Below are 230686 nucleotides of genomic sequence, written 5' to 3' on the forward strand. Positions count from 1 at the left end.
CCCAATGATGCTTGAGCAGCGCCCGGACGTGTTCTGGGGCGTGGTCGCCAGTATGTATATCGGCAATATCTTCCTGTTGGTGCTTAACCTGCCGCTGATTCCGCTAATCGCTAAGATTCTTGATCTGCCACGGCCGCTGCTGCTGTCGCTGATTTTAATCTTCTGCATGATTGGTGTTTACGGCATGAGCTTCAGCATTTTTGACCTGCTGCTGTTATTAGGCTTTGGCCTGGTGGGGCTGGGAATGCGCCTGTTTGGCTTCCCGGCAGCTCCGCTGATACTGGCGCTGATCCTGGGCAATATTATGGAAGAGTCGTTGCGCCGCGCACTGCAGATCTCCGGTGGCGACTGGATGACCTTTATCGATAAGCCCATCTCGCTTGGCCTGCTGGTGATCGCGCTACTCTCTCTGACGCTGCCGCTGTTTAAAAAACGCCTGAAGAAGAAAGTGGCCCCCGATGTAGCCAATTAACGCTCAGGCAGGGAAGCGTGGATAGTAGATAGATAGTGCTGGATAGTTAGGTGCTGAATAGATAGAGGAGGCGTTTAAACACCGCCTCCTCTATGGTTAAGGCGTTGCAGGGTTATTAAATAACCGGCTGGCTCAATCTACCAGGGTAACGCTGCCGCGCATCATCGCGACGTGACCTGGGAAGCTGCAGAAAAAGGTGTAGTCCTCGCCCTCTTCAAGCTCGGCCACATCAAACGTGGTCGAGCTGCTTTCGCCACCGCCAATCAAGTCGGTGTGAGCAATAATGCGATCGTCGTCAGCGGGCAGGTAGCCGTTGTCTAGGCCTGCGGCTATGCCGTCGTTAGCGATACCCTGCACATCGCTTTCTTTCGCCAGTACCCAGTTGTGACCCATGCTTTCAACAGGCAGGCTCCCGGTGTGTTCCAAATTGACAGTGAAGGTATCGCAGCTTTGGCTGATTTCGATGGCATCGGTCTCAAATGTCATCTGATCGGTAGCGGCGACGTTGACTTGGCAATCTTCTGCGGCAAAGGCTGGCAGGCTTGCTAGCGACAGCAGGACAGCGGTGGCGGCTAATTTGAACGGCATCAGTATTACCTCTCGCGCTCTGTTATAAATGAGATTCATTCATAGCATGCTTTTGCCAAACATGCGATTACTTGTGTTGTGGACAGGCTTTTTAAACAAAAATATTGTGTAAGTAAAACAATTTGTCCACAACGCTGGCACAGACCAAAATGACGGCGTGACGAGACTTATTGTGGCGTAGCGTGGCGATCGCCTTATTTTGGTGCAATTTTAAGCCTGCGTGCATCATGCTCGCTGTCTTGAAGGCATCGGTGCCTGCTTGTGGTGCAGATTGTTAATAAATGTAATTTTATGCTTTTTGTAACTTGATGATTATTATTGGTTATTTAGTTTTTGTCCCAAAATGGCGCATACCTTGCACAAAGCTGTTGGCTAGTGGACGTAGCCCTGTGAACACTCACTTGGCCTACGAAGCTTACAGAGCCCCTGCCCACAGGGTGCAAGGAGTCAACAATGACCGCATTATTCTCTGCATATCCAAGCCTATCAAAACGGTTCTCAACCGTTTCAACCTCCAAGCGCCTCAATAGGCGTTTTGCCAGCGCCCTGTTGGCAGCAGCTGTCATGGGCGCCAGTGCCCAGGCCATCGCCCAAGACGATGACCCGATCAAAGTCGGTATCCTGCACTCCCTTTCCGGCACCATGGCGATCAGTGAGACCGTGCTCAAAGACACCGTCGAGATGCTTATCGAGCAGCAGAACGAAGCCGGTGGCTTGCTGGGCCGTCAGCTGGAAGCCGTGGTGGTTGATCCCGCGTCTGACTGGCCGCTGTTTGCCGAGCGCGCCCGTGAGCTGCTGGACCAGGAAGAAGTCGACGTGATTTTCGGCAACTGGACCTCGGTGTCGCGTAAATCCGTGCTGCCGGTCGTGGAAGAGCTCAACGGACTGCTCTTCTACCCAGTGCAGTATGAAGGCGAAGAGTCCTCCGAGAACGTCTTCTATACCGGCGCCGCGCCGAACCAGCAGGCCATTCCGGCGGTTGAATATTTGATCAATGAAGTGGGTATCGAGCGCTTTGCGCTGGTGGGTACCGACTACGTCTACCCGCGCACCACCAACCGTATCCTCGAAGCCTTCCTTAAAGATGAGCACGGCATCGCCGACGAGGACATCATGGTCAACTACACGCCGTTCGGCCATTCGGATTGGCAGAACATCGTGGCGGAAATTCGTCGTTTTGGTGAAGAGGGTAAACCAACCGCCGTTGTCTCTACGGTGAATGGCGATGCTAACGTACCGTTTTATACCGAGCTTTCGAACCAAGGTATCGACGCTGCGGATATCCCGGTGATCGCCTTCTCCGTGGGCGAGCAGGAGCTGACCGGTATTGATACCGGCCCGCTGGTGGGTCACCTGGCCGCCTGGAACTACTTTATGAGCGTCGACACCGATGAAAACTACGACTTCATCGACGCCTGGATTGAGTACACCGGCGACGATATGGCGGTCACCAATGACCCCATGGAAGCGCACTACATTGGCTTCAATATGTGGGCCGAAGCGGTACGCAAAGCGGGTACCACGGACGTCGACACGGTGAAAGACGCCATTATCGGCGTGACCGTGCCTAATCTTTCCGGCGGCTATGCGGCGATGATGCCCAACCACCACATCACCAAGCCGGTGCTGATCGGTGAGATCCAGGACAACGGCCAGTTCGATATCGTCTGGCAGACGCCTTCTACCGTGGCGGGCGATGCCTGGTCTGACTACCTGCCCGGTTCACGTGACCTGATTGCCGATTGGCGTAAGCCGATGGAATGCGGCAACTTTAATGTTGTTAACGGCTCGTGCGGTGGCAGCACCGCCGCAGAAGAAGCCGAAGCGGCACTGGCAGAGTAACAACCATAGCCTTGCTGCGCCGTTTATCACGGCGCAGCAAGGAGCACGCTCTCTCCCCCTTTTTGATCACTATTTCTCAATAACCAAAGGAAGAACCCCCATGAGGCGTTTCCTTTCCTTAGGGCTATTGTGCTTACTGCTACTGGGTATGACGCTCAACGCGCAGGCACAAGACGCCGAGACGAACAATCCTGACGATGCCGCCGCGCTTGAACTGCTAGAAGCGCTGGACGTCGATTCTTACGCCGCCAAAGGCGAGGCGATCACCGCTATTTTGCAAAGCGACGATGAGCGTGCCCGGGATTGGCTGCAGGCGCTGCTGGATGGTCGCCTACAGCGTACCGACGATGGCCGCTTTGTACGGGTGCTTGATAACCGCGGCCGCGACTGGCCGGTGGCCGATGTGCTAACCGGCGAAGAGCTTGGTGAAATGTCGCGCCGCGACCTGGAACGGATCGGGATTAATAACAATCTGCGCAATCAGCTGCGCAGCGCCATCGCGGTGGTTGACCTCTACTCGCCTAGCGTTGAGCGCCGCCGCACGTCGGCCGAGCGTCTGTTAGGTGAAGTCGACGCTGAGTTAGTCCCCATCCTTAACGACTTGATTGAGCAGGAAGAAGACGATCAGGTGCGCTATCGCCTGACCCAGGCGGTAGCGATTTATCGTGCTGAAGAGGGCGAAATGGCCGGCGTTGAAGCGCTGGATGGCAGCCTGCACCCGCGTTCGCGTGTAGCATTAAGCCGTGCGGCCAACAGCGACGACCCGGTGGTCGCCAATGCCGCGACCGCCGCCCTAACGGGCATTGAGCAGCAGCTCAAAATCAATCGCGGCCTGGAAACACTGTACTTCGGTTTAAGCCTCGGCTCGGTACTGGTGCTTGCCGCGATTGGCCTGGCGATCACCTTTGGCGTCATGGGCGTGATCAATATGGCCCACGGCGAGCTGATGATGCTGGGGGCTTACACCACCTGGGGGATGCAGCAGCTGTTGCCCGGCCAGCCGGGGCTGGCACTGATTGTGTCGATTCCCGCGGGCTTTATGGTTGCCGCCCTGGCAGGGGTTGCCATTGAGCGCGGGGTGATTCAATTCCTCAAAGGCCGCCCGCTGGAAACCCTGCTGGCGACGTTTGGTATCAGCCTGATTCTGCAGCAACTGGTGCGCACGGTGATTTCGCCGCTTAATCGAACCGTCATCACCCCGGAGTGGATGAGCGGCTCGTTAGTGGTCAATGATGCGCTCTCGCTGACACTCAACCGCATGGTTGTGCTCGGTTTTGCCTTGGTGGTGTTTGCCGGGCTGATGCTGATTATGCGTCGCACCCGGCTGGGGCTGGAGGTACGTGCGGTGACTCAAAATCGCGCCATGGCCCGCTCTATGGGCATTCGCGCGACGCGTGTTGATATCATGACCTTTGCACTGGGCTCCGGCGTGGCGGGTCTTGCCGGGGTGGCGCTTTCCCAGCTGACCAACGTTGGCCCCAACCTGGGCCAGAACTACATCATCGACTCCTTTATGGTGGTGGTGTTTGGCGGCGTGGGCAACCTGTGGGGCACGCTGGTCGCCGGGCTGTCGCTGGGCGTGATTAATCAGGTGTTAGAGCCTTGGGTGGGCGCGGTGCTGGCCAAAATTATCGTTCTAGTCTTTATCATTCTATTCATTCAAAAACGCCCGCGTGGACTCTTCCCGCAGAAGGGCCGGGCTGCGGAGGGCTAAACGATGTCATTAACGACGGAATCATCGACAAATTTTTGGCTAACTCGCCCGTTCAGCGAACGCTCAACGCAGATATTTCTCGGCGTGCTGGTGGCCGCGTTGGCCCTGGTAACGATTCTGCACGTGGCGGTGCCAGCGGGTAATCCGCTGCATATCGGGGCGTATACGGTCAACCTGTTCGGCAAGTACCTAAGCTACGCACTGCTGGCGGTGGCGGTGGATTTGGTGTGGGGGTATTTGGGTATTTTAAGCTTGGGCCACGGGGCGTTTTTCGCCATCGGCGGCTATGCCATGGGCATGTACCTGATGCGCCAAATTGGCGACCGTGGCACCTATGGCGACCCGGTGTTGCCGGACTTTATGGTGTTCCTCAACTGGGACAGCCTGCCGTGGTTCTGGCACGGCTTCGATATGGCCTGGTTTGCGTTTGCCATGGTGCTGCTGGCGCCGGGGCTGCTGGCACTGGTGTTTGGCTTTTTGGCGTTCCGCTCCCGGGTCACCGGGGTGTATCTGTCGATCATCACCCAGGCGCTGACGTTTGCCTTGATGCTGGCCTTCTTTCGCAATGAGATGGGCTTTGGCGGCAATAACGGCCTCACCGACTTTCGCGAGATTCTGGGCTTTGATCTACGCACCGATGCCACCCGCTTGGGGCTTTTCCTGGCCACCGGTGTCGCGCTGGCGCTAGGGTTCATTCTCTGCCGGGCGATTGTCACCAGCAAGCTGGGCCGGGTCAGTGTGGCCACCCGCGACGCCGAAGCGCGCACGCGCTTTCTGGGCTACCGGGTCGAGCGCTTCCAGCTGTTTGTGTTTGTGGTTTCAGCCATGCTGGCGGGCCTCGCGGGGGCGCTCTACGTGCCCCAGGTAGGCATTATCAACCCCAGCGAGTTCTCGCCGATTTTCTCTATCGAGATTGTGCTGTGGGTGGCCCTGGGCGGTCGCGCCACGCTGTACGGGGCCGTGATTGGCGCTATTTTGGTCAATTACGCCAAAACCCTCTTTACCGGCATAATGCCCGATGCCTGGCTGTTTGCGCTGGGGGGACTGTTCGTTTTCGTGACGGTGTTCTTGCCCAAGGGGGTCGCTGGGCTACTGCTGCACCTTAAGCGCAAAAAACGCGGCGATGACGACTCAACACCCACCGATAAGATTCAAGAGGCCTCTGTATGAGTTTTCTGCAATCGCTCACCGAACGCGACCGGGTGTTTGACTTTATGACGCCCCAGGCCAAAAAGGTTGACGTGCGCCACGGGCCGATTCTGTACATGGAAGATGTCACCGTCAGCTTTGATGGCTTTAAAGCCATCAACAATCTCAACCTGACCATCGACGACGGCGAGCTGCGCTGCATTATCGGCCCTAACGGGGCAGGGAAAACCACCCTGATGGATATCATCACCGGTAAAACGCGGCCCAACGAAGGCAGCGTCTGGTTTGGCAGCCGCCACAATTTGCTGCACATGAATGAGCCGGATATCGCTAGCCTGGGCATTGGCCGCAAGTTTCAAAAGCCCACGGTGTTCGAAGCGCTCTCGGTGTTTGAAAACCTGGAGCTGGCCATGGCGGCGGACAAGCGGATTCTCCCCACGCTGACTGCTCGAATGACCGGCGAGATCAAAGACCGCATCGACGAAGTGCTGGAAACCATCGGCCTAGCGGCGCTGCGCCATCAGCCCGCGGGCATTCTTTCCCACGGCCAGAAACAGTGGCTGGAGATTGGCATGCTGCTGATGCAGCGCCCGCGGCTACTGTTGGTCGATGAGCCAGTGGCGGGGATGACCGAACAGGAGATGGAGCGCACCGCCGAACTGCTCACCGGCCTCGCTGGCAAGCAGTCTGTGGTCGTGGTGGAGCACGATATGGGCTTTGTGCGTTCGATTGCCCGCCAGGTAACGGTGCTGCACCAGGGCAGCGTATTGGCGGAAGGCACTATGAATCAGGTGTCCATGGATCCGAAAGTGGTCGAGGTGTATTTGGGTGCCGATGACGAGGAGGCCGCCTGATGCTGGCGATTGAAAAGCTCAACCAGTTTTACGGCGAAAGCCATACGCTGTGGGACCTGGACCTTGAGGTGCCCGCCGGGCAGTGTACCTGCGTAATGGGCCGCAATGGCGTGGGCAAAACCACGCTGTTAAAGGCCGTTATGGGCGAAGTAGCCGTGAGGAGCGGTTCCCTGCGCTACACAAGTCCCGACGCCGGCGAGGTCGAACTGACCCACAAAGCCGTTGAAGAACGCTCACGGCTGGGGATTGGCTACGTGCCCCAAGGGCGGCAGATATTTCCGCTGCTAACGGTGGAAGACAACCTGCGCACTGGCCTTGCCGCTAGGGGCGACGGGCTGAAAAAAATCCCCGAGCGGGTCTATGAGCTGTTTCCGGTGCTCAAAGAGATGAAGCACCGCCGGGGCGGCGATCTCTCCGGCGGCCAACAGCAGCAGCTGGCGATTGGCCGCGCGCTGGTCATCGAGCCCAAGCTGCTGATTCTCGATGAGCCGGGGGAGGGCATCCAGCCCAATATCGTGGCGCAAATTGGCCAGGTAATTCGCCAGTTGATCAAGGAGGATGGCCTAACTGTCTTATTGGTGGAGCAAAAGCTACCTTTCGCCCGCAAATACGCCGACCGCTTTGTGATCATGGATCGCGGCCGCCCGGTGGCTAAAGGCGAGATCAGCGAACTCTCCAATGAGCTGATCAAACAGCATTTGACGGTTTAAGTTATCCACACCCGGTCGCTTTTTTGCGCATGACGAGACGCGTTTCCCAGGGCTGGGCTTCAAATGCTGGACGGCGGCTCAACTGGCGCCCGGCGCGCCCGGCGGCGTTTGACCAGTTGGGTAATCACGCCATAGCGCGGCCCGGCCAGAAAGGCGACGGTCAGGAAAACGCCGGTCATGACGGCCATCATGCCGCCAATGGAGACGTTCAGAAGCACGGCAAGGTAGTAGCCGGAAATACTCGAGGCGATTGAGATCAGCGCGCCGATGATAAACATCATCCACAGCCGGTCGGTGAGCAAATAGGCGGCGGAGGCGGGAACAATGGCAAAGGCGATAAACAGCACCGCGCCTACCGCATCAAAGGCCGCTACGGCGGTGGAGCTTGTTAGCATTAACAGCGCATAGAAAAGAAACGAGGGCATAAAACCGAAGGTTTTGGCCAGTGCGGGGTCGAAGGTCGCCAGCTTGAGCTCTTTGTAGAACAGGCCGATAAAGGCGTAGTTGAGCAGTGTCATCACGCTCATTGAAACCAGCGCCTGGGGGATGGGCAGGCCAAACAGGTCGATCGTATCCAGCCATACAAAACCGATTTCACCGAGCAGCACGGTGTGCGTATCGATATGCACATCGTGGGCATAAATATTTAACAGCAGCACCCCGATCGAGAACAGCGCCGGGAAGACCAGGCCGATAGCAGTGTCCTGCTTGACCCGCTTGGTGCTTGCTAAGGCTTCGGTGAGCAGCACGGTTAATAGCCCCGTGAGTGCTGCCCCAATCAGTTGCACCGGCCCGCTCTGCTGCTTGGTCAGTAGCCAGACGATGACGATGCCAAACACAATCGAGTGGCTGATAGCGTCGGATAACATGCTGTTGCCGCGCAGCACTAAAAAGGTGCCCACCGCCGAGGAGGCAATGCCCACCATGGCGCCGACCAGAATAATCGGCAGGGCGGTCATGGTCAGTAGCTCTGCGATCATGATGCGAGCACCTCAAAAGCCGCGACAACTTTTCTAGCTTCCTCCTGGCCCTGTGCCGTTAGCCCCCAGCAGTCAGTTCCTGCGTGAGCGCTGCTTTGGGTGCGGGTTATATAACCTTGCTGCTTAAGCTTGTTGAGCATCCTGCGTGAGCCGAGAGTTGAGGGGGTGCGTTTGGGGACGGTCGCGTGTTTATAAAGCGCATAGAGCAGCTGCTGTTTTTGCAGCTCTGCCTTTTGGCGATAGTGCTTTATCACGCCCCACAGCAGTCCACGGCCGGGCGCCAACGCCAACGATATAAGCACGATGGCGGTCGCGGTAAGGACAATCAGCGGGCCGGTTGCCAGGCCGCGCGATAAGGTGCTGATGGTCGCCCCTGAAACGCCGCTGACAATGCCGACGCCTGCGGCGATGGCGAGCATGCCGCCCAGGTGGCGGCTCCACTGTCGGGCGGCGGCCGCGGGTGCCACGATCATGGCTGCCATCAAGATCACGCCGACCATTTGCAGGCCGACCACGACTGCCAGCGCGACCATGGCGGTGAGCGATGCCTCAATGGCAGTAGTGGGCATGCCGAGCGTGCGGGCATACTGCGCATCAAAGGTGACCAGTTTGGCCTGCTTCCAGAAAGCCGCGAGCACCAGCAGCGTGACCAGCGTAATGCTGCCCATCACCCATAAGTCGGAGCGCAGCGTCGCGGCGGCCTGACCGAACAGAAACGCCTCCAGGCCGCCCTGGGAGGCGTTATTGGTGCCCTGGATATAGGTGAGCAGGACAATGCCCACGGCAAAAAAGATACTCAGGCAGGCACCCAAGGCCGCATCGGTTTTAAGGCGACTTAAGCGCGTCAACATTAGCATAATCAGCGCGGCAGCTGAACCCGTGATCAGCGAGCCAATCATAATCCCGCCAATATCACGGCTGCCGGTAATGATAAAGCTTAAACAGATGCCGGGAAGGGCGGCGTGGGAAATAGCATCTCCCAGCAGGCTTTGGCGACGCAGCACCGCAAAACAGCCCAGGGGGCCGCTAATCAGCCCCAGCAGCGAGGCGCCAATCACCACATTCTGAAAGGTGTAGTCAGATAAGAGTTCAAGCCACGCCATGGGTTACTTCACCTTTGAAGCGGCAAACATTAACGATTCATTATCGTTAAGTAGCGCGATCTGGCCGCCGTAAGCCTGGCGCAGGTAGTCGATCTTAAAGACCTCTTCGGCCTTGCCGCTGGCGATGACCCGCACGTTTAACAACAGTAGCCAGTCAAAGTAGGTGCGAACCGTTTGCAGGTCGTGATGCACCACAATCAGCGTTTTGCCCGCGTCGCGTAGGCGGCGCAGGATGTCGATAATGGCCCGCTCGGTGGTGGCATCAACCCCTGCCATGGGTTCATCGAGAAAATAGATATCGGCCTGCTGAACCAGCGCACGGGCCAGAAATACCCGCTGCTGCTGGCCGCCGGAGAGCTGGCTGATCTGGCGCTCAGCGAGGGTGCTCATACCGACCATCTCAAGTGCTTCCAGCGCTTCGTTACGCTCTTTTCGACCCGGTCGTTTGAACCAGCCCAAGCGGCCGTAAAGCCCCATGGTGACCACGTCCAGCGCGGTAGTCGGAAAATCCCAATCAACGCTTGAGCGTTGGGGCACGTAACCCACCCGCTTGCGCTGTGTGGCGTAGGGGCGCCCATGCACCATCACCTCGCCCGACAGCGACGGTACCAGCCCCAGCAGACTTTTGATCAGCGTGCTCTTACCCGCGCCGTTAGGGCCGACAATACCCGCCATGACACCGGCAGGAATATCCAGGTCGATATCCCAAAGCACGGGCTGGTTATGGTAGCTCACCGTCAGGTTTTTAATGCTCAGAGCGGTGTCGGTATAGTCAGATGTCGCCATGGATACGCTGCCTTATCGAATGCTTAGTGAGCGAGCTGCCACTCGCTGGCCCAGTCGTTGAGTGTGCTTGGCAGCGGCGCCAGCGAACCGCCCAGCGCCTCGACAATGTGCTCAGTGTTACGGTAAATCATCCCCATGTAGGTGCCATCGACCGTACCTTCATCGCCCATGGCGTCAGAGTAGAGCTCGCCACCGATCGCAACATCATGGCCGCGCTGTTTGGCGGCATCAATCACTGCTTGAATGGTGCGTGGATTGATCGTGCTCTCGACAAATACCGCGGGCACGTTACGCGTAACCACGCTATCCGCCATGCTGCGAATATCAGCGATCCCGGTTTCGGTTTCGGTGCTGATCCCCTGGATACCTTCAACGTCGATGTCGTAGGCACGACCAAAATAGTTAAACGCGTCGTGGGCGGTGACTAAAATACGCTGCTCTTCGGGGATGCTGGCGATACTCTCTTTGACCCATTCATGCAGGGCTTGCAGCTGAGCCTGGTAGCGCTCGGTATTAGCTTCAATCGTCTTTGCGCATTCAGGGCGCGCTTTGCTGAAGGTGTCGCGCAAGGCGGGTAGCGTTTGTGCCCATAAAGAGACATCCATCCACAGGTGAGGGTCTACCCCGTAGACATCCTGAGCGGTGATCAACGATGCGGGATCAATGGCGGCGGGAGCCACGGCAAGCGTTGGTGTTCGGGCAGAGAAATTCTCCAGTACGCTCCCGAGCTGTCCCTCCAGTGAGTAGCCCGAATAGATAATTTGCTCGGCGCCACGCAGCATGGTCACATCACTAGCGCTTGCCTGATACAGGTGGGGGTCTACGCCTGGGCCCATCATGGCTTCCACATTAACGCATTCGCCGCCTACTTCTTGCGCCACATCGGCAATCATCCCAATCGTTGCCACCACGTTTAAGGGCGTTTCATCAGCAGCTGCCAATGTGCTTAAAGGGAGCATTCCCAATAGAATCACGGCATGTTTTGTGGCCATTATTAAGCTCCAGACTCGACATGGGGTAGATGATAGGTGAATCATAGTTGCTTTGTGTAAACTGTTTGTCTTAAAGAAAGAAGTATAGCCTTTGCTAAGTTTGTGGCGCGATTAGTCGAATGTCAAGCGGATAAAAGGCGCTGAAGTGAGCTGAAATGGGCGCCTGAACGGTGGCGGGACTAAGCGCAAGGCGCGCTATTAACATGCCTCTACGCCAGGTAAGGCATCAACCGTTTAAGTTATCCCTTCCCTCTTAATGCGAGTCGGTTGTGGATTTATTCGCTAAAATCCTGTTCTGTGTTCGGTTAATTGACGTGTTTTGCCATTAAAATAAGAGATTCATTAATAAGAACCGGGTGAGGTATGCGCTATAAAGATAAATATCAGCTCGCAGCCGAGTGGCAAACGCTTTTAGAGCGAACGTCCAAGCCTTTGCGGCAAGCGGTCGAAACCCTGGTGGAGAGTCGCTGTGGCTTCTTTGCCGATCACTTTTACACAGTGATGCTGGACGACCCCCATGCCGCGCTGTTTCTCTCCAACGATCAAGTGGAGCAGCGTTTAAACCCTTCAATGCGGCGCTGGCTGCAGGCCATGTTTGCCGTCGAACACGCCGATTTTAACGCCCTGGTCGAGCAACAGGAAAAAGTCGGGCAGGTGCATGCTCGCATCGATATTCCGGTCAACCTGGTGCTCAACGGCGCACGGCAGCTGAAGCAGGCGTTGTATCAGCAGATTAACGCCACCTTCAAAAGCCCGCTGTCGCCGGGGGACGCCTCGGTGTATGTCTCCGAGCATATCGATATGGCCATGGAAATCATGAGCCACGCCTACTCGGTGGCCAGTGACCGCAATGCGCGCACCGAAGAGGCTTATAAACTCTTCTCCCTTACCCAAAGCATCGGTGACGAACGTGAGCGCCAGCGCTCGGCGTTGCTGAACTGGGAAAACGCGCTGATGTTTGCGATCGCCACCCAGCAGAATATCGCCACACTGCCGCGCTTATCCAACTCCGAGTTTGGCCTGTGGTACTTCCATAAGGCGTGCCATGCGTTTCAGGGCGCGCCGGAGATTGCCACGATCACACGCCATATTCAGCAAGTGGACCGTGAATGGCTGGAAGTCCTGCTGCACGAGGATTCGCGCCAGCGGCTTCAGGCGCTGAGTGACATTCGTGATGCCGCCCGCACGGTGCTGATGCTGCTCGACGATGTATTGGAGCGCGCCTCTGGTCTAGATGCCGGACGCGACAGCTTAACCCGGTTGCTTAACCGCAAGTTTTTGTCGGTGGTGCTTAGCCGCGAGATTGAGATGGCTCGCCACTCGGAGAACTGCTTTGCGCTGCTAATGGTGGATATCGACCACTTCAAGTCGATCAACGACACCCATGGGCACGACGCGGGTGACAGCGTGCTACAGCAAATGGCCAGTATTCTTGACCGCTCCACCCGGGGTGGTGATTACGTGTTCCGTATGGGCGGTGAAGAGTTTTTGATCGTGCTGGTAGATACTGACGCGGAAGGCAGTCGGTTATTTGCTGAGCGTTTACGCCAAGCGGTGGCCAAAGAGCCAATGCTCGCCGCGGCTGATACCTTGCTTAACGTCACCGTCAGCATTGGCTTAACGCTGTACGATGGTCATCCTGATTACCAACGCTCCATGCAGCGGGCCGACCAAGCGCTTTATCAGGCCAAACGCAGTGGGCGTGATCGAGTGGTGGTGAAGCAATAGTGTAACGGTCGTGAAGCGCGACGGTTATGCACTGTTTTTGTGCGCTCAATGTTATTTGCGACCTTTTGCAGTGCGCCAAAAAGGCTGGCGCGGCAGCCTGCTGCGCTTATTATTCTGCCAGCGGCCGCCAAATAGCGTTTTTCACCATTTTGGCGCATTAATTGCACTGCTTGGCTAAACGCTTACTGAAAAGGAAGCATCGGCTACCCATGATCCTGTGCGAATTCGCAAAACCGCAAGTTGCCTCCGGCCACCGCTTCGATGCAGAACGCCACTGGGCGGCCTCGTTGGACCTGGCGTTTGCCCAGCGCGACGGTGCTACCCGCATGGTAAAGGCGCGCCACCACGGCCCACTTAGGGTGCAACGGCCTTTCTACCCAGAGGGCAAACGCGAAGCGTGCCATGTGTATATGCTGCACCCGCCTGGCGGGCTCGTTAGCGGTGATGCGCTCACCATTAGCGCCCATGTCGAGCGTGGCGCCCATGCGCTACTCACCACGCCTGCCGCCAATAAGCTCTACAAAGCCGACAGCCAAGGCGTTGCCTGGACGCAGCACGCCCAGCTTAGCGTTGACGATGGCGGCACCCTTGAGTGGCTGCCCCAGGAGACCATCGCCTTTGATGGCTCCAAAGGCCAGCAGCGCACCCAGATTGACCTTCACGGCAGCGCCCGCTGCTTAGGGTGGGAAGTCCTGGCACTGGGCCGCCCGGCCAGCGATTTACCCTATGTTTCCGGGCGTATTGAGCAGCACTTCCGCTTAACGCGGGATGGCAAGCCGCTGTGGCTGGAGCGCCAATCGCTTGACCCTTTGCACCCGCGCTTTGCCGGGCGCTGGGGTCAGGGCGGCGCCACGGTGCAAGCGACGCTCTGGGCGGTGGGAATTGCCGATGCGCCCGCGGCCATTGAGGCCCTGCGTGAAACGCTGCCGGATAACCCCCGCTGGGCGGTTACCTTGCGCCACGGCGTACTGCTGCTGCGTTATTTGGGCAACTCGCGCAATGAAGCCTGGGCGCTATGCGAACAGGCTTGGCAGCTGCTACGCCCCCGGTGGATAGAACGCGATGCCCATACGCCGCGAATTTGGCTAACTTAATAGGCATCACTGTGATGCACTGCTGGAGAAACGCCCCATGGAATTAACCCCGAGAGACAAAGACAAGCTGCTGCTGTTTTCCGCCGCCCAGCTGGCGGAGCGCCGCAAGGCGCGTGGCTTGAAGCTCAACTACCCCGAAGCGGTGGCGCTGATCAGCTTTGAGATTATGGAAGGCGCCCGGGATGGCCGCAGCGTGGCGGATTTAATGAGCTTTGGCCGCGAGATACTCAGCCGTGACGACGTGATGGAAGGCGTCGCGGAGATGATCGACGACGTGCAGGTAGAAGCCACCTTTCCCGACGGCACAAAGCTGGTCACCGTGCATACACCTATTGTGTGAGGGGCGATTGAATAAAGGAGTAACCAAATGATTCCCGGTGAGTATCAGTTAAAAGACGGCGATATCGAGCTGTGCGCAGGGCGTGAGCGGATTAGCGTCGAGGTGGCCAATACCGGCGACCGGCCCATTCAGATCGGCTCCCACTACCATTTCGCCGAAGCGAATCCCGCGCTGAGGTTTGATCGTGACAAAACGCGCGGCTACCGCTTAGACGTGGCAGCGGGCTCCGCGATTCGCTTTGAGCCTGGTCAAACCCGCGACGTTACGCTGATTCCCTATGTCGGCAAGCGACACATTTATGGCTTTCGGGGCGATGTGATGGGCGCGCTGGAGGGAGACACACAATGAAGCCGACCAACAAGATCAGCCGCCAAGCCTACGCCGATATGTACGGCCCCACGACCGGCGACCGCGTGCGTCTGGGCGATACCGAGCTGTGGATTGAAGTCGAACAAGACGCCACCCACTACGGTGATGAAGTAAAATTCGGCGGCGGCAAGGTGATCCGCGACGGCATGGGTCAAAGCCAGCGTGCCGACGAGACAGTGATGGATACCGTGATTACTAATGCTCTGATTCTCGACTGGTGGGGCATCGTCAAAGCCGACGTAGGCATTCAAAACGGCCGCATTGCGGCGATTGGCAAAGCCGGTAACCCGGATGTACAGCCGGATGTCGAGATCGTGATTGGTCCCGGCACCGAAATCATCGCCGGTGAAGGCAAAATTCTGACCGCCGGCGCACTGGATGCCCATATTCATTTTGTCTGCCCGCAGCTGGTCGAAGAAGCGCTGATGAGCGGTATTACCACCATGCTTGGCGGCGGCACCGGCCCGGCCACTGGCACCAACGCGACTACCTGTACCCCTGGCCCCTGGCATATCGGCAAAATGCTGCAAGCAGTGGACGATATGCCCATGAACATCGGCTTTCTGGGCAAAGGTAACGCCAGCCTGCCGGAAGCTCTGGAGCTACAGCTCCAGGCGGGTGCCATGGGCTTAAAGCTGCACGAAGACTGGGGCACCACGCCCGCATCGATCAATAACTGCCTGAATGTGGCGGATGCCTACGACGTGCAGGTGGCGATTCACACCGACACGCTCAACGAATCGGGCTTTGTGGAAGATACCCTGGCCGCGTTTAAAGAGCGCTGCATTCACACCTACCACACCGAAGGCGCCGGCGGTGGCCACGCCCCGGATATTCTCACCGCCTGCTCGAAAGCCTACGTGCTGCCGTCATCCACCAACCCAACGCGGCCCTACACGGTCAACACCATCGACGAACACCTGGATATGCTGATGGTTTGCCACCACCTGGATCCCAATATCCCCGAAGACGTGGCCTTCGCCGACTCGCGCATTCGCCGCGAAACCATCGCCGCCGAGGATATTCTGCACGACCTGGGCGTGATCTCGATGATTGCTTCGGACTCCCAAGCCATGGGACGGGTGGGCGAGGTGGTCTGCCGCACCTGGCAAACGGCGCATAAAATGAAAGTGCAGCGCGGCCTGCTGCCGGAAGACGAAGCTTTGGGCGCCGATAACCTGCGCGCCAAGCGCTATATCGCCAAATACACCATCAACCCGGCGATTACCCACGGGATTGCCCACGAAGTCGGCTCTATCGAAGTGGGCAAGCTGGCGGATCTGGTGCTGTGGAAACCGGCTTTTTTCGGCACCAAACCAGCGATGATTATCAAGGGCGGTATGATTGCGGCCGCACCCATGGGCGACCCCAACGCCTCGATTCCCACCCCGCAGCCGGTGCACTACCGCTATATGTTTGGTGCTCTTGGGCGTGCGGCCAGCCAAACCCGGCTCAGCTTTGTCAGCCAGGCGGCGTTAGACGCAGGCATCAAACAGTCCCTGGGGCTGAATAGCGAGCTAGCGGCGTGTAAAAACGTGCGCCAGGTGCGCAAGCAGGATATGAAGCTCAACGATGGCTGCCCGGAGCTCACCGTCGACCCGCAAACCTACGAAGTGCGCTGCGATGGTGAAATTTTAACCTGCGAGCCCGCCACCGAACTACCGCTGGCCCAGCTTTACCATTTGTTCTGAGCAAGTGGGCTACAACTTCCACTGTCAGGGTAGCCGGGGGCTTATAAAACTTTGTCGTCACTCAGTGTGGAATTATGTCTGCCAGCCTGATGGTGACATCTGTGGGAGGTAGCTTTAGCTCGCGACGATTGAGGCTTCCAGCCTGACAACTCCTTTCAACGGGAAGATATTAATGCTGAAACTGATAGAACGTTTAGGGCCAGTGGAGGCGAGCGCCGCCAGCGACACACTCACACTGCCCTTTGAGCTACGCATCCGCGGGCGCTTAAAAACGCAAAGCGACAGCGGCCGCGAGCTGGGGCTGTTTCTGGATCGTGGCCCGGTACTGCGCAGCGGCGAAGGCCTGAAAGCTGAAAGCGGCGAAGTGGTGCGAGTGTGTGCGGCGGTTGAGCCGGTAGTGACCGCGCGAGTGAGCGCTGGCTTACCGCTGGCGCGGCTGGCCTACCACTTAGGCAATCGCCACGTTCAGCTGGCGCTAGGTGAAGATGACAAAGGCGGCTGGGTACGCTTTCCGCCGGATCACGTGCTGGAAGAGCTCGCCGTGCTATTGGGCGCTGAACTGGAACACCATGAGGATACCTTCGATCCGGAACCGGGCGCCTATAACCAGATAGGCGGCGGTGGTCACTCACATGGTCATTCTCACAACCACGACCATTCTCATGACCATTCACACGAACATGAGCACCACCATGCCCACTGAACGCGCCGCGTTAGACAGCCAGCGCGACGATCTAGCGCTGCTAGGGCTGATGCAACTGGTCAGCCCCGCGTTGCCCATCGGCGCCTTTGCCTTCTCCCAGGGCTTGGAAAGCGCCTTTGAGCTTGACTGGGTGCGCGATGAAGCCAGCCTCACCGAGTGGCTGAGCGGCGTATTGGAAGATGGCTTAACCCGCTGCGAGCTGCCAGTGCTGGCGCGGCTACATCAAGCCATTGGCCAAGGCGACAGCGATACGATTGCCCAGTGGGACGAGTGGCTAGCCGCCACCCGTGAAACTGCCGAGCTGGCCGCTGAAGACAGCCGCCTGGGCGCCTCGCTTAAGCGCTTGTTAAACAGCCTCGACTTGATGCCCAGTGAGGACTTACTGCCGCCCTTGCTACCGACCCACGCAGGCTATGTAACGCTATTTGCTTATGCCGCGCATACCCGAGGCGTACCCGTTCGCCAAACGCTGCTGGGCTTTGCCTGGTCGTGGCTGGAAAACCAGCTGGCCGTCGCCTGTAAAGCGCTACCCCTTGGTCACACCGCTGCTCAGCGCGTGATTGAACAACTGCGCGCCGAGCTGGTCGCGGCCATTGATCAGGCGCTAACGCTGGATGACACTGAGCTAGGCCCCATTCTGCCGGGGTTGGCAATGGCCAGCGCGCTGCATGAAACCCAGTATTCACGCTTGTTCAGAAGTTAAAAGCTTAGAACTTAATAGTTTAAAAGTTAATAGCTTAGAAGTTAACCAGGAGAGAGACATGACACACTGTTTACGCATTGGGGTGGGCGGCCCGGTTGGGTCCGGTAAAACCGCGCTGCTCAAGCAGCTCTGTTCAGCACTGCGCGACTACTACGATATCGCCGTAGTCACCAACGATATCTATACCCGTGAAGACGCCGATTTCTTGCTCAAGCACGACGCGCTACCGGCTGATCGTATTCTGGGCGTAGAGACCGGCGGTTGCCCGCACACCGCGATCCGCGAAGACGCTTCGATGAACCTGGCCGCCATTGATGAGCTGCAGGCGCGGCACCCGAAACTTGAGCTGGTGATGGTAGAGTCGGGCGGCGATAACCTCTCGGCCACCTTTAGCCCCGAGCTTTCCGACCTGACACTCTATGTGATCGACGTCTCCGCCGGCGACAAAATTCCCCGCAAAGGCGGTCCGGGCATCACCAAATCAGACCTGCTGATTATCAATAAGATGGATATCGCCGAACAGGTGCATGCATCGTTAGACGTGATGGCGCGTGATTCGAAGAAGATGCGCGGCGAGCGGCCCTTTGTGTTTACCAATCTCTACGATGGGGTTGGGCTTGAAGAGATCATCCGCTTTATTCTCGATAAAGGGATGCTTGACGAAAGGCGCCCGCAGGTTGAAAAGGCAGCCGGCTGAGGCGACTTAACCCGTGTTCTTAATCGATCCGGGTAATCGGCTGGTGGCTGGGGTCGGTATACCATGGCAGGCCAAGGCGTGTATTGCGTTCGAGTTCGGCAATTACCTGGGCGCCCAACAGTAAAATGATGGCGCCCACTTCCAGGCTAATCAGCAGGATGATCAGCGCCGCTAATGAGCCATAGACGGCGTTAACGAACGAGAGGTTGGCAAAATAGTAGACCAGCAATAGCCGGACGCCCTCCCATAGCAGCGCCGCGACAAAGCCTCCCACCACCGCCCGGCGTAAAGCGATGCGTACAACGGGCAGTACTTTGTAGATAGCGCTGAATAACAGGAAAACCCCAACGAAGCTGGCCATATTAAGCACCGGCTCTGAAAGCCCCGCCAACGGAAGCTCGCGCTCGAAAATCGCCAGCACCAGCGCATTGAGCGAGCTGGCCAGGGTGACCACCAGCGTCAACGCCATTAGCCCCGCCCCCAGTACCAGCATGAAGGCGTAAGGTAGCAACACCGAAACCCAAGCGCTGCGCTTGATGTGCGGACTTTCTGGCGCATGGAAAATGATCGCCAAGGCGTCTTCCAACATGCGAAAGGCAAATGAGCTAAACAGTAACAGAACGGGAAAGCTCAAAATGCCGATCACATCGCGTGAGTTCAGCAGGCTGCGGACGGCATCCAGCAGTATTTCAGCGTGGGCAGGCGCCATGTGGCGCGCCTGGATGCTCAGGACATTGAGCAGATGCTGCTCATCGACCACCTGAGTCAACAGCACGACGAGCACGGCAAAAAGCGGCACAATCGAAAGCAGAATATTATAGCCCACCCCACCGGCCAGCAGGATGCCGCGATTTTTCAGAAAATTGCGTACTACACGCCAGGCGAAGTGAGCCAACTGAGGGAGCAGAAGCAAGACAGCGCTGCGTAACGATTGGTGTCGAACCATGGCTTGTGATTCTCCTTGTTCACTACGGCCATGATACGCCGATGGCGACAGCAAAGAACAAGGGCAAATACCCAGGACGGCAGTCAATGTTTGGAGGGAGTAAAAAATTCAGGAACCGTAAAATAAAAAGGTTGCCCAGACCAGGCGGTAGAGAGGTCAGGGCAACCGAAAGACGTGGTTTAGCGTCTTACTAAAACGGGCCATCCCTGGCCTCCACACCGCTACAATGAACGCCTACCCCACAGGCTTCCTTAACCTACGTTATGGAGCGTGATTTTGTTGGCTAAATAACGGCTTATAGGCCATAAAACCACCCAAAGTGACTAGCGTTAGTCATGCTAAGGAATTGAATTACTAATTAAAATAGATGGAAACGCTGCCACTGAGCGCTTCAGGCAAGACGGTTATGTCGGCGCCTGGGTTGGAACCCACCGGCTCTACTAATCGTCTCCACTAACCGTCTCTACCAGTCGAACATCGTGGCAGAATCAGGCTGGCCATTATCGATGCAACTAACAACGCGCAACGCGTTAAATAGCCGTTAAGTGGCTAAAGTTATTAACATTTGCGCCGATAGTATGTAGGAATAGTAGCTTCATATCTGAAGTTTGATTTCCCTCTTATAATAACACTGGAGTTCGCACCCTATGGCTACTGCCGAACCGCGCCGTCGCGGAGGATTTGGTTTGCAAACCAAAATCCTACTGCTGGTCCTGCTGCCCCTGCTTTTGGTGACCGTTGCGTTAGTCGGGTTCGATACCTATAGCGGCATTCGAGATACTCGTGAGTCGCTTACCGAACAGCGTGAGGTATTGATCGATGAGCGCCGTAACGCGGTGCACAACATTGTGCAGATTGCAAAGACCGCTATAGCCCCAATCTATGAAGAGGCAGGTGTCAACGACGAGGCCGCAAAGCAGCAGGTAGCGGAGCTCGTGCGCTCCATGCGTTTTGAAGATAATAACTATATTTTTATTTACGATTATGACGGTAACAACATCGTTACGGCACCCGCGCCGGAGCGTGAAGGCACCAATATGATCGATGCCCAAACCCCTGATGGCACTTACCTGATTCGTGAGCTGATTAAGGTCGCACAGAGCGGTGGGGGCAGCTACAGCTACTTATGGGAATATCCGGGGACCAACGATATCGAACCCAAGCATTCTTATGTGGATCGCCTGGAAAAATGGGACTGGTTGATTGGTGCCGGTGTCTACGTAACCGACGTCGATGAGGCCTTTGCCGAACTTGAAGCCGCTGCCGCTGTAGATTTACGCCAGGACATTATATTTAGCGCCCTGTTGGGCCTGGGGCTCTTTGTGGTGATAGCCCTGTTGGCATTTGGCTTTGTCCGCCGCACCGTCTCTCCTATTAAGCGAACCGCCACAGCGATGCACGATATCGCTCAGGGGCGCGGCGATCTAACGCAACGTTTAGCCATAGAATCGCGGGATGAAATAGGCGATCTCGCCTTACAGTTCAACGCCTTTGTAGCGCGGATGCAGGAAACCCTGCGCGATGTGCGCCGCAGTACGCTCAGCGTGCATCAGGCGGCGGGGGAAATCTCACAAAGTTCGGAAGAACTTGCTACTCGCACCGAACAAGCCGCGGCTAACCTGCAACAAACCTCTGCTTCGATGGAAGAGATCACCTCGACCGTCAATCACAGCGCCGACAACGCCCAGCAGGCCAATACGCTGGTCCTTTCTACCGCTGACGTCGCCCGCGAAGGTGAGACCGCGATGGGGCAGGTCGAGACTACGATGCAGGATATCAACGACTCTGCTTCGCGCATCAGCGACATCATCACCATGATCGATGCGATTGCCTTTCAGACCAATATTCTTGCGCTTAACGCCTCGGTGGAAGCCGCGCGGGCGGGTGAACATGGCCGCGGCTTTGCCGTCGTTGCCCAGGAAGTACGCATTCTAGCCAGCCGTTCCAGCGATGCCTCCAAAGAAATTCGTGCGCTTATCGATACCTCGGTTCAGCACACAGAATCAGGCGCGAAGCTGGTGCGCAATGCGGGCGATACCATGCGTGAGATCGTCTCCAGCGTGGCGAAAGTCACCGATGTGATCGGTGAAATCACCGCGGGCGCTAAAGAGCAGAGCAGCGGTATCGGCCAGATCAACACCGCCGTGGCCGAAATGGACACCATGACCCAGCAGAACGCTGCCATGGTTGAAGAGTCAACCACCGCGGCCGCCAACATGCGCCGCCACGCCGAGCAACTGAACGAGCTGATCAGCTCCTTTGTACTCGGTGAAGACGAGCCCACCCAGCAGCGCCAAGCGCTAGCATCGCCAGCCCCAAAAGCGCGTGGCAATGATAGCGGCCTGAAGCGTCCAGCGATTGCCGCAAAGCCATCAACGGGCAAACAGGCAGAAGATGAGTGGGAAGCGTTCTAGCGCGCTAAGAAGCCAATAGGTACAAAAAACGGGGCTTGCCAATTGGCAAGCCCCGTTGCATTCCAAGCCGTTAATGCCCCGACCAGCCGAGTATAATCGGCACATAAACCACTGACAGCAGCACCCCAATCAGCCCCAGCAGGTAAGGGATGATCGCCCGGGTAATCCGTTCCAGCGGCAGTTGGGTGATGGACGACGCCACATAGAGGTTAATCGCCACCGGTGGGGTAATCATGCCAATCGAAAGCCCCACTACGATAATCAAGCCAAAGTGAATCGGGTCAATCCCCAGTTGCAGCACCAGCGGCAGCAGCACTGGCGTAAGAATAATCAGCGCACTGGCGGTTTCGATAAACACCCCGGTGAGCAGAATAATCCCCACGATCAGCAGCATAATCACGTAAGGGTTGGTAGACAGCGACAGCACCGCCTGGGCAATCGCCCCCGGCACCTGCCAGCTAGACAGCGTCCAGCTCAGCACCGCCGACATGGCAATCACCAGCATAATCACCGCGGTGGTCATCGCCGAACGGATCAGCAGCTTGTAAATTTGGGGCAGTTTCAGGTCACGGTACACAAACAGCGACACCAGCATGGCGTAATTCACCGCCACCACCGCTGCTTCGGAAGGTGTGAAGATGCCCGAGAAGATACCCCCGAGAATAATCACCGGGGTCATTAAGCCCCAACTGGCGTCTTTAAAGGTGTTCCAGATGGTGATTAGCGAGAGCGGCGTGCCTTTGGGGTACTGGCGCTTATAGGCTTGGGCAATAGCGATGGCCATTAACCCCAGCCCCATCGCCAAGCCCGGCAGAAAACCGTTTAGAAACAGCTTGGAGACCGACTGCTGGGCGATTACCGCGTAGATGATCATGGGCACCGAGGGTGGAATCACCACCCCGATGGTGCCGCTGGCGGCAATTAAGCTGGCCGCTGAGGCCGGGTCGTAGCCTTTGCGCTTAAGCTCGGGCACCAGGCTTGAACCCACCGCGGCGGTAGTGGCTGCGCCGGAGCCGGAGATGGCGGCGAAGAACATGCCCGCCATCACCGAGACCACGGAGAGCCCACCGCGCATAAAGCCCACCAGTGAGTCGGCAAAGCTAACCAGCTTTTCGCTCACCTTGCCTTGGGCCATAAGATCCCCGGCGAGGATAAACATCGGGATAGCCACCAGGGCAAAGGAGTTAATGCCCTGGAACATCTGCTGGGTGACCACCATCAGCGGCACGCCGGATTGATAGAGCGCATAGAGCGTGCTGGCACCAATCGCAAAGGCAATCGGCACGCCCAGCAGCATAAACAGGAAGAACAGCCCAAACAGCAGCAGCGTCATAGCGGGTCCTCCTGGGGCTGGGTGGTCTCGCCGTTCATCAGCAGCTCAATGATATCGACAAGCGTATACCACGCCATTATCGCCGCACAGATCGGCATGACTGCGTAAACGTAGGTCATCGATAGCCGCAGCGAGGCGGATTTCTGAAAGCTCTGCACCTGCATATAGCGGTAGCCGATCACGATCAGCGTGATCATAAACGCCAGCACGATCAGCAGGGCGGCAATCCGCGCTATTTGGCGCAGGCGGCCGGGCAGGGCATCGACCACAAAGGTCACGGCAATATGCCGCCCGCGCTGAAACGCCAAGGTGCCGGCTAAGAAGGTGATCCACACCAGCAGAAAGCGGGCGACCTCTTCCGTCCAGCCTACCGCGGTGAACAGCACTCGGGAGACAATCTGCAAGGTAATCACCCCGATCAGCGCCGCCATGCCTGCAAAGACCACGGGCTGGATGATCGCATCCAGCCCGCGCTCAATTCGACGCAGCAGCTTTAGCAGCGGTTGAGTCGTGGTGGTCACTTACTTGAGCGCCTCCTGAATGCGCGGCAGGTAATCACCGAACTGCTCGCCGTACTTCTCATATACAGGCGCTACGGCGGATTGGAAGGCTTCCATATCCGGCGTATCGTTGATCTCCATGCCTGCATCGCGCAGGGCCTGCAGCTGCTCGCTCTCCATTTCTGCGTTCACCTGACGTTCGTGTTCGGCGGCTTCCTGAGCTGCCGCTAGCAGTACTTCTTGGGCGTTTTCCGGCAGTTGGTTCCAAACGGGCATACCCATGACAAAAATCGCCGGGGCGTAGGTGTGGCGGGAAAGGGTCATGTAGTTTTGGGTTTCATCCAGGTTGAACGAGTGAATCACGTTCACCGGGTTTTCCTGGCCGTCGATGGTGCCCTGCTGCATGGCGGTAAGCGCTTCAGTCCACGCCATGGGGATGGCGTTGGCGCCCAGCTCGCGGAAGGTGTCGGTGTAGACCGGGTTCTCCATTACGCGGATGCGCAGGCCATCCAGGTCTTCCGGCGTGTTAATTGCACGCTCGCTGTTGGTCAGGTTGCGGAAGCCGCGCTCGGCGTAGGCCATGCCTTTGAGATTTACTTCAGAAAGCTTATCGAGCAGTTCCTGGCCAATCGGGCCATCGAGCACTGCGTAAGCGGCTTCCGGGGAGGGGAACAGGAACGGCAGTTCAAAGACCGCCATCTCTTCGACAAAGTTGGCCACCGGCCCGTTGGTGATCACGCCCATATCCACAGTGCCGATCTGCATGCCTTCCAGAAGCGTGCGTTCATCACCCAGAGAGGCGTTGGGGTAGATCTCGATATCCACCTTGCCTTCGGTGCGCGCTTCCACCAGCTCTTCAAACTTGGTGGCGGCGATGTGGAAACCATCCTGCTCGTTGACCACGTGGGCCAAGCGCAGGGTAACAGGGTCCATATTAGCAAAATCAGCGGCGTTCGCGGCGCTAACCAGCGCCAGTGAGATGCCCAGTGCCAGCGTGCTACGTGCAAATGTTTTCATATTATTATGTTCCCAATCTATAAAGGTGCAGAAGTGCTCCCAAAGCATGCACCAGACCAGGGAAAATGGTCAATTGACCAAAAGTAACCAAGGGCCATACGGCTGGACACAGCGCCCCCACACGGTTACGATACGCACCCACAAGCGCCCGTAGCTCAGTTGGATAGAGTATCGGCCTCCGAAGCCGAGGGTCGCAGGTTCGAATCCTGCCGGGCGCACCAAATTGCAAAAAGGGTCCTGCGAGAAATCGCAGGACCCTTTTTTGTTGATCTAAAAGAGCCATGGTTGCCTTAATACATCACTGTTAATCAATCTCGTATTTATGAAGCATTAGTCTAATGACAGGGTCGCGCTTACCACTTCTCTCATATTGTCTGGACTATCTATTATCGCATATAGCCTACAAAGGCGCTTCACCATATCAGCCATGGCGACTCAACCGATGACAGCATAGCTAATCTTAGAGAAGCCACTCTTGTCGAGAACCGTAGAAACTACAGTTGATCCAAAATAATACATCTGCTGTCTCGGTTCGAAACGAGGGGCGGCACCCTTATACTCCGGAACTAAACACCTAGTATCGATATAAATGCCGCCTCATTTTTCTTTAGTAAATCTAGTTTCTTTAGAGATTTCATTTCTTTCATGCATTTTAACTTTCGCAAATGCGTCGGAGAAATCAAAGGTATTAAATAAGGCTGGTCTTTTTTTTAAGTCAGCAAAAGCTTCTAATTTACATAGAGCTGTTTCAAAATCAAAAAAATATCTTCAAACCATATGTCAATTATCTTTCTTGAATCACAGTTCTCCAACATAGCTGGCATTCGCTCATATCTAGGTAAGTATTCACTTACGAAAAGAGAGTCGGCTTCACTAGGTTGCCTGGATTCATAGAATAACCGCAGCACTTTGGCCCACCCGATAGAAGCCGAGGGTCTCTGGTTAGAATCCTTCCGGGCGCACCAAATCGCGAAAAAGTGGCCTGCGAGAAATCGCAGGCCACTTTTTGTTTACCCGGAGAAGCCGGCAAACCAGATCACCTGAAAGAAGGTGGCGTCACCCCGACGGAAAGGGTAAGGCAATCCGATTGGTAAGGGGGTCACTGGCCAAGGGTGGGTTCTCCGGGGCGCCAGCCGGAAGGAAACCATAGGAGGTCAACGGTACACAACACAAGTGAACCTACTTCGGCAGTACAGGTGGGTAAGCGTGCAAAATAGCGCGACTCCCGATGCTCAGTCAGACCTGTGCTGTGCCTGAGGGGGCAGCGGTCTGACGCTTCGGTGAAGCCGTAGTGAAGTTCCGGCCTGCGAAGCCTGGTAACAGCGTGTAGGACAAAACCGGAACGACTGCTGGCGGAGGTTCAGCGGGCTAGACAGGGCAGGTGCGAAGGGCGAAAGTCATTAATGAGTAAGACAGCCGTTGATACGGAGGTGGGCGCTGCGTTCACAAGCATTGAAGGAAAAGCCCTACCAAAAGCAGCCCGTCAGACATGTTGCCATCGCCAAGGCGGATCTGTTCGTTCGCCGTTACCGGCGAGAATGGGTAGTAGACATGGACTTGTCGAGATGCTTCGACACGTTAAACCGCGACCTGATCATTCGCCAGTTCCATTATCTGGAGGATGTGAAGCTGACAATCAATGCCACTAAGACTCACATCGGCCACAGCGATGATGGGTCAAGTTCCTGGGCGAGGTGGTCCACACCAAGTACACTCGCATCTAGGTAAAGTAAGGTGGTGAGACTCAGGCAGTAGGTGAAAGCGTTGATGAGGCGTACTCGAGGTGCAGGGCTAGCGGTGATTATCCGCTAGATGAATCCTGTACTACGGGGCTTTGCCAACTACTTCCGGGTAGCGAACTGTGATCGGGTGTTGAAGCAGATGATGAGCTGGATCAGGCGGCGTCACCGCTGGCCCATCTGGCGATACCTAATGTCCATCTGCATAGCACCAGCGGAAGGTAAGCTATCGGATTCAAGTTACCGGGGCTCGAAGAAAGCGGATATGATTCAGTTCAGTTTAGAGAAAACATTTTGAAGAAGACAGCAGCCCAATTAAAATTAATATGGATGATGGGCAATAGACGACGGCCGTACCGGCACCCGCAAAACTATCTCGTCCGACAGTGTGTTTTGGCATTTTTTCTATTATTGGGTTGTCTCTGGACGACGGCCGCTATCTCCGATCCGCTGAGGCTGGGAGAAGATATTCCTTATAGCGTTCTGACAGACCCGCAAGGACAATTATCTCTTGAACAGGCATCAGAGCAACTCCAGCAACAGGCACCAACGGAGCGCTCTACTTTTTCTCGTGGCTACGTGGATGATACCTTCTGGCTTCGGTTTGAGTTATCGGAAACCATTTTTGCAGGTCAGCCACGCTGGTTGGAGTTAGGGCCAAATTTCGTCGATGACATCCGCCTCTACTATCGGCCGAGAAAATCCGATCAGCCCTGGGATTTAAAGCAAACGGGTGACTTGCTGCTCGGTCGATCTGATATCGACTATCGCAACCCAGTGTTCGTGCTTTCTCCCCCGGGTAACGGGCGAAGTTATGAAGCAATCATTCGTGTACAAAGCAGTAGCACCACTATCCTTAGAGCCAGCCTGTGGGAACCGACCGAGTTTCTGGGCCATGCAAGCCGGTCTACAGCTTTCTGGAGTTTCTATTTTGGTCTTGCCGCTATTTCCAGCCTGCTCGCCGCCATACTGGCCTTCGTGCTTGGTGGCCGCTTACTCTGGTCAGTTACTGCCTTCTCTATCACTTACCTGTTTGTTGCCAGTGTTCAGGGGTATTTGAACTGGTTATCGTCAAATTTGGGCGTGCCGCTTCAGCACTATCTGACCAGTATATTAACGCTCACCTCGTATATCGCGTTGCTTTGGTTATGCGTTGAAACTGTCAATATGAAACAGCATCTGCCCTGGGCATATAAGATCATGATGATCTGCTGCGGGTTAACGTTACTGCTCCTGGTTCTTATTCCACTCAATCGTTATGGCCTGGCGGTCAAAATACAGGCGCTGTTTTACCTGCCCACCTCCATTACGTTCATTATTTCCGTGCTATATGTATGGCATTTGGACAACTATCGGTTATCCACCCTGCTGCTCGGTTTGAGCCCATTGATCTGCATCACCGCGAGCATGTTTGGCTTGTTTTCAGCTTTCGGCTGGATACCCTTTAAGCCTGAAATCTATGTCATCTGGCAATATGCACTGATCGTGAATATGCTGCTGGTCATGGCAATTGCAGTGTATCGCATCAGAGAAAAGAAGCTGGAAGAGGTTGAAAAACATCAGCTGGCCAGTGAGCTCAAAGCAGAACGCGATGCCAGCTTTCACCAGCGTCAATTCATGGGCATGGTCTCGCACGAGTTCAGAACACCGCTGGCGGTCATCTCGGGTAGCCTCGAGAACCTTCGCTATCTGGAGCAAGATAACAGTGACCGAACGCCGCGCTATAACAAGATCCAGAGGGCCACGGAAAGGCTCGTACAACTGACCGACAACTGCTTGGCTGATGCCAGGCTGGCAGCCAACGATCTCTACCTGGATCCACAGCCGGCTAACCTGTTCGACTTGATCGGTTCTTCAGCGGCCCTGGTGCAGCTGTCGGATGACCACCAACTCATCATGACCATAGAGGGCAAGCCGGCCAATGAGGTCCACGCGCCGGAGTGTACTGTTATAGTCGATGCCGCACTGATTAGAATTGCGCTTTCGAATGTGATTGATAATGCCGTTAAATATTCGACAGGCGGCGCTATTCACATAGACTGCAGCCAAAAGGATGGTCGACCCACTGTCAGTATTTTTGACAAGGGGTCAGGAATCAATGAGCAGGATGCCAAACAGATTTTTGACCGCTATCGCCGCGGAACACAAAGCAAACGGGGGGCGGGACTCGGTCTCTATGTAGCTCGTCAGATTGCTCGCGCCCATGAAGGTGACCTACAACTACAAAGTAGTTCTCCGAAAGGCAGCTGTTTCATCTTTTTCTTCTAACAAAAAATATGGGAGTCAGTAAATTAATGACAACCAGACAACCTACTATCGCCATCATTGAAGACAGCAGCGACCTCCGCGAAGAACTGGTTTTCTTTCTCCAACACCGAAGCTACAACGTTTGGGGCGCGGACAGTGCAGAGAGCTTCTGGAAAAAGCTGCACCGCAGCCCCGCGGATATTGTGCTGGTTGACCTGGGTTTGCCCGGCGAAGATGGCTTCAGTGTGGTCGAATATCTGGTCGACCTGGGTAATTTCGGCATGATCATTGTCACCGCTCGCGGCCAACAGCCAGACAAGATTCGTGGCCTGAATCTGGGCGCCGACCTGTATCTGGTCAAACCGATTAACTTTTCTGAGTTGGCCTCTACTATTCAAGCTCTTTGGCAGCGGCTCCAGCATGAGCAGGAAAGTACGGGAGTAACACATCAGCGAGAGCACGAGGGCGATCATTGGCGCCTTATCGCCGGCCACCATTGCCTTGCGACGCCCGATGGTAAAACGGTTCAGTTATCACCCCAGGAATATACGCTACTGAGCATACTTGGCCGCTCACCCAGTGAGATTTTTGCCAAAGAAGCGCTGCTGGATCTCATGTTTCAATACGAGGAAACGCCAGAACTCCATCGCATTGATGTCATCCTGAGTCGGCTGCGTAAAAAAGCCAAAAAACATGATATTTCCCTGCCGATTCGCTCCATTTTTGGTAAAGGCCTGGTGTTTGTGGGGCAGATCAAAGAATAAATGTCAGAAATAAGCGCCACGCTGAGAGAGTTGAGAGATTTGAGACTGACATCTAACAGCGACATCGCGCACATTTACCTCCGGAAAAAAATAAACGGGGGGCATTGGCATGAATCGGGTTTATCAAGTTATATGGAACCGAAGCAAAAGGGTCTGGCAGGCTGCATCGGAACTCAGCCATTCAAGTCAGGGTTCATCCAGCGGCGCCGGAAATGTCGCCGGGCCACTGAAAACCATATCCGCAGGCGCTTTACTGCTTATTGCCCTCCCCCTACATGCGTCCAACTTACCCAGTGGCGGTACCGTTGTTGATGGTCAGGGCAGCATCAACAGCTCAGGCAAGACGCTAACGGTCGACCAAAACAGCCAGAACGTGGCCATCGACTGGCAGGACTTTTCCATCGCCGAAGGGCATACCGTCAATTTTAACCAGCCAAACGCTCAGGCCGCCGCGCTTAATCGGGTCACGGGTAATAATGTCTCTGAGATCCGGGGTGCCCTCAATGCCAATGGTCGTGTCTTCCTGGTCAACCCCAACGGTGTGATGTTCAGCCCTACTGCACGGGTCGATGTCGGTGCACTGGTCACCTCCACGCTGGATATTTCCACTGAAGACTTCATGGCGGGCAACTATCACTTCGAGGGGGCCAGCGCCAACGCCATCGTTAACCAAGGCAATATCACTACTGCGGAAGGCGGTGTCGTCGCGATGATCGCCGCTGAAATCATCAACACCGGTAGCATCACTACGCCCCAGGGCAGCACCCTGATGGGCGCTGGCAGCAAGGTGACCCTGGACCTCGGTGGTCCGGTCAAAATTGAAGTCGAAGAAGCCCTGCTCGACACCTACATCGAGCAGGGTGGTGCCATTCGCGCCAACGGTGGTCTCGTCTACCTCACCGCCAAATCCGCTGGTGAATTGGCCTCTAGTGTTATCAACCACACCGGCGTCACCGAAGCGCGTACTCTCGCCACTGGCGAAGACGGCCGGATCATGCTGATGGGGGATATGACCAGCGGCACCGTGCAAGTCGCAGGCACGCTGGATGCCAGCGCCCCGAATGGCGGCGACGGCGGCTTTATCGAAACCAGTGCAGCCAACGTCAGTATTCTGGATGAAGCCACTGTGACCACCAAAGCGGATAGCGGTGAAACCGGTGAGTGGTTGATTGATCCGAATGATTACACCGTGGCGGCCATGGGTGGAGATATCACCGGCTCAAGCCTTGGCGGTTTGTTGGCAAATAACAACATCACCATTCAAAGCGTTACCGGCACGGACGATACAGAAAATCTTTACGCTACCACTTCAGGCAATGGCGATATTTTTGTTAATGACGAAGTCACCTGGACCAGCGGAAATACACTGACGTTGCACGCCATTCGTAATATCGAGATCAATTCCACCCTGGATGCCAGCGGCGGCTCGGGCGGCAAGCTGGTACTGGAATATGGTCAGGGCGCAGCCACCAATGGCAACACGGCAACCTACAACATCAATGCCCCGGTCAATCTGCAAGCGGGTCAAAACTTCAGCACCAAGTTGGGGAACGATGGCGCCCCTGTGGATTACACTGTGATCACTGACTTGGGTGCTGAGGAATCAATCAGTGGCACCGACCTGCAAGGTATAAGCGGTAATTTGTCAGGAAACTACGCTTTAGGCGCCGATATTGATGCGCAGAGTACGGCAACCTGGAACGCCGATAAAGGCTGGGCCCCTCTCGGTAATAATTCCACGAAGTTTACCGGAAGGCTAGATGGGCTTGGACACAATGTAGAAAACATCACGATAGATCAGCTAGATGCTGGTTACGTTGGGCTTTTTGGTGCGACGAATAATGCCCGAATCCAAAATGTCAATTTGCGCAATGTGAATATTAGTGCAGGTGGAGCAAACGCAAACTCTGTCGGTGGTTTAATCGGTGACGCAATAACCACCCATGTTGAAAACGTCTCTGTATCTGGAACCGTAACCTCTTCTCTCGGCCAGCGAGTTGGCGGATTAATCGGAAACGCGTTCAATACACATATTGAACGCTCTTCTACCTCAGGGGCTGTGACTGGTGACGGACTAGTCGGCGGCCTGGTTGGGTCTTTAGAGGAGGCTGCCGATACCGTTCTGAACAGTTCCTCATCAGCAGCCGTGATTGGGCGTAGCGATGTGGGTGGTTTAGTTGGCTCTTCTGTCGGCAGCACTATCCGTAATAGTTATGCTACGGGTGATGTGGCTGGACCTGATGGTACCACTCCAGAGTATATGGGCGGTTTAGTGGGATATGCGAAAAACAGTATCATCGAACGAACCTATGCCACTGGCAATGTGAATGGTCTCGATTACACCGGCGGCTTGATAGGACTTGCTAATGGCACGACTATCGACGACAGCTACGCAGTCACTCAAAGCCTTGTCGGCATGATGCCAGGCGGGCTGGTGGGGGTCTCTAGTAGTGGAACGGTAACTAATTCTTACTGGGATACCACTACATCAGGTACAACCTCCAGTGCCGGCGGTGAAGGTAAGACCTCAAAGGAAATGCAGGCTAAATCAACTTATGTGGATTGGGATAGCACCATCTGGTCGTTTGCAGACGGGCAAGCAGTGGAAGGCTATCAAGTTGGGCTGCCTTCTTTGACGAACGTTACCCGCACCGAAGATCGACAGATAACCACGTTGTTTGAAGGTGGGATGGGAACAGCCGACAATGCCTACACCATTATCAACTGGGACCAACTGCAAAACATCAACTACAACACGGATACCTTGACGGGTGGTTACTACTTCGCCTTATTCAATGACTTGGGTATTAGCACAACAGGTTACGATGGCCAGGCCAGTACAAGCGCTAACAACAGTACAGGCTGGAATCCGATTGGCAATAGTACTAACAAATTTACCGGTACTTTTGATGGCTCTGGTTACACCTTGGATTCTTTTGTTATTAACAGAGGTTCGGAGGATTATGTTGGCCTTTTTGGTTACACAAATACCGTAACCATACAGAATCTGGGAATAACTAATGCTAATGTTTCAGGGCACTATTACGTGGGCAGTATTGCTGGTGGATTAGATGGCAACCTGAGCAACTCCTACTCATCAGGCTCTGAGGTTAGCGGCATTGCCGCAGTGGGCGGCATTGCCGGTAGCATTTTTGAAGGCAGCATCAATCAAGTGTACTCGTCTGATTCTGTAACCGGCGAGCGCAACACAGGTGGGCTTGTTGGCTTAAACCAGTCAGATAAAACCTCGACAATCAGTAATTCCTATTCAACAAGTAACGTTACTGTTGCTTCGGCTACAGACGTAAGTAACAGATATATCGGTGGCCTCGTTGGCATCAACAATCAAACCATTACCAACTCTTATGCGTCGGGTGCCATCACCGGAGCTGTAGCCACCAATGTAGGCGGTTTGATAGGTAGTGGCACGGGAACTGTCGCTCACAGCTACTGGGACACAGAAACATCAGGCCTGGATTCGAGCGCAGGTGGCGAAGGCAAAACCACCGCTGAGATGCAAGGCCTGGCAACCTTTAATGATGGTTCAGCAGGTTGGAGCATTGAAGAAGATGCGACTCTCGAAGCTAGCAGCCCTGTATTAGCCTGGACGCTGGGTCGTGATTCTTCAGTTTGGGTGATTGGAACCAAGACGCCAGGGTCGACCGATGGCGGCGGTGGCAATACCGGTGGCGGTGGTAATACCAGTGACGGCAATACCGGCGGTGGCAATGCCGGTGGCAGTGGTGATACCAGTGGCGGCGGGAATCCCGGCGGTAACGATACCAGCGTTGACAACACTGACCTTGCCAATAGAGCCTCACGCGTCATTGCCGCACTTCAACAGTCAAATGCTCGCATGGCCGGCGGCAGTCGTCCTGGCGCTGATGTTGGTACCAATGCGTTTTCTTCCATGCCGAGTCAGGAAGACCGTCAGTTATCGGGTGGGTTGGAACTGGTCGAGATTGATGGTGCGAGACTGGCGGCACAATCTAGCAGTCGCGATCAATCGGGTCTTCTCCCCGTGTTCGTAGTGGATGGCGGCATGCAGTTTAACGACACGCAAAATTCCGACGAACAATAAACGAGCCAGGACGATTGATTATGAAGCTGTTTGCATTTTCTCCAATGACCGTTGCCATCGCCTTGGCTTCCACCACTTTCTCTTTGCCTGTGTTGGCGCAGCAGGCGCCTGGAGCGGGCCAGATTTACCAAGAGAGCCAGCGAGACGAGCTTTCACCGACGCAGCCATCCGTAGACATCCGGATCCAGGGTCAGCCGCTTACCGAACGCGATGCGGGCGGTGCCGAGGTTGACGTTACTCAGATCGAGTTCACAGACAATACCGCCTTCTCATCTGAGGCGCTGTTAGCCGCCCTGGGCGATGATGTGTTTGAAAATAGCTACGATCTGTCCGGGCTCCAATCACTGGTCAATCGAGTCAGCGAATTTTACCGGGCCCAGGGCTATCCCTTTGCCCGGGCAATTCTGCCAGCGCAAACGTTAGATAATGGCATCCTACAGATTACCGTTATCGAGGGGCGCTATGGCAACGTATCTGCCTCTGGCGATCCCGAGCTGTCCGGTACGGTCGAGCGTTTTTTGCACCCGCTAGTGCCTGGAGAGATCATTGAATCCTCGGTGTTGGAAAGAACACTGCTGATCGCAGGGGATCTTCCCGGCGTAAACATTGTACCGGTGATGCGCCCTGGCGAAGTGTATGGCACCGGCAATCTGGATACCCAAGTGGAAGCGGATAACCGGCTCAGTGGCCGCCTGGGTGTCGATAACCATGGCAGCCGTTTCTCTGGTGAGCATCGCACTCGGGCAGACTTGCAAGTCAACCGCGTGTTGACGGTTGGCGACGAGTTGAACATAGCGGCGATGTATTCCAGCGAGGACACATGGCTCGGCCAGCTCAGCTACGCTCTGCCGCTGGGATACTCAGGGTTGCGTGGCATGATCGGTTACGATCACACGGATTACACGCTGGGCAAAGGCTTCGAAGGCTATACCGGTACCGCCGAGGTATTGTCAGCGGGTTTGAGCTATCCGCTGATCCGCAGCCAGCAAAGCAACCTGAGCCTTACCGCCACTTACCAGCACAAGGACCTGGATGACAACGTCGACTTCATCGGCTATACCAAAGCCACCGAAAGCCACTCGTTACCGCTGACACTTCAGTTCGACCATCGCGACAAGCTGTTCGGTGGAGGTATCAGCTATGGCGCCGCTACCCTGACGCCTGGCACGCTGGAAGTGGGCCAGAAAGCGTTTGCTAGTGATGATTATAGATTTACCAGATTGAACCTGGATGTAGCGCGGCTGCAAAGGCTCACAACCGATCTGACATTGTTTGGTCGTTTCAGTGGCCAATGGTCGGATCAGAGTGACCTGGATGGTTCTGAAAGTTTCTATCTCGGCGGCCCCAACGGTGTACGAGCTTTCCCGGTGGGTGAAGGCTCCGACAGCCGAGGCTGGTTGGCTCAGGTAGAGCTGCGTTACAACTTGGGTAATGGCCTGAATCCCTATGTGCTTTTTGATGGGGGCCAAACGCCTAACGGCGGCATTGACGAAGGAGACGGCCGCAACATTTCCGGCGCAGGCCTGGGGCTTCGCATCAACCACGGTGACTGGAATGCGGATCTGGTGTCCGCCTGGAAACTGGATGGGGGCGATGCTCAGTCAGATGGACGCCAGAAGGACCCGCGCGTCTGGTTCAATGTAGGATACCGTTTCTAACTAGATAAGGCGGCAGCACGCAGAGCGGGTTGCCGCAACTCAGTCTTCAGTATATGAAGAAGGGCGGTCTCAAGTTTCAAGCCCAACGCTTTTCAGCAGCTTTGTCTTCGCTTCTCACAAAAATTATCCCGCGCAGGAGTCCAGTGACCATCCGTCGTTGGGTATCATCTTCTGTGCCGCAACGGAAGCGATGCCGTCGTTGAAGGAGTGAGGACGCTGCTGGTTGTAGTAACCCATGAGGTAATCACTGACATCTTTTTTTGCCTCAGGTATGTTTCGATAGCCCAATGTCGATATCCTCCCGGATTTTAGACTAAGGAACAGCCATGTCATTGGCGCGTTCTCCCAGCAGTTTCCACGTCGGCTCATACTTTGTCTTATTCGATACCGGCAGCGTCTTTGGCGGAATTTGCGGCTTGCGTACTGACTGCCCTGGCCCAGCCAACAACGCGGCGCTTGTCAAATTATTAATTGCTGTACCGCTCTACAGCCCTCGCCGCTGGGGCTTCGATTTACATCAACCCGCTTATCTTTCATCTGTGCCATACCATCTTATTCCTCACATCAGCGGTGGCCCGACACTTCAGCGAAAGGTACTGCAGGCCCCCAAGGTTGTAAGGCTGGTAGCCTAAATCGTCGCGAGCTAATCCATACCGAATGACGAAGAGCCAAATATTGACGCAATTTCTTTGCACAAAACCCGCCCTATCAATATTTCCTGGCAGGGACGTAGCGTGTAAAGAAAACGATGAAATAAGCCTCAACTGTCTAAAGTTTTCTGAGAAACGGCCGTTAGCATGCTTGGGAAAAGGGCTACGACCCAAGGCCTAGGACGCTCATAATCAGGGAAACCATAATGGAAGAAACGCTTCAAACCGGTAGGGATGAACGACAGCAGGGGCTAAGCAAGGCCTGGCAACATAAGTTCGATCTGTTAGAAAAGGTAGGCGCTGACCACCAGTCGATATATCGGGCCATGGGCACGGCGGACTACAAGGCACTGGGTTTTCGCGACAAAAAGCGGATCACTTTCAATCTCTGGGCTTTTATTTTTGGGCCCCTCTACTACTTCGTCAAGAAGATGTGGGGCAAGGGGCTGCTGATCCTGGCATTCATTTGGCTACTCGCTACGGCACTCACCCTGGTAGAGGTGGCTCTTGGCTTTACTCTGCCCGATGTGGTGTTCTGGATACCTAGCTCGATCATTTGTGCTCAACTCGCCGCCCATGACTACTACCGCAAAGTGATGAAAGACGAAACGGCTTGGCCCGGCACGCCTGATTTTTTCACTAAGTCTTTGGGGCTAATCATTGCCCCCATCGGCGCACTACTGCTGTTGTTCGGCACGTTATTCCTGACTCCAGGTTTCGGCGAGGAGATGGAGCAATACCAGCTTGAAGACGTTAGCGGTGTTTGGGTGCCGGATTATGACAATACGATGGTGCGTGTTGATTTTCGGGACCGCGATAGTGGCTACCCAACAGCCGTATTGACTCCTCTTAACCAAGGAAAGGAGACAAAATGTCCATCGATATCACGCTTTGGGTTGTGTTTGCGGCTGCAATGATTACGGCTATTGCTACCGGGTTAGGTGCGCTACCATTCCTGTTTGTAAAGAATTTCAGTCCTTTCTGGCTAAGTATATTCAATGCATTGGCGGCAGGGTTAATGCTAGCCGCAAGTCATAGCTTGGTTAGTGAAGGGAGCCGAGACGCCCCCTGGCTGACGCTGCTAGGTATGGCTTTAGGTCTACTGCTGGTCGTCGTATCAGACAAATTAATTGAACGACGCGGTGCGCCGAATATAAGCGAATTAAGTGGTGCTAGTGCGCGCAAGGCGCTACTCATCTTAGGCATAATGACGATTCACTCTTTTGCTGAAGGAGTGGGAGTCGGTGTCTCCTATGGCGGTGGAGAGTCACTTGGCCTATTCATTAGTGCCGCTATTGCCATCCATAACATTCCTGAAGGGCTAGCCATCAGCTTGGTGCTGATTTCCCGTGGGATGTCGGTTTTAAAAGCCGGGGGGTGGAGTATTTTTACTAGCCTGCCACAACCATTGATGGCAGTTCCGGCATTCATGTTCGTGACTTGGTTTGCGCCTTTATTACCGATCGGCCTTGGACTGGCTGCAGGGGCCATGATGTGGATGGTGTTTGCCGAACTTATACCCGACGCCTTCAAAGATGCTTCTCCTAATGCCGCGGCGACCACGGTGGCATTAGCGTTTTTTGCTATGTATGCATTTCAGCACGGCATACATTAAAATAAGCTTATAAAATATAATGCGCGTATACATCTGAGCAGCGACCAGGCAGTACCGGCTGATTTCTCGTTGGACTAACGGTAGTGCCATTACAAAGCGTTACGGGCTGAATTGAGAGAGCTACGGGAAGGCATACCAGCTCCACTTCAAAAAGTAGCGCATGACAGCCCGCCCGCTTCGCCAGATTTTAAGCGGCGTCACGCACTCAGCTACCTTATAGACGTCATACGCCGAAACCAAAGCTAGTCCTAAGCCTTATTGATAGGTATTGTTAGATTTCTAACGATATTCTAGGGAGCGGCACTATGAAACTACTTACTGCAAGCATGGCAATTCTGTCAGGCTTATTAATTTCTGTATCCTCTATGGCACAAGAAAGGATCGGTGATTTTACACACTTCATAAACACAGATGATTTTACGGATAAAGATACAAGTACTATTATCACCCCTAATACAGGTGGCGAAGGAGTATTAGCCTGGGGATGTAAACCCGATGGTCTAAACGTCATGATTGGCGTAGGTGGATACATGGGGGGAGATAGTGACGATGACATCATGGTCCGGTATCGCTTTGACCAGAATCAGCCCTCTGAATTTTCCTACTGGCGTCTATTTCCAGGGCAAAATGAACTCGCATATATGAGAATAAATCAAGTAGAAGAGTTCACTGATGAGGCTATGGGTGCCAACGAAGTAATCATGGAAGCGATTGATCCTCTTGATGAAGAGAGCCGTCGGTTTAAGATGAGCATGACGGGGTTGACTGAGGCCATCAATAAACTTTCATGCGTTAACAATTAACTAAGCCAAAGACCCGCCAATGAGCGGGTCTTTTATGCCTGCAGCCTAGTATCATAAAACCACTTTTTATAGGGCGCTTGCAGCGGCTAGAACTGTTTTCTCGCTCCACTGCCCTGACCTTAGAACTCCTCAAATCGCATCATAAAGCCTATTAAGTAACTTCCCATAAATTTTCTTATATACCTAGCATGGGTGGCTTAAGCGAGCTGGGCTCAAAAGGTGGCGGTCCTGGCAATGGGCACGTTTTGCTCAGTGCAACCGCTAGGATTAGCGCATTCCTACTGGGTTATTGCCTAATCCTACAAAAAGCTCATTCTTGGAGCATGGCTTGCCTAATCCTGTATATAATGTGTACACGTTTTTGGAGGTCAGTCATGAATAACGTCACCCATCCTAATTTCACGCCCGATGCTGCTCATTTACCTGCCGCCCCCATGTGCCGACAGCTTGCCGATTTGGTTTCGGCTAGAATGAGCAAAGAGGGCGTGTATGAAACCGATATTCCTGGCTTGAACCTGTGTCGCGTAAATGCGCCTACTAGTTGCATGTCGTCAGTCTACGAGCCGTCGATCTGCGTCATCGCCCAGGGGCGCGAGACTGTCCAGCTAGGGGATCGGGAAATTGTTTATGGCGCTCTCAGCTATATGGTTTCTAGCGTCGACCTGCCGGTTAACAAGTTTGTGTTAGACCCCACGCCGGAGAATCCCTTTCTAGCAGTCAAACTCAATATCGACCCCACCGATGTCGCCGAAATGGTGCTGCAGTTGGGCGAAACCGCTCATCCTAGCGAACCCTCTGACTCGCCTTATTCAGCTTGCGGTCTATGTGTCGCCCAGGTCGACTTGGGGATTCTGGATGCGATGACCCGCTTAGTTCGATTGCTCGACTCGCCTGCCGACGCCCGCATTCTGGCGCCGTTGATTCAACGCGAAATCATTTACCGCGTACTGGTTGGCGAGATGGGCTCACGAATGCGCGAGTTCGTCTCCGTTGACAGCCAGTCAAACCGCATTTTCCAAGTGATTTCGGTCCTCAAGGACCGCTTTGCCGAACCGCTGCGGGTGCGGCAGTTGGCGGAAGATGTGAATATGAGCGAATCTGCGTTGTATCACAGCTTCAAGCAGGTCACGTGCATGTCGCCGTTGCAATTCCAGAAGAAACTGCGGCTGCACGAGGCGCGCTTATTGATGCTCCGAGAGGGGCTTGAGGCCGCCACGGCCAGCTACCGGGTCGGTTATGAAAGCCCCTCACAGTTCAGCCGTGAATACAGCCGCATGTTTGGCGCATCCCCGCGGGCTGATGTGGGTAAGTTGCGCGGCGAAACACGCATGAGCGTGCCAGCCTAGGCGTGTATTCTCAGGCAAACAGCTAGCCAGGTGGATATCTACTCCAAGCGGCGCTTGCCCATTCAGGTGTAACTAAACCCAGCCGCTTGGTCAGCTATGTCGGTCTGTTGTCCATAGACGCAAACGGGCCACCCGATGGGGTGGCCCGTTATGGTTGCGCCGTTCTAGTGACTATACAGGCGCGCTATGCTGGCACTGGAATTAACCGCGTGTGCCTACTGTCGGGTTGCCGGTACCGGTACCAATATGATCGGACTGGTCAACCTGTTGAGAGGTGATCTGGCGACCTTCAACCTCAACGCGTTCACGATGAATGCCTTCCCGTGTGCCGCCTAGTGCCGGGCTGCCAGCCTCGAAAGTAGTGCGGTAGGAGTGGTGACCTTGGTACTGTACGGCTTGGCCATCTTCCGCCTGAGCGTGGTACACATGGTTACCTTCGGTGGTGCCGCCAATGTTGACCAGCGCATGGTCTGTGTCTGCAGCGGTGGCTTGGGCGGCCATGCCCAGTACAAGGGCGCTAGCGGTAATGGTTTGCGTAATGATAGTGGCGTACTTCATGAAATTAATTCCTCTCGTTAAATGACATATCCGCGTGACCTGGGAAGTTTGATCTATATGCCCGTTCGCGTTGTTCCAATGGAATGTGTCGCGATAGGCGCCCAGTTTGCGGCATGTTTTGGCCGTTACGACCGTGAGAGAAATGATAGAGGGGTATGTGTACGACTAATAGACGTATTTCTCGCTGAAGATTGCCTAATCCTGTAAATTTAGTGTTCTGATGCAATTATTCGAGATATCTCTCTGCTTTTCATAGTTTGTATAGATGATTGTGATAGCGAAGGGTTATAAAAGTCGAGCTTTTTCTCAATCGTATGCCATAGCGAAAGCGGATTTCTCGCAGCACTCAGCTAACACCGCACATGGACCGCAATGCGGCCAAAGACCATTAACGACGGGCGACTTGTTAACCAATTTCCAGGCTTCGGCGGGTAGTGCGGATGATCGCCGCGTCAGCCTAGATCCTCGCGTAGGCGTTATATGCGGAACGCCTACTTAAAATGCTTCCCATTCCAACGCCGCTGCTTTGCCGCTAGTCAGCTTTCGACTGGCTGACTGAGTCTGCTTGGCAGCAGCCATTGGCGTAATGCTAGCTGCAAGTTGCCCGATAGGCAGACTGCTACGACGCTCTCCATCCGCCAGCTTGAAGGTAGCCACCGCCGATTCAAGGTGCGCTGCTTGCTCTTCAAGGGAAGCGGCGGCCGTAGCCGCTTCCTGAACAAGCGCGGCGTTCTGCTGAGTGACTTCATCCATCTGGGCGACGGCTTGATTAACCTGCTCAATCCCATCACTTTGCTCTGCAGAAGCCGCGGAGATTTCATCCATGATATCGGCAACCCGCTTCACTGAGGCCATGATCTCATTCATGGTCTTACCGGCGCCTTCCACTAAATTCGAGCCCTGTTGAACCTGGTCTGCTGATGTCACTATCAATGTCCGGATCTCCTTGGCGGCCTCGGCGCTGCGGCTTGCCAGGTTGCGTACTTCCGTTGCCACAACCGCGAAACCGCGTCCTTGCTCACCCGCCCGAGCAGCCTCAACAGAGGCATTCAGCGCCAGAATATTGGTCTGAAAGGCAATCGAGTCGATCACGCCAATGATGTCGCTAATTTTCTTAGAGCTTTCCGCTATACCATGCATCGTCACAACAACTTGGTCCACGGCGTCACCACCGCGCGCTGCCGTGGCAGAGGCATCCCCTGCCAGGGTGCTTCCCTGACGCGCATTATCTGAGTTTTGTTTCACCGTTGCAGTGAGCTGTTCCATGCTGGCAGCCGTCTCTTGCAGTGACGCTGCCTGCTGTTCCGTGCGCGAGGAAAGGTCGGCGTTACCACTGGAAATTTCACGCGCCCCGATATGAATCGAGCCGCTGCTATCGCGCACGGTTGAGACGGTTTGATAAAGCCCCGATTGCATATGCTGCATGGCGGCGAACAGTTGGCCAATTTCATTTCGCCCGCGCTCAGCGATTTTATGCGATAAGTCACCTTTGGCAATGCGCTCAAAATGCTGCACGGCGTCATAAAGGGGGTGAATGACAACCCGCATCATGCCTGTGCGAACCACGATGATGCTGATAATAACCAAGAGCAGCGCAGCCAGACCCACATAACCAGACGTTGCCATGGTCGCTTGGTAATGGGCCATTAATGCCTGGCCACGTGTGCTGGCATAGTCGATGAAGGCTTCATTTGCCTGCATATAGGCCAAGTTGAGCTGGTCTCCCTCGTGTTTGGCCGCCCGAAAAGCGCTTTCATTGTTGCGCGTCAGTGCCGCGTATTGGGGTTCCAATCCTCTCGACACTAGTTGCGCGAAAGCGGCTTCAATGGCGTCTGCATAAGGCTTTCCTTGCGCCGACTTCGGTACCGCCGCAAAGGCATCAAAACGCTGTTGTGCTGTTTGCAACGTTTGATTCGCCTTTGCTAGATGAGCCTCTGCCAGTGCCGCGTCACCTTCGTTCAAAGCGTCGAGATGATTGAGAAAAAACAGTTGGGTGTCAGCAATATTAACTTGCGCACGGTTAAGCATGCTTAACTGCTGAACATTAATGCGATTAAGCTCATCTATCGAACTGGCACCCTGTGAGCTGGAATGGTAACCCAGCGCAGCGACAAGCATGATCAGGGCTGCGAATAAACCCAGAACAACCGTTAAGCCTGTCTTAACCGTTATATTTTTCAATAAGTTAGTCATTTTTATACTCTTGAATAGGGGGCGATCGGCCTTAAGTTTATCCAGTGATAAGTAAACGCTACGCTATTAAAAGCATGTTTAATGCAGTTTTTAGCTAAGCTAGAAAAGTATCGGCATTGGCAGGGCAATGTTTAGGGAGTCAAAGCAATAATTTTAACTTATTGATTATAATGGTTTTTAGCGTTATTAATAAATCAGGTTATTTTAAATAAACCGGTCGCTTATCTTTCCGACCCGATGGTGCGTTAAGAGGGTGCCGTTAACGATAGTCTTTAAAACTCAAAGAGTTATTATTAAAGTGTTAAATATAAATAACTAAGAGAGTGAGCCATCGTTCTAATGGCGTCGTTGAACTGCCTCGCTGTCTGGGCGTGCTCAACTCACTTATTGCTTAAATTTAGGTGTCTATCTCGGCCGTGCGCCATTCTCGACCGCTGAAGGTGTCTTGGGTGGTGGTCGCGTCAATAAGGGTGGCAATTCTCGCACCCACGGTATCGGCGCTAAATGCCTGACCAGTGTCTAACTGTGCCTGCAGGTAGTCAGCATGCGGTAATTTCATCGCCCGAGCGGTGCGAATGTGCCGGCGAAGCCCCGGTGTATCCACCACGCCTGGCTGCATTAGCGCGATCTCGGCAGGCTGCGACGCCAATTCTTCACGAAGCTGTTCGAACAGGCGTCGCATAGCCATCTTGCTGACGCCATAGCTACCGGTACCGGGTTGAACGTGCCTATCAATACCCGCACCGACCAATACAATCCGGCAGGGCGCAGGCAGCGGTGTCATACAAGGCAGCAGCGTATTAATGAGGGCGAGGGGGGCGACGGCGTTGAGCTGAAGGGCGTCGCTCAGGTCATCGGGGTGCCAGTCGGCAATGCTTGCGGCGGGCATGCCAGTGCCCGCGCAGTGAATAATCGCGCCCACCGGTGACGTCCCCAGGGCGGTTGTTAGCCGGGTCATTACATCGTGACGCTGGTGCGGGTCGCTAAGGTCTCCCGGCAGGGCGTGAAAGTTGCCCCGCGGGTAGTGCTGTTGCAAGGTTTCTAGGCATGCCAGCAGCGGCGCTTCACGACGCGCCAGCAAATACAGGGTGTGGCCGCGATACGCTAACTGTTGTGCCAGTGCCCAACCGATACCGCTGCTCGCGCCGGTGATAACGGAAGTACTGTGTGGCAAGGGGAGTTCGGCGCGCATAATCGTCTCGTAATGATAATGTCTGGATCTATAGGCTGTTAATGACCAGCGATACTATTTGAGCCTCACACAAAGCGTGCTAACACGTAGGCATTAATGCCGATATGGATAAGCCCGATGACGACGGAAAGGCCATGCAGTGTCTTGAACCGGCTTTTCTGGCCTTCATCCGTTGCGCGGTTAATGGCTGGCATCAGCCCTTGGCGGGTGGGAATGACCGTCAGCGCAATCGCTGCCATCAGCAGTGAAGAAACGCGGTCAAGCGGCCACAGTAGCAAGGCTGCCACCGCAGCCACCACCAGAACAAATAGATAAAAATGAGGGAAGGCGCGCCGGATTGAGGCGCGGGCTACATCGCTGGGCAATGTCGATAGCAAAAAGGCCGCAAAGCCGAACGAATAGAGCACCATGCCCCCGAACAGCAACGCAGCAAACCACTGGGCCAAAACAGTCAGCATTGGCATTTCCTCTTGATGTGAACAGTATGGGCAACGGCAAATAGGCTATGCGCTGTATAAGTAATGTATAAAAAATTCCGGGCGCAGTCTATCAGCCGTTTAAACGATCACAACAGCGTCGAGAATCTACCCAAGCGACGTTTGCTCCATCAGCAGTTGGCGCCAGCGGGGCTCTGGTATCGGGCGGCTATAGTGATACCCCTGGCCTTTGCTGCATCCAAGCTGCCGGACTATCGCTATCTGACTCGTCAATTCCAGCCCTTCGGCGACGACGTCAGCGCCAATCGCTTCAGCAATGACGATCACTGCCTTGACGATGGCCTGGGGGTAAGGGTTGTCGTCCAATTGACTGATAAAGCTTTTGTCGATTTTGATTTCGTCAAAAAAGTAGTCCTTTAAATGCCCCAGTGACGAATAGCCTGTGCCGAAGTCATCCAGCGACAGGCGAACGCCCATCGTGCCCAAGGCTTCCAGGTCATGCTGCAACGCTTGGCAGTGTTGCTCGAAGACACTCTCCGTGATTTCCAGCGTCAGCAATTCCGGGGCGATGTCGTAGTCGGACAGCGCCTTGTGCACGCTGTTTGGCACGGAGCCGAGCTGGAATTGGATCAACGACAGGTTGATAGATACCGGGGTGACGGGGATGCCAGCGTCATGCCAGGCCCTTAAATCGCGGCAAGCCTGACGTATCACCCAGTCCCCAATTGGGCCAATCAGCTGGCTTTGTTCCGCCAGTGGAATGAACTGATCGGGTGGAATAAAGCCTGCCTGGGGATGATGCCAGCGCAGCAGGGCTTCTGTTGAGACAATACGGCCGCTCGCCAGGTCAACTTGGGGTTGGTAGTAAAGCGCCAGCTGGTCAGCTGCAATGGCGTGGCGCAGCTTCATGGTGATGTCCACGTTCCTGCGGGTTTGCTGCTCGAGGGTTTTGGTATATTGGGTCCAGGTTAACGTCGGATTATGCTGACTTATATGCATGGCCAATGTGGCGTCGTTCATCAGCTTGCGGGCATCGCCTGCAGTGAGCCGGATGCGTGTATAGCCGAAGGAGGCCTCGACATGGAAGGCGAATCCTCTGATTTCAAACGGCACATCAAAGACAGCTGCCATACACTCGCGCAATTGACGCCGCGTGCGCTGGCTTTCGTGTGTCGCCAGCACGGTGAACTCGCCGCCGCCGGTACGCGCAATCAAGCCATTTTCACCGATCTCCGCCGTCAAGCGCCGGGCGACCTCTTGCAGCACCTCATCCCCGACGTCGTGCCCCTGGGTATTATTGATTTCCCTAAGCGCTTTGATGTCGATCACCACCACTGGGCTGGCCGGATGTAGCATCTTCTGTCTGAGCTGCTCGTCCAGGTGCCTGGCGAAGCCTTCCAAGGATAGGAGGCCGGTCAGTCGGTCCTTATAAGCGGCATGTTCAATGTCCTTCTCAGCGCGTTTCAGCTGGGTGATTTCTTGAGAGGCGCCAATCCACTCGACGAGCTGGTGATCGTCATCGAGCACCGGTGTGATGCGGTCCATAAACCATCGAGGAGAAGAGCATTGGGCCGGCAATTGATAAATCACCTCAAATGACGTCATGTTCCTGAGGGCTGCGTCCCAGCCGTCGCGAAAGGCCTCCGCTGCTTCCGGCGTCAACGCGCTGCGAATCGTCATTATATCTTGCGGGCCGCTTGCAGATGACAGACCGGCTATTTCCAGCCATTGCTCGGGTACTTCTATGAGCTCACCGCTTGCGTCCATCAGCCAGATATAGCCGGCCTGCGTTTGAATCAGGCTTCTGAAGCGCCGCTTTTGTTGGGCCAAAGCGTTGCGCATTATTTGCAGACTGGGCTGATCGCGACGATCTCTCTGAAGGTAGCGGCAGTTGCGGCCTAATATTTCCGCGCTGGGATACCCTGTCATGCGTTCAATATCACCCAGGTGCTTACCAGCAAACACAATTACCGTCGACTGTGCTACCTGATAGGGAGTGCTCAGTGCTTCAACCGCGATGAAAGCAGCGGTGCTCAGCGACGTCTTGGGTGGCGGCAGTTCCGACCGGGGAATGCCGTCAGCCAGTGTCGCCTGGACACTGGCGAGGCTCATAAGCAGCTGCGCGGCGTTGGGGTCGCCGATAAGATGGCTTGGCGTATTTTCGCCCTTGACAATGACCGCCGCACAAACCGCAGCGCAGACCGTTTCGAGCGCCTCTAAGAGATCAGTGAAGAGGTCATTGTAGTCTGGCGGGTGTAACATTATTAAAATACCTTTGGGGAGTGGCGTTGCCGAGGGTTCTGCCGCTTGATTATTGGGCAACGGTGGGATGACACCCGTTTGAGCTATGGGAAGGACGCCAACAGACCTCGCTTTTTTGAAGACGTCTGCTCATCGAGAACCCTATTTCTGCCATCCTCCTTGGCTTCATAGAGCAGTCGGTCAGATCGCCTGAGTAAGTCTTCGACGGAGATTATCGCTTCTGCCATTTCCAGAACGCCACCGCTGACGGAGACCAAAAAGGGGGTATTGTCTTCCGTCAAAAACTCACTTTGATTGACCGCCTGACGGAGGTTTTCCGCCACCTGAACGGCTTCTTCCTCAAGGGTGTCGGGCAACAGGACGAGAAACTCCTCGCCGCCCATACGACCGACAATGTCGGTGACCCGTAAGCGGTGCTTCATCAACTCGCTGATTTTGGTCAGCACTCGGTCGCCCACCAAATGGCCGTGAGAATCATTGATTTGCTTAAAATGATCGATATCAAAGCTGATCAGCGAAAAAGGCGTCTGATATCGCTGATAAAGCGCCATGGCGTCGTTGAGCGCCTGCGTCAGGTAGCGCCGGTTAAACAGCCCCGTCAACTCGTCGGTAATAGACAGATAGGCCAGTTTGTTTTCCAATTGTTTTTGGTCATCAATATTGGTCAGCATGCCGTGCCAAACGAGTTTGTCGAGCGGATCTCGGATAGGGCGTGCCACTGCCCGGAACCACTGTTCTGAGCCATCTACACACATACGGAATTGACAGGCCCCTTCCGACAAGGACGTGTAACAACTTTGTGCAGCAGCTTGGACCGCTGCCGAATCAAGCGGATGAATGGCATCGAAGAATACGCAGGCGTTTGCCTCAATGGCTTTACAATCAAGGCCAAAATAGTTGTAAGACCGTTCACTGACATAAGTGAAGCGCAAAGCAACTGGAGAGACCATTTCAAACGAGAAGAGTATGCCCGGCACAGAGGCGGCAAGGTGGGCAAGGTGCTGTCGGGATTCCTGCTCAACGGAAACATCGATGTGGGTGCCCATCATCCAATCGGTGGGTGTTCCATCGGGTCTTCTCACCAGCATGCCGCGGTCCTGAATCCAGCACCAACTGCCGTCTTTGCGACGAACTCGGCATAGACACTCATAAAAGGGGATTTGGTTATCCAAATGCTGGCTGATCAGCGTGTAGGAGTGCTTCAAGTCGTCGGGATGGCACAAGCGGTTCCAGGTCTCGATGGAGAGCGGTTGAATTTCTTCCAGTGTGAAGCCGAGCATGGTGGCCCAGCGTTCATTGAAAATCACTTCCCCAGTTTTGATATTCCATTCCCAGGTGCCAGCTCTTGTGCCATCTATAATGGCCTGCAAACGCAATTCGGGTGAAAGATTCATGGTGAATCTCCCTGCCTAAAACACACTGGTAATATCATTGGCTGACTGGCACCTGTTTTATGTCAATTAAAATCAAATGGCTTCATCAATCCTGCTTGTGTCTCGTCGCTCTGCAATTGATCAGGCTGCCCGATGAGATACACGTCGCCTTTAGGCCCACTACACTGGCAGCAAAATAACGGCGTATCCTGTCTATTCATCATGTCGGCATTAGGCCGAACTCCAGCCGTTGGTCACTCTAGCACACCGCGTAGAAAAGGCATTTCCGGTGTTTTCAACTTTTTTCGCTATGTGGGGTGGCCGTCTATATTTATTCCTCATCGACAACCTGGGAGCTTATGTATGTCTCGCGCTATCGAAATCCCCGCCGCTGATGGCACCATCGACGCACATGTCTTCACGCCAGAAAACACAGGCAGCCCCCTTCCAGCCGTGGTGCTGTTCACCGACATCGGCGGTCTGCGCCCCTGCTATCACGAGAAAGCCCAGACAATCGCGGACAACGGCTATGCCGTGTTGATGCCCAACGTCTACTACCGCAATGCGAGCGGACCCGTAGTGCCGGAAGGTAAGTCCTTCCGTGACCCGGACGTGCGACCAACGCTGGTCGAGTATGCCGACCAGCTCACGCCTGAGGCACAATCCCGTGACTTCGTCGCCCTATTGGGGTGCATTGATAACGAGGCCGAGTTCGCGAGCGGTCATTTGGGCGTGGTCGGCTATTGCATGACCGGGGCCTTCGCGCTACGCATGGCCGCCGAACACCCCGACCGCGTTGCGGCGGCAGCAGGTTTCCACTCGGCCCGGCTGGCGGTGGCAGGCGACCCAAACAGTCTTGTGCACGTGGTTGGCTCAATCAAGGGGCGTGTCTATTTCGGCCACGCTGATAAGGATGAATTGCTGCCTCCTGAGCAGGTCGCCCGTATGGACGAGGCGCTCGCCGCCGCCGGGGTGCACTTCACCACCGAGCTCTATAAAGGCGCCGCCCACGGTTTTACGGCCAAGGATGCCCCGTCCTTTGATGCGACCGCTGATAAACGGCACCACAAGCGGCTGGCCCTGCTCTTGGAAGAAACGCTGTAGCGGGATGGCAAAAAGCAAAAGCATTGCTGGCAAAAAGAAGGGCGCGCCTACCAACATCAGGGGGAATGTTCCTGATACCGATAGACGCGCCCGTCGTGAAACGTATTACGTTAATGGATTGACGTTTTAGACGTAGAAATCCAGGTCTTCCTGGGTTTTGAGCAGATCGCGCATTTTGATCGGATCGTCGCCAAAGAAGAAGACCAAGCCCCAATGCGTCCCGAAGGCCGACCGGTCAGGCACGGTTTCTTCTGTCGGTGCGACCAGTTCGTGTGACTCGAAGTAAGGATGATCAACGCACTCTTTAGGCATTTCCAGTTTGCTGACGACGCGACGGCGTGGGTACACACCGAAGCAGCCTGCATAACCCTTCGCATCGACCACTTCGCGGGGGAAGAAAGCAGCCACTTCCTCTTTGGTGCTTTTCGGATCGAACACCAACATTGAAGCCTGATAGGCACTGAATCCGTAGGCTCTCTCGATCAGCTCGAACGCTTTGAAGCCCGGTGGGCGGTAAGCAACTTCGCCAAAGTACATCTCACCGTCAGCGGTGACGAAGTACTCGGGGTGAATCAGGCCGAATTGAATGTCAAAGGTTTTGATCAACAATTCAATCTGCTTGGTGATCGCGTTGCGCCAGCTTTCGAGCTCCTCGGTAGCGGGTACGAAGACCGAATAGCCCAACGTCACGTATTCCGAAATGTTCAGGAACTGGATTTTGCCATCGTGAATCCAGGCCTCAACGGCAAATTCCCAGCCATCCAGATGGCTTTCCATCAGCAGCGGATATTCTTCGTCTGGAATGTGCTCAATTTCTTCCAACGTACGGATCATGCGGTGGCCGAGGCAACCGGCTTTATCGAATGCTTTGACGTGAATCGGGTCATCGGGGTCACCGTCTAGCTTGAGCAGCGTCTGGTTGACGCGCTTCATAAAGCGGACGATATCCTCTTTTTCGTGGGCTTCTTCAAAGATACCTACGCGAATACCGCCAAGTTGCGCACGGCGCTTCATCAGGGCCTTGTCGCGGAACAGAATCGATTGCCCGTACATACGGGGGCTGTCGAGGAGGACAGAGTTGATGGCGCCGGACCACTCAACGGTTTCCTCAAACAGCGGGATGGCGACATCGACGCCTTCTTCTTTCAGCCTTACGGCGATTTCCATGGACCGATCATTCAAGCGGATAAAATCCCACGAGATAAACGGTATGTTATTGGCGGTGCAGAAATCCTCGGCCCATTCTGGTGCAACAACGACGTAGCGGCGGTCAAACTTCTGCGCTGCCTTGATCGCATTGACGCTCCAGCCAAGTAGGGCGATATAACCCTTATTGGGATCCTTCGGGGTTTCGGTGCCTTTCACCGAGTCCATTTCCGGGTCACGCCAGGCCGCTACCTCTTGGGGTAATTGCTTTTCTGATGTTGTCGACATTCGGTATTCTCCTTGTCCGGTTAACCCAGATTGATTGCGCCGCTATTGAGACGCTCCATAGGAACTGAGCAGCAATCAATGTTGTTCAGAGGCGATTGAGCAGGCCGGCACTTAAGGCGTTTGATAGTTGCCGCCACGATACCAAGCTAGTCGAGTTCGTTACAATTGGCAAATAGTATGTAAGTGGCTGTAACTTTATGGGAAATCTCTCGCTGCGGGGAGAGGTGCCGGTAGCTGTTGGGCTGGTCATTGACCCTGCACCGCCTGTGTAGATGCGTGTCGCGCTTTCTTAGCAGTAAAGGATTGAAGGGTGGAGCAATTCCGTTCGTTGAAGCCCACCGTTGATAATTTCCATTGATAGCTACCAGGATAGTTTCCATGGCTTACCAACCTGCTTTCGGGGTGGTGACTTGAATTGCTCAACCCTTATACAACTCTTAGGCTAGCACAGGGGGCAGTACTTGGCTCAGTCTTGAAAGTATGAGATTTCAACGCTCGGGATAATAAAACAGCCCCCGCACGCTCCTTTCGGCACCATTAGCGCTATGCTGGTCGCGCACTGTCACCCCGCGCGCGATGCTTTCATGGCTCGTTGGCAACGTGAATTTAAACGCTATCAACGTACGCCTGAAACTCAACAACCCCGAAACTCAACAGCAAGGGACGGCAACAATGTCATCACGGCTCCGTAACCAAGAGGTCTGGTTTGGGCTACTGCTCGGCGCGCTAGGCGGTCTTTATGTATGGAGCATGGCGGCCAGCGGCTTGGCCGAATTGCCCCATATTCTGGCGGCGCTGACCGTTTTAATTCCGCTGACCATGTTTGGGGTAGTGCTGCGAAGCGCCTGGCCTTCGACGGTGGCGCTCGTCATCCTGTTTATCATTGATATGTCGTTGAGCTAGGCGAGGCATCGTGTGGACTCAACCCGCTCAGACAAGCATTGACGGCTTGAAGAGCGACGCACGGTCGATGGATTGGCCCGATAGCATGAATGCCCCCATGCCTTGGTAGTGCAGCGATTCTTCCTCATCGGCCGAGGGAGCGACGTGGGCTTTAACGACCTCAAAAATAAACAGGTTGTAGCGTTCAATCATGGCGTCATCGTGCAAGCGGCACTCGAAAGACGCATAGCACTCCTCTATCCGAGGCGCATCGATCTTGTCTGATTTGCCTGGGTTCAGCTCAAACGCCTTGAACTTGTCGACCTCGCTCCCAGAGCAGTTGCCGATACCCACCACCGTATCGACAAGCGACGCCGCGGGAATATTGATCACGCATTCACCGCTGTGGCGAACCAGCGCGTGGGAGTGATTGCCTGCCGCAATCACACAGCCGATAAGCGAGGGGGAAAACGCCATCACCGTGTGCCAACCCAGGGTCATGATGTTGGTGTGTTGCTGCCATTGCGACGACACCAGCACAATCGGACCAGGCTCAAGGAAGTGCCTGACGTTCGAGACAGGAAAATCTTGCTTTGCCGTTGCTTGTGGCATAATAACCTCCAATTAGCTGAGTAAAGATATCTTGCCAAGAACGTTACCAAACGGTTGTCTATTTAACGGTGATGTTGTTCTCCACCGTCTTCACCTGGTCATGGTCTTGGGTGATCGCTTCGGCCCGGTCGCGCTGCTGCGTTGTTTCAACGAAACCACTGAGGATAGCGTTATCGCCCTCCAGGTCCACGTCGATGGCTGAGCCCGCCAGGTCGGGTGCTTCGAGAAGCCGGGCTTTGATCTGAACCGCTTGGCTAGAATCCTGCTGCTCAAGCCTAGCGGATTGATTGACCGGGGCGTCGGCGCAGCCCACCAGCAGCGCGGTGAGGAGCAATCCCCCGATTGTCAGTGAGCCGTACCCGCGGCGTAGTTGGCACATTATTTAATCTCCCCCCTCTTGTATAGCGTCGCGAGAACGGCTGATCAACCCTTGGCAATAGTCCACATCGGCGCCGATGCCCACATCGATCAGCGGCAAAAGAGCCGTGAGTGGGCCGGCGAGGGCGGCAAGCCCTGCGCTTGCTCCAGCGCGCCTTATCAGTTCTTCGCGATGCACGCCCGTTTCGATGTTATCGAAGGTGCCTCCCAAGTGAAGCGGAGAGCGCCCGATAAACACGCTGGGGTCTTTGGGATGGGCGATGATGCTGATATCCAGGCGCTCCGTGTTCAGGTCCACCTGACCGCCCAGCGTGAACGTTGTGTCGGTGGTATCCATTACAGCAGTATCCAGCTGGGTTACGCCGTCGCGCACTTGCAGGTCGGCGTAGCTGCAATCAATCGGGATGGGGTCACGGTCACGTAGCCAGCTGAGGAAGGTCTGACCAGCATCAAGCCCGGCGATCTCCACCAGCAAAGCGTCGAGTTGTCCGCCGGCCATTAGCATCACCACGCCGCCATCGGCGGAGGCCAGAAGCTCTGCAACCGACGCGCCTTCAATCCAGAGTTTGCCGCGCCCGCCAAAGGTGCCGACGCTCTCGTCCGCTATCGCCCAATGGCGTAAGGCATCGTTAAGATCTACTCCCTGGACTTCCACCTGTATCGTGCCGTTAGGAGGTTGGGTGCTTGCATCCAGGTCGAGTGTAAGATCGACATTGCCTTCACCCACACCGAAACCCACAGGCTCGAACCGACCGCGCCCCTCCTCAAGGTCAAAGTCGATGGTGACGTTGGTCAATGGAATCAGGCCCGCACTCACAGACTCACCCCGGTAGCTTACTTCCGCTGATACTTGTTGCCATGCATCGGTGATGATAGCTGTATCGGGCAGCACGAAGCGGTCGTTGGCTTCGATCTCCTCTGGTGTCGCCCCGGCGAGAAAACCCAGGTCTTGGATATCCAAATGTGCAGAGCTAAGTTCTCCGGTTAATCGCGGTGGGTTGACGTTTGTGTCGAGGGCTAGATCGCCATTGAGATCGCTGTCGCCAATGACCCCCGCGATATCGGTCAAGGTCCAACGTTGGTCTTGCAGGTTTAAATCGCCGGATACCGAATAGGGAGGGAGCTCCGGCAGCGCGAAGCCTAGTAGGCGGCTCAGGCGCTGTGGGTTCGGCCCTTCAAGGGCGAGTTGAAGATCCAGCCCTTCCAGGGCGAGCGGACGCAGTAGCGACCCTTGTAGCCTCAAGTGTGTTTCGACGACATTGGCTTCGCCATCCACCGCATAGGGACGCTCTGGATCGCGGGCATTGAGGAGCGGGTCGCCTCGCAGGCTGAGTGAGGCAGGCATGCCGTCGTAGCGGCCTTCGCCGCGCATTTGAAACGTCTGCGCTCCTGCGGCGGACCCTTGGGTTTCAAAGTTTAGGGTCAGTTCGGTGCCGTCTTCGGGGTCACTGAAGCGCAGCTCTGACGGTTCGAACATCAGCTGGCCGATGAACGGCAACAAAAAATCATTGCGTCTATCGCTGGGTAGCGTTTCACGCATTGCCATGCGCAGCTCTCCGGATAGTCGGCCAAGCCGGTCTTCGAGGGGAGTGAAGGTGTCGCCCAGGCTGGTAAGGGCAATGTCATCTAGTTCGACATCCAAGCGTCCGGCGGCCGGTGACTGCGCCGCGTCCAATGCAAGGCTAGCGGTCAGTGACCCTTCACCCAGGCGAAACTGTAGGGGTTGTGCTTCTAGTCTGCCTTCTTCCAGTTCGGCGTTGAGTACCAGCCCACCTAGCTCGAGCCCATTGGGCAATACCAGCGTAGTGGCGTTGAGGGCCAGTTGCCCATCGAAGCTGCGCAACGGCGCCAATAATGAGTCATCTTGAGCGTCATCGGCTGACTCGTTGGACGTCGCCGAGATTAGCTCGGTCATGTCGATACGACCTGCTTCAATCTCGAGGTTCACCACCGTGCGTTCGCTATTAATAACCTCAAGGTTACCGCTAACATTGGTCGAGCCTATCTCACCGTCAACCTCTGTGGCGTTCCACTGCGCGTGGTCACGGCGCAAGGTTCCTGCGAGTCGAAAGTCGGGCAGCGGGGGTAACACCGGGCCAATCCAGTTTTCCAATGCCTGGCCGCTGTCCGCCGCCAGTACCATATCCGCTTCCAGCGTTTGCGGTGCCAGGATTGAGGCCAGCGTGGTATCCGCTTGAACGAACAAGCTGTTGGAAGTGGCTTCGGCTTCAAAGGGGTAATCGGGCTTCAGAGCGCCATTGTCTAGATCCACTAGGCTGGCTAGCGGCGCTCCGCTGGCTTGCAATACTAAAGGCTTGTCGCCAAAGGTGCCTTCCGCATTGAGCAACAGCCTCGGCGGTTGCTCCTCGGCGGTGGTCTCAAGCGACACCGCTAGCTCTGTGCCTGCCTCGTCGTTGCGGTAAACAATGTCCGCATTAGCGATACGCAGGTGGTTAAGCAGGGTATCAGGCGCAAAGGTTGAGCGTTGTTCGATGGGCTCAAGCTCAAGAGTGAGTTCGCCGTCCAGGATGTCGCCGTGGGGCAACGTACCTACGAGTCGCGTTATATCCAGGCCTTTTAGCGTCATCTGAGCGTCTGCCTCTACGGTCTCCGGGCTGCTGGTCAGGCTTGCGCTTGCCTCAATGTTGCCGTCAGCGGCATCGAACGTTAAGGCATCAAGCGCAACGGTGTGCCCGGCAAGCTGAACGTGAGTTTGAACGTTCTGCAGCAGCGCCTGCTCCAGCAGCAAACGGTCTATGGATAAACCAATGCTACCGTTTAAGGCGGGTAACACGGGCACAGATAGCCCTGTCTCTTGCTCGTTCTCCGGCAGGACGGCGCGTAAAGCGGCAACGTCAAGTTGTGAAGCGTGCAGTTGGCCGTTTAGCGACGGTGCTTCGCCAGTAGTCTCCATCACGAGCTCGCCGGACAGGTGGCTCTCGGCCGCTTCGACATCAATGTGGCGGATTCGCCATTCACTGCCTTCGCGTTCAAGCCGTGCCGCTGCCTCAAGACTAGCCAGCGTGAGCTGAGGTAAATCCAGCCATTGCGACCATTCGCCAAGGTTGTGCAGGCTCAATTCGACATCGGCTGTTAGTTGCCGCAAAGCCGGCGCTTGGGGAATCTCAAACGTGCCGGACAGGTGACTCTCGCCAGCACTAAGAGAAATATCGCCACCGAATGTCTGTTCGGCATTGAGAAAAGCGGCAATGGGGTCAGTGTATGCCTCTAGCTCAACGCGCCGTGGTTGTTGAGAAGGTTGTTGGGAAGGAGGTTGAGATGATGGCTTGGATGACGGTTGCTGAAATGGTGGCGACTGAAGCGTCAGCGTCGCTTGGGTATGCAATTCCTCGTCATCTGTTTGCATGTGAAGAGACGAAACGGACGCCTCTAGTGGGGTATCGGAATCTGCTCCCCAGTAGCGCACCGTTGAGTCGGAAACTGAAATAGAGGGGATATCGAAAGGCGCGTCGGCACCTTGCCCTGTTGGCGCTTGTGGTGTGGCTTGTTGGTCATCAAACGTCCAGTTTGGGGGGCCATCAGTGCGTTGCTCCAGGTTTAATGTCAAGCCGGAAAACGTGAGCTCTTTCAGCTTCAGTTCCCCTTGCAGAAGATCGCTCAGCGAGGGTGTGATAGTGGCCTGCTCTGCCTCCAGTAAGTGGTTAGAGGCAGCCCATTCAGGGTTGCCTAATGCCACCTTATTAAGAGCAAGCTGCGGGCGAGGAAACAGGCTGACCTCCACATCGCCATGGATAGCCGCCGAACGCCCCGTTGACTGCTCAATACGCTCAGTGATCACAGGCTTTAAAAAATCCCAGGCGATTAACTCTATGATAAGAATAATAAGCGCCACTGCAACGAGCGGTACAAGGCCCCACGCTAGGCGTTTTGAAGCGACATTTGTCATTGTGTTAGCTCCCCGCATAGACATTTAGCGTAGCGATACTTGCCACGTCATAACACTCTTTTCGGAATTTATAGCCGTTACTTGCTTAGTTATTACTATAGTAGCTGTGAGTAAATTTAACTGTATTTGATGGCCTGTGTTTAAAGTTAGCAAGCAAAGCTATTTTTTGGGATGCTTAATTTTTTATTTAGTTGTTAACGAAGGTTAAAAATTGAGTGGTCGAGAGAGTGCCGGTGAGGTATGTCTTATGAATGCGTATTTTTTTAATATTCATGTAGTTACAGTTTTTATTGTCTATTTTCCCTCCCTTTACACTTTAAAAATTGTCTTCTATCTTATTAATGACACCAAGCAAAAGGGAGATGTGATATGTCGATCAAACGGAAGGTTTGTGTCTCTACATTAACGGTTGCTGCTGGCGCTGCTGCGTTTCACGTTCAGGCGCAGGACGAAATGGTCAGGCCGTTAAGTGATTGGAATTATGAAGATATTTATCAGCAGGGCGGTATAAGAGCCGATAACATAATGGGCGCGGAGGTCTTTGGAAGTAATCAAGAAGAGATCGGTCGTGTCGAAAATGTGCTCATTACCCAAGATAACCAAGTCACTGCCATCATCGCCCAGGTAGGTGGTTTTTGGGTTGTTGGGGGCACCCATGTGTTAGTTCCCTGGGAAGAAGTGGAGCTGCACGAAGATGGCGTGATGATTCCGGTCACAGAAGACAATGCCGATGAGTATGGCCTGTTTGCCTCTGAAGAATACGTTGCTGAGCAGGATCTTAGTCAAGTTCAGCAAGTGGAAGGTAATCTTGAAACCGGGTCGGGAGTATGGAAACTTTCTGATTTGCTAAACGACTACGCCTCGATTGGCGAAGGCGTCGGCTATGGTTATATCGACAATGTTCTCTTTACGCGTGAGGGGGAGATACAGGCAATTATCGTAGAGTCTGATGTTGGCTATGGCGGTGGTGGTGCCTACGCCTATCCCTTTTACGGGTATGGATATGACTGGTCGCCAGGCTACCCAACTTATTCTGTCCAATACAACGAAGACGAAATTGGCGACATGGAAGCGTTTGACTATGACCGGTACGACGGCCTATTGGAAGATTAGTCACTAACGGCATTAGTGACAAACACTAATTTAGCTGGCTGGTTTCTTGCTGGACGCTTTGCCCATCGGCAAGGCGTCCAGCAAACAGTGTGACGATGAAAAGTGGTTTTATAGAGTTCCCCCCATAATTAAAGCCAGTCACTTCAAATAATAAAACTAAACGATAGTTTTTGAAATGGGTTTTAATCGATGCTCTATTCAGATGATCTATTAATAAAGATGTCTCCCTTTACAGAAACCATCTTTTCTAATAACTATTTTTTCTAACAGCTATCTTTTCTAACCTAGCGGTACAGCAAAAGACGGGAGATACGCAATGTCAATCAAGCGGAATGTTTTTTTAACAACATTAGCTATCACTGCTACTGCCGCTGCGGTGCAAATCCAGGCCCAGCAAACCCCGGCTCAGGAAAACGTGATAAAACCTTTAAGTGGATGGAATTATGAAGAGATATATGCAAAGGGAGGTATAAGAGCTGATAGCCTAATGGATGCTGAGGTCTTTGGTGAAAATGAAGACGAAATCGGTAGCGTCGAAAATGTCCTAATTACGCAGGACAATAATATTACAGCGATCATCGCTCAAGTAGGAGGGTGGTGGGGTATTGGCGATACTCACGTCCTGGTTCCTTGGGAAGAAGTTGAGATTCATGAAGATGGCGTCATGGTGCCTGTAACAGAAGACAATGCAGATGATTATGGGCTCTTTGCTTCTAACGAATACATTACCCAGCAAGATCTCAGTCAGATCCAGCGAGTAGAGGAAGGCATTGAAGCCGGTATAGGTGTGTGGAAGCTGACAGACTTGTTAGATGACTATGCAACGGTTGGAGAAGGTATTGGCTATGGGTATATCAACAATATCCTTTTCTCACGCGAGGGTAAGATTCAAGCTGTCATTGTAGAGACAGGCGCCGGTTTTGGCTCTGGTACATACGCTTACCCCTTTTATGGAGGCGGGTATGGCTGGAACCCTGGCCATACCGCTTATACCTTGCAATATGATGAAGATGAAGTTGGCGATATGGAATCTTTTGACTACAACCGATATAACGGGCTTCTGGATGAGTAATAGTTAGTGGCTTCAGCTATTGCTTGAATTCAGGGTGCTTGGCCTGATTATACGTCGTCCCAATAGAGTGTTTTTTGTCTGCTACCTTGGTTAGTTCCTACCGGCTTAAAAAGGAGAGGCTGTGACAAGGACGAACCACAAGCTAGATACGCATTTTCGTGACAAGGTACCTTCACCGCCCCAAGGGCACAGTCGAATTAAATGGTATGGCCCCGGCCTGCTTTGGATGCTCTCTGCCGTAGGAACGGGGTCAATACTCTTTACCCCGCGCGTAGCCTCTGCTTACGAATACCAGTTGCTCTGGATCTTGCTCGTCGTCGTACTGTTCATGTGGGTCATGATCCGCGAGATGGCGCGTTATTCAATTGTCAGCGGGCACACCATGCTGGAGGGCATGCATAGCCTTGGCGGCCCCCGGGACTGGGCGGTTTGGGTTATCTTCGTTCCCCAGTTACTTGCGGCGGGGATCGGGATTGCCGGGTTAGCCGCAGTGGTGGGTAGTGCGTTGGGGGCATTTTTACCCGGCCCTAATACACTCTACGCTATCAGTATGGTGGTGTTCTCTACGCTTTTTACCGCCACCGGGCGCTATTCCCTGATCGAATCTTTCAGCCGACTAATGGCGTTGGCCCTGATGGTAATGGCCATCGTTACTGCAGCCATCGTCTTCCCGGCTCCGCAGAAGGTTGCTCAAGGCCTGATGCCTGGCTTGCCGGATAACCTGGATCTGTATGTAGTACTGCCATGGGTGGGGACTATTCTCGCTGGCTCCATGGGCATTGTTTGGTTCGGTTACTGGACGGCGACCCGCGGCTTTGGCGGTGGTTTACAAGGACGCGAGCCAGACGATGAGGTGCCGGCGTCGTCGCGCAACGAGATTGAGGGTACAGAGAGCGAGTCCATGGATACCCGACTTGCTAACGCACGGGGTTGGATACGAACCATGACTAAGACTGCTGCTTTGGGCGTCGTAGGCGGTCTGATTGTGATTTTCTCGTTTATGGTATTGGGAGCTGAGCTACTTGCCCCGCAAGGGATCATGCCCCAGGGGCCTGAAGTCGCGGTAGATTTGACCAATATTTTTTCTGATGTATGGGGTGAGTTCGGCAGGTACCTGCTGCTGACAGCAATTGTGATTGCCCTGGGCGGCAGTATCCTGGCAAATCAAGACGGCTGGGGCCGTAGCTTCGCTGACATGACGCTGATCTTGACGCAGAGTCAGCGCAACGATCAAGGGGCTAGGCTGCTTAAGAGCCTGGATACCCTCGACCGAAAGTTACCGTGGCCGCTGTTCGAGCGCCGCTGGCTTAAGCGCTTATATATTGTAACGGTGACAGGGCTGGTGCCGGTGATAATACTGTTGCTGTTCAACGATCCCGTTCAGGTGATGTCGGTCTCGGGTATCATCGCCGCCGCTCATACGCCGTTTATCGCGTTGACCGCTCTCTATGTGAATAGGTCACGGTTGCCCACTAGCCTGCGCCCAGGGCTTCCCGCTACGCTGACCATGGGGCTTGCGGGGCTTTTCTATCTTGGCTTCGCGATCCTTTATCTGTTGAATATGCTCGGCATGGTTGGTGGCCAGTAACGCCAGCTTGGTCGGCTGGCGTTAATCGCCCGACCTTGTTTTTAGCGCCTTTTTTATCCCAACAGAAGCGCTTTATCGATCGCTATAAACTCGCTGGCCTCGTTCATTAGCGAAGCGGCTGTTAACTGAGGAACGCCATACACTTCGACTTTTTTGCCATAGCCAACGCGAATTTTATGGGCTAGAAGGTCGAAGTCTCCATCGCCTGACACCAGCACAATCACATCAGCCTGTTCAGCGTACTCCATGGCGTCGAGGGCAATGCCCACGTCCCAATCGCCTTTCGCAGAACCATCCGAACGTTGAATAAAAGGCTTCAGCTTTACGTCAAAACCAATGGCTCTAAGTATGCCTTGAAACTCCCGTTGCTTTTGGTCACCTCTATCGATGGCATAACAAAAGGCCTTCACGACCTCTCTGTTGGCGGTGGCCTGCGCCCAAAACTTGTTGTAGTCAAAGTTTTTGCCATAGGCCTGTCGCACGGTGTAATAGACGTTTTGGACATCGACAAAAATCGCCACTGTAAGCATAGTGCGTTCCTTTTTTACCATTGTTATTCAGCAAAATGTTGTTATTCAGCAAAATGTTGTTATTCAGCAAAATATGGTGAGTAGAGCGACGCTAGGCGCTATGGCGGGAATTGACCATTGTCGCCCGCTTAAGCGATGGGTGCAAAAGAGGGCGTTAGCTGGTCAGCCCCGTCAGCCCGTTGAGCTGCACGTCAGCGCCTTGACCCCGCTTCAGTTTGGAATGTATCTGCCGTAAACTGGCAAAGGTTTGAAAGCGACATTGAGCGTTTGATTTGCGACCAATCGCTGGATTTGCAAGATAAGGTCTGCCGTTACCTAAACCATTCGTGCCAATATGCGACTAAAGAGTAGTGTCCCATGTATGAGTCAGTGTTCAACTCAGTACAGGGAAGCCGAACAACGCCAGCGACACCTAAATCAATAAGAAAATTTATGACCTAAAGGTGACTGAGGTAGGAAAGATGAATTCTCATCAAGCAAAAGACGTGGCAGCAAATCCCCATCGTGCAGGCGAACCGCAAACCCTGGGTTTTCTACTGTTAGATAACTTCACATTGATTTCCTTGGCCTCGGCAATAGAACCTTTGCGGATGGCCAATCAACTGGCCGGCCGTGAGCTGTATCGATGGTATACCCTGACCCAGGACGGCCAGCCGGTGCGTGCCAGCGATGGCCTGCAGGTGACGCCGGACGCTTCCATGCATACCCAGCTATCGCTCGAATGGGTAGTCGTTTGCGGTGGGGTAGCCCCTTACCACAGTGTCACCCGTGAGCACGTGCGCTGGCTTCAGTCGCAGTCGCGCCAGCTAAAACGGTTAGGCTCGGTATGTACAGGCAGTTGGGCGCTTGGCAAGGCGGGGCTGCTTGACCACTATGAAACCAGTATTCATTGGGAGTGTTTGGCGTCCATGCAGGAGGCATTTCCCAACGTTATCCTGAACCCCAATCTATTCTCTATTGACCGTGATCGATTTACGTCTTCGGGCGGCACCGCACCGCTCGATATGATGCTCAACCTTATTGCGCACGACCATGGGCGCGAGCTATCGGCAGGTATCTCCGAAATGTTTATCTGTGAGCGCGTGCGTAACGAGCAGGATCAGCAGCGTATTCCCCTTAAGCATGTGTTGGGCACTACCCAGCCTAAGCTATTGGAGATTGTCGCATTGATGGAATCCAACCTTGAAGAACCGATCGAACTTGATGAATTGGCGCGTTACGTTAATGTGTCGCGTCGCCAGTTAGAGAGGTTGTTCCAACGCTACCTGCTCTGTTCACCGTCGCGCTATTATCTCAAGCTGCGTTTAGTGCGCGCCCGGCAATTGCTCAAGCAAACGCCGCTGTCGATCATCGAGATTGCCTCCGTTTGTGGCTTCGTCTCCACGCCCCATTTTTCTAAGTGCTATCGCGAATACTTTGGCGTGCCGCCGAGAAACGAGCGCCTGGGTAGCCATGACAGGCAGGGAAATAGCCACAATGCGGCACCCTTGATTAGGCAATGGGGGAGTGAGCCGACTGTCAAGGCGCCTTTTTCTGGCGCTCAGCAGGCGCTTGCCAACGCCCAGGGGGAGCCCACCTTTGCCAGCGTGTTACTGTTGAACTGATGGTGACGGCGTAATTGATATTGAAAACGTGCTGCCCGGCAACGGGCAGCACGTTTTTTTATGATTGCTATCGTCCACCGTTCCCTGTTTTGCGTTACTCAGCGGTAAAGGTTGAAAAAGCGCGAGTCGTGTCGTGTTCACGACACAATGACGCTTTTGGAATTTCAGCCGTCGTTTCCAAGCGCAGCCTACCCCAACGTCAGCGCTATGCTCGCAACATTCATCAATGTTGGAGCTTAGCCATGACCCCCACAGAACTGCACGATGACGCTATTGTCATCGATGGTCTGATCATCGCCAAATGGAACCGTGAGCTGCTTGAAGACATGCGGCGCGGCGGTCTTACCGCCGCCAACTGCACGGTCTCGGTGTGGGAAGGGTTTCAGGCCACGGTCGATAACATTGTCGCCTCCAACCAACTGATGGCTGAGTGTAGTGATCTGGTACGCCCGGTGCGCACCACGGCGGATATTACGCGCGCTAAAGAAGAAGGCAAGACCGGTATCATTTACGGTTTCCAAAATGCGCATGCTTTCGAGGATCAGATCGGCTACGTCGAGATCTTCAAGCAGCTGGGCGTGGGCATCGTGCAAATGTGCTACAACACCCAAAACCTGGTGGGTACCGGCTGCTACGAGCGCGACGGGGGTCTCTCGGGCTTTGGGCGCGAGATCGTTGCCGAGATGAACCGCGTCGGCATCATGTGCGACCTCTCTCACGTGGGTGCCAAGACCTCCGAGGAAGTCATCCTCGCATCCCAGAAGCCGGTCTGCTATTCCCACTGCCTGCCTTCCGGGCTCAAAGAACATCCGCGCAACAAATCCGATCAAGAGCTCAAGTTCATTGCCGACCACGGCGGCTTTGTTGGCGTCACCATGTTTACCCCGTTTCTCAAGAAGGGCATTGATTCCACCATTGATGATTACTGTGAAGCCATCGAGTACATCATGAATATCGTCGGTGAAGACGCCATCGGCATCGGCACCGACTTCACCCAGGGGCACGACCAGGCCTTCTTTGAGTGGTTGACCCATGACAAGGGCTATGCCCGCCGCTTGACCGACTTTGGCAAGATCATCAACCCCGAAGGCATTCGCACCATTGGGGAGTTCCCCAACCTCACCGAGGCGCTCTTGAAGCGCGGAATGAGTGAGTCCCAAGTGCGCAAGATCATGGGCGATAACTGGGTGCGGGTATTGAAGGATGTATGGGGCGCCTGATTGAGCTGAGACCGAGGCTGCCAAGCCAGATGTATTGAAGAATAACGATTTTGAGGAAGACAACCGTGACCAAACTGGCCCCCGCACTGCCTATCGAAGTGGATAGCGAAACCGGCGTATGGACGAGCGATGCCCTGCCGATGCTGTATGTGCCGCGACACTTTTTCATCAACAACCATGTGGCGGTAGAAGAAGCGCTGGGCGCTGAGAAGTACGCCGAGATCCTCTACCACGCCGGCTATAAAAGCGCCTGGCACTGGTGCGAGAAAGAGGCCGAGTGCCATGGCCTTGAAGGCGAGGCGGTGTTTGAGCATTACATGCTGCGTCTTTCCCAGCGCGGCTGGGGTCTCTTTATTACCGAACAGATCGACCTCGATGCCGGTACGGCGAGAGTGCGGCTAGAGCACAGCGCCTTCGTTTACCAGCTGGGTAAAACGGGAAAAAAAGAAGAGTACATGTTCACCGGCTGGTTCGCCGGGGCCATGGACCAAATCCTCGCCGCCCGTGGCAGTGAACTGCGTACCGTCGCCGAGCAGACCCAGAGTGCCGCCGAGCCTGGCTGCGATGTGGGCATCTTCGACGTCAAGCCGCTGACCGACGCCGCCCATTAACCTGGGTACGAGGAGAGAACACCATGGCATTCGACGCAATCTTTGAGCCGATCGACATCGGCAAGCTGACTATCCGTAACCGGGTGGTCAGCACCGCCCACGCTGAGGTGTATGCCACCGACGGCGGCATGACCACCGAGCGCTACGTCAAGTACTACGAGGAAAAGGCCAAGGGTGGCTGTGGCCTGTGTATCTGCGGCGGCTCATCAGTGGTCTCCATCGACAGCCCTCAGGGCTGGTGGAGTTCGGTGAACCTTTCTACCGACCGCATCATCCCGCACTTCCAGAATCTGGCGGACGCCGTGCATAAGCATGGCGGCAAGATCATGATTCAGATTACCCACATGGGCCGTCGTTCACGCTGGGACGGCTTTGACTGGTCGACGCTGCTGTCGCCTTCGGGTATCCGCGAGCCGGTGCACCGCTCCACCTGTAAAACCATCGAAGAAGAGGATATCTGGCGAATCATTGGGGACTTTGCTCAGGCCGCGCGTCGGGCAAAGGAAGGCGGACTCGACGGCGTTGAGCTCTCTGCGGTGCACCAGCATCTGATCGACCAGTTCTGGAGCCCACGGGTCAACAAGCGCGAGGATGAGTGGGGCGGCAGCTTTGAGGGCCGTATGAAGTTCGGCCTGGAGGTGCTCAAGGCGGTGCGTGCCGAGGTGGGTGACGACTTCTGCGTCGGTATGCGCATCTGCGGCGACGAGTTCCACCCGGATGGCCTCTCACACGACGACATGAAGCAGATCGCCGCCTACTACGATGCCACCGGCCAAGTTGACTTTTTTGGCGTGGTCGGATCTGGCTGCGACACGCACAACACGCTTGCTAACGTCATTCCTAACATGTCCTACCCGCCGGAGCCTTTTTTGCACCTGGCGGCGGGCATCAAGGAAGTGGTCAGCGTACCGGTGATCCACGCGCAAAATATTAAAGACCCTAACCAGGCCCAGCGCATCCTCGAAGGGGGCTATGTGGATCTGGTGGGCATGACCCGTGCGCATATTGCCGACCCTCACCTGATCGCCAAGATCAAGATGGGCCAGATCGACCAGATTAAACAATGCGTCGGGGCCAACTACTGTATCGACCGTCAATATCAGGGCCTGGACGTGCTGTGTATCCAGAACGCCGCCACGTCGCGGGAATACATGGGCCTGCCGCACATCATTGAAAAGACCGAGGGCGCCAAGCGCAAAGTCGTCGTGGTGGGCGGTGGCCCCGGCGGCATGGAGGCGGCTCGCGTCGCCGCTGAGCGCGGTCACGATGTCACTCTGTTTGAGGCGGCCGACGCCCTGGGCGGTCAGATTACCATTGCCGCCCAGGCCCCAAGCCGCGACCAGATTGCCGGTATCACCCGCTGGTTTCAGCTGGAGCTGGCGCGTCTGAACGTTGATCTGCGCCTGGGCACCCGTGCCGACGAGGCAACGCTGCTTGACCTGCGCCCGGATATCGTGGTGCTGGCCACCGGTGGCCAGCCCTTCCTTAGCCAGCACCCGGAGTGGGGCTACTCGGAGAATCCTGAGGAGAGCCTGGTAGTCAGTACCTGGGATATTCTTTCCGGGAAAGTGGCGCCGGGCAAGAACGTGCTGATCTATGACGGTATCTGCGAGTTTTCGGGTGTCTCGGCGGCAGATTTCCTTGCCGACAAGGGCGCCAAGGTCGAGATCGTCACCGACGATATCAAACCCGGCGCGGCGGTGGGCGGCACCACCTTCCCGACCTACTATCGCAGCCTCTACGAGAAGGCGGTGATCATGTCTTCTGACCTGATGCTGCATAAGGTCTACCGCGAAGGTGACGGCCTGGTGGCGGTGCTCGAGAACGAGTACACCGGCGCTTTGGAAGAGCGCGTGGTGGATCAGGTGGTGGTGGAGAACGGTGTGCGCCCCGATGAGGCGCTTTACTACGCCCTCAAGGAAGCGTCCCGTAACAAAGGCCAGGTGGACCTGGAGGCGCTCTACGCTATCCAACCGCAGCCTTGCCTGGTTGATGAGGGCGGCAAAGAAGGGGATGGCTTTTTGCTATTTCGCCTGGGCGACTGCACGGCACCGCGTAACACCCATGCGGCGATCTACGATGCCCTGCGAATCTGCAAAGACTTTTGACTTGAGCGAGAGCCCCCAACGATGCGGGGCGCCGGGGGCAGGCCGTAGCGAGGGTCATTTGCCATGGATGGCAAATGTAGCGCCCAGGGATGGGTTTACAGCGCCCTCGCAGAGGTCTGCCGCCGGGGCCCCGCCGCCAAAGCCACCAGAGATGAGGTGAGTACCATGCTCAATACGCTCTTGCCGATATTAATTTTTACCGCCCTGGCCCTGGCGGCAATCGGCGCCGTGCGCCGTATGCGGCTTTGGCGCCAGGGGCGCCCCTCGCCGGTTAATCTACTCAAGGGACTGGCGGCCATGCCGCGCCGCTACCTGGTGGATCTGCACCACGTGGTGGGGCGTGACAAAATGATCTCCAACACCCACGTGGCCACCGCCGGTGGCTTCGTGGCCGCCGCCGTGCTGATGATCCTGGTGCATGGCCTTGGCATCGCCAACCCCCTGTTAGGCGGATTGCTGCTGCTGGCCAGTACCTCCATGTTCGTCGGTAGTCTCTTCGTGGCGCGGCGGCGGCTTAACCCGCCCGCGCGGCTCTCCAAGGGCCCCTGGATGCGCCTGCCCAAGAGCCTGATGGCGTTTTCGCTAGGCGTTTTCCTGGTCACCCTGCCCACGGTGGGCCTGCTGCCCGACGGTTTGCTCGAAGGCAGTGGTAGCTGGCTCCTGGCGCTGGTGCTGGCGGGCGTTGTGGCTTGGGGCCTGGGTGAAATGTTTTTCGGCATGACCTGGGGCGGGCCCATGAAGCACGCCTTCGCCGGTGCCTTACATCTGGCCTTCCACCGTCGCGCCGAACGCTTCTCCACGAAAAAAGGGGGCGGTGGCCGGTCAACGGGCCTCAAGGCGTTGAACTTGAACGACGAGGCAGCTCCCTTGGGTGTCGAGAAGCCTGCCGATTTCACCTGGAACCAACTGCTTGGCTTTGACGCCTGCGTACAGTGCGGCCGCTGCGAGGCGGTGTGCCCGGCATTTGCCGCCGGTCAGCCGCTCAACCCCAAGAAGCTGATCCAGGACATGGTGGTGGGTATGGCCGGCGGCAGCGATGCCGGCTATGCCGGCTCTCCGCACCCTTCACAAGGGATTGGGGGTAAGCCGGTAGGTGAACACGCAGGCTCTCCCCACGGGCCCATTGTGGCGCTGGAAGGGAAAACCTTGGTCGATGCCGATACTCTCTGGTCTTGCACGACCTGCCGCGCCTGCGTGGAAGAGTGCCCGATGATGATTGAGCACGTGGATGCGATTGTCGATATGCGCCGCCACCTGACGCTTGAGCGCGGCAAAACGCCCAATAAAGGTGCCGAGGTGCTCGACAACCTGATCGCCACCGACAATCCCGGTGGTTTCGACCCTGGCTCGCGGCTTAACTGGGCGGCGGATCTTAACCTGCCGCTCATGGCGGACATCAAGCAAGTCGACGTGCTGCTGTGGCTGGGGGATGGGGCCTTTGATATGCGCAACCAGCGAACCCTGCGGGCACTAATTAAAGTGCTGCGGGCCGCCGAGGTAGACTTCGCGGTGTTAGGAGCTGAAGAGCGCGACAGCGGCGACGTGGCGCGGCGCCTTGGCGATGAGGCGACGTTCCAGTCCCTGGCGAAGCGCAATATTGCCACCCTGGCCCAGTATCGCTTCTTGCAGATTGTTACCTGCGACCCCCACAGCTTTCATGTGCTGGGCAATGAGTACGGCGAGCTGGGGGGACATTACGAGGTACGTCACCATAGTACCTTTATCGCCGAACTGTATGACGCCGGTCGATTGACCTTTGCCCCCTGGAAAGGCGGCCGCGTGACCTATCACGACCCCTGTTACCTGGGCCGCTATAACGGCGAATACGAGGCGCCGCGCAACGTGCTCAAGGCGTTGGGCATCGAGGTTAAGGAGATGGAGCGCTCGGGTTCTCGCTCGCGCTGCTGCGGTGGCGGCGGTGGGGCGCCGATCACCGATATTCCCGGCAAGCAGCGGATTCCCGACATGCGCATGAATGACATTAAGGAGAGCGGCGCCGAACTCGTCGCAGTGGGCTGTCCGCAGTGCGCCGCCATGCTGGAAGGCGTGGTAGATGCCAGCGCCGAGGTACGCGATATCGCCGAGCTGGCGGCCGATGCCCTGGTAGAGCGTCCCGCGGGTGATGCATCTGGCGGATCCCGTCGGCCTGCTGCAACCACGATGACTGCTGAGGAGGTGATCGTATGAGTGAGATTATTCGCCGCGACCCGCGCCGCGAGTGGATCGCCCGGAACCGTCTGCATCCTGAGTACGCCAATGTGCTTGCCGACATGGGCGGCGGCGGCGGCGGAGCGGTCAGCGAATGGCAGGGCCCTAACGGCGCGGTGCGCAAGAACCCTCGCGCCATCGGTTTTATCGGCCCCAATGGCGTCAAACGGATTGACCGCAGTGGCCTGCAGCAAGGGGGGCAGTCCGCCGCGACAACGACGGCGGCTCGCGATAGCCGCCGCATGGTGACGATTGATCAACCCGCCTTCCTGGTGGCCGTGGTGCCGGACATGACCGGTGGGCGTCTCTCCACTCATGACAAGGATCTGCTGGGGCTGGCCCGGCGGTTGGCGGATGCCGATGCCGAGCGTCCCGGCGCCGTGGTGGCGATTCTGTTTGGTGAGCATAAAGAAGCGGCGCTGGGCGAAGCCGGGATTGATCAGGTCGTGCATCTGGACGATAACAGCTACGCGGGTTTTGCCCCCGAAGCGTGTCTGGCGGCCTTGAGCGGCGTAGAGCGGGAGATGGCACCGCGCTTCTGGCTACTGCCTGACTCCCCGCTGGGGGGAAGCGAGCTGGGCCGACGGCTGGCTGTGCGGTTGGGTGAGCGCCCGGCGACCCAGGTCTGGCAGGTTGAGGCGGATGCGCATAGTGAAACCAGCTGGCGTTGTACGGCACGCGGTGCCGCGGGCTCGGTCGATATTACGCGCCACCTGCCACGCGTGGTGCTGGCACTGGCGGAGTGCGCCGAGCCAGTCAGTGAGACGCGCCATGCCGCCCAGCCTGTCGCGCTGCCCCAGCCGCTGCCCGACGTGCTTGGTCGCCTCAAGGACATGGGGGAAGTCGCCGTCGATCCGGCCAGTGTGTCGCTCGCCGAGGCGGAATTTATATTATCAGCGGGTAATGGCGTTAAGGACTGGGAGGGCTATCACCGTGCCGCTCAGGTGCTCGGTGCGGCCAAGGGGGCATCGCGTGTCGCGGTGGATGATGGCTTTATGGCCCGCGATCGTCAGGTAGGCGCATCTGGGACCTGGGTTTCCGCGCGTGTTTACGTGGCGGTGGGAATCTCCGGCGCTATACAGCACCTTCAAGGTATTCAGAGCTGCGATAAAGTCGTCACCATCAACCTGGATGAGCGATGCGATATGGTCAAACGCGCCGACCTTGCCGTCATCGGCGATGCCGGTGAGATTCTCGCCGCGCTGGTAGCACGCGTCGAGCGTTATCGAGAACAGCAGCAGGAGAATCGCGATGCCGCGTAACGTCAAGTCATTGAATGGCGCTGGGTTCAGCGTTTCTGTTCTGGTGTCGGTAGGGCGTCATCCACTGACCGCGCGCGCGCGGCGTGCCGACCATGATGCCCGGGCGGTGGAAATGGCGTTGTCTTTGAATGACGCCAGCGTTCAACTTATTCATGCAGGCGACAATGATACCGCCAGCGAGGAAGCCCTGCGTGGTTACCTTGGGATGGGGGTTAGCGGGGTCAAACGTATTGAGCAGGCCTCGAACGCGGATGTCGTGCCTGCCTTAACCAACATACTGCGCTTCGCGGCGCCGCAACTGGTGCTGACGGGAACTCGCGCCGAGACGGGGGAGGGCTCGGGCCTGGTACCGTATCTGCTGGCCGAGTCGCTGGGATGGACAGTGGTCAGTGGCCTAGCCGAAATCGAAAGCATCGAGCAGGGTGTCGCCACGGTGCTGCAGGCCCTGCCGCGCGGTAAACGCCGTCGCTTGCAGGTGCGTCTGCCGGCCATCGCCACGGTGGATAGCAGCGCGCCAGCCGCTCGCCAGAGCGCGTTCGGCCCGGCGCGACGCGGTGAGTTGACTGATTGTGCCTACGCCAGTGTGATTGACGAACTGCAAACCCAGTGGCACATACAGCCAGCACGTAAGCGGCCCAAACGACTCAAGATCGTCAAGTCAGCCTCGGCCCGTGACCGCTTCAAGGCCGCTGCCGCCAAGGCCGATAGTGGCGGTGGGCAACTGCTTAGCGATGTGACACCCGAGCAGGGCGCCGAGGCGATTTTTACGCTACTCAAGGAAGAAGGCGTATTGCGCTGAAGTCGCTTGCTCCTCAGGCCTTTAACTATCGTACCAGAACCACCGTACCAGCCCGTCTTCCCGGCGGGCTTTCTGAGGGCTTTCTGATAGGTGGTGGGTCACGGCTTTATTGGCTATTTGCCGACAAACCCCGGATAAAGCTGAAGACGCTGCCTTTCAAGGCGCAGGCCTATCCAGGCATGCAGTACCAACACCAGGATAACCACGCCGCCGCCGAACAGTGTCGAGGCCGTGGGTGTCTCGCCCAGTAACCACCATACCCACAGCGTTCCCAGCGCGGTTTCGACCAGATAAAACAGCGCCACCTCTGTCGATGGCAAATAGCGGGTGGCGCTATTGATCAGCACGGTGGCCAAGGGCATCTGCACCAGGCCCATAAGTGCTAGTACGCCATAGCGCTGGGCATCAAGCGAGAGTGGTGACGCCATGGGCAGGGTCATCGCCGCCGAGAGTAGCCCGCCGCCGGCAATCACCGTCATGGGGTCAATCGCTGGATAGCGGCGCAGCAGGGTCAGGTTGCCGCCGATGGCCGTCGCAGCCGCCAAGGCGTAAAGGTTGCCTGCCAGCATCCCCATGGCCCCCTCGCCCATGAACACCAGGCCCATGCCCAGCATGCAGACGGCAATGGCCACCAGCGTTCGCAGTGCGACTTTTTCGCCCAGGAAAACCCGCGAAAAAAACGCGGCAAACAGTGGCGCGGTGCTCAGGATCACCACCACATTGGCCACCTTGGCATTCATGACCGCCAGCACAAACAGACTGGAGATCAGGCCCAGCAGCAGGGCCGAGGCCAGGGAGGAAAAGGGGTTGATTCTAAGCGTCGTCAGCCGCTTGCCCGCCAAGCACAGCAGCCCCAGTACGCAGAACATTAATAAACCGCGCCAGAAGACGATGGTCCAGCCATCGGTATCGGCCAGGCGTATCAACAGACCGTCGAAGCTGAGAAACACCACGCCCAGAACCACAATAAGTAGGCCGCGCTGGTAAGAGCTTAGCTGCATGGTCTTATCCCCTGGTGAGCAAAAAAACTAACCGCTCGCCGGGTAGGCGGGCAGTTGAAGCGCGCTGAAGCCGTTACTTGCTCCACTGTATAGCCGCACGCTGACAATTACGACGCCAAGCGCGGCCCAGAACATCCGCTACACCTTGGCGCATGGATCTTGCCTTCGACGCACCGAATTGTTGGCCTTGTTTAAGCACAAGAATGTTGTGAAAGCGACCTGTATCTATTTGTCTTGGCTCGGGTGTCTTGAATAGATATGTGAGTGCCTTTGTGGAGCAAGTCTGGCGATGTGGAGGGAATAGGCTAAAAAACGCAGTCCACCCTATCGAACAGAACAATAAACCACAGGAGCCAGCCATGAATGCAGCCAACCGCGGAGTTGTCTATAAGGGGCCGGGTGAGGTCGCCGTAGAGTCCATCGCTTATCCTGAGCTCGCCCTCGGCAATCGCAAATGCGAGCACGGCGTGATTCTCAAAGTCGTCACCACCAATATCTGTGGCAGCGACCAGCATATGGTACGCGGCCGCACCACCGCGCAACCGGGCCTGGTGCTCGGCCACGAAATCACCGGCTTGGTGATTGAAACTGGCCGCGACGTCGAGTTTGTCAAGCCGGGCGACTTGGTCTCGGTGCCGTTCAATATTGCCTGTGGCCGCTGCCGCAACTGCAAGGAAGGCCGCACCGGTATCTGTCTCAACGTCAATCCATCCCGCCCTGGCGCCGCCTATGGCTATGTGGATATGGGCGGCTGGGTCGGCGGCCAGACCGAATACGTGATGGTTCCCTATGCAGACTTTAACCTGCTGAAGTTCCCGGACGCCGATCAGGCCATGGAGAAGATCAAGGATCTGACCATGCTCTCCGATATCTTCCCTACCGGTTTCCACGGCTGCGTGACCGCCGGGGTCGGCCCGGGCAGCACCGTCTATATTGCCGGTGCTGGCCCCGTGGGGCTGGCGGCTGCGGTTTCTGCGCAGTTACTGGGCGCGGCCTGCGTGATCGTCGGCGATATGATCGAAGAGCGTCTGGCCCAGGCCCGCAGCTTTGGCTGCGAGACCATCGACCTGACCCAGGACGGCGACATGGCCGACAAGATCGAGGTGATTCTCGGCGAGCGTGAGGTCGATGCCTTTGTCGATTGCGTTGGTTTTGAGGCCCACGCCTGTGGCTGCAATCACGGCAAAGAAGCGCCTGCGACAGTGCTCAACTCGGCGATGTCGCTGACCCGCGCGGGTGGCCAGATCGGCATTCCAGGCCTATACGTGACCGAAGATCCCGGCGCGGAAGACGAGGCTGCCCAGCAGGGCGCCCTGAGCATGCGCTTTGGTCTCGGCTGGGCCAAGTCTCACAGTTTCCATACTGGGCAGTGCCCGGTGATGCAGTACCATCGCCCGCTGATGCAGGCTATCCTGTTCGGCAAGGTCAATATTGCTGATGCAGTCAATGTCCAGATGATTAGCCTGGATCAGGCGCCCCAGGGCTATGCCGACTTCGATGGCGGTGCGGCCAAGAAATTCGTCATTGATCCCCACGGCAGCGTGACCTAAGCACTTATTAACTCAGCCACTTATTAACTCAGCCACTTAGTAACTCAGCAACACTGAGAAACAGCGCTAACGCCTGCTTGACGGTGGGATAGTAAGAGAGACAGTACAAGAGATAGTCCTAGAGATAGTCCTAGAGATAGTTTGAGACAGCACGACCCTAGACGGCGCCCCGCGGGGTGCCGTTTTTGTTCATTCGGCATAAAGCTGATCAAGATAATAATGAGTAACCCATGACCGTCCAGACCGTGATCCCCAAGCGCCGCTTCCGCGGCAAGCCCCGCGGCCGTGAACTCGACCCCCATCTTCTTGAGGCGTTGCGTGAGCTGCTGGGTGACGAACGCCAGGACGCCACGCTGCGCCGCCGCGACCTACTGATTGAACACCTGCATGTTATTCAGGATACCCGTGGCCATCTGCTGCTGGCGGACCTGCGTGCCCTGGCGGCCTACATGAACCTGCCCATGGCCGCGGTTTACGAGACCGCCACCTTCTACGCTCACTTCGATGTCATTCACGACGACCAGCTGCCGCCGCCGGCACCGGCAGTGACCATCCGCATTTGCGACTCCCTAACCTGCCAGTTGGCCGGTGCCGAGGCGCTTAAAGCGCAGCTGGAAGCGAGCGTGGATATCGAACAGGTGCGGGTGCTGCGAGCCCCCTGCATGGGCCGCTGCGACACGGCGCCGGTGGCTGAGGTAGGGCATTATCATGTGCTGTTCGCTACTCAAGAGCGCATTGAATCTGTCGTCCAAAACGGGCATTTTCACCCCGCTACCGTCGACTGGCAGCGACTGGACGGCTACCGCCACGAGGGCGGTTTCGCGCTGCTCCAGGCCTGCCACAACGGCGAGGTCACGGTGGAAGCGCTCATGGAGGCGATGCAGCAGGCCAATCTGCGCGGTTTGGGCGGCGCGGGCTTTCCCACCTTCAAAAAATGGTATTTCGTGCGCCAGGAGGCCGGCCCCCGTTACTGCGCTATCAATGCCGACGAGGGCGAGCCCGGTACTTTCAAGGATCGCTATTACCTGGAAAATTCGCCGCACCAGTTTCTTGAAGGTGCCTTGGTCAGCGCTTGGGCGGTAGAGGCCGAGGCGCTGTATATCTATCTGCGCGATGAGTACCCGGCGTTACATGGCGTACTGCGCGAGGCCATTGGCGAACTGGAGGCTGCCGGCCTGGTGGCGCCGGGTTACATCGTGCTGCGGCGCGGCGCGGGCGCCTATATCTGTGGCGAAGAGTCGGCGATGATCGAATCTTTGGAAGGCAAGCCGGGCAAACCCCGCCATCGCCCGCCGTTTGTGGCCCAGAAAGGACTCTTTGATCAGCCGACGCTGGTCAATAACGTCGAGACCGTCTACTGGATTCCCATGATCTGGCAGCGCGGCGCTGAGGCTTTCTCCAGCCAGGGTCGCCAAGGCCGCGTAGGGTTACGCAGTTTCTCGGTCTCGGGTCGGGTCAAGCAGCCCGGTGTGTATTTGGCGCCCGCGGGGATAACACTACAGGAATTAATTGACGAGTATTGCGACGGCATGGCCGACGGCCACCGCTTGGCGGCCTACCTGCCCGGCGGCGCCTCCGGCGGCATTCTGCCTGCTGCCAAGGCCGATATCCCCCTCGATTTCGATACCCTTCAGGAGCACGGCTGCTTTATCGGCTCCGCCGCGGTGATCGTGCTTTCCGATCAGGATGATCTGCGCGGCGTCGCGACCAACCTGCTGGCCTTTTTTGCCGATGAGTCCTGTGGTCAATGCACGCCCTGCCGGGTGGGCACGGAAAAAATGCTCACACTGCTCGAGCGCAGTGAGTGGGACGCTGGGCTGATGACACAGCTCTCCCAGGTGATGATCGACGCCTCCATTTGTGGGCTTGGCCAAGCGGCACCTAACCCGGTGCTCGGGCTGCTCAAGGATTTCCGCGGCGAACTGGCCGCCCAGAATGTCATCGTCAAGGGGTAAGGGAGATGAACATGAGCGTAAACCACAGCTTAGACGAGCGCTTTACCCTGACGCTGGATGGCGTTGAGGTGAGTGCAAGCCCCGGTGAAAGCCTCTGGCAGGTGGCCAAGCGCGCCGGCGAGACCATTCCCCACCTGTGCTTCAAGGACGCCAGTGGCTACCGCGCCGACGGCAACTGCCGTGCCTGCATGGTGGAAATCGAGGGCGAGCGTGCCCTGGCCGCCAGCTGTCTACGCCAGGCGACACCGGGTATGGTGGTTAATAGCGCAAACTCTGAACGCGCGCACACGGCCCGCAAGATGGTCATGGAGATGCTGCTGGTCGACCAGCCAGAGCGGGAGGAGAGCCCCGACAGCGGCAGCCACTTCTGGGCCATGGCCGATCAGTTGGCCATTGATGCCACGGCGGCGCGCCATAAACTACCCCGGCGAGACGAGCGTGAGACGGCTACCGTGCACCATGTCGCCTCGCGAACGGATAGCCTGGCGCAAGACAGCAGCCACTCTGCCATGCGCGTCAACCTTGACGCCTGCATCGAGTGCAACCTGTGCGTGCGCGCCTGTCGCGACGTACAGGTCAACGACGTCATCGGCTTGGCCCACCGCGGTGCGGCCTCGAAGATCGTGTTTGATTTCGACGACCCCATGGGCGAGAGCACCTGCGTGGCCTGTGGCGAGTGCGTTCAGGCCTGCCCCACCGGCGCTCTGATGCCCGCTACCCTGGTCGACAAAGAGGGACGCGGCGACTCTACCGTGGCCGACCGCCAGGTCGACTCGGTGTGCCCCTACTGCGGAGTGGGCTGCCAGCTCACCTATCATATCAAGGACGACGAGATCCTTTATGTGGAAGGCCGCGACGGCCCCTCTAACCAGAACCGGCTGTGTGTCAAAGGGCGCTTCGGCTATGACTATCCGCGGCATCCATCTCGGCTTATCGCTCCGCTGATTCGTCGCGAGGGGGTCGCTAAAGGTCTCGACCCGGACTTCGACCCCGCCCAGCCTCTGACCCATTTCCGCGAGGCGAGCTGGGATGAGGCCCTGGCGTTTGCCGCCAGCGGGCTTATCGACCTTAAAGCGACTTATGGTCCTGACGCTCTGGCGGGGTTCGGCAGCGCCAAGTGCTCCAATGAAGAGGCGTGGCTATTCCAGAAACTGGTACGTACGGGGTTTGGCTCCAACCACGTGGATCACTGCACCCGTTTGTGCCACGCAAGCTCGGTGGCGGCGCTGATGGAGTGCATCGGCTCCGGCGCCGTGACCGCCTCCTTTATGCAGGCCGAACAGGCCGACGTGGTGATCCTTATCGGCTGCAACCCGGCGGTCAATCATCCCGTGGCGGCCACCTTTTTCAAGCAGGCCGCCAAACGCGGTACCAAACTGCTGATCCTCGACCCCCGCGGTCAAGCCCTGGATGCCTACGCCCACCAGAGCGTACGCTTCTCGCCGGGGTCCGATGTGGCGCTGTTCAACGCCATGCTCAACGTGATCATCAGCGAAGAACTTTATGACACGACCTATATTGCCGAGCATACCGAGGGCTTCGAGGCCCTTAAAATGCATACGGTAGATATGACGCCCGAAGCGATGAGCGGCCTGTGTGGTGTTGAGCCCGATACCATCCGCGAAGTGGCGCGGCTGTATGCCAACGCCGAGCGGGCGATGATCTTCTGGGGCATGGGTATTTCCCAGCATACGCACGGCACCGACAACGCGCGTGGCCTGATCTCGCTGGCGCTGGCCTGCGGCCAGACCGGGCGCCCCGGCACCGGCCTGCACCCTTTGCGGGGGCAGAACAACGTCCAGGGGGCCTCCGATGCGGGCATGATCCCCATGGTGATGCCGGACTACCAGCCGGTCAGCGATAGCCAGGTACGTGCGGCGTTTGAAGAGCTGTGGAACACCAAACTGGATCCCACGCCGGGCCTCACCGTGGTGGAAATCATGGATGCCATCGCCGCCGGTACCATCCGCGGCATGCTTATCCAGGGCGAAAACCCGGCCATGTCCGACCCGGACCTGGACCATGCCCGGGCCGCCTTGGCGAAGCTGGAACATCTGGTGGTACAGGATCTGTTTGTCACCGAGACCGCCCAGTTCGCCGATGTCATCCTGCCTGCCTCCGCGTGGCCTGAGAAGAACGGCACCGTTACCAACACCAATCGTCAGGTGCAGATGGGGCGTGCGGCGGTACCGCTACCCGGCCAGGCCAAGCCTGACTGGTGGATTACCCAGGAAATCGCCAAGCGTTTCGGCCTGGACTGGAACTACCAGCACCCGCGAGACGTTTTTGCCGAGATGAAGCAAGGGATGGCTTCGCTGGACCATATTTCCTGGGAGCGTCTGGAACGCGAGCAGTCGGTGACCTATCCCTGCTCGGCGGATGATGCGCCGGGGGCCGATGTGGTCTTCAGCGATGCTTTCCCCACGGCCAGTGGCCGGGCGAAGTTCTCGCCCACGCGGCCACTGCCCCCGGATGAACCGGTCGATAGCGACTACCCAACGGTACTCACCACCGGGCGCCAGTTGGAACACTGGCATACCGGCTCCATGACCCGCCGTGCCAAGGTGCTCGATGATCTGGAGCCGGAAGCAGTGGCAAGCCTGGGGCCTGCTGAGTTTATCCGGCTGGGGATGGCGCCGGGCGATGAGCTGACGATCGCCACCCGGCGAGGATCGATTACCCTCAAAGCGAGGACGGATCCGGGCATGCCCGAGGGCATGGTGTTCGTGCCCTTCTGTTACGGGGAAGCAGCGGCAAACCTGTTAACCAATTCAGCGCTGGATCCTTACGGCAAGATACCGGAGTTCAAGTATGCCGCCTGCCGGTTGAGCCGCTCGGACGTGGCCTGATCGGTAGCACCGCCCCGGCCCCGCCCATGGAGTGTTCCTCCATGGGCGCTTTCATATCACGTCGTTAAAAAATTGCTTCCATAGCCGACTTCCCACACCTGCGGCATGTTGATATTCAACGCTAATTGTCCCCACCAAAATTGCGATGCGCCACACGCAACCCGTATGGTTCTTAACAAGCATTAGGAAAAAAATATAAATCAATAAGGTTCCAAGGGGGCGTTTAAGGGGTGTGTTCGATCGTGCACTTACCTTGACGCAACGGGGCTTTAACCGGGGAATGTCCATGAACGAGACCCTTGCAGACGCTGGGGTGGAGACGGCAGCGACGACAGAGACGTCGTCGTGTTTTGCCCGCTTCGTCAATGTTCAAAAGAGTTATGACGGTGTCGAGTTGGTCGTCAAGGATTTCAGCCTTGACATCCGCAAGGGTGAATTCGTCACCCTGCTGGGTCCTTCGGGCTCTGGTAAGACCACTTGCCTGATGATGATGGCAGGCTTCGAAACGCCCACCCACGGCGAAATTCTCCTCAAGGACGAGCCGATCAGCGGCTTGCCGCCGCACAAGCGCGGTATCGGCATGGTGTTCCAGAACTATGCGCTGTTCCCGCACATGACGGTGGCCGAGAACCTCGCCTTCCCGCTCGAAGTACGCCATCTAAACAAAGCACAGATCAAAGAGAAAGTGGATAAGGCACTGGCCATGGTGCGCCTGGAAGAGTTTGGCGACCGCCGGCCGGCGCAGCTCTCCGGTGGTCAGCAGCAGCGCGTGGCGTTGGCTCGGGCGCTGGTCTTTGAGCCTGAGCTGGTGCTGATGGATGAGCCGCTGGGCGCGCTGGACAAGAATCTGCGTGAAGAGATGCAGTACGAGATAAAGCGCATTCACGCCCGCCTTGGGGTGACCATGATCTATGTCACCCACGATCAGACCGAAGCACTGACCATGTCGGACCGCATTGCGGTCTTCAACGACGGTATTGTGCAGCAGTTAGCCTCGCCGGATGAACTCTACGAGCGGCCGGAGAATGCGTTCGTCGCTTATTTTATCGGCGAAAACAATCGCCTGCAGGGCGAGGTTTGTGAGCATCTCGGTGACGACTGCAAAGTACGCCTCGATAGCGGCGACACGGTGATTGCCAAACCGGTAGCGGTGGGTGGGGTGGGCTCGCGAACGACGCTGTCACTGCGGCCCGAGCGGGTCAGCATCCTGCGTGGGGATGCTGCGGAGCAGTTCGATAATCAATTTACCGCCACCGTGCAGGAGGTCATCTACCTTGGCGACCACCTGCGTACGCGGGTTGCGGTGTGCGGTAACGATGATTTCATCCTCAAGACGCCCAATGCCCAAGGCGTTGGCGTTATGCGCCCTGGCCAGCAAATTCAGGTCGGCTGGTCGAGTGCCGATTGCCGCGCGCTGGATGCCTGAGTCGGACGGCAGTCGAAATCGCCGTATCGCGGCATCCCATGGTGTCGGCGGCAAGTGTCACATAACCGGAGAATCTCTATGAAGACCATTATTCGCAAACGCGTACTCAAGGCAGGCATCGCTGTCGTGGGGCTGTCGTCACTCGCCGTGGCGGTCAGTGCTCATGCCCAGCAGACGCTGAACATTGTTTCCTGGGGCGGTGCTTATAGCATGAGCCAGCACGAGGCTTACGATAAGCCGTGGATGGAGAAGACTGGCGACGAAATCGTCAATATCGACCGCAGCGGGAACGCGCTAGCCGGTCTGCGCGCTCAGTCCCAGGCTGGCAACGTGACCTGGGATCTGGTCGACATGCTTCCTGCCGATGCCATGATCGCCTGCGCTGAAGGGCTGATTGAACCTCTTGATCACGATGAGCTGCTGGCTGACGCCCCGGATGGTACGCCGCCCAGTGAGGACTTCGTCGACGGTGCTTTGGGCGACTGCTTCGTGGCATCCATCGTCTATTCCAATATCGTCGCCTTTAATAGCGATATGTTTCCCGAAGACGATCAGCCCAGCACCATCGAGGATGTCTTCGATCTGGAAAACTATCCCGGTAAGCGGGCCTTGCTGCGCAAGCCGATCAATAATATGGAGTGGGCCTTGATTGCCGATGGTGTCGATCGTGAGGAGGTCTACGCCATGCTTGAGACCGAAGAAGGCGTGCAGCGTGCCTTCGACAAGCTCGATACCATCAAAGACGAGGTCATCTGGTGGGAGGAGGGCGCCCAGCCGCCGCAGCTACTGGCCGATCAGGAAGTCGCTTTCGCCTCTGCTTATAATGGCCGGATCTTCAATGCCATGGTCACTGAAGACCAACCCTTCGAGATTATCTGGGATGCTCAGGTGTTCGAGCTGGACGGCTGGGTCGTACCCACCGGCAAGCTCGACAAGGTAAAGGATTACCTCCATTTCGCCACCGATACCCAGCGACTCGCCGATCAGGCCCAGTACATCTCCTATGGCCCGGCACGCCTGTCTTCCTCTGAGTTGGTTTCCACCCATGCCGAAACCGGTATGGAGATGACGCCGCACATGCCGACCCACGAGCCCAACTTCGCAACGGCGCTGCAGAAAGACGACCTGTTCTGGGCCGACTACAACGATGAGCTGACCCAGCGCTTCAACGCCTGGCTGTCCCGGTAAGGTTCTGCCGCCGCCCGTTGAAAATCGGGTGGCGGCATGTCGATAGCCGATCGTTACTGATCGCTTCTTTCGCCTGATGGAGAGACCAACGTGTCTGAATCTCCTGCAGCTCCCTTGAGAACGGCCGATGGTGTGCCGCTCAAGGTTAGTTTGCGTCGTACCGTGCGACGCTCGAAAATCAAGGCGCTGTTGCTGGTCGCGCCACTGCTCATATTTCTGTTCATCGCCTTCTTGATGCCATTGTTCGAAATGCTGTGGCGCAGTGTCGATAACCCTGAAGTGTCCACTCATCTATCGCGTACCGTTTCAGCGCTGGAAGGCTGGAACGGTGAGTCATTACCCGATGAAGCCGCCTTTGCGGCCTTGGCCGAGGATCTCCGCGAAGGCCAGCAGGAACGCAACCTGGGCCTGTTGTCTAGCCGACTAAACTATGAGAAGTCGGGCATGCGCTCCACCATCAGTCGCACGGCGCGGCGTGTCGATACATTGGAGCCGCCCTATCGCGCGTCTCTCATTGAGGTCAATGACACCTGGGGAGAGCTCGATACGTGGAAGCTGATCCAGCGTGAGGCGTCCCCCTATACGATTTCGTATTACCTAGCAGCGGTCGACCTCCAGTTGAGCCCGGACGGCGAGATCGTCAAGGTGCCGGAGCACATGCGAATCCACGCCACCCTGTTCTGGCGAACGCTGTGGATGAGTGCTGTTATCACCGGCCTGACGCTGTTGCTCGGTTATCCGGTCGCCTTCCTGCTGGCGAGCCTGCCGGCGCGTCACTCCAACTTGCTGATGATCCTGGTACTGCTGCCGTTCTGGACCTCGCTGCTGGTGCGTACCACCACCTGGATCGCCATCCTGCAATCCCAAGGCGTGCTCAATGATGTGATGGTGGCATTGGGCCTGATTGCCGACGAGGCGCGTTGGCAGATGATCCACAACAAGCTGGGCACCATCATCGCCATGACGCACATCCTGTTGCCTTTTATGATCCTGCCGCTCTACTCGGTGATGAAGACCATCCCGCCCAGCTACATGCGTGCGGCACGCTCACTGGGGGGCAAGCCGTTTCTTAGTTTTCGCCGGGTCTACTTCCCGCTGACGATTCCGGGCATTGCCGCCGGCGGCATTCTGGTGTTCATCCTGTCGATCGGCTACTACATCACACCGGCGCTGGTGGGCGGGCAGTCGGGGCGCTTCATTACCAACTACATCGCTTACCATATGCAGACATCGCTCAACTGGGGCCTGGCGGCTGCGATCGCCTCAATTTTGCTGTTCGTGGTGATTATCTGCTATCTGGTATTCAATCGCCTGATTGGCGTCGACAAGGTCAAGCTGGGGTAAACAATGACCATTCCTTCCTACGCCACCCGTGGCGAGCGCATCTGGCACTACGTATTCCTGGGTATCTGCGGCCTGGTCTTTTTGTTCCTGATTGGGCCGCTGCTGGTGATCATTCCGCTGTCGTTCAATGCCGAGCCCTACTTCACTTTCAGCAAGGCGATGCTGTCCTTCGACCCGGCCGGCTACTCACTGCGCTGGTATCAGGACTTCTTTACCTCGAGTGAATGGCTCAATGCCATCAAGAACAGCTTTATCATCGGTATCGCCTCCACCTTTCTGGCCACGGTGCTGGGGACGGTGGCGGCGCTGGGATTGTCGAGTCGGCATATGCCGGCGCGCGGCGCGATCATGGCGCTGCTGATCTCGCCGATGGTCGTGCCGCTAATCATCTCGGCAGCGGCGATGTTCTTCTTCTTTTCCAAGGTCAACCTCGCCCAGACCTACGTGGGCGTGATTCTGGCCCATACGGCGCTGGGCATTCCTTTCGTGATCATCACCGTGACCGCTACGCTATCGAGTTTCGATACCACGCTGATTCGTGCAGCGCACAGCCTGGGTGCCAACCCCACGCGGACCTTCTTCAAGGTGGTGCTGCCGTTGGTCACGCCGGGGGTGGTCTCGGGGGCACTGTTCGCCTTCATTACGTCCTTCGACGAGGTGGTGGTGGTGCTGTTCATTGCAGGCCCTGAGCAGCGCACCATGCCGATCCAGATGTGGTCGGGCATTCGCGAGCAGATCAGCCCGACGATCCTCGCCGTGGCCACCATGCTGGTGCTGCTCTCGATGCTGCTGCTCACCACCCTTGAACTGCTACGCCGCCGGGGCGAACGGCTGCGGGGGCTCTCGCCCGGCTGAGCAAAAAAGGGGAGGCTAAGCCTCCCCTGTATGCAGCTGGTTGGGTCGCTATTCCTGCAAACCTCACCCTTGGGCTAGATGTAGCGTCGGTTTGTCGTAGCCTAAGTTCTCCAGCATACGAGCGGCGTACCAGTCGATAAAGTCGATAACACCGAACTCATAGGTCTCGGAGTAGGGGCCGGGTTGGTAGGCCTTGGAATTGATGCCACGCTGGTTCTCTTCGGCAAGCTGGCGGTCCTGGTCGTTGGTCGCATCCCATACGCGGCGAAGCTTTTCGGGGTCGTAGTCAACGCCTTCCACGGCATCCTTGTGCACCAGCCATTTGGTGGTCACCACGGTTTGCTGTGGGCCAAGCGGGAGTATGCGGAACACTACCGCGTGATCGCCCATGAAATGGTTCCATGAGTTGGGCAGATGCAGAATGCGCAGGGATCCCATGTCGGGGTTAGGTAAGCGTCCCATCAGCTTTTTGCAGCCTGGTTTGCCATCCATCGTCATCGACACAATGCCATCCAACATAGGCGTTCGGGTCATGCGATTACGTTTGCCAAAGCGCTTCAACTGATAGGGGACCTGGTCGTAATCCCAATCTCCTTGCTTGCGAGCCACCAGCGCCTTATAGGCAGGCGTTGCGCGGGGGTCGTCGGTGTCGTCAAACTCTTGCAGTGAGTTAAGCAGCTCAGGGTGAGCGCCATTGCAGTGATAGCACTCGCGATTGTTTTCGATCACCAGCTTCCAGTTGGCCTGCTCGACGATGCTGGACTCTACCGCGACCTTGACGTTGTCCATCTGGTACGGTTCAAGATAATGCTCAAGCGTTGTCAGAAACTCGTCAATGGCGGGCGGTTCGTCGCTCAGGTTGATAAAGATGAAGCCGCCTGCTGAGCGAACGCTGACCGGCTTTAGCCCAAATTGATCGAGGTTGAAGTTAGTACCCATATCGCTGCCGGCAAACAGCAAACGGCCGTCAAGCTCGTAGGTCCACTGGTGATACGGGCAAACAAGCTTAGCAACCTTGCCCTTATCCTTTGTGCAAAGGCGCGAACCGCGGTGGCGGCAGACATTGTGAAACGCATGAATCGTGCCTTCACTGCCGCGTACGATGACAATGGGATTATCCCCCACCTCCAATGTCATGTAGTTACCTTTAGCGGGGATTTCGCACGTCATGCCTGCGAAGAGCCACTCTTTCTCGAAAACCTCCTGCATATCAAGCGCGAACAGACGAGCGTCGTTATAAAACGGCTGCGGAAGCGAAAAGGTACGCCCTCTCTCCTGCAACATCTGGGCCGTTGAATCACGAGCCGCAGCGAGTGGATCGTCCATTATGTAAGAAACACTTTTTTCCATACCAGTATCCTCGTGAACCTCCGCTTCCCCCTCAAGGGCTGCGATACGGCCGTTAGTCAAGATTGCGTGTCTTGTTGTTCTGTTATGTAACCTGGCGTTTTATTTACATGTGACCTGATGTCCATGACAGATTGTGTTGCAGGCGCTTGCCTGCCAGTTATCTACCCGCGACATCAGATGGCGTCGTGGCGACTAAAAAAGCGGTTTCTAAACAATAAAGAGTGGCACGAGGTAAGTACGCGTCGTTGTCAGGTAAGTCGACTAGTGGGTGCATCCTCAAAATGCTGTGCAAAGGTACTGGCCGTGTAACCAATACGGTTCGGTGATGCATAGTGATGAAGGCTGGTCAGGCAGAGGCGATAATGACAACTAATTTCTTTAATCCGGTCACGACCCAAACCTGGACCAACGGCCGTCACCAGGTACGTTGCGTTAAGGTAATCCAAGAAACCCAGGATGTACGCACGTTCTGTTTTATGGCTGAACAGCCTGTGCTGTTCTTCTTCAAGCCCGGTCAGTTCGTAACCCTGGAGCTTGAGATTGATAATCAGCCGATCATGCGCTCCTATACGATTTCCAGTTCGCCCTCCATCCCCTACAGCTTTTCGATCACCGTCAAAAAGATTCCGGACGGCAAGGTATCCAATTGGCTGCATGCCAATATAAAGGTGGGCGACGAGCTAGTCGTGCACGGGCCGGTAGGTAACTTTAACTCTATCGATTACCCTGCTGAGAAAGTGCTGTTCCTGTCTGGCGGTGTGGGTATTACGCCGTTGATGTCGATGACCCGCTGGCTTTTCGATACCAACGCTGCCGTCGACGTTGAATTTATACACAGCTCCCGTGCCCCGCGCGATGTGATTTATCACCGTGAGCTGGTGCATATGTTTTCGCGTATCCCCGAATTCAAGCTGCATATCATCTGCGAGAGCAAGGAGGATATTGGCGAGGCCTGGGCCGGCTACCGTGGTTACCTCACCAAGCCGTTGTTCGAGCTGATGGTGCCGGACTTTATGGAGCGGGAGATATTTTGTTGCGGCCCTACACCCTACATGGAAGCTATCAAGCGCATCCTGCGTAGTAACAACTTTGATATGAACCACTACCACGAAGAGTCGTTTGGCGCTACGCCGAGCGATGTTCGTGAGGATGTTCGTGAGCTGGCCGAGCAAGCAGAAGTCGACGCCGAAAATGTCGATACCAGTGAATTGCACAGCATCGAATTCGCGTCGTCAGGAAAAAGTGTGCGTATCCAGCCCGGTGAGACGGTTCATGCGGCGGCGGCGAAGCTTGGGCTGCATATTCCCAAGGCCTGCGGCATGGGGATCTGTGGTACCTGTCGCGTAGAACTCAAGTCGGGTGAGGTGGAGATGGAGCACAACGGTGGTATCACGGATGAAGATGTCGAAGAAGGCTACATTCTGTCGTGCTGCAGCCGACCTAAAGGGAATCTGGTGGTAGATTTCTAGCGCTGGCAGTCGTTTTTAATACCGTCGTTTTCAATAGCGTTAGTAAAAGCGCCCTTTATGGCTATTGTCGTAAAGGGCGCTTTGGCTTTATTCGGCATCAATGATGATCTATTTCTCGGCGCCGTCTGCGATGAAGTCGGCTAAATATTGCCGATGTCGCAAATACATCGAGTGGTGACGTCGGCAAGCATCTTGGGCCCGGATACCAACGATAGTATCGCGGTATAAACGCGTTGATAGAGGCTTTGGTTGATAGCGACCTGGGTTTATCAGCATTAAAGAGTATGTCCAGCACTTAATAAAAAAGTGTCTAATGAGGAGGCGGTAATGCTTCAAAATAATTTTTCCCCCAACGCCCGCTTGGCCAATTATGACACTTTGCTTGCCGACGCAATTGCAGAAGAAACGGTTCGCCAAGAAGCGCATATTGAGCTGATCGCCTCCGAAAACTATACCAGCAAACTTGTCATGGAAGCGCAGGGTACCCAGCTGACCAACAAGTATGCAGAAGGCTATCCCGGTCGTCGTTACTACGGCGGCTGTGAGTTTGTGGATAAGGTGGAAGCCTTGGCCATTGAGCGCGCCTGTAACCTGTTTAGTGCCAACTATGCCAACGTGCAGCCGCATTCCGGCGCCCAGGCCAATGCCGCCGTCTTCATGGCGCTGGTTAAGCCTGGCGATACAATACTGGGTATGAGCCTTGCCCACGGCGGCCACTTAACCCATGGCGCCGCCCCCAACTTTTCGGGCAAGCACTACAACGCCGTACAGTACGGCCTCAAGCCGGAAACCGGTGAGATCGATTACGAAGAAGTGGAGCGCCTGGCTCGCGAGCACCAGCCGAAGATGATCATCGCCGGGTTCTCGGCCTACTCTCGCGTGGTGGACTGGCGGCGTTTCCGTACCATCGCTGATGAAGTAGGCGCCTACTTGATGGTCGATATGGCCCACGTCGCCGGCTTGGTTGCAGCAGGCCTCTACCCAAGCCCGCTGCCTTTCGCCCATGTAGTGACCACCACGACCCACAAAACGCTGCGTGGTCCTCGGGGTGGTTTGATTCTTTCCGCCGATGGCGACGAGACGCTCTACAAGAAGCTTAATGGTGCCGTCTTCCCCGGCCAGCAGGGTGGCCCGCTGATGCACGTGATCGCCGCTAAGGCCGTGGCGTTCAAGGAGGCCATGAACCAGGAGTTTGTGCGCTACCAGCAGCAGGTCATTGATAACGCCCGGGCGATGGCCAATGTCTTCGTTGAGCGCGGCTATGACGTGGTGTCTGGCGGTACCGACGACCACCTCTTTCTGGTCTCGCTTATCCGCCAGGGTATCACCGGTAAGGATGCGGATGCGGCGCTGGGCCGCGCACATATCACGGTCAATAAAAACACCGTGCCCAACGACCCCCAAAGCCCCTTTGTGACGTCTGGCCTGCGTATTGGGACCCCAGCGGTCACCACGCGCGGCTTTGATGCCCCGGAGTGTAGCGATCTGGCGGGATGGATTTGCGACATCCTGGACGAGTTGGCCGCAGGCAAAGACACCGCCGCCATTGAAGCTGACGTGCAGGCCAAAGTGACCGATGTGTGTGCTCGGCACCCTGTCTACGCTGAACCGGTTGCTGAAACCGTCGAATCCATTGCTTGAGAGGAGGCCCCTATGCAACGTTATTCCGGCTTCGGCCTAGTCAAGCACGCGCTAAGTCACCATGAGAACTGGCAGCGCCAGTGGCGCAACCCCACGCCCAAGAAACAGTACGATGTGATCATCGTTGGTGGTGGCGGCCACGGCTTGGCCACGGCCTACTACTTGGCGAAAGAGTTCGGCATCAAGAACGTGGCGGTGATTGAGAAGGGATGGCTGGGCGGCGGCAACACCGCCCGTAATACGACTATCGTGCGATCCAACTACCTTTGGGATGAGTCGGCAGCGCTCTACGAACACTCCATGAAGCTGTGGGAAGGGCTTTCCCAGGACCTTAATTACAACGTCATGTTTTCCCAACGAGGGGTGCTCAACGTAGGGCATACCCTGCAGGATATGCGCGATATCCAGCGTCGCGTCAACGCCAACCGCCTGAACGGCATTGATGGCGAAGTGCTGGACGCCAAGGGTGTGCAGGAGCTGGTGCCGATCATGGACTGCTCCAAGAACGCTCGTTACCCGGTGATGGGTGCCTCCTGGCAGCCGCGCGCGGGGGTGGCTCGCCACGACGCGGTAGCCTGGGGCTATGCCCGCGGTGCTGATGCCCACGGGGTGGATATTCTACAGCAGACCGAAGTCACCGGCTTTAAGATCCGTGACGGTCAGATCTATGGTGTACACACCAACCGTGGCGACATTGAGGCCAAGACCGTGGGCTGCGTGGCCGCTGGTAACTCCAGCGTGCTGGCCAAGATGGGCGGCTTTAAGTTGCCGCTGGAGTCCCATCCGCTGCAGGCCCTGGTTTCCGAGCCGATCAAGCCGATTCTCGATACCGTTGTGATGTCGAATCATGTGCATGGCTACATCAGCCAGTCCGACAAGGGCGACCTGGTGATCGGCGCGGGCATCGACGGCTATAACGGCTATGGTCAGCGGGGTAGCTACCCCACCGTGGAGCACACGCTCCAGGCCATCGTCGAGATGTTCCCGATCTTCTCTCGAGTGCGCATGAACCGTCAGTGGGGGGGCATCGTCGATACCTGCCCGGATGCCTGTCCGATCATGTCCAAGACGCCGGTAAAAGGCCTGTACTTCAACTGTGGTTGGGGCACCGGCGGCTTCAAGGCGACGCCGGGATCGGGGCATGTGTTTGCTGCCAGCCTGGCCAAGGGTGAGATGCACCCCATTGCCGAGCCGTTCTCCATGTTCCGCTTCCATAGCGGTGCGCTGATTGATGAGCACGGCGCTGCCGGCGTGGCTCACTAGGGTTTGTAAGAGAGGAGTATCCGCATGTTCTATATCTACTGCCCCTACTGCGGTGAACACCGTGAAGAAGAGGAGTTTCACCCCAAGGGCCAGGCGCATATTGAGCGACCAAAAGAGCCCGAGGCGTGCAGTGACGAAGAGTGGGGTAACTACCTATTTTTCCGCGACAACCCCCGTGGCGTGCACCATGAAATGTGGGTGCACGCGGTGGGTTGCCGTAAGTTCTTCAATATGACGCGTCACACCGTGAGCTACGAAATTCTCGAGACCTACAAAATGGGCGAGCAGCCGTCGATTACCGCCGACAGCCAGAATCCTCCTCGCGAGACCGTCCCGGTTAGTCATCCAGAGGGAGTGCGGGCATGAGCCAGTCCAAGCAGCACAAACAGCAAGCGTACCGCCTTAACACCGGCGGGCGTATCGATCGCTCCCGCACCCTGAGCTTTACCTTTAACGGCCAGCATTACCAAGGGCACCCAGGGGATACTCTGGCCTCCGCGCTACTGGCTAACGGCGTGGATATCATTAACCGCAGCTTCAAGTACTCACGGCCCAGAGGCATCGTCGCCGCTGGCGCCGAAGAGCCCAATGCCATCGTTCAGCTGGGCAACAGCGAAGCGGCCCAGGTGCCTAACGTGCGCGCCACCCAGCAAGCGTTGTTCAACGACCTAACCGCCTGTAGCACCAACGGCTGGCCGAACGTACAACGCGACCTGATGGGCTTGGTTGGCAAACTGGGTGGGCAGTTCATGCCACCAGGTTTCTACTACAAGACCTTTATGGCCCCGGCGTCGATGTGGCTGACCTACGAAAAGTATATTCGCAAGGCGGCGGGTTTGGGGCGCAGCCCCATGGAAGCCGACCCGGACAGCTATGATCACTTCAATCAGCACTGCGATGTGCTGGTCGTCGGCGCAGGCGCCGCGGGTTTGGCGGCGGCGCTGGCCGCGGCGCGCAGCGGTGCCCGGGTAATCGTTGCCGATGAGCAGGAAGAGATGGGTGGCTCACTGCTGGATAGCCGCGAAACCCTGGGTGACAAGCCAGCCGACCAGTGGGCTGCACGGGTGCTTGAGGAGTTGGCCGGGTGCGAGAACGTTACACTGCTGCCACGCACCACCGCCAACGGTTATCACGACCACAATTTCGTTACTCTGCACGAACGCCGCACCGAGCATCTGGGCGATACGGCGCCGGTGGAAAATGGCCATCGTCAGGTGCGCTCCCGTCTGCACCGAGTGCGCGCCGGCCAGGTGATTCTAGCCACGGGCGCCCACGAGCGGCCGCTGGTGTATGCGGCCAACGACGTGCCAGGCAATCTATTGGCTGGCGCTGTGTCGACGTACATCCGCCGCTATGGTGTGGCGCCGGGCCGTAAGCTGGTGCTTTCTACCAGCAACGACTACGGCTATCGCGCCGCTCTGGACTGGAAAGAGGCCGGTTGCGACGTCGTCGCTATCGTGGACGCACGTGAGGCGCCCGCTGGTGATTGGGTTGATACTGCTCGCGCCCAGGGCATCAAGATCATTAGTGGCAGTGCCGTTATAGAGGCGAAGGGATCCAGCCGGGTTAGCGCTGCACGGGTCGCCAAAATCGATATCGACGCCTTCCAGGTGAGTGGCCCGATTCAAGAACTGGCCTGCGATACCATAGCAAGCTCTGGCGGTTACAGCCCGGTGATTCACCTGGCGTCCCATACCGGGGCGCGGCCTGCCTGGCGTGACGATATTCTCGGCTTTGTGCCGGGGCTGGTGAAGGGCGTTCAGGCGTGCGGCGGCGCTAATGGCACCTATGCATTGGGTGATGTGCTCGCCGAGGGTGTCGAGGCGGGCATCAGGGCGGCAGCAGCCACGGATCATACTGCTCAGGCGGTCAGCCTGCCGAGTACCGACTACCTTCAGCAGGGGCCCGCGGTGGCACTGTTTCAGGTGCCCCATGAGAAGCCAACGCTGCGCGGACCAAAGCAGTTCGTCGACCTGCAGAACGACGTCACTGCAGCGGGCATTGAGCTGGCGACCCGGGAAGGCTTTGAGTCCATCGAGCACATCAAGCGCTATACCGCGATGGGCTTTGGTACGGACCAGGGTAAGCTGGGCAATATTAACGGTATGGCGGTTGCCGCCCGCTGCCTGAGCCGTTCGATTCCTGAGGTGGGCACCACGGTGTTCCGTCCCAACTACACCCCGGTCACTTTCGGTGCCATCGTGGGTCGTCACTGTCGTGACTTGTTCGATCCCGCACGCTATACCGCTCTTCATCAGTGGCATGTCGAGCGCGGTGCCGAGTTCGAGGACGTCGGTCAGTGGAAACGCCCCTGGTACTATCCACAAAAACGCGCTGGGGCCGCCAATGGCGAACGCGAGAGTATGGCGGAGGCGGTTGCCCGCGAGTGCCTGGCAGTGCGCGAGAAGGTGGGGATCCTTGATGCCTCGACGCTTGGCAAGATCGATATTCAAGGGCCGGATGCGCGTGAGTTCCTGGCGCGGGTGTATACCAACAAGTGGGAAAAACTGGCCGTTGGCAGGTGCCGTTACGGCTTGATGTGCAAGGACGATGGCATGGTCACCGACGACGGTGTGACCAGTTGCCTCGCCGACAACCACTTCTTGATGACCACCACCACCGGTGGCGCGGCGGCCATCCTTGAGTGGCTGGAGTTGTGGCATCAGACCGAATGGCCGGAACTGGATGTGTACTTTTCATCGGTGACCGACCACTGGGCCACCATGACCATCACCGGCCCGGAAGCACGCAAGCTGCTCGGCGAGATCACGGATATAGACCTTGACCGCGATAGCTTTAAGTTCATGGACTGGCGCGCCGGGAAAGTGGCGGGGGTCCCTGCACGGGTCTTTCGCATCTCTTTTACCGGCGAGTTGACCTTCGAGATCAACGTGCAAGCCAACTACGCTATGCACGTGTGGCAGACCCTGTTCAAGCATGGCGAGACGTATGGCTTGACGCCCTATGGGACCGAAACCATGCACGTCCTGCGTGCTGAAAAGGGCTTTATTATCGTGGGCCAGGAAACCGACGGCTCGGTTACGCCGGAAGACTTGGGCATGCAGTGGGCGATCGGCTATGACAAGCCTTACTCCTGGATTGGCAAGCGAGCCCTGACCCGCCCGGACACCAAGCGCGAGAACCGTAAGCAACTGGTGGGGCTCAGGCCCAAGGACCCCAAGGTGGTTCTCGAAGAGGGGGCCCAGATCGTGCTTGATCCCAAGCATGCGATCCCCATGCCGATGGTGGGGCATGTGACCTCCAGCTACTACAGCCCGGTCCTGGATTCAGGGTTTGCGCTCGCGGTGGTCAAGGGCGGTCACCAGAAGCTGGGCGAGACTGTCTACCTGCCCATGGTGGACGGACAAACCCATGAAGCCGAAATCGTCAGCACTATTTTCTATGACCCCAAGGGAGAGCGCCAGAATGTCTAACGCGGCCACCTTCGATACCCGTACCGATACCGCTATCCCGGTAGAGTCCCCGTTAGCCTACAGCTATCGTCATAGCGGCGCGCCTCGCGCCGGTGACTCAAGTCGGCTTCAGCTGCGTGAGCGAGCGATGCTTGGACATCTGATTCTGCGCGGTGGCGCCATCGTTCTCGACGAGGCGGTGCGCGACGTGCTGGGGCTCAACCTGCCTGGTCAACCCCAGGCGCTGGTGCAGGATGCCAGCGGTGAGCGCTCCATTCAGTGGCTTTCCCCGGACGAGTGGTTAGTGATCGTGCCCGGTGGCGAAGAATTCCCGCTGGAGACGAAGCTGCGCGAGCATTTGGGCAGCGCCCACTTCGCGATCAGCGACGTCAGCGGTGGCCAGACCGTGTTAGAGCTTTCCGGCGAAGCGGCGCAAGAGCTTTTGATGAAAACGGTGATCTACGACGTGCACCCCAGCAATTTCCCAGTGGGTAAGGGGGTCACGACTATCTTCGCCAAGGCGACCACCATCATTCGCCGCCCCAGTGAAGAGCGCTGGGAGTTAGTGGTGCGGCGCAGCTTTGCCGACTACTGCTATCGCTGGTTACTGGATGCCGCGGCAGAGTATGGCGTTAACGTAGAACAATAAGCAGGCAGGCCGGAACAGTGTTTCGGCCGCTACGATCTTCCACGACGATCTGCCGCTAACAGAGATTCAATATGAGCCGAATGAGTGATACCTGGATATTGGCCGCCCAATGCCCGAGTCGTCTGGGCACGGTGGACGTCGTCACGCGTTTTCTAAAAGAGCAGCAGTGTTATATCACCGAACTCAACTCCTTCGATGATCGACTGGGCGGGCGCTTTTTTATTCGCGCTGAATTTCGTCCAGAGCTAAAGGCGTTTCAAGAAGAGCGTTTCCACGCCGATTTTGCCGCGCGGGCGGATGAATTCGGCATGCAGTTTGAATTGACTGCGCCTGGTAAACGCACCGGAACCGTGATCCTCGTCTCGAAAGCGGATCACTGCCTGAATGATCTGCTTTACCGTTATCGTACCGGGCAGTTGCCCCTCGATATCCGGGCGATCATTTCCAACCATCCGGATCTTGAGCCGCTGGCCACATGGCACGGCCTGCCGTATCACTATCTACCCATCAGCCCCGAGACGAAACTGCAGCAGGAAGCGCAGGTGCGCGACATCATCGCGGAAACCGACGCCGAGCTGGTGGTGCTGGCAAGGTACATGCAGGTGCTGTCGCCTGCCATGTGCGAGCTGCTGGCCGGTCGGGCCATCAATATTCATCATTCGCTGCTGCCGGGCTTCAAGGGTGCCAAGCCGTATCATCAGGCTTACGAAAAAGGCGTTAAGCTGGTTGGCGCCACGGCGCACTACATCAATAACGACCTCGACGAAGGGCCGATTATTGCCCAAGGGGTTGAGCCCGTCGACCACACCCATTATCCCGAGGATCTGGTGGCCAAGGGGCGTGATATCGAATGTCTCACCCTGGCCAGGGCAGTCAGCTATCATCTGGAACGCCGGGTCTTCTTTTACGCCGGGCGTACGGTCGTGTTCAGCAATTAATTGACGGATAAGCGCTGTCAAAAAAAGCGCGTTTTATGCTCGGGTAACGGCGGTCGCTCACAGACGCTGGCTAGCGTTAACTATCCCTTTGCTTGGCTAAAAAGACGGATCAATAGCGACAAACGTCACTGAGCGCTAAATGCTTAAAACGTCGTTGTCGTTATTGTTATGTCAAACACTTAATAAATTATAAAACGTTTCAGGCCATGCCTGAGGTTACCTGTTTATACGACAAGAGGTGTTCCCATGCCTATCAGTGTCTTCGACCTTTTCAAGATTGGTGTAGGCCCCTCCAGTTCCCATACCGTCGGGCCCATGCAGGCGGCGTTTAAGTATGTCACCACTCTACGCGAAGACAGCCTGCTCACTGATGTCGGCCATCTTGAAGTCCATCTTTATGGTTCGCTATCCGCGACGGGCGTCGGGCACGCCACTGATCACGCGATCATTATGGGGCTGATGGGTGAACGTCCTGACACGATTGACCCTTCAATGATTGATCCCGCTATCAAGGCGCTAAAAGAAAGCCAGTCATTGCCGCTTGGCCGACAAAAAAACGTCATGTTCAACTGGGACCGTGACCTTTATTTTCATGAAGAAAGCTTGCCGCATCATCCGAATGCCATGCGGCTGGCTGCTTTTACGTCTCAAGGCCAGTTGCTGTATGAAAACACCTATTATTCGATCGGCGGTGGCTTTGTGGTTGAACAAGCCCAAGTAGACAGGCCGCTGGACGATCTGGGCGGCGTTACCATCCCTTACAACTTCGATACTGCTGAAGAGCTCTTGGCGCTATGTAAACAGGAACAGCTGAGTGTCAGTCGCCTAATGTTGGAAAACGAAAAAGTCTGGCGGACCGAGGAAGAGGTCAGAAACGAGCTGTGGCGCATCTGGCAGGTCATGTGCGAATGCATTGACAATGGCTTGGCTCACGAAGGGATATTGCCCGGCGGTTTGAACGTCAAACGACGGGCCAAGTTGCTTCACCAACGCCTTCAGGCGGCAGAACAGAACGATTGCCTGATCGCCACGACCTTTTCCGCGATGGAATGGGTGAATATTTTTGCCCTTGCCGTTAATGAAGAAAATGCCGCCGGCGGGCGCATGGTAACAGCGCCCACCAACGGCGCCGCGGGCATTATTCCCGCCGTCCTGCACTACTACATGAAATTCCAGGCCAATGCCTGCGAGAAAAACGTGGTGGATTTTCTGCTGGCGGCAGGTGCCATTGGCATTTTGTGCAAGAAAAATGCCTCGATCTCCGGCGCCGAGGTGGGCTGCCAAGGGGAAGTTGGCTCGGCTTGTGCCATGGCAGCCGCCGGCTTGGCCGATGTGATGGGCGGAACGCCCGAACAAGTAGAGCATGCGGCAGAAATCGGCTTGGAACACAATTTAGGCTTAACCTGTGACCCTGTGGGGGGGTTAGTGCAGATTCCTTGCATCGAGCGCAACGCCATCGCCACCATCAAGGCGATCAATGCTGCTCAGATGGCGCTGCACGGCGATGGCACTCATTTTATTTCGTTAGATAAAGTGATTCGCACTATGCGCGATACAGGCAGAGACATGCTGGATAAGTATAAAGAAACCTCCAAAGGTGGCCTCGCCGTCAACGCCATTGAGTGCTGATAAGCGCCTGCTGACGTCGATGCAAACGCCGGATCCTTGCTGAAACAGGATTCGGCGTTTTTTATTTGAAATGTAATGACGTTCAATGCCCGACTATTGTTGAAAATCCAACCGTCAGCAGACCTGGTCTGCCTTTTGGCGACTTTCTAAGCCTGTACAGAAGAGCGACACCCTGGCATAGTCATCCAGTTAGTTTGAAGGCTAACGAATTTTTCCGTTTGGCTGGGCCGTCATTCGTCTGAGAGGTTTTTTAAAATGCTGATATACATTGTTTTTTTAATTATTTTTGTGGGTGTGACAGGCGCTTTATATCAGGTGTATGAAACCCACTACAATATTAACGTGGGCAATGACAAAAAGCTGTCGAATGCTAATAAGAGCCGCTTAAAAGAGCTATCAGCAAAGGCAATCACGGCGACACAAACGAATGCAAGTTCAGCGTTTGATCATGCGGTTAGCAACGCTTTAGGCCCTGAGTTTGATCGCGGTGTCGCGCTGACCGCGTTTACTCAAGCGGAGGAGGGTAGCTACGCGATTCCCTTGTTACGGCGTAAAGCGCAATTGCGTTTTAACGGCGACAACGATGCAGTGACTGTTCGCCACCTGCCTTTCTGGCAAACACAGCTGCCGCGGATCAATAGCCGGGCAGTGTTAGTTGCTTTGGTGATTGTTAATTGTTTCCTGGTTCAGTTGTTGGGCGCCATGAGTATTTATACGCTTAATTATCCAGTATCGCTGCCCTGGTTGGCGTGGCTTAACGAGCCATTGGTAGTGATGCTGCTGATTTACGCATTACTATTTATCTCGTTTATGATCGCTAAGCTTGATAGGTACATGCACGACCTTTATCAGCTTGGGGCATTGTTCAGGCATGAGGCTGTCGGTGAACCTGAATTCAACCAATAACTGCAGCACCAATGCCTGAACGCATAGAGTAGCTGCAGCGCTTATATTATGGGTGGCAGTACTCTTCGCTAAGCGTCTCCCTTCCAGCTTCTTTCAGCATTGTGCTAATTAGCTCAGCGTCTTGAGAGCCGAATACACGGCCACCGGTTTGCTCTGCAATGCAGTTAGAGAGGCCGCTATTCGAAATGTCGACGACGTTGACCCGCAGCCTAGGCTGCCGACTGGCGATGTCTTGGGCGACGGCGCACTGGTTCTGGCCGCAGCCATCGGCGCCATCAACAAAGGCAAGAATGACCGCATCGCGCTCTTTGCCATCCACCATGCCAGCTGCGCGGAGTAGACTGGCGGCGAGAGGCGTGCCATCGTTGGCGGCAAGACCGTGCACGCCCTCTATGAGCTGCGGACGCTGTTCTGCATTGAAAACGCCATGCCCAATCGTTGCTTCACAGCCTTGATAAGTCACTAGCCCAATATCCACATCAGGGTCGATGGCTTGTACCAGGTCGCTAAATGCATGCTGGGCAATGGTGAGGCGTGAGGGTTCAGCCATCATCCGTTGCACACGTGGGTCGTTGGCTCTTAACTCGCGTAGAAAATCCGGCATGTTAAAGAGCCATTGCTCATCTTCCATGGATGTCTGGATGTTGAGGTTCATGGAGCCAGAGGTATCAAAGATAGTGATAAATTCCGGCGGCGGTGTGTCGTCGTTGCGACAAGCAAAAGGTAGCGCTTTGGCGTCGCTGGGTTGCCAAGGGAGCGAAAAGCGTTCCCAGTGTGTGAAGGCGAGCCATAAGCCAAGCAGCGCCAATCCTGCCAATAACGGCAAAAGCAGCGGTATCACCCAGCGGCGCGACGCTGAAGACGTCGGCTTGACGGCAGCGGACGGCAAAGGGGCAGTCGCTGGTGATGGTACGCTGGCGGGTATCGACGCCGACTCGGTGGGTACCCAGCGGATCAACAGCGGCTCACCATTCACCGCGTAGAGGTTGCTGGTGTCGGGGGTTGTGGGCAACTTGCGCAGCTCTGCAGCAGCGGGTTCGCCGCGCTTTTCCAGTTCGGTGATCAGGTTGCCTAACGCCGATAAGCGTTGATCGAGGCGCTGTTTCAGCGCCTCCTGCTCAGCTAACGGTAACTCGGTGAAGTGACGCGGCTGGCCTGCCAGCTCCGTCCACCACTCCAACGCCCCCGAATTACCGTCGCGCGGTAGAGCGAATAGATTGCCAATACTGGGTGGGCAGTAGCGATAAACGAGTGTCTGCAGCCGTTCTGGCTGATGCGACTCGGCTAGCGCCAAGTCCTCCTCACGCAGGACACGCTGCATGGCGGTCCCCCCTCAAGGAGGTAAACCGTCTTGGCATCACGGTGTATACCCCAGGCTTTGCTGCAGGCGGTTCACTTGCTCTTGTAGCGCGTTTAACCGTGTCTGCCGCTCGGCGAAGGTTTCACCGTCAGCACGCTGTGGAGAGGTGCCTGTTTGCATTTGCTGCGCCACCTCGTTCAGCTGGTGCTGCAGCCCGAGTTGATCCTGGGTGCGGCTTTGTAACCGGACCAGCAGTTGCTCAATCGTACGTTCAAGCTCGTACTGCTGTTGGTTAGTAACGCGCAGCTCGTTGCGAGTGGCGCGTTGCTGTTCCATGATCTGGTGCTGGATATCACGAAACAGCGCGTTCTCTTCCTGATCAAGGTGAACCTGGTCTTCGCCGGCATCAAGGCGTGCCCGGTAGCCGCCGCCCGCATCACAAGACAGCTTAGCGATTAGGCTAGCCGCCTGGCTGGGGTCACAGGCTGCGGGCGTTGTTGCGCAACCGCTGAGTATCGCAAGGCTGCTGGCCGCGAGAATAAGTGGAAGTTTCATGGGGTGCCCTTAGCCAAGCGTAATTGCAGAACGCATGTTGTAGAGGTCGTCAACTTCTTGCTGAAGAGCAAGCACTTGCTCGTTCATCACTTCAATTTCTTGCTCTACTTGCTGAACTTCCGCAGGGCTGGTTTCCTGGCGCTCTAGTTGGGCAACTTCTTCATATTCGGTGACGGACTTTTGCATGTTGCTAAGGTCGCGGCGCAGGATGTCGATATTACTGTCAATGCCAGCTAACTCTTGCTGGGCAGACGCCTGGTTGACGCGTTGCTCGGCAATCTCCTGTTCGATACGTTCGATACGCTGACGATCTTCGGCCATAACCTGACGGGCGGTTTCCGTGCGCGCGATGACTTTTTGGGTATCCGCTTGGATGTCTTGGCTCATCACTTCGAGGCGCTCGGCGCTGGAGGCGTATTCGTTACGGCGCTGATCCAGGTAGTAATTGGCGCCCATGGCCACGCCGCAGGCGCTAACGCCGGCAATAATGGCGCACTGAGTGCGATTGCTGGTGCCACTGAGCATGCAGCTCATGACGCCCACCGCCGCACCGGCGGCACACGCCTGTAAGCCAGACTTATTGAAAAACTCGGCGTCATTGCCTTGGGTCAGGCGCGGGTCAGCGGTTTGGCTGCTGTTAGATCCGTTAAGTAAGTTGCTGCCCGTGCTGGCACAGCCGGCGACGAATAGAGCGCTTGCCACGGCGGTGCAAAGTAGCAATTGCTTAAAAGAAGGTGTGCGAATTGTCATGTCATATTCCCTTGTGTGGTTTGATAATGTTTTTTTGGTGGTGATTATTGTTCTGCCATGGCTTTGCAGCTTTCGAGCCACGCTTCGGCGCTGATGCTCTGGTCATCCAAATACTCGCGTTGGTGCTGCCAGTAAGTCTGAAGATAGGGTTCTAATCCGCTCAGTTGAGCGTTGCGAGAGAGTATTGCGCTGAAGACGTCTACCTGCTCCTCAATAGGCGCCGCGCCGTACAGGGTGGCTGACTCAACCAGACTGCTAGCGTAATAGCGGCTTAGTCCTTGCAGGCGCTGCTCTTGCTCGGCTAAGCGAGACTGGCGCATCCCGCAGCTGGCATCGGGGCTATCGTTTTCACAATTGACGCGATAGTTGTCGGCAAGAAAAGCATAAAAGACACCATCATCTTCTAACTTGGTGCATAAAAAAGCGCCCAGATTGAGACTGGCGCGGATCGCTTGGTTACGCGCTTCTTCCTGGCGTTGGTTGCTGGCGCGCAGTTGGCGTTCGAGCGACTGAAGCTCTTCTTGTAAGGCGTTATCTTCTATTTCAGAGGCTAACGTTGCCAATTGCACTGCGGTACCGGGAGAGCCGTCTTCCTCACTTTCGCCTAGCCCTAAGGCTTGCCACTGCTCATCTATGGCCGCCACACGCTCGCGGGAGGTGAGGGTTGGCGCGACTAGCGCCAGGCGCATGCCGTTGGCACGTCCGCGGGTTTGCGCTTGGTTGTCGTAGTAAGGTTCTTCACCACGCAGCGCGGTGCGAATATCTTCACGCGGGCTTAAATAATTGCCGCCGCGTACGATGAAGCCGCCTGCCTGGCCGTGTTGGCGGTCAAGCTTATTTAGCCGAAAGGGTTCAAACATCATCTCGCTGGCGTTGCCCAGCATGTCGTGAAAGCCCAGCGGGTTAGGGGCTAGAAGCCCCGCTAGCTGGAGCCGCCCGTTGGAAGACTGCGCTCCAGCAAACCACTCATAAGCGTTAATCCCTTCCGGCATGGGGTAACGGGAACCACGGTACTCAGCGGTACTGACCTCCAAGCCGCCGCGAACGGCGAACTCCCATTCAATTTCGGTGGGGAGTCGCATAAAGCCCAGCGCGCCATCTTCTTGAGGCAGTGAGTCTGGGGCGTTTGCGCGTAACCACAGGTTATACGCGTCGCTGAACTGCATGGCGTCAAACCAGCTCAATTCTATTTTGGGGAAGCGCTTACGATTGGAGGGCTCAGGGCAAGTGTCTTCCATCAACGCGTCATACTGCAGCTCGGTTAACTCGTACTTGGCCAGTAGGTAGTGACGCGAGGCGGCCGCTGGCGCCTCCGCAAAACTGCCGGAAATAAACGCAGGGCGACTCTGTTCTACGTAGCCCCACCCGGTGCCGTCCTGGCCGACCTGTACCGGGAAATCATCCAGCGGTTTCGTCACCGGCACGTGCACTTGACGAAAGGTCATGGCACCGCCGCAAGGCATGGGCAGCACAACATCGTCCTTTAACGGCGCCGGGTTATAGAGTCGTTCATCCCATTCGGGCGCTGCGTGGGCAGTCACAGAAACCCCTAAACCTGCCATAAGCGCGATAAAACGGCGTTTAAGCTTCACGTAAACTCTCCGATGGCTGAATCCCATAAGCGCGGGCAACGCCCACTACAACGACGAGCAATCCGACGCCAAGGGTCAGCATTAGCGCGATCACCGCATGGAGGGGCGTTATATGGCTAACGACCCCCGCTGACATATTGCTGGTGGCCAAGGCGCGATTAAAAACGGCAGAGCCTAGCGCAAATAGGCCAAGCCCCACGACAAAGGCAAGTAGGGTTAACACGCCTACCTGAACGGCTAAGAAAGTGGCGACGGCCGGGCGCTGGAAACCTAGCAAGCGTAAAACGGCATACTCACGTCGCTTGCGGTCAATATTGGCTAAGAAGGCCCCACTCATTGAGGCCATGCATCCCGCCAGTGCGGTCGCTGCAATAACGCCGAAAACAAGCGCTAATACCTTATTGATGGCACGCACATTTTCGATTTCAGCCAGGCGACTGGCGGTATCGATGTGCTGTTCTTCCAGCCATTCCACCAAGCCTTGCACGGCGTCTCCCTCCCTGGCGTAGACGCGTGCGCGCGCATAGCGCAGCGGGTAATCTCCCCGTGCTAAGCCGTTTTCCACCCCTAGCCGAGGGCTTGCATGACCATCGCGGAACCGTTCTAGCTCGATTAATAGCTCAAGGTCGACAAAAGCCGCTGGACGTGGAAAACGGCTGGCTTCCAAGACGCCAGCTACGTCGATAGCCAAGCGACCGCGCTCTAGCTGTCCGTCAAACCGTCGACTGACAGCCAGCGTCAAGTGGTCGCCTTCCGCCACCTCGAGGCGCCTGGCCGCTGGTTCGCTAAGAATTACTTGATCCCCTTGTGGGTGGTGGGCAACGTCGGCCAGTAACGGGTCGCCCGGCGCCGAAGGGATCAATTCCGCGCCTTTTACAAAGCGCTGAGCATCCTTGAGTAGATCGGCTTGGGTATTGAGTGAGCGTGTTTGTCCAATCACAAATCCCACTTCGGGTTGCTCACGTAGGGTCGCTAGCCAGGCATTGTCGTAGCTGCCGCTGGTCAGCATGCGCACTTCGAGGTTGCGTGGGTCGTCAAGCAGTTCGCGCTGCAACTGGCTGACGACGCCGTGCTTGAGACCAAAAAGCAGCAGTAGTGGGGCAATAACGGCCACCAACGCGGCGGCAATACACAGCGATACTTGGCGGTCGTGCCAGAGGTCTTGCAAGGCTAAGCGGGCGATTAAGGCGAAGCGTTTAGGCGGCGAAGGCAAAGCGGCTCCCCCCCGACGTCAAGGTGGCGGCTAACCTTGGCAGCTGGAATTGAGCGACCAGCGTATAATCATGCGATACCACCAGCGCTGCCATATCGAGCTCCTTCACCAGCGCGACCATCAGGCCAAACAAGCGCTCGCCGGAAGCGGGGTCAAGGGCCGCGGTGGGCTCGTCGGCAAGCAGTAGCCGCGGCTCGTGAGCCATCGCGCGGACAAAAGCCGTTCGCTGGCGCTCACCAATGGAGAGAGCCCCAGGGCGCTTATTGAGCAGGGCATCTAAACCCAGCGTGGCGCAGGCATGGACAACGCGCTCGCTGTGCTCAGGCAGGCCCAGCAAGCGCCGCGGTAACGCAATGTTGTCGCGCACGCTTAAGAACGGCAGCAGGCCGCCATTTTGCAGTAAAAAGCCAATATCGCGTGATCGAATGCTCGCGAGCGCGCGCTCATCGCCAGCGCGCTGCAGCGCGGCGATGTCTTGGGGGGGCGTTCCAAGCGTAAAGCTGTGTAGCGCACTGGGGGCCAGCAACAGCCCCATCGCTTCCAGCAGCGTGCTCTTTCCGCAGCCGCTGGGGCCGACAATGGCCGCTACGTGGCCAGCGGGGAGCGAAAGCTTAGGCAGGTGCACTTCATGCCGTTCATGTCCCTCGCCACGCGCCACGCGTAACTCCGTTAAATTCAGCATGGCGGGGCTTAAGGCATCATTTCAAGGGGAATGGGATAAACGTCATCGCGTGGGTCAGCGCCTTCCGCCAACGACACCCAGCGGTCGACGTCTTCGTTATAACGCTGGTAATGGCGAAGCTTGGTTGCCAGACGTCTAATGAATCGCTCTTGCTGTAGGCCGTCCCAGCTCAGCCAAGTCTCCTCATCGAGATTGAGCACCTCGCTTTGATAGGGCAAGTCTTCGAGGTATTCCCCCATTAGCCCCAGCTCGCCTAAGTGCTGCCCCTCGCTTTGTTGGACCTGGCTGGGGTCAGCCCCCATTGCGGCGGCGACAGAGCGTAGCCGTTCGAACATGTCGGTGGGAGAGATAAGCCCGGCGTTGGCGGAGCTAAGAATTTCACTGACCACGTCGCTAAGGTCGCTGAGCTCTCCCTTTGTCAGTAGTACCCGGACGTCGGTGGTGGGTATATTCTGGGCGATAAGGTCGCGGTCGCTGATCCATGCTTCAAAGACCGGCGGGGCCTGGCTACCGGTTACCTGACCCAGATACGCCAGGCGCATGGCATGGCCAATCACCTCGAGGTCATCGACGAGGCGCTGCTCACCTGGGTCGTCGGGCTCATCGGCATTTAACGCACTGCCGATGGCTTCGTCACCCAGGTAGGCGGCTTGAACCTGGTCGGTAATCGCCGAGGCTAATGCATCAACGCGCTGGCCAAAAAGCGCCACATCACCGGTGTTAACCGGATAGTACAGCGAGGTGCCGGTGCCCGCGAAAGTCGACAGGTTACGGTACTGCGCTTCGGCTTTAGCATGGTCGCCGTTACTTTCGCCGCCAGGGGTTTTGAGGTGTAACGTATAAACGGCAATGCCGTGACGGGAAGCCTCAAGGCGGACTTGGTCGGCATTAAAGCCAGTTGACGAGCGCTCGCCGTCACCGTCAATGGCGCTGGCATCGGTGATCAAGACAATATAGCGGGCGCCAAAATTGCTCCACTCGATCTCTTCGACCGCTTGCATAACGCCCGCAAAGGCGTCTTCTTCCCAGCCGACGGTGGACGCCTGCGCTTCACGAAGGTCGGCGACATGGGCCATAAAATCGCTGCCGTTCTCGATGTCGGTAGGGTTCGCAAACATACGAGTGACGTACTCGACCTCCGGTGCGGCTGCTACGCTATCGCGGTAGGACACCAAGCCAAACTTCACCTGGTCGGTTAGTTGCTGTTCTTCGATGCGCTGGTAGATACGTTCAACGGCTTCCCGGGTCCGCTCGATGTAAGGACCCATAGAGGCGGTTGAATCGATCACGAAAACAACGCCCGCATTAAACTCGCGTAGCTGCGCTGACGGATCTTGCGCTTCCTGCTGGGTGTCTTCAGTCGCCTCACTAACCGATGCCACGCGCAGCAAGCGAGTCATGAAGCCGGCTTCGGTCATGATTTCCTCGCCCTCCAGAATCGGCAGCAGGTAAAACTGTTCGTGGAGGTCGACAAAGTATTCGGGTTCCTGCGCGACAATGCCGGGGGCCTCGCCATCGCGGCGCAGCTGCGCGCGTAAAGGCGCCACCTGGCCAGACGGTTCAAAGTCATCAAAGATGTGCATCAAGCCGTCACGCTCTTTGAAGAACATCAGGCGCTCACGGTTGGCGGGATTGGTAAATGACAGCGTCAGCTGCATCTTCCAGTCGACGGTGCACGCCTCCGGCAGCCAGCCAATGGCGCTGCCGTAGCTATCGGGCCCTACTTCAAGCCAGTTTTCGCCGCTTTCGTCACTGCGCTGATAGACGTAAAAACGGCTAAAGGCGGGTTGAATCTCGCCCCCCGAGACGCCCGCTGCTTGGGTAAGCTGGCAGCCGGGGGTAGTGAGGACCCGCTGGTAGAGGGTTTCTTTGCCCTCTTGTAAGAGCGGGCGCTGGTCAGCGAGTGCGGGCACCACGGCGACCAGTGTCAGGCTTACCGTCAGGGCTAATAATGTTGCGCGTAATATCATCCCTCAAGTGCCTCCAAGCGCTGGCTGGCTTCCGTGTTCTCTGCATCGATCCCCTGTGCCGTCTGGTACCAGAAAATAGCCGTTTCGGCATCCGGTGCGGGGAAGCAGGCGCTCGGTGAATGCTGTTCGGGATCAAATTGACGGGCATAGCCCAGGGCGGCCTGGACATCACCGTTGAGCGCCTCGTGCGCGTAGAGGCGGCGGGCAATACCGCAGTGCTCATTGGCGAGCGCTTCATCAATGACGTCTAATATCGCCGCTGCCGCCTCACCGTCGGCTGCGGTGCAGCCTTGAATAAACGCCAGCTCGCCTTGCTCATCCATACGCTGCAAAGAGCAGGGCGCCGCCGCTACCACCGCCGGGGGTTCTTCCGGGCTTGGCTCGGCAGGCTCGACGTCATTGGTTTCAGCGGCGGCCTCGTTTGCGGTTTCCTCTTCTGGTTCCTCTTCTGGTTCCGGTTCTGGTTCCGGTTCGGAAGTCTCTTCCTCGGGTTGGATCTCTTCTTGTACGGTTTCGCTGGCGCTGGGTTCGTCGTCACGCGCGGCCAAGCCAAACCACGCGGCGGCGCCCAGAATGGTCACCAGTAGTAAGATAGCCAAGGCCAGCCAAAGCCAGCGGCGGCTGCCCGCTTTTGTCGCCTCAGGCGGTTCGGGTTCCGCCGCCGCTGGTTCAGGCGCGGGGTCGGTGGGCGCCGGCTCAGGGACGGGGGCTGGTGCCGGTTCTGGCGCAGGTGGCGGTTCAGGGGTGTGGATGGCAGTCCCAGCTTCGAGGGATGGCGTACTGCCACTCGCTCCAGAGGGCAGTAGGTCGCGGGCAAGCTTGATACGCGCACTGCCTAATTCGGCGCCATCTGGGCCGTAAAATCTGGCCATGTTCGTTGCATGAGGGTTTTCCAGCAGCGGGTCGACGACCTGCTTGTCGACCACCGCCGTGAGATTGCCGTCGGCATCGGTTTCCAGTGCAGGTAGCTGGAACTTGAAGGGATGACTGCCCCATTGCCCATTGTCTTGTAAAAAGTGTTCATCCTGGTTGCGCTGAATGTCCACCGACATCCCTTCGCCCGTTACATTGCCACCGATAATCACTAGCTGGCCGACCCCGGGTTTGGGGTCAGACAATGGGCGGAGTTCGATTTTACGCATGCGCCTTTTCCTTCGCAGAGAACAGCTCCAACACCTCACCGAGACGCTCGTTTTGTTCGATGGTGATTTCACGCCCACCGCTGTGGCCGGCATTCTCTTGAGTCATGAGGCAAAGTCCTGATAGCCAGTCGCCGAGGTACACCGTGGCTTGGTTGACCGGTTGTTCAGGTAGCTGAGGGAGTTCGCCCTTTGGAATGGGGTGACGCTCGTAACCGAAGAGGTGAGTTTTGCTGCCCACGAAGCTGTTTGGGCGTTGGTCGATTGAAACGTAGTGGAAACCAAGCCAGGCGATGAAATCCTGCAGAATCAACTGGGCGGACAACACTTGGCGCGCTACAAGGCGGTCCCGGCGGGCGCCGCTTTGTACGCGCTGCAATAATGAAGCGTGTAGTTTGTCTTGTACGTTTAGCCGACTGGCCGCGGTGATCAGTTCATCGGCCAACAGCTTAACCAGCTCGCGGTCGAGGCCGAGCATGCTTAGTAATCCCTGGCGTTGGGGCAGTTCACGGACATGGCCCACCCAGGCGTTGTAGATAGCGCGGGCAAAACGGTGATCGGCGCTTTGCAGTACGGTGGCCTGCGACGTGGCACTGGGCGCGGCCGAGGGCTCGTCAGGGGCATTGCCGAAGGGCAGCTCACCGAAACCACTCTCTAGCCCAAAGCCACTGCTGCCATATAGCCCACCATCCTCTGTGGGTGTGTCGTCATCGCCTTCTGCGTTGGGTGACGAGCTGTCTTCGCTGTCGCTCAAGTAGAGGTCGCGGACGATTTCGTCGGGTAGCCCAAGGTTATGCTGCAGCTCCCCAAGCGACGGCAGGCGCGTTTGCAGCTCCTTCCAGAAACGGCTCGCAATGTCGCGTTTCTCGGCGACTTCACCGCTGGTGTCGCCAAAATGCCAGCGGGCTAAGCGATCCGTGATCAAGGCGCGATAGGTTTCCTCGAGCTGACTTTCGATACGCCCTAGCTTGTACTCAAGGCCTGCGATACGCCCTAGGTAGTCGCCAATACGCGCCATGCCGCCATCGTCCAGGGCCAGCATGGCCGCCCAGGCCGCGGCCGGCTGATTGACGTGCTGCTGCACCGTTTGGCTAGCAATAAAGGTGCTTTGCATACTGCTTAATGCATCGCGCGCGCTGTCATCAATGGCCACTTCGCGGCCTTCTTGACTGACCAAAAAGGGCACGGGTAGACGCGGCTTACGCACCAAAAAGGTATTATCAAAGGCTTGCCCAGGTGCCCATTCTTGCATCCAGTCAAAGCTGCCGAAGCGTTCCAGCATGGTCATTTTGACCAGCCCTTCCCACCCCTCGCGTAACTGGCTTTCGGTTTGTTGCAAGGCACCGGCGATGCGCTTATCGAACATGGTGAGGGTCCAGATGAGCCCTGGATCACGTTGGCCGCGCTCTGCGGCGGTTGCGCCTTGGGTTTTTTCTATCCAGCGGGTGAGTACCGGCCCGACGCTGGTGACATCGCTCTGCTTATCGGAGCTCGTACATACCACCAAGCCGTTCATTTCTTGGCTGTCGGTGTAACGCTCGAACAGGTAAGCCACTTTGCCACGCAGGAGCAGCTGAGAGAGCCCTTCCTGGCTACCCGCCTCACCGATTTGACGCAGGCTGAGTCGGCCGCGGTAGCCGGGGAAGTCGAGTAGGTCAACCTTTTCAACCCGCGGGTCTCGGGTGGGCTCTACCAGGGGAAACGTGAGCTCTGCCGTTAGCGCAGCCAGCTGAGCGACGGGCAAACTGACCGGTGCGCCAAGGCTATCGCCTTTGGCCGGGCAAACATCCAGCGGCTGATCCTGTGGGGTGCCTAGGCGCTCAAGAATATCGACATTCATAATGCTGTCGCGCTGGCTAAACCCTTCGCCATCGGGGGCGACGAGGCAGCGCAGGGGGGCATAAACCCTTGAGGCATGCCCCAGGGAGCCAAGCGTTTGGGCTAACTGGCGGTAGAGGTTAGTCAGTTCAGGCTGCTCGCCCCACAGAATCGAGAATAGCTCTGCCCGTTGGTGGCTAGTGAGCTGCGGGGCGAGTTTGACCACCTGTGGCCAGTAACGGGCATTGAGTTTGCTGACTGACTTGGGAAAGCTCGCTTGCAGGTAGTCCCAAAGCGCTACCACGTTTTCCGCGGTAACGCCGGGTTGCCGTTCCTTACTTAGCTTGCCCTCATGGGCCGCCAGTAGGTTGGCGACCTTCCCTTCATCAATTTCATAAACGTCTTCGCGCTCGTGGTCGAAGTCGTTGAACCACGCATTCGCCAGTACTTTGGCCACTTCAACTTCGTTGAACAGCTTGAGCTCGACGGGAAACTCTAACGGCCCTGAACGCGACGCGCGGCTAAAGCGGGTGACCAGGCCGGTCGCTTCTTTACCCCCGCCCACCGGATTGACATGCTCGATAAAGTCCAGGCGCGACGTGCCATAGCAGGTTTCCAGCTTGCCGTTTTCACCGGCGGCTAACGCGGAGATGAGGTAGGACTTACCCGCTTGGGAGAGGCCAAAAAAGCCTACGGTCATAGGCGTGGTCGCCGCGTGGGATAAGCTTTGGGCCAGGTTGCGAGAGCGATAGAGGGCGAGCCCAAGGTTGTCGGCTTCACTGTCGAGGCTTGGCGCGCTATCGCGTACCTCTTCAATCCACTCAAGGGCTGCGCCAGCGCCCTGATGAAACGCCTGCCAGCCTTGGCTGAGTCGCTGCTGTTCGGGTGTTAACTGCTCTGGGGTCAACTGGTTCATATGCGTTTCACGCTCCCGCTATCCAGCCAGTAGTTGGTATCACCCAGCCCGGCATCATTTAGGGTATTGAGCTGTAGCTTTAGATCTCGCGGGCTAAAACTACTCTCGCCGTCAGTATCAACGCTGACGACCTTCAAACGGTCACTGATTAAGCTGCCTTTGCCTGCACGTTCATCGACCCCTAGGCGTACTTTCAACACCGGCGCTTGGCCACCATTGGCTTCGGCCTTCGCCAGTTTGTCGGCGCCTGAGGCGGTGAAATCCAGGGTGTAGAGCGGTGAAGCGGTCCAGCGCTGAGCGTTGAGCTGGCGAAAACCAATCCTTAGTGGTCCACGCATCTCAATAACGGGCGTCTCATCGTCCCCTTCCTTATCCAACTGAATCGTGGTGCCGTTTTCGGTTGTGGCGATGTCGCGGTAGGTCACATCAGCGTTAGGGATCGTGTTGTTATTGTCGATCAGGCCAATATGGCGAATGGTTGAGTAAGGACGTAACGCCGCCGCATTGAAAAAGAAGTTAGACAGATTACGCTGAGCGCACAGCAGGCAAAGCATAGCGCCGACGGAAGCCGTGCTCTTGGGGTCATCGATGCGCCCATTGCGATGAAAAGGGTACCAACTGCCAGTACGATAACCCTGCATCGGCATAATGCGGCCCGGCGGCAGCGGCAACATCTTGCGCAGGTACGCTTGAATGCCGGGTAAGCGTGATGGTCGGCCGGTCAGCAAAAGGTTGTCACACTGATACTCAAAGACGACTTCGCACAGCGAGGCCAGGGTTTTACAGATATTGAAACGATCTTTTAAGAAGGCGCGGTGAACATCCAGCAAATTGAACGTAATCGGAATGCTCAGCAAATTAAAGTTGCAATCCAGGCCCAGCTCGCGGCGCAGCGCATTTTCCACATAGCGATGCACCGAATCGCTTACTGCCTGTTCGCCAAGGCGTTCGCCATAGGTAAGGGTCTCAGGCCCTGTCGGTTGTTCGGGGTCAAAGGTTTCATAGGATTCGAGCAGGGCGAGCCCGAGAGGGGTAAACACCTGCAGGTTGAGCTGTTGACGCAGCACCTGGTCCTGAGCATTGGCTCCCTCCTGACCGCACAGCCGCGACATCATGGCATCGGGTGAGGCGACCCCGGCTGCTTTGAGCGCTGTTTCAAGGCTGGGGAGGATAAACAGCTGAATGACATCCAGCAGGATGTCGTCACCCGCGACACGAAAGCCGTCGCGAAACCGCTGTTCAGGGACGACAAAGACATTACTGCCCCCGCTTGCCGAGCCGTTACGGTCAAGGTGGTAGTCAGTAATGACTAAATCGGTCGTGCCGCCGCCGATATCGATCGTCGCCAGGCTGATGCGCTCACGGTCGAGTTTGTCGGGGCGGGCAAGCGTGGCGAAAAACTCCTCTGGATGGCCAGCAAAGTTCTCCTTGATTTCGGTATAGAGATACACCAGTTGCCCGCAGGAAGCCTCATCCCACTCCACGCGTAAGCGCGGCATCGGCACACGCAAGGTGCCGTCATCGCTAGCGTCGAAGGGGTTGCTTTCTTCGTCACCTTCGTGCCAACCCAGGCTTTTCCAGATCAGCGCGACGGCCTGCTCAAGGCGGGATACAAAGAGGCTGCGCTCTGCTTGCGGCAGGGCTGGCGGCACTGTGAGCGTAATCGAGCGTAGATGGCGTGGCCGGTTCGTGTGCCCTTGTCGAACACGTTGGGCAGGGCTGTTCATCTGCATCAACGCTTGAGCCAACACCTCTGCGAGCATAAACGTCATCAACGAGCTGCGTGAATAGTGCGGCTTGAAGACCGGCAGTTGATCGTCTTCGTCCAGGGTATAGAGCGCGTCTCCCAGCTCGTTGATCAAGTGCGAGAAGGGCGCTGCCGTGGCGTGTGGCTCAGTGTCAGTGCGCACATAGGCGCTGTTAAAACGCCAACCATGGCGGTAAGTATCATCGTCCCACAAATAGCGTTTGGGGCTTGAGAGTCCCGTGGAGCCCTCGGTGCCGCGTCTGCGCCCGGCTAAACGTCCTGCTTCAACGCCAACGCGTGCAATGGTTGGCCACAGAAACGCATCGTGGCGTCCACTTTTGACAGATAAGTGATCTTTGCCAAAGAAGGTTTGTGAAAATTCGATGCGGCTTTCAAAGGGGTCACGATAGACACGTTCAGGATCAACAAGGTCGCGTAGCTCAAGCACATAGTTGTGCTTTAAGCCCATGCCGGATTGGCCGTGATCTTCAATCAGAATGCCGCAGGTACGCGAATTGCCAACGTCCAGCACCAAATCAACGGGAATTACCCCTTCTTGCTGGGAAATCACTTTAATGTCAGGGATTTCTACATAGGGGACTTGCTTGCGATGCTCTTCTTCAATCGGGCGGCGCAGCAAGCTGAGCACGTTAAGGTAGTGCGCCAAGTGTTGGCACTCATCCAGGCCTTCACGCATTTCCTGGCTATCAAACGTCGGGTTGGCTTCGCGGAAAAGCTCCTCAAGCCACTCCCTGACCCAGGCCTGATCGAGAAACCAGCGCATATTGGAAGTGCTGGTCGCTAAGCGGAAGTTGGCGCCCGCATTAACATCATCGTGGGTCGGGCAGAGGTAGGCCGTGTTGTCGCGCCGGGTCAGGGTTTGGGTGTCAAACGCCAATGTCAGCCGGTGGGTGTGGCCATCAATGTCAGGTTCATTGAGCACGGTTAGGCGCATACGTGCCCAGTTGTTGGGTCCCTCATCAAACTTGCCCGGCGGACGAAAGCGAAAGAACGGTAGCGGCAGCCAAGCAGCATTAAGCTGCTCGAGGCTGGTTGCCATGGCCATATCGAATTGGGGCCGTTTGACGGTCTCAAACGTGCCGGACTCCACTTCATGAAAGAGAGAGCCATCCTCTTCGTTAACGAGCAGGCGGGTCAGCATTTTGTCAGCGGTAGCCAGGTACATAAACTCCCCGGCTGGCTCCTTACGCGGGTCCAGTTTTAAACCGAAGTCCATAAACTGAACACCGGAGTGGCTGACCAGGGTGACCACCTCTTCAAAATTAATTATTTCAGGCAACATAAGTCGTTTACCGTCCTATTCGCTGGCTTTCTGCAGCTGCATGGGGAAAGGTTCATCATCATAGCTGGCGGCGCAATCGGCTATTTCGCCATCGGCTTGACGGCACTCCACCCGCGGCATTTCATAATGGCTGCCGTCTTCGCAGCGAGCACGCTCTTGAGCTTCAACCTGAAGTTCACCGTCTTGCATGGTGGCGGCCACTGGCCCCGTACAGGACATGCCATTAGCGCCACCGCGGCGGATTTGCATCTGCCCTTGACCCTGATCAAAGGCATACCTTACCTGTAGCGGACGGCCACTCTGGCTATCCATGACGCCGGCACCGCGCCAATCACCATTGAGAAACGCGGCGGCACCATCGGGTGTATTGGCGGGCAGGCTTAGCGGCGCTGGGGCTGTGCCAAGCTCGGCTGGAGCCATCGTTTCAGGGCTACCTTCACCCGGTTCTGCTGGCGCCTGTGGCGCTTCGCCTGGCGATAGCGCGGGAACCGCGGGTAGCTCGCCCTCACCATCACCATCCGGCAGTGGCGTTTCAGCTGAGGCTAAAGAGGTGTCAGCATTAGCGACTTCTGACTCCGGAGCAGCGCCAGGCAGGCCAATAGGAGCGTCGGGCAGTGCCCAGTCGAGCGCCCCGGCACCACTGCCGAAGGACGGCAGGCTGAAGCCGCCATTCATTTCTACGGACCCACTGGGCAAAGCAGCACCGCGGGTCTGCGCCTTAAAGGGCCAGACATCCCAGCCTTGCCACCCAGGCTTGGCGGAGGAGAATGCCGTAACGTCGCCTGAGGGTAGATTGATCCCCATATCGGGCCCTGTCATGGGGTGGGAGCAGGCTCGTAACCCTAGCAGTAAAAGCAGCAGACCAAGCAGCAGTGCTAACGGAAACAACCACCATAGTCGCCGCCACCAGGGGCGCGCTGGCGCTTCGACAATGGCCGCTTCAGCGAGAGGGGCTGCAGTAGCGAGCGGTGGAGTGGCAGGGGGAGTAGCTGATGCCAGCTCAGGTTCCGTCTGGGGATACAGGCACTGAAGTGGATTGGCATGACGGTCGGTTTCCGGGTGCGTAAAGCCCCAGAAAGTCATCACCGGGGTGCCATTGACTAGGTAGACGAAGTTTTCATCTGGGAAATGGCATACCCACTTGAGCAAACGCGCAAATACCTCATGATCACCGCCCTGGCTTTCATCGGGTATTTCAACGGCTTGAATCTCTTCTTGAAAGGCGGCCAGCTGGATGCGGGCATCTTCTCGTTCGCCTTCTGTCGCGCTTCTCCAGGGCACGACGTCGCCCTCTATGCCGCTGTACCAGTCAACGCCTTCGCCTTGCTGGTCACGCTGTGGAATAGCAAGGTGGCGCTCACGGCCTTTTAGGCGCCGCGCAATTGCCTTGCGTAATTGTAGCGCGGAGTAATAAACCGGCTGCCCGGTTTCGCCGAGGGCGCGATACTGGTCTGTTTTACCGCTATGCAACAAAAGGGATGTCATATCTGAACCTTACTTCGATAGAACCATTCTTTAGCTGGCCCAGGTGAGCCAGTGTCAAAACAGCGAGTTCGATAAAGCAAGGGGCAGGCGTGCGTTGCACGCAAGTTAGCATGAGTACAAGTCCAGCGTTCCCTAGCGAATTTTAATTGGTATGATTAGTTTTCTAAGCATCATAGCAAGGCTAACTTAGTAAAAAAAGCTAAGTTAGTGTATTAGATAAAAGGGCTGTTGAAGACATAATGATGCGAGGACTCGATCGCTGCCTTTTTAAAATAAAAAACCGTGTCAGATCAGCGCGGTAAAGCTAGCCGTTTTTAAGTTAGTCACGTGGCTGGGCCATCTGAAGTGCTTTGCTGTGGCCATGCAAGGGGATCAAATTAACGCCTGAGGGTTTTTTTAGGCCGAGCTGTGGCTGGCGGCGGGGTATATAAAACCTCAAGCCCTAACGTCGCGGTGCAGCCATTTGACCGCTTAACGCCCCGTGGCTATTCCAGCTACTACTAAAGAAGTGCGGTATCCCCAGGGCACGTAGTGTCAACAAACTGGTAGCATTTTCGGTTATCCAGTAAGTTGCACTATCTGTCTTGGGGAATTCAACATGCCGGTTTTTACCAATATTGAAGATTTACGGCGCCGCTACGTTCGGCGTACGCCAAAAATGTTTTACGACTATGCCGAGTCGGGTAGTTGGACGGAACAGACCTTTCGCGAGAACACCAGCGACTTCCACCAGATTCACCTTAAACAGCGTGTTGCGGTGGATATGTCGGGGCGCTCGACGCGCAGCAGCATGATTGGGGAGGATGTTGCCATGCCGGTGGCACTGGCGCCGGTGGGCCTAACCGGCATGCAGTCGGCCGACGGTGAGATTAAGGCGGCCAAGGCGGCTGAGAAGTTTGGCGTGCCGTTTACGCTTTCGACCATGTCGATCTGCTCAATTGAGGATGTCGCCGAGCACACAACAAAGCCCTTTTGGTTTCAAGTCTATACCCTTAAGGACGACGATTTTATGCGTCGCCTGTTTGAGCGCGCCAGGGCCGCCAACTGCTCTGCCATCGTCGTGACGGTCGACCTGCAGGTCTTGGGGCAGCGCCATAAAGATATTAAGAACGGGCTGTCGGCACCACCCAAGCTGACCGCCAAGTCCATCGCCAACATGGCCACCAAAATACCCTGGGGGCTTGAGATGCTGCGGACTAAGCGGCGCTCGTTTGGCAATATCGTCGGCCATGCGAAAGGCGTGACGGACCCTTCCTCGCTATCTACCTGGACTTCGGAAGCCTTTGACGTGTCGCTCGATTGGAAGCGTATTGCCCTGTTTAAAGAGTGGTGGGGCGGCAAGCTGATCGTGAAGGGCATTATGACCCCTGAAGACGCCCGCTGTGCGGTGGAGATTGGCGCTGATGCGATTGTTGTTTCCAATCACGGTGGTCGCCAGCTGGATGGCGCGATGAGTTCCATTCGCATGCTGCCGAGCATTATGGACGAAGTCGGCGATGATGTTGAAGTGCATCTGGATTCGGGCATTCGTTCCGGTCAGGATGTTCTCAAGGCGCTCGCCCTTGGGGCCAAGGGCACTTACATTGGCCGCGCCTACACTTACGGCCTCGGGGCGGCAGGTGAAGAGGGCGTTACCCAGGCGCTCAACATCATTCATAAAGAGCTGGATACCACCATGGCGCTGTGTGGTGAAACGGATGTTAAGCGGCTGGGCCCGCACAACCTTTATGTACCCAAAGGCTTCGATGACCCCACGGTAAAACTCTGAGCGTTACCAGGGTTGCCAATGGGCCCTAGACATCTGCGCACCCATAAAAATGCCGCCGCATGAGCGGCGGCACCTAGCGCCAGCGGGCGTGGCTCAGTGGTAACCTTCGCCCACTTTAACCTTGCCGCGGAAGACCCAATACGACCAGGCGGTGTACGCCAGCACCACAGGGATTACAAACAGTACGCCAACCAAGAGAAAGAGCTGTGACTCCGGCGCGGAAGCGGCATCCCAGATGGTGTAGTTTGGCGGCACAATGACCGGCCATTTGCTGGCAATGAGGCCCAGGTAGGTAAAAATAAACAGCCCAAGCGCCATCACAAACGGCAGGCCTTCTTGCTGGCGCTTCACTGCGCGGTAGAGTGCCGCGGCGCAGACCATGGCCAGGATGGGAAAAACCCAGATCAATTGCAGCTGATTGAGCCAGCGATCGCGCACCTCCACGCTGACCAGCGGCGTCCACAGGCTGACGATGCCGAAGACTACCAGCACCGCCAGCAGCAGCTTCGGCGTTATCTGGTAGGCCCACTGCTGAACGTGGCCTTCAGACTTTAAAATCAACCAAGTGGCGCCTAACAGCGCGTAGCCCGCCATCAGGCCCAGGCCGGTCAGTACGCTGAACGGCGTTAACCAGTCGAACGCGCCGCCGACATAGACAAAGTCCTCAACCGCAAAGCCTTGAATGTAGGCGCCAACCACCGCCCCTTGGGCAAAGGCCGCAATGGCAGAACCCCAGCAAAAAGCGCGGTTCCACCAGTGGCGGTTGCGCTTGGATTTGAAGCGAAACTCAAACGAGATGCCGCGGAAAATCAAGCCTGCCAACATCAAAAACACACCAATATACAGCGCAGGCAGAAACACCGAGTAGACCAACGGGAAGGCCCCAAGCAGACCCGCGCCGCCCAGTACCAGCCAGGTTTCGTTGCCATCCCACACCGGCGCAATGGAGTTCATCATCACGTCGCGGGACTCTTCGTCTGGCGCAAAGGGGTAGAGGATTCCTAACCCCAAATCAAAGCCGTCCATCATCACGTACATGATAACGCCAAAGCCGATAATAACCGCCCAAATCAACGTTAGGTCAAGGCTGTTCATGAGTTTGCTCCTTTAAGACCATCATCGAACGGTGTGTGGGCCGCGGAAAGGGGCCGCTTGGGCCGCTCGGTTTCGCCCGCGACTTCCTCGGGGGCCGGTAGCATACCGTTGCGTACCACCCGTGTGAGGTAGTAGATCCCCGCATAGAACACCACGCTATAGACGCCGATATAGCCCAGCAGCGTGAACAGCGCCATGCCGCCGCTAAGTGACGGCGTTAGCCCTTGGGCATGGCTCATCACGCCGTATACTAACCACGGCGCGCGGCCGGATTCAGTCACGATCCAGCCAGCCAAAACGGCCAGGAAGGGTGAACCAATCATGACGACCAGTGTTTTTAGGTAGCGCGAGCTCTCATAAACACGGCCTCGGCGGCGCAGCAGCAGCCCGGTCAGGGCCACCCCAATCATCAATAAACCCAGCCCCACCATCACGCGGAACGCCCAGAATACAATCGCCACCGGCGGTTGTTCGTCGCGGGCGACGTCACTAATGCCGGGGACTTCACCGTCGCTTTGGTGGGTCAGAATCAGGCTTGCCAGGCTGGGAATGCCGATTTCGAAGCGATTGGTCTGGGCGTCTTGGTCAGGCAAGGCGAACAGAAGTAGCGCCGCGTTAGACTGCGTCTCCCAGTTGGCTTCCATGGCGGCGACTTTGGTCGGCTGGTGCTCCAAGGTGTTAAGCCCGTGAAAATCACCGATCACGGCCTGCGCGGGCGTCAAAAACAGCAGCAGCCATAAGCACATGGAAAGCGCCTTTTTGTTCGCTTCTACGTCGCGCTTGCGTAGCAAAAACCAGGCGCTCACCCCCGCCACCACAAAACCACCGGTGAGGAAAGAGGCCATGCCCATATGCGCGAAGCGGTACCAGAACGAGGGGTTAAAAATGGCTTCTGACCAGGCGGTAATATGGAAACGCCCATCGATCAGTTCATACCCCGCGGGGGTCTGCATCCAGCTGTTAGCGGCGAGAATCCAAAACGAAGAAATAAAGGTGCCAACGGCCACCATAAGCGCAGCAAACAGGTGAACGCCCTCCGGAACTTTATGCCGACCAAACAGCAGTACGCCCAAAAAGGCGGCTTCCAGGAAGAACGCCGTGACGACTTCGTAACTCAGCACGGGCCCTAAAAAGTTCGAGGTGGCCAGCGAAAAATTACTCCAGTTGGTACCAAACTGGAACGACATCACAATTCCCGAGACCACCCCCATGCCAAAGACCACGGCAAATACCTTGGTCCAAAATAGCGCAAGGCGATCCCATGCCGGGTTGTCGGTTTTATAGAAAAGTCCGTGCAGAACGGCGATATAAGACGCTAAGCCAATCGTAAAAACCGGAAAGATAGCGTGAAAACAAACCACAAAGGCAAACTGTAGCCTGGATAATAACAGCGGATCGAGCTCCATAATGACCTCCCAGAGCGTGTCGTGGAAATGAGATAAGTAAGTCCCAAGCGAGCACGTCAGGTTTCATTTTTTATGTTTTGGAATATGCTTATCTCGAAGTCTTTATTCTAAACCAATCCCTATTTGCCTATAACTAAAGTCCGCTTGTTTGGCTAGGGCGCATTGTCGCAGAGTGGTGATCTCTCAAAACGCATAGACGTCTGTCTACTCGCCATAAGAGGCTAGACGATACATCTAGCGTGCTTGATAACTCGTTATGATAATGGTTTGCTAACTTGTAATGATGCTGGTTGGGTAAATAGTTAGCGTTGCTTTTCACGTGCGCATTGACGGCGCTGTAGTGAGTCTCAAATAGGGAGAACAAGAATGAAGATAGGTGCACCGAAGGAGAGTGCTCCGGGGGAAGCGCGTGTCGCGCTAACCCCTGAGAGTGCCAAGCAGGTTCAGAAACTCGGGCACGAGTGCCTGGTGGAAACCGGCGCTGGTCTTTTGGCGGGTTTTAATGACGACACTTATCGCGATGCGGGCGTTACCGTGGTCGATAGTGTGGACGGACTATGGCGCGACGCTGAGGTAGTGATTAAAGTCCGCGAGCCCTCCGAGGAAGAGGCCGAGCGGCTGCGCGAAGGCCAGACATTGATCGCCTTCTTCTGGCCGGCGCAAAACGAAGCGCTGCTGGAGAAGTGCAAAGCCCAGGGCGCCACCGTGATCGCCATGGATATGGTGCCGCGTATTTCCCGGGCCCAGAAGATGGACGCGCTCTCCTCCATGGCCAATATCGCCGGTTACCGGGCGGTGATTGAGGCGGGCAATAACTTTGGCCGTTTCTTTACCGGCCAGGTGACGGCGGCAGGCAAAGTGCCCCCCGCCAAAGTGCTGGTGATTGGCGCCGGTGTGGCAGGGTTGGCGGCGATCGGCACGGCCACCAGCTTAGGCGCCGTGGTGCGCGCCTTTGACGTGCGCCCCGAGGTCTCCGAGCAAATTGAATCGATGGGCGCCGAGTTCCTGTTTCTCGATTTTGACGAGAGTCAGGACGGTGCCGAGAGCGGCGGCTATGCCTCGCCCTCCAGCCCGGAGTTCCGCGAAAAGCAGCTTGAATGCTTCCGCGAGCAGGCCCCGGAGGTGGATATCGTGATTACCACCGCACTGATCCCTGGCAAGCCGGCCCCCAAGCTGTGGCTGGACGATATGGTCGCCGCCATGAAGCCAGGCTCGGTGATTATCGACTTGGCTGCCGAGAAAGGCGGCAACTGCGATCTGACCAAGCCTGACGAGCGGGTGGTGTCGGATAATGGCGTGATCGTTATCGGCTACAGCGATTTCCCCTCGCGCATGGCCACTCAGTCATCGCTCCTTTACGCTAACAATATCCGCCATATGTTGACCGATCTAACGCCCGAGAAAGATGGCGTGATTCATCACAATATGGACGACGACGTGATTCGCGGCGCCACCGTCACCCACCAGGGCGAGATCACCTTTCCACCGCCGCCGCCCAAGGTAAAAGCGATTGGCGCGGCGAAGCCGAAAAAGAAAGAGAAGGAACCCACGCCGGAGGAGAAAAAAGCCGCTGAGATCGCCACCTTTAAGGCGCAAACCAAGCGCCAAGTGGGTTTATTAGCCGTTGGTGGCGCGCTGATGCTGCTGTTGGGCCAAGTGGCACCGGTGTCGTTTATGCAGCACTTTATTGTTTTTGTGCTGGCCTGCTTTATCGGCTTCCAGGTGATCTGGAACGTGAGTCACTCGCTGCATACGCCGTTAATGGCGGTGACCAACGCGATCTCGGGCATCATTATTCTCGGCGCTATTTTGCAGATTGGCACGAGTAGCGTGATCGTGGGCATCCTAGCGGCGATCTCGGTGCTGATCGCGTCAATCAATATCGTGGGTGGCTTCCTGGTGACACGCCGGATGCTGGCCATGTTCCAAAAATCTTAAGCGGCGGAGAGACGATATGTTAGGACAAGGATTCGTATCTGCCGCAGCTATTGCGGCGAGTGTGTTGTTTATTCTGTCGCTGGGCGGTCTGAGTAACCAAGAGAAAGCCAAACGAGCCGTGTGGTACGGCATCGTCGGTATGGCGGTGGCGGTGTTCTTTACCGCGTTAGGCCCGGGTATTGGCGGCTACTGGTGGCTTATTCCCATGATGGTGATTGGGGCAGGCATCGGCGTCTATGTGGCGGGCAAGGTCGAAATGACTGAAATGCCCCAGCTAGTGGCGGCGCTGCACAGCTTTGTCGGCTTAGCCGCTGTGTTCGTGGCCTGGAGCGCGGACCTTGAGCGCCGTCGCGTCATGGCAGCGCAGGCAGTTGACGGCGCTGCGCAGGAGTTTTCCGCTTTTGCGGCGCTGGTGGCCACCAAGGCACCAGACGAACTTACCTTTCTGCAAATTGAGGTGGTGTTCGCTATTTTTATCGGCGCGGTGACCTTCACCGGCTCGGTAATCGCCTTTGGCAAGCTGGCCGGCAAAGTTGACGGCAAACCACGCCAACTGCCCGGTGGGCATTTGCTCAACGCCGGGGCGGCGGTGTTGTCGCTGCTATTGGCAATTTTGTACCTTAACGGCGCGGGCTTCTGGACGTTGCTGGTGCTCGCAGCACTGTCGTTCTTTATCGGCTACCACCTGATTATGGGCATCGGCGGCGCCGATATGCCGGTGGTGGTCTCCATGCTTAACAGCTACTCCGGCTGGGCGGCGGCGGCCGTTGGTTTTACCCTCTCCAACGACCTGCTGATTGTCACCGGCGCGCTGGTGGGCTCATCGGGGGCGATTCTGTCGTACATCATGTGTAAAGCGATGAACCGCAACTTCGTCAATGTGATTCTAGGCGGCTTTGGCGGCAGCACTGGGCCCGCAGCGGAAATTGAAGGTGAGCAGGTGGCGATTGACGCCGGTGGCGTGGCCAGTGCGTTGAACGACGCCGACAGTGTGATTATCGTGCCGGGTTACGGCATGGCGGTGGCCCAGGCACAAACCGCGGTGAGCGACCTGGTACGCAAGCTGCGCGCCGCGGGTAAAACGGTACGTTTTGCGATTCACCCGGTCGCGGGCCGCTTGCCAGGGCATATGAACGTACTGCTGGCGGAGGCCAAGGTGCCTTACGATATCGTGCTGGAAATGGACGAAATCAACGACGACTTCCCCACTACCGACGTGGTGATCGTGATTGGCTCCAACGACATCGTTAACCCAGCGGCCGAAGAAGATCCCAATAGCCCTATCGCCGGTATGCCGGTGTTGAAGGTGTGGGAAGCCAAGCAGGTGTTTGTCAGCAAACGCGGCCAGGGCACCGGCTACTCCGGCATCGAGAATCCGCTGTTTTTCAAAGACAACACGCGGATGTTCTATGGCGATGCCCGGGATAGTTTGAATACGCTGCTGCCGATGATTGATTAGGTCCAGATAGCGTAATGAGCCGCTAAGCCATGAAGTACTGAGCCATGGCGTACTGATCCATTAACTACACAGCCCGCGAGTAATCGCGGGCTTTTTAGTTAGCTGCAGGCTGGCGGCACTCCTGTTATGGTCGATGACCGCCTATTCTGCTGAGCACTCGCTACTATGAATCAACGCCCTAACCCCCGCGTACTGCTGCGCTTGCTGGGTCTGCTTCGCCCCTACCGTCTACGGCTAGCGCTGGCTGGCCTTGCGCTACTCATGGCCTCGGGCAGCGTGCTACTGCTAGGTAATGGGCTGCGCCTTATGATCGACCGCGGTTTTCTTGACGCCGATCCCCAGGCATTAGCGCAAACGCTGGTGCTGATGCTGGTGGTCGTGGCCGTGCTGGCGCTAGCTTCGGCACTGCGCTATTACCAGGTGACTTGGATTGGTGAGCGCCTGGCCGCTGATCTGCGCCAGCGGGTGTTTGATCACTTACTCACGTTAGAACCCAGCTTTTTTGAGAGCGCCAGTGACGGCCGCGCTGCTGGGGAAATAGCCTCACGGCTGACTGCGGACACCAGCGTACTGCAGAGCCTGTTTGGGTCCTCGATATCGCTGGCGCTGCGCAATTTGGTCATGCTGGTAGGGGCGGTGGTGCTGATGCTGGTGACCCAGCCGTGGCTGTCGGCGATGGTGCTGGTGGGTATCCCCGCCACCCTGCTGCCCATCGTATGGTACGGCCGCCGGGTGCGGCGGCTTTCGCGCACCAGTCAGGACCGCGTGGCCGAACTGGGCCGCTATGCCGAAGAGGCTCTCAGCGGGATTAAAACGCTCCAGGCGTTTACCCACGAGCGCGTGGATAAAACCCACTACGGCCAGCGCGTGGAGCAAGCCTTTGGCAGCGCCGTCGCGCGCACCCAGCAGCGCGCCTGGCTGACCGGTGTGGCGATGCTGGTGGTGTTTACGGCGGTGGGGATAATGCTTTGGCAGGGCGGTCAGGCGGTGTTAGCGGGGACCATGAGCGCCGGTGAACTCTCAGCGTTTATTTTCTATGCCGTACTGGCGGCGGGTGCCATCGCCACCCTGGCCGAAGTCGCGGGGGATGTGCAGCGCGCGTCGGGGGCGGCGGAACGGCTGTTGGAGCTGCTGGATACCCAGCCGACTATCCAATCGCCCGCTCACCCGCACACGCTGGCTAAGCCACTGCGCGGTGAGATTAGGCTGGAAACCATCACCTTCAGCTACCCAGGACGGGAAACCCCGGCGCTTGAGGCGTTCGATCTGCATATCCAACCCGGCGAGCGGGTCGCCGTCGTGGGGCCATCAGGGGCGGGAAAAAGCACGCTCTTGGCACTGCTACTGCGCTTTTATGACCCCAGCCAAGGGCATATCACGCTCGATGGCTGTGATATTCGTTGCTTAGACCTTGCCGTCTTGCGCGGTGCCATGGGGCTAGTGGCGCAAGAACCGGTGCTGTTTAGCGGCTCGGTGGCCGACAACCTGCGCTATGGCGACCCTGAGGCTGATAGCGATAGATTGCGCCTTGCCGCCCAGGACGCCAGCGCACTGGACTTCATCGACGCGTTGCCCCAAGGTTTTGATACCCCGCTTGGCCCCGGTGGCGTGCAGCTTTCCGGCGGTCAGCGTCAGCGGCTCGCCATCGCCAGGGCGCTGCTTAAAAATCCCGCAGTACTGTTATTGGACGAAGCCACCAGCGCCTTGGATGCAGAGAGCGAGCGTCTGGTGCAGCAGGCGCTGGACAGGCTGATGGTGGATCGCACCAGTATCGTTATCGCCCACCGGCTCGCCACGGTGATCGCCGCGGATCGCCTGCTGGTACTTGACGGCGGGCGGCTTGTGGCCGCAGGGACACACAGCGAATTGATCAACACCAGCGAGCTTTATCGGCATTTAGCCGCGTTGCAGTTTGGCTAATACTTATCGTCCTTACCCAGTTGCTCTACACTCGGCGTTTGTATTCCATTAACGAAGGATAATCGCATCGATGTTGGGATTCCTGCAGGGATTTTCCTATGGCCTGTTTATGACCTGCCTGCCTTGGCTGCTAGTGGGCCTCGTCAATCCTGCCCTGGCGCTGCCGGTGGCGGCCCAGGGGCGGCTGCAGGTAGTCCTCCGCTATTGCCTGATCGTTCCTTTCATCAGCATGCTGCTGTGGCTGACCTCGCTGTGGGGTGGTTTCAGCCCTAGCCTGTTGGGCTGGCTGGCGGGCATCGTTGCCATTCCCGTGGCACTGCCCATTGAGCGTACGCTGCGCGGCTGGCTGGCCCGGCGTCGCGAGCGTCGCCGGGAGGCCCAGCGAGTGGCCGAGGTACGTCAGCGGCGCGCTGAGGAGGAGCGCAAGGCCTATGAAGCAGGGGTAATCGTGCTTGACCCGGAAAGACCGCCCGAGGGCGCCGACGATCTGGTGTTGGCCATGTGCCGAACCAAGCAGCACTTGTTGGCGGTTAACCGCCCCGATCTGGCGATTCTGGCGGACCGGCTCTACAGCCGCTACCGCCATGTGCTAGACGTGCTGAGTAGCCGCTTTCACACGGGCGAGCTGGCCTTCGAGCGTTCGCGCGGGCTGGTGTCTCAGGTGTGTCTTGGCGCGGTGGACACGCTGACCACCATGGCCTCCCAGGCGCGCGGGGTGGTCAGCGTCGACGGCGATTACGTGCGGCGTCGTCTGGCCAAAGGCAAGCAGCTGAGCGAGGAGGAGCGCGCCGCGCTGGTGCGGCGTCTGGATCTGCTGGTAGAGACCGAACACCGCCTGAACGAGCTCTCCGCGCGGATCGAATCGGCGCTGACCGTGCTCGACGATACCGCCGTCTCCATGGCGCGTATCGAGACGGCGCGCCCCCAGGCGTCGGTGACCACCGATAAGGCGTTAGAGGACCTACGTCGCTTTGTCGAAGGCGCCGATCGCTATGCGCGCAAGGATTAACCCGACGGCCAGTGGTGCCGTGCGACCTTTACGACGGTTTTATTGACAGCTCAGGAGATGCCCATGACGCAGCAACCCGATGACGATCGTCGCCTCTCCCTGCCGCCGGTGGACGAGATCGCGAGTCAATTAGGGGCAAGCCCAAGCCAGGCCGATTCGGCTGTGCCCGATGACCATGATATAGAGCATGACATCGAACGTGACATCGACCCCGAGCTTGAGGCCATGGCCGACCGCTTTGTCGGCGACATCCTCGACGAAGGTGACGAGGAATCGCTGGTTCGCCAGCGCCGCGCCGTGGACGAGATGGGGCTTGAGCTACAGCAGCAGGCCGCCCATCGCAGTGCCATGCTGCAGACGCCGCTGCGCAAGCTTGCCCACCAGGGCGACGAAGGCGGCCCGGTCGCCAAGGCGCTGAGCGATCTGCGCGGGCGCATGGAAGGGCTCGACCCTGCTCGCCACCGCTTGGCGTCGAGCCCGCTGGATCGTGTATTGGCGATGATTCCCGGCATCGACAGCCGTGTGCAGCGCTATTTCCAAAAGTTTGAGAATGCCCAGCAGGCGCTAGACGCGATCATCGAAGAGCTGGAAAGCGGTCGCGACATGCTGCATCGAGACAACCTCACCCTGAGCGATGACCAGCAGGCGCTCAATAAGATTCTGCGCGAGCTGAACCGCCAAATTGCCTTGGGCCGTTTGATCGACCGCCGCCTGCAGGACGCTATCGCCGCCCGCGATAGCGATGATCCCCAGCGTCAATTTATCGAGGAAGAGCTGCTCTTTCCCCTCCGTCAGCGCATTGTGGACCTTCAGCAGCAGCTGGCGGTGAGCCAGCAGGGCGTGCTGGCACTGGAGGTCATCATCCGCAACAACCGCGAATTGATGCGCGGCGTGGACAGGGCGATCAACGTCACCGTGTCGGCCCTCACCGTGGCGGTCACCGTGGCCATGGCGATGGCCAACCAGCGCCTGGTGCTCGACCGCGTTGAAGCCCTCAATTACACCACTTCGCAAATGATTGGCGGCACCGCGAAGGCCCTGCGCCAACAGGGCGTGGATATCCAGAAGCGGGCATCCGGCGCGATGCTCGATATGCACGTGCTTGAAGAGGCCTTCGGCGAGGTCATGGGCGCGATCGATGATCTCTCGCGCTACCGTCAGGAGGCTCTGCCGCGGCTGGATGAACAGATTGACCGCCTCGCAACCCTCTCGCAGCAGGGAAATGCGTCGATTGAGCGCCTCCGCGAGGGCAGCGAGGCGCAGCCCCAGGACGGTCGATTTGACAAGCCCGATCAATTTGACAAGCCCGGTCGATAAAAGTAGATACCTATGACAGTAGCCACCGGAGGCCACCAGCACGGGTTTTACAGCATGATCGATAAAAGCTATTAGAGCATTGATGAAAAGCAAATTGTGACTATAAGAGAAGTGCTTTAAAACTGTGTTATGTAAATGCAGCGTTATGTAAATGCAGCGTCCTTTTTCTGCTTTCTGCGCAGTTCGCAGAACGATAAACAGATCGCAGGGCGCTCATCATTTGTTGGCTTGGTGGTGACCAAGACAAAAGCAAGAAGGGGAGAGCAATATGAGTGGTAAATGTCCTGTCATGCACGGTGGCAATACCTCAAGCGGCACGTCGAATAAAGACTGGTGGCCGGAAAGCATTAACTTGGATATTTTGCATCAGCACGATCGCAAAACGAACCCTATGGATGCTGACTTCGACTATCGCGAAGAAGTCAGAAAGCTCGATTTTGACGCGCTTAAGCAAGATGTCCATGCGCTAATGACCGACAGCCAAACCTGGTGGCCAGCTGATTGGGGTCACTACGGTGGTCTGATGATTCGCCTGGCTTGGCACGCGGCGGGCACCTATCGCCTAGCCGACGGCCGTGGCGGCGGTGGTTCTGGCAGCCAGCGTTTTGCCCCGCTCAACTCCTGGCCAGACAATACCAGCCTGGATAAAGCCCGTCGTTTGCTGTGGCCGATCAAGAAAAAGTACGGCAATAAACTCAGCTGGGCTGACCTGTTTATTCTGGCTGGTACTGCCGCCTATGAGTCCATGGGCCTGCCTGCCTATGGCTTCTCGTTTGGCCGCGAAGATATTTGGCACCCGGAAAAAGATATTTACTGGGGTGCTGAGAAAGAGTGGCTAGCACCTTCTGACGAACGTTACGAAGACGTGACCAAGCCAGACACCATGGAAAACCCGCTGGCGGCGGTGCAGATGGGCCTTATCTACGTTAACCCTGAAGGCGTTAACGGTGTGCCCGACCCGCAAATGACGGCAGAGCACGTGCGCACGACGTTTGCGCGCATGGCGATGAACGACGAAGAAACAGCGGCTCTCACCGCCGGTGGTCACACCGTAGGTAAGTGCCACGGTAACGGTGATGCGGCAGAGCTGAGCGCCGAGCCTGAAGCGTCTGCGGTCGAAAACCAGGGCTTTGGCTGGGGCAACCCGCACATGGATGGCAAAGCGAGCAATGCCGTAACATCCGGTATTGAAGGCGCTTGGACCACCAACCCGACCCAGTTTGACATGGGCTACTTCGACCTGCTGTTTGGCTACGAGTGGGAGCTTAAAAAGAGCCCGGCTGGTGCTAATCAGTGGGAGCCTGTCAACATTAAGGAAGAAGACAAGCCGGTTGATGCCACTGACCCGTCTATTCGCCACAATCCGATTATGACCGATGCGGACATGGCGATGAAGATAGACCCGATCTATCGTGATATTTGTGAAAAATTCATGGCGGATCCCGAGTACTTCAAGCATACGTTTGCTAAGGCGTGGTTCAAGCTGACCCACCGTGATCTAGGTCCGAAAACACGTTACATCGGCCCAGACGTGCCTGCTGACGATTTGATCTGGCAAGATCCGGTGCCGGCTGGCAGCATCGATTACAGTGAAGAAGTGGTTAAGCAGAAAATCGCCGAGGCTGGCCTTAGCAATAGCGACATGATCAGCACCGCGTGGGACAGTGCCCGTACCTACCGTGGCTCTGACATGCGTGGCGGTGCCAACGGTGCGCGCATTCGCTTGGCGCCCCAGAAAGATTGGGAAGGCAACGAGCCTGATCGCCTCGCCAAAGTGCTGGCGGTATACGAGCAGATTTCAGCCGACACCGGCGCCAGCGTTGCCGACGTGATTGTGCTGGCGGGTAGCCTAGGGGTCGAAAAAGCCGCCAAGGCGGCGGGCTACGACGTTCGCGTGCCGTTCACCAAAGGCCGCGGTGATGCAACCGCTGAAATGACCGATGGGGATTCGTTTGAGCCGCTTGAGCCACTGGCTGACGGTTTCCGTAACTGGCAGAAGAAAGACTACGTGGTTAAGCCGGAAGAGATGCTGCTGGATCGCACTCAGCTGATGGGCCTTACCGCGCCGGAAATGACCGTGCTGCTTGGCGGTATGCGGGTACTGGGCACCAACTACGGTGGCACCAAGCACGGCGTATTCACTGACCGTGAAGGCCAGCTGACCAATGATTTCTTCGTTAACCTGACCGATATGAACAACAGCTGGAACCCGGTCAGCAACAGCGCCTATGAAATCCGTGACCGTGAAACGGGCGCCGTGAAGTGGACCGCGACCCGCACCGATCTGGTGTTTGGTTCTAACTCGGTGCTGCGCTCCTATGCCGAAGTCTACGCTCAGGACGACAACGACGAGAAGTTCGTCAAAGACTTTGTCGCCGCCTGGACAAAAGTGATGAACGCGGATCGTTTCGACGTCGCGTAAACATCACTGACTTTCGTACTCGCTATGGGTATGAGCTTGTAAGTGAAACCCGCATCCTCGGATGCGGGTTTTTTTGGGTGCTGAAACCCGCTATTGTTAAATTTTCGCTTCCGCGCTGAAAGGAGCTGACATTGAAACGCAGTAAATGGATATGGCTCGTATGGGCCGTCGTCTTGCTGAGCGGTTTAGTGCCCTACACGCTGTTGAGCGATGTGGCGCGCTGGTATGGCAGCTTCCTGTTTTGGGCGTGTGCAGGGCTCGTTGTTATCGCGCTGAATGTGTTGATCACCAGGGATTTTGAGGAACACAGCGATGACTGAAACGTTAATTTGGTGGTCTATCGCCGTCTATTTTGCCATCGCCATCGTGATTGCGCTGATGTCCCGGCAGGGCCAGCTCGACAGTATGGCCGGCTACTTTTTGGGCAACCGGAAAATGAACGGGTTTGTCTCGGCGCTGAGCTACAGTGCGACGACGTACAGCGCGTTTATGATGGTGGGACTGGCAGGCCTTACCTACGCCGGCGGGGTGGGGGCGCTAGGTTTTGAAATCATCTACTTTGCCGGTGTTTCCCTGGTGGCTATTTTTGGGCCCAAATTTTGGGCCGTCGGCAAACAATTTGGTTTTGTGACTCCCAGCGAAATGTTGGGGTACCGCTACCATAGTAAACATGTCGCCATGGCGGTCTCGATTGCCAGCTGTGTCTTTCTGATTCCTTACTCGGCGGTTCAGCTTGCCGGCGTTGGCTACCTGCTACAGGGCATGACCGATGGCGCGATTACCTTTACCACCGGCGTGGTGCTGGCGACAGTGATCGCTATTTTCTTCTCCTATGTGGCGGGGATTCGTTCGGTAATGTGGACCGACTCGCTCCAGGCCATCATGATGATCGTGGCTTCCACGCTAGTAGCGTTTTTGGTGATCCAAGGCCTGGGTGGCTTTGGGGCGCTATTCGATACGCTGGCAACCGAGCATCCGCAGTCGCTAACGGTGCCTGGGCCGGGGCTATTTAACGTTGTGACCTTTTTGGGGCTGACCATTCCCTGGTTCTTCTTTAGCCTGTCTAATCCGCAGGTTAGCCAGCGCCTGTTCATGCCCGCCTCGCTGCGCTCCATGCGCCAGATGCTGCTTGGCTTTTTGGTGTTTGGCTTTATCTACACCATCGTCTCGGTGCTATGGGGGTTCTCGGCGCTGGTCGCGTTTCCCGGCCTTGAAAGTTCAGATTTAGCCACGCCCACGCTGCTGGGCTCTTCGTTTGTTCCCCCGGTGCTCGGCGTGATCGTGATGATCGGCATCATGGCAGCAGCAGTGTCCACCATTGATTCGATTATGCTGACGCTGGCCTCTATGCTGTCTCGCGACGTCTATGCCAATTTAAAAACGAATGCCAACGTCAAACCCAATGCCAGTGAAAAGCGTCAGCTGCTGGTGGGGAAGTTTGTGGTGCCGGTGATTGCGCTGATGGCAATGGGCTTTGCCGAGCTGCAGTTGGATCTTATCGCGATACTCTCGGTGGCGGCCTCTTCTGGCCTGGTGGCCATGGTGCCCACGATTATCGGGGCCTTTTACTGGAAAGGCGGTTCCGCTGCCGGGGCGCTGGCGAGCGTGGTGGGAACGAGCGTTTTTGTATTGTTAATGTACGCCACCGGTAACTCGCTGTTGGGCTTGCCCGCCGGCGTGTGGGGCATCGTGGTGGCGAGCGGGCTGTTTGTCAGCGTTAGCCTAGTGACCAAGCCGCATCAAGCATCAAGAGATGCCTTCTTAAATGCCATCGCCGAAGAGCTGGGTAAAAAGCGCCGTCAGCCACCTACCCAAACTCCTAGCTGATGCCGGTAGTCATCCTGGGCCTGGCTGGCGCTGACCGGGGTTAACCACACCTGGGTGCCGGGCAGGCACTGGGCGAGGGTAGCGCAGGCGATCGGCGTGAGGGCACCCAGGCGCGGGTAGCCGCCGATTGTCTGGCGGTCGTTCATCAGCACGATGGGCTGACCGTCTTGCGGCACCTGCACCGCGCCTAGCGGAATGCCTTCGGAAATAATCCCCGTCAGCGAGCCGTGTAGGGCAGGGCCGGTGAGCCGCACGCCCATGCGGTCGGCGCGGTTATCCACCGTCCACGGCTGGTTGAAGGCCTGAAAAAGCGCACGGCCACTGAACGAGGCGATTTGCGAGCCGAGCACGATGGGCAGGCGGCAGCCAGACACGGGCATGCGCGGGGCTTGGTCGTCAGCGATACGCCGCATCGCCGGGGCGGTGCCTTGCCAGGTTAAGCGATCGCCCACTTGTAGCGGTTTGCCATCTTCGTGCAGGCCGCCGAATTGCTCGCGGGCAGTGCAGGCGCGGCTGCCCAGCACCTCCGGCGCATTCAGCCCGCCGGGAAAGGCGAGATAGGCGCGCAGGCCCTGACGCGGCTGGCGAAATACCAGGCGCTGGCCAGGCAGTAGCTGAAAGCGGGCGTTGGGCGCCAGTGGCTTGCCATCCAGCTGGGCATCCAGGTCGGCGCCGGTCAACGCCAGGTGCACCTCGCGTTCGCTTTCAAGGCTTAAACCGCCTCCCATGACAATTTCCAGCGCGGCGCTGTTTGAGGCGTTGCCCAGCAGCCAGTTGGCCCAGCGAAACGCGATCCAGTCGGCGGCACCGCCCTGGGTAACGCCTAGGTGAGCGACGCCAAAGCGCCCGGCGTCTTGAATCAGCGCCAGTGGCCCCGTCTGTTTAACGATCAGCCCTTTTTGTGCTTTGTGGCTAGCCGCTTGGCTCATGAGCGCTCCTCCATGGGCGTGGTATCGCCGCCGTCTGCTTCAAACTCATCCCGAGAGATCGCTCTAAAGCGTACCTTATCGCCGGGGCGCAGCAGTGGCTCGCCGCGCTTGGCGTGCTCGAATAGCGCCACGTTGGTACGACCCAGAATGTTCCAGCCACCCGGCGAGAGCAGCGGATAAATGGCGGTTTGGCGATCGGCAATGCCCACGCTGCCGGCGGCGACCTTGCTGCGCGGTGTCTTTAAACGCGGCGTGGCGATCGCTTCATCCACTAGGCCCATAAACCCATAGCCGGGGGCAAACCCCAGCGCGAAAACGCAGTAGTCATGTTGGCAGTGCTGTTCAATCAGCTCGTCGACGCTTAAGCCGGCGCGCTGAGCAACCTTGGGTAACTCAGGGCCCACGCTTTCGTCGTACCACACGGGAATATCGTGCAGCTCACCGGCTTGCGTATCCACAGGGGTAAGGCCTGAAAGCGCCTTGTTAATAAGTTGCAGGGCTTCGGTATGGGTTGCCTGCTGGCAGTCGTAATGGACTAATAGCGTGGTGTAAGAGGGCACCAGATCAATGAGCGCCGCACCAAAGGTCTTGCGCAGCGCTTGGTCGGCGGCGATGACCCAGGCCATATTGGCTTCGTCGATGGCGTCGAACAAGCGCACCATCAGGGCATCCATGGCGGCGGTTTCAATGCGTATTTCAATACGACTGCTTTCAATAGTGGGTTTCACGCCTGCTCCAGCGTTTGAAAGGCTTCGCGAATAGCGCGCACGGCGGCCACTGATTCAGGGTTATCGCCGTGAACACATAGCGTATCGCAGGGTAGTTGCAATTGAGTGCCGTCGAGCGCGGTAAGCGGCTCGCTTTTGGCTAGCTTCACCGCTTGATTGACGATGGTGTTTTGATCGTGGTGCACGGCATTAGGCAGGCGCCGGGAGGCGAGGTGGCCGTTGGCGTCGTAGGCACGATCGGCAAAGGTCTCAAACCACAGGGTAATGCCCAGCTTGGCGGCTAATTCGCGGTGCGGCTCGGGGTCGGCGGTGGCCATCATCATTAATGGCAGGCTGGCGTCGTAAGCTCGCACCGCGCGCACGACGCCTTCGAGCAGTGCCGGGTTGGCGGCCATGTCGTTGTAAAGCGCACCATGGGGTTTGACGTAGCTCAGCCGGGTGCCTTCGGCCTGGCATATGCCTGCCAAGGCGCCTACCTGATAAAGCACCATATCTTCCGCTTCTTCCGGCGAGCAGGCCATGGAGCGCCGCCCGAAGCCCATCAAATCTGGGTAACCGGGGTGCGCGCCAATGCGAACGCCATTGTGTACCGCTAGCTTGACGGTGCGGCGCATCACATGGGGGTCGGAGGCATGGAAACCGCAGGCGATGTTGGCGCAGTCGACGAAAGGCATCGCATCGGCATCCAGGCCGAGGCGCCAGTTACCGAAACTTTCGCCCATATCGCAATTAAGCAGGGGGATGGTCATAGCAACTCCTAGCGTTGATGCGGTTGAGATTTTTACTTGGCTGAAGCTGAATTGTAATCCACCCTAAAGATATAAACAGAGCTTGCCCAGTGCCAATCGTTTGAGGAAATAGTGATTAGCCGCTTATGACGTTATTCACCGGCGTGATAAAAGCGTTGGTTAGCGTTCGCGAATGTAGGCCGCTCAACGCTTACGCTGGTACTAATACACAGGTACTTACGGCACATCGCTGTTAGTCGATATAAGATAATAGCTAAAGAGGATTCTCACTATGCGCAAGACACTCACGTCCACACTGCTCCCTTCCACACTGTTACTGGCGACAGCCTGCGGTTTGTCGGCAGCGGCCCAGGCCGCCGAGTGGACCATGGCGACGCCCTACGGCGATGCCAGTTTTCATACCCAAAATAATAAGCAGTTCGCTGAGGATGTGGCTGACGCCACCGATGGCGAATTAACTATTACCGTGCATAGCGGCGGTTCGCTGGTCTCGCACGGGGAGATCAAGCCGTCAGTTCGCCGCGGCACCATCGATGCGGGGGAAATTTTCCTGTCGGTGCTCTCCAACGAGGACCCGATCTTTGAAGTCGATACCCTGCCGGGGGTGGCGGGTAGCTATGACGATGCTTATGCACTGTGGGAAGCCACCAAGCCGATGATCACCGAGCTGTTCGCCGAGGAGGGGCTGATGCCACTCTACGCGGTTGCCTGGCCGGCACAGGGCATTTATACCGCTGAGCCGCTCACCGACCCTGAACAGTTTGAGGGCCTGCGCGTCCGGGCACCGAATATTAACACCCAGCGTTTTATCGAGAACCTGGGGGGTAGCCCGACAGAAACCGAAGAGTCCGACATTCCCACCGCCTTCAGCACCGGCCGGGTGGATGCCATGATCACCTCAAGCTCTACCGGTAATGCCATGGCCGCATGGGATTATGTCAGCGACTACACCGACGCTAATTTGTGGCTGCCCAAAAATATTGTGTTTATCAGCCAGCGTAGTTTCGATGGCCTGGATGACGCAACGCAGGAAGCCCTGATGGCAGCCGCCGAGCGCGCTGAAGCGCGTGGCTGGGAGATGAGTCGCGAAGATAACCAGGCAAGCCTGGCCGCGCTGCAAGAGAACGGCATCACGGTGTCTGAGCCTAACGAGGCTATTTCAGAGGCGCTGCAAGAAGCCGGCGATGAACTGTTTGAAGACTGGCAATCGCGCGCCGATGACGACGCCGAACAGGCGCTGGACACCTACCGCGAGCAGCGCGATAACTGAGTGCCATCGTGCTGTCTGTGCAGAGGTGGTCGCCCCGCCTCTGCTTTTTTCATGCGCTTAGTGAGACTGCGAACATGACGTTTAAATTCGACAAACTCTATCGCCTGGGGGCGTGGGGCGCGGCGCTGTGCATGGTGGCGATCTGTGCGCTGATAGCGCTCCAAGTGACTTTTCGCGTGGTAGACGCACTGATGGTGCTAGTGAGCCTGAGCCGTTTGGGCCTGCGGATTACCGGCGTTTCGGAAATTGCGTCTTATCTATTGGTCGGGGCGACCTTTTTGGGCTTGGCCTACACCTTTGTGCACCACGCCCATATTCGTATGACGCTGCTGATTACCCGATTGCCACCGGCAGTTCGTGTCTGGTTCGAGGTGTTGGGTCTCGTCATCGCCCTGGCGATCAGTCTAGCGCTCAGCTACGGCCTGATTGGGTTGGTGAGAGAAAGCCTGCAGTACAACGATGTGTCTTCGGGGTTTGTGTCGATTCCACTGTGGATTCCACAGCTGGTACTCGTGGCTAGCGTCGGGCTGTTGTGTCTGGCGCTGGTGGAGGCCCTGTTCATGGCGCTGCGAATTGCCATTCGCGACCCGGCGAGTTTTCAGGACCCTGCGCAGGCACCAGCGGCCCCCGATGACAGCGAGGGGGGCTGAGTCTATGTCAGCCAGTTCTATGTCAGCCAGGTCTATGTCAACCAAGCCGATAGCCACTCAGGCCATGTCTTTTTCTCTGGAGATGCTCCCGTGCTAACCCTCAGTCTCGCTACTGTATTGACCCTTGTGTTGCTGTTGGGAAGCGGGGTGTGGATCGCCTTTGCGTTGATCGGCACTGCCTGGATCGCGTTAGCCTTCTTTAGCGCGTTCTCACCCGGGGCGATCCTGGCTTCCGACTTTTGGGGTGCCAGCTACGGCTGGGATCTTACCGCGCTGCCGATGTTTATCTGGATGGGCGAGATTCTGTTTCGCTCCGGGCTTGCCGATAATATGTTTCGCGGCCTGTCGCCGTGGTTAAACCGCGTGCCGGGACGTTTGCTGCACACCAATATTATTGGTAGCGGGATGTTTGCCGCCGTTTGCGGCTCATCGGCGGCGACGTGCGCCACGGTGGGTAAAATGACCCTGCCGGAGCTTGAACGGCGGGGCTACGACAGCAATATGGCAATCGGCACGCTGGCCAGCGCCTCGACCCTGGGGTTGTTAATTCCGCCCTCCATCATGCTGATCGTCTACGGTGTGGTCACTGAACAGTCGATTTCCCGGCTATTCATGGCCGGTATTGGCCCAGGCCTGATGATTTTGGCGATGTTCATGAGTTATCTCATCGTATGGGCGCTGTATAAAGGCAACCGCGAAGGGCTGGCCGGTGAGGATGAAGCCTTTATGAGCTTTGCCGAAAAACTGCGCAATACCGGGTCACTGGTGCCTATTTTGCTGTTAATCGGTGGGATCATCTTTTCGATTTATGGCGGCTTGGCATCGCCCACGGAGGCCGCGGCGGTGGGTGTGGTGCTGTCGATGGTAATTGCGCGCTTTAACGGCCATTTTGATCGTGAAATCTTCAAAAGCGCGCTGTTTGCCGCCGTGCGTACCGCCTGCATGATCGCGTTTATTATCGCCGGGGCGTCGTTTTTGACGTCGGCCATGGGCTTTACCCAGGTGCCCATGAAGCTGGCCCAGGCGATTGGCGAAATGGGGCTATCGCCCACCATGCTGCTGATTGCGCTTACCTTACTGCTGCTGGTGATGGGCTGTTTTCTCGACGGCATCTCGCTGATTCTGCTGGTCACCGCGATTATTATGCCGCTGGTGAGTGCCGCTGGGTTTGATCTGATCTGGTTTGGGATTTATCTGGTCGTGGTGGTCGAAATGTCGCAGATCACGCCGCCAGTGGGCTTCAACCTGTTCGTGATTCAGGGGCTAACCGGGAAGGATATCCTGACCATTACCAAAGCCACGCTCCCGTTCTTCCTACTGATGCTGTTGGCGATTGCCTTAATGCATACCTTTCCAGGTATCGCTCTCTACCTGCCGGAGGCAATGAATCGTTAAACGCCCGCTATATTAACCCCTGTTCTGTCGTTAAGTTTTTTGTATAGATGCTTAGATGTTTCAGAGGCTGTCCTTTACGGGCCACTTTCAAGTTAAGCTGAAGAAAGCTAGTCACGGGTGAGAGCACTGATGCAGATAGGAATCGAAGCGGCAGACATTTTTCGCCAGCTGGCCGAAGGGGCCGCACACAGTGGAACGCCGCGCTTTTATACCACCCTGGTTGAACGCTTAGCGACAGTGCTGGGCGTTGACCATGTGCTAGTGGCCGATGTGACTCAGCACCACCAAGCTGAGACGCTGGCGGTTTGGTCACAGGGTGGCTTGCTCAGCAATATGACTTACCCGCTAGCCGGTACCCCTTGTGAAACCGCACTGGGGTGCGAGCCTTGCCTATATGCGCGTGATGTTCAATCACGCTTTCCTGACGACAAGCTGCTTGGTGAACTGGGTGCCGAGGGCTATTCGGGGCGCGCGCTCTATGCGCCGAATGGCGCGCTGATTGGTTTGTTGGCTGTGCTCAAAAACTCCCCCCTGCAGATGGGCGAGTTAGCCAATGAAATACTGCAAATTGCCGCCGCCCAGGCGGGGACAGAGCTGAGTCGCCAAAAGGCCGAGCAGGCATTAAGAAAAAGCGAAGCCGTCGCGCGGGAAAGCGAGCGCCGGCTGAACACCTTGTTGAACCATCTGCCGGGCATGGCCTACCGCTGTTTGAATGACCGCGATTGGAGCATGCAACTGGTTAGCCAGGGGGCCGAAGAGCTTACCGGGTATCGACCTGACGAGTTGCAGCATAATCGGCTGATCAGCTTTGCTGCGCTCATTCATCGCGACGATCAAGACAGACTATTTCGTGAAGTGCAGGCGGCGATTGCCAGCCAGCGACCTTATCGCATGACCTACCGGTTGCGCCACCGCGACGGCGGCTACCGGTGGATGTGGGAGCAGGGCCAAGCGGTGATGGATGAGGTCGGCAAGGTCGTCTGTCTGGAAGGCTTTATCTCGGATGTCACCGATCAGCAAGAGGCCCAGCGGGTGCAAAACGCCGTTGTGCAGGTTGCCTCTACGGTCACCATTCAAGACGGAGATGGCTATTTTCAACAACTGATAAGTACCCTGGTTGAGGTGCTTGAAGCCGATGCAGGCTTTATTGCCCTATTGGATAAGCCTCTACAGCGAGGGGGGCAGGTAGGCGGGCAGGCGACGACCGTTAGTAGGGTGGTAGACGGCGTTCAACTTGAACAACTATCGTTTGCCATATCAGCAACGCCCAGCGAGCAAATCGTCCGCGATCGCGAGGCAGTGGTGCGAGATGGGCCCCTATTGTCGTTGCCGGGTTCCTCGCTACAAGCTAGAGCGTGGATTGGGCGTCGCCTGGATAATATCAACGGCGAGGCCATCGGTGTGATAGTGGTTTTTTACCGTCAACCGCTGACCACCAATGCGTTTGCCACCTCTGTGTTGCAAATCCTTTCTACCGGCGCCTCGGCAGAGCTTGAGCGCCGCCGCGACCACCGCCGCATGCACCAGCTGGCCTATATGGATAGCACCACCGGGTTGCCCAATAGGGCATGCTTTCTGGAGTTGTTGCAGCGCCTGGGAAATGACGCGCAGCAGGAAAAGCACACGCTTAGTTTGCTGCTATTGGATATCCGGCGTTTCAAAGAAGTGAACGATCTGCACGGGCACCACGTGGGCGATCAACTGTTGATGACGGTGGCCGGTCGTTTACGCCAGGTAGACCTCTCAGATAGCTATTTAGCGCGGCTATCAGGCGATGAGTTTGCCGTGTTGGTGACGGGCGCTACTGAGAGCGATGTCCACCGTATTGTGACGCAGTTACGGGCGGAGGTGAGCCGCCCGATCGCCATTGAGCAGCGTATCTTTCACCTTGAGGTGAGTATCGGCTTTGGTTGCTATCCGCAAGAGGTAAGCCATACCAGCGAGTTGTTTAACGCCGCCAGCATTGCCCTGCATCACGCCAAACAGCGTGAAAATAGCACCTGCCCTTATACCCAAACCATGCGCCATGGGCTTCAGCGTCGCCAAGTGATGAGCGAACGGCTCAGCGCTGCCATCAATGAGCACAAACTAAAGCTTTATTTTCAGCCCCAGGTAGACCTGATTAGCGGGCGGCTTACCGGTGCCGAAGCACTATGCCGCTGGTACGACGCCGAGTTGGGCTGGGTCAGCCCCTGCGAATTTATCCCGCTAGCGGAAGAGTGCGGTTTGATTCGTATGCACGGCGACTGGCTGTTAACGGAGGCAGCAAGGCAGTTAAGCGTTTGGCAAACAGGCAATACACCGCTGCCCGGACGGCTATCGGTTAACCTTTCCGCCCAGCAGTTTGCTGACCCCCATTTGACGGCGCATATTGCCCGTCTCACCGCCGGTGTGCCGCCGAGTGCTATTGGGCTGGAGCTCACCGAAAGCGAGTTTATGCGTGACCCTGACCAGGCCGTTGAGATTACTCACACCATGCGCCGAGCAGGCTATCTGCTCGCTATTGACGACTTTGGCACCGGCTATTCTTCGCTCGCTTATTTGCGCCGCTTCGCCGCCGATACACTGAAAATTGACATCTCCTTTGTGCGCGAAATGCTCGAAAACAAAAATGATCGCACCATCGTGAAAACCATTATTGCTATGGCGCAGGCGTTAGAAATGAAGACCGTGGCAGAAGGCGTCGAAACCCCAGAGCAGGCCCGTTTGCTGGCCGAAATGGGCTGTAATGAAGCGCAGGGCTATTGGTTTGGTCACCCGTTACCCGCGGATGAATTTGCGGCGGCGTGGTTGACCCCTTAAGTCCTTATCATCGTCATCGTTTTGTCATCACCTTTGGCATACCCTACGCGCCGCCAACCCGCGACGATAGGAGTGCTTCCATGCGCCTGGCCCTGTTTGATCTTGACGACACCCTCCTGGATGGAGACTGCAGCGACCGCTGGAATTTATGGATGATAGAGCAAGGTTGGATCAGCGATGCCGACGTCTTTATGGCGCGGGCGGCGCAAATGCACCAGGCCTATCACGCGGGTAAGTTAAAGTTGGAAGAGTATTTAGCCATGACCCTGGCACCGCTGCGTGGGCGCCGGGTGAGCGATGTGCAAAAAGAAGTCGAGCGCTTCGTTGCTACCCACCTGCAGCCGCGTATTTTTGAGCAGGCCTGGGCCTGTCTGGAAGCGCATCGTCAGGCAGGCGATACCCTGCTACTGATTTCCGCCTCGTCGCGCCATCTGGTCGAGCCGATTGCGACCACCCTGGGCATTGAGCACGTGCTGGCGGTAGAGCTAAGCGTCGAGAACGGCATTAATGAAGACGCGCGCTATACCGGCGGCAGCGAGGGTATTTTTTCCTATCGTGGCGGGAAAGTGCTGCGCCTGAAACAGTGGCTGGCCGAGCAGCAGATCACCCCCAGCCACACCACCTTCTACTCAGACTCCCGCAACGACCTACCGCTGCTGCAATATGTGGATTGCCCAGTGGCGGTTAATCCAGACCCGGTATTGGCCGAGGTGGCTAGCGTCGAAGGGTGGCGGCGCTTAGACTGGCGAGCCACTAACCCCGCGGTTTCCCTACGCCACCGCTAATCAACTCAGCGCCTGCCAAATCAGATTAAAGCCGACCAAGAACATGGCCAGAATCACCAAACGATAAAACAGCGCTTCGTCGACGCGGCTTTGCATCCAGAGGCCGTTGCGTACGCCGATCCAGGCGATGGGCACTAGCAGTAGCGAGGCCCAGGCGCTGGTCACATTAATCTCGCCAAGCCACATGTACGGCGCCAGTTTGATGACGTTGACCACTGCAAACGTGACGGCGCAGGTGGCGATAAAGGTCTCTTTCGACAGCTTGCGCGGCAGCAAATAGACATTGAGCGGCGGCGCCCCGGCGTGGGCCATGAAGCTGGTAAACCCACAGATGCTTGCTGCAGGCAGTGCCCACCGAGTGGAAATGGGCTTCTTGGCGACGGGTTTTAGCAGCATATACGTGGCGAATAGCAAGGTGATAATGCCCAGTGTCAGGCGCAAACCCTGTTCGCTTAGGCTGCCAAACAGCAGCGTACCGATAGCAACACCAATGAATAATCCCGGTACAAAGCGCCATACTTCGGTCATGTCGTGCTTACCCCACCAAGCTTTGACTGCAAACACATCCATCACAAGCAGTAGTGGAAGCAGCAGGCCCGCCGCTTGGGCAGGGCTGATCGCCAGTGCCATTAACGGCACCGAGAGCGTACCGAATCCCCCTGCAAAACCGCCCTTGGAAACACCGGTCAGGTACACGGAAAATGCGATCAACAGCCAGGCAATCACGGAGTAGTCGGGGAGCATGAGCCTCTCTCGGTTATCAGTTCTCGGTTATCAGCGGTCAATAAAAAGCCCCGCATTAAGTGAGGCACAACAGCATAACACTAGATAAATGTTAGCGGGCGAAGTGAACAGAGAGCCTAGCGGCTATGAGCGCTTAATTCTGAGTTGCCCGCCCCAGGCATGGTTACTTCTCACAAGATAATCAGCGTCGCCAGCCCCAGGAACGACAAAAATCCAACTACATCGGTAACGGTGGTTAAAATCACCGCGCCGGATAACGCTGGATCAATCTGCAGCTTTTTCAACACCAATGGAATCAGCACCCCAGCGACATTGGCCAGGCTCATATTGATAAAGATGGCCAGTGTAATCACCAGCGTAATCATGGCGTCGCCAAACCAAATATGGGCAATTAAGCCGACCACTAATGCCCACACCAGGCCGTTACTCATGCCCACCCACATCTCTTTGTTATAAAGCCACTTTATATTGTTACCCGCGAGCTGGCCCAGCGCTATACCGCGTATGACGACGGTGAGGGTTTGACTGCCGGCGATACCCCCCATGCTGGCAACGACTGGCATCAAAATCGCCAGCGCGACAATTTGATCTAAGACCGCTTCAAACTGCCCAATCACAAAAGCGGCTAGAAAAGCGGTTAACAGATTAATGCCCAGCCAAATGCCGCGGCTTTTGGTGCTTCGCATGATCGGGGTAAAGACTTCTTCTTCATCACTGACGCCGGACATATGTTTAAGCGTCAGGTCGGCATCATCTTGGGTGATTTCTAATACGTCAGCGGAGTTGAGCTGGCCGACCAATAACCCTTCGCTATCGCATACGGGGACAAAGTGGAGTTCTTTAGAGCGCAATAACGCGGCGGCATCGCTGACTTTCATTTGATCATTCAGGGTGAAGAAATCATCCATATAATCATCAACCACGGCATCTTGTGGCTGTTTGATTAAATCAATCAGGGTCAAGGTGCCGAGTAAGCGCTTATCCTTGTCCGTAATCATGATCTGCTGTGACTCATCGTCGAGCAGGTGGTGAATGCGGATATAGCGTTGCACGGCTTCTAACGACACGCCTTGTTTTACATTGACCGTTTCGGGGTCCATGTAGCGCCCCACCACATCATCTTCATAGGCATGAAGATTCTCGACCTGGGCGCGAATATCCTGGTCTAAGCTGGCGTAAACGCTGGTTTTGATGGCTTCGTCGGCAACATCCAGTACTTCAGCAACTTCTTGAGCATCCAGGCCTTTAACAATTTGCTCTACGTCGCTGGCAGATAAATCTTCGATGTAGTCGCCACGAATATCCTCGTCAACTTCGGCGAGCACCTCGCCGATTAAATCGTCAGGAACATATTCCCAAAGATAATTTCGTGTTTTGGCCGGAAAGGACTCAAGTGTGCGCGCAATCTCCAAGCTATCAAGCTCGGTGAACAGCTCTTTTAGGGCCGTTGTATCTTCTTCATCTAATAGCTTTTGAAGATACAGCAGCTGTTCCTCAATATTGGTGTATTTTTCATCATCGCGCATAGAGTCCATCCTTTGGAGAATTAATTTTTATAACCGTAAATTGAAAGCGTTTGATGGCTCACTATGAATCTTATAGGCAGGCTTAGCGGAAAGCCATGGAGGCTCCCTGCTAAGCATCAACGACTAAGCGTCAATGGCTTTAGGTAAGGTATAGCTAATGTGCTGGCGCTTAATGGCGCGTTGCAAACGCCACCCGAACGCCGTAGGCCATGCGCTGCTGGGCGGAAACTGGCGGGCTGTCGTTACCAATCATCTCATCGGTGGCATCGGCCCAGGTCAGAATGCCGTGGGTAAAGCCAAGCGGGGCAAGCGCCCGGCTGACCCATTGCGTGCCGGTAAAGCGCTTAGTTTCGCCTTGTGCATCGACCAGCAGGCTAGCGCTACCATGTTGGTGTAAACGAACGATATACCAGCCCATATCCAGGCCGAGTAACTCTACGTCAGGCAGCGGTGCTGGGCGTTGTGCGAGTTGGTCAAGGGTGAGGTGGGCGGGAAGCGGTGACGACATGGCATATCCTCATCGATGGGAATCTTATACGCCGAGTGTAAATTCTGCTCTACATTTGTACAGTGCTTTTATAGCAAGGTGCTTGAAAACGCGGCTGTTAGCCACACCGCCTGATCGGCGTCATTGAGACGCCAGATCAGGCGGGCAGGGCGGATGCTTAGCCGTTAACCGTTACGAAACAGGAAACTATAGGCATTTAGCGCCGGTACGCCGCCCAGGTGGGCGTAAAGCACTTTGGAGCCAGCGGGGAATTCACCGTTGCGCACCCTATCGATCATGCCGTGCATGGATTTGCCTTCGTAAACCGGGTCGGTGAGTACACCTTCCAGGCGGGCGCACAGGCGAATGGCTTCCAGCGTGCCTTCATTGGGCAGGCCGTATTCCGGGCCGCCATAGCGGGTATCCAAAATCACATCGTCATCGGTTATGCCGCCTTCCAGTTCCACCAGTTCGGCGGTGTTGCGGGCGATGCGTAGGATCTGTTCGCGGGTTTGCTCGGGTTTGGCAGACGCGTCAATGCCGATCACTCGCTGGGCACGGCCATCAGCGGCAAAGCCCACCACCATGCCTGCCTGGGTGCTGCCGGTGACCGAGCACACCACGATATAGTCAAAGGTGAAGCCCAGCTCTTTCTCCTGCTGGCGCACCTCTTCGGCAAAGCCCACGAAGCCTAATCCGCCATACGGGTGCTCGGAACAACCCGCAGGAATCGGGAAGGGCTTACCGCCACGCTGGCGAACATCTTCCATGGCCTGCTCCCAGCTGGGGCGAATGCCGATATCGAACCCCGCGTCGTCCAGGCGCACGTCGGCGCCCATGATGCGCGACATCTCGATATTGCCCACCCGGTCATAGACCGCGTCGGCGTAGTTGACCCAATTTTCCTGTACCAGCACGCACTGCATACCCAGATGAGCGGCAACCGCCGCGACCTGGCGGGTCTGGTTGGACTGAATGCCGCCAATCGATACCAGCGTATCGCAGCCCTGTTCCAGCGCTTCGGGAATCAGGTACTCCAGCTTGCGGGTTTTGTTACCGCCAAAGGCCAGGCCGCTATTGCAGTCTTCGCGCTTGGCGTAGAGCTCGACTTCACCGCCGAGATGTTCACTCAGCCGTTTTAGCGGCGTGATGGGGGAGGGGCCAAACGTCAGCGGGTAACGTGGAAAGCGTTCTAGGTTCATAACAGGCTCCAGCTTTTAAGCGTTTCAGTGCGAAATAGAAAGCTCGCTTGGCGAGGGTTTTGTGAAAGGTTTTTGTGAAAGCTATGTGTGAACAGTTGGCGCGCTCTGCTATTTATACTAAGTGTTAGCTGCAATTTTTGTGTTGCAAAATGAAAGCTTTTGAAGCAATTAATGTTGGTGTTAAGTGATTTCTATGGTTTTAAATGGTGTTTAAATATCAATAAGGTAAATAATAGTGCGCTCAAAAACCTCCCGTTCAGGCGCTGAGCCTGATGATCAGGCGGCTGAACTAGACCGAACAGATCGGCGTATTCTTAAGCTGCTGCAAGACGACGCTACACTTTCCAATGTGGCATTGGCGGAGCAGGTGAGCCTGAGCCCTGCGGCGTGTTTACGGCGGGTGGAAAAGCTCAAACGGGACGGGGTGATCAGCCGGGTGGTGGCGCATTTAGACCCGGAACAGCTTCAGGCGGGGATGGTGGTATTGATTGGCGTGGTGCTGGATCGCTCGACGCCGGAATCCTTCGCCGCCTTTGAAGAGGCGGCCCAGAAAGTGTCCGGCTGTATGGAGTGCCACGTGGTCACGGGGGAGTTCGACTACTTTATGCTGGTGCGCACCCGGGACAGCCAAAGCTTCAACCGGCTGCATGCCGAACAGCTGCTCTACCTGCCCGGTGTACGCCAGATCCGCTCCTTTATGGGCCTGCGCCAAGTGGTTTCTACCCATAAGGTGCCGATGTAGCGTGCTAAGGCGAGGAAGACGGCTCGGGCCGGGTGACCAGCCATAGCGCAACGACGGTCAGGAAAACGACCAGCGCCCAGCGCAGCCAACCTTCTCCCAGTGACCAGATGATAAGCAGCGCGCTCGCCGCTAGCATGCCCACGGCGGCTAGCTTAGCGCGCCGGGGGATAGCGCGCTCTTGTTCCCAGTTCAACAGCAGTGGGCCGACATAGTGGCGCGAGCGAATCCATGCTTCGAAACGCGGTGAGCCTTTGGAGGCGCAGTAAACCGCCATCAGCATAAACACGGTGGTAGGCAGCAGGGGTAGAAAAATACCCACTACGCCGATACTAAAACTGATTGCCGCCAACGCTATCCATAGGGCGCGTATAAGTCCCATCCTCACTCCCCATTGGCACTCGCTGATGCGTAAACAGTCCGTTACGTATGGATAAGTATGGATTTATACCACGGCGGCGCTACTCAATGGGATGGTTAATGCTGGTTTGATGACGGATGGATCAAGGCATCAGGGCCAGCAGCGGCTTGCCTTGGGTGCCGCCCTCAACATGCTGCAGCTCGGCCGCATAAACGTCAGCGATGGTGGCGGGGTTGAGCACTTGGTGGGGGAGGCCATGGTCAATACGCTTGCCTTGATGCATTAGCCAGACACGATCAGCGTAGGTGCCTGCCAGGTTCAGGTCGTGAAGCACACAGACGACCGCCATATGGCGCTGCACGGCCCAGGCACGTAGCTGGCGCATCAGGCGCTGCTGTTGGCCGATATCCAGCGCACTGGTCGGCTCATCCAGCAGGAGAAGACCGCCATCCTTGGCGGTAGGAGAACGCCTTGAGAGGAGCTGGCAGGCGCCCCTTGCCACCATCACCCGCTGGCGTTCGCCGCCGGAAAGCGAGAGCACGCTGCGCGTGGCAAGGTGGGTCAAGTCCAAGTCGTCTAGCAGCTCGGCGACCAGCGATTGCTCTGGGTTGCAACCTAGGCACACCAACTCGTCGACTCGCCAATCAAACCCGAGCGGTTCCTGCTGGGCGACCAGCGCGCGGCGGCTGGCAAGCTCGCTGATCGGCCATTCGCGCAAGGGTTTTCCATCCAGGTGAAGCTCGCCCTGCTCGGCAGGGCGAAAGCCTGACAGCATGCTAAGCAGCGTGCTCTTGCCCGCACCGTTGGGGCCGACAATGGCGAGTAGCTCGCCGGGGCGAATGCTGCCGTCAAGAGGGGCTAACGCGGGCGTGGCCAGCAAGCCCGCCTGATGCAGGGTTAGCATGAACGGCTCCGGCGCATGAGGAGATAAAGGAAATAGGGCCCGCCTAGAAGGCTCGTCAGCAATCCCACCGGGATCTCTGCCGGTGCGCCAAGCGTGCGTGCCAGGGTGTCGGCGACCACTAATAGCAGGGCGCCACCGAGCATCGACGCGGGCAGCAGCAGGCGGTGACCAGGCCCCAGCCATAGCCGTAGGCAGTGCGGCACCAGCAGGCCAAGAAAGCCAATCACGCCGGTTAACGCCACGCATAGCCCAACGCCCAGCGAGGTGGCCACGACGATACGGCGTTTGAGGCGTGGCGCGTCTAACCCTGCGGCATGGGCGGTGGTTTCGCCAAGCTGCAGCAGATCGAGTTCGCTGGCGCTGCGCAGCAACAGCCACAAGGCCAGCGGCATCAACACCAGGGCCAGCGCCGTCGTGCGCCAGAGTGAGTTGGTGAGGCTACCCATGCCCCACAGGCTGAGCTGACGGAGTTCTTCATCGCTGGCGATAAACGCCAGCAGGCCGCCGCCAGCGCCAGCCAAGGTGTTAATCGCCAGGCCCGCCAACAGCAACGTCATGACCGCAGCGCTGCCGCCGCCTTGGCGCTTGGCCAGGCTAAACACGATGACGCATACGCTTAGGGCGCCCAGAAAGCCCGCGGCAAACTGACCGTAAAGGCTGGCCGCACCGCTGCCTTGGAAAAGCACTATCCAGAGCGCGACAAACAGCCCTGCGCCGCTGGCAAGCCCCAACAATGTTGGGTCGGCTAACGGGTTGCGGAACAGGCCCTGCATTGCCGCGCCGCTGCCTGCCAGCATCGCACCGACCACCACACCCAGCAGTAAGCGCGGCAAACGCAGCTGCCACCACACCTGTACGCTGAGAGCATCGGCGTTGCCGGTTAACAGGGCCCAGGGGGAGATACCCAGCGCGCCAGAGGTGGCCCCCCACGCTAAGGCCAGCATCAGGGCGGCGATTAAACCAATTAGCACGCGTGGCGCGCGGCTGGCTGGCAGCCAGATCCGGTAGCGATAGGCGTTGAGGCTGGCGATCATGGGCTCACCTGGGCGGTGGTGGGCGCACCCAAGAGGTCTTCGGCGGCTTGGCGCAGAGTGAGTAGCTGATCAGGGGCGCGGGGGCCAAAGCCGAGCAGCGCTTGGTCATCAATCACAATCAGCTGTTGCTCGCGGCCCGCTGGCGTTAGCGCCATGCCGGGTAGCTGCCATAGCGCCGCTTCACCGCCGAGGGCGTTTAGCCCGCGCTGGGACATAATCACCAGCTCGGGGGCCTGCTTGGCAAGCGCTTCGGCACCGACGCTTTGGTAGCCCGCCATCGCCGCAAACGCATTTTCAAGGCTAATGGCTTCTAGGGCGGTATGCGCTGCTGTGTCGCTGCCCGCCACCCGGGGGGTTAAGCCGCTATGCTGGAGGATAAACATCGCGCGGGTCGGCGGTAGCGGCGGTAGTCGCGCTAACCGCTCAAGCTTTTGGTCCAACTCGCTGGCTAATGCGTCGCCTTCCTCGCTGCGACCGGTGAGTCGGCCAACGGTACGCACCTTGTCGGCAATGGCATCCAAGGTAGGTGGGGCGTTGATCGTCTCAACCGTGACACCGACGGCCGCTAGCTGCTCCAACACTTCTTGCGGGCCTGCGTGCCCCGCTGCCAGCACGCGGTCAGGCTGAAGCGAAAGCACGCTTTCAGCGGAAAGCTGGCGCAGATAGCCGACTGACGGTAGGGCGGCCATCTGCGGGGGATAAAGCACGGTATCGTCCCGGGCGACCACGTTGGCGTCGGCATCCAGCGCCGCCAGGGTGGCGGCAATATCGCCGCCGAGGACTATCCAGCGTTCGTCAGCATGGGCCAGCGGTGCACCGGCGAGCAGCCATCCGAGCGTGATAGCGGCGAACACGCGTGAGGCTAAGCGGGTGGGCATCATGCGACCTCCTGGCAACGACCTAGTTCGTCGAGGAGCTGCCGCCACTCGCGTCTTTCCGCCCGGCCTTCCTGGCGCTGCGCGTAAAGCTGCAGGGCTAGCGAGCCCTCGGCATCGAAGGCTTCAATGCTGGTGACGCCGCCGTCGCGATTGGGTTTGTTGACTTGCCACACTTGGTCAATGGCGCTGTCGTTGAGGTGCAGGGTGAACTGTTCACCCAACAGGTTTAGCCAGCCGCGGGCACGTTGCGGGGCAGGCAGTGTGCCGGTGCGGATCTGCACGCAGCCGGGGCTGGCGACAAACAGCATCAACGGCAGTGCCCGTTGGCTGGCGTGCTGGAGCGCTGTTTCCAGGGCCTGCACGGGCAGCGCGCGGGTATAGCGGCCTTCCATTAGCCGGTTGGCTTCGATGCGTTCCAAGCGATGGCGCTGTAGCAGCGCAAAAAATTGGTGCACATCGCGCATCGCCCCCCATTCGCCGGCAAGGCTAGGCACGCTGGGGAGCGGTCGCTGTGAACGCGGCGCCAGCTGAGTAAAGGCCGGTGAGTCTGTATTGCCGAGTGCCGCCAAGGCGGCCCATGCGGGTGGTAGCGGGTTCTCCAGCGCAAAGCATTTGTGAATGGCTCGACCATGGCGGTCAAAGACCTGAACGCTCCAGCGCCATGTCTCACGGCCATCCTGCTGAGGGATCAGGTCTCGAATCAAGCAGGCCCAGTGCCAGTGGGTGTAGAGCAGTCGCAGATCCAAGCCGCCCGGGTCGAGCAGCAGACCCGTATGCGAACCGCCACTCAGTGCCGGGTAGTCGCCTTGTTGTTCCAGCACCGCCAGCCGCGATCGCGTTAATGCTTTGACCTGCCCTAGCAGGCTGAAATGCTCGGCAAGCTCATGGGGCGCCAATGGTAGTGTCGACACCTCGCGGCCAAGGCGGGCGGCTTGAAGCTCGCCTTCGCTGATCGCTAAACGTTCGGCTATCTCAAGGGCGGGAAGGCGCGGTTGAGCGGTACGGGCGTTGTCAAAGGCTTCTAAAATTGCGATTTTTTGAGCTTGGATCATGAATCATCTCCCTGCTGTTGAGGGCGGCAAAAGTACGCCTGCGCGTTTAAAATGCTGGCGACGCTTGCCGAGAAGCGCTCGGCTACCCACGTGACGAGCCGCTGCAGGCGCATCGCTCTGTTCAGCACCCTTATCGGGCAGCTGCATGAGAGGGAAACCCCCATGTTAATGATAACTATTAGCGTTAATTTAGCAGAGTTATCGATATCCCTCAATAAGATTTGAGTGGCCAAGGCGTCTACCACCCCGAAGCTTCACCCAAATGCAGACAGGCGGTCACAGTCCTGTCATTTCGCTTCGATAGGCTATTGACGTTAAACCGTTGGCTAAAAAATGACCGGGGAGCGCAAAAAATGAGTAAAGAGATCGAAGATCATCGCCTGTTTAACCAAAGCGGCAACCAACCCTTCGCCGAGGTATTGGCGCGCCATGTCTCGCGGCGTGATGTAATGCGGGGTGGCTTGAGCGTGGCGGCTGCCTCCATGCTCAGTTTTGGCGGTGCCGCCCAGGCGCTTGCCTCAAACGGATCACAAAAAACACCGCTCACGCTGGCGTTTGAAGCGGTCAATGGCTCACGTACCGATGCCGTGGTGGTGCCGGAGGGCTATATGGCCCAGGTATTAGTGCCTTGGGGCACGCCGCTAAGCGCGGGTGACAGCTGGCAGCCCGACCAGCCAATGACCGCCGAGCGCCAGGCCGCCAGTGTGGGCATGCACCACGATGGTATGGATGCCTTCCCGCTGGATACCGACAGCGCCTCGCGGCGTTTTATTTTGGCGCTTAATAACGAATACATTGATCAAGCCGCCCTGTGGGCACCCCAAGGTGGTCCCACTAACGCGGATGAAGGTGAGCGTCCGGCGGAGGAGTCGCGCACCGAGATCAATGCCCATGGTGTCACCATTGTCGAAGTCGAAAAAGACGCCAGCGGGCAATGGGCGCATGTGCCGGGCTCGCGCTATAACCGCCGCTTTACTAGCGCAACGGCAATGGATCTGGCTGGCCCTGTGGCGGGCAGTGACTATGTTAAAACACGCTTTTCGCCAGCGGGCACCCAGACCCGGGGTACCAACAATAACTGTGGGCACGGCATCACGCCCTGGGGCACCTATATTGCCTGCGAAGAGAACTGGCCGAATGTCTTTGTGCACACCGGCGAGCGCTTCCAGGACGACGCCCGTATCGGCATTCCCACCGAGCGTGGCCGTTACGCCTGGGAAACCTCGGCGGGTGACGCCTCAGAAGAAAATGACGAGTTTGCCCGCTTTAATATCACGCCAAGGGGCGAGCGCGCGGAAGACGATTATCGCAACGAAGCACGTACCTTCGGTTATCAGGTCGAAATCGACCCTTACAGCGATGCGCTAGCGGTTAAGCGTACAGCGCTGGGGCGTTTCCGCCACGAGGGCTGCTGGCTGGGTAAGCTGGAAGCCGGTCAGCCAATTGTTTATTACTCAGGCCACGATGCCCGCAATGAGTATGTGTACAAGTACGTCTCGGACGCCGCTTGGGATCCCGCCGACGCCAACCGCCCCGGCGAGCGCTACGACCGCCTTGCCATCGGCAACAAATATATGGATAACGGCACTCTTTATGCGGCTCGTTTTCACGCCGACGGTAGCGGTGAGTGGCTGCCGCTAACCCCTGATGCTCAGACGCGCGATGGCCGCACATTGGCAGCGGCGCTGGGCTTGGCAGAGAACGATTTAGCCGGTGTGATTATCAATACCTGCGATGCAGCGGATTTGATGGGCGCCACCCCGATGGACCGACCCGAATGGGCAACGGTGGATCCAGCTTCTGGTGAAGTGTATCTAACGCTGACCAACAATTCGCAGCGTAGTGACAGTGATAGCGAACCGACTTTTACTAACGATGGCGACGAGGTTGCCCAAGTGGGGGTTGGCTACGAGACTGCCCCCACCAATGCCGCCAACCCGCGTGCCAATAACGGCGCAGGGCACATTGTTCGCTGGCGCGAAAGCCGCTTGCCCAATGCCTTTAGCTGGGAAGTGTTTGTGTTTGGCGCGGCCGCAGACGACGCTGAGAACCTGTCTGGACTAACCGAAATGAACCAGTTTGCCAGCCCCGACGGGCTCTGGTTTGACGAGCGCGGTGACGGTCAGGGCATTCTCTGGATCGAGACCGATAACGGCTATGAAGGGGTGGCTGAGTACACCAACGACCAAGTGCTAGCCGTTGTGCCAGGAGCACTGGACGCTATCAGCGGTACTGGGCCGGTCGTCAATAACAGTAACCAGCAGCAGCTCAAGCGCTTTGCGGTCGGGCCCAACGGCTGCGAAGTGACGGGTATATTTACCACGCCGGATAAAACCGCGCTGTTTATTAATATCCAGCACCCGAGCAATTGGCCCGCCGATGGTAGCGCGCTGATCCAAGACGCCACTGTGGCAACCAGCGGCCAAGTACGCCCTAGGGCATCGACCGTGGTTATCCAAAAGCGTGACGGTGGGCCGGTAGGCGTTTAAAGCCAGGCTTAAACACTCTGTAGTATGCCGATACGAGCGTCGAACCCCCAGGTTCGACGCTTTTTTTGATGTTAGCTTTCTTAAGCTGATTCAGTTAAGCAGGATCGCGATCAACCGCAAACGCTGACCATGCTTGGCGGACCGGCATAATTTCCAGGCGGTTAATATTGATATGCGGTGGCAGTGTCGCGAGATAATAAAGTTGCTCGGCAATGTCTTCTGCCTGAAGTGGCGTGGTGCTTTTATAAAGCGCATCCGAAGCGGCCTGGTCGCCTTTGGTTCTAACCAGCGTAAACTCGGTTTCCGCCATACCGGGTGCCAGGTCGGTTACCCGCACACCTGTGCCTAAAAGATCGCAGCGCAGGTTATAGCTGAACTGCTGAACAAAGGCTTTTGATGCCCCATAGACATGCCCGCCTGGATAGGGCCACTGCCCGGCTACCGAACCAAGGTTGAGAATGCTGGCGCCTTCACTGTTTTTGAGCAGTAGCGGCAACGCCGCGTGAGTCACGTTGACCAAGCCGGTGATATTGGTATCGATCATGGTATGCCAATCCTCCAACGCCACCTTTTGCGCCGGTTCCGGTGCTAGCGCCAACCCTGCATTGTTAATCAAGCAAGTGAGCGGAAGAAACGCTTCTGGCAGGCCACTAATCGCCGTTGTCACCGCGTCGCTGTCGCGAACATCCAGCGGCAGTGTCAGCACATTTACCTGCTGGCTTAGTTCTTTTTCCAGGGCATCTAAACGTTCCTGACGGCGGCCGGTTAAAATCAACGACCAGCCTGCTTTAGCAAAGCGCTGCGCTGCTGCTCTACCAAACCCGGAAGTGGCGCCGGTGATAAGTACGCTAGGCATTGCGATATCTCCATATGAGTTAACGGTTTAGACGGCGAACGTGCCCATCGGTGTTTCACTTTAATCAACCGTAGCACAGGCGTGTAGGACCAGTTAGCAACGACCGATGTGACATTGACTGTCACGGTGTTATCTGAAGACTGGCCCTACAGCCTCAAGGACCTATGTCTCTAGGCTGATTAGCACGCTATTACGATGGATTAAACAGGGTGCTTGCTATGAATGCCAATGTTGCTGCTTCACATCCACCAGCCAGCGAGGTGGATAATGCCTATGTGCACAGCCTAGACTGCCAGTATGTTTTTCACTCGTGGGCACTGCAAGGCAGCCTAGACTCCATGGTGATTGCAGGGGCTGAAGGGTGTCGCGTATGGGACTATGTGGGACGCTCGTATCTGGATTTTAGCAGCCAGCTCGTCAATACCAATATCGGCCATCAGCACCCCAAGGTGGTGAGCGCGATTCAGGCCCAGGCAGCAAGCCTGTGTACCATTTCCCCGGCCCATGCCAATTTAGCCCGTGGCGAAGCGGCCAAGCGCATTATCGCCAAAGCGCCCGCTGGTTTCAGTAAGGTGTTTTTCACCAATGCGGGTGCTGATGCCAATGAAAATGCCATCCGTATGGCGCGCTTGTATACCGGGCGTAGCAAAATCCTTTCTGCCTACCGCTCTTACCATGGTAATACCGGCTCGGCGATTGCCCGGGTGCGGCGCTTTTTGGAGCTTGAAGCGCCAGCGGTGTGAGCAGCGCCAATTACTCATTCAGGCTTACAGAAAGGGCTGCGGTGCACTAGACGGGCACAAACATACACAGGAGGCGCTTTATGGGCACCCCACTGGATCCGATTATCAGCGAGTTTGAGACGCAGGAGCAGGCCGACAGCTACCAGCGTTGGTTCCGCGAGCGCGTGCAGGCCAGCCTGGATGATCCCCGGCCTTCAATCCCCCACGATGACGTCATGGGTGAGATGCGCGAGCTTATCGATAAGCGTCGTGATGCTGCTAGTTGAGTGGCGCCCCCAGGCCCGCGAATCACTGTGGGCTATTCTCGACTATCCCAGCCTACGTAACCCTTACGCTGCCGAAGCGCTTTATCAAGCCATTGAAGAAGCGATTGAGGCGGCTACCCCAGCATTCCTGCCTGTACCGCCCAGGCCGTGTTGTCGGTACGCGAGAAGCCGTCGTGCACCCTAACGACACCGTGGTTTACCGCTTAGCGGCAGGCAGCATTGAAATAGTTAACGTTCTGCACGCGCGCCAGGAATACCCTTAGCTACTCATTACCCCAACTGCCTTCGCCAGCGATTTTCAATGGTATCCAGCTCTGCCGGGCCGTAAAGAGCATACTCATGCGGCCCATAGTGGGCCCATAATTGATCGCCGTAATCGAAGTGCCACCACTCGCTGGGTAGGTTGGTGAAGCTTTGCTCGCTCATGATGTGATACAGCAAGCGGCGGTTATCCCGCGCCTTATGCTGCTGCGGGGTAATCGTTTCCAGATGCTCGAAATAGTCGCTATGGGAGGCGGGAATCGCCTCATCAAATAGGGTGCCCATATCCAGTGGTAAGCCATCGGCATCACAAAGCGTGACATCCACGGCGCCGCCGGTGAGGTGTGGGCTGGGGGCTAAAGGGTCGCGGCTGGGTACCGAAACAAACTCCCTGGTGCGCTCCAGTAACTCCGCTTCACTGAGGTTAGGTTGATGGTGATGAATAGCCTCATGCAGGGTATCAAACAAGTACTGCTGAACCCGCCATGGCCGCCAACCGTCGAGTACGATTAAGCCGATGCCGTCGGGTAAACTGCGAGCCGCAGCGAGCAGCGCCCGATAAACCCCCTCACGTACAAAACACTCCGGTACCGCACCAGGAATGCCCAGTCGCGCATAGGCGGGGAATACGCTGACTGGTGCCGGGGCTAGGCTCATTGGTACCAGGCGCTCACCGTTATCTTCAATAGGCGCACGGCGTAACTGCTCCCAGCAGGGGGCTGGGTGGCTGGGTATCGGCGGCAAAGCCTTCAAGAGTGTGTTCAAAGGCATCATGTTATCCAAAGAGGGTGTTATCAAAATTGAGTCGGCAGCCATAGCGTCAGCGATGGAAAAAGGATTAATAGAATAAGCACCGCAATCGCCGTCAGCACAAAGGGCCAAAGGGTTCTGAACAGCGATACTATCTCTAACAAGCTGACATGAGCCGCTAAGGGCACGTTGAGATGTATAATGGTTGCCTACAAAAGACTATGCATTGAGGTTTTGACTATGCAATAGCCAAAGACGCACCTGAGCGAACCATGGCGGAGGTTCGTTCAGGTGCGGTTGTCATGGTGGGCTATGGCTAGGTGAGCGGCTGGTTTGTCTGCAGGGTGCTAGCGTTTTTATCTTCCACCGCATCCGCCAACATATCGGCAGTAATGGCAGAGAGTGTCCAGCCCAGGTGGCCATGGCCGGTGTTGTAGAACACCGTGGGTAATTTACCGGGGCCGACCTTGGGTAGCATATTGGGGAGCATCGGGCGCAGGCCTGCCCAGGGCACTACGCGGCGGGTGCTGACGCCGGGGAAGCATTCTTCCACCCAGCGAATCAGCGGGCGGATGCGGTTGTCGCGGATATCGCGGTTATAGCCGTTAAATTCGGCAGTGCCGGCAATACGAAAACGCTCATCGCCCAAACGACTCGTGACCAGTTTGGTTTCATCATCCAGCAGGCTGACCGTTGGCGCGGCCTGTTGGGAGGCAGCGTCATCAAGCTGTACGGTAATCGAGTAGCCTTTGACCGGATAGATGTTGACCCGGTCGCCGAGTTTGGCCGCTAAGGCGCGACTGCCCACCCCGGCGCATACCACCACGCTATCAAAGGTTTCGCGCACCGGTTCGCCGCCGAGATCGGTGCTGTCGTTGGCAGTGATCCAGGCATGTTTTTGATCAGCCCCGATATCCTGCACGCTGTGGCCATATTTAAGTGTTACACCGTGTCGCTCAGCGGCTTTTGCCAAGCCGTGGGTAAACTTATGAATATCACCGGTGGCATCGCTTTCGGTGAAGAAGCCGCCGTAATAGCTGCCCGCCAGAGTAGGTTCGATGGCACGCATCTCTTCAGGGGTTACCGGCTGGCGCTCCAGACCGCCTTTACTGAGCAGTTTTGACACCTTAGCCGCGTGTTCATAGCCTGCTTTATCGCGGTAGATATGCAAAATGCCTTTCTGCTTTAAATCAAAATCGATCTGCTCATCTTTCGCCCACTGAAACAGGTGCTCGCGGGCCGCAATGGCTAAGCGCGTTGTTTCTATCGTGTTGTCGGCGTACTTGGGAATGGCGGCCATAAACTCGCCAAACCAGCTAAGCTTGTGCCAGCTGGGGCGTGGGTTGACCAGTAGCGGGGCATCGTTTTTGAGCATCCAGCGCAGGCCTTTGATAACGGTCGGCCAGTGGTTCCATACTTCGGCGTTTGACGCCGAGAGTTGCCCACCGTTGGCAAACGACGTTTCCATCGCCGCGTAGCGATGCTTCTCAAAGACGGTAACGTCATAGCCACGTTTGGCCAGGGCGTAGGCGCTGGTAATGCCCGTGATACCACCACCAATAACGGCAATGCGTTGCATAGCTCTCTCCAGATTGTATGAGCGTCGGGAATCACACCTAACGGCGTAAGCTGCTGGGCGTACCCCTTCCGTCATGGGACCTGAGAGATTCACGCACCGCTGGGGGGCGCTTGCTCCTTCGGTGGGCTGAGTGACGCAGTCATCAGCCGCTCTTCGGAAAGTGAGTGTGATAGCGGTCCGGTTGCCTGAGAGTTTCCGGGGTTGTTGCTCCTTCGGCGCTAGCGTCATCGACTGTTGATGCGCCAAGCTCTCCCGCTATCACCTTATTGTTTACTGTCCTTGGTTCAGACAGCTTTAACTGTGACTAGTTTTAGCATAAAAGACGACAAAGGTCATGAACGCTTCTTCTACGGGGTTCACTCCAAGGGCTTTATGCCAAGGGCTGAGCACGCTTGATGATCGCCGCGCAATCCAGCCCGGTGGGTAGCGTGCCGCTATTCAGGCCGTTTTGATTGGCAAGCCGTCCTGCGCAGAAAGCATCAGCAACGTAGCCGGGGGCGTGCTGTATCAGTAGGGCCGCCTGTAATGCCAGGGCCATACCATCGGCCAACTGGCGGGCCCGGTATTGGAGCGCTTGGGTGGTTTGCAGTTCGCGCTTTAGGCTGCTCACAAACGTATCAAGATGCCTATTGGCGCCCTGGGAAAGGGCGAGTTCGGTAAAGTAGGCGTCGAGCACCTCGGGCTGTTTTTCAATCGCGCGCAGAATATCCAGGCACTGCACATTGCCGCTGCCTTCCCAGATGGCATTGATGGGGGATTCGCGGAATAAGCGCGGCATCATATGGGTTTCCATGACGCCGCTGCCGCCAATCACTTCCATTGCTTCGTAGGCATGGTGGGGCGTGCGCTTACAAATCCAGTACTTGCCGACCGGGGTGGCAATGCGCGAAAGCAGGCGCTCATGTTCGTTGTCCTGGTGATCCATGGCTCTCGCCATGCGCAGCATCAAGGTAGTGGCGGCTTCGCTCTCAATGGCCAAATCCGCGAGCACGTTTTGCATCAGCGGCTGCTCGCTTAGGCGCGCCCCAAAGGCGTGGCGATGGGTGGCGTGGTGTATCGCCTGGGCAGTGGCCTGGCGCATGCCGGCCGCGGAGCCAATCATGCAGTCATAGCGGGTCATGGCGACCATCTCGATAATGGTGCGCACACCGCGACCCTCATCGCCCACCATCCAGGCAAAGGCGCCGCGCAGTTCGGTCTCAGTAGACGCATTGGCCACGTTGCCCATTTTGCGCTTGAGCTGCTGGATGTGGAGCGGGTTCTTGCTGCCATCGGGTCGCCAGCGGGGCAGCAGAAAGCAGCTCAAGCCGCCGGGGGCCTGAGCGAGTACCAGGAAGGCGTCGCACATTGGCGCCGAGACAAACCACTTATGCCCCACCAGCTCGTAAGCTTCGCCGGGCCCGCCTTGGTCAATCGGGTAAGCGCGGGTGGTGTTCTGGCGCACATCGGAGCCGCCCTGTTTCTCGGTCATTGCCATGCCCAGGGTGACGCCTTGTTTTTCGAAATAGGGCACGTTGCGCGGGTCGTAATGCGGCGCGGTAATTTTATTCCCCCAGCTCTCCAACAGGCTGGGCTGATGGCGAAGCGCAGGCAGGGCGGCAAAGGTCATGGTGATTGGGCAGCCGTGGGCCGCTTCCACCTGGGTGTGCAGAAAGTAGTTGGCGGCTCGGGCCACGTGCGCCCCTGGCTGAGGGCTGCGCCAGGGGCTGGCGTGCAGGCCTTGCTCCACCGCCGTTCGCATCAGCTCATGATAGGCGGGGTGAAAAGCGACCAAATCGACCCGGTGGCCTTGCCGGTCGTGGGTAACTAATTGCGGTGCGTGGTAATTGGCTTCAAACCCGAGCGCAATTGCCGCGGCTGAACCCGCCCACTGGCCAAACGCTTCCAGGCGATTGTCGGCATCGGCGGCGCCTTCGCGTTTGACGCCCTCTTGAAGGGCTTGATCAGCGGTGTAGCTATTGTAATTTTCCAGCGTTGGCGGCTGATTTTCCACCCGATGGGTGCTGGCTTGAAGTTGTTCGGCAAGCGGGTAGCGCTGCGTCATGGCGATCACCTTTGTTGTCGTTTAAACGATCGTTTTATAGTTTTTAGGGTAGTCGCTTGACGGGAATGACGCTAAAAATCAGAGCGGCGGCCCAGGGCCATGCGGTTGCGCTTTGCTCAGCGGAAGCATTTAACCGACAATACCCCCCTTGCCCAGTAATACCACGCTTATCCTTCTCAGCCTTGGGTGCTAATTTAGGTGTTATCAATGCAAGCAAATGCAGTGCAAGCAAACGGCTTTTTTGACGAAATCGGCGAGTCCATCGGCGAAGCCATCCGCGTGGTGGTGGATTTTTTATTAGGTATTTTTACCAACTTCTTTTCCGCATTCGGCGATTTTATTGACGGCTTGACCCGCTCGCTAGGGATCAACGACTCGTTTTTTAGCATTGTTGTGCTGGTCATTGGGTTATTGATTCTGTGGGGCGGTTTGCGTGCATTTTTGCGTGGTTCACTGCTTGGCGGAATCCTGCGTACCCTGCTGGGGCTGTTTATCCTCTCGTGGCTGATGATGTAGCGGCGCGTTGTTTAGGTCGATTCCAGCTGTTTCTCAAGCGCAAAAATATGCGCGTCCTCTACGCCTAGCTCGCGTAGCGCCTTGGCCAAATTGACCAAGTACTCACGGTTAGAGCCGCTGGGGCCATGGGCGTTAGCAATTTGATGGGCGATATCGACAAGTGATGCCTCGCCGAGAAACGCCGGGTTGTCGCCGCTGGCCAAATAAATAAGCCCCTCGCGCTGCCCGGCCTCGCCGCCGTTGTGGTCAAGAAAGGTCAGTGGGACTTTTTCCCGCAGGTAGCCGTTTTTCTCGCGCACATCCAATGGCCCAAGCACGTCGGGGGTAATGCGGTAGGCCATGCCGTGGCACACTGCGCCCGGCGCGCGTATCAGCGTGGCCACACGACCTGGCGCCTCGGGGGTGCCGCGGTGGTCGTGGGAGGCTTGCCAAAAGCGCCTTGCCCAGCCGGTAATGTAGGCGGGCTGGCGTTCTAAGTAGGCAAAATCAGCCTTCCAAATCAGCGACCCATAGCCAAATAGCCACAGGTCGGCGTGCTTATCGAAAAAGTTTCTTTGCTGGTTTATAGCGGTGGTATCAAGCAACATAAGGCATCTAGGTATTTACCCGAGTGGCAACGCGCAATGGCGTTAACGATCATCCATCATCCTGGTTATACGATTGATTTACCAGTCAGCCACCCCTTTCCGATGGAGAAATTTCGAGTGCTTCGCCAACGGCTCGGCGAGCAGTCCTTGGCGACACCCATCGAGTGGCTTACGCCAAACCCCGCGAGCATTGACGCCTTGGCGCGAGTACATACGCGCACCTATCTGGATGCCTTTTTGCACGGTACGCTTAACCGCGTCGCCCAGCGTCGCAGCGGGTTTGTGTGGTCCCAGGCGTTAGTCGAACGTGTACGGCTGGAAACTGGCGGCACGCTGATGACCTTAGAGGTTGCCCTGGCGAGCGGTCTTGCCTGCAATTCAGCCGGCGGCACGCACCACGCCCATGCCGATGCGGCAAGTGGTTACTGTTTAATCAATGACCTCGCCGTGGCAGCGGCTCACGCCCTGGCCCTAGGCTGGGTCGAGCGGGTGCTGATTGTGGATTGCGATGTTCACCAAGGTGATGGCACGGCGCGGCTGTTTGAAGGCGTCTCGGGGGTGTTTACCTTTTCAATGCACGCTGGCGGCAACTTTCCCGCGCACAAGGCGAAAAGTGATTTAGACGTCGCCCTGCCCAATGGGATGGAAGACGAGGCCTACCTAGCGGTGCTGGCATCGCGATTGCCAGGGCTGCTGGCGGCCTATCAGCCTGACGTGGTGCTTTACGATGCTGGCGTGGATGTTCATCGTGACGACCGCTTGGGCTATTTAGCGCTTAGCAGCCAAGGGCTTTACGCCCGGGATGCCTATGTGCTGACCTGCTGTCGCGAAGCGGGTATTCCCGTTGCCGCGGTGATTGGCGGTGGCTATGACCGTGATATCGTCGTGCTGGCAGACCGGCACGCACAGCTTCATCGAGCAGCGGCGGATGTGCTTGAACGCATCGGCTAGTCGTAATGAAAAGGAGACAAGCATGCGCGCGATTTTTCTGGTGGACAACGGCTCCTTGCGGCCCCAGGCAACGCACAACTTACGCCACGTGGCGGCATCGCTCAGCCAACAAATAGGCGAAACCGTCCAGGCGGCCTCACTGTTGCACTCGAATAAAATTCCTGCTGAAGAGGTGGATGGTATTCCCGCGATTACGCTGGGCCCCGCGGCTGAACGCAGCGCGGAACAGGGGGCAACGGAAATTATCATTCTGCCGTTCTTTTTTGGACCCAGCAAAGCACTCACCGGTTACCTGCCCGAGCGCATGGCGACGATGCAAGCGCATTTTCCTCACGTAAAGGTGCGCGTGGCCCAGCCGTTGGTGGATGAGCAGGGGGATAACGACCTGCGTCTTGCCGAGTTATTAGCCGACAACGTGCGCGCAAAGCGCCCACCAGGCACAAAGCCACGTATTGCGCTGGTCGATCACGGCAGCCCGATTCCCGAGGTCACCGCCGTGCGCAACCGTATGGCGGGGCAGTTGAGCGTGCTGTTAGGCGACGACGCCACCTGCGTCGTGGCCGCGTCGATGGAGCGCCGCGAGGGTGACGAGTACCGCTTTAACGAACCGCTGTTAGAAAGCCTGCTGGATAATCCTGAGTTTCACACGGGCTCGGTTATTCTGGCGATGCTGTTTCTCTCGCCGGGTCGCCATGCGGGGGAGGGCGGTGATATTGCCGACATTTGCCACGAGGCGCAGCAGCGCCATCCAGGGCTGACAATCACCACTACCCAACTGGCGGGCGAACACCCGGGGATTGTCGATATCCTGCACACACGGCTGCGCCAAGCGCTTGATGGTCAACGCTTTCTACTCGAAATCCCTGCAATCAGCTGATATGACGAAAGTCTGATGGGTGAATACCCAACCAATAGCGCGTAGAATCGCGAGCCTTTCGTACAGTAAATGAAACGCTAACCGGGCTTCTTTTGTGATCGCAACCGCCAATATCACCATGCAGTTTGGGGCTAAGCCCCTGTTTGAAAATGTCTCTGTCAAATTCAATAACGGCAACCGCTACGGCCTGATTGGCGCGAACGGCTGCGGCAAATCCACCTTTATGAAAATTTTGGGTGGCGATTTGGAGCCCACTTCCGGCCAAGTGATGCTGGACAGCAGCACGCGGCTGGGTAAGCTGCGTCAGGACCAGTTCGCGTTTGAAAACGAGCGCGTGATCGATACGGTGATCATGGGCAACGTTGAGCTCTGGTCGGTCGCGGCGGAGCGCGAGCGTATTTACTCGCTGGCCGAAATGAGCGAAGAGGACGGCATGGCCGTCGCCGATCTGGAAGTCCGCTTTGCCGAGCTTGACGGCTATACCGCCGAACCCCGTGCGGGCGAGCTATTATTGGGCTTGGGCATTCCCATTGAGCAGCACACCGGCCCGATGAGTGACGTATCCCCCGGCTGGAAGCTGCGGGTACTGCTCGCCCAGGCACTATTTTCTGACCCGGATGTACTGCTGCTCGATGAGCCGACCAACCACCTGGATATCAACACAATCCGCTGGCTGGAAGACATGCTCAAAGCGCGTAACAGCACCATGATCATCATCTCCCACGACCGCCACTTCCTGAATAGCGTCTGCACGCACATGGCGGATCTGGATTACGGCGAAATCACCCTGTTCCCGGGTAACTACGACGATTACATGACCGCTGCCACCGCCGTTCGCGAGCGTCAGCATTCGGATAACGCCAAGAAAAAAGCCCAAATTGCCGAACTGCAGCAGTTCGTCAGCCGCTTCTCTGCCAACGCCTCAAAGGCCAAGCAGGCCACGTCGCGGGCGCGTCAAATCGATAAAATCAAGCTGGAAGATATCAAACCATCCAGCCGGGTTAGCCCGTTTATTCGTTTTGATCAGGCCAAGAAAATCCACCGCAACGCTGCCAACGTGGATGCCATCACCAAGAGCTATAACGGCGAAAAGCCGCTGTTCGAACGTCTTTCCATGACGGTAGAAGCCGGTGAACGGATCGCGATTATTGGCCCTAACGGCATTGGCAAAACCACGCTGCTGAAAACTCTGGCGGGTGATCTGCACCCTGACGCGGGTGAAGTGAAGTGGACCGAAGCCGCTGACCTAGGCGTGTTCGCCCAGGAGCACAGTGACGATTTCGCCGTCGACGCGACGCTGTTTGAATGGATGTCCACCTGGACGCAAGGTGGCGAGCAGGTGGTGCGCGGTGCGCTGGGCCGGATGCTGTTTTCCAGCGATGATATCGACAAGTCGGTGAAGGTGATTTCCGGTGGTGAGCAGGGGCGCATGCTGTTCGGCAAGTTAATCCTCACTCAACCCAACGTGCTGCTGATGGATGAGCCGACCAATCACCTGGATATGGAGTCTATCGAGGCGTTGAACCTGGCGCTGGAAAACTATCCCGGCACGTTGATGTTTGTTAGCCACGACCGTGAGTTCGTCTCTTCGCTGGCTACGCGCATTATTGATATGCAGCCGGAAGGCATTGTCGATTTCAGCGGCAGCTACGATGATTACCTGCGCAGCCAAGGGGTGGTGTAAACGGCTAGAGAGATTTTGCGATAATCACCTGCAATGCTGGGGGCTACTCAGTTCTCAGCTTTGGTTTTCCTAACCCCCGAACGCCCGCAATTTTTCTTATGCCCGGGCCTTCAGGTAGGGGTTCAGTACCTCTTCCACAAGCTTGGCAGCAAAGGATTCATCTATATCGCTGAATGACACAGTCAAGTGGTAATAAACGGCACCGTATATGAGATCCAAGGTGAGTTCTGGATCGATTTCTGGGCGCAGTTCACCTCTTGCGATAGCCCCTTCGATAGCCTCACGACCCATACGGCGCCTGGGCATGATCCAGCGCTCCACGAAAGCTTCACGCAGGTCGGGGTCGGCCTGTGCAGCCCCCAGCAACTCCCGGAGCAACTGCCCGCGCGATCCTTTTAACGCCACCACCAATGCCCCGACACTGTGGCAAAAATTTTCGACGATGGGCAGTCGCAGGTCATAAGCGATCGTCGGCCCTACTTCCTCGAAAAACGCATCCATAACGATTGCTGCAGCATTCGGCCAGCGCCGATAGATGGTCGATTTGGCCACCCCAGACACGGTAGAAATACGCTCGACGCTAGCATGCTGAATACCACCTTCGAATGCTAGCTCTAGCGCTGCTCGCATGACCTTGGGAGCAGCCGAAGTACTCCGTGGCCGACCGGGCCGTGGAGAAGAAACAGAAACCATGGATGACACCCTTGCCGAAACCTGCTCAATAGGATTAGGATAAATACCAATACGGGTCGGTTCGTATCAGTAAGTGCTTCTAAGGCTTTAATTATAACATGACGCGCGTTGAAGCCGCTATTACACGCTTTAGCTTGGCGAACAACATTAATCGTTACCCCAGAGACCGCTTACCATGCAGTGCTACGATGTCGCTATCATTGGAGCTGGCCCCGCAGGCTTAGCTGCCGCACAGAGGCTCTCTTGCCAAGGGCGCCGAATCATTCTTATTGATCAAGGCAACGAAATCGCCGAGCGAATAAGAGCAGTAGAAAAGGAGTTAACGCAAGGCCATGGAGGGGCTGGGCTATATTCGGATGGAAAGTTTTCATTTTTCCCTGCCGCCAGTCATCTATGGCGTTTGCCCAAGCGTGAAGCGTTGCATGATGCTTATGCCTGGACATGTCAGTTGCTCAACAACCATGGCCTGAACACTCCATCCTTCCCGGCGGTTACCAATACGCATTCTCCAGATGTCGGTGACTGGGTACTTAAGAGTTACCCTTCAGACTACCTTTCACTTCAAGCGCGCATGGAACTGGTATTCGGCTTAGTCAGCAGCTTAGATGCTGATATTGCCTCTCAGACGCGTATGACGACCTACCGATATGATGAGTCGGCAAAACGGCATTATCTGGAGCTGCAACATACACAGAGAACTTACGAAATCGCTACCAAAACGTTGATTTGGGCGACTGGTCGTTTTGGCGCGCTCGATATCAAAGAAGACATTAAGAAAACCTTTCGTCGACTAGAGGTAGGATTTCGTATCGAACAACCCAGCGAGCTTGCATTCTTTCAGTCCCTTTCCAATCTGGATCCTAAGCTAACATTACGTGCTGCTTCTGACACCACAGAGTGGAGAACTTTCTGTGCTTGTCGCAACGGCAGAACCGTTCTCACTCAGACCCAAGGATTGTGGACGGTATCCGGACATTCCGATGGCCCACCCTCGGATCAATCCAATGTCGGCTTCAACACACGCATCTTTGACGAAACCTTAGCAAAACGAACCATTGATATAATTAGAGCAGCAATGCGTGAGAAGGGCACTTATTTCGAGATTTCGCTTATGGCGTGGCTTGAAAGTGAACAGTCCACTACCTCAAAAATGGACGCTATTTACGGAAAAGAAGTTGCCAATGCCATGTTACTAGGTTTAAGAAAACTCATTAACCGTTTTCCTTCCATTGAACATAACGAAACGAGACTGATCGGTCCTACTCTGGAGGGAATCGGCTGGTATCCTGAGGTCGATGGTACATTACGCCTCCCCAATCGTCCCACTTGGGTCGTCGGAGATGCCTGTGGTTTATTCCGTGGTATCGTGGCGGCATTTATCAGTGGCCACTACGCAGCTAGCGCCGTACTTGAAACGCTTGAGGAATATGCCTGATGTCTGATTCAAATTCATCCCGCGTCGGTGTCGGCGTCATTATTACCCGTGCTGATGGTAATATTCTCCTTGGCTATCGTATCAAAGCTGGAGAAACACCCAGTTGGTGCTTACCTGGCGGGCATGTCGAGCCAGGAGAAACCTTTGAGGTTGCAGCTTTGCGTGAACTTCAGGAAGAAACAGGCATTATTACTCAACAGTCCGCCACTATTTTTGCGATTATGCAACAATTGGCGGCTAACAGAACAGCCGTCACTGCTGCAGCTAGGGTTTCTCTTGCTGATAATCTCGCTGTCGCACGGCTGACCGAACCGGATGTCTTCTCAGAATGGGATTGGTTTCCACGCTCAGACCTTCCCACTCCACTATTCCCTGCAAGCGAAGCAATGATCAGCTTATGGAAGGACAACCAATGCCCAAAGGGATGGAGCACTTACTGTGTTGTATAAACTTCACCAATAAAACTGCCTTAAGTTGCGAAATGCATAACACTCTATAATAAGTTCAGTTCAATTTTTCACGAGCTTAATTAATCAAGCTAAATTCATTTTAAATTTTTTCTTTGGATCTCGAAGGGTGATCGCGCCGGGAACTAAGAGCGCGATAAGTGAAGAAAATATTGTTATCAAGCCAGCAAAGTATAAGACGTAATCAGACCCAAATATATCAATTGCATAGGGAAAAATAGCGAGGGTGATAGGAGCGACGCCATAGGATACCAAAAAGTCAAAAGACGTAACTCTTCCAATTAGACTCTCAGGAACTTCACGCTGTATTGCTGTAAACCACGGTATGTTAAACGCTTCAATGCCGATGCCGCCAATAAAGTATGCTAATAATATTAAATATTTTGACTCACCATAAGCTAATGCAAGTGGCACAAAACCATAGAAGCTTAAGCCAATAAATGCAACTAATCCAATCTTTTTAGCACCTATGCGACCAATGAATACTGAAGCTGCTATGGCTCCAGCAGAATAACAACCTAGAGCAATACCAATTAGAGTATTGCTGCCAAACATTTCTTTACTTGTAACAGGTAGCATTATTTGTTGAATTGAGTAACTCATTGATAGCCAAATAGCAAGAGCAGTTAACCCGGCTAAAAACCAACGGTGGGAACTTGCCTCATCCAGGCCCTCTTTGTAGCCATTCAAAAAAAAAGATAAGCTCATTTTGGTAATAGGTTTCTTTTTCGAGGATTTTATACTTAAAATGAGGACACAAGGAACAAGGAGCGTTCCGCATGCTATCCATAAAGCAAAGTATCCATTAATAGTCGTATATATTACTGTGGCGAGTAAAGGAGCAACTGTCAGAGAAAGTCTCATACTTAAAGTAGAGACTGCATTAGCTGACATACGTTCTTTTTCAGGTACTGCACCTGCTATTAAGGATAGATATGAGTTTCTGAAAAAACCTTCCCCACAACCAATTAAAGCGATCATAAAGGTAGCCCACAAAGCTTGGCCAGAAGATAGAAGTATAATCAGAAAAACTAATGCAAAAAATCTTACAAAAGCCGAAAAAAACATAACTTTCTTCGGACGAAAATGATCGGTGATTACTCCTGAAAAAACAGCACCGATGATGAAACCTGCAGTTCTGGATCCGAGAATCCACCCTAATAATGATATATTAGAAAATTGGTCTATGATTATTAGTGTAACAATTGTTGGTATAAATGAGGTCGAAATAGCGGAGAGGGTATAGCTTACCCATGCGAAAAAAAAATCACGATTCTTGAGAGATTTATACACTTTCTTTAACCTTTATGTATGCTTTATTACATGGTTTCCAAAAATTTATAGCTCGCTCATAGTCATGGGCAGCTTGAACTAGGTAGTCAGCTAGATAGTAAAGGATTCTGGGTTCTTCATCAGAGTTGGTATAAGCGTAGTGGGTACTAGGGCAGCTGTTAACTTCAAGTACTTGATAGTTATTCTCTGCGAGGCATTCGATAATATCAAGACCTGAATATAACGTACCGGCAGCTAGTGAGGCCTTCTCTGCAATTTTTATTAATTCTTCACTAGGCTCAAAGTAAACAGGAGTTGCGCCCGAGCTTAAGTTTGTAATCCATTCCCCATCTTTTGCAATACGATATATTGCATTGACCACCTTGTGGTTAATGCAAATTATCCTAATATCTCGACCTGGATTATTTATGAAAGGTTGTAGGTAATATTCGCCACTTGAGCTTTCGAGTAAATCAAAAAGCTCAGTTTCATCCATTATTTTATGAATTCCATGACCACCAAATCCAATTATTGGTTTGATTACTAGAGGGAAATTGAACTTTCTGTGATGTTTTCTTATAAAGCTAAGCTTCTTTCCAGATAATGCTCCAGGAAAAGGAACTCCAGCTGCTTGCATCATAGCAGTATTTATATACTTGTTTTGGGCGCAATATAAAACGTGTCCTTTGTTTATTACCGGAACACCGTTTCTCTCAAAGGCTTCAAGTATATTTATACCTAGATGTAAAATATCTTCAAACACCCAGCCGACAACTAAATCTGGCCTAAGAACTTCGTTGTCATGATAGAAGGTAGCACTATCAGTACTAAAGAAAACTGATATTTCAGATGGGTGAACCCTTTTAATGTTTACCCCCATCGCTCTAATAATAGGAAACAAAATGTCATGATCAAATTTATCAAAATCATTGCCAATGAATAATATTTCTTTTTTATAAGTCATGCAAGCCACCGTGATTTTTAGTGAATTTTATTTTCGGAAAGTGTGTGATGGTAGTGTTGGGGACTTTCAGCTCTTTTATTAAATCATCTCTGTAGTTAGAATAAATATTAGGCGATTTCTGAGGAGGGTCGATCCTATTAATTAGCTTTTTAAAGTGAAAAATGTCATTAGTTGTATCAATACCATTTTCATAAAGCCAGTCTTCATTGAACAATGTATCAATGTACCTTTCTCCACTATCACCCATCACTGCAATAATTGGTCTAGTGCTTTTCATAGAGATAGATAGTTTTAATGCGCCTAGCAATACCGCGCCAGAGGAAACTCCACAAAGTATGCCTTCATGCCGACATAGTAGACGAGAAGCAATAAATGCACTTTCATCATGTATTTTAAAAACATAATCTATATTGTTAACATCTAATATGTTTCGCGGAGTCCATCCTAACCCTACACCAGGTATTTTATATGGATAAGTTTCTGGGCTAAAAATTCCAGAACCAAATGCATCAACACAACAGATTTTACAGCTGCTTTTTTTTTCTTTATAGAACTTCGAAATCCCACCGATTTGCCCACCGGTGCTGACTGCACATACAATAGCATCAGCCTCATCTTTAGTTTGTTCATAAATTTCTGTTGCGGTTGACTCGTAGTGCGCATAACTGCTCAAGATATTGAAACACTGATCAGGTCGATAACTATTTTCAATAACTTGTGCTAACTCATTCGCTTGTTTAATTCGCGTTTTATGATATGAGCCTGTATCATCTTTTTCCTCCACTACTACTACCTTGGCTCCATATGCTTTCATTAAAGAAATATTAGTGTTGGTCGTTTTAGGGTCTACTAGTACTATAACCTTATACCCCCTAGCAGCTCCAATCATAGCTAAGCTAATTGCAAAGTTGCCAGAAGACGATTCAATAATTGTTCCGCCAGGCTTTAAATATCCCTGGATTTCAGCTTTCTTAATTAATGCGATGGCCGCTCTGTCTTTAATGCTTCCCCCAGGGTTGAATTTTTCTAATTTAACCACTACATTAGTGCCTAAAGCATCGTTGATGCGATCAAGACTAACTAATGGTGTTTTTTCAGCACACTGAAGAATGTTTTTAAAATTCATGGCTCAATCCTTTCCTAAGTTTTTTTATTAATATTGGTTGAAATTCTATTTCTCTTGTGATGATGTGGCGAGTGGTTTTTGGTGGATACAGCGTGCCTTTATCCACTACATCTATTATGCCTTTAATATCAAAAGATTCTCCTGTTTTCCAACTTAAAACATTTAAGTAAGCATCGTCATATGAAAGTAGCCAACAAGGAATTGATATTAAGCCTAGTTTCTTTGCTGCATGATATCGATGATGCCCATCCATAATAATTTTAGTTTTATTATCAATAACTATTGGATGCTTCCAGAGGCCTTCATTAATTATTAAGTTAGCAATTTCATTGACTCTTTCTTCGTTAATTGATTCATGTGGCTTAAGAATCATTATGTCTATTAATTTAATCATTTTCGTCAGCCTTTAATTAATTCTTACGCCACTCTTAAAGGTGTTTACTTGCCGTCATGAAGGTGAAGTAAGCCTCAGTTATAATTTATGTAACACCAGCCTCGTTGTAGCCTAGTGATGCACCATTGCTCGTTATAAAGCCTTATCCATGGCGTTATACGCTTGAGAAATGAGAGAAATAAAAACGATACGAAGCGTATCGGTTTATAAATTTTAGTATTTAAATGATCATAAATCAATATATTTTTTATCGGCTTTTAAGTTGTGTTATGTCACTGAATTTATTTGATTTTCGTGTGGTATGGCTGCATGGTGTGCTCAATGAGGTCAAACCTTCCTGCCGTATCAGCCCGTTTATCCGCTTTGATCAGGCTAAGAAAATTCACCGTAACTCCATCGACATCGATGCTGTTAACCAAGAACTGTGACGGCGATAGGCCGCCGAGGTGGGTGTGTTCGCCCAGGATCACAGCGACGACTTTGCCGTCGACGCCACGTTGTTTGAGTGGATGTCGGCATGGACCCAAGGTGGCGAGCAGGTGGTTCGCGGTGCGCTGGGACGGATGCTGTTTTCCAGCGACGATATTGGCAAATCGGTGAAAGTAATTTCCGGTGGTGAGCAGGGGCGCATGCTGTTCGGTAAGTTAATCCTCACTCAGCCCAACGTGCTGCTGATGGATGAGCCGACGAACCACCTGGATATGGAGTCTATCGAGGCGCTGAACCTGGCGCTGGAAAACTATCCCGGCACATTGATGTTTGTTAGCCACGACCGCGAATTTGTGTCATCGCTAGCCACACGCATTATTGATATGCAGCCGGAAGGCATTGTTGATTTCAGCGGCAGTTATGACGATTACCTGCGTAGTCAGGGCGTCGGCTAACCCCCTTCGCGTTCGCTAACCAATAATTCGCTCAAAGGTGGTGTCGGTCGCCGGTTCGCGGTCGGCATCCAGCATATCGCCGGTAAACAGTGTCTGCATTTCTTTCGCCAACGCCACATACACGTGCATCTGTTGATTACGCCGCTTACGCAGCGGCGGCTTCACCAATAGGCTGATGCCTTTAATCGGGGCATGGGTCTCATCGTGCAAAAGATCGGGCATTTCCCCCGGCGGAAACGCATTGGCAACAGTAATCGGGTTGGACGGCTGTTCGCCGTCAATATGGAAGACTTTCTTGATCGGATCAAATGTGGCGTTTTTTTCGCGCAGCCAATCAGCAAGGCGCTGGTCGGTTTGTTTATCGGGGTGGGAAAAAATCACGAACAGGGAGTGCTGTACCACTTTGCCGGTACGCTTCGCCGACGGCGTTGAGGATGTTTCCTCTGGTGGCGGTGAAGAAGCGGCTTGCTGGGTGGCACGCTCGATTGTGGCGGTATCCGCCGGCCGTGAACGGCGCTGCCGCATGACGTAAACAAACAGCGCAACGGCGACCAGCGCTAATACGATAGAGCCGAAGGCTAATAATGTGGCTAACGGAGTGGTCTCCATAGTGTTTTTATCCTTGGTCTTTTTTGCGCCAATTGCGCGTTAATTACGTCGTAAAATAGTGGCGTTAAGGGCCAGCGCCAGGGTTACCCAAAGCGCGTATGGAACCATTAGCCACGCCGCCAGGCTACTCACCTTAGCAAATAGAATGATCGCCACTATGATCAATATCAGCAGTAGCGCAATGTCGCCAAGCGCCGCAGCGATTTGTTTGCGACCAAAAAAAAGCCACGACCAAGCCGCGTTCGCCACCAACTGAAGACCATATACCCACAGGCTTGCTGTGCGCCACGCCGAGTCGTCAGCCATATAAAGTCGCCACGCGGCAATCGCCATCAAAAGGTAAAGGATGCCCCAGGCGATGGGAAATACGATATTCGGCGGTGTCCAGCTGGGCTTGTTGAGCGCGCGGTACCAGCCATCGGGTCGAAAGCGTGCCCCGGTACTGGCTGTAATGCCTACCAGCACTAACGATACCAGTAACGCGAATAGCGAATTTAGCATTCATCACCTGTGTTTCAAACGTAAGAATCAATAGCCTAGCAGCGTTTTGCAACGACCAGATATAAAAAAAGCACCACCGAAGTGATGCTTTTCAACCTTAAGAGGCGCCAAGCGGCTCCACTTAGTCCATGCGGTCGTAACCGTTATTCATAAACGGGTAGTCGGTATAACCCTTCTCGTCACCGCCGTAGAAGGTTTCGTGGTTGGGTTCGGTGAGCGGTGCGTTAATGCGGAAACGCTCGGGCAGATCCGGGTTGGCAATATAGGGGCGACCAAAGGCCACCGCGTCGGTGGTGTTATCGCCAATGCGTGCTTCAGCGTGCGCGGCGTCGTAGTTACCGCAATAGATCAGGCTGCCGCTAAAGCGCTCGCGCATTTGTTCGCGAAAGCCGTCGGGGAAGGTGATATCGCCGCCGGCCCAGTTGGGTTCATTCAGGTGCAGATAGGCGAGACCACGCTTGGAAAGCTGCTCGGCCATATAGAACGCCATGGCTTCCGGCTCGTCGTCGGTCAGACCAAATAGCTCGATAAATGGCGTCATACGGATGCCGACTCGATCAGCGCCGTATACGTCGATCACTGCATCGACCACTTCCAGCGGGAAGCGGGCACGGTTCTCCAATGATCCGCCGTACTGGTCGGTACGCTTGTTGGTACCGGTCGCCAGGAACTGGTTAAGCAGGTAGGCGTTCGCCGCGTGAACTTCAGCCATATCGAAACCGGCGCGCTTGGCACGAATGGCTGCCTGGCGGTAGTCCTCTACAATGCCGGGGAGCTCGTCGGTTTCCAGGGCTCGCGGTGTGCTGGTAGGGTGCTGGCCAGCGGTACCATCTTCAAATTCGACGAAACACTGGGCACCTTCACCTTTAAGCGCACTCGGCGCAACGGGCTGCTGGCCATTGGGCTGAACCATTTCGTGGGAAACGCGCCCAACGTGCCATAGTTGCAACGCCATGCGGCCGCCTTTGGCGTGCACCGCGTTGACGACATCCTTCCAACCGGCTTCCTGCTCATCGGTCCAAATGCCGGGCGTATACACATAGCCACGGGCAGTCGGAGATATATTCGTCGCTTCGCTGATAATCAGACCGGCACCGGCACGCTGGCCATAGTAAGCTTGCTGTATCTTACCCGGTACGCTGTCGGGCGTACGCGCACGCGTCAGGGGCGCCATAATCACGCGATTAGGCAGGGACAGGCTGCCCAGTTGGATCGGGGTAAAAAGTGTTTCGAAAGCCATCAATCAAGCTCCTTTTGAACTCTGTCGTTAACTAGTGGGCATAGAATAGACCAGTTTACTAGCATGTGCCAACAGTGTGACTGATAACTGCATCAATTAGCTTGTCTACAAAGCAAAACCCCGCCTTAAAGTAAGGCGGGGTTAAAGGTTGTAGGGCCGGTTACATCAGCCTCGCTGCCAAGGCCAACGTCGTTTGGCAGGGGTGTCGATCTGCTGCAGTGCGCTGGAAAGCGGCAGCATAATGGCGGTTAGCTGGCGGTGGCAGACGGCGCTACTGAGTACCCCTGGGCACTGTTTGAGGAGTAGTTCGCACTGCTGAGAGGCGATATACAGCTGTTCGGTGACGGGTGGAGCGAACAGTGGTTTGGACTGCTGGCTGCAGCGAGTGAGCTCCCGCGACAGCATGGTGAGCATGCTGGTATCCATCCAGCAGGGCAGCGGGTCTTCCAGTCGGCCAGCAATAGAATTCTGTACCGCTTCGAAAGAGGTACGCAAAAACGTGACCGTTTGGCGAAGTTGCCGCTGCTCGCTCGTCATCCCACTGATTCCTCACACTGGTTGCTTACTGTGGGCATTCGCCCCGCTATCTAACGACAAGAGTAACGTCCGCAATGAGTAACACGGACCTGAACAAAAATTGCCTTAAGAAAAATATTAGTGTTTCTCATTTGCATCTATGTCGACAGTAGCGCTACTCCATCAAGCTGTCAATGCTGTGACTATCAGCACGCCTCAAACAGTTGCCAGTCGTTATTGGTCAGCGGTTTAGCGCCTTGTTCGGTCACCACCACAGTGTCGCTTAAGCCAGCGCCCCATTGGCCGGGCACACGCAGGCAGAGCGGCAGGTGAAAAACCATATTGGCTTCAAAGGTGCGGGTCTGGCCTTTGGCGATAAAGCCGGTGCCCTCCACCCAGCTAGGTGGAAACTGGGCGCCCACGGCATAGCCAAACACGCCGGAAAAGAAATACCACTCACGCTGGGGAGCAAGCAGCGCATCGGCGGCCTGGGCCGCCGCATCAAAGCTGTTGCCGGGGCGCATGGCGTCGCACAGTGCTTCAAACATGGAGCGACATAGATCCCGGGTGGCGTAGAGCGCCGAGGTGGGAGTACCCGTGACGGCGGTGCGCATCATGGGGGCGGTATAGCGTTGATAGGCGGCGCCAAATTCTAAAAACACAGGCTCATCTGGCTGAATAACGTGCCGCTTGTGATTAACGTGAATGACGCCAATGCGGTGCCCGCTGGTCACAATCGGCTGCAGGCTCATAAACTCGCTGCCATTTTCGAGCAGCGCTTTGGCCCCCACAGCGGCAATATCATTATCGGTTATCCCTGGGCGAATGGCGGCTATTGCCGCTTCTAGGCCCGCCGCGGTGATTCGCGCACTCGCTTGCAACATCTCAATTTCCGCAGGGCTTTTAACAATCCTAATCGCATCGACCACCGCGCCTGCTTCGCTAAACCGTTCCCGGCCGATAGTCTGCATCAGCGCATCGAGCACACCAAAGCGCAGCCCGGCACTCCAACCATCAATACCTATCTGCGCATGAGGGGCGAGCAGGTCGGCCAGGGGCGTGATGATTTCTTCCAGGCTTTCCCAGCGGTAGCCGATGATCTCATCAACCAGCGCGGTGACCACTGCTGCACCGGTTTCAATTGAGGCGACTTGCAGCACCAGCCGTGCCTGGGTGCAGACCAAACAGGCATGAACTGAGACTTCAAAGGTGTGATAGCCGGTGAGGTAATTAATATCAGCGGGATCGGTGAGCAGCAGTGCATCTAACCCATGCTCTGCCATGGCATTGCGCACCTTGTCCAGGCGCGCCTGGTATTCGGCAGCAGGAAAGGGCAGTTCACTTTGGGCGAGCGTCTTGGCCAGGGCTTCGCGGTAGTGGTGATAATCCATAGCGACCTCCGGTATTGGGTAAGGTCAGTATAGGCCGCTGCTGGCTGTGCGCTTCTCTCGCCCTCAACGCTAGCGGGTGAGCAGGAAGATCCCTTGCAGAAAGTAGAAAACCCCAATGACGGTAACGATCCAGCGGGTCCAGGCGCGGAAGTTAGCATCGGTGAGGCGCTGTAAAATACGGTTACCGGTGTGGGTGCCGAAGATCGCAAACGGTGCGGCCAGCAGTATAATGCTCCACTCCCCAGCACTCAGTGCCAGCGCGGAACCGAGATAAAAGATGATTTTAATGCTGTGGGCCACCACCTGAATCATGGCCTTGGTGGCGACGACTTGGCGGCGGTCCATGCGCGAGCGTACAAAGGAGAGGTCAATGAGCGGCCCGGAAACCCCCGCGGCAATGGTTAAACCACCGGAGGCGATGCCACAGCACAGTGCGTGGCTGGTTCGGTTGGCATCGAGTTGAAACCAGCGCTTGGGCATCCACACCAAAATCGGCATCAGGCCAATCAGTAGCGATACGCTGGCGGCATTAGGGCTGTAGCTAAACATCAACAGTAAGCCGGCGGCGCTGAGCACGCCCAGCGTCATCAAGGCGACGATGCGCCAAACAATATAGTGCCGCGACAGCCAAGCCCGCGACCCATTGGCGGTGAGCTGGATCACGCCGTGTACCGCCATCGCCGTACCCGCGGGGAAAATCAGCAGCAGAAACCACAGCAGCACCAGGCCGCCCGCCATGCCGAACACGCCGGAGAGCATCGCGGTGAAAAACACCACGCTAACAAAAGCAACGCCTATCCCTAGGCTCATAACGTTCTTCCTTGCTCTTTTTTACTCTTTCTTAACGACGGCAAAACGGCCAGACCTGATAAAACTTGCGGCACTGAAACTCCGCTTCGCAGGCGTTGAGCTGGGCCTGGTAACGGTTAGCGCGGGCGGCCACCTGGCTGCCTGCGCGCAACACATGAGATTTACTCCGGTAGCTGCCGCGTTGATAACCCCCCGCCCCTTCGTGATAGGCATAGTAAAGGTGCTCGGGGTTATTGAGCGATATGCCCGCTTGCTGCTGGGAACGGCGGTTGTACCAGCCGATAAAATCCGTGGCGTGTTTCATGTGCGTGCGCCGGGCAAATAAACCGCCCGCTTGGTCTTGGTATTCGCCCCACACCGGGTCTTGGGCCTGGGCGTAACCTTTAGCGGAAGAGGGCCGTGGGCCGGGAATAAAGCCAAGGTAGTATTTGCGTTCGGGGCGAATATGGCTGCGAAACGAGGATTCCTGCTGAATAAACGCCATCTGGGTGGCAATCGGCGTTCCCCATTTCTCCGCTGATTCCTGTGCGTAGTCGTACCAGCTGGGCTGCTCGCGAAATATCTCGCAGATATTGCTTTGATCCTGGGGCGGGTTGGGCGCGAACGTAGCACAACCAGAGAGAAGCACAGCAACGCTCATCGCCAGCCAAAAGCGCAGAGTCGCGATGCGTGGTGAAGAGCCACTGGGAAAACGACGAACAGGGAAATGCATAAAAAGTCCTTGTGGATAAGTCCTTATGGATAAGCGCTTATGGATAAGCGCTTATGGATAAGCGCTTATGGATAAGCGCTTGTGCATAAGCTCTGGAGAGCCTGTGAGTAACCTGTGGGAGTTTTACGTATCGACAATAGCGAGACCCACAAAGGGTTGCTAGCGTAGCAAGGTTTCTAGGCAACGGCGTAGCCGCTGTGCTTCACGCACCAGGGTTTCACCCGACAGCATGCCGACCCCCATCACAAGACCAACGCGAGGGTCGTGTTCAGCGCATACCGGGCTTAACGGCCGCACAATTAAATGCTCTTTTAACAGCGTTTGGGCAATCTGCACATCGTCGATACCTGGCGCAAACTCGACGCATAGGCTGATGGCACTGCTCGGCGGTGAAACGCTGCGCACCTGTGGCAGCGAGCGTAATTGATCATGCAGCACCTGCTGGCGGCCTAAGTAGTCGCGCTGAATGCGCCGACACCAGGTATCTAAATCGCCATCAAACATAAACTGCGCCAACACAGCTTGATCAAGCATGCGCCCTTCGCGGAACACCTCGCTGCGCAGGCGGTTCATCGGCCCCGCTAAATGACGCGGTACGACTAAATAGCCTAACCGCAGCCCTGGAAACATCATCTTGGAAAACGACCCAACCAGCAAGTGGCGCGGCGAGTGCGAATCGAAAAGCAGGTTAGTGTGGTCATCGAGGGTGAACTCGTAATCATCTTCGACAATATAAGTGGGCGCTAAGGCATCGCATAGGCGTTGTTTATCAGCAGCACTGGTCGCCACGCTGAGCGGGTAGTGATGCGAGCCGGTCAGGTAGGCCAATTGTACTGGGCCAGGGTATGCCGGCAGCGTGTGCCCCTTACCTGGGTGCCACGCCACGGGTTCGATTGCCAAACCGGCGGCGGTGAACACGTTGCGGGCACCCCAGTAGCAAGGTGACTCCATGGCAACGCGGTCGCCGACATCGGCCAGCGTCAGGGCGCAGAGTTCAATGCCGTTATGGGTGCCGTCGGTGATGATGATTTGCTCGGTATCGCAGCTGATATTCCGCCAGCGCGCCAGAAAATCACGAATCGCCCGCTTAAGCGGGCCATAGCCACCGGTGGAATAGGAGAGCAACAGAGCGTTTTGCGGCACCGTGATGCTGGCGTAGAGCTGCCGCCATTTACGCATCGGGAACTGGGCGATATCGGGAATGCCGGGGACAAAGGAGCCGTTTTGAATCATGCTGGCGCCCGGACCTTCCAGCACCTGCCGGGCGCGCGAAGAGAGCTGCCCGTTGCCATGCGGCAGAGTGTTTGGCGTCACGGGTTTGCTGGTCCAGGTGCCCTGGCCATGGGCGGTTTTCAGCAGCGCCTCTTCGAGAAGGGTATGAATTGCCAGCGCCAAAGTTTGGCGGGCAACGCCCAAGGCATCGGCCAACTGGCGGTGAGAGGGCAGCCGCAGTCCGGAAGGCCACTGCTGGGTAATAGCCTGACGCAACGCTTGCTCTATACGCACCTGTTTACTCAACCCCTCCGGCTGGAGTGCATAAAGTTGTACAAGTTGGTGCACGACCTCCTTGCGATCCATCTGGACTCCCCCTTTATCCCGCTTAGCCCGCTAATGGCGGGCTCTTAGACAAAAGCCGTATGAAAATAGCGCACCCTTTTGGTGCGACTGAAAAGTGGTCTAGTCAAACGCAAAAGTGGTGCATTCGCGTTTTCTCTCCCGCCTGCTAGCGTGTCGCTATCCTGCTCAACCAGCCCGTTTAAGAAGCGAGGCTGTTAAAACAGGATCAGGATACTGCGCCCCTGAGCGCCTACGACAACATCCAATAACTCGCAGGACAATTTCAAATGACCACACCCTCATCAGAACAGGCAGGGCTCGTCCGGGTATTGGCCCGTGGCGATGTACTAGCGTTGGCTTTCGGCGCGATGATCGGCTGGGGCTGGATTGTACTTACCGGTACCGCCATTCAATCCGCCGGCAGTCTAGGCGCCATTATAGCGTTTATTATCGGCGGCTTAGCGATTGTCTTGGTGGGTCTGACTTATGCAGAGCTTGCCGCTGCCATGCCCAAAGTAGGCGGTGAGCACGTTTATAGCTACCGCGCTTTGGGCCACTTGCCCTCTTTTATATGCACCTGGGCGATCATTTTGGGCTACTTGAGCGTGGTCGCTTTTGAAGCCGTCGCGCTGCCTACGGTGATCGAACATCTAGTGCCTAACTACGCCGTTGGCCACCTCTGGACGATTGCCGGTTGGGAAGTCAAAGCCACCTGGGTCGCCGTTGGCGTGGGCGGTTCGCTGGTCATGATGGCCATCAATTATTTCGGCGTGACGACCGCCGCGCTGCTGCAAAAAGTGGTCACCGGGCTCATTCTGCTGGTGGGCGTCATGTTTGTCACCGGTTCGCTGTTTGAAGGCGAAACCATCAATATGCTGCCGTTATTCACCCAAGCCGATACCGGCGTGTTCGCAGGCGTAGTAGCGGTACTGGTGATGGTGCCGTTCCTGTTTGTGGGGTTTGACGTGATTCCCCAGGCGGCAGAGGAGATTAACCTACCTTACAATGCGATTGGCAAGGTACTGATGATGTCAGTCGTTTTGGCAGTGGTGTGGTATGCGCTGATTATTCTCGCCACCAGCCTGGCGCTTAACAGCAGTGAAATCGCGGCCAGCTCGCTTAGCGTGCCGGATGCCATGGGCTCGCTATTCAATGCTGCTTGGGCCAGCAACTTAATGGTCATGGCAGGGATTGCGGGCATCATCACCAGCTGGAACGCCTTCTATATTGGCGGTTCTCGGGCGATTTATGCGTTGGCGAAAGCGGGCATGCTGCCTGCGCCGTTTGCCAAGCTGCACCCGCGCTACAGAACCCCGACCAATGCCATCTTTATGATGGGCTTTCTCTCCTGCTTGGCGCCGTTATTTGGCCGCCCGGCGCTGGTGTGGATTGTTAACGCCGGCGGTTTAGGCATCGTGTTGGCCTACCTGTTTGTGGCGATCTCTTTCATGGTCTTGCGCGTGCGTGAGCCGGATATGCCCCGCCCGTTTAAGGTCAGCAACGGCAAACTGTGCGGCACCTTGGCGATCATTCTTTCCTTCGGTATGGCGTGCCTTTACCTACCGGGAAGCCCCGCCGCGCTGAGCGGCGCCGAGTGGACCATTTTTGCCGGATGGGCAGTGCTAGGTCTGGCTTTATATGTCCATGCGTTGCGCACCTACGGGCGTGACTACAGTGACCGCCACATGCAGGCGGATCTGTAAGGCGTTCTACGCAATTGATGGAATTAAGCTTTTAGGAGCAGTGAATGAGCTTTATCGAACAGTGGTTGCACGATGCGGTTCCCGCGCTAGTGGGTAGTGAGTGGCGTACCGGCAAGCAAAGCTTTGCGGTGGATAACCCCGCCACAGGCGAAACGATTGCCCGCGTCGCTGATATGGGCGCTGACGATACGCGCGATGCCGTGGCCGCGGCCTACAACGCCGGGCCTGCTTGGCGCGCCACACCAGTGAAGCAGCGTAGCGCGCTGCTGCGCCGCTGGTTTGAGTTGATCCATGAGCACGCCGACGACCTGGCCCGCTTGATGACTTTGGAGCAGGGCAAGCCGCTGGCGGAAGCAAAAGGTGAAGTGGCCTACGGCGCGTCGTTTATTGAGTTCTTTGCCGAAGAAGCCAAACGCATGGCGGGTGAAACCCTGCCCAGCCATGGGGCAGACAAACGCCTGCTGGTGCTGCGCGAGCCGGTAGGTGTCGTCGCGGCCATTACCCCCTGGAACTTCCCGCTGGCGATGATTACCCGCAAGTGCGCCCCTGCCCTGGCGGCGGGCTGCACCGTGGTCATCAAACCTGCCGAAGCCACGCCGTTGACCGCGCTTGCCGCTGCCTACTTGGCCCTAGAAGCGGGCTTGCCAGCGGGCACGATTAATGTGATTACCGCGTCAGCACCGGCCGCCATAGGCGAAGTGCTCACCACTGATGCACGGGTGCGCAAAGTCTCGTTTACCGGATCGACCCCTGTGGGCAAACACCTGCTCGCCCAGTGCGCGAGCACGGTGAAGAAGACCGCCATGGAGCTGGGCGGCAACGCGCCGTTTATCGTCTTTGATGACGCCGATATCGATGCTGCCGTGGATGGTGCGATAGCGTCTAAATTCCGCAATGCCGGGCAGACCTGCGTGTGCACCAACCGCTTCCTGGTGCAGGACGGCATTTACGATGCCTTTGTCGCCAAGCTCACCGAACGTGTAAATGCCCTTAAGGTAGGCGACGGCCTAACGGAAGGCAGCATTATCGGCCCGCTGATCAACCAAGCAGCGGTGGACAAAGTGCAGCGCCATGTGGACGACGCGGTGAACCAGGGCGCAAGGCTGCTCTGCGGTGGCCAGCCCCACGCCGCAGGCGAGCGCTTCTTTATTCCCACGGTGCTGGCGGATGTCACCACCAAGATGGCGCTGGCCGACGAAGAGACCTTCGGCCCTGTCGCGCCGGTGTTCCGCTTCCAGCGCGATGAAGAGGCCATCGCCATGGCCAACGATACGCCCTTTGGCTTAGCAGCCTACTTCTACGCCACCGACTACCGCCGCATCTGGCACACCATGGAGCAGTTGGAGTACGGCATGGTCGGCGTCAACGAAGGGCTTATCTCCACTGAGCTGGCGCCGTTTGGCGGCGTGAAAGAGTCCGGGCTGGGCCGTGAAGGCTCCCACCATGGGCTGGATGAATTTACCGAATTGAAATACGTCTGCGTTGGTGGCCTGTAGACAGCCTCTAGCCTGCCAATAAAATAAGTAGTTGCGCTAAGCGTTATCAAGCCCGCCCTCGTCAAACAGCGAAAGCTGCTGGCGATTGGCGGGTTTTGCTTTTTTAGCGTGCTGCTTTAAAGGCCGACGCTGGCTGGCGAGTTTATCCACAATCGCTTGGCTCGCTTCCCTTGCGTCTGGGGTGCGGCGCAGCTCATATAGCATTTTCTTCCAGTGCCGCGCTTCGGCTTCAAAGTCGTTGGGTCGTGGATAGTGTTCGCCGGGCTGAAAGCCAAATCGCTGGCGCAGGCTTTCCGGCAGCGCCCAAGGCCTGGCGCGCCACTCCAGCGGCAGGGCGGTTAATTCCGGCACCCAGCGAGCGACAAACTCGCCGCTTGGGTCGTTATCTTCCGCCTGCTTGATGGGGTTATACACCCGCAATGCATTGGTGCCCGTGGCGCCTGCTTGCATTTGAACCTGGGAGTAGTGAATACCCGGTTCAAAATCGGTAAACAGCCGTGCCAGATGCAAGGCGGGTTCACGCCAGTGGAGCCCTAAACCAAAGGTGGCGTGGGAGATCAACATGGCGCGCATGCGAAAGTTGATCCAGCCGGTGGCGATCAGGCAGCGCATACAGGCATCTACCAATGGCACGCCGGTTTGGCCCCGTTTCCAGGCGATCAGGTTGGGGTGGTCGGGGTCACGTTCGCGTACGCCGCGCAGCGCTGGGTGAAGGGTTTGTAACTCTATGCTTGGCTCACTTTCGAGCTTTTGAATAAAGTGGCAGTGCCAGTAGAGCCGCGAGGTAAAGGCGCGCAGCGAACGTGACCACTGTGAGTCTTCAGCATGCTTTTCCCGCTGGCGGCGTAGCGATTGTACGACTTCGCGCATGGAAAGCGTGCCCCAGGCCAAGTGGGGCGAAAGCCGTGAGCCAAACTCCCAGGCCAGCAATGGCTTCGAGAGCGAGCCGCGATAGCGCCGCCCGCGCTGGCTTACAAAGCTTTGCCATAGCGCGCGCCCTTCGCTGCGACCGCCTGGCTGCCGCTCGGGGCAGGGCGTAGTATCAATCCCTAGCGTTAGGTTATGAAGCTGCTCAACATTTACGTGTTGAAAGGCTTGCCACCCCTCAACCACTTGGGCGTTTTGCGGGGCAGGGAAGGTAGGGGCTTTCATTAGCGCTTCCCAGTGCGTCTCCCAGCGGGTTTGCTGTCCGGTGCGGCTGGTCAGCCCCCGCACCACGCCTTGTTGGCGCGCCTCCTGCCAAGTAACGTTGTGCTGGCAGCACCAGGCGAGAACGCTTTTGTCCCGCTCAAAGCTCCAGGCGTTGCCGGTTTCCTGGTGGGAGTGAAGGGTAATATGGCTGTAGCGTGCTTTAAGGGCGTTAAGCAGAGTGAGAATATCACCCTGCCAAATACACAGCGGCAGGCCAATTGTCGCCAGTGCGCTTGAAAGGTCGGTCAATGAGTCAGCGGCAAACTGCCAGTGGCGCAGGGCGCTATCCAGTGCTTGCCACTGGCCGGGTTCAATCGCAAAGACGGGCAGCACGGGGCCAGCCATGGCGGCGTTGGCAAGCGGCGCATGATCATGAATACGTAAATCGCGTTTGAACCAAACAACCTGGATAGATGCCTTAGCCATGCCGTACCTTACGGTTGAGGGTTATTGGCCACTAAGTCTATTCGCCACTGAAATGTGACGTTACCATCAAGCTTCCGTTTGCCAAATCAACCCAACAGGGCCAACCCAGCAGGATCAAAACCTCAGGAGAGTAACGATGTATATTGCCATGAACCGTTTTCGGATTGCCCCAGGCCGCGAAGAGGATTTTTTAGAAGTGTGGCGCAACCGCGACTCCCACCTGGATGAGGTGCCGGGCTTCAAGCAGTTCCAAATGCTGCAGGGCGAAAGCCAGGAAGATCACACCGTCTTTATCTCCCACAGCGTCTGGGAATCGGAAAACGCCTTCCGTGACTGGACTAAGTCAGATGCGTTCCGGAAGGCCCACGCTAATGCCAAAGCGCCGGAAGGCATCTACCTCGGCCCGCCCAAATTTGAAGGTTATGAGGTGGTGCTGTAAGGCTTGGCATATTGAGTAAACAAGCCCGCTTGGCGTGTTAGGGTGGCGTTTTACGCGCTCTTCAGAAATGATTAGGGAGGCGCAAGCCTCCCTAATTTATAACCAGTACATGTTCAACCTAGCTTATATCCGGCTCGAATAAACCACGCTTCATATAGAATTTAACCCACAGTGCCGCAATAATACTAACTACTCCTAGCATTCCTCCTGCAATAGTGAAGATCATGGGCGTCATTTCCGGTGCTGGCGAGTTATTGATAATCACATACACCATCGCCACGATGCCGACAATTTGTGGCAGCGGATAAAAAGGGGTGCGGTATGGACGCTTGTGATTTGGTAAACGCCTGCGTAGGACGATTACATCAATATGCGAGATGATATAAGCCAATAAATAGCTGGTGGTGGCGGCAATCACGAGGATGATCAAGGACTCGATACCTAGTAAAAAGAAGGGCACCAAGGTAAACACTGCCATCATCACGATACCTACCCACGGAGTATTGAAGCGGTTCAGTGCTTTCAGCTGGGGAAAGGCTTGTTTCTCTTTTGCCATACCATGCAGCATACGAGGAAGTGCCGCTAATATTGTGTTTACGGTACTACAAGTGGCTGTCAGTGCCATAATAGTGGCAATAAATAAGCCCGCCTTACCAAAGACCGCATTGGCATAATCTAAGTAGGGAATCGGCGATTCTAGTAGCGTTTCCGTATCCAAGAACAAACTTGCGCCATAGACAAAAACAAGAAAGATTCCAAAGATAGCAAATAAGCAAAGGTGCATAGCACGTGGGATATTTTTTAGCGGATCTTTAACTTCGTTGATCATCGGGCAAATATACTCTGCACCTACAAATAGCCACATTGCTAACGCAATTAAGCCAATGAAGCTGCCATCCATCACCCCTGCGAAGCCCCAATCAACAGCTGTTCCCGTGATCACGGGATGTGCCTGACCCATACCACTGATGGCCACCAAACCTATCAGAATCAGGGCGCTGACAAGAATAAATGCAATCACGTTTTGCACTTTAGCAAAGACATCGGCGCCGACTAAATTGGTGACCGTCAGCGCCACTAAAATAACCATCGGTACCACTTTTTCAGGCAGCATCCCCGGTAGTAGCTCAGCGAGCATGGCATCCACGAGAAACATTTCAACAGGCACTGCTAAACTTGCGACGATCACATAGCCTGCAAAGACTGAAACAATAGCCGGAAAGTGACCAATGGCTTTTTGCGTATAGGTAGCCAATGTTCCTTCTTGAGGAAACATCAGCGACAGTTCTGCAAAGCTCATGGCATTAAATTGGGAAATGATAAGGGCGGCAATCATGGCAAATATAAATGTTGTACCTCCCATTCCAATACCTTGCATGGCCGAAATCATTGCCCCCTGGACAATCACCAGGCCAATACAAATCGCCATCATGGTCATTAGCCCCATTTTTGCATGGTGCGTTCTGCCGGAAGCTCCCGCCGTGGGGATGTTTTCAGTGGTTGAGATATCGCTCATTTGTATGTTCCTCTTATGGATAATACAAAGCGCCAACGCTAGAACCGATCAAATCGATAGGGGCTAGGATCAACGATTGGGTTTTCGTTCAAAACGATATCGACGGCTAGCTGCCCCGCAGCAGGCCCTGTGCCAAAGCCATGGCCGGAAAATCCAGTTGCAACGGTGAGCCCAGGAATCGTTTTGATATGATCGATGACTGGCGTGGAGTCCGGCGTTACATCAATTAAACCTGCCCATGATTCTTCTATTTCTGCGTGCTTAAATATGGGCCAGGCATTGATTGTGTTGTGCATGGCATCCTTTAGCAGGCCATGATTTATGTTTGGGTCCCGTACACGGGTGTGTTCAAAAGGTGTCTGTTTATCCCTGTGCCAGCGGCGAGCCGTGTTTAAATCCCTAAAGAATTCTTTACCAAAAGAGATGTTCAGCGCATCACGACCAAAACGGAGCTGCTGGCTAAATTTCATACCGATGGTTAAGTGATCAAGCGTAAGCGGTGCGTCAACTTTTCCACGCTGCATAATGATGAACCCGCCATCTTGATGCTTGCGAAAAGAGAAGTCTGGGCCGCCAACAGCGATATCAGTGGGGCCTTCGATGGGCTTAGTACGCAGAACAGAGGCGACCACGGGGAGAGTAGGTAAAGAGACCCCGTGATTACCCAGAAAGCGTCGCGACCACGCGCCGCCCGCGAGCAGCACCTGATCGCACTGAATTTCTCCGCGCTCGGTGACGACACCACTGATATTGCCAGCGGTCGTGGTCAGCGTTCGTACAGCGCACCCTTGAATCAGTGTGGCACCCTTTTCTATAGCAGCTTTCGCCATAGCGCTGGTCGCAATAGAAGGCTCCCCGCGACCATCGGATGGGGTATAAATTCCACCCTTCCAATCGGCTTTGCCACCGGGTACCAATTTATCGATCTCTGATGGGCTTAATAGTCGGGAATCAAGTTCAAGCTCTGCTACCGATTTCAGCCAGCTTTCGTGAATTGTCATCTGTTCAACGGTCTTCGCTAGGAACATGATGCCGGATTGTTTATAGCCCACACCGGCGCCAAGGCGGCTACGCATGTTCGCCCAAAGCTTGTCGGCTGCAACTGCCAACGGGACATCATTTGCATGGCGACTGGTTTTACGAATCCAGCCCAAGTTGCGCGAAGATTGTTCACCAGCGATGTGACCTTTTTCGAGTAGCACTACGGGGATATTGTGCTCGGCCAACGTTAACGCCGCAGAAATGCCAATGATGCCGCCGCCAATGATGACCACCGATGTGGACTTGGGTAGTTCGTCTCGCGTTGTTACACGGGTGAGTGTTTTTGGCATAGCAAAACTCCTCAATGGCAACCGGTAGATACCGGTTCGGCACACTGCTTGTTGTTAGGTAAGACGGATTTCGTTAACGGTTGCCTTGGATGCACCACGGTAGGCCGTGACTTCAAGCTCCACTTTGTAGGCCGTAGAGCCTAGCGGTGGGCAAGTGACTGAAGTAGCGGGGTTGACCCCTCGGAACTTAGTGCCGATAAACTCCATAACCGCCGCAGTATCCTGTGGGTTTTGGATAAACACGCGAGACATCACCACGTCCTGCAGTGATGCATCGACACTTGCTAGCGCATGCTCGATATTACTGAACACTTGTTCGGCCTGCTCAATCACACCGTCGGGAATTTCTTTTGTCTCCGGGTTGCGGCCAGCGGTATTCGAAACAAATATCCAGTTCTCTACGGCGACCAAACGCGAGTAGCTCGCTATCTCCTCAAACGGAGAACCTGTTTTTACTTTGACAATGTTGCTCATGAAGTTGGCCTAATAAGAAAACAATACGGCCAAGAAATAGGCCGCGGATAAGGGTTCATTAACGAAGTGCCGGTGTTTCCCAAAGATTCAACTTCACACCAATCCCTTGTTTAACGGCGTTATGATAAATCTTGGTTGCCCACGCCACGTCCTCCGTTGGCAAACCGCCTACTGACAACACAATGATTTCGTCATCATTTTTACGGCCCGGCGCATCACCCGCCGCAATCGCGCCGAGGTCTTCTAACTGTTCTTTGGTCATCAGCCCTTCATCAATCATGTCCATAAAACGACAGCCAATGATGGGGATGTACATATGGGCAGGCTTCGGTGCTTCTTCATGCCATGCTTGGTATAAGCCGATGTTGTCCATCACCTTACGAACGTCGTTTTTCTCTAGTGCTTCATCAAAGCGGCAGTAGGCTGGCATGGAGATAAACGCGCCGGGTTTTACCCATTCCCGCTTGATAATCGGGTAAGTGGACACATCACCCGTCTCACCCGAGTTACAGTAGGTCACAATATCGGCGTTACGAACCACGTCTTCGAGGGTATCGACGACGTGAACATTAGTGATTTGGGGGAAGGTTTGGTTGATCCAAGTAAGAAAACTATCAAGACTTTTCTGACCCCGGCCTTTTACTTGCACTGTATTGATATCTGGACATGCTGCGACGAACGCTGCGACGGAGGTCTTAGCCATAACACCCGGACCAAGCAGGCCAATAACTTTAGAATCTTTACGAGCAAGATAGCGCGCCCCCACTCCTGGCACCGCGCCGGTTCGATAGGCCGATAGCAAGTTAGCTGACATATGCGCTAGAGGTGCGCCGGTATCCGCATCGTTTAGCGTAAACATCAAGATAGAGCGTGGTAGCCCTTTTTCGCGGTTTGCGATGTTGGAGCCATACCATTTTACGCCGCAGGTTTGGAAGTTACCGCCTAGGTAGGCTGGCATTGCCATCAAGCGACGATCAGGGGTATGAAGAGGCATGGTAGGAATATCTGACTTTTCAGGGAACGACACCATCGCACCATGGGAATCATTATTTGGACCCGCCATGCGATAATCGCCTTTGTGTAGCAGCACAAACATCTCTTCCATGCTGTCAACGCAGCGCGGCATATCGGTCACGCCTGCTTTGATCATGTCGGGCTCGGAAAGATAAATAAAATCGATGTTTGTATTCTCAGACATAGCAATTACACCCTTGGGCTATTTTTAGTTTATCCACGGTGCGCACTAGTCATCATGCTTCTAGATAAAAGCTTGAAGCCTTAGTCACTGTGAATCAGATGTTTTTCAACAGGCATTTCCAACATAGGGCGATAAAAATTGAGCGTATTGTATTTTTGCGACACGGTTAAAGGTTTTAGCTGTTGCTAAAGATGGCACCTTTCTTGCTTTAAGATGGGAACCTAATCTTTTCCATCAGGTACCGTCATGCTCAATAGAGCTGTTGCTAGCCGTCTAGAAAAGATTCGCTCAAAACAACCATGGTTGGTTCTAAGCGCAGCGCAGAACTTTTCTCTTGCTAGTTCAAGTAATCCTGTGATTTCACATTTCTACAGTTTTGAAACAAGCCTATTGGCACAGGAAACGAAGGCTATTCCTGATGGCTGTATAGACATTATTTTTGATTGCGACGCGAGTAGTCCAAAAGCAGAAGTATTTGGAACACCAATGGCTGCGATTAATGTCGAATTAGAGTGTCATCATCGTTACTTTGGTGTGCGCTTTGCGTCGAGCATTATCCCGAATTGTTTGAAGGTATCCGCGGAAGAATTGATTGAGCATCATTTTAGCCTGGAAGATGTGATTCCTAATGCAGATCAATTGCTTGAAGAGGTCGCAGGGCAAACTGATTTCGCTATCCAGGTCGCTGTATTTCAAAAATTTTTTGAAAACAAAGAAGCACGCCAGCTGTCAATGTTAACTCAGGCGGTGGTTCGCTTTATTTTCGATCAGCAAGGCAATATTCGTATCGATAAATTAGCCGCATTAACCGGCTATTCTACGCGGACAATTCAGCGCCAATTTCACGCCGATATGGGTATGTCCCCTAAAGCATTTAGCCGCATTATCCGGTGTCAATCGGCTGTCTACGCTATTAACCACCGTCATCAAGTAACTTTCTCTGATATGGCATTTGAGCTAGGTTTTAGTGATCAGCCACATTTTTTAAAAGAGTTTAAAACGCTGGTCAGCACCACGCCGAAGTCGTACCAACGCTGTGTTAAACAGCAAGCGTACCTGGATAAGATTCAGTGTTTTTGAACCAATAATGCCCATCGACTTTTCACGCTGCCCCAAAAACGCGCATCAAAGCGCGAATCTAAGCGAGTGAAGCTAAAAAAACGCCAAGCCAATCGACAGCAGGACGCTGTAAAGCAGCGTCGAAATGGCGGTTTTCTTCAGCATGCCGGTCAGGATCTCGCCATCACGGGTATGGCGTAGTGTTCTGACGGCATCCGTTAGCGGCTTGGCCACCAATAGGCAGCTCCATCCCGCCAAAGGCACCGGCAGTGTAACCAAATAGATCAAGGTGAGTAGCAGCGCTAATCCCAGTAATGCCCAGTGGTAGTGAATGGCGTTCTCACGACCCAGCCGCACCGCCAGGGTGATCTTGCCGTTGCCCGCATCGCTTTCGATATCCCGCACGTTATTCACATTGAGCACGGCGGTTGCTAATAGCCCACACGCCGTAGCGGGTAGCAACGGCAGCCAGCTTAGCTGCTGGGTATACAGGTAATAAGTGCCCAGAACGCCTAACAAACCGAAAAACACAAAGACCGCAATATCTCCAAACCCTCGATAGCCATAAGGCGTTCCGCCCAGGCCAACGGTATAGGTCACGGCTGCTAATAAAGCGGCGGCACCTAGCAGCAGGAAAGTCACAATCTCTCCCCACTGGTTACCAAAGGCGGTAATCAGCAATGACAGCCCTAACAGCGCTGCTACGATTGCGGTAATGATCATCCCCTTGCGCATTGCCTGTGGCGTAAGCAAGCCTGAAGAGACCGCCCGCACCGGCCCAATTCGTGATTGGTCATCGGCACCAGAAGCCGCATCGCCATAGTCATTGGCGAGATTAGAGAGTACCTGTAGCGCAATGGCGGTGAGTAGGGCTAGTAAAAGCACCACGCCATTAAAGGCATCCGCACTCGCCGCTAGCCCAGTACCCAAAAGAATGGAAGCGCACGCCAGCGGTAGCGTGCGAGGGCGTGCGGCTAACAACCATGCTTGGAGGCGCTTAGCGCGTGGTTCCATTGTGTCGATATTCCTGTTAACAATTTTTCGTTTAAATAGCGGCTAGCGCGGCAGTTGCCAAACATTCAGTGCTGTATGATTTTTTGCTAAAAAGTAGATCCACGTCAAAACAAGCAGCATCGCCTTATCCCACACTACGAACGATCTCTACACCATTAGTCTACGTGATGATGGGTGACTTATTTAGTGGTAACCGTCAGGTGGTTGATTTCCGTCCAATGAATTGACCCCAATACACAGGCCCCTTTATGTGGGATAGTTCACTTTTACCTGATATTACCTATGCAAACCAAAAGCCCCGTTGAGGTGCTTCAACATCGGCTCGATTCATTGCCTGAAACAGGTACGAATGGCTTTGTTCGCCTAAGTACTCCTTGTCAGGTGGAAAACCTGCTGGGGTGGTTAAACATACAAAGCATGTATCCTCGTCTCTACTGGCAATCCCGTGATGCGGGCGCCGTTGAGTATGCGGCGCTGGGTGTTGTTAACGCCTTTGATTCACTAGCGGCGTTGGAGGCTGATCTTGCCGCGCTGGCCGCTGTTGGCGGCGAGCAGCCTGATTTTTTTGGCGGCATGGCTTTCGACCCTAGCACGCCAGGATGGGAGCACTTTCCAGCCTGCCACTTTTTGCTGCCGCGCATTGAGCTTACATGTCATCAAGGTGGCGCAACGCTGTCACTGAATCTATGTTTCGATGACCGCTGCCCAAAAGACGAAATCGCCCAGGCCCATGCCTGTTTAGACGCCTTGGTAGCAGAGCAACCGCTGCCTCGCCTTAAGCCCCACGTTTACCAGCGCGAAGACCGCCCTAGCCAACAAGAATGGGCGGCGTGGGTGTGGCAGGTGACGAACCCCGACCACCTTGCGCATACGCCCAAGGTGGTGCTTTCTCGTGAAACGTGTCTAACAACGCCGAAAACCTCCAACCCTTGGGCGCTGCTGTCACGCTGGCAGTCAGGCGCCGCTGACTGTTTTCATTTTGGTGTTCAGTTTTCTCCCCATGAGGCATTTATCGGCTGCCCGCCGGAGCGGCTCTATAAGCGTGAAGGCCGGCATTTGATCACCGAAGCGTTGGCAGGCACTACGAGGCGTGGGCGGGATGCCCAGCAAGATCAGGTGCTTGCTACTGAGTTGCTGGCGGATAAGAAAAACACGCTGGAAAACCAGTGCGTTTATCAGCAAATCCTGACCCAGCTTGAGCCGCTTTCTTCGCAAGTCCAAATGGGTGAGGCTCATATTATGAAGTTGCGCTCTTTGCAGCATATCCGCCGTCTGATTCATGCCGAGTTACACAGTGACGTAAGCGACCAACAACTGCTTTCAGTGCTGCCGCCTACCCCGGCGGTAGGCGGCGTTCCTCGCGAGTCGGCGCTGGCGTTTACTCGTCAGCATGAACGTCATCAACGCGGTTGGTACTCAGGGGTGTTTGGTAGAATTAGCCACGCCAGTAGCGACCTTGCCGTGACCATCCGTTGTGCCCATATCGATTCTGAAACCATCCGGCTTTATGCCGGTGCAGGTATCGTGGCGGGCTCCCAGCCGGACGAGGAGTGGCGCGAACTGGATACCAAAATCGCCGATATTATGTCGCTGCTGGGGATGGGGTAACGTAGATGACAGTGCTGACATCGAACGGTCTTGCGAAAGCGCACGCCACCTTTAACCATGTTTGGGCGGCGCTGATGTTGGAAGAACTCTACCGCTTAGGCGTGCGCGATGTGGTGCTGGCGCCCGGCTCGCGCTCATCGCCGCTGACCATGGCCGCCAGCGAGCATGTTGGGCTGTGCTGCCACTGCCATTTTGACGAGCGTGGGCTGGGGTTTATGGCGCTGGGCATTGCCCGGGGCAGTCATCGGCCGGTGGTGATTATCACAACCTCAGGCACCGCCGTGGCCAACCTCTACCCGGCAGTGGTGGAAGCCAATTTGCTTGGCGTACCGCTAATTGTACTCTCCGCTGATCGCCCCATTGAGCTGCTGAATAACGGCAGCAATCAGGCGATCGACCAGCGGGATATCTTCTCCCGCCACACGACTGTTCACCACGACTTGCCGCCGCCCGATACTGAGATAAAAGCAGCGTTTCTCCTCAGCACGATTGATCAAGCGGTTGATCAGCAGCGCCGTACGCCTGGGCCTATCCATATCAACTGCCGTTACCGCGAGCCCCTTTATCCCGGCAACTGCTTGGTGGATGCCAGTGGCTATCTCGCTCCGCTGGGGCGCTGGCTAACGGATCCCACGCCTTGGAGTGATTGGCCAACCTGCATGGCGATGCCAGCGATCAACAACGAGTGGGAAGCGTTTGCCCAGCAGCGTGGCCTGATTGTTGTGGGCAGGGTTGAAGGAAGTGTCGATGATCCCCATCAGGCGCAGCAGATTGTTGCGCTATCCAAACAACTGGGCTGGCCGCTGCTGGCGGATGTGCAGAGTCAGCTTCGTTTTGATCCTCAGAACCTGATCCATTTTGATCTGGCGCTGCATGACGAACGCTTCAGCATAGAGCTCGCCAAAGCCGAGGTGCTACTGCAGTTTGGCGGCCGGTTAATCTCCAAGCGACTCACTCAGTTTATTGCCCAACAGCCCTGGCAGGATGTCTGGTTGGTTGACCCGCTGCCCCAACGGCTGGACCCCGACTACTGCGTTAAGCGCCGTTTGATAGGTTCGCCTGCTGAGGTTGTTGCTGCTTTGCAGAAGCTGCCTGAACACAAGCCTTGGCATCAGTTAGATAGCCTGCAACGTCGCACCAGCCAACTGGTGGAAGAATGGGCGGCGGCATTCTCTGAGCTGGGTGTTTGCCACCAGCTAGCGCAGTTGGCGGAAGGGCAGCTGTTTATCGGCAACAGCCTGCCTGCACGGCTCATGAATATGCTGGGAAGGCATCGCCAAGCGCCGCTGCGAGTATGGGCCAATCGCGGCGCGTCCGGTATCGATGGTCTGATCGCCACGGCCTATGGCCTCAGCTGCACATGCTCGGAACCCACGACTATTGTGCTAGGGGATACCAGCGCACTGCACGATCTCAACAGCCTGGCGCTGTTAAAGCAGGCCACTCAGCCCCTGGTGGTGGTGATTCTCAACAATGATGGCGGCAGTATTTTTCATATGTTGCCGGTGCCCAAAGAAGGCGAGCTGCTGGAGCGCTATTACCGCCAGCCCCATGGCTTGAGCTTCAAGTATGCGGCCAAGATGTTTGGGCTTGGTTATTCAGCGCCCAACTCATTGGATGCCTTCTCGGCGGCCTATACTCAGGCCTTAAAGGCGGGCGTTACACTGATCGAGGTTAACGTGCCCCATCAGCAGGTCGCCGATGATCTCAAGGCCCTTGGTGCAGCGATTAGAAGAACGCCGCGTGAGCAGTAAACCTCAGACGCAGGCGCCGACCCTGGTACTGCTCCATGGCCTGCTGGGCGATAGCCAGGACTGGGGTGAGGTGATGGCTGGCTTGGAAGGCATCCACTGCCTCGCGCTGGACTTGCCAGGGCACGGTGAGAACCGCCAGGTACAGGTAGCCTCTTTCGAGGCGTTTCACCACTGGCTTAGCGATATGCTGATAACGCAAGGTATTCGTCATTACTGCCTGCTGGGCTACTCCCTGGGCGGGCGTTTGGCGCTTTATCACGCTAGCCGCCAACCGCTGGGGCTGGAAGCGCTTTGGCTGGAAAGCGCCCACCCAGGGCTGCCTGCCAGCGAGCGCTCTGCCCGCCTTGCCCACGATGAGCAGTGGGCCAGACGTTTCGAGCAAGAGCCGCTGAAAGACGTACTTACCGATTGGTATCAGCAGCCGGTGTTTGCTGATCTCACCGCGATCCAGCGCCGTCGGCAGATTCAACGTCGCCTAGCGAATCATAAGCCAGCCATCGCCAACATGCTGCGGTCAACGTCCCTGGGCCATCAGCCCTCGCTATGGCAGTGGCTGGAGACTACCCCCCTACCGGTCAGCTATTTTTCGGGGCAGCAGGATGCCAAGTTCCATACTCTGGCGACTCATCTAGCAACGATGGCCCCGCGCCTGCGCCATATCACGCTGGAGGGGGGCCACAATCTTCATGCTGAGCAACCGGGGATGATTGCTCAGCAACTCAATGCCTGGTACCGGTTAGGCTAGTGTTTATCAACTGATCAGCATGAGCCAGGGCAGGCCAATCACCAGCCAAACCACCAGGAACAGCAGCCCGAAGATCGCCCCTAGGCGCCAAAAGAGCGCGCTGGGCAGGTAGCCACTGCCGTAGTAGACCGGGCTTGGCCCAGTGCCGTAGGGGGTGAGAATGCCCATAAAGCCGAGCGTGGGCAGTAGCAGCAGAATAAACATCTGCATATCCAGCCCGGCAATGCCCGACGCCGCCGCCAGAATCACCGGCAGCAGGGCGGTGACATGTGCCGTCACGCTGGCAAAGAAGTAGTGCAGTAGGTAAAAAATAACCACTAGCGCCACCATGGCCATCACTGGGTCGAAGTGGCTTATCTGCCCGCCGACCACACCGCCAAACCAGTTAACGAATCCTACTTGACTAAGTCCGCCTGCTAGCGCCACCAGGGTGGCAAACCACACAAAGGTATTCCAAGCCGCACGATTGTTAAGAATATCGTCCCAGCTAATGATGCTTGTTAACAGCATGCCGCAGATCACCACTAGGCCTACCAGTGAGCCGGAGATGATGCTGCCAGCAAAAATCCACAGCATCAGGGCGGTGACCACCATAATGACCAGCATGATTTCATGACGGGTCAGTGCGCCCAGCTTGGTTAACTCCTTTCCGGCCCAGTCGGAAATTTCATCGCCCGCTTTCACTTCGGGGGCGCATAGCCAGTAGCTTAGCAGCGGCACCAGCAGTAGCAGCAGAATGCCCACCGGCACGACCGCCATAAACCACTGCCCCCAGTTGATCTGGATGCCAGTGGTGCTTTCGGTTAGCGCGATCGCCAATAAATTGGGGGCCAGCGCAGTCAAAAATAGCGAGCTGGTCACGCAGGTAGACGCCAGCGCTGTCCACATCAGAAAGCTGCCCATGCGCTTCATGCTGGGGTCATTGGGGTGCGAATCGTAAAGCGTTGGCAGGTTACGAATTACCGGGTAAATGGTGCCTCCACTGCGGGCTGTGTTAGAAGGTGTAAAGGGCGCCAGAATGCCATCGGCAATCATCACCGCGTAGCCAAGGGTCAAGGTGCGTTTCCCCATTGCCTTGACCAACCAGAGCGATATTCGCCTGCCCAAGCCGGTTTTTTCGTAGCCTAGAGCAAACATGAAGGCCCCGAAAATTAGCCAGACGGTGGAGTTGGTAAAGCCCGACACTGCCCAGGAAAAGGCCTGGCCAGCGGGGTTGAAACCGTCAACGGCGAGCTGTTCGGGAGAGAACAACACCCACCTTGAAAGTAGCGCCACCAGGGTAACGCCGATCAGCCCCACCACCGCGCCCGGTAGTGGTTCAAGAATCAAACCCACCACGCAACCCAGGAAAATGGCTAAAAAATACCACGCATGGGGCGCAAGCCCCGGGGGAGTGGGGATCAGCGCGACAATAATAGCGACTGCTAACGGTGCTAGCAGTTTCCATCGCGGTGAGGGTTGAGCATTCGTCGTCATGCGGCACCTCCTTGAGTTTGCCTTGGCTATTTTTATTGCCTGGCGGATAGGTAGATAGGTATCTGCCTTGCAGTGAGTGGCTTGGAGAGTAGGGGCTGCGGTGTGAGGGGAACAGCAATACCCACTCGATTTTCTTCTCCCTTGATGCACGTCAATAGTTCTTTCGACTAATGAGCGGGGTCTGCCAAGGGCGTGGTAAGTTCGAATAATGAAAGGGCGCCGGAGAGTGCCGCCAGTACCACCTTTGACTTGGCTAATGGAAGGGGTTGTCATGCAGCAGCGGGATTTCGATATCGTTATCGTTGGAGGGGGTGGAGCCGGTTTGCGCGCTGCCATTGGAGCTGCCGAGCAGGCCAAGGGGCAGGGCACTCCCCAGCGTATTGCGCTGCTGTCCAAGGTGTACCCCATGCGCTCCCATACAGTGGCCGCTGAAGGTGGGGCGGCTGCCGTTACCAGCGAAGAAGACACTCACCAAGCGCATTTTGACGACACGGTGTCTGGCGGTGATTGGCTGGTTGAGCAGGGCGTCGTCGATTACTTTGTCCACCACGCCTATCAAGAGCTGGTGCAGATGGAGCGCTGGGGCTGCCCCTGGAGTCGTAAAGACGATGGCCAAGTGCAAGTACGCCGCTTTGGGGGTATGAAAACCGCCCGCACCTGGTTCGCCGCCGACAAAACCGGCTTCCATATGCTTCACACGCTGTTTCAAACCTCGCTGAAATACCCCGAGATCGAGCGCTTTGACGAGTACTTCGTGCTCGATCTCGCCGTTCATGAAGGCGCTGTGATTGGCGTGATTGCCCTGCAAATCGCCACCGGTGAGCTGACCCTGTTGCGCGCTAAAGCGGTGGTGCTGGCTACCGGCGGTGCGGGGCGCCTGTTCCGCTTCAATACCAATGCGGGCATTGTTACCGGCGACGGCATGGCGATGGCCTATCGTCACGGTGTGGCGCTGCGGGACATGGAGTTTGTTCAATACCACCCCACTGGCCTGCCTGGCTCCGGCATTTTGATTACCGAAGCGTGCCGGGGCGAAGGTGGGATTCTGCTCAATAAAGATGGCTATCGCTACCTGCAGGATTACGGCCTTGGCCCGGAAACGCCACTTGGCAAACCGGAGAACAAGTACATGGAGCTGGGGCCACGGGACAAGCTCTCCCAGGCCTTCTGGCAGGAGCAGCAGGCGGGCCGCACTGGCAAGTTTGGCGACAGCGATGTGGTCTATCTTGATCTGCGCCACCTGGGTGAAAAATACATTCTGGAGCGCCTGCCGTTTATCTGCGAGCTGGCCAAAGCCTACATCAACGTCGACCCGGTGAAAGAGCCGATCCCCATCCGACCGGCGGTTCATTACACCATGGGTGGCATTGAAACCAACCCCCAGTGCGAAACCTCCATTGCCGGGCTCTACGCCGCCGGGGAGTGCGCTTCGGTGGGCTTGCACGGCGCCAACCGACTGGGCTCTAACTCACTGACTGAGCTGTTGGTGTTTGGCCGCCTGGCCGGTGAGCAGGCAAGTAAGCGCGCTGCGCAAACCGAGTGGGCCGATGAGCGCCTGCTGGAAGCCCAGGGCGATCGTCAGCAAGCCAAGCTGCTGCGGTTATGCGACGGAACCGACAGTGCGGAGAGCTGGGTAGAGCTCAAGCACGCCATGGTGCAGGCCATGGAGAGCGGCTGCGGGATTTATCGCACCGAAGAGGGCATGCGTCATTCGCTGGATACCATGCGCCAGTTGCGTACTCGCTTTAATAAGGTTCGCATTAACGATACCAGCAAGATTTTCAATACCGAGCTCTTGGAGTGTTTGGAGCTGGAGTGTGGCCTGGATATTGCTGAAGCCTCCTGCTTGGGGGCGCTTGAGCGGCGTGAATCCCGCGGTGCCCACCAGCGCTTGGATGAGGAGATGCAGAAACGCGATGACGTTAACTACCTCAAGCACAGCCAGGTGTTCTATCAAGGCGATGCCCATGCCGAGCTGCGCTGGCAGGACGTCGATGCGCGCTTCTCCGCCCCGGCGGAGCGGGCTTATGGCGATGCAGGCAAGGGGGAGAAGGTATGAGTACCGATCAGATCACCGCCAAGCGTGTTAGCACTAATAGCGCCAGCACCAAGCACATCAGCGTTAAGCGCTACCTGCCGGACACCTCGACTGAAACATACTGGCAGGAGTATGACCTGCCGGTGGATGACAGCACCTCGCTGCTGGATGCCCTCAACCATATCAAAGAGCAGCTCGATAGCACGCTGAGTTATCGCTGGTCTTGCCGTATGGCGATCTGTGGCTCCTGCGGGGTGATGGTGAACGGCATTCCCAAGCTTGGCTGCAAAACCTTCCTGCGCGATTATGAGGGCGATATTCGTATTGAGCCGCTATCTCACTTCCCGGTACAGCGGGATCTGGTGGTGGATATGGCGATCTTCCTTGAGCATCTGGCGGCGGTTAAGCCCTACTTGATTGGCGATAACCCGGTAAAACCCTACGACCCTAAAGCGCCGGAAACCTATCAGCAGACGCCGGAGCAGCTTGCCCGCTACAAGCAGTTCGCGAACTGCATTAACTGTGGGCTTTGCTACTCCGCCTGCCCCCAGTTTGGGCTTAATCCAGAATTCCTGGGCCCAGCGGCGCTAACGCTGGCTCACCGTTACAATCTGGACAGCCGCGACAATGGCAAAAAAGCGCGTATGGCCGAGCTTAACCGCCACGACGGCGTATGGAGCTGCACTTTTGTGGGCTTCTGCTCGAAGGTATGCCCCAAACACGTTGACCCCGCCGCTGCGGTAAATCAGGGCAAGGTCGAGGCGGCCAAACACACGCTTATTGCGCTGTTTAAAGGGTAGGGGGAGAGACAATCATGGATAAGTCATCATCGCAGCGCCTGCCGCCACTGAAACGCACTTGGTGGCTGAAGCACCGCTTTTTTAAGCTCTATATGCTGCGCGAAGCCACGGTGCTACCGCTGGTGTTTTTCACGCTGTGTTTACTGGCCGGTATGGTCGCTCTTCTCCAGGGAGCGGACAGCTGGCAGGGGTGGATCGCCTTTATGGGCTCCCCCATCGTGCTGCTACTGAACCTTGTAGCATTGGCTGCCAGCCTGTTCCACGCCGCCACCTTCTTTGTGCTGTTCCCGCGGGTAATGCCGATTCGCATCGCCGGCCATAGCCTGCCCGATCAGGCTATTGTCGCTGGGCAGTGGGCGGGAGTGGTGGTCGTTGCGCTGCTGTTTTTCTGGCTATTGGGGAGGGGGGCATGAATATGAACAAACACGATGTTCAGCACAAACAAGCCTTTGACGAGCCGCTCTGGTGGGGACTGTTTAGCGCGGGCGGCGTCTGTTTTGCCGTCTTGCTGCCCGCCGTTATTCTGTTTATCGCGGTTCTACTGCCCCTGGGCCTGCTGCCTACCGAGGCACTGAGCTATGAGCGGGCATCATCGCTGCTGTTTAGCGTGCCAGGGTTCCTGTTTGTGGGGGCGGTGGTTTGTCTACCGCTATTCCATACCGCCCACCGCCTGCGCCATGGATTGTTTGATATCAGCGTGGGCAATGACACACTCAACAAGAAGCTGATGTACGGCGGCGCTGCGCTGCTGAGTGTTTTGGCGCTGGGCTTAGTCGTGGCAGGTTTCCTTAGCTAAACGGCGCGCTGCCATCGCTTACCCCTGACAGATAAAAAAAGAGACTGGCATGATCAACGGACTCACTGAAGCAGAACTCTACGCGGCTATCGAGTGGCAGGATCACTCAAACGACTATCAGGATATTCTGTACCACACGTCGAAAGAGGGTATTGCGCGCATCACCATCAATCGCCCCGAGGTGCGTAACGCCTTTCGCCCGCTGACGGTTAGCGAGATGATCCAGGCGCTAAGCCGGGCGCGCTACGATAGCGCCACTGGCGTGATTATTCTCACCGGTGCAGGCGACAAAGCGTTCTGTTCTGGTGGCGATCAGCGCATTCGTGGCGACTACGGCGGTTACCAGGACGAAGAGGGCGCCCATCACCTTAACGTGCTGGACTTCCAGCGCGATATTCGCACCTGCCCTAAGCCGATTATCGCCATGGTGGCCGGTTACGCCATTGGCGGTGGCCACGTACTGCATATGATGTGCGACCTGACCATTGCCGCCGATAACGCCATTTTTGGCCAGACCGGCCCCAAGGTCGGCTCCTTCGATGGCGGCTACGGCGCCTCTTATATGGCGCGCATTGTGGGCCAGAAAAAAGCGCGGGAAATCTGGTTTCTGTGCCGCCAGTATGATGCCGCCCAAGCGCTTGAAATGGGGCTGGTTAACCATGTGGTGCCTCTGGCGGCGCTTGAAAAAGAGAGCGTACGCTGGTGCCGTGAAATGCTGCAGAATAGCCCGATGGCGCTGCGTTGCCTGAAAGCCGCACTCAATGCTGATTGTGATGGGCAGGCCGGGCTTCAGGAGCTGGCGGGCAATGCCACCATGCTCTTCTACATGACCGAAGAGGGGCAGGAGGGGCGCAACGCCTTTAACGAAAAGCGCCGCCCGGATTTCTCCCGCTACCCGCGCAACCCGTAATGCAGCTGGCGCTTTACCGCTACTCGCTACCGTTTCGCCAGCCGCTGATGTTTAAAGGTATGCGGCTGGTGAGCAGAGAAGGGCTGCTAGTAACGATCAACGGCCAGTGGGGCGAGATAGCCCCACTGCCTGGCTTCTCAATCGAAACCCTTGCCGCAGCAGAAGCTGAAAGCCTGGCCTGCCTAGCTGCCATACAGCGCGGCGAGAAAGCCACGCCAACGCTACCTTCAGTGCAGTTTGGGTTCGACTGTGCCCTGCGCCTGTGGCCTGCAACTCTTCCCACGCCTTTGCCCCCCTATCCACTGCTTCAAGGGGCGCCTGCGGCGCTGATGGCCAACCTTGATAATATCGTAGCCGGTTGGGGGGCGTTGCCGCCGCCTCGGCTCAAACTCAAGGTGGCACGCTTCGCCATGGCAGAAGAGCTAGCACTGATTAACCTGCTTGCTACCCGGCTACCCACCACCAAGCTGATTCTGGATGCCAACGGCGGCTGGACGCGGGAAGAGGCGCAGCGTTTCTGTGAGCGGTTACCCCTTGAGCAGATCGACTACCTGGAAGAGCCCTGCGCTAGCTTTGCTGACACCATCGCGGTCGCCGAAGCCTCCGGCGTGAACGTGGCGCTGGATGAAACGCTTTCTCGCGGAGACGCGTGGCACTGCCACCCGCAGCTAAAAGCGCTGGTGATCAAGCCTACATTGATTGGCTCGCTAAATGGCTGCGAAGCGCTCGTTCAGCGAGCACGAGAAGGCAATCTGCGCGTTGTGATTTCCTCAAGCTTTGAATCCGATTTAGGACTTGGGCTGCTGGGCCGATTAGCCAGCGAGTGGGCGGCCGATGAGCCGCCGGGGCTGGATACCGGCCACTGGCTGGCTGCGCGTGTTACCAATGCCTTGGGCGAAGTGATGACCAACTCACTGCACTGCCTCTACCGGGCTTGATAGGTACAACACCATCGCTGGAGGGACACATACCGACCGCTATCAACAGGAGCATTCAGCGTGATCGATATTTGCCCCATACACTACTGGGATAAAGAGACCCCTGAACATATCGCCATAGAGGCTGGCTCGGTGCGCCTTGATTACCGGACGCTTGATCGCCGCGTGGCGTCGTTAGCACAGCAGTTGGCGCGTAGTGGTCTCATGCCGGGGGATCGGTTGATCGTACCCGCTAAAGGCTCGCTTGAGTCTTTGCTGCTGGCGTGGGCCTGCCTGCGGGCAGGGGTTGTTTTTTGTCCGCTGAATCCTGCGTTTCCTATTGCCCAGCAGCTCAATCTGGCCAAACGCTTGCAGGCTGAGCGGGTTTGCCAAACGGAAAGCGACCATCATTATCCTGCCGAGCTCACACCGGTTAGCCTCGATTTTTTGGCGGAAGCTGATGTGAGGGAGCCTCCGGTGCTGGATAGCAACCAGCTGTGCAACACGATTTTTACCTCCGGCTCCAGCGGTACGCCCAAGGCGGTGCTGCACCGCGTGGGCAATCATTTGGCTTCTGCACGCGGTTCGGCGTCGTTGATTCCCGTTGACCAGAACAGTGGCTGGCTACTGTCGCTGCCGCTGTTTCATATTGGCGGTTACGCGATCCCGTTTCGGGTCTTTCTCGCCGGCGGGCGGGTGATCCTCGACGATGCTCCCGATACGCTGGCGGAGCGCCTGGAGCAGCAGGCAATAACTCATCTTTCCTTGGTGCCCACTCAACTTTGGCGGCTGCTGAAAGCGGGTTTTACCCCTAAGCGCACCCAATTGCGCGAGCTACTGTTGGGCGGTGCGGCGATCCCTGCGCCGCTGGTGGCGCAGATGACATCGCTAGGGCTAACGCCGAAAGTTAGCTATGGGCTATCGGAAATGGCCAGCCAAGTCTGTACCGGTATCCCCACTGTGCCGGGTGTGGTTGGAAAACCGCTGCCGGGTCGAGAAGTTAGGGTCATCGATGGGGAAATCCAGCTACGCGGCGAGACCCTGTTCTGCGGCTATTTGAATGATGGAGTGATTGATCCAGCCCTCAACGCAGAAGGCTGGTTTGCTACCCGCGACAAGGGCCACTTCAATGCGGACGGGGCGCTGGTGGTGGAAGGGCGGCTCGATAATGGCTTTATCTCCGGTGGCGAGAATATCCAGCCGGAAAGTATTGAGCAGCACTTGGTCGACCACCCCAGCATCGCCCAGGCGCTGGTGGTAGCAGTGCCCCACCCCGAGTGGGGCGAGCGCCCGGTGGCGTTTATCGATTGGCACGGTGAGGCCGTCCAAGAGCAGGCGCTAAACAACTGGGTTCGCGAAGCACTGCCCGGCTTTATGGTGCCCGATGCCTGGCTGGCCTGGCCGCCGGGGTTGGGCTTTAAACCTTCCCGCACACAGTTTGCAGAGCTGGCGCGGGAGCAGGTTAATACCGTTTAGCCATGTGGCCTATTGGTGGTGACCTCTTAGGTACCTATTCTGCTATCTCAGCCGCATTTAGCATCGCGTGTAGCAGTACGTTACAGCCTGCGTGAACGTGCTCCGGCTTAGCGCTTTCAATTTCGTTGTGGCTAATGCCATCCTTGCAGGGAATAAAGATCATCGCGGCAGGGGCAACGCGACCAATAAACATCGCATCGTGCCCTGCGCCGCTGATGATGTCCATATGCGATAGCTGAAGCTTTTCGGCTGCTTGGCGCACGGTATCAACACAGGCTTTATTGAAGTGTTCAGGTACAAAGTCTGCGGTGGGGGTTAGCTCGTACGCCAGCCCGTGACGTTGGCAAATTTCCTCAACAGCGGCGGTGACTGCCTGCCCCATTTCCTCAATTGCTTCCGGTTCCCAGTGGCGCATGTCCAGGGTCATTTTGACCTGGCCGGGAATGACGTTGCGCGATCCTGGGTGCAGGGTCATACAGCCCACCGTGCCACGCCCGTGGGGCTGATGATCTAAGGCGATACGGTTGAGCGCTTGGGTCACTTCCGCCGCGCCCATCATGGCATCACGTCGCAGATGCATCGGCGTAGGGCCCGCGTGGGCTTCAAGCCCGGTCAGGGTTAAATCAAACCACTTCTGGCCAAGCCCACCGATGACCACGCCAATGGTGGTGTCGGTATCTTCAAGGATGGGGCCCTGCTCAATGTGCGGTTCAAAGTAGGCTTTGATTTCGTTTGGTGAGACTTCATCGCTACCACGATAGTGAATGGCGTCCAGTGCATAGCTTACCGTGACGCCATCAGTGTCGGTGCGCGCCATCATGGCGTCAAACTCTAGCTCGCCGGTGAACACTCCGGAACCCATCATGCAGGGTGGAAAGCGGCAGCCTTCTTCGTTGGTCCAGGCGACGACTTCTATAGGGGATTGCGTGGTGATGTTGTGCTGGTTAAGGGTACGAATCACTTCCAGGCCGGAGAGCACGCCGAAGCAGCCATCGTACTTACCGCCAGTGGGTTGGCTATCCAGATGGCTGCCTGCCATCACTGCTTTGGCGTTGGGGTCACTGCCTTCACGGCGGGCAAAGATATTGCCGATATTGTCGATCCGAATCGTACAGCCCTCGGCGCGACACCATTGAATAAACAGGTCCCGCCCCTGGCGTTCTAAATCGGTAAGTGCTTGGCGATTGACGCCGCCTTTGGCGGTGGCCCCCAGCTTGGCCATCTCCATCAGCGCCTGCCACAGGCGATCACTGTCGGTACGTAGGTCGGCGATGGTGGTTGTCGGTTCAGTCAGCGAGTTCATATGACTTCCTTTTATTGAGCACGGACGAAGCTGGCGACTCCCGGGTTTATTGTTTGGCTCATTGCTAGAGTAGCGATGAAAAAGGTTATGTTACGTATAGATTCTCTAACGTGAACAAAAGAAAAGCGTAATTTTATAAACGTGTCCGGTGGCGCATGCTGAGGCAATGCCCTATAGCGATGGAGCTGGACACCATGTTTGGAATAAAAAGCAAAACACCCTCTGAAACCTCGCGTACCCCGTCAGCAGATACGCCAGAGAAAACGGCACTGAATCAGCACTACTGGATGCCGTTTAGCGCCAACCGCGATTTTCATGCCAACCCACGCGTGATTACCGGGGCGGAAGGGCGCTACTACATTGATGACCAGGGCCGTAAGCTGTTCGATTCGCTTTCGGGCCTATGGACCTGCGGCGCGGGGCATAACCGTGAAGAGATTCAAAAAGCCGTGGCGGCGCAGCTAGGCACCCTCGACTTTGCCCCAGGTTTTCAGCTTGCCCATCCGCTGGCATTCAAACTGGCGGAAAAGGTCGCTAGTCTCACGCCTGCGGGTCTGGATCATGTGTTCTTCACCAACTCAGGCTCAGAAGCCGCCGATACCTCGGTCAAGATGGCCAAGGCCTACTGGCGGTTAAAAGGTAAGCCTGAAAAAACCCGCATGATCGGCCGTGCCAAGGGCTACCACGGGGTGAATATTGGCGGCACCAGTCTGGGCGGTATCGGCGGTAACCGTAAACACTACGGCCAGCTGATGGACGTAACGCACCTTCCCCACACCCTTCAGGCGGGCTATGCCTACACCCAAGGCCAGGCGGAAACGGGCGCCGAGCTTGCCGATGCGCTGCTGGATCAAATCGCGCTCCATGATGCCTCTACCATTGCGGCGGTGATTGTTGAGCCCATGTCCGGCTCGGCGGGGGTGATCGTGCCACCGAAAGGCTATCTGGATCGCCTGCGCGATATCTGCACTGCCCATGATATTTTGCTGATTTTTGACGAGGTGATTACCGCCTTTGGCCGCAGCGGCGCAACCACCGGCGCCGAGGCCTTTGGTGTAACGCCGGATATCATGAACGTGGCGAAGCAGATCACCAACGGCGCGATTCCCATGGGCGCAGTGATCGCCTCCAGCGAGATTTTCGACACCTTTATGCATGGCGGTGGCCCCCAGCATGCCGTCGAGTTCCCCCATGGCTACACCTACAGCGCTCACCCGGTGGCCTGTGCGGCGGGGTTGGCCGCGCTTGAAATGATGGAGCGCGAAAACTTCCCTGCCCAGGTGAATGCCATAGCGCCGAGCTTTGAGCGGAAGCTTCACGCCCTGAAAGGCCGCAACCACGTTGTCGATATTCGCAATTACGGCCTGGCTGGCGCAATTCAGCTAACGCCCCGCGACGGCGACCCCATCATCCGCCCGCGTGATGCTCACATGGCGCTCTGGGAAGCAGGCTTCTATGTGCGCTATGGTGGTGACACGCTGCAGTTTGGCCCTCCCTTTGGCACCACCGAGGCCGAGTTAGAGCGCCTGTTCGACGCCGTGGCAACCACCTTGGATTCATTAAAATAAGATTCGTTAGCATAAGTTCGCTGGCACAACCGATTACGGAGCGTAAATATGAGCGTTGTTTCCCACCTGATTAACGGTGAGTTAGTCGACAGTAACCGCACGCTGGATGTTACCAATCCCTCAACGGGCAAAGTGATTCGTCAAGTGGCAGATGCCAATGCCGCTGACGTAGAGCGTGCCATTGCGGCTGCCCAGGCTGCGTTCCCTGCCTGGCGCGATACACCGCCCGCCAAACGCGCCCAGGTGATGTACCGCTTTAAACAGCTGCTAGAAGATAACGCTGACCGCCTGGTAAAACTGGTTAGCGAAGAGCATGGCAAAACCCCTGAAGACGCCATGGGTGAACTCAAGCGCGGTATCGAAAATGTCGAGTACGCCTGCGGCGTGCCGGAGCTCCTGAAAGGCGAGTATTCCCATAACGTGGGGCCGGGCATTGATGCCTGGTCCAACTTTCAGCCTTTGGGCGTGGTGGCGGGCATTACCCCGTTTAACTTCCCCTGCATGGTGCCGCTGTGGATGTACCCGATGGCGATAGCCTGCGGTAACACCTTTATTCTCAAGCCATCAGAAAAAGATCCTTCAGCGGCCATGGCCATTGCCGAACTGCTTCAAGACGCTGGGCTACCCAAAGGCGTGATGAACGTGATTCACGGTGGGCGCGAAGCGGTGGAAACGCTGCTGGATGCCAAGGCTGTTAAAGCCATTTCGTTTGTCGGCTCCACGCCGGTAGCCGAAGCGATCTATACCCGCGGTTCTGCCGCTGGCAAACGCGTGCAGGCGTTGGGAGGGGCGAAGAACCATGCCGTGGTGCTGCCTGACGCGGATTTGGAAAACGCCGCCAACACGCTAATGGGCGCGGCGTTTGGTAGCTGTGGCGAGCGCTGTATGGCGATCTCGGTGGCAGTTTGTGTCGGCGATGCCACAGCAGACCGCCTCGTTGAAACGCTGCTGCCCAAAATTGCCGAGCTAAAGGTTGGCCCCGGCACCCGCAAAGGGCTGGATATGGGGCCGCTGGTCACCGCCGAGCACCGCGATAAAGTGTTGGGCTTTATCGACGATGGTGTGAAGGCAGGCGCTAAGCTGGTCGCCGATGGCCGTGATCTTCAAGTCGCTGACCATGAAGAGGGCTATTTCGTGGGTGGCTGTCTTTTCGATAACGTCACCGCTGAGATGCGGATCTACCAGGAAGAGATTTTTGGACCGGTGCTGTGCGTGGTGCGGGTCGGCAGCTTAGATGATGCCATGCAGCTGGTTAACGACCACGAATACGGCAATGGCACCTGCCTGTTTACCCGCGATGGCGAAGCCGCCCGGCGCTTTACCGACGCTATCGAGGTGGGCATGGTCGGTGTGAATGTGCCGCTACCGGTGCCCGTGGCCTACCATAGCTTTGGTGGCTGGAAGCGTTCGCTGTTTGGTGATTTACACGCCTACGGCCCCGACTCGGTACGCTTCTATACCCGCCGCAAAGCCGTTTCCCAGCGCTGGCCTTCCGTGAGTGAAGCCACACAGGCTGAGTTCTCATTTCCCGCCAATCAAAGTTGACGTCTTGGGGTAACTAAGACATCTTCTCAGCACCGTCGCCCTGCGATGGTGCTTTTTTTGGTGCGTATGTTTAGACGTAAAGGGATGAGACCAGCGTGGCGAGAACACAGGACGAAATTCGGCAAACCAACGTTAAGAAGATTCTCCAAGCCGCAGAGCAGCTGTTTGCCGAAAAGGGCTACGCCGGTGCCTCCATGGGGGAAATTGCCCAGTTGGCCGAACTTCCCAAGTCCAACGTGCACTACTACTTCTCTACCAAAAAAGCGCTCTACCAGGATGTGTTGCTGGAGCTTTTGGAAGTCTGGAAGCAGGATGCGCTTTGCTTTGAGCTCTACGATGATCCCCGCGTGGTGCTCTCCAGCTATATTCGCGCCAAGATGAACCACTCCCGCAATCGCGCCCACGGCTCAAAGGTGTGGGCGGCTGAAGTCATGCAGGGCGCGCCCATTCTTAAAGAGCGCCTGCGCGACAACCTCTATGAATGGGCCAAGCTCAAAGAGTCGAAAATTCGCGAGTGGGTCGAGTCAGGTCAGATCAATCCCGTTGAGCCATCTTATCTTCTTTATATGATTTGGGCCTCCACCCAGCACTACGCCGACTTCGACTACCAAATCTGTCTGCTCAACGACGACCAACCGCTGGACGATCTGCAGTTCGAAAAAGCTGTGCAGTCGGTGACTTCAGTGATTTTGCGAGGGATTGGGCTGACGGCTTAGGTGACTAAAGATGGCTTGAAAGCTTATAAGTAGACACCTAGACTATGTTTATATAGTCTAGGTGTCTACTTGTGGATCAAAAAATCGCTCGCCAACGGTTGGATGCCTGGGATCGCCAGGGGCGCACTATCTTCACGCTGAGAGATATCGCCAAGCTGTTCCATGAGGATAGCCCGAAAACGCTGCAAGAAGGTGTGAACCGCCTCCGTCGTCATGGAGTGCTTGAAGGTGTTGCGCGGGGTATCTATCACTATGCGCTATCTCGAACTCCAGATGCTTATCTGCTGGAGCGTATCGCTCGTGCCATGCGGCGCGGCGAATACAACTATGTTTCTTTAGAGTCTGCCTTATCTGAATACGGCGCCATCTCACAGATTCCGGTTGATCGACTGACTGTTATGACGACCGGCCGAAAGGGAACCTACCGCACACCTTATGGCACCATTGAGTTCACCCACACAAGCCGCCCAATCACTGAATTGATGGAGCGCATGAAAGATATTGGCCGCCCCCTCAAAATCGCGACGCCTGAAGCCGCTTGGGCTGACCTTAAACGCGTAGGGAGAAATACCCACTTAGTGGATGTCGAGGTGCTAAATGAGCCGGATTGAGCCTGGTGATTATGAACAGCTAGTGGCGAGGGCAATGGAGGATCCCGCGCGTAAAGCGATGCGTCCGGTGATTGAAAAGGAGCTGCTTCACTTTGATATTTTGTATGCTCTGGACCGGGAGGGGTTGTTAGATGCACTGACGTTCCAGGGCGGGACTTGCTTGCGGCTTTGCCGGGGATCGCCCAGATTTAGTGAGGATCTCGATTTTGTGGGTGACCGGGGCTTCAAACGCGAAGACTTTACGCGGATCAAAGAGTGTATTGAAGATTACGTTAGTCGCCGCTATCGCCTTGAGGTCACGGTGAAAGCACCTAAAGAACTCAGAGACGATCCTCGATACGCCGATGTAAGAGTCGATAAGTGGCAGGTTGCCGTCGTAACCGCACCCATGCGACCAGACATTCCGAAGCAGCGAATCAAGCTGGAGATCGCAAACATTCCTGCTTATACCCGCGAGGCGCATGCTATCCAAGTTCACTATCCTTTTCTGCCTGATGGGTACAGTGATCTATTGGTGGTCACTGAGAGTAACGATGAGATCATGGCAGACAAGCTCGTCTCATTGGTAAACACCAAAAAGTATGTACGCCACCGGGATATCTGGGATCTGCAGTGGTTAAAACAGCAGGGCGCAGCACTTAACCTTGATTTACTCCAGCGCAAACTTGCCGATTATAGCGTTGAAGGTTACTCAGCCAAGGCTCGCGGCATGATCGAGCGTTTGCCAAACATCATTTCAGGCACCGACTTCCACGCTGAAATGACGAGATTTCTACCCACTGACACGTTAGCGCGAACGCTGGAGAACCCGCGATTTGCTGACTTTCTAACGCGAGAACTCGCAACGATGCTTGGTTCGGTTGTAGCAACGTTGGACGGGCCTGATCCAAATACATCGCCTCCTGAGTTTAAGCTTTGAAGCCCATCTGCCTGCCATTCGAAAAAGTCGTGTAGTCGGTGACTTCGGTGATTTTGCGCGGGATTGGGCTGACGGCATAAGTTATCTAAGTGTTCTAGCTGATCTGAAAAGGGGTTAATGATGGACAATACTGGACAGCCTATTATCGGTGTTGGCGCTATTCTTGTCCGCCCAGACGGAGCCGTGCTGCTTGGGTATCGCGATAAGCCTGGAGAATCGGCGTGTTGGTGTTTGCCCGGCGGTCATGTTGATGCGGGCGAGTCATTTGAGACGGCGGCTGTTCGCGAAATTTCAGAAGAAACGGGTATTACCGAGCTGCAACGTTTTAAGTTGCTGGCAATAACTCAGAACCTGAATAGTGCAGTCTCTATAGTGACAGGGGCAGTAATCGCCCACGTGAATCAGGATGCTGAAGCATTACTGCTTGAGCCGGAAGTTTTTGCTGAATGGTGCTGGTTTAGCCCCGGTTCACTTCCCACGCCGTTATTCCCGGCCAGCCAGGCGGTACTTGCACACTGGCAGGGCCATGAATCGCCCACCGGTTGGCAGACGTACCCCATCGCGCCAGTAGAGTAAATCTCGCTATGTAGAGAGCAAGCTTTCCATAGACACTGACGTATCAAACTTATGCCGCTTACGCGACAGTAACGTGCGGAACTTGCGCATATTGTCGCCGGCATAGAGCACACGATCGCAGAATCGTTCGTACTCATCTAAATCAGCCACCGTCACGATTAATACAAAGTCACATTCGCCAGTTACCTGGTAGCACTGCTTCACTTCAGGTGCGTTTACCGCTGACGTTAAGAACCGTTGGTAGAGTGATTTCTTATCTCGCTCCATCGTGACTTACTCCAACATATCTAGGCATTGCCCGAGAGCGTTAGGGTTGAGCAGCGCGCCATCTCCCGTTCGATAATCCTCGCGTCGCGCAACCGCTTAACCGGCTTTAAATAGGCAGATCAGGTAGCTGGTGATACGCCCTTGAGTGTCGAGCAAGTAACGGTGCTAGGCGCTAATGCTGGTAGGGCACTCAATGTCTTGAGGTGGCTGACGTGCCGGGCGTCTTGTGGGCACGGTTGTTGTTTGCCATTGTGGTGGTCGCGGTTATTGCCCGCTGGCCCAAAGTCACGTTGCTTAATAAATAAGCAGTTACGGTTTTAGAGATGCTTTGAGCTGGCACACTCTCGGCAGGCTGGCCCCAGGCCAACCTGCCGTTCGGAAAAGCCATCCAGTCTTTTACCTCTGCGATCTTGAGAAGTATTAGGCTGACGGCTGATGTCGTCTTAAAACCTAACCGACGCCTGTAGGCTAACTTCCAGCGGGTCACCAACCACTACCCGCGTGCTGCCACCGCTTGAGGGGTAGTAAGTGGTATCAAACAGGTTCTTGGCGTTGAGCTGCAGGTGCAGGTTATCGCCCAGCCAAGGGGTATCCCAGCCGATAAAGGCATCGGCGACGGTGTAGGCGTCCAGCTGGAAGCTGTTGTCGGCATCGCCTTCGCGCTCGCCCACATAACGAACCCCACCACCCAGGCGCCAGTTGCCCAGCCCAGGCGCGGTGGTCAGGTCGTGCGCCAGGTAGAGGCTGGCGGTATGGCGTGCGGCGTTGGTCAGCCGGTTGCCCTGGGTGCCTTCGGTGTCTTTGCGCACTTCGGTATCGGTATAGGCGTAAGCGCCTAGCAGTGAGAGCTGATCGGTCAACTGGCCGGAAACCGTTAGCTCCACACCCTGGGCGCCCGCTTCGCCTACCGTGCGAGTGACGCCGTTGTCGGAGACGGCGACATTTTCCTTGCGGATATCGAACAGCGCAGCGGCCAACGAGAACTGGTCATTCCAGAGGTGTTTGACGCCGATTTCGCTGCCCATGCTGTGTTCAGGATCCAGCGCCTTGCCGGTATCGCTGTCGGCGCCGTTGGGCACAAAGGCCTCGCTGTAGCTGGCGTAAACCGATGTTTCCGGGCTCAGGCGATGCAGCAGGCTGACCGACGGCAGGAAAATATCGTCGCTGATATCGGTAGCGGTAACAAAAGGTCGGCCGCGGCCGCTAAACTGCTCGTAGTGGGTATAGCGCCCGCCTAGCCCCAGAGTCCAGCGGTCGTTGAGGTGCCAGCGGTCATTGAGGTAAACGCCGGTCGTATTGATCTCATCCAGGCGATCACTGCGCGAGGTGTTAAGGCTATCGCTATCCAGATTCAGGCCACCGTAGCGCATGTCGTATATATTCTGGTCGGTGATCGCCGTGCCGCGATACACATCGGCCACATAGTCCCGGCGGCGTTCGTGATCGATTCCCACAGTGAGATCGTGGCGCATACCTGCCAGAGTGGCGGTACCGGTGGTGTCCCAAGCGGTGTACTGTACGCGGCGGTCAAAGCCGATATTGGCATCGGCACGCCGGGTGAGTGCGCCTGTGTCTTCATTCACGCGCAGTACCCGCGGTTGGCCATCGCTGTACTGGCGGCGGTTCCAGCCGTAGGTCAAGCGTGTCGACCAGGCGTCGCTGAGATCCTGCTCCCACCAGGCGGTGACCGCTTCGTCGTGACCGAATACCCGCGACCAGGGTTCGTCGAAACGGCGGTCGTTGGGCACCTTGGCAGGCTTGCCGTCGACAATCACCGTGCCGCGATCCAGATCCAAGTCGTAGTCGCGATACTCATAAGAGATCTGCGCACGGCTGTCGCTGCCTTCCCAGCGCAGCGAAGGGGCAACAATTGTGCGTCGGTTATTACCGAAAGCACGAAAGGAGTCTTCATCTTCATGGTGGACGATAAAGCGGAACGCCAAGCCGCTATCGGCAAGCGGGCCAGTGACGTCCACGCTGGCATTGCCGCCGCCCAGGGAGGTGGCTTCGGCGCTGATTTCGCGCTGCCACTCGTACTCCGGGCGTTTGGTGACCAGGTTGATCACCCCGCCAGGATCCTGCTGGCCTTGAAAGAGCGAGGCTGGCCCCTTGAGTACTTCGACATGATCCACCGTTGCCATGGAGAAGGTGCCGCGGGGCTGGCGAATGCCGTCGATCAGAATCGAGCCATCGCTGTTGCTGCCGAAACCGCGTTTGATAAAGCCGTCCTCAGTGCCCCCCATCGTGTTGCCTTCCGTCACCCCCGCGACCATCGCCATCGCCTCGGTGAGGCTGTCGATATTATGGTCGGCCATCACCTGGGCGGTGACTGTCTCTACGGTGCGGGCTTCTTCCAGAAACGACACCGGCTGCTTGCTGGCCAAACGGGAGCGCTGGGCTCGATAGCTCTGCGGGGCCACGTCAGTGAGGCGATCTGAAGTGACGATCACTGTTTCTGAGACCGTTTCTGAAGCGGCCTCGCTGGCTTGTTGCGCGAAGGCATAGGGCAGCGGATTCAGCAGTAGCAGCGGCGAAAACAGCGCAATGGTTCGTGAGCGGAGCATGGGTGGTATCGATCCTTTTTGTCGTCAGTGGGTTGAGGGAGGAGGCGTTATTGAGCGTTGAGGGCACCCCAGAAGCGGCCCTCGCGGCTTAGCGCTGCCGGGGTGGGTAGCAGGGCGTCGAAGGTGGCGGCCGGATCGAGATCGCTAAACAGCGCGGGGTGCAGCCACTGGGCAACACGCTCCAGCGCCACGATGGCGAAGGGGCCTTGGTGGAAGCCATGCCAAAGCGCGTAGAACTGTCCTTGCTGAACGGCGTCGAGATGCTGCCAGCCGGGCAGTTCGTGGCTAAGCGAGCGCAGGTCTTGGGCAATCTCCGCATCGCTAATCCCAAGCCCCACGCGGATGCCATCGCCTGCTGCCCACTGCCCCGCGGTATTGAGGATGACGTCGGGCGGGTGGCTCAGCACCCACTCGTTGCTTAGCGTCGCCGATGCGCCAGGGGCTAAGGCACCGGCAATATTATCGCCGCCTGCCCGGGCCACTAAGTCGGCAAGCCCGTTACGTAGATTGGTGCGGCAACAGTCAACTTTGACCCCAGGGGCGACATTGATCAGCACCGTGGGGGCGTCGGCTGGCCGCCCTGCCAGGCGCTGGTCGATACGTGCCAGACGCTGCTCGATCAGGGCAATAACGTGGTTAGCTCGCGGGGTGGCGTCCAAAGCTTCGCCTAGCAGCGTCAGGCTTTTCGGCGTGTTTTCCAGCGGGTGACGGTTAAAGTCGATAAACAGGTAGGCAATGCCTAGCTCGTCCAGCAGCCGTGCCAGCGGGGAGCCTTCCACACTGCCCACACGGGAGAGGTCGAACAACACCAGATCCGGCGCCAGGTTCAGCAGCGCTTCGCTATTGAGCTGGGGTGTCGGCGCGCTGGAGAGCGTAGGCAGTTGGGCAAGTGCAGGCCACTGGGTAATAAAGCGCTGGGCCATGGCGGGGTCAAACACCGCCAGCGGGTAGGTCCAGCCTGCCAAACGTGGGGTTGGGTCATCGAGTAGCGTTGCCAAGGCATAGAGCTGGCGCGGCTGGGTAAGGAACAGGCGAGTGGGCGGCGCTGAAAGCGTCACCTGGCGGCCTGCTAAATCGGTGACTTGTTTTGGGAAACCACCTGCAGGCTCACTTGCCAGGCATGCAGCAGCGCTTAACAAACTCATCCAACACAGCAAATTAATAGCCAAGCGGCACATGTCGGTATCCTGGGGTTAATTCGCAGTGAGGTCGCTGACGCGATCGCTTAACACCACCGGCCGTCCCTGCGAGCAGTGCTCTACTCGGGCCTCCACACCGTAGGCGGCGCGAAGTACGTCGGGCGTAATCACGTCCTGTGGGTCGCCTGCGGCCAGCAGTCCGCCGTTACCAAACAGCAGCACCTGATCACAGAAACGCAGCGCCAAGTTGATGTCGTGAATCGCCATCAGACAGACCGCCTGACGCTCTGCTATCACGGCGCGCACGGTATCGATCAGCGCCAGCTGCCAGCGCAGATCCAGCGCGCTGGTGGGTTCGTCCAGCAGTAGCAGCGCTGGTTGACGGGCAATCGCCTGTGCCAGGCCCACCATCTGACGCTGACCGCCGGAGAGCTCGCTCAACGGGCGCAGGGCGAGCGGGCGAATGGCCAGGGCATCAAAAACGCGCTCGATTAACGTGTTTATTTCTACACGGCTGAGATCGGGGCGGACGGCACGGCAGGCGCTTAGTACCGCTTCATAAGCGACCAGGGTGGTCGCCTGAGGGAGCGTTTGCGGCAAATAGCCCACATGGCGCATTCGCGCTGCACCGCTGAGGGTGGCGAGGTCGATATCGTTAAGCTGCATTTGCCCGCTAGAAGGTTGCAAGCCCGCGATGGCCTTTAACAGGGTTGATTTACCCACCGCATTGGGCCCCAGCACCGCGACCAGCGAACCGGGTGGCAGTGTGGGGAGACTGAGCTGCTCAAAGACACGTCGTTTGCGATAACCGGTCGTGACATTGCTGAGCGTAAAACCGGCCTTCATCGTGCCCGCCCCTGCAACATGATCAAGGCCATAAAGAAGGGGATGCCTACCAGCGAGGTCACCAGCCCTACCGGCAACACCAACCCATCGACCAGCGTTTTACTGGCGATGGACGCAAGTGAAAGCACCAGGGCCCCGGCCAGAGCGCTGCCCGGCAGGTAAAAACGGTGATCCTCGCCCAGTGCCAGGCGCGCCATATGCGGGCCAACCAGCCCAATAAAGCCAATGGTGCCCACAAACGCAACCGCGGCGGCGGCGAGCAGGCTCACTCTAAGCAGTGAGATAAGCCGCAAACGCTCAACCGCGATGCCGAAACTGCGGGCGTGCTCATCCCCTGAGCGTAGCGCCGTCATCGCCCAGGCGCTGCGCAGCGAGAAGGGCAGGCAAACGGCCAAGACCGCCGCCACAATGGCTACCGTTTCCCAGGAAGCTCGCGATAGGCTGCCCATCGTCCAGAAAACGAGTTGCTGTAACGCATCGGGGCTGGCAATCAACTGCAAAAGCGCGACCAGCGCGTTGAGTACAAACACCAGCGCAATACCAAACAGCACGATGATTTCACGGCTGGCGCCGTAGAGGCGCGACAGCGCATTGATGGTCAAAATCGACGCCGCCGCAAATACAAACGCCATCAAGGCGGTGGCGTAGTGGGCATTTAAACCCAGCAGGGTGAGGTTAAAGACAATCACCAGCGAAGCGCCCAGGGTGGCCGCCGCGCCCACGCCCAGGGTAAACGGGCTGGCCAGCGGGTTATTCAGCACCGTTTGCATCTCTGCCCCCGCAAGGCCAAGAGTAGCGCCTACCAGCACCGCCATAAGCGCTGCCGGCATGCGGATTTCCCAGACAATGGCCTGCTGAATCGGGCCTTGAGCATGGGCATCAAACAACAGCGCGATTAAATCAGCCATTGGGATATGCGCAGGGCCACTGGCGATATCAGCCAGCAGAGAAATGACCAAGGCGATGGCTAGGCCCACAACAATCAGCAAACGGGTAACGATAAAGCGCCGATAGGAGGATGCCAAAGGCACAGCAGGTGGCGAAGAGGCGGGCATCGTAAAGGCGATTCCAGGTGGTCATAAGAATAGGGTGAGTTCGTTTTCATGTGAGACTGAAACTCATTATTCTTTACATTATCATCCTTTAGTCTAAAGCTTGTCAACCGCTGAAAAAGCTAAAGAAAAAGCTAAAAAATTGCTATCCAGCCCTTGAAAAATGACTGACTTTTCCTACTTTTATGAGTAGACGAAGTTGCTTCTAGGCGCTAATAATTGACTGATTATATTAAGAATATGCTTAACGTAGGAGGTGTTCGATATGTTCGATAATCTCAAGCGTTTTGAAACCAGTTTGCCCCAGCAGTTTGACTGGTTTAGCCAGTTGTTGAATAAGTGGCTGCTTAACCGCATTGTATAGCCGTCCCTATGGGGGCGGCACTTTTCTTAGCCCATGTTTTAGCTCTATGCTCTATTTTAAGGATGTTTGGCGTACACTCACATTTCCTTACAAATAGAACGTAGAGGATTGCATTATGACCGATATAGCCGCGTTGCTTGGCAGCGATGCCGATAGTTTGCTCAATCACACCTGTCAGGGCGTTCCCCGCGACAGCCTGCATTTACCTGGCCCTGATTTTATTGACCGTGTCATGGCGGATAGTGACCGTAGCCCGGCGGTGCTGCGCAATATGCAGAGCTTCTTTAATCATGGCCGTCTCGCGGGCACCGGCTATTTAAGCTTGCTGCCGGTAGACCAAGGCATCGAGCACTCCGCAGGCGCCTCCTTTGCTCCGAACCCACGCTACTTCGACCCGGCTAATATCGTTGAGCTGGCCCTCGAAGGGGGTTGCAACGGCGTGGCATCCACGCTTGGCGTGCTGTCGTCGGTCGCGCGGCGCTACGCCCACAAAATTCCGATGATGCTTAAGCTTAACCACAATGAGACGTTGAGCCACCCGGCGATATACGACCAGACGCTATTTGCCGATGTCGAGCAGGCCCACGACATGGGCTGCGTGGCGGTGGGGGCGACGATTTACTTTGGCTCCCACGAGAGCCGCCGCCAAATCATGGAGATTAGCGAGGCCTTTGAGCGCGCCCACCAGTTGGGCATGGTCACGGTGCTGTGGGCGTATCTGCGTAACCCGGACTTCAAGCACGATGGCAACGACTATCATGTGTCGGCCGACCTCACCAGCCAGGCCAACCACATGGCCGCGACCCTTAAAGCGGATATCGTCAAACAGAAACTGCCGGAGAACAACGGCGGCTACAAAGCGGTCGGTTTCGGACATACCCACGATAAAGTTTACAGTGAGCTGACCACTGATCATCCCATCGACCTGGCCCGTTACCAGGTTGCCAACTGCTTTATGGGCCGCGCTGGTCTGATTAATTCCGGCGGTGGCTCCAAAGGGCACTCCGATCTCGGCGAAGCGGTGCGCACGGCGGTCATCAACAAGCGCGCCGGTGGGATGGGCCTGATCTCAGGGCGTAAGGCGTTCCAAAAACCGATGCAGGAAGGCGTTGACCTGCTGCATGCGATTCAGGATGTCTACCTCTCCAAGGACGTAACCGTCGCCTGATCTCGCGGTCCTCACGAGCCAAGTTGGGGCAACAGAAGGGGCGCTTAGCATCTAGCATCAATTGATTGATGTATTTCAAAAGCGCCCCTGCCCATCACCACTGCGTTACCGCCCACTTCCACCAAGCCGGTTTTGATATCGCCATTGGCGGTGGTGTAAATAACGCTAGGCCGGCCCATCTCAACACCCTGGTGAATCTTGCACTGCAAGGCATCTGGCTGAAGTGATGCCAAATAGCCGGTCAATGCTGCTGCGGCGCTCCCGGTAGCGGGGTCTTCGCAAAGGCTGTTCTCCATGGAAAACATGCGACTACGGATCAGCATCTCAGTACTGTTTTGCCGTTCAATCACATATAGGTAGACCTGCTCGGCACTACTGGAGGCGACGGCGCTTGCCCAGGTGGTTGTAGCAATTCGTACGCTCTCTAAAGCGGCAACATCTGCTAGCTCGATCAAATGAAAGGGCAGTCCAGAGGAGGCAAATACTGGGTTGCCAATCACCCGATGCTCCTCAAGCCCTAATAGCTCGGCGGCGGTAGCGTGATCAAGTGTGCTGTCCGTCACTTTGGCAGGCTGAGCGGTAGTAAACGTCGCTCTTCCTTGATCATAGCTAACCACTAGCTCGCCGATGGGAGGCTGTAGCACAACGCCTTGCTCGCGGTTCACGAAATTCAGTTCCGCTAGCAGATGCGCGGTGCCTACCGTGGGGTGGCCTGCAAAAGGTAGCTCTTGAGTCGGCGTAAAGATCCGTATCGGGTAGTGATTCGGCCCAGTGGCGGCACTTAAGAACACCGTTTCAGCGAGGTTAAGCTCATTGGCCAACGCCTGCATGGTGCTGGTTGCCAACCCATCGGCCTCTAGAAAGACCGCCAACGGGTTGCCGGTAAACGGCTGGTCGGTAAAGACGTCTAGCAGGTAATACTCAGCGGTTTTCATAGTAAGTCCCTCTTTTTAAGTGATACGTGTTTCCAAAACGGTTTACGGCCTTCTTTTTGTGCCTGCTCTCGGGTAATGCCAATATCCTTCAGCAGCCGGTCGTCCAATGCCAGTAGCTGACGGCGGCTATGACGGTTATGACGGTACTGGCGTAGTTGATAACTGAGTTGATGACTTAGCCGATAGCGAAGCTGAGTAAGGCTGAAACTTGGCATGACGAATCCTCCTTGTTATGTGCCTTACCAGATTACTCAGCGTCATTATTTTGATACAGATATAGAATTTATTATTTTTAAGATACAGAAGGGCGTTTTATACTTCTGTATGGCGGATTATAAGAACATCTGTATCGGTATTGGGCTGTGGGGAGGAAGGTGTTATGACGCGTTACGAAGAAGTGGCGAGCATTTTACGCGAACGTATCGAGCATGGTATCTACCGCGTGGGTGATCGTTTGCCGTCTATTCGTGCGGTTTGCAAAGAGTTGGATGTCAGTATTTCCACGGCCCAAGAGGCCTACCGGCAGTTAATGGATGTGACGTTAATTGAGTCGCGTCCTAAGTCGGGCTATTTCGTGCTGCCAAGCCGCGTGCCATCGGTGCTCCCGTCGGTCTCAAGGCCTGCGCAGCGCCCGCTGGATATTTCCCAATGGGACCAGGTGCTGGAGCTTGTCGCCACCCAGCGGGACGATGATCGGCTTTTATTGGGGCGTGGTGTACCCAACCTTGAGTATGAGACATTGCGGCCGCTGTCGAAAATCCTCGCTGGCCTGCATCGCCGTACTGATCTAAACGGATTCAACTACGACAAGCTTAACGGCAGCCCCGAGCTTCGACAGCAGGTGGCGAAGCTTGCGGTTGCCTCCGGCTGCTTGCTGCATCCGGATGACATCATGGTGACCACCGGCTGTCAGGAGGCGCTTTCCATTGCATTGCGCACCCTTACCCAGCCCGGCGATGTGGTCGCCGTGGACTCGCCCAGCTTCTACGGCACCATGCAGATCCTCAAAGCTAACGGTTTAAAAGCGCTGGAAATTCCCACTGACCCGCAAACGGGTATCAGCCTTGAAGCGCTGGAATTGGCGTTGGAGCAGTGGCCGATCCGCGCCATACAGGTCACGCCGACCTATAACAACCCGCTGGGCTACACCATGCCTGAGGCGCGCAAGCGGGCGCTGTTTCAGCTTGCCCAGCGTTTTGATGTGGCGATTATCGAAGACGATATCTACGGTGACTTGTCATTTAGCCTGCCAAGACCGCGTACCGTGAAATCCTTCGATGACGATGGCCGTGTGATGTTGTGCAGCGGCTTTTCCAAAACGGTCGGGCCAGGGCTGCGAGTGGGCTGGCTGGCGCCGGGGCGTTACCGCGACCAGGCGATGCATATGAAATATGTCTCCACCGGTGCTTCGGCGACGCTACCGCAGCTGGCTGTGGCGGAGTTCGTCGCCAAAGGCCACTACGAGCGCCACCTGCGTTTCGCTACCCGTCAGTATCAACGCCAGCGCGACATCATGATCAGCTGGGTGCAGCGCTACTTCCCTAAGGGCGCGGGAATTAGCTACCCCCAAGGCAGTTTCTTGCTATGGGTTGAGCTACCCGCAGCGGTGGACTGCGTGCGCCTTAACGAACGCTTAGCGCAGCATGCCATCCATGTGGCGCCGGGCTCGCTGTTTTCAGCCTCGGGCAAGTTTCGCCAATGTCTGCGCCTGAACTATGCGTTTACGCTGACGCCGACCATTGAAGATGCCGTGCGCAACGTGGGGGAGCTTGCCACCGAGATGGTGGAGGAGGCGCAGGCACACGAGGCATGTCTTATAAATTGAAGGTGCTGCCACGTACTGGCGTCAAACGGCCATGGTCGATAATCGGCCCGGTAGGCTGGCCTTCGGGAGCGCCCCCTTGGGGCTCAATACTGACGGCTAAATCGGCAGTGAATAATTGCGCACGTAGCTCGTCACTGGGTTGTAGGCGATGGCTGCCTTGCGCAGGCAGCAGGCCCAGCGAAATGGGCGTGCCATCGGCGATCAGCCACAGCTCACCGGTCTGTTCGCTGCCCACCTGAGTGGGTTGAACCGCTTGCACGACCAGCTCTCCCTCCTGGGTCGCGCTAATGATCCAGCCTGGCGTGCGCGATTCGTCCTGAACCACAAAGACCGCCTCTCCGTCTGGCAACTGGGTCAGTTCAGCTTGTTGCCACAGAAGGCCCAGTGCTACTGCGATCACCCCAAAACTGGTCGCCATGGCCTGCCATGCACCCAGGCGTTGCCACCAGCGTAAAGGCACGGCCCCGGTTGCCTGGGTAATGCGCTGCCAGACTTCCTTGGGTGGTGTCTTGGGGTCCAGTCGCTCGTTGAATAAGTTCAGGTATTCTCGCCAGTTATCCACGTCGTTACGTAGATCATGGCTGACAGCCAACAGCGCTTCAAAGCGTGCTTTCTGATCGTTATCCAATACGCCCAAAACGTATTCGCCAGCGGCTAGGTGGCGGTCGTCAGGGTCGCTTAAATCCCATTGGTTAGACATGTTTTTAACCTCTCAAGTCCACGGCGGATCCAGCTTTTAACGCTGCCCAGCGGTTGGGACAGAGAGTGAGCAAGCTCGCTGTGAGTCATGCCCTGAAAGTAGGCCATTTCCATTAACTGGCGCTGATGGCGGCTGAGTGTGTCGAGGCAGTCTTTCAGTTTGCCGTTTTGCTGATAACTGATGCTGTCATCTTCAGGGTCGTCGGTGCCTAATAGTGTCGCTAATAAGGGCTCATCGGTGGTGGCGTCCTGGGGTTTCTGGCGGCGCAGCCAGTCGATGCCAATATTGCGAGCGAGTGTCGACAGCCAGGTCATCGGCTTGGCTCGCGTTGCATCGTATTGATCGGCAGCATGCCAGATTCTGATGAAAACATGTTGTAGGCAATCCTGAGCGGCACCCTCGTCTCTTACTATACGCAGCAACTGAGCATATAGATGCGTACAAGAGGCGCGATAGAGGCGTTCGAATGCTCGACTGTCCCCTTGGGCACAGCCATGAAGCTGGTCAATAAGATACTGGTGGCGCTGTGTGGCATCTAGCATTCAGGCATCTCTGCACAATAAACCGAATCGCCAGTCTTGGTGAGTCCGCCGTTGAAGGCAATAGGCGAGCCCCCAGCGGCCAATAAAAAATTGTAGGGGTTTTGCATCCACCGGGGTACTAGGCGCGTAAGTGTTAGTGAGCTTGCATTGTTGAGCTATTTTAATGACAACCAGGAGATGCCCAATGAAACTCAAACTTCTTACTGCCAGCCTTTGTGCCGCTGCTCTCTATACCGGCGTTGCCGTTGCCGACCATGGTCCGACCACGGTAGGCGGCGCTAGCATGCTTCCCGAGCGTAATATCATCGAAAATGCGGTTAATTCGGGTGACCATGAAACACTCGTCGCCGCCGTTAAAGCGGCTGAGCTGGTCGATGTGCTGCAAGGTGAAGGTCCCTTCACGGTATTTGCCCCGACGGACGATGCCTTTGCGAAACTTCCCGGTGGCACCGTTGATACGCTGCTGCAATCAGAAAATCAGGCGCAGCTTCAAAGCGTCCTTACCTATCATGTTGTGCCCGGCAACCTGACGCGCGATGTATTGTTGGAAGAGGTGATGGACAGTGATGGCACGGCGGCTTTTAAAACCGTTCAAGGCGAGTACCTTTCCGTCATGCGCAATGGCAATAACCTGATGGTTATGGATGCACAGGGCAACAGTGCCAATATTACGGTCGTCGATGTCGCACAGGAGAACGGTGTTATTCACGTGGTCGATAGCGTATTAATGCCATAATTGACCTGACTTAGACGGACAGCTCAACGGTGTCCGCCAAGCGATTGACCATCCTGCCGCCTTGCATCGCTAGGCGGCAGGATGGTTTGTTTTTGTAGGCCGCGTAAACGCTTCTGATGCGAACGCGGCTTTCTTGCGAATGATGCACGTTTCTGCATGATCATTGAGTAACCCCATGGCCTGCATAAAGGCAAACGCGGTGGTGGGGCCGAAAAATTTCCAACCACGTTTTTTCAGTTCTTTCGCCATTGCTATGGATTCAGGTGAGGTAGTCTGAGTTTGCGGCGTCGCTAACGCGGTCGGCGCATAGCGCCAAAAGAACGCCGCTAATGAGCCTTCCTGCTCGACCATCTCCTTGGCACGTTGGGCGTTGTTGATGGTCGCTTCGATCTTGCCCCGGTGGCGAATAATGCCTGCATCTTGAAGTAAACGTTGCACATCGTCTTCGCTAAAGTGAGCAACCTGATGGAAGTCGAAGTGGAGAAAGGCGGCGCGAAAGTTGTCGCGTTTATTGAGAATGATGCGCCAGCTCAAACCCGATTGAAAACTCTCCAGGCAAAGCTTCTCGAATAGCCGCTGATCATCGTCAACCGGGAAGCCCCATTCGTTGTCGTGGTAGGGCAAAAATTCCGGCGCGCCGCCACACCACTGGCAGCGGGGATATCCGTCAGGGGCGATAAAGTCGTTGCTCATTGGCTACTTACCCATCAATCGAACCATTCTTTGGCAGTCCGCCATAGGCAGATGCCGAAAAAATAGACAGAGGCAATGCCCAATCCCCATAGTGCCCAAGCGGCGTGCTCGGGGCTTGAGAGTACCAGTGACGTGGCACATGCACACCACGCCAGCGTAACGGTGATATTGAGCGGCATGAATAAGCGCACCCGAAAGGGGTGCAGAAACTTCATTCGGGTCACGGTGAGGATGGCCAGCAGCACGATAGTGGCAAAAGTGATGAACGGCGGAAGGTCGAGAATATAGAAATAGGCGGCGGCGATGTTCCAGGCGGCAGGAAAGCCAACGAAGTAATTATCCTGGCTTTTCATATCGACGTTGCAGAAACAGAACATCGATGACAGTAGAATGATAAATACGGATAGCAGCCCTAAATAGGGCGGTAATTCAATGAAGTAGTAGATGAACAGGGCGGGGATAAAGGCCCAGGTGAGGTAATCAATGACCATATCGAGGGTTGAGCCATCGAAATGGGGCAGTATGGCCTTTACTTCATATTTGCGGGCCAGGGTGCCATCGATACCATCAATCATCATCGCGGCGCCTAGCCAGAGCAGGCAAGCAACGGGATTATTGTCGACCAGTGCAAGCAGCGCCATGGTGCCAAGCAGCACGCCGCTGGCGGTAAATATGTGCACGCTCCATGCCTTCCATACCGAGGCGCGGGACTCTGTGTGCGAAGAGAGTAATTGAGCCACATTAACCCCGTTGGGAACGTGGGGTTCCCTTTAAATTGGATTTATAAATAAGCCTGTAAAGAAAGATACACTACTACAAGAATGCTTCCAGGGAATATGCTGGCGGCGGATCCTTTGCCTATCACTATAGTGTAATGCCAAACGTTTAAGGAGATTGCTGATGACGACTGTTCGTACAGCCACAATTAACGACCTTGATGCTTTAGCCGAGTTGCTGGATGGCTATCGCCAGTTTTATCAGCAGCCGGGTGACCTTGATGCGGCGCGTACTTTTCTGCATCAGCGTTTTGGTCAGGCCGATTCGCGCATCCTGGTCGGTGAAGACGCTGCAGGGAAGCTATCCGGTTTTGTGCAGCTCTACCCTGGGGTTTCCACGGTGGGCTTGAATGCTCGCTGGACGTTGAATGATCTTTTTGTGTTGCCAGAGTGTCGTGAGAAAGGCACTGGTAGGGCATTAATGGAGGCTGCCACTCAGCTTGCCCGCGAGCATGGCGTCGCACGTTTGATATTAATGACGCAGGTAGAGAACGAGCGCGCCCAGCACCTTTATGAATCATTGGGCTGGCAGCGTAACACCGCGTTTTATGGCTATCTATTGGATGTTAAGTAAGTTCTATCGATTGAGAAAGACGATTAACTAACCCTCTCCGGCAACTTACACACATCCACCCATTCGGCATTGACCAGCTCGGCGAGGCGCTTGGGGCTTAAACGCACGGCGCTGTTGGGTGAGCCTGCGGCGGGCAGCACTTCATCAAAAGCGTGGAGCGATTCATCGCAGTAAATCGGTAGGTCAGTGGCGAGGCCAAAGGGGCAAACGCCGCCGATGGGGTGGCTGGTGAGTTCCATGACCGTCTCGGCGTCGAGCATTTTGGCTTTGCCGCCAAAGGTATCGCGGATTTTGCGGTTGTCGATACGCGCATCGCCGCTGGCGACAATGAGCACCTGGCGCTCGCCGACTCGAAACGCCAGCGTTTTGGCAATTTGCCCTGGGGCCACGCCGTGGGCGTCAGCGGCAAGCTGTACGGTGGCGGTGCTGGCTTCAAGCTCTTCGATGTTGATGTCTGGTGCGTGTTCGGCAAGAAACTGGCGAACGGTCTCGACGCTCATTCTGAAATCCCCGTATTGGCTAAAGGGTTAACCTAACGCGCCTCTGGTGCATTAGCCAAGCCAAGGCGGCGTGGTGATCTTGGCGGGCTCGCGCTGCATGATGATTTCCCCTTTGCGTACAGAGAGCAGGACCTCACCCTGGGTGCGCAGCACGCTGTAGTCATCCTCGCCCTCCAGCAGGTTGAAGCTGGCGGGCTTGCCGACTTCAATGCCGTAGCGGTCTTCGATATTAAGCGTGCGGGCGCTGTTATCGGTAATTAGCGAAAGCGCCTGGCTGAAATCCTGATAGCCCATCATCTGGCAGATATGCAGGCCAAAATCCAGCGTACGCAATAGTTTGCCATTACCCAGCGAGTACCAGGGGTCAACAATGGAGTCTTCGGCCAGGCACACATTGATGCCGGCTTCGTTAAGCTCTTTTACACGGGTCACGCCGCGGCGTTTGGGGTAGCTGTCGAAGCGTCCCTGCAGGTGAATACTCTCGGTTGGGCAAGAAACAAAGTTAATGCCCGAGCGCTTGAGCAGCAGAAACAGCTTGGAACAGTAGGCGTTATCGTAGGAATGCATGGCCGTGGTGTGGCTGGCGGTGACGCGGCTGCCGAGGTCGTGTGTCAGGGCTTCATGTGCCAACACTTCAAGAAAGCGCGAGTTGGGGTCATCGATCTCGTCGCAGTGGACGTCTACCAAACGGTCATACTTGATCGCCAGCTCGATCACCCGCTTCATCGAGGCCACGCCCAGCTCGCGGGTGTATTCGAAATGCGGAATGCCACCGACGACATCCGCGCCGATCTCCAGCGCCTCTTCCAACAGCTTTTCTCCGCCGGGGTAGGAGAGCAGGCCATCCTGAGGGAAGGCGACCACCTGAATATCGATTTTATCCTTTAGCTCATCGCGCAGAGCGCACAGCGTTTTGATCCCGATGAGGCTGGGGTCGCTGGTATCGGCGTGGGTGCGTACAAACTGGACGCCGTTGCTGATCAACAGGTTGAGTGTTTTTAGTGCCCGCTCGCGAATATCCGCTTCGGTGAGCAGTGGTTTCCGCTCGCCCCAGCGCTCGATGCCCTCAAACAGCGTACCGCTCTGGTTCCAGTTGGGCTCACCCGCCGTCAGGGCTGCGTCCAGATGAATATGTGGCTCGATAAACGGCGCACAAACGAGCTTGGCGCCCGCATCAATCTGGCCTTCGCTCGCGTTTAGCGGCGCGTCCTGGGCGGTAATCGCTGTAAAAATGCCGTTCTCAATCTCGAGTCGATAAAGCTCGGGGCGCTGGCGCAGGCGGGCGTTAATGATCTGCAGGCTCATATAAACAAGGACTCACTTATTGCTTAGCCGTAGAGGGAATACTATCACCCAGCGTAGCGTGTTTGAGGCGTAGCAGCACCGCATAGCTTCCTGCTGCCACCGCAACACCCACCAACGGTGGCAGTAACGGGGAGAAGTAAGCAGCGCCAGCGCCCAGTGCATAGGCCGCCAAGCCCCGGCGGTTGAAGTCGGGTAGTGCAGCCGACTCTAATGCCGGATAGCGGCCTTTATGTTTGAGCCAAAAGTCCGCCATGATCACCCCGCCCATGGGCGGAATAAAAGTGCCCAGCAGCACCAGGAAGGGGATCAGCAAGTTATACATGCCGCCGACCGCCAACACGGTGCCAATCGCCGCGCCGCCCACGGTGACCAGACGGCGCTTTTCGGTGCGCAGTAAATTGCAGCCCGCCACGGCGAAGTTGTAGATGGTGTTGTCCTGGGTGGTCCAGATATTCAGAAACAGCATCAGCACGGCGATAGTGACAAAGCCCTGAGCGATCAATACATCAACAATATCCGCCTGCTGGTAAATCATGCTGCCCAGTGCGCCGGTTAGCACCATTAAGCCGTTGCCGACAAAAAACGCTGCCAGGGTTGCGATGACGGCAATTTTGGGCGTCTTGGCGAAGCGGCTCCAGTTGGTGGCTTGGGTGCCGCCGCTGATAAAGGTGCCAATAATAACGGTAATCGCCGCCGCCACGCTCATGCTCTCCGTGGGCATTTGCTGGCTCAGCCCTGCAAAGCCGCGCACGTCCACCAGCCCGGTGAACAGGCTAAGCAAAATAAACAGCATCATGGCGGGAACGGCAAAGCGCGAAAGCCAATCCATGCCTTTGTAGCCAATCATGGCGGTTACGCAGAAACCAAATCCAAACAGCACCATTAAGGGGATTTCCAGCCATTCAGGCATCCCTGTGGTGCGTACGAGCACCAGGGCAATGGTGGCAGTCCCCCAGGCGTACCAGCCAATCTGGGTAAAACCGAGGATAACGTCAGAAAGTTTGCTGCCCTTTTCGCCAAAGCAGAAACGACCCATCAGCACCGAGGTAAGCCCGCTTTGACAAGCGATATAAGCAAGTGCTGCCGCGTAGGCCCCCAGCAGTAGGTTGCCAGCCACAATAATCCACAGCAGCTCGCCAATCGGGAAGGCCTGGCCCAAGGAGCCGCCTGCCCACATGGTAGCGGTGAAGAAGGTAAAACCGAGCAATACAGCAGAGGTAGAGAGCAGACCCTTGCGGGCGCTGGTGGGGACTTCGCTGAGGGGGTAATCGGAATGTCGCATGGTGATCTCCTAGCCAAAGGAAACAGTTAGCAAAAAGAGCGTCTATCAACAAAAGACATTAGCAAGAGTTATGCCAATAACTCAGGGGCGTGAGAAATAGTGTTGTTTCTATTTTTTTAAGGCCTATTCAGTCTTTTTAGTGGTACTTTTAAAATAAATCCTAATAAATTTTAGTCACTGGCCGAAGAATGTCATAGACGCCATATATTTCGTTTCCGCTGCCGATGGTGTAGCAAATAAGGGGCTCCCAAGCATATGCAACACCCCTCTCGGGCGAATTCATCAGCGACGGTGACCAAGCTGCCCTGGCGCCATACGCTGGTAGGTAAGGTGGTGGTATTTATGCTGCTGGGGGTCATGTTTGCCTATTTAATGGGCGCGTTGTCGGGTTTTTTAATGGTAGAGCGTGGCGCGCGCGAACAGTGGTGGCGTGAAGCGCAGGTCAATGCGCAGATCGTCAGTGCGACTATCCGGCGTATTTATACCTCTGTCGCCGTCAGTGCTGACGAAACGGGGCAGATCACCCATATTATCTCCCAGCGGCCGATTGGCGATGAGGAGTCGGTGCTTGAAACGGGATTTAGTCCCGTTGATGTCCTGGCACTGGCCAGTGCCCAAACACGCAACAATGTGTGGCTGTTTGGAGCAACGCCGGAAGGCTCACTTGAGGTAGTGGCAGACGCCCTTAACGCTTCGCCGGGCTCGGTGATGACATTGACGGTGAATACTTGGCAATCAACAGCAGAGGCCTCTGACTTTTACGTTGGGTTTGCCCAGGTTGGGAGTCAAGAACACTTTATTAGCTCATTGCCTATTGTGACGCCTGACGGCCAGTTATTGGGCGTGGTTGTTTCCACCATTGGCCAGCGAGAAGCGCTTTATCAGATGCGTAATGATCTGATTGGTAACGCGTTAATGGCACTATTGGCGGTGTTGGTCGCCACTGCACTGATGCTAAGTATATTAATGCGCCACCTCTTCAGGCCGGTACCCATATTGATTCGGGCGCTGGCGTCGATTGCCAAAAACCAGACACAAAGCCCCACGCCGTATACCACTCGCAACGATGAAATTGGCCGAATGGCAAAGGCCATTGATGCCCTGCGTAAGAAGGTTATTGAGCGTGAACACCTGCTTGATGTAAAAGACGAAGCCCTTCGCTTTCAGCACCTTGCTCACCATGATGAGCTGACCAAACTGCCTAACCGTATACAGCTTAATGACGCTTTAAAAGCGGCAGAGCACTCACTGCTGCAAGGCGACATATTTAACGTCATGTTGTTTGACCTGGATTATTTTAAAGATGTGAATGATAGCTTGGGTCATGCGGTGGGTGATGCACTGTTGATAGACGTTAGCCAGCGGGTTCAGGGGTTACTGAAAGAAAACGATTTGGTGGCGCGTCTAGGCGGCGATGAATTTGCCATTATTCAGCGCGTCGCCGGCAGTACGCCGGAAGAGGAGGCCAAGGCGTTGGCGAGTGACATTGTTGCCACGCTAGGTGAGCCGTTTCAGATTGAGGCGCAAGACATCCAAATCAGCGTCAGCGTGGGTATATCCCGAGCTCCTGTCGATGGTGACACCAGCTACGACCTGCTGCGAAACGCCGATATTGCGCTGTATGCGGCCAAGGCGAAAGGGCGCAACCGCTATATGCTGTTTGCCTCGGGGATGAAGATGATGACGAATACTGTCAGGAGGGGGAAATCATGCCCTGGTTAGTAGCTTTTATAGTCGGCATGTTGAGCTGGCATGGCGCCGCCTTGGGTGATCAGTTTTCCACCTCGCCGGTGCTGTCGCGTATCGCATTGAATGGCGAAATTAACGTTGGCCATCGTGCCAGCGAAGCGCCTTTTTCCTACGTGGCTAACGACAAGCCGATGGGCTATGCGATTGACCTATGTTTGAACATCATAGAAGGCCTTCGCAAAGAGCTGGCGCTAGACGAGTTAACGATTAACTTTGTACCGGTAACGCCTGCGAATCGGTTTATCTTAGTGCGCAATGGCCAAGTAGACATTGAGTGCGGTGTGACCACGAATACGCCCGAACGCCGCCGCCAAGCCGCCTTCTCTTACCCGCATTTTCTAACCGCCACACGTTATGTATCGCTCGCCGAGCAAAATATGCAAAGCATTGACGATCTGGCTGGCCGCAGCGTGGTGTCAACAACAGGCACCATCAATATTGAACAGCTCAATCAACTCAACCGCCGCGAGGGTCTGAATATAGCGGTGATGTTGAGCCATAACCATGAAGAGGCCTTTGCCATGGTGGCGTCAGGTCAGGCGTCGGCATTTGTTATGGACGCTGTTTTGCTGGCGGGTTTGGTGTCAACCGCTACGGACCCTGGCATTTTCAATATCTCAGAAGCAGCGCTGAGCAATGCTGAACCGTATGGCTTAATGATGCCGCCTGATGATCCGGTTTTTGTTGAGCTGGTGAATAATAAACTACGTCACCTTTATCAAAGCGATGCTATTCTCCCCCTTTACGCGAAGTGGTTTTTGCAGCCTATACCGCCTGATGATCAGGTGTTGAGCTTGCCGTTAACGCCAGAACTGGCGGCGATATTCGCTGATCCGTGTAGTTACCTGGACGATAGTTCCCTGGACGATAGTTCCCTGGATGATAATCTGGAGTAGAGGAGCTGTGCGATGCATAAAACAACATCAATAGGATATTGCAGCCTACTGGCAATGGCGCTGAGTGGCGGCGCAGCGCAAGCAACGCCGCCGATTAATACCCTTGAACGGATAGAAGAAACGGCCACATTGCGCGTGGGCTATGGCGATGCAGCGCCTTTTTCCTACCTGGATAACCAGGGGCAAGTGGTTGGCTACTCCATCGATATTTGCCAGCGTTTAGCTAAGCAGCTGAAAGCAACCCTGGGACTTTCATCACTTGAAATCGCCTACGTGCCTCGTACACCCAGTAACCGGATTCAGCTACTTAACCGTGGCGATATTGACATTGAATGCGACGCCAGCACCAACACCGTCGAAAGACGGCGTAGCGCGCTGTTTGCCCTGAGCCATTATTTCGTCACCGTGCGCTATGTGGCACTGCGCGAGAGCGGTTTGAAGACGTTGGCAGATTTGGCCGGGCAGAGCGTTAGCGTGGCGCGAGGCACCGTCAATGTTGGGCAAGTCAATCAAGCGAACCGAGAGCAGCGCCTATATTTATCGGTGGTGCCTGCCGATACGTTGCAAGAAGCGTTTGATTTAGTCACTGATGGCCGCGTCGCGGCCTTTGCGATGGACGATATTTTACTCAGAGCGATGATTGCCGAATCGGAAAATCCCGATGCGTACACCGTATTCGCTGAGCCTTTAACAGCATCACAACCGCTTGGTTTTATGATGCGACTCGGTGATGACGCCTTTGCTGAGCAAGTCAACAAAGTCCTTCGTGCCATCTACACGAGCCCGGAGATGGAATCGATTTATGACCGTTGGTTTCATCAGCCGCTGCCAGGTAAAGGCATCACGCTTAACGTGCCAATGAGTGAGGCATTGGCTGACCACCTTAATCATCCATAAGGCTTTCAAGCGGCCGGTTGAGATGTTCTGAAAAACTATTCCTGAATACAGCCAATAAATGCAGCACCTGCGCTGGTTCGGCTGGCGCCGCGGGGAATCTAAACCAGTGGGGGCGGATCAGGCGTGGGAAGCGTTCTAACGACTTGAGACCGTTAAAAGCCCGCGCATCAGCGTTTCGACAATGCTATCGCGGGCGTCGTCCAGTGAATACTGGCGAGTGTCTTGCAGCCAATCAAAGCAGTTACCAATCAAAAAACTGTGGAACTGGCGGCGGGCATTTGCGGGCGTCAGGTCGGCACGCAGTTGGCCTTGCTGCTGGATCTGTTCGAATAATTGCTCTACCCGCGTTTCGGCATGCTCAGAGAGCCGCGTGATCATACTGATTCGCGGGTGGTCGTCTTCAAGCTTTTCGCAGCGGTGCAGCACAATAGTGGCGGCCCGCTGTAGCGGTAAATCGTGACAAATGCCCGCTAATGATCGCTGGGCGATCTCGCGTAAACAGGCCACAGGCTCTGTGCCAAGGCGCTGTACCGCTTCATCGACAATTTCATCCAGTGGAATGCGTACCCGCTCAAGCAGCGCATCGAAGACCGCTGCCTTATCCGCAAAGTGCCAATAAATGGCTCCTCGGGTGACGCCTGCCGCCTCGGCAATATGTGCCAGGGTAGTGCGAGCAACCCCGTGGGCGAGAAAGGTGGTTTCGGCAGCGTCGAGAATGGCTTCCCGAGTGCGTTCGGCATCGGCCTTGCGACGGGTCATGGCGGCTCCTAGGACAACAAGTCACATTATTCTGGCATTGATGAATGGCAAAGTCGCCAGCAGATGATTACTATACACATCTGGCTGACATTCATGAATGTCAGTTAGTAAGCGTCAGTTAGTAAGCATCGATTATTAAATACTAGCTAAAAGACACTACCTCTCGCCCGATGACCATGCTGAGGGCAAACGTTACCAAGGAGTTCACCGTGCCCGTTACTTTTACGCGTTTATTGCCAGGGCTTTTGGTCTTGCTGCTTTTGGCAGGCTGCGATCCTTCCCCGGCGGCGTCGGAAAGTACCGCGCGCCCGGTCAAGCTGGTTACCCTGGAAGCGGGAAGCGCCACGGCGCTGCGGCAGTTTCCGGCGCGGGTGGAAGCGACGACGCGCAGCAATTTATCGTTTCGCATGGCGGGCGAGCTACTGGAACTTAATGTCAGCCCCGGCCAGCAGGTGAGCGAGGGCGACATCATCGCGCGCATTGACGACCGCAATGCGCAAAGCGAGTTGGATAGCGCCCGCTCGCGTTTGGAGCTGGCCAAAGCAATGCTCGAACGCATGCGTTACACCCTGGAACGCGGCGCGGTTAGCCAAGCCCAGTTTGATGAAGCGGAAAGCGAGTGGCGAGCGGCGCGGGCCACCTTTGAACAGGCCCAGGAGCAGGTCGCGCATACCAAGCTGCGCGCCCCTTACGACGGTGTGATTGCCCAAGTCCCGGTGGATAACCGCCAGATTGTTCAGGTGCAGGAAACGGTCGCGGTTATTCAGCAACCCGGGCAGTTAGACGTGGTGTTTCATCTCCCCGAGCAAATTGTTCAGCGCATGCCGCGCAACGACGGCGCGCCCTTCGGTGATGCATTGGCGTTTGAAGTGCGTTTTGGTAACAGCGATACGCCTTACCTTGCCCAGCTAGCTTCCTACACCACCCAAGCCAGCGCCCAGAGTCTGGCCTACGAAATCACGCTGACGCTGCCCCAGCCGGACGATATCACCCTGCTCGATGGTATGAGCGCCAATGTGCGCTTGGATTTAGGCGCGTTGCAAGCCGAGAATAGCCCCCCGCTCTGGCGCCTGCCGCCTGACGCGGTGAGCTATGTAGGCGACGACCCCGAACAGGCCCAGGTATGGCGCTTTGTCGAACCGGACAGTGTTGAAGCGGTAGCGGTGGATGTCGGTCGCCTGACCGCCAAGGGGCTTGAAGTCAGCGGTGACCTAGCCGCGGGCGATCGCATTGTAGCGGCCGGCGCCCACCGCTTAACGGCGGAGACGCAAGTGACGCCGTGGGAAAAAGAGCAGGGGCTTTAATATGGTCGACTATTTTCTACGCCACCGAGCGGCCAGCTACTTAATGACAGTGGTGCTACTGGCGGGCGGCGCGCTATCGTTTTTAGGCATGGGCCAACTAGAGTTCCCCGAATTTACGATTCGCAACGCACTCATTACCACGCAGTACCCCGGCGCGACACCTGAAGAGGTCGAGCAGGAAGTCACCTCGACACTCGAAGAGTCGATCCAGGGGATGTCGTCGATAAAACGCGTTAGCTCGGTGAGCTCCGATGGCCTCTCGCAGATTACCGTCGAGTTAGAGAGCACGGTGCAGAACGAGGAACTGGAGCAACTCTGGGATTCACTGCGTCGTAAAGTCGCCGATGCCCAGGCAGCGCTACCCCCTGGGGCCAGTCAATCCCGCGTTAACGATGATTTTGGCGATGTGTTTGGCTTTATGGTCAACCTGACCGGCGAGGGCTATAGCATGCCCGATCTGGCCGACCATGCGGATTTCCTTAAGCGTGAGCTGGCGCTGGTAGAGGGGGTGGAGAAGGTCTCGTTGGGCGGCGAGCACGCAGAGCGCATCTATATTGAGGTCGACCGCGAACGCCTGCGGGCGCTGAATATTCCGTTAACCCGCTTGCAGCAATTGCTTGATACCCAGAACGCGGTGGCCGACTCGGGGCATCTCAAGCAGGACGGTCGCCGTTTTCGGATTACCCCTACCGGCAGCGCGGCCAATATTGATGACCTGCGCGCGCTGATTGTTAGCGAAGGTGATGGCGAGCTGGTGCGGTTGAGCGATATTGCCGATGTCAGCCGCGAGCTGGCGGAGCAGCCCCAGCAGCTTTACCGCGATATGGGCAGGCCGGCGATCTCGTTGGGCATTTCCTTTGAGAGCGGGGTGAACGTCGTCGAAGTCGGTGAACGTTTGCAGCAGCGCCTGGATGAACTTCAAGCGCGCACGCCGCTGGGTATGGAGCTCAACGTGGTTTACGACCAGCCCCAGGTGGTCGATGAGGCGGTCTCGGGCTTTTTGGTCAGCCTGATCCAGGCGGTGGCCATTGTGATCGTGGTACTGATGCTGTTTATGGGCTGGCGCAGCGGGCTGCTGATGGGCTTTATCCTGCTGATCACCATTATCGGCACCTTTATGCTGATGCGCATCCACGGCCTGCAGCTGGAGAAAATCTCGCTGGGGGCGCTGATTATCGCCTTGGGGATGCTGGTGGATAATGCCATTGTGGTCACCGAGGGCATGTTGGTGGGCTTAAAGCGCGGCTACACGATCCGCGATTCGGCCCACCAGGTGATTCGCCAAAATGCCTGGCCCTTGCTGGCCGCCACGCTGATTGCGATTGCCGCCTTTGCGCCGATTGGTCTGTCGCCGGATACCACCGGCGAGTTTATCGGCTCGCTGTTTTTTGTGCTGCTTTACTCGTTACTGCTGAGCTGGATTACCGCGCTGACGCTAACGCCCTTCTATTTTAAGCTGTTTTTCCGCAACGTCGCCCCTGGCGATGGTCAAGATGACCCTTACCAAGGCATCGTGTACCGCTTTTTTGCGCGCATTATTATCGTCGGTATTCGCTGGCGTTGGTTGACCCTGGCGTTGGTGGCCGCGGTTTTAGTTGGGGCTGTGGTGGGCTTTGGCTCGGTGAAAAACGCCTTCTTTCCCGCATCGAACACGCCGATCTTTTTTG

Annotated in this window: 195 protein-coding genes, 1 tRNA gene, 2 pseudogenes and 2 riboswitches (2 of these 200 running past the window's edge); of the genes and pseudogenes, 109 read left to right on the forward strand and 89 right to left on the reverse strand. The window is 56.2% G+C overall.

The features are described 5' to 3' along the window. Window positions 1-472: the 3' portion of a tripartite tricarboxylate transporter permease gene (locus tag HVA01_RS00255; protein ID WP_146872471.1), read on the forward strand. 1034 nt of this gene lie to the left of the window's left edge; the window shows 472 of its 1506 coding nt (coding positions 1035-1506); its start codon lies beyond the left edge, outside the window; it ends in the stop codon at window positions 470-472. 132 nt (window positions 473-604) lie between these two features. On the opposite strand, the gene azu is transcribed toward HVA01_RS00255, so the two are convergent. Further along, on the reverse strand, window positions 605-1060 hold the full coding sequence (azu, locus tag HVA01_RS00260; RefSeq protein WP_146872472.1) for an azurin: 456 nt from the start codon (window positions 1058-1060) through the stop codon (window positions 605-607). 564 nt (window positions 1061-1624) lie between these two features. On the opposite strand from azu, the gene urtA reads away from it, so the two are divergent. The 5 genes from urtA to urtE all read left to right on the forward strand — a co-directional run bounded on the left by urtA (window position 1625) and on the right by urtE (window position 7329). Then, window positions 1625-2902 carry an urea ABC transporter substrate-binding protein gene (gene urtA, locus HVA01_RS00265; RefSeq protein WP_246129389.1) on the forward strand — a complete coding sequence of 426 codons (1278 nt, stop codon included), beginning with the start codon at window positions 1625-1627 and terminating at the stop codon, window positions 2900-2902. Between the two features lie 100 nt (window positions 2903-3002). Beyond that, a complete protein-coding gene (urtB, locus tag HVA01_RS00270; RefSeq protein ID WP_146872473.1) occupies window positions 3003-4616 on the forward strand; it encodes an urea ABC transporter permease subunit UrtB in 1614 nt (537 codons plus the stop codon). Window positions 4617-4619: 3 nt separating this feature from the next. Continuing rightward, window positions 4620-5786: an urea ABC transporter permease subunit UrtC gene (gene urtC, locus HVA01_RS00275; RefSeq protein WP_146872474.1), complete on the forward strand. Its 1167-nt coding sequence runs from the start codon at window positions 4620-4622 to the stop codon at window positions 5784-5786. Beyond that, complete coding sequence (gene urtD / locus HVA01_RS00280; RefSeq protein WP_146872475.1) at window positions 5783-6619, forward strand: urea ABC transporter ATP-binding protein UrtD; 837 nt, start codon at window positions 5783-5785, stop codon at window positions 6617-6619. The genes urtC and urtD overlap by 4 nt, the downstream gene beginning before the upstream one ends. Beyond that, a complete protein-coding gene (gene urtE, locus HVA01_RS00285) occupies window positions 6619-7329 on the forward strand; it encodes an urea ABC transporter ATP-binding subunit UrtE (protein ID WP_146872476.1) in 711 nt (236 codons plus the stop codon). Before urtD ends, urtE begins: the two co-directional genes overlap by 1 nt. 59 nt (window positions 7330-7388) lie before the next feature. Here urtE and HVA01_RS00290 read toward each other — a convergent pair whose 3' ends face one another. From HVA01_RS00290 to HVA01_RS00305, 4 genes are read right to left on the reverse strand one after another with little or no spacing between them, the layout of a single operon-like run. Then, window positions 7389-8309: a metal ABC transporter permease gene (locus tag HVA01_RS00290; protein WP_146872477.1), complete on the reverse strand. Its 921-nt coding sequence runs from the start codon at window positions 8307-8309 to the stop codon at window positions 7389-7391. After that, complete coding sequence (locus HVA01_RS00295) at window positions 8306-9412, reverse strand: metal ABC transporter permease (protein ID WP_146872478.1); 1107 nt, start codon at window positions 9410-9412, stop codon at window positions 8306-8308. Before HVA01_RS00295 ends, HVA01_RS00290 begins: the two co-directional genes overlap by 4 nt. A 3-nt stretch (window positions 9413-9415) precedes the next feature. Then, window positions 9416-10198 (reverse strand): metal ABC transporter ATP-binding protein, encoded by a 783-nt coding sequence (locus HVA01_RS00300; protein WP_146872479.1) that lies wholly within the window; start codon window positions 10196-10198, stop codon window positions 9416-9418. 23 nt (window positions 10199-10221) lie between these two features. After that, the gene (locus HVA01_RS00305) at window positions 10222-11190 is read right to left on the reverse strand and encodes a metal ABC transporter solute-binding protein, Zn/Mn family (RefSeq protein ID WP_146872480.1); all 969 of its coding nucleotides are present in this window, start codon (window positions 11188-11190) and stop codon (window positions 10222-10224) included. Between the two features lie 363 nt (window positions 11191-11553). On the opposite strand from HVA01_RS00305, the gene HVA01_RS00310 reads away from it, so the two are divergent. The 8 genes from HVA01_RS00310 to ureG all read left to right on the forward strand — a co-directional run bounded on the left by HVA01_RS00310 (window position 11554) and on the right by ureG (window position 18515). Continuing rightward, entirely contained in the window at window positions 11554-12918 is a 1365-nt protein-coding gene (locus HVA01_RS00310) for a diguanylate cyclase (RefSeq protein ID WP_146872481.1), read from the forward strand. Between the two features lie 209 nt (window positions 12919-13127). After that, entirely contained in the window at window positions 13128-14012 is an 885-nt protein-coding gene (locus tag HVA01_RS00315) for an urease accessory protein UreD (protein ID WP_146872482.1), read from the forward strand. Between the two features lie 37 nt (window positions 14013-14049). Beyond that, window positions 14050-14352: an urease subunit gamma gene (locus HVA01_RS00320; protein ID WP_146872483.1), complete on the forward strand. Its 303-nt coding sequence runs from the start codon at window positions 14050-14052 to the stop codon at window positions 14350-14352. 27 nt (window positions 14353-14379) lie between these two features. Beyond that, window positions 14380-14700 (forward strand): urease subunit beta, encoded by a 321-nt coding sequence (locus HVA01_RS00325; protein ID WP_146872484.1) that lies wholly within the window; start codon window positions 14380-14382, stop codon window positions 14698-14700. Next, entirely contained in the window at window positions 14697-16412 is a 1716-nt protein-coding gene (gene ureC, locus HVA01_RS00330) for an urease subunit alpha (protein WP_146872485.1), read from the forward strand. Before HVA01_RS00325 ends, ureC begins: the two co-directional genes overlap by 4 nt. A gap of 172 nt (window positions 16413-16584) precedes the next feature. Further along, entirely contained in the window at window positions 16585-17115 is a 531-nt protein-coding gene (ureE, locus tag HVA01_RS00335) for an urease accessory protein UreE (protein WP_146872486.1), read from the forward strand. Continuing rightward, window positions 17105-17818, forward strand: coding sequence for an urease accessory protein UreF (locus HVA01_RS00340; RefSeq protein WP_146872487.1), 714 nt, complete (start codon window positions 17105-17107; stop codon window positions 17816-17818). Before ureE ends, HVA01_RS00340 begins: the two co-directional genes overlap by 11 nt. Window positions 17819-17876: 58 nt before the next feature. Next, the gene (gene ureG, locus HVA01_RS00345; protein WP_146872488.1) at window positions 17877-18515 is read left to right on the forward strand and encodes an urease accessory protein UreG; all 639 of its coding nucleotides are present in this window, start codon (window positions 17877-17879) and stop codon (window positions 18513-18515) included. A 19-nt stretch (window positions 18516-18534) separates the two neighbouring features. Here the strand turns inward: ureG and HVA01_RS00350 are convergent, their stop codons facing one another. Next, the gene (locus HVA01_RS00350) at window positions 18535-19461 is read right to left on the reverse strand and encodes a YihY/virulence factor BrkB family protein (protein WP_146872489.1); all 927 of its coding nucleotides are present in this window, start codon (window positions 19459-19461) and stop codon (window positions 18535-18537) included. 647 nt (window positions 19462-20108) lie between these two features. Between HVA01_RS00350 and HVA01_RS00355 the strand changes: the two genes are divergently transcribed. Then, window positions 20109-21875: a methyl-accepting chemotaxis protein gene (locus HVA01_RS00355; protein ID WP_146872490.1), complete on the forward strand. Its 1767-nt coding sequence runs from the start codon at window positions 20109-20111 to the stop codon at window positions 21873-21875. 70 nt (window positions 21876-21945) lie between these two features. Here the strand turns inward: HVA01_RS00355 and HVA01_RS00360 are convergent, their stop codons facing one another. Genes HVA01_RS00360 through HVA01_RS00370 form a run of 3 tightly spaced genes read right to left on the reverse strand, consistent with a single transcriptional unit; the run spans window position 21946 to window position 24725 of the window. After that, window positions 21946-23208 carry a TRAP transporter large permease gene (locus tag HVA01_RS00360; RefSeq protein WP_146872491.1) on the reverse strand — a complete coding sequence of 421 codons (1263 nt, stop codon included), beginning with the start codon at window positions 23206-23208 and terminating at the stop codon, window positions 21946-21948. After that, window positions 23205-23729, reverse strand: a complete 525-nt coding sequence (locus HVA01_RS00365; protein WP_146872492.1) for a TRAP transporter small permease — start codon at window positions 23727-23729, stop codon at window positions 23205-23207. Before HVA01_RS00365 ends, HVA01_RS00360 begins: the two co-directional genes overlap by 4 nt. Next, window positions 23730-24725: a TRAP transporter substrate-binding protein gene (locus HVA01_RS00370; protein ID WP_146872493.1), complete on the reverse strand. Its 996-nt coding sequence runs from the start codon at window positions 24723-24725 to the stop codon at window positions 23730-23732. Between the two features lie 144 nt (window positions 24726-24869). Between HVA01_RS00370 and HVA01_RS00375 the strand changes: the two genes are divergently transcribed. From HVA01_RS00375 to HVA01_RS00400, 6 genes are all read left to right on the forward strand, one after another. Then, window positions 24870-24946, forward strand: a tRNA-Arg gene (locus tag HVA01_RS00375). A 1591-nt stretch (window positions 24947-26537) separates the two neighbouring features. After that, window positions 26538-26762 carry a group II intron maturase-specific domain-containing protein gene (locus tag HVA01_RS17795; RefSeq protein WP_146872494.1) on the forward strand — a complete coding sequence of 75 codons (225 nt, stop codon included), beginning with the start codon at window positions 26538-26540 and terminating at the stop codon, window positions 26760-26762. Beyond that, a complete protein-coding gene (locus HVA01_RS00385) occupies window positions 26759-28732 on the forward strand; it encodes a sensor histidine kinase (protein WP_146872495.1) in 1974 nt (657 codons plus the stop codon). Before HVA01_RS17795 ends, HVA01_RS00385 begins: the two co-directional genes overlap by 4 nt. A gap of 26 nt (window positions 28733-28758) precedes the next feature. Beyond that, window positions 28759-29475, forward strand: a complete 717-nt coding sequence (locus HVA01_RS00390) for a response regulator transcription factor (protein ID WP_146872496.1) — start codon at window positions 28759-28761, stop codon at window positions 29473-29475. Window positions 29476-29584: 109 nt separating this feature from the next. After that, window positions 29585-33556 carry a two-partner secretion domain-containing protein gene (locus HVA01_RS00395; RefSeq protein ID WP_146872497.1) on the forward strand — a complete coding sequence of 1324 codons (3972 nt, stop codon included), beginning with the start codon at window positions 29585-29587 and terminating at the stop codon, window positions 33554-33556. A 20-nt stretch (window positions 33557-33576) separates the two neighbouring features. After that, entirely contained in the window at window positions 33577-35214 is a 1638-nt protein-coding gene (locus tag HVA01_RS00400) for a ShlB/FhaC/HecB family hemolysin secretion/activation protein (RefSeq protein WP_246129355.1), read from the forward strand. Between the two features lie 123 nt (window positions 35215-35337). On the opposite strand, the pseudogene HVA01_RS17555 reads toward HVA01_RS00400, so the two are convergent. Further along, a pseudogene (locus HVA01_RS17555) lies at window positions 35338-35649 on the reverse strand (IS3 family transposase); the annotation flags it as partial. Between HVA01_RS17555 and HVA01_RS17355 the strand changes: the two are divergent. The 5 genes from HVA01_RS17355 (at window position 35541) to HVA01_RS00425 (ending at window position 39628) form a co-directional block, all read left to right on the forward strand. After that, window positions 35541-35846, forward strand: a complete 306-nt coding sequence (locus HVA01_RS17355) for a hypothetical protein (protein ID WP_170243432.1) — start codon at window positions 35541-35543, stop codon at window positions 35844-35846. The pseudogene HVA01_RS17555 and the gene HVA01_RS17355 sit on opposite strands and share 109 nt — an antisense overlap. Window positions 35847-36070: 224 nt before the next feature. Further along, complete coding sequence (locus HVA01_RS00410) at window positions 36071-36781, forward strand: DUF2628 domain-containing protein (RefSeq protein ID WP_146872499.1); 711 nt, start codon at window positions 36071-36073, stop codon at window positions 36779-36781. Continuing rightward, the gene (locus HVA01_RS00415) at window positions 36736-37479 is read left to right on the forward strand and encodes a ZIP family metal transporter (RefSeq protein ID WP_146872500.1); all 744 of its coding nucleotides are present in this window, start codon (window positions 36736-36738) and stop codon (window positions 37477-37479) included. Before HVA01_RS00410 ends, HVA01_RS00415 begins: the two co-directional genes overlap by 46 nt. 305 nt (window positions 37480-37784) lie before the next feature. Beyond that, window positions 37785-38282, forward strand: a complete 498-nt coding sequence (locus tag HVA01_RS00420) for a hypothetical protein (RefSeq protein ID WP_146872501.1) — start codon at window positions 37785-37787, stop codon at window positions 38280-38282. Between the two features lie 374 nt (window positions 38283-38656). Beyond that, window positions 38657-39628, forward strand: a complete 972-nt coding sequence (locus tag HVA01_RS00425) for an AraC family transcriptional regulator (protein ID WP_146872502.1) — start codon at window positions 38657-38659, stop codon at window positions 39626-39628. Window positions 39629-39829: 201 nt separating this feature from the next. Here HVA01_RS00425 and HVA01_RS00430 read toward each other — a convergent pair whose 3' ends face one another. The 6 genes from HVA01_RS00430 to HVA01_RS00455 all read right to left on the reverse strand — a co-directional run bounded on the left by HVA01_RS00430 (window position 39830) and on the right by HVA01_RS00455 (window position 47664). Then, window positions 39830-40186, reverse strand: a complete 357-nt coding sequence (locus HVA01_RS00430) for a hypothetical protein (protein ID WP_146872503.1) — start codon at window positions 40184-40186, stop codon at window positions 39830-39832. 495 nt (window positions 40187-40681) lie between these two features. Next, complete coding sequence (locus tag HVA01_RS17725; RefSeq protein WP_146872504.1) at window positions 40682-42379, reverse strand: methyl-accepting chemotaxis protein; 1698 nt, start codon at window positions 42377-42379, stop codon at window positions 40682-40684. 397 nt (window positions 42380-42776) lie between these two features. Next, window positions 42777-43571 carry an SDR family NAD(P)-dependent oxidoreductase gene (locus tag HVA01_RS00440; RefSeq protein ID WP_146872505.1) on the reverse strand — a complete coding sequence of 265 codons (795 nt, stop codon included), beginning with the start codon at window positions 43569-43571 and terminating at the stop codon, window positions 42777-42779. Window positions 43572-43636: 65 nt separating this feature from the next. Beyond that, the gene (locus HVA01_RS00445; protein WP_146872506.1) at window positions 43637-44029 is read right to left on the reverse strand and encodes a DUF4149 domain-containing protein; all 393 of its coding nucleotides are present in this window, start codon (window positions 44027-44029) and stop codon (window positions 43637-43639) included. Between the two features lie 126 nt (window positions 44030-44155). After that, window positions 44156-46270: a putative bifunctional diguanylate cyclase/phosphodiesterase gene (locus HVA01_RS00450; protein WP_146872507.1), complete on the reverse strand. Its 2115-nt coding sequence runs from the start codon at window positions 46268-46270 to the stop codon at window positions 44156-44158. A gap of 83 nt (window positions 46271-46353) precedes the next feature. Beyond that, on the reverse strand, window positions 46354-47664 hold the full coding sequence (locus HVA01_RS00455; protein WP_146872508.1) for a GGDEF domain-containing protein: 1311 nt from the start codon (window positions 47662-47664) through the stop codon (window positions 46354-46356). Window positions 47665-48006: 342 nt separating this feature from the next. Here HVA01_RS00455 and HVA01_RS00460 point away from each other — a divergent pair, with 342 nt between their 5' ends. Next, window positions 48007-48747 (forward strand): dienelactone hydrolase family protein, encoded by a 741-nt coding sequence (locus HVA01_RS00460; protein WP_146872509.1) that lies wholly within the window; start codon window positions 48007-48009, stop codon window positions 48745-48747. Window positions 48748-48873: 126 nt separating this feature from the next. Here HVA01_RS00460 and HVA01_RS00465 read toward each other — a convergent pair whose 3' ends face one another. Then, window positions 48874-50181: an ATP-grasp domain-containing protein gene (locus tag HVA01_RS00465; protein WP_146872510.1), complete on the reverse strand. Its 1308-nt coding sequence runs from the start codon at window positions 50179-50181 to the stop codon at window positions 48874-48876. A 672-nt stretch (window positions 50182-50853) separates the two neighbouring features. Between HVA01_RS00465 and HVA01_RS00470 the strand changes: the two genes are divergently transcribed. Next, on the forward strand, window positions 50854-51084 hold the full coding sequence (locus tag HVA01_RS00470) for a hypothetical protein (protein WP_146872511.1): 231 nt from the start codon (window positions 50854-50856) through the stop codon (window positions 51082-51084). Window positions 51085-51111: 27 nt separating this feature from the next. Here the strand turns inward: HVA01_RS00470 and HVA01_RS00475 are convergent, their stop codons facing one another. From HVA01_RS00475 to HVA01_RS00485, 3 genes are read right to left on the reverse strand one after another with little or no spacing between them, the layout of a single operon-like run. Further along, the gene (locus HVA01_RS00475) at window positions 51112-51675 is read right to left on the reverse strand and encodes a flavin reductase family protein (RefSeq protein ID WP_146872512.1); all 564 of its coding nucleotides are present in this window, start codon (window positions 51673-51675) and stop codon (window positions 51112-51114) included. A gap of 58 nt (window positions 51676-51733) precedes the next feature. Then, complete coding sequence (locus HVA01_RS00480) at window positions 51734-52054, reverse strand: BON domain-containing protein (RefSeq protein WP_146872513.1); 321 nt, start codon at window positions 52052-52054, stop codon at window positions 51734-51736. A gap of 3 nt (window positions 52055-52057) precedes the next feature. Then, the gene (locus HVA01_RS00485) at window positions 52058-55960 is read right to left on the reverse strand and encodes an AsmA family protein (RefSeq protein ID WP_170243441.1); all 3903 of its coding nucleotides are present in this window, start codon (window positions 55958-55960) and stop codon (window positions 52058-52060) included. A 369-nt stretch (window positions 55961-56329) separates the two neighbouring features. Here HVA01_RS00485 and HVA01_RS00490 point away from each other — a divergent pair, with 369 nt between their 5' ends. From HVA01_RS00490 to HVA01_RS00500, 3 genes are all read left to right on the forward strand, one after another. Continuing rightward, window positions 56330-57073 (forward strand): PRC-barrel domain-containing protein, encoded by a 744-nt coding sequence (locus tag HVA01_RS00490; RefSeq protein ID WP_146872515.1) that lies wholly within the window; start codon window positions 56330-56332, stop codon window positions 57071-57073. 316 nt (window positions 57074-57389) lie between these two features. Further along, window positions 57390-58145: a PRC-barrel domain-containing protein gene (locus HVA01_RS00495; protein ID WP_146872516.1), complete on the forward strand. Its 756-nt coding sequence runs from the start codon at window positions 57390-57392 to the stop codon at window positions 58143-58145. 121 nt (window positions 58146-58266) lie between these two features. Then, window positions 58267-59733, forward strand: a complete 1467-nt coding sequence (locus HVA01_RS00500; RefSeq protein ID WP_218031516.1) for an Nramp family divalent metal transporter — start codon at window positions 58267-58269, stop codon at window positions 59731-59733. 53 nt (window positions 59734-59786) lie between these two features. On the opposite strand, the gene HVA01_RS00505 is transcribed toward HVA01_RS00500, so the two are convergent. Beyond that, window positions 59787-60263, reverse strand: coding sequence for an NYN domain-containing protein (locus HVA01_RS00505; RefSeq protein WP_146872517.1), 477 nt, complete (start codon window positions 60261-60263; stop codon window positions 59787-59789). 461 nt (window positions 60264-60724) lie between these two features. Between HVA01_RS00505 and gbdR the strand changes: the two genes are divergently transcribed. The 7 genes from gbdR (at window position 60725) to etfB (ending at window position 70075) form a co-directional block, all read left to right on the forward strand. Continuing rightward, window positions 60725-61867 (forward strand): choline metabolism transcriptional regulator GbdR, encoded by a 1143-nt coding sequence (gene gbdR, locus HVA01_RS00510; protein WP_146872518.1) that lies wholly within the window; start codon window positions 60725-60727, stop codon window positions 61865-61867. Between the two features lie 218 nt (window positions 61868-62085). Further along, complete coding sequence (locus HVA01_RS00515) at window positions 62086-63087, forward strand: dipeptidase (protein ID WP_503826084.1); 1002 nt, start codon at window positions 62086-62088, stop codon at window positions 63085-63087. Window positions 63088-63152: 65 nt separating this feature from the next. Next, the gene (locus tag HVA01_RS00520; RefSeq protein ID WP_146872520.1) at window positions 63153-63698 is read left to right on the forward strand and encodes a DUF5943 domain-containing protein; all 546 of its coding nucleotides are present in this window, start codon (window positions 63153-63155) and stop codon (window positions 63696-63698) included. A 23-nt stretch (window positions 63699-63721) separates the two neighbouring features. After that, complete coding sequence (dgcA, locus tag HVA01_RS00525; RefSeq protein ID WP_146872521.1) at window positions 63722-65806, forward strand: dimethylglycine demethylation protein DgcA; 2085 nt, start codon at window positions 63722-63724, stop codon at window positions 65804-65806. A gap of 165 nt (window positions 65807-65971) precedes the next feature. Continuing rightward, window positions 65972-67993 carry a (Fe-S)-binding protein gene (locus HVA01_RS00530; RefSeq protein ID WP_146872844.1) on the forward strand — a complete coding sequence of 674 codons (2022 nt, stop codon included), beginning with the start codon at window positions 65972-65974 and terminating at the stop codon, window positions 67991-67993. Continuing rightward, window positions 67990-69276, forward strand: coding sequence for an electron transfer flavoprotein subunit alpha (gene etfA / locus HVA01_RS00535; RefSeq protein WP_146872522.1), 1287 nt, complete (start codon window positions 67990-67992; stop codon window positions 69274-69276). The genes HVA01_RS00530 and etfA overlap by 4 nt, the downstream gene beginning before the upstream one ends. Continuing rightward, entirely contained in the window at window positions 69266-70075 is an 810-nt protein-coding gene (gene etfB, locus HVA01_RS00540; protein ID WP_146872523.1) for an electron transfer flavoprotein subunit beta, read from the forward strand. The genes etfA and etfB overlap by 11 nt, the downstream gene beginning before the upstream one ends. A 113-nt stretch (window positions 70076-70188) precedes the next feature. Here etfB and HVA01_RS00545 read toward each other — a convergent pair whose 3' ends face one another. After that, window positions 70189-71076 carry a DMT family transporter gene (locus tag HVA01_RS00545; protein ID WP_146872524.1) on the reverse strand — a complete coding sequence of 296 codons (888 nt, stop codon included), beginning with the start codon at window positions 71074-71076 and terminating at the stop codon, window positions 70189-70191. A 359-nt stretch (window positions 71077-71435) separates the two neighbouring features. On the opposite strand from HVA01_RS00545, the gene fdhA reads away from it, so the two are divergent. The 7 genes from fdhA (at window position 71436) to HVA01_RS00580 (ending at window position 82243) form a co-directional block, all read left to right on the forward strand. Next, the gene (gene fdhA, locus HVA01_RS00550) at window positions 71436-72626 is read left to right on the forward strand and encodes a formaldehyde dehydrogenase, glutathione-independent (RefSeq protein ID WP_146872525.1); all 1191 of its coding nucleotides are present in this window, start codon (window positions 71436-71438) and stop codon (window positions 72624-72626) included. 230 nt (window positions 72627-72856) lie between these two features. Further along, the gene (locus tag HVA01_RS00555) at window positions 72857-74581 is read left to right on the forward strand and encodes an NADH-ubiquinone oxidoreductase-F iron-sulfur binding region domain-containing protein (protein WP_146872526.1); all 1725 of its coding nucleotides are present in this window, start codon (window positions 72857-72859) and stop codon (window positions 74579-74581) included. An 11-nt stretch (window positions 74582-74592) separates the two neighbouring features. Continuing rightward, a complete protein-coding gene (gene fdhF / locus HVA01_RS00560) occupies window positions 74593-77430 on the forward strand; it encodes a formate dehydrogenase subunit alpha (RefSeq protein ID WP_146872527.1) in 2838 nt (945 codons plus the stop codon). A 286-nt stretch (window positions 77431-77716) separates the two neighbouring features. Then, window positions 77717-78856, forward strand: a complete 1140-nt coding sequence (locus tag HVA01_RS00565; protein ID WP_146872528.1) for an ABC transporter ATP-binding protein — start codon at window positions 77717-77719, stop codon at window positions 78854-78856. A gap of 78 nt (window positions 78857-78934) precedes the next feature. Continuing rightward, window positions 78935-80044, forward strand: coding sequence for an extracellular solute-binding protein (locus HVA01_RS00570; protein WP_146872529.1), 1110 nt, complete (start codon window positions 78935-78937; stop codon window positions 80042-80044). Window positions 80045-80134: 90 nt separating this feature from the next. Next, the gene (locus tag HVA01_RS00575; RefSeq protein WP_170243443.1) at window positions 80135-81388 is read left to right on the forward strand and encodes an ABC transporter permease; all 1254 of its coding nucleotides are present in this window, start codon (window positions 80135-80137) and stop codon (window positions 81386-81388) included. A 3-nt stretch (window positions 81389-81391) separates the two neighbouring features. Beyond that, entirely contained in the window at window positions 81392-82243 is an 852-nt protein-coding gene (locus HVA01_RS00580) for an ABC transporter permease (protein ID WP_146872530.1), read from the forward strand. Window positions 82244-82306: 63 nt separating this feature from the next. Here the strand turns inward: HVA01_RS00580 and gbca are convergent, their stop codons facing one another. Further along, complete coding sequence (gbca, locus tag HVA01_RS00585) at window positions 82307-83593, reverse strand: glycine betaine monooxygenase oxygenase subunit (RefSeq protein WP_146872531.1); 1287 nt, start codon at window positions 83591-83593, stop codon at window positions 82307-82309. A gap of 362 nt (window positions 83594-83955) precedes the next feature. Between gbca and gbcB the strand changes: the two genes are divergently transcribed. The 9 genes from gbcB (at window position 83956) to HVA01_RS00630 (ending at window position 95501) form a co-directional block, all read left to right on the forward strand. Then, window positions 83956-85062, forward strand: a complete 1107-nt coding sequence (gene gbcB / locus HVA01_RS00590) for a glycine betaine monooxygenase reductase subunit (protein WP_146872532.1) — start codon at window positions 83956-83958, stop codon at window positions 85060-85062. Between the two features lie 327 nt (window positions 85063-85389). Continuing rightward, window positions 85390-86703, forward strand: a complete 1314-nt coding sequence (gene glyA / locus HVA01_RS00595; RefSeq protein ID WP_146872533.1) for a serine hydroxymethyltransferase — start codon at window positions 85390-85392, stop codon at window positions 86701-86703. Window positions 86704-86715: 12 nt separating this feature from the next. Next, on the forward strand, window positions 86716-87966 hold the full coding sequence (locus HVA01_RS00600; RefSeq protein ID WP_146872534.1) for a sarcosine oxidase subunit beta family protein: 1251 nt from the start codon (window positions 86716-86718) through the stop codon (window positions 87964-87966). A 24-nt stretch (window positions 87967-87990) separates the two neighbouring features. Further along, on the forward strand, window positions 87991-88332 hold the full coding sequence (locus HVA01_RS00605; RefSeq protein ID WP_146872535.1) for a sarcosine oxidase subunit delta: 342 nt from the start codon (window positions 87991-87993) through the stop codon (window positions 88330-88332). Beyond that, on the forward strand, window positions 88329-91400 hold the full coding sequence (locus tag HVA01_RS00610; protein WP_146872536.1) for a sarcosine oxidase subunit alpha family protein: 3072 nt from the start codon (window positions 88329-88331) through the stop codon (window positions 91398-91400). Before HVA01_RS00605 ends, HVA01_RS00610 begins: the two co-directional genes overlap by 4 nt. Further along, on the forward strand, window positions 91393-92028 hold the full coding sequence (locus tag HVA01_RS17450; protein ID WP_146872537.1) for a sarcosine oxidase subunit gamma: 636 nt from the start codon (window positions 91393-91395) through the stop codon (window positions 92026-92028). The genes HVA01_RS00610 and HVA01_RS17450 overlap by 8 nt, the downstream gene beginning before the upstream one ends. A gap of 71 nt (window positions 92029-92099) precedes the next feature. Further along, window positions 92100-92966 carry a formyltetrahydrofolate deformylase gene (gene purU / locus HVA01_RS00620; protein ID WP_146872538.1) on the forward strand — a complete coding sequence of 289 codons (867 nt, stop codon included), beginning with the start codon at window positions 92100-92102 and terminating at the stop codon, window positions 92964-92966. Between the two features lie 246 nt (window positions 92967-93212). Beyond that, window positions 93213-94595, forward strand: a complete 1383-nt coding sequence (locus HVA01_RS00625) for an L-serine ammonia-lyase (RefSeq protein ID WP_146872539.1) — start codon at window positions 93213-93215, stop codon at window positions 94593-94595. Window positions 94596-94850: 255 nt separating this feature from the next. After that, window positions 94851-95501 carry a hypothetical protein gene (locus HVA01_RS00630; protein WP_146872540.1) on the forward strand — a complete coding sequence of 217 codons (651 nt, stop codon included), beginning with the start codon at window positions 94851-94853 and terminating at the stop codon, window positions 95499-95501. 46 nt (window positions 95502-95547) lie between these two features. Here HVA01_RS00630 and HVA01_RS00635 read toward each other — a convergent pair whose 3' ends face one another. From HVA01_RS00635 to HVA01_RS17570, 11 genes are read right to left on the reverse strand one after another with little or no spacing between them, the layout of a single operon-like run. Then, complete coding sequence (locus HVA01_RS00635; RefSeq protein WP_146872541.1) at window positions 95548-96822, reverse strand: vWA domain-containing protein; 1275 nt, start codon at window positions 96820-96822, stop codon at window positions 95548-95550. Window positions 96823-96858: 36 nt separating this feature from the next. Then, window positions 96859-97356: a hypothetical protein gene (locus tag HVA01_RS00640; RefSeq protein ID WP_146872542.1), complete on the reverse strand. Its 498-nt coding sequence runs from the start codon at window positions 97354-97356 to the stop codon at window positions 96859-96861. 9 nt (window positions 97357-97365) lie between these two features. After that, window positions 97366-98106: a hypothetical protein gene (locus tag HVA01_RS00645; protein WP_146872543.1), complete on the reverse strand. Its 741-nt coding sequence runs from the start codon at window positions 98104-98106 to the stop codon at window positions 97366-97368. Between the two features lie 44 nt (window positions 98107-98150). Beyond that, complete coding sequence (locus tag HVA01_RS00650) at window positions 98151-99698, reverse strand: formylglycine-generating enzyme family protein (RefSeq protein WP_246129357.1); 1548 nt, start codon at window positions 99696-99698, stop codon at window positions 98151-98153. Continuing rightward, window positions 99688-100911, reverse strand: coding sequence for an ABC transporter permease (locus HVA01_RS00655; RefSeq protein WP_146872544.1), 1224 nt, complete (start codon window positions 100909-100911; stop codon window positions 99688-99690). The genes HVA01_RS00650 and HVA01_RS00655 overlap by 11 nt, the downstream gene beginning before the upstream one ends. Beyond that, window positions 100895-101569: an ABC transporter ATP-binding protein gene (locus tag HVA01_RS00660; protein ID WP_246129359.1), complete on the reverse strand. Its 675-nt coding sequence runs from the start codon at window positions 101567-101569 to the stop codon at window positions 100895-100897. Before HVA01_RS00660 ends, HVA01_RS00655 begins: the two co-directional genes overlap by 17 nt. A 32-nt stretch (window positions 101570-101601) precedes the next feature. Then, a complete protein-coding gene (locus HVA01_RS00665) occupies window positions 101602-103563 on the reverse strand; it encodes a vWA domain-containing protein (RefSeq protein WP_146872546.1) in 1962 nt (653 codons plus the stop codon). Beyond that, on the reverse strand, window positions 103560-104705 hold the full coding sequence (locus tag HVA01_RS00670) for a hypothetical protein (protein WP_146872547.1): 1146 nt from the start codon (window positions 104703-104705) through the stop codon (window positions 103560-103562). The genes HVA01_RS00665 and HVA01_RS00670 overlap by 4 nt, the downstream gene beginning before the upstream one ends. Beyond that, a complete protein-coding gene (locus tag HVA01_RS00675; RefSeq protein ID WP_146872548.1) occupies window positions 104698-107436 on the reverse strand; it encodes a putative virulence factor in 2739 nt (912 codons plus the stop codon). Before HVA01_RS00675 ends, HVA01_RS00670 begins: the two co-directional genes overlap by 8 nt. Then, window positions 107433-110486, reverse strand: coding sequence for a virulence factor SrfB (locus HVA01_RS00680; RefSeq protein WP_146872549.1), 3054 nt, complete (start codon window positions 110484-110486; stop codon window positions 107433-107435). Before HVA01_RS00680 ends, HVA01_RS00675 begins: the two co-directional genes overlap by 4 nt. A gap of 15 nt (window positions 110487-110501) precedes the next feature. Continuing rightward, on the reverse strand, window positions 110502-111971 hold the full coding sequence (locus HVA01_RS17570; RefSeq protein ID WP_146872550.1) for an SrfA family protein: 1470 nt from the start codon (window positions 111969-111971) through the stop codon (window positions 110502-110504). Window positions 111972-112569: 598 nt separating this feature from the next. Here HVA01_RS17570 and HVA01_RS00690 point away from each other — a divergent pair. Then, window positions 112570-113739 (forward strand): alpha-hydroxy acid oxidase, encoded by a 1170-nt coding sequence (locus HVA01_RS00690; protein ID WP_146872551.1) that lies wholly within the window; start codon window positions 112570-112572, stop codon window positions 113737-113739. Between the two features lie 93 nt (window positions 113740-113832). Here the strand turns inward: HVA01_RS00690 and cydB are convergent, their stop codons facing one another. After that, window positions 113833-114834, reverse strand: coding sequence for a cytochrome d ubiquinol oxidase subunit II (gene cydB / locus HVA01_RS00695; protein ID WP_146872552.1), 1002 nt, complete (start codon window positions 114832-114834; stop codon window positions 113833-113835). After that, window positions 114831-116240, reverse strand: a complete 1410-nt coding sequence (locus tag HVA01_RS00700) for a cytochrome ubiquinol oxidase subunit I (RefSeq protein WP_146872553.1) — start codon at window positions 116238-116240, stop codon at window positions 114831-114833. The genes cydB and HVA01_RS00700 overlap by 4 nt, the downstream gene beginning before the upstream one ends. A 366-nt stretch (window positions 116241-116606) precedes the next feature. Between HVA01_RS00700 and HVA01_RS00705 the strand changes: the two genes are divergently transcribed. The 8 genes from HVA01_RS00705 (at window position 116607) to HVA01_RS00740 (ending at window position 128132) form a co-directional block, all read left to right on the forward strand. After that, window positions 116607-118178 (forward strand): Re/Si-specific NAD(P)(+) transhydrogenase subunit alpha, encoded by a 1572-nt coding sequence (locus HVA01_RS00705; protein WP_146872554.1) that lies wholly within the window; start codon window positions 116607-116609, stop codon window positions 118176-118178. A 16-nt stretch (window positions 118179-118194) separates the two neighbouring features. After that, on the forward strand, window positions 118195-119637 hold the full coding sequence (locus HVA01_RS00710; RefSeq protein ID WP_146872555.1) for an NAD(P)(+) transhydrogenase (Re/Si-specific) subunit beta: 1443 nt from the start codon (window positions 118195-118197) through the stop codon (window positions 119635-119637). A 165-nt stretch (window positions 119638-119802) separates the two neighbouring features. Next, window positions 119803-121557 (forward strand): ABC transporter transmembrane domain-containing protein, encoded by a 1755-nt coding sequence (locus HVA01_RS00715; protein ID WP_146872556.1) that lies wholly within the window; start codon window positions 119803-119805, stop codon window positions 121555-121557. A 70-nt stretch (window positions 121558-121627) separates the two neighbouring features. Beyond that, the gene (locus HVA01_RS00720; RefSeq protein ID WP_146872557.1) at window positions 121628-122566 is read left to right on the forward strand and encodes a cobyrinic acid a,c-diamide synthase; all 939 of its coding nucleotides are present in this window, start codon (window positions 121628-121630) and stop codon (window positions 122564-122566) included. Window positions 122567-122629: 63 nt separating this feature from the next. Further along, window positions 122630-123883 (forward strand): toxic anion resistance protein, encoded by a 1254-nt coding sequence (locus HVA01_RS00725; protein ID WP_146872558.1) that lies wholly within the window; start codon window positions 122630-122632, stop codon window positions 123881-123883. A 268-nt stretch (window positions 123884-124151) separates the two neighbouring features. Then, on the forward strand, window positions 124152-126305 hold the full coding sequence (gene katG / locus HVA01_RS00730; RefSeq protein WP_146872559.1) for a catalase/peroxidase HPI: 2154 nt from the start codon (window positions 124152-124154) through the stop codon (window positions 126303-126305). A gap of 131 nt (window positions 126306-126436) precedes the next feature. After that, window positions 126437-126625, forward strand: coding sequence for a hypothetical protein (locus tag HVA01_RS00735; protein ID WP_146872560.1), 189 nt, complete (start codon window positions 126437-126439; stop codon window positions 126623-126625). Beyond that, complete coding sequence (locus tag HVA01_RS00740) at window positions 126618-128132, forward strand: sodium:solute symporter family protein (protein ID WP_146872561.1); 1515 nt, start codon at window positions 126618-126620, stop codon at window positions 128130-128132. The genes HVA01_RS00735 and HVA01_RS00740 overlap by 8 nt, the downstream gene beginning before the upstream one ends. Here HVA01_RS00740 and HVA01_RS00745 read toward each other — a convergent pair. Genes HVA01_RS00745 through HVA01_RS00755 form a run of 3 tightly spaced genes read right to left on the reverse strand, consistent with a single transcriptional unit; the run spans window position 128105 to window position 130538 of the window. Further along, on the reverse strand, window positions 128105-129061 hold the full coding sequence (locus HVA01_RS00745) for a 5-oxoprolinase subunit C family protein (protein ID WP_146872562.1): 957 nt from the start codon (window positions 129059-129061) through the stop codon (window positions 128105-128107). The genes HVA01_RS00740 and HVA01_RS00745 overlap by 28 nt on opposite strands. Continuing rightward, the gene (gene pxpB / locus HVA01_RS00750; RefSeq protein ID WP_146872847.1) at window positions 129058-129762 is read right to left on the reverse strand and encodes a 5-oxoprolinase subunit PxpB; all 705 of its coding nucleotides are present in this window, start codon (window positions 129760-129762) and stop codon (window positions 129058-129060) included. Before pxpB ends, HVA01_RS00745 begins: the two co-directional genes overlap by 4 nt. Window positions 129763-129785: 23 nt before the next feature. Beyond that, window positions 129786-130538, reverse strand: coding sequence for a 5-oxoprolinase subunit PxpA (locus HVA01_RS00755; RefSeq protein ID WP_146872563.1), 753 nt, complete (start codon window positions 130536-130538; stop codon window positions 129786-129788). Between the two features lie 271 nt (window positions 130539-130809). On the opposite strand from HVA01_RS00755, the gene HVA01_RS00760 reads away from it, so the two are divergent. The 5 genes from HVA01_RS00760 (at window position 130810) to HVA01_RS00780 (ending at window position 137440) form a co-directional block, all read left to right on the forward strand. Beyond that, complete coding sequence (locus HVA01_RS00760; protein ID WP_146872564.1) at window positions 130810-131808, forward strand: TRAP transporter substrate-binding protein; 999 nt, start codon at window positions 130810-130812, stop codon at window positions 131806-131808. A gap of 74 nt (window positions 131809-131882) precedes the next feature. Further along, the gene (locus tag HVA01_RS00765) at window positions 131883-132458 is read left to right on the forward strand and encodes a TRAP transporter small permease (protein ID WP_146872565.1); all 576 of its coding nucleotides are present in this window, start codon (window positions 131883-131885) and stop codon (window positions 132456-132458) included. Window positions 132459-132548: 90 nt separating this feature from the next. Further along, window positions 132549-133853 (forward strand): TRAP transporter large permease, encoded by a 1305-nt coding sequence (locus HVA01_RS00770; protein ID WP_146872566.1) that lies wholly within the window; start codon window positions 132549-132551, stop codon window positions 133851-133853. Window positions 133854-133982: 129 nt separating this feature from the next. Beyond that, window positions 133983-136655, forward strand: a complete 2673-nt coding sequence (locus HVA01_RS00775) for a sensor domain-containing protein (protein ID WP_146872567.1) — start codon at window positions 133983-133985, stop codon at window positions 136653-136655. A gap of 80 nt (window positions 136656-136735) precedes the next feature. Then, a complete protein-coding gene (locus HVA01_RS00780; protein WP_146872568.1) occupies window positions 136736-137440 on the forward strand; it encodes an HAD family hydrolase in 705 nt (234 codons plus the stop codon). Here HVA01_RS00780 and HVA01_RS00785 read toward each other — a convergent pair whose 3' ends face one another. From HVA01_RS00785 to HVA01_RS00800, 4 genes are all read right to left on the reverse strand, one after another. Then, window positions 137441-138184: a sulfite exporter TauE/SafE family protein gene (locus HVA01_RS00785; protein WP_146872569.1), complete on the reverse strand. Its 744-nt coding sequence runs from the start codon at window positions 138182-138184 to the stop codon at window positions 137441-137443. It lies immediately after the preceding gene. 170 nt (window positions 138185-138354) lie between these two features. Further along, the gene (gene mgtE / locus HVA01_RS00790; protein WP_146872570.1) at window positions 138355-139710 is read right to left on the reverse strand and encodes a magnesium transporter; all 1356 of its coding nucleotides are present in this window, start codon (window positions 139708-139710) and stop codon (window positions 138355-138357) included. 169 nt (window positions 139711-139879) lie between these two features. Next, entirely contained in the window at window positions 139880-140218 is a 339-nt protein-coding gene (locus HVA01_RS00795) for a DUF6482 family protein (RefSeq protein ID WP_146872571.1), read from the reverse strand. A 164-nt stretch (window positions 140219-140382) separates the two neighbouring features. Then, the gene (locus HVA01_RS00800; protein WP_146872572.1) at window positions 140383-141399 is read right to left on the reverse strand and encodes a 1-aminocyclopropane-1-carboxylate deaminase; all 1017 of its coding nucleotides are present in this window, start codon (window positions 141397-141399) and stop codon (window positions 140383-140385) included. A 235-nt stretch (window positions 141400-141634) separates the two neighbouring features. On the opposite strand from HVA01_RS00800, the gene HVA01_RS00805 reads away from it, so the two are divergent. Beyond that, window positions 141635-142141, forward strand: a complete 507-nt coding sequence (locus HVA01_RS00805) for an Lrp/AsnC family transcriptional regulator (RefSeq protein WP_146872573.1) — start codon at window positions 141635-141637, stop codon at window positions 142139-142141. A 4-nt stretch (window positions 142142-142145) separates the two neighbouring features. Here HVA01_RS00805 and HVA01_RS00810 read toward each other — a convergent pair whose 3' ends face one another. From HVA01_RS00810 to HVA01_RS00830, 5 genes are all read right to left on the reverse strand, one after another. After that, complete coding sequence (locus HVA01_RS00810; protein ID WP_146872574.1) at window positions 142146-142520, reverse strand: YbaN family protein; 375 nt, start codon at window positions 142518-142520, stop codon at window positions 142146-142148. A 121-nt stretch (window positions 142521-142641) separates the two neighbouring features. Then, on the reverse strand, window positions 142642-143403 hold the full coding sequence (locus HVA01_RS00815; protein ID WP_146872575.1) for an ATP-binding cassette domain-containing protein: 762 nt from the start codon (window positions 143401-143403) through the stop codon (window positions 142642-142644). Next, window positions 143397-144437 carry a FecCD family ABC transporter permease gene (locus tag HVA01_RS00820; RefSeq protein WP_146872576.1) on the reverse strand — a complete coding sequence of 347 codons (1041 nt, stop codon included), beginning with the start codon at window positions 144435-144437 and terminating at the stop codon, window positions 143397-143399. The genes HVA01_RS00815 and HVA01_RS00820 overlap by 7 nt, the downstream gene beginning before the upstream one ends. Further along, window positions 144434-145318: a heme/hemin ABC transporter substrate-binding protein gene (locus HVA01_RS00825; RefSeq protein ID WP_146872577.1), complete on the reverse strand. Its 885-nt coding sequence runs from the start codon at window positions 145316-145318 to the stop codon at window positions 144434-144436. The genes HVA01_RS00820 and HVA01_RS00825 overlap by 4 nt, the downstream gene beginning before the upstream one ends. After that, entirely contained in the window at window positions 145315-146367 is a 1053-nt protein-coding gene (locus HVA01_RS00830) for a ChuX/HutX family heme-like substrate-binding protein (RefSeq protein WP_146872578.1), read from the reverse strand. The genes HVA01_RS00825 and HVA01_RS00830 overlap by 4 nt, the downstream gene beginning before the upstream one ends. A gap of 353 nt (window positions 146368-146720) precedes the next feature. Here HVA01_RS00830 and HVA01_RS00835 point away from each other — a divergent pair, with 353 nt between their 5' ends. After that, on the forward strand, window positions 146721-148856 hold the full coding sequence (locus HVA01_RS00835) for a PhoX family protein (protein WP_146872579.1): 2136 nt from the start codon (window positions 146721-146723) through the stop codon (window positions 148854-148856). Window positions 148857-148950: 94 nt separating this feature from the next. Here HVA01_RS00835 and HVA01_RS00840 read toward each other — a convergent pair whose 3' ends face one another. Next, the gene (locus HVA01_RS00840) at window positions 148951-149712 is read right to left on the reverse strand and encodes an SDR family NAD(P)-dependent oxidoreductase (protein WP_146872580.1); all 762 of its coding nucleotides are present in this window, start codon (window positions 149710-149712) and stop codon (window positions 148951-148953) included. Between the two features lie 218 nt (window positions 149713-149930). Here HVA01_RS00840 and HVA01_RS00845 point away from each other — a divergent pair, with 218 nt between their 5' ends. The 3 genes from HVA01_RS00845 (at window position 149931) to HVA01_RS17730 (ending at window position 150984) form a co-directional block, all read left to right on the forward strand. Continuing rightward, window positions 149931-150455 carry an aminotransferase class III-fold pyridoxal phosphate-dependent enzyme gene (locus HVA01_RS00845; protein ID WP_246129362.1) on the forward strand — a complete coding sequence of 175 codons (525 nt, stop codon included), beginning with the start codon at window positions 149931-149933 and terminating at the stop codon, window positions 150453-150455. Window positions 150456-150535: 80 nt separating this feature from the next. Beyond that, entirely contained in the window at window positions 150536-150721 is a 186-nt protein-coding gene (gene relB / locus HVA01_RS00850; RefSeq protein WP_146872581.1) for a type II toxin-antitoxin system RelB family antitoxin, read from the forward strand. After that, a complete protein-coding gene (locus HVA01_RS17730) occupies window positions 150718-150984 on the forward strand; it encodes a type II toxin-antitoxin system RelE/ParE family toxin (RefSeq protein WP_281288453.1) in 267 nt (88 codons plus the stop codon). Before relB ends, HVA01_RS17730 begins: the two co-directional genes overlap by 4 nt. A 7-nt stretch (window positions 150985-150991) precedes the next feature. Here HVA01_RS17730 and HVA01_RS00860 read toward each other — a convergent pair whose 3' ends face one another. The 3 genes from HVA01_RS00860 to HVA01_RS00875 form a co-directional block, all read right to left on the reverse strand. Next, window positions 150992-151756 carry a M15 family metallopeptidase gene (locus HVA01_RS00860; protein WP_218031518.1) on the reverse strand — a complete coding sequence of 255 codons (765 nt, stop codon included), beginning with the start codon at window positions 151754-151756 and terminating at the stop codon, window positions 150992-150994. A 292-nt stretch (window positions 151757-152048) separates the two neighbouring features. Then, window positions 152049-153386, reverse strand: a complete 1338-nt coding sequence (locus HVA01_RS00870) for a D-amino acid dehydrogenase (RefSeq protein ID WP_146872582.1) — start codon at window positions 153384-153386, stop codon at window positions 152049-152051. Further along, window positions 153370-153474, reverse strand: a riboswitch (glycine riboswitch). It overlaps the preceding gene by 17 nt. Beyond that, window positions 153475-153576: riboswitch (glycine riboswitch) on the reverse strand. A gap of 105 nt (window positions 153577-153681) precedes the next feature. Then, complete coding sequence (locus HVA01_RS00875) at window positions 153682-155355, reverse strand: isovaleryl-CoA dehydrogenase (RefSeq protein ID WP_146872583.1); 1674 nt, start codon at window positions 155353-155355, stop codon at window positions 153682-153684. A 222-nt stretch (window positions 155356-155577) separates the two neighbouring features. Between HVA01_RS00875 and HVA01_RS00880 the strand changes: the two genes are divergently transcribed. Beyond that, window positions 155578-155871, forward strand: coding sequence for a hypothetical protein (locus HVA01_RS00880; protein WP_146872849.1), 294 nt, complete (start codon window positions 155578-155580; stop codon window positions 155869-155871). Window positions 155872-155882: 11 nt separating this feature from the next. Here HVA01_RS00880 and HVA01_RS00885 read toward each other — a convergent pair whose 3' ends face one another. After that, the gene (locus HVA01_RS00885; RefSeq protein WP_146872584.1) at window positions 155883-156458 is read right to left on the reverse strand and encodes a gamma-glutamylcyclotransferase; all 576 of its coding nucleotides are present in this window, start codon (window positions 156456-156458) and stop codon (window positions 155883-155885) included. Window positions 156459-156494: 36 nt separating this feature from the next. Here HVA01_RS00885 and HVA01_RS00890 point away from each other — a divergent pair, with 36 nt between their 5' ends. The 3 genes from HVA01_RS00890 to HVA01_RS00900 all read left to right on the forward strand — a co-directional run bounded on the left by HVA01_RS00890 (window position 156495) and on the right by HVA01_RS00900 (window position 159970). Beyond that, complete coding sequence (locus tag HVA01_RS00890) at window positions 156495-157409, forward strand: histone deacetylase family protein (protein WP_146872585.1); 915 nt, start codon at window positions 156495-156497, stop codon at window positions 157407-157409. Between the two features lie 22 nt (window positions 157410-157431). Further along, on the forward strand, window positions 157432-158286 hold the full coding sequence (locus HVA01_RS00895) for a sirohydrochlorin chelatase (protein ID WP_146872586.1): 855 nt from the start codon (window positions 157432-157434) through the stop codon (window positions 158284-158286). Between the two features lie 94 nt (window positions 158287-158380). Beyond that, window positions 158381-159970, forward strand: a complete 1590-nt coding sequence (locus tag HVA01_RS00900) for an ABC-F family ATPase (protein WP_146872587.1) — start codon at window positions 158381-158383, stop codon at window positions 159968-159970. Window positions 159971-160066: 96 nt separating this feature from the next. Here the strand turns inward: HVA01_RS00900 and HVA01_RS00905 are convergent, their stop codons facing one another. Continuing rightward, window positions 160067-160600: a TetR/AcrR family transcriptional regulator gene (locus HVA01_RS00905; protein WP_170243447.1), complete on the reverse strand. Its 534-nt coding sequence runs from the start codon at window positions 160598-160600 to the stop codon at window positions 160067-160069. Between the two features lie 238 nt (window positions 160601-160838). On the opposite strand from HVA01_RS00905, the gene HVA01_RS00910 reads away from it, so the two are divergent. Then, on the forward strand, window positions 160839-162098 hold the full coding sequence (locus HVA01_RS00910) for an FAD-dependent oxidoreductase (RefSeq protein WP_146872589.1): 1260 nt from the start codon (window positions 160839-160841) through the stop codon (window positions 162096-162098). Further along, window positions 162098-162547: a nucleotide triphosphate diphosphatase NUDT15 gene (locus tag HVA01_RS00915; protein ID WP_146872590.1), complete on the forward strand. Its 450-nt coding sequence runs from the start codon at window positions 162098-162100 to the stop codon at window positions 162545-162547. The genes HVA01_RS00910 and HVA01_RS00915 overlap by 1 nt, the downstream gene beginning before the upstream one ends. Window positions 162548-162631: 84 nt before the next feature. Here the strand turns inward: HVA01_RS00915 and HVA01_RS00920 are convergent, their stop codons facing one another. Genes HVA01_RS00920 through HVA01_RS00935 form a run of 4 tightly spaced genes read right to left on the reverse strand, consistent with a single transcriptional unit; the run spans window position 162632 to window position 166321 of the window. Further along, entirely contained in the window at window positions 162632-163858 is a 1227-nt protein-coding gene (locus tag HVA01_RS00920; protein WP_146872591.1) for an MFS transporter, read from the reverse strand. Continuing rightward, complete coding sequence (locus tag HVA01_RS00925; RefSeq protein WP_146872592.1) at window positions 163851-164801, reverse strand: ATP-grasp domain-containing protein; 951 nt, start codon at window positions 164799-164801, stop codon at window positions 163851-163853. The genes HVA01_RS00920 and HVA01_RS00925 overlap by 8 nt, the downstream gene beginning before the upstream one ends. After that, the gene (locus tag HVA01_RS00930) at window positions 164791-165927 is read right to left on the reverse strand and encodes a cysteine synthase family protein (protein WP_146872593.1); all 1137 of its coding nucleotides are present in this window, start codon (window positions 165925-165927) and stop codon (window positions 164791-164793) included. Before HVA01_RS00930 ends, HVA01_RS00925 begins: the two co-directional genes overlap by 11 nt. Then, window positions 165917-166321 (reverse strand): ParB N-terminal domain-containing protein, encoded by a 405-nt coding sequence (locus tag HVA01_RS00935; RefSeq protein WP_146872594.1) that lies wholly within the window; start codon window positions 166319-166321, stop codon window positions 165917-165919. The genes HVA01_RS00930 and HVA01_RS00935 overlap by 11 nt, the downstream gene beginning before the upstream one ends. A gap of 317 nt (window positions 166322-166638) precedes the next feature. Here HVA01_RS00935 and HVA01_RS00940 point away from each other — a divergent pair. Continuing rightward, window positions 166639-167205 (forward strand): annotated as a pseudogene (locus tag HVA01_RS00940) (ATP-binding cassette domain-containing protein); the annotation flags it as partial. A 15-nt stretch (window positions 167206-167220) separates the two neighbouring features. Here the strand turns inward: HVA01_RS00940 and HVA01_RS00945 are convergent. From HVA01_RS00945 to HVA01_RS00980, 8 genes are all read right to left on the reverse strand, one after another. Next, the gene (locus tag HVA01_RS00945) at window positions 167221-167814 is read right to left on the reverse strand and encodes a cell division protein ZipA C-terminal FtsZ-binding domain-containing protein (protein ID WP_146872595.1); all 594 of its coding nucleotides are present in this window, start codon (window positions 167812-167814) and stop codon (window positions 167221-167223) included. A 39-nt stretch (window positions 167815-167853) separates the two neighbouring features. Beyond that, the gene (locus HVA01_RS00950; protein ID WP_146872596.1) at window positions 167854-168315 is read right to left on the reverse strand and encodes a TspO/MBR family protein; all 462 of its coding nucleotides are present in this window, start codon (window positions 168313-168315) and stop codon (window positions 167854-167856) included. Between the two features lie 121 nt (window positions 168316-168436). Further along, a complete protein-coding gene (locus tag HVA01_RS00955) occupies window positions 168437-169555 on the reverse strand; it encodes an alkene reductase (protein WP_146872597.1) in 1119 nt (372 codons plus the stop codon). A gap of 165 nt (window positions 169556-169720) precedes the next feature. Then, on the reverse strand, window positions 169721-170092 hold the full coding sequence (locus tag HVA01_RS00960; RefSeq protein ID WP_146872598.1) for a hypothetical protein: 372 nt from the start codon (window positions 170090-170092) through the stop codon (window positions 169721-169723). 185 nt (window positions 170093-170277) lie between these two features. Then, on the reverse strand, window positions 170278-171462 hold the full coding sequence (locus tag HVA01_RS00965) for a M24 family metallopeptidase (protein ID WP_146872599.1): 1185 nt from the start codon (window positions 171460-171462) through the stop codon (window positions 170278-170280). 69 nt (window positions 171463-171531) lie between these two features. Then, complete coding sequence (locus HVA01_RS00970; protein ID WP_146872600.1) at window positions 171532-172272, reverse strand: sulfite exporter TauE/SafE family protein; 741 nt, start codon at window positions 172270-172272, stop codon at window positions 171532-171534. A 31-nt stretch (window positions 172273-172303) separates the two neighbouring features. Then, window positions 172304-172984, reverse strand: a complete 681-nt coding sequence (locus HVA01_RS00975; protein WP_174787745.1) for a transglycosylase SLT domain-containing protein — start codon at window positions 172982-172984, stop codon at window positions 172304-172306. Between the two features lie 159 nt (window positions 172985-173143). Continuing rightward, window positions 173144-174562, reverse strand: coding sequence for an aminotransferase-like domain-containing protein (locus tag HVA01_RS00980; protein WP_146872601.1), 1419 nt, complete (start codon window positions 174560-174562; stop codon window positions 173144-173146). Window positions 174563-174828: 266 nt separating this feature from the next. Here HVA01_RS00980 and HVA01_RS00985 point away from each other — a divergent pair, with 266 nt between their 5' ends. Together HVA01_RS00985 and HVA01_RS00990 are read left to right on the forward strand one after the other, a co-directional pair. Beyond that, window positions 174829-176244: an APC family permease gene (locus HVA01_RS00985; RefSeq protein WP_146872602.1), complete on the forward strand. Its 1416-nt coding sequence runs from the start codon at window positions 174829-174831 to the stop codon at window positions 176242-176244. Between the two features lie 44 nt (window positions 176245-176288). Beyond that, on the forward strand, window positions 176289-177740 hold the full coding sequence (locus tag HVA01_RS00990) for an NAD-dependent succinate-semialdehyde dehydrogenase (protein WP_146872603.1): 1452 nt from the start codon (window positions 176289-176291) through the stop codon (window positions 177738-177740). Between the two features lie 36 nt (window positions 177741-177776). On the opposite strand, the gene HVA01_RS00995 is transcribed toward HVA01_RS00990, so the two are convergent. Further along, window positions 177777-179357, reverse strand: a complete 1581-nt coding sequence (locus HVA01_RS00995) for a cryptochrome/deoxyribodipyrimidine photo-lyase family protein (protein WP_146872604.1) — start codon at window positions 179355-179357, stop codon at window positions 177777-177779. Between the two features lie 136 nt (window positions 179358-179493). Between HVA01_RS00995 and hmuQ the strand changes: the two genes are divergently transcribed. Beyond that, complete coding sequence (gene hmuQ / locus HVA01_RS01000; protein ID WP_146872605.1) at window positions 179494-179796, forward strand: heme-degrading protein HmuQ; 303 nt, start codon at window positions 179494-179496, stop codon at window positions 179794-179796. 118 nt (window positions 179797-179914) lie between these two features. Here hmuQ and HVA01_RS01005 read toward each other — a convergent pair whose 3' ends face one another. The 4 genes from HVA01_RS01005 to HVA01_RS01020 are packed head-to-tail and all read right to left on the reverse strand — an operon-like array spanning window position 179915 to window position 184315. After that, entirely contained in the window at window positions 179915-181312 is a 1398-nt protein-coding gene (locus HVA01_RS01005; protein ID WP_146872606.1) for an APC family permease, read from the reverse strand. Between the two features lie 38 nt (window positions 181313-181350). Further along, window positions 181351-182643 carry an NAD(P)/FAD-dependent oxidoreductase gene (locus HVA01_RS01010; protein ID WP_146872607.1) on the reverse strand — a complete coding sequence of 431 codons (1293 nt, stop codon included), beginning with the start codon at window positions 182641-182643 and terminating at the stop codon, window positions 181351-181353. A gap of 54 nt (window positions 182644-182697) precedes the next feature. Next, window positions 182698-183117 carry a RidA family protein gene (locus tag HVA01_RS01015; RefSeq protein ID WP_146872608.1) on the reverse strand — a complete coding sequence of 140 codons (420 nt, stop codon included), beginning with the start codon at window positions 183115-183117 and terminating at the stop codon, window positions 182698-182700. A gap of 58 nt (window positions 183118-183175) precedes the next feature. Beyond that, the gene (locus tag HVA01_RS01020) at window positions 183176-184315 is read right to left on the reverse strand and encodes an ornithine cyclodeaminase family protein (RefSeq protein ID WP_146872610.1); all 1140 of its coding nucleotides are present in this window, start codon (window positions 184313-184315) and stop codon (window positions 183176-183178) included. 246 nt (window positions 184316-184561) lie between these two features. Here HVA01_RS01020 and HVA01_RS01025 point away from each other — a divergent pair, with 246 nt between their 5' ends. Beyond that, window positions 184562-185395: a helix-turn-helix domain-containing protein gene (locus tag HVA01_RS01025; RefSeq protein ID WP_146872611.1), complete on the forward strand. Its 834-nt coding sequence runs from the start codon at window positions 184562-184564 to the stop codon at window positions 185393-185395. 72 nt (window positions 185396-185467) lie between these two features. Here HVA01_RS01025 and HVA01_RS01030 read toward each other — a convergent pair whose 3' ends face one another. Next, window positions 185468-186388 (reverse strand): 1,4-dihydroxy-2-naphthoate polyprenyltransferase, encoded by a 921-nt coding sequence (locus HVA01_RS01030; RefSeq protein ID WP_146872613.1) that lies wholly within the window; start codon window positions 186386-186388, stop codon window positions 185468-185470. 282 nt (window positions 186389-186670) lie between these two features. Between HVA01_RS01030 and HVA01_RS01035 the strand changes: the two genes are divergently transcribed. The 3 genes from HVA01_RS01035 to menH are packed head-to-tail and all read left to right on the forward strand — an operon-like array spanning window position 186671 to window position 190495. Then, window positions 186671-187996 (forward strand): isochorismate synthase, encoded by a 1326-nt coding sequence (locus HVA01_RS01035; protein ID WP_146872615.1) that lies wholly within the window; start codon window positions 186671-186673, stop codon window positions 187994-187996. Between the two features lie 5 nt (window positions 187997-188001). Then, window positions 188002-189750, forward strand: coding sequence for a 2-succinyl-5-enolpyruvyl-6-hydroxy-3-cyclohexene-1-carboxylic-acid synthase (gene menD, locus HVA01_RS01040; protein WP_146872617.1), 1749 nt, complete (start codon window positions 188002-188004; stop codon window positions 189748-189750). Further along, the gene (gene menH, locus HVA01_RS01045; RefSeq protein ID WP_146872619.1) at window positions 189740-190495 is read left to right on the forward strand and encodes a 2-succinyl-6-hydroxy-2,4-cyclohexadiene-1-carboxylate synthase; all 756 of its coding nucleotides are present in this window, start codon (window positions 189740-189742) and stop codon (window positions 190493-190495) included. The genes menD and menH overlap by 11 nt, the downstream gene beginning before the upstream one ends. 6 nt (window positions 190496-190501) lie before the next feature. Here menH and HVA01_RS01050 read toward each other — a convergent pair whose 3' ends face one another. Beyond that, window positions 190502-191971 (reverse strand): anion permease, encoded by a 1470-nt coding sequence (locus HVA01_RS01050; RefSeq protein WP_146872620.1) that lies wholly within the window; start codon window positions 191969-191971, stop codon window positions 190502-190504. A 271-nt stretch (window positions 191972-192242) separates the two neighbouring features. On the opposite strand from HVA01_RS01050, the gene frdA reads away from it, so the two are divergent. Genes frdA through menE form a run of 7 tightly spaced genes read left to right on the forward strand, consistent with a single transcriptional unit; the run spans window position 192243 to window position 198908 of the window. Further along, the gene (gene frdA, locus HVA01_RS01055) at window positions 192243-194030 is read left to right on the forward strand and encodes a fumarate reductase (quinol) flavoprotein subunit (protein ID WP_146872622.1); all 1788 of its coding nucleotides are present in this window, start codon (window positions 192243-192245) and stop codon (window positions 194028-194030) included. After that, on the forward strand, window positions 194027-194809 hold the full coding sequence (locus tag HVA01_RS01060) for a succinate dehydrogenase/fumarate reductase iron-sulfur subunit (protein WP_146872624.1): 783 nt from the start codon (window positions 194027-194029) through the stop codon (window positions 194807-194809). Before frdA ends, HVA01_RS01060 begins: the two co-directional genes overlap by 4 nt. A gap of 14 nt (window positions 194810-194823) precedes the next feature. Further along, window positions 194824-195222, forward strand: coding sequence for a fumarate reductase subunit C (locus HVA01_RS01065; RefSeq protein ID WP_146872626.1), 399 nt, complete (start codon window positions 194824-194826; stop codon window positions 195220-195222). Beyond that, window positions 195219-195605, forward strand: a complete 387-nt coding sequence (frdD, locus tag HVA01_RS01070) for a fumarate reductase subunit FrdD (protein WP_146872628.1) — start codon at window positions 195219-195221, stop codon at window positions 195603-195605. Before HVA01_RS01065 ends, frdD begins: the two co-directional genes overlap by 4 nt. Before the next feature lie 49 nt (window positions 195606-195654). After that, entirely contained in the window at window positions 195655-196515 is an 861-nt protein-coding gene (menB, locus tag HVA01_RS01075; protein WP_146872630.1) for a 1,4-dihydroxy-2-naphthoyl-CoA synthase, read from the forward strand. Then, the gene (gene menC, locus HVA01_RS01080) at window positions 196515-197453 is read left to right on the forward strand and encodes an o-succinylbenzoate synthase (protein ID WP_146872631.1); all 939 of its coding nucleotides are present in this window, start codon (window positions 196515-196517) and stop codon (window positions 197451-197453) included. Before menB ends, menC begins: the two co-directional genes overlap by 1 nt. Before the next feature lie 60 nt (window positions 197454-197513). Then, window positions 197514-198908 carry an o-succinylbenzoate--CoA ligase gene (gene menE, locus HVA01_RS01085; RefSeq protein WP_146872633.1) on the forward strand — a complete coding sequence of 465 codons (1395 nt, stop codon included), beginning with the start codon at window positions 197514-197516 and terminating at the stop codon, window positions 198906-198908. Between the two features lie 34 nt (window positions 198909-198942). On the opposite strand, the gene HVA01_RS01090 is transcribed toward menE, so the two are convergent. Continuing rightward, window positions 198943-200211, reverse strand: a complete 1269-nt coding sequence (locus tag HVA01_RS01090) for a Zn-dependent hydrolase (RefSeq protein ID WP_146872635.1) — start codon at window positions 200209-200211, stop codon at window positions 198943-198945. A 194-nt stretch (window positions 200212-200405) separates the two neighbouring features. Here HVA01_RS01090 and aptA point away from each other — a divergent pair, with 194 nt between their 5' ends. From aptA to HVA01_RS01120, 6 genes are all read left to right on the forward strand, one after another. Continuing rightward, on the forward strand, window positions 200406-201779 hold the full coding sequence (gene aptA / locus HVA01_RS01095; RefSeq protein WP_146872637.1) for an omega-aminotransferase AptA: 1374 nt from the start codon (window positions 200406-200408) through the stop codon (window positions 201777-201779). Window positions 201780-201827: 48 nt separating this feature from the next. Beyond that, window positions 201828-203324 carry a CoA-acylating methylmalonate-semialdehyde dehydrogenase gene (locus tag HVA01_RS01100; RefSeq protein ID WP_146872638.1) on the forward strand — a complete coding sequence of 499 codons (1497 nt, stop codon included), beginning with the start codon at window positions 201828-201830 and terminating at the stop codon, window positions 203322-203324. Window positions 203325-203419: 95 nt separating this feature from the next. After that, window positions 203420-204040: a TetR/AcrR family transcriptional regulator gene (locus HVA01_RS01105; RefSeq protein WP_146872639.1), complete on the forward strand. Its 621-nt coding sequence runs from the start codon at window positions 203420-203422 to the stop codon at window positions 204038-204040. Between the two features lie 71 nt (window positions 204041-204111). Further along, window positions 204112-204651, forward strand: coding sequence for a type IV toxin-antitoxin system AbiEi family antitoxin (gene abiEi, locus HVA01_RS01110; RefSeq protein ID WP_146872641.1), 540 nt, complete (start codon window positions 204112-204114; stop codon window positions 204649-204651). Then, window positions 204638-205570: a nucleotidyl transferase AbiEii/AbiGii toxin family protein gene (locus HVA01_RS01115; RefSeq protein ID WP_146872643.1), complete on the forward strand. Its 933-nt coding sequence runs from the start codon at window positions 204638-204640 to the stop codon at window positions 205568-205570. The genes abiEi and HVA01_RS01115 overlap by 14 nt, the downstream gene beginning before the upstream one ends. A 120-nt stretch (window positions 205571-205690) precedes the next feature. Continuing rightward, window positions 205691-206146 carry a nucleotide triphosphate diphosphatase NUDT15 gene (locus HVA01_RS01120; protein ID WP_170243451.1) on the forward strand — a complete coding sequence of 152 codons (456 nt, stop codon included), beginning with the start codon at window positions 205691-205693 and terminating at the stop codon, window positions 206144-206146. Between the two features lie 6 nt (window positions 206147-206152). Here HVA01_RS01120 and HVA01_RS17575 read toward each other — a convergent pair whose 3' ends face one another. The 5 genes from HVA01_RS17575 to HVA01_RS01145 all read right to left on the reverse strand — a co-directional run bounded on the left by HVA01_RS17575 (window position 206153) and on the right by HVA01_RS01145 (window position 212017). Further along, entirely contained in the window at window positions 206153-206413 is a 261-nt protein-coding gene (locus tag HVA01_RS17575) for an Lrp/AsnC ligand binding domain-containing protein (RefSeq protein WP_246129364.1), read from the reverse strand. Between the two features lie 443 nt (window positions 206414-206856). Next, a complete protein-coding gene (locus HVA01_RS01130; RefSeq protein ID WP_146872647.1) occupies window positions 206857-208977 on the reverse strand; it encodes a TonB-dependent siderophore receptor in 2121 nt (706 codons plus the stop codon). A gap of 47 nt (window positions 208978-209024) precedes the next feature. Continuing rightward, window positions 209025-210155, reverse strand: coding sequence for an ABC transporter substrate-binding protein (locus HVA01_RS01135; RefSeq protein ID WP_146872649.1), 1131 nt, complete (start codon window positions 210153-210155; stop codon window positions 209025-209027). Window positions 210156-210170: 15 nt separating this feature from the next. Next, window positions 210171-210962 carry an ABC transporter ATP-binding protein gene (locus tag HVA01_RS01140; RefSeq protein ID WP_146872651.1) on the reverse strand — a complete coding sequence of 264 codons (792 nt, stop codon included), beginning with the start codon at window positions 210960-210962 and terminating at the stop codon, window positions 210171-210173. Next, complete coding sequence (locus HVA01_RS01145; protein WP_146872652.1) at window positions 210959-212017, reverse strand: FecCD family ABC transporter permease; 1059 nt, start codon at window positions 212015-212017, stop codon at window positions 210959-210961. The genes HVA01_RS01140 and HVA01_RS01145 overlap by 4 nt, the downstream gene beginning before the upstream one ends. A 476-nt stretch (window positions 212018-212493) precedes the next feature. Here HVA01_RS01145 and HVA01_RS01150 point away from each other — a divergent pair, with 476 nt between their 5' ends. Continuing rightward, window positions 212494-213546: a class I fructose-bisphosphate aldolase gene (locus tag HVA01_RS01150; RefSeq protein ID WP_146872654.1), complete on the forward strand. Its 1053-nt coding sequence runs from the start codon at window positions 212494-212496 to the stop codon at window positions 213544-213546. Between the two features lie 44 nt (window positions 213547-213590). Here the strand turns inward: HVA01_RS01150 and HVA01_RS01155 are convergent, their stop codons facing one another. Further along, window positions 213591-214481, reverse strand: coding sequence for a PhzF family phenazine biosynthesis protein (locus HVA01_RS01155; RefSeq protein WP_146872656.1), 891 nt, complete (start codon window positions 214479-214481; stop codon window positions 213591-213593). Further along, window positions 214478-214696 carry a DUF1127 domain-containing protein gene (locus HVA01_RS01160; protein ID WP_146872658.1) on the reverse strand — a complete coding sequence of 73 codons (219 nt, stop codon included), beginning with the start codon at window positions 214694-214696 and terminating at the stop codon, window positions 214478-214480. The genes HVA01_RS01155 and HVA01_RS01160 overlap by 4 nt, the downstream gene beginning before the upstream one ends. A 164-nt stretch (window positions 214697-214860) precedes the next feature. Between HVA01_RS01160 and HVA01_RS01165 the strand changes: the two genes are divergently transcribed. Further along, window positions 214861-216306 (forward strand): aminotransferase-like domain-containing protein, encoded by a 1446-nt coding sequence (locus HVA01_RS01165; RefSeq protein ID WP_146872660.1) that lies wholly within the window; start codon window positions 214861-214863, stop codon window positions 216304-216306. Here HVA01_RS01165 and HVA01_RS01170 read toward each other — a convergent pair. Both HVA01_RS01170 and HVA01_RS01175 read right to left on the reverse strand, forming a co-directional pair. Next, window positions 216296-217006, reverse strand: coding sequence for an anti-sigma factor (locus tag HVA01_RS01170; RefSeq protein WP_146872661.1), 711 nt, complete (start codon window positions 217004-217006; stop codon window positions 216296-216298). The two genes, HVA01_RS01165 and HVA01_RS01170, sit on opposite strands and share 11 nt — an antisense overlap. After that, window positions 216985-217548: a sigma-70 family RNA polymerase sigma factor gene (locus HVA01_RS01175; RefSeq protein ID WP_146872663.1), complete on the reverse strand. Its 564-nt coding sequence runs from the start codon at window positions 217546-217548 to the stop codon at window positions 216985-216987. Before HVA01_RS01175 ends, HVA01_RS01170 begins: the two co-directional genes overlap by 22 nt. 184 nt (window positions 217549-217732) lie before the next feature. Between HVA01_RS01175 and HVA01_RS01180 the strand changes: the two genes are divergently transcribed. After that, window positions 217733-218284, forward strand: a complete 552-nt coding sequence (locus tag HVA01_RS01180) for a fasciclin domain-containing protein (RefSeq protein WP_146872665.1) — start codon at window positions 217733-217735, stop codon at window positions 218282-218284. A gap of 69 nt (window positions 218285-218353) precedes the next feature. On the opposite strand, the gene HVA01_RS01185 is transcribed toward HVA01_RS01180, so the two are convergent. Both HVA01_RS01185 and pcsA read right to left on the reverse strand, forming a co-directional pair. Then, the gene (locus HVA01_RS01185; RefSeq protein ID WP_146872667.1) at window positions 218354-218977 is read right to left on the reverse strand and encodes a DNA-3-methyladenine glycosylase I; all 624 of its coding nucleotides are present in this window, start codon (window positions 218975-218977) and stop codon (window positions 218354-218356) included. A gap of 14 nt (window positions 218978-218991) precedes the next feature. Next, window positions 218992-219717, reverse strand: a complete 726-nt coding sequence (gene pcsA / locus HVA01_RS01190; RefSeq protein WP_371860114.1) for a phosphatidylcholine synthase — start codon at window positions 219715-219717, stop codon at window positions 218992-218994. A gap of 160 nt (window positions 219718-219877) precedes the next feature. On the opposite strand from pcsA, the gene HVA01_RS01195 reads away from it, so the two are divergent. Next, window positions 219878-220327, forward strand: coding sequence for a GNAT family N-acetyltransferase (locus HVA01_RS01195; RefSeq protein ID WP_146872671.1), 450 nt, complete (start codon window positions 219878-219880; stop codon window positions 220325-220327). A gap of 23 nt (window positions 220328-220350) precedes the next feature. Here the strand turns inward: HVA01_RS01195 and HVA01_RS01200 are convergent, their stop codons facing one another. From HVA01_RS01200 to codB, 3 genes are read right to left on the reverse strand one after another with little or no spacing between them, the layout of a single operon-like run. Then, the gene (locus tag HVA01_RS01200; RefSeq protein WP_146872673.1) at window positions 220351-220827 is read right to left on the reverse strand and encodes a YbaK/EbsC family protein; all 477 of its coding nucleotides are present in this window, start codon (window positions 220825-220827) and stop codon (window positions 220351-220353) included. A 51-nt stretch (window positions 220828-220878) separates the two neighbouring features. After that, the gene (gene codA, locus HVA01_RS01205) at window positions 220879-222132 is read right to left on the reverse strand and encodes a cytosine deaminase (RefSeq protein WP_146872675.1); all 1254 of its coding nucleotides are present in this window, start codon (window positions 222130-222132) and stop codon (window positions 220879-220881) included. Window positions 222133-222148: 16 nt separating this feature from the next. Then, window positions 222149-223414, reverse strand: a complete 1266-nt coding sequence (gene codB / locus HVA01_RS01210) for a cytosine permease (protein WP_146872676.1) — start codon at window positions 223412-223414, stop codon at window positions 222149-222151. 255 nt (window positions 223415-223669) lie between these two features. Between codB and HVA01_RS01215 the strand changes: the two genes are divergently transcribed. The 3 genes from HVA01_RS01215 to HVA01_RS01225 are packed head-to-tail and all read left to right on the forward strand — an operon-like array spanning window position 223670 to window position 226956. Beyond that, window positions 223670-225136, forward strand: coding sequence for a GGDEF domain-containing protein (locus HVA01_RS01215; protein WP_246129366.1), 1467 nt, complete (start codon window positions 223670-223672; stop codon window positions 225134-225136). After that, the gene (locus tag HVA01_RS01220; protein WP_146872678.1) at window positions 225124-226059 is read left to right on the forward strand and encodes an amino acid ABC transporter substrate-binding protein; all 936 of its coding nucleotides are present in this window, start codon (window positions 225124-225126) and stop codon (window positions 226057-226059) included. The genes HVA01_RS01215 and HVA01_RS01220 overlap by 13 nt, the downstream gene beginning before the upstream one ends. A gap of 12 nt (window positions 226060-226071) precedes the next feature. Next, window positions 226072-226956: an amino acid ABC transporter substrate-binding protein gene (locus HVA01_RS01225; protein ID WP_246129368.1), complete on the forward strand. Its 885-nt coding sequence runs from the start codon at window positions 226072-226074 to the stop codon at window positions 226954-226956. A 135-nt stretch (window positions 226957-227091) separates the two neighbouring features. Here the strand turns inward: HVA01_RS01225 and HVA01_RS01230 are convergent, their stop codons facing one another. After that, window positions 227092-227715, reverse strand: coding sequence for a TetR family transcriptional regulator (locus tag HVA01_RS01230; protein WP_146872680.1), 624 nt, complete (start codon window positions 227713-227715; stop codon window positions 227092-227094). Between the two features lie 209 nt (window positions 227716-227924). Here HVA01_RS01230 and HVA01_RS01235 point away from each other — a divergent pair, with 209 nt between their 5' ends. Both HVA01_RS01235 and HVA01_RS01240 read left to right on the forward strand, forming a co-directional pair. Beyond that, the gene (locus HVA01_RS01235; RefSeq protein WP_246129370.1) at window positions 227925-229019 is read left to right on the forward strand and encodes an efflux RND transporter periplasmic adaptor subunit; all 1095 of its coding nucleotides are present in this window, start codon (window positions 227925-227927) and stop codon (window positions 229017-229019) included. 1 nt (window position 229020) lies between these two features. Further along, a protein-coding gene (locus HVA01_RS01240) for an efflux RND transporter permease subunit (RefSeq protein ID WP_146872682.1) crosses the window boundary here: on the forward strand, window positions 229021-230686 show its 5' portion. Its footprint extends 1382 nt past the window's final position; 1666 of the gene's 3048 nt are visible here — the first part of the coding sequence; it begins with the start codon at window positions 229021-229023; its stop codon lies off the right edge, out of view.

This window comes from Halovibrio variabilis (assembly GCF_007991175.1).
GTDB lineage: Bacteria > Pseudomonadota > Gammaproteobacteria > Pseudomonadales > Halomonadaceae > Vreelandella > Vreelandella variabilis.

What these genes read in the sequence shown, in the direction of transcription:
- azu (WP_146872472.1), bottom strand. Translation starts at nt 1,060, where the DNA reads ATGCCGTTCAAATTAGCCGCCACCGCTGTCCTGCTGTCGCTAGCAAGC.
- urtA (WP_246129389.1), top strand. Translation starts at nt 1,625, where the DNA reads ATGGGCGCCAGTGCCCAGGCCATCGCCCAAGACGATGACCCGATCAAA.
- urtB (WP_146872473.1), top strand. Translation starts at nt 3,003, where the DNA reads ATGAGGCGTTTCCTTTCCTTAGGGCTATTGTGCTTACTGCTACTGGGT.
- urtC (WP_146872474.1), top strand. Translation starts at nt 4,620, where the DNA reads ATGTCATTAACGACGGAATCATCGACAAATTTTTGGCTAACTCGCCCG.
- urtD (WP_146872475.1), top strand. Translation starts at nt 5,783, where the DNA reads ATGAGTTTTCTGCAATCGCTCACCGAACGCGACCGGGTGTTTGACTTT.
- urtE (WP_146872476.1), top strand. Translation starts at nt 6,619, where the DNA reads ATGCTGGCGATTGAAAAGCTCAACCAGTTTTACGGCGAAAGCCATACG.
- HVA01_RS00290 (WP_146872477.1), bottom strand. Translation starts at nt 8,309, where the DNA reads ATGATCGCAGAGCTACTGACCATGACCGCCCTGCCGATTATTCTGGTC.
- HVA01_RS00295 (WP_146872478.1), bottom strand. Translation starts at nt 9,412, where the DNA reads ATGGCGTGGCTTGAACTCTTATCTGACTACACCTTTCAGAATGTGGTG.
- HVA01_RS00300 (WP_146872479.1), bottom strand. Translation starts at nt 10,198, where the DNA reads ATGGCGACATCTGACTATACCGACACCGCTCTGAGCATTAAAAACCTG.
- HVA01_RS00305 (WP_146872480.1), bottom strand. Translation starts at nt 11,190, where the DNA reads ATGGCCACAAAACATGCCGTGATTCTATTGGGAATGCTCCCTTTAAGC.
- HVA01_RS00310 (WP_146872481.1), top strand. Translation starts at nt 11,554, where the DNA reads ATGCGCTATAAAGATAAATATCAGCTCGCAGCCGAGTGGCAAACGCTT.
- HVA01_RS00315 (WP_146872482.1), top strand. Translation starts at nt 13,128, where the DNA reads ATGATCCTGTGCGAATTCGCAAAACCGCAAGTTGCCTCCGGCCACCGC.
- HVA01_RS00320 (WP_146872483.1), top strand. Translation starts at nt 14,050, where the DNA reads ATGGAATTAACCCCGAGAGACAAAGACAAGCTGCTGCTGTTTTCCGCC.
- HVA01_RS00325 (WP_146872484.1), top strand. Translation starts at nt 14,380, where the DNA reads ATGATTCCCGGTGAGTATCAGTTAAAAGACGGCGATATCGAGCTGTGC.
- ureC (WP_146872485.1), top strand. Translation starts at nt 14,697, where the DNA reads ATGAAGCCGACCAACAAGATCAGCCGCCAAGCCTACGCCGATATGTAC.
- ureE (WP_146872486.1), top strand. Translation starts at nt 16,585, where the DNA reads ATGCTGAAACTGATAGAACGTTTAGGGCCAGTGGAGGCGAGCGCCGCC.
- HVA01_RS00340 (WP_146872487.1), top strand. Translation starts at nt 17,105, where the DNA reads ATGCCCACTGAACGCGCCGCGTTAGACAGCCAGCGCGACGATCTAGCG.
- ureG (WP_146872488.1), top strand. Translation starts at nt 17,877, where the DNA reads ATGACACACTGTTTACGCATTGGGGTGGGCGGCCCGGTTGGGTCCGGT.
- HVA01_RS00350 (WP_146872489.1), bottom strand. Translation starts at nt 19,461, where the DNA reads ATGGTTCGACACCAATCGTTACGCAGCGCTGTCTTGCTTCTGCTCCCT.
- HVA01_RS00355 (WP_146872490.1), top strand. Translation starts at nt 20,109, where the DNA reads ATGGCTACTGCCGAACCGCGCCGTCGCGGAGGATTTGGTTTGCAAACC.
- HVA01_RS00360 (WP_146872491.1), bottom strand. Translation starts at nt 23,208, where the DNA reads ATGACGCTGCTGCTGTTTGGGCTGTTCTTCCTGTTTATGCTGCTGGGC.
- HVA01_RS00370 (WP_146872493.1), bottom strand. Translation starts at nt 24,725, where the DNA reads ATGAAAACATTTGCACGTAGCACGCTGGCACTGGGCATCTCACTGGCG.
- HVA01_RS17795 (WP_146872494.1), top strand. Translation starts at nt 26,538, where the DNA reads ATGAATCCTGTACTACGGGGCTTTGCCAACTACTTCCGGGTAGCGAAC.
- HVA01_RS00390 (WP_146872496.1), top strand. Translation starts at nt 28,759, where the DNA reads ATGACAACCAGACAACCTACTATCGCCATCATTGAAGACAGCAGCGAC.
- HVA01_RS00395 (WP_146872497.1), top strand. Translation starts at nt 29,585, where the DNA reads ATGAATCGGGTTTATCAAGTTATATGGAACCGAAGCAAAAGGGTCTGG.
- HVA01_RS00400 (WP_246129355.1), top strand. Translation starts at nt 33,577, where the DNA reads ATGAAGCTGTTTGCATTTTCTCCAATGACCGTTGCCATCGCCTTGGCT.
- HVA01_RS17355 (WP_170243432.1), top strand. Translation starts at nt 35,541, where the DNA reads ATGTCATTGGCGCGTTCTCCCAGCAGTTTCCACGTCGGCTCATACTTT.
- HVA01_RS00410 (WP_146872499.1), top strand. Translation starts at nt 36,071, where the DNA reads ATGGAAGAAACGCTTCAAACCGGTAGGGATGAACGACAGCAGGGGCTA.
- HVA01_RS00415 (WP_146872500.1), top strand. Translation starts at nt 36,736, where the DNA reads ATGTCCATCGATATCACGCTTTGGGTTGTGTTTGCGGCTGCAATGATT.
- HVA01_RS00420 (WP_146872501.1), top strand. Translation starts at nt 37,785, where the DNA reads ATGAAACTACTTACTGCAAGCATGGCAATTCTGTCAGGCTTATTAATT.
- HVA01_RS00425 (WP_146872502.1), top strand. Translation starts at nt 38,657, where the DNA reads ATGAATAACGTCACCCATCCTAATTTCACGCCCGATGCTGCTCATTTA.
- HVA01_RS00430 (WP_146872503.1), bottom strand. Translation starts at nt 40,186, where the DNA reads ATGAAGTACGCCACTATCATTACGCAAACCATTACCGCTAGCGCCCTT.
- HVA01_RS17725 (WP_146872504.1), bottom strand. Translation starts at nt 42,379, where the DNA reads ATGACTAACTTATTGAAAAATATAACGGTTAAGACAGGCTTAACGGTT.
- HVA01_RS00440 (WP_146872505.1), bottom strand. Translation starts at nt 43,571, where the DNA reads ATGCGCGCCGAACTCCCCTTGCCACACAGTACTTCCGTTATCACCGGC.
- HVA01_RS00445 (WP_146872506.1), bottom strand. Translation starts at nt 44,029, where the DNA reads ATGCTGACTGTTTTGGCCCAGTGGTTTGCTGCGTTGCTGTTCGGGGGC.
- HVA01_RS00450 (WP_146872507.1), bottom strand. Translation starts at nt 46,270, where the DNA reads ATGTTACACCCGCCAGACTACAATGACCTCTTCACTGATCTCTTAGAG.
- HVA01_RS00455 (WP_146872508.1), bottom strand. Translation starts at nt 47,664, where the DNA reads ATGAATCTTTCACCCGAATTGCGTTTGCAGGCCATTATAGATGGCACA.
- HVA01_RS00460 (WP_146872509.1), top strand. Translation starts at nt 48,007, where the DNA reads ATGTCTCGCGCTATCGAAATCCCCGCCGCTGATGGCACCATCGACGCA.
- HVA01_RS00465 (WP_146872510.1), bottom strand. Translation starts at nt 50,181, where the DNA reads ATGTCGACAACATCAGAAAAGCAATTACCCCAAGAGGTAGCGGCCTGG.
- HVA01_RS00470 (WP_146872511.1), top strand. Translation starts at nt 50,854, where the DNA reads ATGTCATCACGGCTCCGTAACCAAGAGGTCTGGTTTGGGCTACTGCTC.
- HVA01_RS00475 (WP_146872512.1), bottom strand. Translation starts at nt 51,675, where the DNA reads ATGCCACAAGCAACGGCAAAGCAAGATTTTCCTGTCTCGAACGTCAGG.
- HVA01_RS00480 (WP_146872513.1), bottom strand. Translation starts at nt 52,054, where the DNA reads ATGTGCCAACTACGCCGCGGGTACGGCTCACTGACAATCGGGGGATTG.
- HVA01_RS00485 (WP_170243441.1), bottom strand. Translation starts at nt 55,960, where the DNA reads ATGACAAATGTCGCTTCAAAACGCCTAGCGTGGGGCCTTGTACCGCTC.
- HVA01_RS00490 (WP_146872515.1), top strand. Translation starts at nt 56,330, where the DNA reads ATGTCGATCAAACGGAAGGTTTGTGTCTCTACATTAACGGTTGCTGCT.
- HVA01_RS00495 (WP_146872516.1), top strand. Translation starts at nt 57,390, where the DNA reads ATGTCAATCAAGCGGAATGTTTTTTTAACAACATTAGCTATCACTGCT.
- HVA01_RS00505 (WP_146872517.1), bottom strand. Translation starts at nt 60,263, where the DNA reads ATGCTTACAGTGGCGATTTTTGTCGATGTCCAAAACGTCTATTACACC.
- gbdR (WP_146872518.1), top strand. Translation starts at nt 60,725, where the DNA reads ATGAATTCTCATCAAGCAAAAGACGTGGCAGCAAATCCCCATCGTGCA.
- dgcA (WP_146872521.1), top strand. Translation starts at nt 63,722, where the DNA reads ATGGCATTCGACGCAATCTTTGAGCCGATCGACATCGGCAAGCTGACT.
- HVA01_RS00530 (WP_146872844.1), top strand. Translation starts at nt 65,972, where the DNA reads ATGCTCAATACGCTCTTGCCGATATTAATTTTTACCGCCCTGGCCCTG.
- etfA (WP_146872522.1), top strand. Translation starts at nt 67,990, where the DNA reads ATGAGTGAGATTATTCGCCGCGACCCGCGCCGCGAGTGGATCGCCCGG.
- etfB (WP_146872523.1), top strand. Translation starts at nt 69,266, where the DNA reads ATGCCGCGTAACGTCAAGTCATTGAATGGCGCTGGGTTCAGCGTTTCT.
- HVA01_RS00545 (WP_146872524.1), bottom strand. Translation starts at nt 71,076, where the DNA reads ATGCAGCTAAGCTCTTACCAGCGCGGCCTACTTATTGTGGTTCTGGGC.
- fdhA (WP_146872525.1), top strand. Translation starts at nt 71,436, where the DNA reads ATGAATGCAGCCAACCGCGGAGTTGTCTATAAGGGGCCGGGTGAGGTC.
- HVA01_RS00555 (WP_146872526.1), top strand. Translation starts at nt 72,857, where the DNA reads ATGACCGTCCAGACCGTGATCCCCAAGCGCCGCTTCCGCGGCAAGCCC.
- fdhF (WP_146872527.1), top strand. Translation starts at nt 74,593, where the DNA reads ATGAGCGTAAACCACAGCTTAGACGAGCGCTTTACCCTGACGCTGGAT.
- HVA01_RS00565 (WP_146872528.1), top strand. Translation starts at nt 77,717, where the DNA reads ATGAACGAGACCCTTGCAGACGCTGGGGTGGAGACGGCAGCGACGACA.
- HVA01_RS00570 (WP_146872529.1), top strand. Translation starts at nt 78,935, where the DNA reads ATGAAGACCATTATTCGCAAACGCGTACTCAAGGCAGGCATCGCTGTC.
- HVA01_RS00580 (WP_146872530.1), top strand. Translation starts at nt 81,392, where the DNA reads ATGACCATTCCTTCCTACGCCACCCGTGGCGAGCGCATCTGGCACTAC.
- gbca (WP_146872531.1), bottom strand. Translation starts at nt 83,593, where the DNA reads ATGGAAAAAAGTGTTTCTTACATAATGGACGATCCACTCGCTGCGGCT.
- gbcB (WP_146872532.1), top strand. Translation starts at nt 83,956, where the DNA reads ATGACAACTAATTTCTTTAATCCGGTCACGACCCAAACCTGGACCAAC.
- glyA (WP_146872533.1), top strand. Translation starts at nt 85,390, where the DNA reads ATGCTTCAAAATAATTTTTCCCCCAACGCCCGCTTGGCCAATTATGAC.
- HVA01_RS00600 (WP_146872534.1), top strand. Translation starts at nt 86,716, where the DNA reads ATGCAACGTTATTCCGGCTTCGGCCTAGTCAAGCACGCGCTAAGTCAC.
- HVA01_RS00605 (WP_146872535.1), top strand. Translation starts at nt 87,991, where the DNA reads ATGTTCTATATCTACTGCCCCTACTGCGGTGAACACCGTGAAGAAGAG.
- HVA01_RS00610 (WP_146872536.1), top strand. Translation starts at nt 88,329, where the DNA reads ATGAGCCAGTCCAAGCAGCACAAACAGCAAGCGTACCGCCTTAACACC.
- HVA01_RS17450 (WP_146872537.1), top strand. Translation starts at nt 91,393, where the DNA reads ATGTCTAACGCGGCCACCTTCGATACCCGTACCGATACCGCTATCCCG.
- purU (WP_146872538.1), top strand. Translation starts at nt 92,100, where the DNA reads ATGAGCCGAATGAGTGATACCTGGATATTGGCCGCCCAATGCCCGAGT.
- HVA01_RS00625 (WP_146872539.1), top strand. Translation starts at nt 93,213, where the DNA reads ATGCCTATCAGTGTCTTCGACCTTTTCAAGATTGGTGTAGGCCCCTCC.
- HVA01_RS00630 (WP_146872540.1), top strand. Translation starts at nt 94,851, where the DNA reads ATGCTGATATACATTGTTTTTTTAATTATTTTTGTGGGTGTGACAGGC.
- HVA01_RS00635 (WP_146872541.1), bottom strand. Translation starts at nt 96,822, where the DNA reads ATGCAGCGTGTCCTGCGTGAGGAGGACTTGGCGCTAGCCGAGTCGCAT.
- HVA01_RS00640 (WP_146872542.1), bottom strand. Translation starts at nt 97,356, where the DNA reads ATGAAACTTCCACTTATTCTCGCGGCCAGCAGCCTTGCGATACTCAGC.
- HVA01_RS00645 (WP_146872543.1), bottom strand. Translation starts at nt 98,106, where the DNA reads ATGACAATTCGCACACCTTCTTTTAAGCAATTGCTACTTTGCACCGCC.
- HVA01_RS00665 (WP_146872546.1), bottom strand. Translation starts at nt 103,563, where the DNA reads ATGATATTACGCGCAACATTATTAGCCCTGACGGTAAGCCTGACACTG.
- HVA01_RS00670 (WP_146872547.1), bottom strand. Translation starts at nt 104,705, where the DNA reads ATGCGTAAAATCGAACTCCGCCCATTGTCTGACCCCAAACCCGGGGTC.
- HVA01_RS00675 (WP_146872548.1), bottom strand. Translation starts at nt 107,436, where the DNA reads ATGAACCAGTTGACCCCAGAGCAGTTAACACCCGAACAGCAGCGACTC.
- HVA01_RS00680 (WP_146872549.1), bottom strand. Translation starts at nt 110,486, where the DNA reads ATGTTGCCTGAAATAATTAATTTTGAAGAGGTGGTCACCCTGGTCAGC.
- HVA01_RS17570 (WP_146872550.1), bottom strand. Translation starts at nt 111,971, where the DNA reads ATGACATCCCTTTTGTTGCATAGCGGTAAAACAGACCAGTATCGCGCC.
- HVA01_RS00690 (WP_146872551.1), top strand. Translation starts at nt 112,570, where the DNA reads ATGCCGGTTTTTACCAATATTGAAGATTTACGGCGCCGCTACGTTCGG.
- cydB (WP_146872552.1), bottom strand. Translation starts at nt 114,834, where the DNA reads ATGAACAGCCTTGACCTAACGTTGATTTGGGCGGTTATTATCGGCTTT.
- HVA01_RS00700 (WP_146872553.1), bottom strand. Translation starts at nt 116,240, where the DNA reads ATGGAGCTCGATCCGCTGTTATTATCCAGGCTACAGTTTGCCTTTGTG.
- HVA01_RS00705 (WP_146872554.1), top strand. Translation starts at nt 116,607, where the DNA reads ATGAAGATAGGTGCACCGAAGGAGAGTGCTCCGGGGGAAGCGCGTGTC.
- HVA01_RS00710 (WP_146872555.1), top strand. Translation starts at nt 118,195, where the DNA reads ATGTTAGGACAAGGATTCGTATCTGCCGCAGCTATTGCGGCGAGTGTG.
- HVA01_RS00715 (WP_146872556.1), top strand. Translation starts at nt 119,803, where the DNA reads ATGAATCAACGCCCTAACCCCCGCGTACTGCTGCGCTTGCTGGGTCTG.
- HVA01_RS00720 (WP_146872557.1), top strand. Translation starts at nt 121,628, where the DNA reads ATGTTGGGATTCCTGCAGGGATTTTCCTATGGCCTGTTTATGACCTGC.
- HVA01_RS00725 (WP_146872558.1), top strand. Translation starts at nt 122,630, where the DNA reads ATGACGCAGCAACCCGATGACGATCGTCGCCTCTCCCTGCCGCCGGTG.
- katG (WP_146872559.1), top strand. Translation starts at nt 124,152, where the DNA reads ATGAGTGGTAAATGTCCTGTCATGCACGGTGGCAATACCTCAAGCGGC.
- HVA01_RS00740 (WP_146872561.1), top strand. Translation starts at nt 126,618, where the DNA reads ATGACTGAAACGTTAATTTGGTGGTCTATCGCCGTCTATTTTGCCATC.
- HVA01_RS00745 (WP_146872562.1), bottom strand. Translation starts at nt 129,061, where the DNA reads ATGAGCCAAGCGGCTAGCCACAAAGCACAAAAAGGGCTGATCGTTAAA.
- HVA01_RS00755 (WP_146872563.1), bottom strand. Translation starts at nt 130,538, where the DNA reads ATGACCATCCCCCTGCTTAATTGCGATATGGGCGAAAGTTTCGGTAAC.
- HVA01_RS00760 (WP_146872564.1), top strand. Translation starts at nt 130,810, where the DNA reads ATGCGCAAGACACTCACGTCCACACTGCTCCCTTCCACACTGTTACTG.
- HVA01_RS00765 (WP_146872565.1), top strand. Translation starts at nt 131,883, where the DNA reads ATGACGTTTAAATTCGACAAACTCTATCGCCTGGGGGCGTGGGGCGCG.
- HVA01_RS00775 (WP_146872567.1), top strand. Translation starts at nt 133,983, where the DNA reads ATGCAGATAGGAATCGAAGCGGCAGACATTTTTCGCCAGCTGGCCGAA.
- HVA01_RS00780 (WP_146872568.1), top strand. Translation starts at nt 136,736, where the DNA reads ATGCGCCTGGCCCTGTTTGATCTTGACGACACCCTCCTGGATGGAGAC.
- HVA01_RS00785 (WP_146872569.1), bottom strand. Translation starts at nt 138,184, where the DNA reads ATGCTCCCCGACTACTCCGTGATTGCCTGGCTGTTGATCGCATTTTCC.
- mgtE (WP_146872570.1), bottom strand. Translation starts at nt 139,710, where the DNA reads ATGCGCGATGATGAAAAATACACCAATATTGAGGAACAGCTGCTGTAT.
- HVA01_RS00795 (WP_146872571.1), bottom strand. Translation starts at nt 140,218, where the DNA reads ATGTCGTCACCGCTTCCCGCCCACCTCACCCTTGACCAACTCGCACAA.
- HVA01_RS00800 (WP_146872572.1), bottom strand. Translation starts at nt 141,399, where the DNA reads ATGAACCTAGAACGCTTTCCACGTTACCCGCTGACGTTTGGCCCCTCC.
- HVA01_RS00810 (WP_146872574.1), bottom strand. Translation starts at nt 142,520, where the DNA reads ATGGGACTTATACGCGCCCTATGGATAGCGTTGGCGGCAATCAGTTTT.
- HVA01_RS00815 (WP_146872575.1), bottom strand. Translation starts at nt 143,403, where the DNA reads ATGCTAACCCTGCATCAGGCGGGCTTGCTGGCCACGCCCGCGTTAGCC.
- HVA01_RS00820 (WP_146872576.1), bottom strand. Translation starts at nt 144,437, where the DNA reads ATGATCGCCAGCCTCAACGCCTATCGCTACCGGATCTGGCTGCCAGCC.
- HVA01_RS00825 (WP_146872577.1), bottom strand. Translation starts at nt 145,318, where the DNA reads ATGATGCCCACCCGCTTAGCCTCACGCGTGTTCGCCGCTATCACGCTC.
- HVA01_RS00830 (WP_146872578.1), bottom strand. Translation starts at nt 146,367, where the DNA reads ATGATCCAAGCTCAAAAAATCGCAATTTTAGAAGCCTTTGACAACGCC.
- HVA01_RS00835 (WP_146872579.1), top strand. Translation starts at nt 146,721, where the DNA reads ATGAGTAAAGAGATCGAAGATCATCGCCTGTTTAACCAAAGCGGCAAC.
- HVA01_RS00840 (WP_146872580.1), bottom strand. Translation starts at nt 149,712, where the DNA reads ATGCCTAGCGTACTTATCACCGGCGCCACTTCCGGGTTTGGTAGAGCA.
- HVA01_RS00845 (WP_246129362.1), top strand. Translation starts at nt 149,931, where the DNA reads ATGAATGCCAATGTTGCTGCTTCACATCCACCAGCCAGCGAGGTGGAT.
- relB (WP_146872581.1), top strand. Translation starts at nt 150,536, where the DNA reads ATGGGCACCCCACTGGATCCGATTATCAGCGAGTTTGAGACGCAGGAG.
- HVA01_RS00860 (WP_218031518.1), bottom strand. Translation starts at nt 151,756, where the DNA reads ATGATGCCTTTGAACACACTCTTGAAGGCTTTGCCGCCGATACCCAGC.
- HVA01_RS00870 (WP_146872582.1), bottom strand. Translation starts at nt 153,386, where the DNA reads ATGACGGAAGGGGTACGCCCAGCAGCTTACGCCGTTAGGTGTGATTCC.
- HVA01_RS00875 (WP_146872583.1), bottom strand. Translation starts at nt 155,355, where the DNA reads ATGACGCAGCGCTACCCGCTTGCCGAACAACTTCAAGCCAGCACCCAT.
- HVA01_RS00885 (WP_146872584.1), bottom strand. Translation starts at nt 156,458, where the DNA reads ATGTTGCTTGATACCACCGCTATAAACCAGCAAAGAAACTTTTTCGAT.
- HVA01_RS00890 (WP_146872585.1), top strand. Translation starts at nt 156,495, where the DNA reads ATGGCGTTAACGATCATCCATCATCCTGGTTATACGATTGATTTACCA.
- HVA01_RS00895 (WP_146872586.1), top strand. Translation starts at nt 157,432, where the DNA reads ATGCGCGCGATTTTTCTGGTGGACAACGGCTCCTTGCGGCCCCAGGCA.
- HVA01_RS00905 (WP_170243447.1), bottom strand. Translation starts at nt 160,600, where the DNA reads ATGCGAGCAGCGCTAGAGCTAGCATTCGAAGGTGGTATTCAGCATGCT.
- HVA01_RS00910 (WP_146872589.1), top strand. Translation starts at nt 160,839, where the DNA reads ATGCAGTGCTACGATGTCGCTATCATTGGAGCTGGCCCCGCAGGCTTA.
- HVA01_RS00915 (WP_146872590.1), top strand. Translation starts at nt 162,098, where the DNA reads ATGTCTGATTCAAATTCATCCCGCGTCGGTGTCGGCGTCATTATTACC.
- HVA01_RS00925 (WP_146872592.1), bottom strand. Translation starts at nt 164,801, where the DNA reads ATGACTTATAAAAAAGAAATATTATTCATTGGCAATGATTTTGATAAA.
- HVA01_RS00930 (WP_146872593.1), bottom strand. Translation starts at nt 165,927, where the DNA reads ATGAATTTTAAAAACATTCTTCAGTGTGCTGAAAAAACACCATTAGTT.
- HVA01_RS00935 (WP_146872594.1), bottom strand. Translation starts at nt 166,321, where the DNA reads ATGATTAAATTAATAGACATAATGATTCTTAAGCCACATGAATCAATT.
- HVA01_RS00945 (WP_146872595.1), bottom strand. Translation starts at nt 167,814, where the DNA reads ATGGAGACCACTCCGTTAGCCACATTATTAGCCTTCGGCTCTATCGTA.
- HVA01_RS00950 (WP_146872596.1), bottom strand. Translation starts at nt 168,315, where the DNA reads ATGCTAAATTCGCTATTCGCGTTACTGGTATCGTTAGTGCTGGTAGGC.
- HVA01_RS00955 (WP_146872597.1), bottom strand. Translation starts at nt 169,555, where the DNA reads ATGGCTTTCGAAACACTTTTTACCCCGATCCAACTGGGCAGCCTGTCC.
- HVA01_RS00960 (WP_146872598.1), bottom strand. Translation starts at nt 170,092, where the DNA reads ATGACGAGCGAGCAGCGGCAACTTCGCCAAACGGTCACGTTTTTGCGT.
- HVA01_RS00965 (WP_146872599.1), bottom strand. Translation starts at nt 171,462, where the DNA reads ATGGATTATCACCACTACCGCGAAGCCCTGGCCAAGACGCTCGCCCAA.
- HVA01_RS00970 (WP_146872600.1), bottom strand. Translation starts at nt 172,272, where the DNA reads ATGAGCCTAGGGATAGGCGTTGCTTTTGTTAGCGTGGTGTTTTTCACC.
- HVA01_RS00975 (WP_174787745.1), bottom strand. Translation starts at nt 172,984, where the DNA reads ATGCATTTCCCTGTTCGTCGTTTTCCCAGTGGCTCTTCACCACGCATC.
- HVA01_RS00980 (WP_146872601.1), bottom strand. Translation starts at nt 174,562, where the DNA reads ATGGATCGCAAGGAGGTCGTGCACCAACTTGTACAACTTTATGCACTC.
- HVA01_RS00985 (WP_146872602.1), top strand. Translation starts at nt 174,829, where the DNA reads ATGACCACACCCTCATCAGAACAGGCAGGGCTCGTCCGGGTATTGGCC.
- HVA01_RS00990 (WP_146872603.1), top strand. Translation starts at nt 176,289, where the DNA reads ATGAGCTTTATCGAACAGTGGTTGCACGATGCGGTTCCCGCGCTAGTG.
- HVA01_RS00995 (WP_146872604.1), bottom strand. Translation starts at nt 179,357, where the DNA reads ATGGCTAAGGCATCTATCCAGGTTGTTTGGTTCAAACGCGATTTACGT.
- hmuQ (WP_146872605.1), top strand. Translation starts at nt 179,494, where the DNA reads ATGTATATTGCCATGAACCGTTTTCGGATTGCCCCAGGCCGCGAAGAG.
- HVA01_RS01005 (WP_146872606.1), bottom strand. Translation starts at nt 181,312, where the DNA reads ATGAGCGATATCTCAACCACTGAAAACATCCCCACGGCGGGAGCTTCC.
- HVA01_RS01010 (WP_146872607.1), bottom strand. Translation starts at nt 182,643, where the DNA reads ATGCCAAAAACACTCACCCGTGTAACAACGCGAGACGAACTACCCAAG.
- HVA01_RS01015 (WP_146872608.1), bottom strand. Translation starts at nt 183,117, where the DNA reads ATGAGCAACATTGTCAAAGTAAAAACAGGTTCTCCGTTTGAGGAGATA.
- HVA01_RS01020 (WP_146872610.1), bottom strand. Translation starts at nt 184,315, where the DNA reads ATGTCTGAGAATACAAACATCGATTTTATTTATCTTTCCGAGCCCGAC.
- HVA01_RS01025 (WP_146872611.1), top strand. Translation starts at nt 184,562, where the DNA reads ATGCTCAATAGAGCTGTTGCTAGCCGTCTAGAAAAGATTCGCTCAAAA.
- HVA01_RS01030 (WP_146872613.1), bottom strand. Translation starts at nt 186,388, where the DNA reads ATGGAACCACGCGCTAAGCGCCTCCAAGCATGGTTGTTAGCCGCACGC.
- HVA01_RS01035 (WP_146872615.1), top strand. Translation starts at nt 186,671, where the DNA reads ATGCAAACCAAAAGCCCCGTTGAGGTGCTTCAACATCGGCTCGATTCA.
- menD (WP_146872617.1), top strand. Translation starts at nt 188,002, where the DNA reads ATGACAGTGCTGACATCGAACGGTCTTGCGAAAGCGCACGCCACCTTT.
- HVA01_RS01050 (WP_146872620.1), bottom strand. Translation starts at nt 191,971, where the DNA reads ATGACGACGAATGCTCAACCCTCACCGCGATGGAAACTGCTAGCACCG.
- frdA (WP_146872622.1), top strand. Translation starts at nt 192,243, where the DNA reads ATGCAGCAGCGGGATTTCGATATCGTTATCGTTGGAGGGGGTGGAGCC.
- HVA01_RS01060 (WP_146872624.1), top strand. Translation starts at nt 194,027, where the DNA reads ATGAGTACCGATCAGATCACCGCCAAGCGTGTTAGCACTAATAGCGCC.
- HVA01_RS01065 (WP_146872626.1), top strand. Translation starts at nt 194,824, where the DNA reads ATGGATAAGTCATCATCGCAGCGCCTGCCGCCACTGAAACGCACTTGG.
- frdD (WP_146872628.1), top strand. Translation starts at nt 195,219, where the DNA reads ATGAATATGAACAAACACGATGTTCAGCACAAACAAGCCTTTGACGAG.
- menB (WP_146872630.1), top strand. Translation starts at nt 195,655, where the DNA reads ATGATCAACGGACTCACTGAAGCAGAACTCTACGCGGCTATCGAGTGG.
- menC (WP_146872631.1), top strand. Translation starts at nt 196,515, where the DNA reads ATGCAGCTGGCGCTTTACCGCTACTCGCTACCGTTTCGCCAGCCGCTG.
- HVA01_RS01090 (WP_146872635.1), bottom strand. Translation starts at nt 200,211, where the DNA reads ATGAACTCGCTGACTGAACCGACAACCACCATCGCCGACCTACGTACC.
- aptA (WP_146872637.1), top strand. Translation starts at nt 200,406, where the DNA reads ATGTTTGGAATAAAAAGCAAAACACCCTCTGAAACCTCGCGTACCCCG.
- HVA01_RS01100 (WP_146872638.1), top strand. Translation starts at nt 201,828, where the DNA reads ATGAGCGTTGTTTCCCACCTGATTAACGGTGAGTTAGTCGACAGTAAC.
- HVA01_RS01115 (WP_146872643.1), top strand. Translation starts at nt 204,638, where the DNA reads ATGAGCCGGATTGAGCCTGGTGATTATGAACAGCTAGTGGCGAGGGCA.
- HVA01_RS01120 (WP_170243451.1), top strand. Translation starts at nt 205,691, where the DNA reads ATGGACAATACTGGACAGCCTATTATCGGTGTTGGCGCTATTCTTGTC.
- HVA01_RS17575 (WP_246129364.1), bottom strand. Translation starts at nt 206,413, where the DNA reads ATGGAGCGAGATAAGAAATCACTCTACCAACGGTTCTTAACGTCAGCG.
- HVA01_RS01130 (WP_146872647.1), bottom strand. Translation starts at nt 208,977, where the DNA reads ATGCTCCGCTCACGAACCATTGCGCTGTTTTCGCCGCTGCTACTGCTG.
- HVA01_RS01135 (WP_146872649.1), bottom strand. Translation starts at nt 210,155, where the DNA reads ATGTGCCGCTTGGCTATTAATTTGCTGTGTTGGATGAGTTTGTTAAGC.
- HVA01_RS01140 (WP_146872651.1), bottom strand. Translation starts at nt 210,962, where the DNA reads ATGAAGGCCGGTTTTACGCTCAGCAATGTCACGACCGGTTATCGCAAA.
- HVA01_RS01145 (WP_146872652.1), bottom strand. Translation starts at nt 212,017, where the DNA reads ATGCCCGCCTCTTCGCCACCTGCTGTGCCTTTGGCATCCTCCTATCGG.
- HVA01_RS01150 (WP_146872654.1), top strand. Translation starts at nt 212,494, where the DNA reads ATGACCGATATAGCCGCGTTGCTTGGCAGCGATGCCGATAGTTTGCTC.
- HVA01_RS01155 (WP_146872656.1), bottom strand. Translation starts at nt 214,481, where the DNA reads ATGAAAACCGCTGAGTATTACCTGCTAGACGTCTTTACCGACCAGCCG.
- HVA01_RS01160 (WP_146872658.1), bottom strand. Translation starts at nt 214,696, where the DNA reads ATGCCAAGTTTCAGCCTTACTCAGCTTCGCTATCGGCTAAGTCATCAA.
- HVA01_RS01165 (WP_146872660.1), top strand. Translation starts at nt 214,861, where the DNA reads ATGACGCGTTACGAAGAAGTGGCGAGCATTTTACGCGAACGTATCGAG.
- HVA01_RS01170 (WP_146872661.1), bottom strand. Translation starts at nt 217,006, where the DNA reads ATGTCTAACCAATGGGATTTAAGCGACCCTGACGACCGCCACCTAGCC.
- HVA01_RS01175 (WP_146872663.1), bottom strand. Translation starts at nt 217,548, where the DNA reads ATGCTAGATGCCACACAGCGCCACCAGTATCTTATTGACCAGCTTCAT.
- HVA01_RS01180 (WP_146872665.1), top strand. Translation starts at nt 217,733, where the DNA reads ATGAAACTCAAACTTCTTACTGCCAGCCTTTGTGCCGCTGCTCTCTAT.
- HVA01_RS01185 (WP_146872667.1), bottom strand. Translation starts at nt 218,977, where the DNA reads ATGAGCAACGACTTTATCGCCCCTGACGGATATCCCCGCTGCCAGTGG.
- HVA01_RS01195 (WP_146872671.1), top strand. Translation starts at nt 219,878, where the DNA reads ATGACGACTGTTCGTACAGCCACAATTAACGACCTTGATGCTTTAGCC.
- HVA01_RS01200 (WP_146872673.1), bottom strand. Translation starts at nt 220,827, where the DNA reads ATGAGCGTCGAGACCGTTCGCCAGTTTCTTGCCGAACACGCACCAGAC.
- codA (WP_146872675.1), bottom strand. Translation starts at nt 222,132, where the DNA reads ATGAGCCTGCAGATCATTAACGCCCGCCTGCGCCAGCGCCCCGAGCTT.
- codB (WP_146872676.1), bottom strand. Translation starts at nt 223,414, where the DNA reads ATGCGACATTCCGATTACCCCCTCAGCGAAGTCCCCACCAGCGCCCGC.
- HVA01_RS01215 (WP_246129366.1), top strand. Translation starts at nt 223,670, where the DNA reads ATGCAACACCCCTCTCGGGCGAATTCATCAGCGACGGTGACCAAGCTG.
- HVA01_RS01220 (WP_146872678.1), top strand. Translation starts at nt 225,124, where the DNA reads ATGCCCTGGTTAGTAGCTTTTATAGTCGGCATGTTGAGCTGGCATGGC.
- HVA01_RS01225 (WP_246129368.1), top strand. Translation starts at nt 226,072, where the DNA reads ATGCATAAAACAACATCAATAGGATATTGCAGCCTACTGGCAATGGCG.
- HVA01_RS01230 (WP_146872680.1), bottom strand. Translation starts at nt 227,715, where the DNA reads ATGACCCGTCGCAAGGCCGATGCCGAACGCACTCGGGAAGCCATTCTC.